Origin of the sequence: Qipengyuania marincola (genome assembly GCF_029688625.1) — a bacterium.
Classification (GTDB): Bacteria; Pseudomonadota; Alphaproteobacteria; order Sphingomonadales; family Sphingomonadaceae; genus Qipengyuania.
Genome location: NZ_JARULC010000002.1, coordinates 726157 through 911013 on the forward strand (window position 1 = coordinate 726157; position 184857 = coordinate 911013).

Sequence of the window (184857 nt, forward strand, 5' to 3'; positions counted from 1 at the left end):
GACCTGCCCGACCCTGCCGAGATCGGGCGCGAGGCCGGCGAGCGGGCGGTGCGCAAGGTCGGCCCGGGGTCGGTCCCGTCGCGGCGCATGCCGGTGGTGTTCGACCCGCGCGTCGGCAATGGCGTGATCGGTCACTTGCTGTCGGCCATGGCCGCGCCCGCCGTTGCCCGCAAGGCGAGCTTCCTGATCGGCCGAGAGGAAGAAGCCTTGTTCGACAGCGGCATTCGCCTGTGCGAGGAACCGCTGCGCCGCCGCGGCTTGCGCTCGCGCTACTTTGATGGCGAGGGCGTGCCTTGTGCCGATCGGATGCTGGTCGAGAACGGTCGCATCACCGGCTGGCTTGCGAATGTCGCGTCGGCCAGCCAGCTCGGCCTGTCGCTGACCGGCCATGCCAGCCGCGGCGGCGGCGCACCCGGCGTGGCCGCCAGTAATGTGGTGATGGAGGCAGGCAGCGTCACGCCGGAGGAGCTGATGCGCGACATCGACGAGGGCCTATATGTAACCGGCCTTTTCGGGCAGGGCGTCAACCTCGTGACCGGCGATTACAGCCGCGGGGCGAGCGGATTCCGCATTCGCAATGGCGAGATTGCCGGACCGGTCTCCGAAATCACCATCGCGGGCACCTTGCCCGAGATGTTCCGTGCCTTGACGCCGGCCAGCGATCTGGAGTTCAGATACGGCGTGGACGTGCCGACTTTCCGAATCGACAATATGAGCGTCGCCGGCGAATGATCGCGCGGCTCCTCGCCCTTGTCCTGCTGTTGTTCGCAGCTCCGGCAGCGGCACAGCTGCTCGAGCCGGCGCCCGCGGAAACTGCCGAGCCGACGCCTGCGCCCACCCAGACCATCGCGGCGACGCGCGATGCGGGGGACGATGATCGCATCGCGGACCGGATCTCGGGCATTTTCGCGGCTCTCCCGGCTTTCAAACAGGTCTCGGTGAGCGTCAATGAAGGCGTGGTCTCGCTGAGCGGACAGGTGCCGTCGGAAGGCGATATCGCGCGGGCGGAAGACATTGCCAGCCGCGTATCGGGCGTGGTCACGGTGGAAAACGGCATCGAACGCGATGTCTCGCTGAATGCGGACAGTGCCGGCCTCACCACGCTGGCGGAACGGGTGGACGGGCTGGTCAAGATGCTGCCGCTCATCGGCGTGGCGCTGGCCGTGTGGGCTGCGATCGCCCTGCTCGGTTATCTCATCGCGGGGTTCGGCGCACTGTGGCATCGCATCGCGCCCAATGGCTTTCTGGCAGAGCTGATCGCGAGCGCGATTCGCTTCGTGGCGGTGGTCGGCGGCCTGGTCGTTGCACTCGACATGATCGGAGCGACCGCTCTGCTTGGCGCGGTGCTGGGCGGAGCGGGCGTGATCGGCCTGGCTCTGGGCTTCGCCATGCGCGAGACAGTCGAGAATTATGTCGCCTCGCTGATGCTGAGCCTGCGCCAGCCGTTCCGCGCCAATGACCATGTGCTGATCGACGAACTCGAAGGCCGGGTAATTCGCCTGACCAGCCGCGCGACGGTGCTGATGACGCTTGATGGCAATCACCTGCGGATACCCAATGGGCAGGTGTTCAAGGCGGTCATTACGAATTTCACGCGCAACCCGCAGCGCCGGTTCCAGTTCGATCTGGGCGTCGATGCCGACGACGACGCGCGCGCCGCGCGCAAGCTGGGCCGCGAGACGCTGGCGGCGCTCGACTTCGTGCTGGACGATCCGCCCGCCGAGGCGCGCATCGTCGAGGTGGGCGACAGCAATGTGGTGATCCGCTTCCTCGGTTGGATCGACCAGCGCAAGGCGGACTGGTTCAAATCGCAGAGCCTGGCCATACCGGCCGTCAAGGAAGCGCTGGAAAACGCGGGCTTCGGCTTGCCCGAGCCGATCTATCGACTGCGCTTCGATCCGCGATCCGCCAGCGTGCCATTCCAGCCGGCAGATGGCGAGGCGACACACGAACGGGCTCAGGACAAGCCGCGGCCTGTAAGGCAGATGACGGTTACCGAAGAGGACGAGGACACGCGCCCGACCGACGAGATCGCCCAGATGGTCGATGCCGAACGTCGCGAGGGCGGAAGCGAGCAGCGCCGCGACCTGCTCGATCACTCCCGCCCGGTGGAATAGCGCTTACTTGGACTGCTCGTAGCGCTCGATCGCTTCGAGCACGATCTGTCGCGCTTCGGCCGCATCGCCCCATGCGCCGATGCGCACCCACTTCTCGGCTTCGAGATCCTTGTAGTGGGTGAAGAAGTGCTCGATCTGCTGGAAGATGATGCTCGGCAGGTCCTTCGTTTCGGCGATATCCGAATAGTAAGGGAAGGTCGTGTCGACCGGCACGCAGACCAGCTTCTCGTCGCCGCCATGCTCGTCTTCCAGGTTCAGCACGCCGATCGGGCGGGCCCGCACGACGCAGCCCGGGATGAAGGGCGAGCGGGCGATGACCAGCGCATCCAGCGGGTCGCCATCGGGGCTGAGCGTGTGGGGGACGAAGCCGTAATTCGCCGGATAGCGCATCGGCGTGTGCAGGATGCGGTCGACGAACAGCGCGCCCGAGTCCTTGTCGAACTCGTACTTCACCGGCTCGCCACCGGTCGGCACTTCGATGATGACGTTGAGGCTTTCGGGCGGATTGTCGCCCACGGGGATCATGTCGATGCGCATGTATACTCTCTATTTCTAGTATGGCGGCCTCGGCCCTCTCCCCCGCCTGCCCACCCACGGCACAAGACTGTTTGGGTGACCGGGCGGGGGAGAGGGCCGGTGCCGTCCCGCCGCAAGGCGGAAAACCGGAACGCCCCTCTCCCCAGATAGACTTCGCGGCGCGCCCTAGCGTTTGGTGAAGCATTGCGGAAGGGGGCAGTTGCCCCTAATCGCGCGCCATGTCGAAAACACCCCAAGCTATCCGCGGCACGCAGGACATATTCGGACCCGATGCCGAGGCCTTCGCCTTCGTGGTCGAGACCTTCGAACGCGTCCGCAAGCTCTACCGCTTTCGTCGGGTCGAAATGCCGGTGTTCGAGAAGACCGAGGTGTTCAGCCGCGCGATCGGCGAGACGACCGACGTTGTCTCGAAGGAAATGTACAGTTTCGAGGATCGCGGCGGCGACAGCCTGACCCTGCGGCCCGAATTCACCGCCGGGATCGCGCGCGCCTACCTGTCGAACGGCTGGCAGCAGCACGCGCCGCTGAAGGTCGCGACGCATGGCCCGCTGTTCCGCTACGAGCGCCCGCAGAAGGGCCGCTATCGCCAGTTCCACCAGATCGACGCGGAGATCATCGGCGCGGTCGAACCGCAAGCGGATGTGGAGCTGCTCGCGATGGCCGACCAGCTCCTGAAAGAGCTCGGCATCGCCAATGAACGGGGGGGCGTGACGCTGCACCTCAACACGCTGGGCGACGGCGACAGCCGCGAAGCCTGGCGCGCCGCGCTGGTCGAGCACTTCCGCGCCGTGAAGCACGAGCTTTCGGAGGACTCGCAAGAGCGGCTCGAAAAGAACCCGCTCCGCATCCTCGACAGCAAGGACCGCCGCGACCAGCGGTTCGTGGCGGATGCGCCGAAGATCGATCAGTTTTTGTCGGACGATGCACGCGCGTTCTTCGACGCGGTGACGAGCGGCCTTGACGCGGCAGGCGTGAAGTGGACGCGCGCCGAAAGCCTTGTGCGGGGGCTGGACTATTACCGCCACACCGCATTCGAGTTCATTCCCGACGAGGGCAGCGAGGCGGCCGGCAAGCTCGGATCGCAAAGCACTATTCTCGGCGGTGGCCGCTACGACGGGCTGATGGAAAGCCTCGGCGGCGCACCGACACCGGCGGTCGGCTGGGCCGCTGGGATCGAGCGGCTGGCGATGTTGGTTGGAGACCGGATCGAGCCCAATGCGGACGTGATCGTCGTAGTGGAGAACGATGACCTCATCGACCATGCCATTGCAGCCATCGCCAAAATCAGGGCGGGCGGACATTCCGCTGAGCTCATGGCAACCGGCAGTCCGCGCAAGCGGTTCGACAAAGCAGTGAAGGCCGGGGCGGACAAGATCGTCGCCTTCGACATGCGCGATGGTACCGAGCATGTCCGGTTCAAGGCTGATGACAAAGCAACGGCGTCACTCGAGAAGTTGCTCGGCTGACACATGACCATCCCAGCCGAACGCCTCGACCAGATCGCCCATCGATTCGCGGAGCTCGAGGCGCGCATGGCGTCGGGCCAGCTCGAAGGGGATGAATTCGTCCAGGCATCACGCGACTATGCCGAGCTGGAGCCGGTGGCGAAGGTCGCGGCCGAGGTGAAGGCTGCGCGCGAAGAGATTACGAGCCTCGAGGAAATGCTCGCCGATCCGGAGATGAAAGCGATGGCGGAGGAGGAGCTTGGCGCCTTGCGCAAGCGCCTGCCCGAGGCCGAGCGCGAACTGGCTGTCGCCATGCTCCCGCGTGACTCCGCCGACAACAAGCCTGCCATGCTCGAAATCCGCGCCGGCACGGGCGGGGACGAGGCAGCGCTGTTCGCAGGCGACCTTTACCGCATGTACGAACGCTATGCTGCCGAACAGGGCTGGAAGGTCGAACCGGTGAGCATGAGCGCCAGTGAAGTCGGCGGCTTCAAGGAAATCGTCGCCAACGTCACCGGCAGCGGGGTGTTTGCGAAACTGAAGTTCGAGAGCGGCGTCCACCGCGTCCAGCGCGTGCCCGAGACCGAGAGCGGCGGGCGAATCCACACCTCGGCGGCCACCGTGGCGGTGCTGCCGGAGCCGGACGAGGTCGACGTGCAGATCGATCCGACCGACCTCAAGATCGACACCTATCGCGCCAGCGGGGCTGGCGGCCAGCACGTCAACACCACCGACAGCGCGATCCGCATCACGCACCTGCCGACTAATACGGTCGTCACCTGCCAGGATGGCCGCAGCCAGCACAAGAACCGCGAGAAGGCGATGCAGGTGCTGCGCGCCCGCCTGTTCGAACAGCAGCGCGAGGCGACCGAGGGCGCAGAGGCCGAGGCGCGCAAGGCGATGGTCGGCAGCGGCGACCGCTCGGAACGCATCCGGACCTACAATTTCCCGCAAGGCCGCGTGACCGATCACCGCATCGGGCTCACGCTGCAGAAGCTGCCGCAGATCATCGCCGGGCCGGGCTTGGGCGAACTGATCGACGCGCTGATCGCCGAGGACGAGGCCAAGCGGCTGGCGGCGCTCGAGGAGTGACGGTCGCCGATGCGATCCGCGCCGCGGCGGACCGGCTCGGCGGATTGGGCGAAACCGCGCGGCTCGATGCCGAAATGCTGATGGCGCATGCGCTCGGCGTTTCGCGATCGGACCTGCTGCTGCGGCACATGCGCGATCCCGCGCCTGCATCCTTCGCGACCCTTGTCGAGCGTAGGGAGCGACGCGAACCGGTTGCGCACATCCTCGGCCGCCAGGAATTCTACGGGCTGGATTTCGCTGTCAGTCCGGACACGCTGATCCCGCGTGGCGATACGGAAAGCGTCCTCGAAGCAGCGATTGGGGCGGCACCCGACGCCAGACGCGTACTCGATATGGGGACCGGATCGGGCGCGTTGCTGCTCGCCTTCCTCCACGGCCAGACGCAAGCCGAAGGCGTGGGGATAGATGCGAGCGAGGGCGCGCTGCGTATCGCGCAGGCCAATGCCGCCGCGCTCGGCCTCGATGGTCGGGCGATCTTTCGCCATGCGAGCTGGCTTGATCACGGTTGGGCGGACGGCTTGGGCCAGTTCGATCTGGTCTTGTGCAACCCGCCCTATGTCGAGGAGAATGCAGAGCTCGATCCTGACGTGCGCGAATACGAACCGGCGTCCGCCCTGTTTGCCGGACCCGAAGGGCTTGACGACTATCGCGCAATCATTCCGCAGCTTGGCAAGCTTCTTTTGCCCGGCGGGGTCGCGGTATTCGAAATCGGCGCGTCTCAGGGCGATACGGTGGCCGCGATCGCGTGCGAATCGGGGTTCGCAACCGAGCTTCGCAGGGACCTCGCGGGGCGTCCCCGTGCATTGATTTTGCAATAAGGGTTGGCAAAGCCGATTCGACCCTTTACCTCTGGCCACAGGCCAGCGGTGCGCGACGTCAGGTCGACCCGCCGGTTCCAGCTCCGACATATGCAGTTTTGGTGCGCGGCTCCGGCCTCGCATACCATGCAGGAAAACGGGGCACGTGCCATGCGACAGTCGCGGGCGCGCAAGGGGCATAGCGGCCATAGACGGACCGGGGGTCCGCGCCGCGCCATGAATGAGGATTACCTAACCCTTGAACAACAATCGCAATAACCGTCGCCGCGGTCGCAATAACCGGAACCAGGGCGGCGGCAATTCGGCCAACCGGATCGACAGTCGCGCGCGGGGCAACGCGCCCCAGCTGCTCGACAAGTACAAGAAGCTCGCACAGGACGCCCAGCACAATGGCGACCGCGTGCAGGCGGAGTACTATTTGCAGTTTGCCGATCATTATTTCCGCGTGATCGCCGACAACAAGGCGCGCCAGGACGAGCAGAAGGCCAAGCGCCAGGACGACCGCGATCAGAACCAGTCGGACGAAGACGACAGTGATGACAGCGACGATCGTCGCAACAATCGCCGCCAGCGCGGTCGCCGCGACGACCAGGACGATGGCGGTCGCAAGAACGACAAGGGTGACCGGGGCGCCAAGCGTTCGCGCAAGAAGAGCGACGACGACGGCGAGTTCGAGCCGGACGAGAATCCCTTCACTCGCCGCGACGAAGATGCGCCGAAGAAGCGCCGCGCTCCGCGTAAGGCGAAGGCCGGCGAAGAGGGCGACAAGGGCAGCGAAGGCGAAATCGATGCCGCAGTGCTGCCGCCCTCCATCTCGGCGAACGAGGATGATGCGGACAAGCCGGCTCCGCGCCGTCGCCGCAAGAAGGACGCCGACGAGGAAGCCAACGCCGCCTGACCCGCGTTTGTTTGCCGGAACATCTGGATAGGACGAAGCGCCGATGGACGCACTTCCCGGTTTCGTCCGCCGTCATCCCGGGGCGATGAGCTTGGCGCTTGGCGCCCTCGCGGCGCTGGGCTTCCCGCCACTCGGCCTGTGGCCGTTTTCGCTGACCGCGATGGGTGTCTTTGCGTTGCTCGTGTTCGACAGTCCGACGATCCGGGCGGCCTTCCTGCGCGGGTGGCTGTTCGGCGTCGCGCATTTCACGGTGACCAATAATTGGATCGCGACGGCCTTCACCTATCAGGCTGAAATGCCAGCGATCCTGGGCTGGGCCGCCGTTCCGCTGCTGTCCTTGTACCTCGCGGTCTACCCGGGGCTGGCCGCGGGTTTCGCCAAGGCCCTTGCGCGCGGGGGCGGTCTTGCCGTCTTCGCGCTCGCGCTGGGTGCCGGCTGGGTGCTGGGAGAATGGCTGAGGAGCTGGGTGTTCACAGGCTATGCCTGGGGTCCGTTCTCACTCTCTCTAATGGGATCGTGGGACCGGCCCGGGCTCGGCGCACTGCTTCCTTTTACGGGAACCTATGCTCTGTCGGGTCTTGCTGTAGCCGCGTCGGCCCTGCTGGCGGCTGCGGCGCTCCATCACCGGTGGCCGGTGCTCGGTATCTCGGTAGCGCTGCTCGCGGCAGGGATGCATTGGCCGGCGGGGCAGGGTCGAGAGGGCGTCCTGCCGGTCACCCTCGTGCAGCCGAACCTGCGGCAGGAAGAGATCGACGATCCTTCCAAATTCGAAAGCCAGTTCCAGACCATCGCGGCGCTTAGTGTGCCGCGCGAGCCGCAAAGCCGTCGGCTGGTCCTGTGGCCCGAAAGCGGCGTGCCCGACTATCTGCGCGATGGCTATCCCCAGCGCTACTACGACCGCATGACCGCTGCGGGCAATCCGGCGTTTGCCCGCGCCAGGATCGGCAGCGTGATCGGCGAGGGTTCGTTCCTTCTCACCGGGGCGCAGGATCTTGAGATCGGGACTGTCGACGGGCGGGAGCGCGCGACAGGTGCCTATAACGTCGTGACCGCGCTCGATGCCGAGGGTCAGATCGAAGGCAGCTACGCCAAGGCGCACCTGGTGCCCTATGGCGAGTATCTGCCGATGCGCGCGCTGCTCGAACCATTGGGGGCGTCGCGACTGGTCGCGGGAACGATCGATTTCATTCCCGGACCGGGGCCGCGCAGCCTCGACCTCGGCGACTATGGGCGAGCGGGCATACAGATCTGCTACGAGATCGTTTTTTCAGGCGAAGTCGTCGACCGGAGCGACCGACCGGAATACATCTTCAACCCGTCCAACGATGGCTGGTTCGGTGCATGGGGGCCGCCCCAGCATCTCGGCCAGGCGCGAATGCGCGCCGCGGAGGAGGGCTTGCCCGTGCTGCGCGCGACGACCACCGGGATCAGCGCAATCGTCGACGCCCGCGGTGTGGTACGCGACCATATTGGGCGCAATGTGGCGGATCGGATCGACACGCTGGTGCCGCCAGCGCACGCGCCGACCTGGTTTGCGCGTCTCGGCCACTGGTTGACACTAGGCTGGGGCCTGGTGCTCCTGGCCGCATCTCTGGTTGTCATGCAGCGCTTGCGCCGCTACTCCGGCGGCAACACATAAAGACATCTTAATATCAGGATACCCCGCTACATGCGTACCGACTATCTGTTCACGTCCGAGAGCGTCTCCGAAGGCCATCCCGATAAGGTTTCCGACCAGATTTCCGATTCCATCGTCGATCTGATGCTTGCCAAGGACCCCGAATCGCGCGTCGCTTGCGAAACCATGACGACGACCCAGCGTGTGATTCTGTCCGGCGAAATCCGCTGCGCGCCCATGTATGACAAGAACAATCCCGACTGGGCCGACAATGGCGGCTGGGCTCCCGGCGCGAAGGACGAGATCGAGCAGGCGGTTCGCCGCACGGTGCGCGAGATCGGCTATGAGCAGGACGGGTTTCACTGGAATACGTTGACGTTCGAAAACCATCTGCATGGACAGTCCGCGGAAATCGCGCAGGGCGTTGACGCCAGCGGCAACAAGGACGAGGGCGCAGGCGACCAAGGCATCATGTTCGGCTTCGCCTGCGACGAGACGCCCGACCTCATGCCGGCCACGCTGGATTACAGCCACAAGATCCTCGAACGCCTCGCTGCCGACCGCAAGAGCGGCGCGGCCCCCTTCCTCGAGCCCGACGCCAAAAGCCAGCTTTCGCTGCGCTACGAGAATGGCAAGCCTGTCGCTTGCACCGCGATCGTCGTTTCGACCCAGCACGGCAAAGGCTATCACGAGGGCGACAAGGAAGCCGAGCTCAAGGCCTATGTGAAGAAGGTCGTCACCGAAATCCTGCCCGATGGCTGGGTGTCGGACGAGACCGAATGGCACATCAACCCCACCGGCGCCTTCGAGATCGGCGGCCCTGACGGCGATGCCGGCCTGACCGGTCGCAAGATCATCGTCGATACCTATGGCGGAGCGGCCCCGCATGGCGGCGGCGCGTTCAGTGGAAAGGATCCGACCAAGGTCGATCGCTCGGCCGCCTATATCACGCGCTACCTTGCGAAGAATATCGTCGCCGCAGGTTTGGCGAAGCGTTGCACGATCCAGCTGAGCTACGCGATCGGCGTGTCCAAGCCGCTGTCGCTCTATGTCGATACGCATGGCACGGCGGCCGACGGCGTGACCGACGAAGCGCTCGAAAACGCGATCCGCGGCATCGAGAAGCTGGGCGGACTGACCCCGCGCGGCATCCGCACGCATCTCGGCCTCAACAAGCCGATCTATCGTGCCACTGCGGCCTATGGCCACTTCGGCCGCCAGGCCGACGGCGAGAGCTTCCCGTGGGAGCGCACGGACCTGGTAGACGATCTGAAGGCAGCCGTGGGCTGACGCGAAAAGGGCGGCTCGAAAGAGCCGCCCTTTTCGTTTGCAGTGCTTGCGAACTAGACGCCAGCCGGTGCGTCAGCCGCCGTGTTCCCCCTTGCGTGGGCTCGGTGTGTCGAGGGCGAGTTCGGCTTCCGAGAAAGCAAAGGGGCTGCGCACGCCCGGAATCCCGTCGAGCTCGACCTGCATCTGCCGCGCCCGCACCTGCGGATCGGCGAAGACCGTATCGATTGCGTTGATTGGCCCGGCGGGAATGCCGTCCTCGGCGCAATCGGCGAGCAGTTCGTCCTGTTGCCATTTGGCAGTCTCAGCAGCGATTATCGCATCGAGCTCGGCGCGATTGGCGAGCCGCGCCTCATTTGTGGCGAACCGTTCGTCGGCCAGCAGATCGTCGCGGCCGAGCAGCATCAGCAGCTTCCGGAACAGCCCGTCATTGGCCGGGGCCAGCACCACCTCGCCATCGGCCACCGGGAAGACACCATAGGCGCTGACCTGGGCATGCTCATTGCCCATGCGCGGCGGATTGGTGCCGGTGGTCAGGTAGTGCAGCGCCTGGCTGGCCAGCAGGCCGACCGAACAATCGAGCAGCGCCATGTCGACATGTTGCCCGCGCCCGGTACGCTCGCGCATCGCCAGCGCGGCCTGAATGCCGATGACGGCATAAAGACCGCAAGTGAGATCGGAAATCGAAACGCCCATCTTCATCGGCTGGCCATCCGGCTCACCAGTCAGCGCCATGAACCCGCTCATTCCCTGAATGACGAAATCATAGCCAGCCTCATGCGCGCGCGGGCCTGTCTGGCCGAAGCCGGTGATCGAGCAATAGACGAGGCCGGGATTGCCCTGTGCGAGCGCATCGTAGTCGAGGCCGAACTTGGCCAGCGCCCCGGTCTTGAAATTCTCGAGCACCACATCGGCGCCGGTTGCCAGATCCCGCACACGAGCGAGGTCACGCTCGTTCCGGAAATCGGCCACGATGCTGCGCTTTCCGCGGTTCGTCGCATGGTAGTAGGCCGCCTCTCGCTCGCCGTTCTCGCGTTCGATCCATGGCGGTCCCCATTTGCGCGTGCCATCGCCATCCGGGCTTTCCACCTTGATCACGTCCGCCCCGAGGTCCGCCAGTATCTGTCCGGCCCAGGGACCTGCCAGTACGCGAGCGAGTTCGAGGACCTTGAGACCCGCGAGAGGAGCATTCGGATTGCGCGGTTGATCGAGCCACATAAACGCCGCCGTGCGTGGCCGCGCGCGTCCGGTCAAGTCACTCGATGCCTGCGCTGGCGGCAAGGCTGCCTACGGCTTCTAGGAATTCCTCGCGGAAATCCTGCACCACCTGCCGGCTTGAGCGTACCTGTTCGACCAGCCCGACGCCCTGGCCGACAAAGTAGCTGACCAGTTCGCGCGCCCCCGTATTGCCGGAAGCCGCCTCGCGCTCGATGCGCGCAAAGGCGGGTTCGGAAACCATCCCCATCAGCGGCATCGGCAGCGTGCCGGGTCCCTCGGCTGCGTCCCAGGCATCGTGCCACGCAGTCTTCAGCTGACGCGCGGGCTTGCCGGTGCGGCTGCGCGAGCGGACCGTGTCGCGGCTGCACGCGGCGACCATCTTGTCGCGGAAGGCCTCGCTGGTTTCGGCTTCCGGCGTCGCCAGCCAGACCGAGCCGGTCCACGCGCCCTGCGCGCCCGCCGCCATCATGCCGGCCATTTGGCCCCCGGTCATGATGCCACCAGCTGCCAGCACCGGGATGTCATGGCCTGTCCGCGAAAGCGCGCGGACCACTTCGGGAATCAGCACCAACGTCGAGACTTCGCCGCAATGCCCCCCGGCCTCACCGCCTTGGGCGACGATGATATCGACGCCGGCCTCGGCCTGCCGGATCGCGTGTTCTTTCGCACCCACCAGCGCCGCGACGGGCACGCTGCGCGCCTTGCCTTCCTCGATCATCGCGGGCGGGGCGATGCCGAGAGCATTGGCGATCAGCTTGATCGGGTGGCGGAAAGCGACTTCCATCAGCGCCAGGCCGTTCTCGGGCGTAATGCCCATCCGCTCTTTCAGGATCGGCATTTCCTGCTCGGGCGCGATCCCATACTGGCCGAGCATCTCGTTGACGAAGCCCTGGTAGGAAGGATCGATGGCCGCGGCCCGACTTCTGTTGTCGACCAGCTCGCGCACGCTCGGATCGACGACTTCCGGGACCAGCACATCCACCCCATAGGGCGCGCCATCGACATGGGCGTCGATCCAGGCAAGCTCCTCCTCGAGCTGTTCGGGGCTGAAGCGGGTCGCCCCGAACACCCCGAAGCCGCCGGCCTTGCTCACCGCCGCCACCACGTCGCGGCAGTGGCTGAACGCGAACAGCGGGAAATCCGCCCCGGTCATTTCGCACACGCGATTCATCGGCATCCTGCTCTCCCGTCCTCAGAGACGGAGAGTGCTGAAAGCAACGACGGCTGGCAAGGCTTCTCCTGTCAGGAGAGGTAGTGTGCCGTCGTTTTCTCGGCGACCTCTTCGGCCGTCACGCCAGGCGCGAGCTCGATCAGGCGAAAGGCGCTGTCATGGTCGGGTCGGTGGAACACAGCGAGGTTGGTGATGATCATGTCGACCACGTTCTGGCCGGTCAGTGGCAGAGTGCATTCGGGGATGAACTTCGGGCTGCCGTCCTTGGCAGTGTGGTCCATCACCACGATGATCTTCTTTACCCCGGCGACGAGGTCCATCGCGCCGCCCATACCCTTGATCATCTTGCCCGGGATCATCCAGTTGGCGATGTCGCCGTTCTGGGCCACTTCCATCGCGCCGAGCACAGTGAGGTCGATGTGGCCGCCGCGGATCATGGCGAAGCTCGCCGCGCTGTCGAAATAGGCGCTGTGGTCGAGTTCGCTGATGGTCTGCTTGCCGGCATTGATCAGGTCGGCGTCCTCCTCGCCTTCGTAGGGGAAGGGGCCGATGCCGAGCATGCCGTTCTCGCTCTGCAGCGTGACGTGCATGCCGTCGGGAATGTGATTGGCGACAAGTGTAGGAATGCCGATGCCGAGATTGACGTAATAGCCGTCTTCAAGCTCCTGCGCGGCGCGGGCGGCCATCTGGTTGCGGTCCCAGCCGATCTTTTCTGCGGTCTCGCTCATGCTTATTCGCTTTCGTTCATGATATTCGGTGCGCTGGACGCGTCGGACGGCATCCAGCGGGTTTCCGGCGGGAAGACTTCGTCGATCGAGCCCTTTTGCCATGCGCCGTAGACCGGGTTCGGCATCAGGAACCAGCCATTGCCCCACAGCTGCGCATATTCCCCGCGCGCGACCATGGCGCGGCGGGCCTGGATCGCATCCTCGTCGGCATTGAAGACGTCGGCGAAGTCGCCGAGATTGTCTCCGGCGAGCGCAATAACGCAGAACCGCTCGGCGATGGTTGCGCGGCGCCCGTCCTTGCGCCCGCCCATGGCGTCGTCGCCGCGCAGGAAGAGATTGTTGAGATGCACGGCAGGTCCGGCGCCGACGGCCTCGATCGCGGCGGCGGTCCCGGCAGCGTTCTCGCTATTGCGGTTGGTATTGAAGATCACCGTGATCCCGGCTTCGCGCAGGCGGCGCAGACCGGTGACGGCACCCGGAACAGGCGCGGCAATCCCGGCGCCGCCATCGGCCCATTGCGACCATTCCTCGGGCACGAAAGGCTTGCCCGAATAGGCCGCCCAGTACTCGTAGCCATTGTTGAGCAGCACCGTCTCGTCGACATCGAAGACGGCGGCGAAGGGCTTCATCGTCCCGTCGGCTGCGACGCAGGACGGGGTGCCGATGCCGCCTTGTGCGTCGGGCAAACCCATCGGAACCGATTGCGGGACCTTGCGCTGGCGGCTGACGGCGATCGCATAGTCGGCCAGCTGGCGCCACGTCTGGATCGACGCACCGGCCGCTTCGCCCGAGGCATAGAGCCAGCGCATGCCGTCCGGCGCGGCGCTCTCGCCAGGTGAAATGCTCGTAATCGGCGGAACCGACGGTGTATCCGCTGGTGCGACTGGCACGGTCGTGGCGCAGGCGGACAGCGCCAGTGCTGCCGCCGTGACGAACAGGTTCCGCATCATGCCGTCTCTCGCTGGCGCGTCGTCACGAATTCGATCTTCTTGTCGTAGGGCGCGCCCACGATCATGCGCTGGACATAGACGCCGGGCAAGTGGATGCAGTCCGGGTCGAGGCTGCCAGTCGGCACGATTTCTTCGACTTCGACGACGCAGGCCTTGCCGCAGGTAGCGGCGGGCAGGTTGAAGTTGCGCGCGGTCTTGCGAAACACGAGGTTGCCGGTTTCGTCCGCCTTCCAGGCCTTGACGATGGCGAGGTCGGCGAAGATGCCGCGTTCAAGGATGTATTCCTCCATCTGTCCGTCCCGGTTGGCGAATTTCTTCACCTCTTTGCCCTCGGCCACCTGCGTGCCAACGCCGGTCTTGGTGTAGAAACCGGGGATGCCCGCGCCGCCGGCGCGCATGCGTTCGGCCAGCGTGCCTTGAGGGCAGAATTCGACCTCCAGCTCGCCGGAAAGGAATTGCCGCTCGAACTCCTTGTTCTCGCCGACATAGCTGGAGATCATCTTCTTCACCTGCTTCGTGCGCAGGAGCATGCCGATGCCTTCATTGTCGATCCCGGCGTTGTTGCTGGCGAAGGTGAGACCCTTCACGCCCGAATCGCGGATCGCTTCAAGCAGTCGCTCGGGAATGCCACAGAGGCCGAAGCCCCCGCTAGCGATCAGCATATCGTCCTTGAGAAGCCCGTCGAGGGCGGCGGCGGCATCGGGATAGAGCTTGTTCATGCGCGCAGCGCTTAACCCCTTCGCGCGAAGCTGTCACCTCCATGCCGTAAGGGCGGCAATCGTTTGGCGAGACAGAGTGTACGGGTTGGGGCGAGGCTGTTGCGCCTGATGCAATCAAGATTGTTCTTTTCGCATTTGCACAATTCGATGGTGCAGTGCACATAGAGCCTGCCTTTTAGGCATCCTCTCCCAAGACTTTCCAAGCCCGGCTGGTTTTCCAGCCGGGCTTTTTTCTTGGGCCCGGCGGACCTCTTGCCCGCCCTCGTTCATTGCATCCCCAAGCCCCAGTTCCCAGCTAGGGCGGGATAGGACTACGGACGAAGGGAGCGAGCCTGTATGGCAAATGCGGATGCGGACGCGGCGATTGCGGACAAGACGGTCAGGTTGCAGGTAGCAGCCGCGCGGCAGGAGGAAAGCGGGCAGGGCATTGCCCGCATGCCGCGCTCGGCCTTCCAGGCGCTCGGCGTGACCGAAGGCGATGTGGTCGAGATCACCGGCAAGCGTTCGACCGCCGCAATTGCCATGCCGGCCTACGACGAGGACCAGAGCCTCGACGTGATCCGCCTCGATGGTTTGCAGCGCGGCAATGCCGAAGTCGGCTCGGGCGAGCATGTGAAGGTGGCGGTTGCCGAATCGCGTCCTGCAACCCGCGTCGTTTTTGCGCCCGCCCAGCGCGAAATGCGCCTGCAGGGGCCTGCGCAAGCGCTGAAGCGCAACTTCTTCAGGAAACCGCTGGTCGCGGGCGACCTCGTCGCCACGACGGGCCAGCAGCCGGTGCAGAACATGCCGCCCGAAGTGCGCCGCATGTTCAATGCCCCGGCCTATGCGCTCACGCAAATCCGCCTGAGCGTCGTCTCGACCACCCCCAAGGGTATCGTCCACATCGACGAGAATACCGAGGTCGAGCTGCGCGCGGAATTCGAACAGCCCCGCGATGCGCGCGCCGTGGTAAACTACGACGATGTCGGCGGCATGGGCGAGACCATCCAGCAATTGCGCGAGATGGTCGAACTGCCGCTGCGCTATCCCGAACTGTTCACTCGCCTCGGTGTCGATCCGCCCAAGGGCGTACTGCTGCATGGCCCGCCGGGAACCGGCAAGACGCGCCTCGCGCAGGCGGTCGCCAATGAGAGCGACGCGAACTTCTTCACCATCAACGGCCCGGAAATCATGGGCTCCGGTTATGGCGAGAGCGAGAAGGCCTTGCGCGAAGTGTTCGAACAGGCCGGCAAGTCCGCCCCCGCCATCGTGTTCATCGACGAGATCGATTCCATCGCGCCCAAGCGAGACCGGGTGCCGGGCGAGGCGGAAAAGCGCCTTGTCGCGCAGTTGCTCACCCTGATGGACGGGCTGGAGGCGCGCTCCAACCTCGTGGTCATCGCCGCAACCAATCGGCCAGATGCGATCGACGAGGCGCTGCGCCGGCCGGGCCGGTTCGACCGCGAGATCATCATCGGCGTGCCCGACGAGAAAGGCCGCCGCGAAATCCTCGGCATTCACACCCGCGGCATGCCGCTCGGCGACAAGGTCGACCTGGGCGAACTTGCCAAGGGAACCTATGGTTTCGTCGGCGCCGACATAGCGGCGCTCGCGCGCGAGGCGGCGATCGATGCGGTGCGCCGGATCATGCCGAAAATCGACCTCGACGAGCGGACCATTCCGCCTGAAGTGCTCGACGAGTTGTACGTCGGCCGCGAGGATTTCCTCTCCGCTCTCAAGCGTATCCAGCCCTCGGCGATGCGCGAGGTCATGGTGCAGGTGCCGAATGTCGGCTGGTCCGACATCGGCGGCGTCGGCGATGCGATCGAGAAGCTGAAGGAAGGCATCGAACTGCCGATGAAGAACCCGGACGCCTTCCACCGTCTGGGGATCCGCCCGGCCAAGGGTTTTCTCCTCTACGGACCGCCGGGCACCGGCAAGACCCTCCTCGCCAAGGCCGTGGCAAAGGAGGCGGAGGCGAATTTCATCTCGATGAAAAGTTCCGACCTCCTCAGCAAATGGTATGGCGAGAGCGAACAGCAGATCGCCCGCATGTTCAAGCGCGCCCGCTCGGTCGCGCCCTGCGTGGTGTTTATCGACGAGATCGACAGCCTCGTCCCGGCCCGCGGCAGTGGCCAGGGCGAGCCGCAGGTGACGGGTCGCGTCGTCAACACGATCCTGGCTGAAATGGACGGGCTGGAGGAATTGCAATCGGTCGTCGTCATCGGGGCGACGAACCGCCCGACGCTGGTCGATCCGGCGCTGCTACGTCCCGGCCGCTTCGACGAGCTTGTCTATGTCGGCACGCCCGACAAGGCAGGGCGCGAGCAGATTCTCGGCATCCATACGGCCAACATGCCGCTGGCAGACGACGTCAGCCTGGGCGACGTTGCGGGCAAGACTGCTCGCTTCACCGGCGCCGACCTTGAAGATGTCGTCCGTCGCGCCGGGCTCAACGCGCTCCAGCGCGCTGGTGGCGATGTGAGGGAAGTGACTGCTGCGGATTTCGCGGAGGCGCTGGAAGACAGCCGCGCGACCGTGACCAAGAAGATGGAAGAAGAATACAAGAAGATGCGCGGCGAGCTGAAGAAGCGTGCTGCCGAAGTGCAGCCGATCGGCTTCATTCACGAAGGCATGGTCGAGCCGACGCGCGACCAGAAACACGGCGATCCCGAAATCAGCTGATCGCTAGGCACCCGTCACGCGCTGGTTCGCCGCCTCGACTTCGAGACGGTGGCGGATCAGCGCTTCGGGCTGATGCTCGCGCAGCCATGCCACCATGTGCTCGCGCACCTCGCAGCGCAGGGTGAACAGATCGCCGATCGTCGCCGAGCTCATCGACAGGCGTAGCTCGATGCTTTCGGGATAGGCTTCCGTCATGAGCAGCGCGAGATTGCGCCCGTCCCACAAGGCATGCTCCTTGACGAACCGCTCGAATTCCTCGCGGATGGGGTCGACTTCGGTATTCGGATCGAGATGGAGCATGACCGGACCCGTCAGCTTTTCGCTCACGCGTGACCAGTTCTCGAAGCTCTGGTCGAGAAAGCGACTGGTGGGGACGACCAGGACCCGTTCGTCCCATGTGCGCACGGTAACGAAGCTCATGCGGATCTCCTCCACCCGGCCCGCCTGTCCGTCCACCTTCACCAGATCGCCGATCCGCAGCGGCTGGGTCAGTGCCATCTGCAGGCCTGCAATCAGCGATTTCAGTGCCGGTTGTGCCGCCGCGCCCACCGCCAGCGCGGCGAGGCCGGCCGAGGCGAGCATCGTCGTGCCCACGTCGCGCACCCCGGGGATATTCAGCATAATCAGCGAGAGCGTGATGATGATAATCGCGACGCGCACGGTCCGCGACAGGATGGCGATGCGCGTCATCCGCCCGCGCTGGGCGACCGGGTCCTCGCTTTCGGTAGCCTGCTTCTCGTAGCCTAGCGCCGCGCCCTTGACTGCGGCAAAGGCCAGCCAGCCGACCAGCGCTGGCACGATGAAGGAGGCGAAGACGTCCCAGCCACGGCCGACCAGCGCGTCGTTTTCCGCGGCCACCGAGATCGCAAATCCCACCATCGCCCAGCGCAGCGGCCGCTTGATCGTATCGAACACGATGTCGTCGATCTGGCTGTCCGATTTCTGGACGATCCGCTTGAGGAGTGCGAACAATACCCAGTGAATCGCCAATGCCGCGACGATCGCCCCGCCGAGCACGACGAGATGCTCCAGGATCGTCTCGTAGGCCAGCGTCCAGTTGCGGGGGTCGAAGCGTTCGAACATTGCGCGTGCGCTTATTGCGCGCACGGCGCGGTTTCAACCTTGGTCTTCAGCTTTCGAGCGGCAGATCGATCTCGACCACGATCCCCTGCGGCGTGAATTTGCGCTCGATCGAGCCGCCAAACTGGCGCGCCGCGCTGTGCATCAGCATGCTGCCGAAGCCCTTGCGGTCTGGTTCGCCGTCGACCGGCTTGCCCAGCTCGCGCCAGGTGATGAAGACGCGGCCATCCTTTTCCTGCCAGCGCACGTCGACGGTCCCTTGCCCGCTCCAGGCGCCGTATTTTACGGCATTGGTAGTGAGCTCGTGCAACACAAGGCCCAGCGGGGTGACGTGCTTTGCCGGAAGCAGTACCTCGGGTCCCTCGACCGCGGCCGTCTGGGTGGAGGAGCGATAGGGGGCGAGCGACGTCTCGATCAGCTGATGGAGCGAGGCGACCGGCCGTTCGAGCTCGCCCTGGCTCACCTCGTGCGCTGTCAGGAGCGCGCGGATGCGCTGGGCGATGCTGTCGGTTACGTCTTTTGCCTCGGGCTTGTCGCGTGCGCTCATCTGCACGATGGCCAGGACGACGGCGAACAGGTTCTTGACCCGGTGGTTGAGCTCGCGTGCCAGCAGGTCGGCCCGGTCGCGCGCTTCGCCGATCGCGCTCGCCTGCGCGGCCTGCGCCTCGGCATGCGCGGCGCGCGACACCAGGCGCGACCCGAAAAAGATCGCTGCCAGCAGCAGGGCTATGAGGCCTCCCAGCAACGGGAGCACGCGCCCTTCGAGACGCGCCGTGTCCTGGCCCTGCGTTGCCAGGATTTCGTTTTCAATGGAGCGCATCTCTTCCACAGCGCGATTGAGGCGTTCCATGGCCTCCTGTCCCTCGTCGGAAAGAACCGCGCGCCGCGCATCGAGCAGGCGGCCCTCGCGGACCAGCGCGACCGAGCTTTCCATTTCGCTGAATTTCAGCCGCGCCAGCGCTTCAATCTGATCGACCAGTTCTTCCTGCCGGCCGGTCATTTCGCCATCCAGCAGACGGCGCAGGGCGTCGAGCGCGGGGTCGATCTGCTCGGCGCCTTCCTCGTAGGGAGTAAGGTACCTGCGATCGAGCGTGATGAGATAACCGCGCTGCCCGGTCTCCGCTTTCAGCGTGGCGCGCTCGATATGATTCAATTCCTGCAGCACCTCGGCCGTTAGCGCGGCCTGTTCGCGCTGGCTGCGCTCTGCTTCCAGCGTCTGGTAGACGAGGAAGATAAGGCCCAGCATCGCGCCGAAGATCACGAGCGAGATGATCGCGTTCGGCCAACGGCGCGAGCGCTTGAGGATTTGCGTGATTTCGCTCAATGCGCGGCTCCCCAGCTCTTGCCGGTGCCTATCTCCACGCCCAGCGGAACGCTAAGTTCGACCGCCGGACGGGCTGCCTCGGCCATGACGCGCTCGATGATCGGCGAGGCAGCTTCCACATCGCTTTCGGGCAGTTCGAAGACCAGTTCGTCATGCACCTGCAGAAGCATGCGGACATGGCCGAGGCCCGCCTCTTCCAGCGCGGGCATCATGCGGGCCATCGCGCGCTTGATGATATCGGCGCTGGTCCCCTGGATGGGCGCGTTGATCGCCGCGCGTTCGCTGCCTTGCCGCTCATTCGGGTTCTTGGAGTTGATCCGCGGGAACCACGTCTTGCGACCGAACAGCGTCTCCGAATAGCCCCGCTCGCGGACACGCTCCGTGGTTTCGAGGATATAGCGCTGGATACCGGGAAAGCGCTGGAAATAGGTGTCGATCATGTCCTGCGCTTCATCGGCTTCCACGCCCAGGCGCCCGGCAAGCCCCCAGCGCGAAATGCCGTAGAGGATCGCGAAGTTGATCGTCTTGGCGCGCCCGCGCGTGTCGCGATTGACCTCGCCGAACATCTCCTTCGCCGTGCGTGAGTGGATGTCCTCGCCCTGTTCGAAGGCTTCCTTCAGGCTTGGCACATCGGCCATGTGGGCAGCGAGGCGCAGCTCGATCTGCGAATAGTCGGCGGCAAGCAGGACATTGCCGTCTTCGGCCACGAAAGCCTCGCGGATCTGGCGGCCGATCTCGGTCCGGATCGGGATGTTCTGGAGGTTCGGATCGGTCGAGGAAAGCCGCCCGGTCTGCGCGCCGACGAGGCTGTAGCTGGTGTGCACTCGCCCGGTCTCCGGGTTGATCGCTTCCTGCAGTGCGTCGGTATAGGTCGACTTGAGCTTGGCCAGCTGGCGCCATTCGAGCACCTTGTCGGCGATCTCCGCCCCTTCGCCGGACAGCCGCTCCAGCACGCTCTGGTCGGTCGAATACTGCCCGCTCTTGCCCTTCTTCCCACCCTTGTAGCCGAGCGTGTCGAACAGCACTTCGCCCAGCTGCTTCGGGCTGCCGACAGTAAACTCCGTCCCGGCGATCTCGTGAATTTCGCCTTCGAGCCGGCCGATCTCCTTGGCGAAATCCTCCGACAGCTTGGCCAGCCGCGCGCGGTCGACCTTGATGCCGTGGCGCTCCATGCGGGCGACGACCGGGACCAGCGGCCGATCGACCCGCTCGTAAACCCGCGTGCCGCCTTCGGTTGCAAGGCGGGGCTTGAGCATGGTGCGAAGGCGCCAGGTCACGTCGGCGTCCTCGGCTGCATATTCGGTCGCCTTGTCGAGCGGGACTTCGCCGAAGGGGATCGCCTTCTTGCCCGTTCCGCACAGCTCCTTGAAGGTGAGGCAGGTATGACCAAGGTGCCGTTCGGCAAGTTCGTCCATGCCGTGCCCGCCGCCGATCCCGTCCAGCGCGCGGCCGGCATCGAGATCGAAGCTGATGATCATGGTGTCATCGATCGGCGCGACTGTGATACCGCAGCGAGCCAGCACGTTCAGGTCGTATTTCCCATTATGGAAGACCTTGAGCAGGGCATCGCTTTCCAGCAGCGGCTTCAGCGCTGCGAGCGCCGTATCGCGATCGATCTGGTCCGGTTTCTCCGCGAACATGTCGCTGCCGCCATGGCCCAGCGGGATGTAGCACGCATCGTTCGGCCCAAGCGCCAGGCTCACGCCCACCAGCCCGGCGCGGATGGCATCAAGGCTGTCGGTTTCGGTATCGACCGCCACCAGCCGCGCCCCTCGGGCGCGTTCTATCCAGTGCTCCAGCCGTTCCATCGTTTGCACGCATTCATAAGCGGACCGGTCTACGTCCGGCATGTCCGGGAGGGGCTGACGATTGCCGTCGCTGGTCGCCTCCGCGGCCTTCGTGTCCTGCTTCGCCGGGTTCAGATTGTTGGCGCGCGTCGGACTGCCAGTGCCCGCTTCGAGACGCTTCAGGAGGCTGGTAAAGCCGTGCTTTTCGAGGAAAGCGGCGAGCGGCTCGGATGGAACGCCGTCGAGCTTCATGTCGTCGAGCGCGACCGGCAGTTCGCAATCTTCCTTCAGCGTCACGAGCACCCTGCTGAGTTCGGCATCCTTGCGATGCTCGATCAGGCGCTCTTTCAGCTTGGACTTTTTCATATCTTCAGCGGAATCGAGGGCGGCGGTCAGGCCGCCGTGTTCTGCAATCAGCTTGCTCGCGGTCTTGGGGCCGACGCCGAAGATGCCCGGGATATTGTCGACCGAATCGCCCATCAGTGCGAGGACATCGCCGACCTGTTCGGGCGGGACGCCGAATTTCTCCTCGACCTCCTCGATATAGATCCGCGCGCTCTTCATTGTATCGAGCATGTCGATTTTCGCGCCGTCTTTCTCGCCGACGAGCTGCATCAAATCCTTGTCGGAGCTGACGATGGTGACGTTCCAGCCCTGCTCCTGCGCGGCGCGGGCATAAGAGGCGATCATGTCGTCCGCCTCCACATCGGGCTCCTCGATGCAGGGCAGGGAGAAAGCGCGCGTGGCATCGCGGATGAGCGGAAATTGCGGCACGAGGTCTTCCGGCGGGTCGGGGCGGTTCGCCTTGTACTGGTCGTAAATCTCGTTGCGAAAGGAATGGCTCGATTTGTCGAGCACGACTGCGAGATGCGTCGGGCCATCGGCCTTGTCGAGATCGTCGGCCAGCTTCCACAGCATGGTCGTATACCCGTAAACCGCACCCACCGGGGTGCCTTCGGGATCGGTCAGCGGCGGAAGCCGGTGATAGGCGCGGAAGATATAGGCAGAGCCATCGACGAGGTAGAGATGCGGTTGTGCAGCCATGCCGGGGTGCTTAGCAGCGCCCTCTGGGCAATGGGAGCGAATTTGGTCGCCACGCAAATAGAGCAGAAAACGGCCATTTTGAGGCAATTATGGCAAAAGTTTGTCTTAATTTTGCCGAAATTGCTTGCGGCGCCACATTCCTGCCCTTATTTAGCCATGGTGAGGCTCGGTATCGGGGCTCGCGCAGGGGTCGGATCGAAAAACCGCTCCTCGCTAACCACTCGCTGTTTGAGGAATTTTATCTATGCGTAAGATCGCTCTTGTCGCCGCCGCTTCGGCCGCTGCTCTCTCGCTCGCCGCTTGCTCGGAAGCTACCGAAGATTCGGCTGAAGCCACCATGGATTCGGCTGCTGCCGACACCGAAGCCAACATGGAAGCCGCTGGCGACTCCATGGAAGCTGCTGGTGCCGAAATGGAAGCCGGTGCTGAAGAAATGGCTGCCGACGCCGACGCAGCTGCTGCTGAAGTCGAAGCTGAAGTCGAAGGCGAAACCGAAGCTGAAGCTGCTGCCGACTAATCGCGCCAGCGCTTCGGGACGGTTTATCGTTTCGAAACAGGAAAGGGCGGTGCCGCGAGGCACCGCCCTTTTTCTATTCGCGCCGCTGGAGCAAGCAGCGGGGCGCCAGCCTATTCGCCGCCGTATTCCGCTTCGGCCCAGGCCCGGCCATTGTCATTGGCGGCACCAAAACCGCGATAGAGCGCGCTGGTTATGTTCGAAATGCGTGCATCGCGCAGACGACGGGCTTCAAGCTTCTGGGCGCGGCTACCATTCTCGACCGCCATGGAGGGGCTCTGGCCAGTAACGTAGATCGCCGCCGCGATTGTACGCCCGTCCGCCGTGCGGAAAATCCCGATGTCGCTCGCCGTTCGGCTAAGCGTCCCGGTCTTGTTGGCCAGCTGCGCGCTCATCGGCAGCGCCGAGCGCATGCGCCGCTTGCCGGTGGTCGTTTCGATCATCGCATCGATGATGACCTTGCGCGAACTCTCACTGAGCCATTTGCCCTGATAGATACCGGCGAGCAACTGTCCCATCGCGCGCGGGGTGGCGCTGTCACGCGTGTCGATCGAGGAGGCAGGATCGCTGCGCCCGTCTTCGCGAATGAGGGTGGCGATGTCACGGCTGAGGGTGAAGTCGGAAATCCCGGCCTTGCGCATCCATTCGTTTACAGCCGCCGGACCGCCGACGGCATTAAGTAGCGCATCGGTGCAGTCGTTGCAGCTTTTGCTGATCATCAGCGCGATGTGGCGGTAGGCAGGCATATAGGCACCGCCCGGACGGGGCAGGCGCCATTCGCTCGTCAGGCCCCATTTCCCTTCATCGACCCCGGCCAGGTAGGTGGCGGCGATGGCGACCTTGCTGGTGCTGGCCATCGGAAAGCGCTGGTCAGCCAGGATACCGACTTCGCGACCCGTTGACAGATCGATCGCGTAAACTCCGATCCGCCCGCGCGAACCCTCGGCGACTTGCGCAATGCTGCGCTCCAGCTGCGTGTCGTAACGCGCGACCAGCGACTGCGGCTCGCGCACCTCGGTGCCGAGTGCCTGATCGAAAGATCGCTCGAAGGCCTGCGTGTCGGAATTTGCCAGAGCCGGGCTGGCCAGCAGAACGGCCCCGGCGGCGAAGATCGTCTTGAAAAATCCTGTCCGCATTGCGAACCGATACCCTCCACATGGTTTACCAATGCTTAAGTTGTACGAAACATTTGCGGCAAGCTTAGGGCGACAGAAAGTGTTGCGGGCGCGACAGTTTTAGTGCCGCGCCCGCAATGTTTCGTGGTTTGGACGATCTCAGGCCTCCGCGATTGCCTTTTCGATCCGGTCGACAGGCTCTCCGGTCATCGTCTTGTCGATTTCGCCGACGAGCTTCTTCTCCAGCTCGCTGTGGTAGTGCCGGCGCATCTCGCCGAGCGTTTTCGGGTCGGCGATCACCAGCACATCGCTGATTTCCCCCGCAATGGCCTTCGCATTGAGCCATTCGGCGGCTGCCGCGCCATGGGCAAGCTCGTTGAGATCGGTGCGCCCGTGCCGCTGGCCGATGTCGTCCTGGTGCTTCACCCCGGCGCTGAAATTGGTTGCGCTCAGATCGGGGTGTTGGGCGTCTTCCAGCTTCGGCTCGAACATCTGTCCGCCATTGCGCATGACTGTGAACTTCTCGCCATCGACGATCGCGACATGCGCATTATTGGGAAGTTTCATCCGGTGTCTCCTGTCTTTCGAATGGGTTTGCCCAGATCAACGAGCGACAGGCGTGTCGGGTCCGGGCTTGAGCGACAGGACAATTGCCGCCAAGCATGGGAGCATGGGAACGGAGGAAACGAGGAGCGCGATCGCAGCGGGGCTGGAACGGGCGCTCGCCCGTGTCGGCCAGGGCGTGCCGCACGACCTGTCCCGCCTGACCGGCGGGGCAACGATGGAAAGCTGGCGTTTTTCCGCAGACGGAAGCGACTTCGTGCTGCGCCGCGCGCCGAGCCTGGGCTTCATGGAAGATCGCCCCTTCGGTCACGATACCGAGGCGGCCATCATTCGGGCGGCTCATGCGGCAGGAGTGACGGCCCCGGAAATCGTGGTCGAGCTGGAACCCGACGATGACATCGGCAGTGGTTTCGTCATGCGCGCCTTGCCCGGGACGCCCGATCCGCGCGCCATCCTGGCGATGGACGGGCCGGGTGGCCTCTTGCAGGACATCGCGCGCGACCTGGCGCTGATCCATGCGATAGATCGCGGCACCTTGCCTGCCGATGTGCCCGAATTGGATTATGCGGATGCCGTCGAGGGACTGGCCGACCAATTCGCGGAAGCGGGCGGCGACCGGCCGATCATCGCGCTGGGATTGAAATGGCTGCGCGACAACTTGCCGGAGCCGGTGGAGCCGGTGCTCAATCATGGCGATTATCGCCTGGGCAATCTGTTGGCGGAGAATTCGCACCTCACCGGCGTGCTCGACTGGGAGTTGGCCCACTTCGGCGACCGGCACGAGGATCTTGCCTTCGGCTGCATGGCTGTGTGGCGGTTCTCGCGGGTTGACCGGCCGGCGCTCGGGCTTGGCTCGCTGGAGGATTATGTCGCGGCCTACGAGGCGGAAAGCGGCGCGTCGCTCGATGCCGGCCGCTTCCGGTTCTGGCTGGTCTATCGCACGGTCTGGTGGGCGCTTGGCTGCATCCGCATGGCTCAGTTCTGGCGTAGCGGCGAAGACCGCATGCTGGAACGGGTCGTGATTTCCCGCCGGACCAGCGAGCAGGAGCTCGACTTGCTGCTGTTGCTCGAAGACGATGCGCCGGAAGAGGAACAGGCCCGCCCCCTTCCGCCTTCCGAGGTGAAGCTTGAGCCGATGGGCGAGGCGAGCGCTGGCGAGGTCGCAATCGCGGTTTCGGAATGGCTCGCCACGATCAAGGACCGGATGGAGGGCCATGATCGCTTCCAGCTTGCGGTGGCGCGCAATGCGTTGGGCATGATCGCGCGCGGGGATGGGGTGGAGATCGAATTCGCGGACGATCTGCTCGCGCAGGAACTGCTCGATGGCGAACGCTCGCTCGCGACCCCGGGATTGCTTGCCCTGCTGCGCCGGACCGCGCTCGACAAGCTGGCGGCCGACGTGCCCAAATACCCGATGCTCGCGCTGGCCCGCGCCAAATGGACTGGAGAGGACTGATGGACTTCACGATCCCCGAGGATCTCGAGCGCTACTACGAAGAGCTTGTCGGCTTCATCGAGAAAGAGATCATCCCGCTCGAACAACAGGACGAGAATATCCGCTTCTTCGACCATCGCCGCGAATATGCGCGGACCGATTTCGAAGAGGGCGGCTTGCCGCGCGAGGATTGGGAAGAACTGCTGCGGGAAGCCCGCATGCGTGCCGATGCCGCCGGCCACTGGCGCTTCAGCGCGCCGAAGAAATACGGCGGCAAGGATGGCTCGAACCTCTGGATGGCTGTCATCCGCGACCGCTTCGCCCAGCGCGGCCTTGGCCTGCACAACGATCTGCAGAATGAACACAGCATCGTCGGCAATTTTCCCTTCGTCGAGATGTTCGAGCAGTGGGGCACGGAGGAGCAGAAAGAGGAGTTCATCCTCGGCGGGTTCGAAGGCAAGCGCCGCGTCGCTTTCGGCCTCACCGAACCGCATCACGGCTCCGACGCGACTCATATGGAGACTAAGGCGGTTCGCGAAACGCGCGACGGGGTCGACGGCTGGCGGATCGACGGCGAGAAGATGTGGATCACCGGCATGCACGTCGCGACCCATTGCGCGATGTTCGCCCGCACCGGCGGCGAGGATGGCGATGCCAGCGGAATCACCTGCTTCCTCGTCCCCAATCCGACCGAGGGGCTGGAGATCGAGGAGTGGCTGTGGACCTTCAACATGCCCACCGACCACCCGCGCCTCAGCGTCACGAATGTTTGGGTACCCGACAGTGCCATCCTCGGTGTCGAGGGCAGGGGCCTCGCGCTGGCGCAGAGCTTCGTCCACCAGAACCGTATCCGCCAGGCCGCGAGCAGCCTTGGTGCGGCCCAATATTGCGTGGAGGAGAGCGTGAAATATGCGCGGGAGCGAAAGCCGTTCGGGCAGGAGCTGGCGCGCAACCAGGCCATCCAGTTCCCGCTGGTCGAGCTGGCGACCCAATGCGAGATGCTGCGCCTGCTGATCTACAAGACCGCTTGGGAGATGGACAACATGCCGCATGAAGAGATCGAAAAGACGATCTCGGACAAGGTTAGCATGTGCAATTACTGGGCGAACCGGCTGGTGTGCGAAGCCGCCGACCGGGCGATGCAGGTGCATGGCGGGATCGGCTATTCGCGGCACAAGCCGTTCGAGCATATCTATCGCCACCATCGCCGCTACCGCATCACCGAAGGCGCGGAGGAAATCCAGATGCGCAAGGTGGGCGCCTACCTCTTCGGCTATCTCGGACCACGGCGAGGCAAGTTCGCTTCCGGTTGATCCGCGCGGAAACGTCGTTCGCAGAACAAACGCTTGACCTTGCGCGCGGGCGCGGGGCTAATCAGGCTGACAAGAATACTTCGGGGACTGCACATCATGACACCTTCGCTTCGCGCGCTCGCCGCCGGCCTGCTCCTTTCCACTTCCACTGCCGCCATGGCGCGACAGGTGCCTATCGTCCTGCCGGGCGCACCCGGGGAGGCATCGCGGGTGATTGCTGAGGACGAGGCGATCGCCTTGTCGAACACCGCCTATTCCCCGGCCGACGTCGCCTTCATGCAGGGGATGATCGTCCATCACCGGCAGGCTGTGGCCATGGCCGACCTCGTCGAGGGACGCACGAACAACGAAGCGATCGTCAAGATCGCCGAGCGCATCGATGCGAGCCAGAAGGACGAAATTTCGTTCATGACGACCTGGCTGGAAGATCGCGGCGAGAAGCTTGCCGCCGATCATTCCATGCACATGGGTCACGCCGGTCACTCCATGATGAAGGGCATGGCCACGCCTGAGCAGATGGCTGCACTGGCCGCAGCCAATGGAACAGAGTTCGATCGGCTGTTTCTGCAGCTGATGACCGCACACCATCTGGGCGCGGTCGATATGGTGGACGAGCTCCACGAGGCACCCGGCAGCGCATACGAACCGGTGATGTTCGAGTTCACCAACGAAGTGGTGACCGACCAGAAGGCCGAGATCGACCGCATGAACGCCGTGGCCGCCAAGCTCTCGACCGACCCCCGCGCCACGCTGGCGGCCGGCTTCCGCGATGCAGGCGAAGCGATCTCCAATCTGCGGCTCGTAACGGCCATGCCCAAGCCCACCGGCTTCTTCGACCCCGAAAACCCCGCCCAGTTGCAGCCGGTCAAGGCGAAGGACGAGGATGAGGAAGAAGCGAAAGCCGCAAAGGGCAAGAAGGCGAGTGCGGATGACGACGACGACGAAGAGGAAAAGCCCCAGTTTGGCGAACGCGGCTCGCTGTTGAGCTTTGCCAATACCGACATTGCCTTTTCCGGAGACCTGATGGTCGCGGGCAATTACCACGGTTTCAATGCCTATCGTTTGGGCGAGGATGGCGTCCCTTCGCTGGTCAGCTCAACTGTCTGCCCGGGCGGGCAGGGCGACGTGTCGATCGCCGGCGACATCCTCGTGATGAGCGTGCAGGACAGCCGCGCGCGCGTCGATTGCGGGCTTCAGGGTGTGGACGGCAAGGTCAGCGAAGACCGGTTCCGCGGTATCCGCATCTTCGACATTTCCGACATCACGCGTCCGCGCCAGATCGGTCTGGTGCAGACCTGCCGCGGCAGTCACACTCATTCGATCGTGAGCGCGGACGACACGCGCCTCGTAGTCTACAATTCGGGCACCAGCTACGTGCGCGACAATGACGAACTGGCCGGCTGCTTCGACACCGCAGGGGACGAGACCGCGCTGTTCAGCATCGACGTGATCGAGATTCCGCTCGCCGATCCTTCCAAGGCGCGGATCGTCGACAGCCCGCGCGTTTTCGCCAGGGATGGGCAGATCGCCGGCCTGTGGCGGGGCGGCGATCACGGCGAGGGTACGCAGGACACCTACATCACCAATATGTGCCACGACATCACCGTTTTCCCGGCCAAGAACCTCGCCGCCGGGGCATGCTCGGGCAATGGTATCATCATGGATATTTCCGACCCGCTGAAGCCGCAGCGGATCGACGACGTGACCGACAAGGGCTTCGCCTATTGGCACTCGGCCACTTTCAACAACGACGGGACCAAGGTGCTGTTCACCGACGAATGGGGCGGCGGCGGGCGGCCGCGCTGCCAGGCAGGCGACCCGATGAACTGGGGCGCCAACGCCTTCTACGCCGTCGTCGATGGCAAGCTCGAGTATCGCGGCATGTACAAGCTGCCCGCGCCGCAGGGCGACAAGGAGAACTGCGTCGCGCACAACGGCTCGATCATCCCGGTGCCGGGCCGCGATATCTTCGTTCAGGCATGGTATCAGGGCGGCATTTCGGTGATCGACTTCACCGATGCGAGCAATCCGTTCGAGATTGCCTATTTCGACCGCGGACCGATCGACGAGGATCAGCTGGTCACTGGTGGCTACTGGTCGGCCTATTGGTACAAGGGCCGTATCTACGCGACAGAGATCACGCGCGGGCTCGATGTCTTCGCGCTCGAGCCGAGCGAGTTCCTGACGGCCGAGGAGATCGCGGCAGCCGAAGCGGCGATCTATCCGGGCGGTGTCTTCAATCCGCAGACCCAGACCCAGGTGACCTGGCCTGCCGAGGTGGTCGCCGCCGCGGAAGCGAGCCGGCTGGGAGGATAGGATAACAGTGACGGGGGCGGTGGCTATCCGCCCCCCGCTCGCCTAAGCCTTCAGGAATGAAGGACCTTTCGATACCGGGCCGCATCGTCACCGCGTTGGCGGCAATCATCTTCCTCGCTTCGATCGTCTCGCTGGCGGACAACAATAGCGGGGCGATCCGCACGCTCGATTTTATTCGCGAGCCTGCCATCTACCTGGCTGCCGTCCTGCTCGTCATCGCGCCGCTCGTGCTGGGACGGGGCCTAGCCCCGGCGGCGGGCCTTCTCGCCGGGTCGATGGCAGTCAATTTCTGGAGCATCTGGCCCTATACGCCGGTCGCTCCCCAACAGATGGCGCTTGGCGAGGCTAGCGAAGATGCCGGCTGCATGAGCCTGCTCGCCTTCAACGTGCTGCAGGAAAATGAAGATTACGCGCGCACCGCCCGGCTGATCGAGCGGGTCGATCCCGATATCCTGTTCCTGACCGAAACCAATCAGGCGTGGATCGACGCGATGGAGCCGCAGGTAGCGCGTTATGGCTACCGGCTCGACCAGCCGCTCGACAACAAGTACGGCAAGCTGTTCGCCTCGAAAATTCCGGTTGTGAAGGCCGAGTATTCGGACACGTTCGATGATGAAACGCCCACGCTCTACGCGACATTGCGGGCTCCGAATGGCGCCCGGTTCGAGCTGATCGGCCTCCATCCGCGCCCGCCCATGCCCGGGCGCTCGACTGCCAAGCGCGACGCCTCGATCGCGGAAGCCGGCCAGAAGACGCCCGACGGCCTCGCCAATGTCGTCGCCATCGGCGATTTCAACGACGTGCCATGGTCGGATACGACGCAGAACTTCCGGGCACTTGGCGAGTATAGCGATCCGCGTGCCGGACGCGGCAGTTTCGCAACCTTCCCCGCCAGCTATGCCTATGTCGGCTGGCCGCTCGACCAGTTCTTCGTGAAGGGCAAGGTTTCGGTCCAGGACCTCAAGATCGGCGAGGCAGTTGGTTCCGATCACCTCCCGCTGATGGCGCGCTTTTGCGTCGATCACGACGGACGCTAAAAGGACCTCAGTTCTAGGCATGCAAAAAGGCCCGGCGGATCGTTCCGCCGGGCCTCTTTTCTTGCCGATTGGCCGGTGGGCAGCGGCTTAGAAGCCCATTCCACCCATGCCACCCATGCCGCCCATGTCGGGCATCGGGGCGGCCGGCTTGTCTTCCGGCTTCTCGGTGATCGCAGCCTCGGTCGTGATCAGCAGGCCGGCCACCGAAGCGGCATCCTGCAGCGCGGTACGCACCACCTTGGTCGGGTCGATCACGCCGGCATTCACGAGGTTCTCGTAAGTGTCGGTCGCGGCGTTGAAGCCCAGCGTGTCGTCATTGGCGTCGGTCAGCTTGCCGGCAACCACTGCGCCGTCATGGCCGGCGTTCGTGGCGATCTGGCGGACCGGAGCCTGCAGCGCACGACGCACGATGTCGATGCCGCGGGTCTGGTCGTCGTTCTCGCCTTCGAGGCCGTTGAGAGCCTTGGTGGCATAGAGCAGCGCGGTACCGCCGCCCGGAACGATGCCTTCTTCCACGGCCGCACGGGTTGCGTGCAGCGCGTCGTCGACGCGGTCCTTGCGTTCCTTCACCTCGACTTCGGTCGCACCGCCGACCTTGATCACGGCAACGCCGCCGGCGAGCTTCGCCAGGCGTTCCTGCAGCTTCTCGCGGTCGTAGTCGGACGAGGTGTTGTCGATCTGCGTGCGGATTTCACCGACGCGCGCCTTGATGTCGCCTTCGTCACCGGCACCGTCGACGATCGTGGTGTTGTCCTTGTCGATGGTGACGCGCTTGGCTTCGCCGAGCATGCCCAGCGTGACGTTCTCGAGCTTGATGCCGAGGTCCTCGCTGATCATCTCGCCCTTGGTGAGGATCGCGATGTCCTGCAGCATGGCCTTGCGGCGATCGCCGAAGCCCGGAGCCTTGACCGCAGCAACCTTCAGGCCGCCGCGCAGCTTGTTGACCACGAGGGTGGCCAGCGCTTCGCCTTCGATGTCTTCCGCGATGATCAGCAGCGGGCGGCCCGACTGGACGGCCGCTTCGAGCACCGGCAGCATCGACTGCAGGTTCGACAGCTTCTTCTCGTGGATCAGGATGTACGGGTTTTCGAGTTCGACCGTCATCTTGTCCGGGTTGGTGATGAAGTAAGGCGACAGATAGCCGCGATCGAACTGCATGCCTTCGACGGTCTCGAGCTCGAATTCGAGGCCTTTGCTCTCGTCTACGGTGATCACGCCTTCCTTGCCGACCTTTTCCATGGCCTCGGCGATCTTTTCGCCGACTTCACGGTCGCCATTGGCCGAGATGATGCCGACCTGGGCGATTTCCTGGCTGCCGGACACGTCCTTGGAACGGTTCGCGAGGTCTTCGACGACCTTGCTTACGGCGATATCGATGCCGCGCTTGAGATCCATCGGGTTCATGCCGGCGGCGACCGACTTCATGCCTTCGGTCACGATCGACTGGGCGAGGACGGTGGCAGTGGTGGTGCCGTCACCGGCGGCGTCGTTCGCCTTCGATGCGACTTCCTTGATCATCTGCGCGCCCATGTTCTCGAACTTGTCCTTCAGTTCGATTTCCTTGGCGACGGTGACGCCGTCCTTGGTGATGCGGGGTGCGCCGAAGCTCTTGTCGATCACGACGTTGCGGCCCTTGGGGCCCAGCGTGACCTTGACGGCATTGGCGAGGGTGTCGACGCCGCGCAGAATGCCTTCGCGCGCGTCGCGGCCGAACTTTACGTCCTTGGCTGCCATTGGTGTTTCTCCTGAAGTTGGTTTGGTAAGAAAAAAGCGTCAGGGTCGGCAGATCAGCCGATGATCCCCATGATGTCGCTTTCCTTCATGATCAGCAGGTCTTCGCCGTCGATCTTGACTTCGGTGCCCGACCATTTGCCGAACAGCACGCGGTCGCCGGCCTTGACGTCGAGCGGGGTGACCTTGCCGTCATCCGCCTTTGCGCCATTGCCGACGGCGACGATTTCGCCTTCGCTCGGCTTTTCCTGGGCGCTGTCGGGAATGATGATCCCGCCGGCGGTCTTCTGATCGGCTTCGATGCGACGGACCAGTACACGGTCGTGAAGCGGACGAAATGCCATGATATGTGACCTCTCTCGTGTGGAGTGTGAAACAGGTGTTGGCACTCACTCGGCGAGAGTGCCAGCGGCGCGCATTTGGGGTCGCACACGCAGCGAGTCAACGGGGGTTCATCCAAAAAATTTTTCGGGAATGGCCGAGGCGCGACGTGGGGTGGCCAAAGCGCGCCGACTTTCCTAGGAGCCGCGCAAATCTCCCGTTTCCTTTATTACGAGGCCGCCGTTCGTGACGACCGACCAGACCATTTCCGCCCTGACCGTACCGGAGCAGATTTTGCTGTGGCTGCGGCTCAACATGATGGACATTGCCGGGGCATTCGCCGTGCTGGTCATCGGCCTCGTCATAGCCAAGCTGCTGTCGCGCTGGGTCGAAGCCGCGCTTACGAAGTCTCCGCGCTTCGAGCCGACGGTCGCAAACTTCCTTTCGAACCTCGTCAAATATGCCCTGTGGGCGCTCGTCCTCATCACCGTGCTCGGCCAGTTCGGTGTCGAGACCACCAGCATCCTCGCTGCCCTCGGCGGCATGGCGCTGGCCATTGGCCTGGCCTTGCAGGGCACGCTGAGCAATGTCGCTTCGGGTGTGATGATCCTGGTGCAGAAGCCCTTCAAGGTCGGCGAAGCGATCAACGCCGGATCGATCACCGGAGTCGTCCAGCAGATCGGCTTGTTCACGACCGAGCTGAAGCAGTTCGACGGTCTTTTCGTCATGGTTCCTAATTCGGAGCTGTGGAACCAGGCCATCGTCAACTTTCACCGCCATCCGATCCGCCGTTTCGAGCTGGTCGTGGGTATCGGTTACGGCGACAGCATGGAGCAGGCGCGAACCGAATTGCTCGCGCTGGCGGCGGCGGACGAGCGTGTGCTCGACGATCCGGAGCCGCAAGCCTTCGTCAACTCGCTCGACGACAGCTCTGTCGGTATCGGCTTGCGCGTCTGGTGCAGTACCGCCGATTTCGTTGCCGTCGGCTGGGACCTGACCGCGGCCGCCAAGGCGCGGTTCGACGATGTTGGCATTTCGATCCCGTTCCCGCAGCGCGAGGTTACGCAGCGAGCGGCCTGACCGGTTCTCCTGCGGATCTGATCGTCAGCCCGAGCGCATCACGCCGGTGCCAGCGCCAACCAAGCAGGAAGGCCGCGACTATGAGTCCGGTGGCAAGGCCGATCCATACGCCCACGCCCTCCAGCGGGGTCACAAAGCCAAGCACGAGCGCGGTGCCGATGCCCGGCACCCAGTAGGCGAAGGCGGCGATCCACATCGGGATGCGCGTATCCTGCAATCCGCGCAGTGCGCCTGCCGCGACTGCCTGCATGCCATCGAACAGCTGGAAGGCGGCCGCCACCACGATATAGGTGAGCGCGAAGCCCACCAGTTCGGCATTGGCCGGGTCCCACGGGTCGATATAAATCGCCAGCAGCGGCTTGGGGATCGTGACCATCGCCAGCGCGGTGAGCAGCATGAAGCCGGTGCCGATGACGATGGCACTCCAGCCGGCGCGCTTCATCCCCTGCGGATCGCGCGCGCCGTAGAAATAGCCGACGCGAATGGTTGCCGCCTGCCCGACACCGAACGGCACCTGGAAAGCGAGCGCCGCGATCTGTAGCGCGACCGTGTGCGCGGCCAGCTGGGTTGCGCCGATATTGCCCATCAGGAATGCCGCCGCGCCGAAGATTCCGGCCTCGGCGGTAATGGTCAGCGCGATCGGTGTGCCGATCCGGACGATATGCCCGAAGCGCTGCCAGTCGGGCGACCACCAGCGTCCGAAGATGCGATAGCGGTGCAGGCGCGGATCGAGGCGGATTGCAACGACATAGGCCAGCAAGGTCACCAGCGTGGTGATGATCGTCGCCACCGCCGCACCGCGAAGGCCGAGCTCGGGCGCGCCCAGATTGCCGAAGATAAAGGCGTAATTCGCCAGAGCGTTCACGAAGATGCCACCCGCCGTGATGGCAGTCGCGAAGATCGGTCGGTCCAGCGTCGACACGAAACTGCGCAGGACATTGTTGATCAGGAACGGCACCATCGAGACGACGAGGATCGTGTTGTACTCCAGCGCCAGCGCGATGATGCGGGGCTCCTGTCCGGTCACGCGCATCAGCGGGCCGAGCAAAAGACATAGCGCCACCCCGCCCAGCCCCGATATGACAGCCAACCACAGGGCCATCCGCACCGAGCGACGCACCGGACGCAGGGCCGGCGCGCGCTCGCCGAGTTCGGCCGCGGCAACCGGCGCGACGGCACCTGTCAGGCCCGACAAGGCCCACATCACGAGACCGAACAGCGCGATCGCCAGCGCCGAGGCTGCCAGCTGTTCCTCCCCCAGGCGCGCGATGAAGATCACGTCGATCGCATAGGTCAGCATTTGCAGAAGGTTCGCTGCTGCCAGCGGCCAGCTCAGCCGAAAGGTTGCGCGGATTTCCTCGCGCCAGCCGTCGCTGCCAATTTCCGCTTCGCGGGGCAGGGGCTCTGGGGGCAGGTCGTGCGCCATGCAGCCGGCCCGAATAGGCGCGTGCGGCGCATGCGACAAACACAAAGGCAGGACGCGGCTCGATTTCCTCAAGGCTGTGGGATGGAGGCTGCGGGCCGCGAGTCCGATACTTGCTCGGACCCTCGCAAAACCGTCCCGAAACGGGACATAGCCGGAATCGCAATCTGATGTCCGACCACACCATCGCATAAGTTTGCCCTTAGGGGACGCAGGCTGGGGATTTTGTGCGGGAGCCTTTGGGGGTGAGCAATGCACGGTAGCTATCAACTCAGGGAAATGCGGGACGGCGTGCATGTCTATGCGCGGTCGACCGATCTCGATGCGCTGATCGACAGTTTCCCGGCTCTCACCTTCGTCGATCCCGATCCTCGCAGCACGCGCGAAAAACTCGCCGTCGCAAGCCTCGGTGCGTCGGCATCGGTGTTGTTGCTGGCGCTTGGCAGTTCATCGCAGATGGACATCAAGCGGGAAGCGCCAGCGCAAAAGGCGGCTCCTGAGGCGGAAGCCACGCTTGATAGCCAGGCCGCGCCTACCGTGCCCGCCTCTACTGAGGTTTCGGTGGCGAGCGCGGTCGAGCGCGTGGCTCCGGTTTCCCCGCCGGAAGCGCCTTCGCCAGCACCGCCGCCTTTGCCGGTCGCGCAAACGACATCGCAGGTGGAGCCAGAGCCGACCGCTGCGGTTGACGCGCAGCCGCAGCCGGTCGATCCCAAACCGACGGTCGCGAGCGATAGCCAGCCGAGACCGGAGCTGCTCCTTTCCGAAGAAGCTGTTCTGAGCGAAGCCGATGCCTTGCTTGCCCCGCCTGAATCGGCTTCCACCAACCAAGGCGGAAAGACCCATCTCATTGCGCGGGTCGACGGGAATGAGGCAGGACAATTAAGCTTCAGCGACAGCGGCCAGACGATCAGCCTGCAGCTTGGATCGGTTCTCGCGCTACTGGCCGACCGCTTCCCGCCCGAGGAATTCGAACGGCTGGCCGGATCGCCGGCCGCGGCACAATATGTTCCTGTCGACATGCTTGCTGCCGCGGGCCTCGCGATCAGCTATGACCCGGTCTACGACGAAATTTTGCTCGACACCTCTACAAGCGTCCCCGCCGAGGCCGGTCAGTCGCAGGTGCCTTCCGAATATTCGTAAGTCGTCCCGTCCGCTTCGGTGACGGTCGCGCTGATGCACCATGGCTGGGCGGCGCTCATGCGCATGGTCGACAGCACGCTTTCCTCGCCTGCCGACAGGCTGGTGCGGCCCGTGTGGCGGCTGGTCGAGGCGCCTTCGAGCACCAGCTCGTAGGCTACCTTCTGGTCGATCGACGAATGGCCCTTCAGCACGACCGTTACATGGTCGGAGGCCTCGGCGACCTCCATCGAGATCGCGCGGTCGGTTGCATCTTGTGCCGGCATTGGGAGGGCGCTCCCGATAATCAGGGGGACGAAGGACAAGGGGGACATTAGCCGCCACCCTGCTGCGAAAGCTGGTTCACGATCGCCTCGATCAGGGCTTCGGTCTCGGCCGGAAGCTTGCTGTCTTCCTCCTCCGCCGGTGTGGCGGGAGTGTTGGGCGCCGGCACCAGCGCGATCGAGGCGAGTGCCTGAAGGTCGCGATCCTCGGGCGAGGTTTCCCGCCGACCGGCAGTACGCGACGCATCGGCCACGCCCTCACCAGCCATCGACGCGAATTTTTCGCCTACAAGGACCTGCTCGGCCGTCAGCGGCACCTCGCTGCGCGTCGCGAATTCGCTCGAACGCGTTTCGAGCCGCCGCGCACAATAATCCGCATCCTTGGCGGAAAGCAGTTCGGCGCTGCAACGGTCCATGCCCTCGACGCGCGCGAATTCCACCGTCGTGTCGGGCCGGGTCAGTTGCTCGAGATCCTCGTTGCGCGCCGCCTCGGGCGTCCCGATGGGTTCGGTGACGCGCGCATCGTCGCGGCTGCTGAGCTGTTCCATCGCCTCGGGCGCGGCCGCGTCGTTCGTGCCGGAACCGACTTGGTCGATCGCGATCGCCTGTTGTGCAAGCAGCACGGTGCCCAGCGAAATCAGGAAGCTCATGCGATCATCCTCGCCCTGCCAATCGGGTCCACTCAGCCGCCGCCATTCGATTGCATCACGATGAGACCGGCGCCGCCTGTCTGCTCGATCTGCAAGTCGGACAGGCCGCTGCCATCCTGCGTCCAGTCGAGCCTGTTGTTAGCACCCAATTGCACTGCTGTCATGGCGTTGCCATCGCCATTCTGGGTCAGCCGCGCCTGGTTGTCGCTGCCGTCCTGTATCAGGGAGACGCTGTTGTCCGCTCCCGACTGGCTGATCGCAGCTGCCGAATAGGTAATGCCGTTGTCCCGCTGGAGCACATCGGCAAGGTTGCCGTTGCCCTGCTGCGCCAGCACCAGCGCGGTCTGACCCGCGCCATCCTGGACGATTTCCGCCTGGTTGAGATCGCCATCCTGCGCCACAGCGGCGTAATGCGTGCCCTGGCCCTGGTCGATCTCGGCGCGATTGTCGTCCCCTTGCTGGACGATGCGGGCATAGCTGGAGCCCCCGGACTGGCGGGTCGTCGTTTGATTTCCGCTGCCGATCTGGTTCACGAACACGCCGCGCGCGTCCTCCTCGGGAGGATCGATCGGGTCGAAGGCTGGAGCGGTGCCGCCGGCATTGCCCTGTGCACCGCTATTGCCGTTGTTGCCGCCGCACGGATTGCCGGTGCCCTGGCCCGGACCGCTGCCGCATGGATTGCCCGGAGGCACATGCCCGCCGGCACCGCCGCCATTGCCTTGGGCGAAAGCAGGGACCGAACCGAGCGAGGCACCAAGGACCAACGCCGCGGCGGCTGTCGCTCTGAAGGCTGTCGTGATCTGCATGGCGTCGCTCCGCATGGCTTTGATTGCGAGTGCTAATTCCCTACATTCGACCGGAAACCGTTCACTCGAGAAACTCGTGTGCCGGCATCGCGCCGGCAAGAAAGGTGACGGGCCGCGCCGAAACGCGGCCCGTCGAGGGGTGTTACATACCCGCACCCTGAGTGACAGTGGCGCTATTGCCGCTGCCGCTCTGATTGATGAACGAGCTGTTGTTGCTCGAATACTGATCCACCATCGCGGTGTTGTCGGTGCCGGCCTGAACGATCGACGAGTAGTTGTCGTTACCGCCGTCATGCTGCGTCAGAGTGGCGCTGTTGCCACTGCCATTCTGCGCGACGAACGACTCGCCACCATCGCCGTTCTGGGTCACCAGCGCAGTGTTGTCGAAGCTGACGCCACCGTCACCGAGGCCTTGGTAGATCGTCGAGCTATTGCCATCGCCGCCCTGATAGAGGCTGGCCTTCTGCAATTCGCCGATCTGGGCAATGCCCACCGAACTCCAGCGCTCGCCGGCGCTGTTATTGTTGCCGGTCTGGCGCACAGTCACTTCGTTGTCGACGCCGAGCTGACCGGCTACCAGGCTGTTGCTGGAATTGACCTGTTCGATGTCGGCGAAGAAGTTGTTGCTGGCATCGTTGTCGAAATAGGTCGGATCGCTGAAGTAATCGAAATCACCGACACCCAGCTGGCCCACAGCCGCATCGTTGCTCGTGCCGTTTTGAACGACCTTCGCAACCGTGCCGGCCGAAAGCTGTCCGACCAATGCATCATTGCTTGTGCCATCTTGATCGACATCGACTACCGAGCCGATTGCAATCTGGCCGGCGCGCGAGACGTTGGACGTACCCGACTGGTTCACGTCGACAGTCGACAAAAGCCCCGCCTGGAGTACGGTCGACTGGTTGGCCGTGCCCGATTGGGTGACATTGACGGTTGCTGCGCCAGTCAGCTGGTAGACATCGGATTCGTTGTCGATGCCATCCTGGGTGACGGTGACATTCGAGAATGCCGCGGTCTGGCCGACGAAGCTGCGGTTGCCGCTGCTGGCAGAACCCATGTCCTGGCCCTGGTTGACCAGCACGGTGGAACTGGCCGCAAGCTGGGCCACATCCGATACGTTAGCACTGCCGTTCTGGTTGACAGTGGCACTGCTGTTGGTGCTGGTGCCGTCGAACTGCACCACCTGTGAGCTGTTGCCCGTGCCTTCCTGCAGCACGGTGATGGTCGAATCATCGCCCGCCTGCAGCACGTCCGACAGGTTGCCGGCCCCGTCCTGCGTCACCGAGGCAGTGTTGCCTTCCGAACCCGCGGTCTGCGTGATCAGCGATTCATTGGCATTCGAAGCGTCGGTGCCGGTCTGATTGACAGTCGCGGTATTTGTCGCGCCGGTCCCGGCCTGATCGATATCCGATACGCTACGCGATCCGATCTGGGTCACGCTGGCGACATCGTTGTTGCCGGTCTGGTCGATATCCGAGCAGTTCGCAGTGCCACCGACACAATCGGCGAGGCCCGGCGAGAGCTGCGCCATGGCGGGCGCGGCTAGAGCAAGCGCCAACGCCGAGGCGGACATTATAAGAGCATATTTCATCAAAAATCCCCTGTTGGATGAAAGATTATCCGGCGGAGGGATACCCCCCCGCCGGATCGTCAATCATCACATCGTACCCTGGACGACAGTGGCGGTGTTGCCATTGCCGCTCTGGTCTACGAATGAGCTGTTGTTGTTCGAATACTGGCTGACGTCAGCCGTATTGTTGTTTCCGCTCTGGTACACTTCCGACAGGTTGGAGACGCCGGCCTGCAGGACTTCTGCAAGGTTGTCGTTGCCACCCTGCGAAATGAGCGATTCGTTCAGCTCCGATCCTGCCGTCTGGATCAGACGGGCTTCGTTGCCGAGACCCGTCTGGATCACCGTCGACGTTCCGCTCTGGCCCAACTGCTGGACTTCGACTGCGTAGGTGAAGCCGTTGTCGGGCGTCGCGTTTTCACCCGACTGATCGACGTCCGAGCTGTTGCCCTGACCGATCTGCTGGACGAATGCACTCGTGGTTGCCGACTGCGTAATCATCGAGTCGTTGAGCGCGTCGCCCGAGCCGATAGCGGCCGGATCGGTCTGTTGATCGACCTTTGCGATGGCGCTGACCGCACCTGCCTGTTGGTCGACATCAGACCGGTTCTGGCTGCCAGTCTGCATGACGTCGGCCGTGGCCGCATCTGCTTGGAAGATCGTCGACTCGTTTGTCGGGAAGCTCGGACCGTTGGTCGTGGTGTTCCCGAACTGGTTGACGGTTGCATGAGCACCGTCGGCCGTCTGGTCGACGAAGCTGTAATTGTCACCATAGGTGCCGCCCTGGAACACTTCGGTAGACGCAGCAGCAGTCTGGCGAATGGCCGAATTGTTGAAGGTGCCCTGCTGTTCGAGCTCGGCGGATGCAGTGCCGGCATTGGCCATCTGTTCGACTTCCGAACGGTTGCCCGTACCGGTCTGGGTTACCATTGCGTTATTGGTGCCGAGGCCGTTCTGAATAACGCGCGAGAAGTTGCTGCGCACGGCAGCATCGAGCCCGAGCGGATCCGGCTGGTCACTGCGCGGCGCACCCGACACGAGACCCGAAGCGGTCTGGATGACGGTAGCCGATGTGGTGCCGCCGGTCTGGTCAATAATGCTGTCGTTGAACGAACCGTTCTGCGTCAGGCTCGCGACAGCCGTGGATGACGTCTGGTCAACGAAGCTCGCGTTTTCGTTACCGGTCTGCTGCACGTCTACATCATTACCAAGAGACGAATTGAACGGATCGGACTGCTCGACGCGAGACAGGTTGTCGTTTCCGGTCTGAATGATATCGACCGTCTGTGCATCACGGATACCGGTCTGCACAACCGACGAGATATTGTCGTCGCCGGTCTGCGTCACATTGACCCGCTGTCCGTTGGTGCCGCCGAAATTCTGGCCTGGCATGTTCTGGATAATGATCGAGTCATTGCCGACACCGGTTTGGGTCGTCGTGGCTCTGGTTCCCGTGGCACCGTTCGGGCCGCCATCGAAGCTTCCCTGATAGATTTCGGCATTGTTTTCAGAGCCGGTCTGAATGATGCCACCGTTCAAGTTGTTCGGATTGCCGTCCCCTACGGTGGCGACGTTGCCGCTTTGCTGGAAAACAATTGCGGTGTTATCGCTGCCGCCCGACTGTGCAACTTCAGCCGTCGTATCAAGGCCGCCATTCTGCGCGATGAAGGATGAGCTGGCGCCATCCTGCGTGACCACAGCGTTGTGATTGCGCGTTTCGGTCTGGAGAATGACCGATTCCGAACCCTGACCCGACTGGGTAACGGTCGCACGGGTCGGGTAGCCAGCGATGCCGGCGTCCGATTGCAGGATGTAGGACGACGCATCAGTGCCCTTCTGCGTGACGGTCGCCTCCGCTTCGATCGAACCGGCTTCTTGGTCGATATCGGAAACGTTGCCCGAACCCGACTGCGTCACGGTAGCCGACAGGTCGGTACCGGCTTGGTCGATAAGCGAGCAATTGTTGGTGGTTCCGGCGCATTCCGGGGTTCCGGGCGCAGCGCTCGGCGTTGCCGGAGCGGTTGGGGCGGTCTGGGCAAAAGCCGGGGCCGCCATCGAAAGCGCCAGTACTGAGGCGCCGGTTAGAATAGCATTCTTCATGGTTGCATCACCTTCTGATTAAGGCGATAACCATCGTCGACCACGGCGCGTTAGACGCCGGGCATCACCAGGTTATCGCAGCCTACACACTGCACGTTCGAGAGTTGCCGCTCTCGCGCGTGCTTTTTTTGCGACCTTTTCTCACATGCGCTGGTTCGAAATTATGCGCATGCTCCGATACTGGGCTCTCCTCCTCCGGCGTCTCCGCCGGTTCTCAATTTCGTTCCTCGTCATCGTCCTCTTCGACGATGGTCAGAGCGCTGAACGAGCCGGCCTTGCGATAGGCCGCCTGCACGTCGCGCGCTTCGTAGATGCCGTCCCGCTCGTTGCGGTAGAGGGCGCGGATCGGTGCGGCGCTCGCCATGTCGGCAAACTGCCACAAATTGAGCTCGACGCCCTCCAGCACCAGGCCGTAAACCGCTTTCTCGACGGCCTGCTGCAGCGCGATCTGGTCGGGTTCATTGGTGGTGAAGCCGAATTCCGCTTCGAGCAGTTCCTTGAACGCCACGAAGCGATAGGCGCTGGCGCCGACCGCGCGCGATGCGATCGTCTTCGATGCGGTGACCGTGGTCAGAACTTCGCCGGTGCGGACCGAAACAGCGCGCAGATAGACGGTGACCGTATCCTGCCGGTATTCGGTGCGCCCGCCGATGCCGAGGAAGGCCGCGCCCGCCCCGCCGGTGACAGTATTGGTGTCGTAACCCACGATCCCGCCTTCCAGCAGGACCCCGGCAAACAACAGCGCGGGCAGGGCGTTGGGATTGACGCCTTCCTCACCAAGGTAGCGCTTGCGCATCTCGGAAATGATCTGCCGCTCCTTGAGGAGGTTATCGAGCTTCTCGCGCTCGACGATCGTGAACCACTGGCGAGTGCCCGCGTCTTGCAGCGCCTTGACCAGCATCGAGCTGGCACCCTGGGTGACGGCTCGCGACAGGGTCTGGCCCGCCTCGGTCGGTTTGAACTGCCCGGTCTGGTCGGTGAAGCCGTAGACCGCCACTGCGACCTGCCGCTGTGGCGGCGGCAATTCGTTCAGCAGGACCTGCGTCTGCGTACGCTTCGGGAAGAAGGCGAGTTTCGTCTCGGTCGGCAGGAAATCGCGACCGTCGTCGGTCAGCGTGCTGCACCCCATCAATGCGAGGCAGGCCGCGGCGGCCGTGATGCGTTTGAACACCCGCATGCCTCAGTCGACCTCGATGAACAGGGGAACGACGATGCGGGTTTCCTCACCCGTATCGTCATTGGTGATCACCAGCGTGACGGAATCGAGCGAGCGAAAGAATTCGATGGTCTGCCCGCCAAAGCTGATCGTGCCGCTTTCCTGCGGGTTTTCGCCGAAGATGGCGTCAACGATCTGCGAGGATAGGGCCGAGAGCAGGCGCGACTGCAACTGGCGTGCGAAAATATCGGCCTGCGATCCGCTCGAGGCGGCACGCGGATCGCGATAATCGTTCTGCGCATTGGCAGTGCCGAGGATGTGGTTCGAATTGAACGGATTGCCGTTGAATGTCGGACTGATCGGTTCGTGGACCAGATCCTGCGCCACGGCCGGCGTCGCGAACAGTATGAAAAGAGCTCCTGCGAGCCCAACCCCTGATTTAGACACCCCTGTCTCCCAAGTCGTTTTCTGCATGGCCTCCGCGACTATTGTTCGTCGGAGGCACGTAATCTTTGTTTTTTGTGCGACTCGAATTGGGGCTTAAATACATAGTGGGCTATCGGCAGGGAAGGCCCGTTTACCTCTCGTTAATCGCTGACCCAATTTGGGACAGCGGAAAAGCTAGCGGATTCAATGCAATCGGACGGCAATCTACGCCGCACGATTGAGGGCCTGACCCAAAATAGAAATGGGCGGCACCTTGCGGCACCGCCCACATCCTGATCCAGCAAGAGCCGGCCCCGCAGATGCGGGGGCGCGGTTTACTTGAGCTCGACGGTACCGCCGGCTGCTTCGATCTTGCCCTTGATTTCTTCGGCTTCCGCCTTGTTGACGCCTTCCTTGAGCGGCTTGGGCGCGCCTTCGACAAGAGCCTTGGCTTCGGTCAGGCCCAGGCCGGTGATGGCGCGGACTTCCTTGATGACCTGGATCTTCTTGCCACCGTCGCCGGTGAGGACGACGTCGAATTCGTCCTTCTCTTCAGCAGCGGCACCAGCGTCGCCACCGCCGGCAGGCGCAGCAACGGCAACAGCAGCGGCGGCGCTGACGCCCCACTCTTCTTCAAGCGCCGTGGCAAGCTCAGCGGCTTCCATGACGGTCAGCTTCGACAGTTCTTCAACAAGCTTGGCGATATCGGCCATGATGTTTCACTCCAAAAATAATAGGCCGGGGCGGACTGTTTGAATGCCCCGATGAATAAATCGCGATATGCGATGAACCTGGCTTACGCCGCGTCTTTGGCGCCATAGGCACCGAATACGCGGGCGAGCTTGCTCGCAGGGGCGTTGACGAGCTGGACAACCTTGGTTGCCGGCGCGTTGACGAGACCCACGATCTTGCCCCGCAGTTCGTCGAGGCTCGGCATCGAGGCGAGTGCCTTGACTCCGGCTTCGTCGAGCTTCTGCGCGCCCATCGAACCACCGACGATCTCGATCTTGTCGGTGGTTTTGGCGAACTCCACCACGGCCTTGGCCGCGGCGACCGGATCCTCGGAATAACCGAGGGCGGTCGGACCTGACAGGTACTCATCGAGACCTGCGTAGTCGGTGTCCTTGAGGGCGAGCTTGGCGAGGCGGTTCTTCGCAACCTTGTAGGACGCGCCGGCTTCACGCATCTTCGTGCGCAGTTCGGTCGACTGGGCGACCGAAAGGCCCAGGTTACGGGTCACGACGACCACGCCAGCCTGGTTGAAGACTTCGCTGAGCTGGGCGACCGAATCGGCTTTCTGCGAACGATCCATGCCATACTCCTTCACAATGGTCATACGGGATGGCTCCCGGACGACCGGCTACGTTTGTCCGTGCTGCACAAGGCAACACGGGCGGGTCCGTTGATGGGGAAGGAGATGCGCCACCATGCGATATGGAGCTGGCGCGAACCGACGATGCCCTGCGGCACCGCGTGAAAACTCTGTTCCCCGTCTAGGCTGGAAATTAAGACCGGCAGATCCCGGTCACCAACTGTCTCGGACGGATGAACGCCGGGCACAGAGAGGCCCGCCGTTGCGGGGCGGGCCTCTAAGCAATCTGCGGCGGGAGTCAAGCAAAAGCGTGACTCGTGCGATGCGGTCAGTAGCCGGTGGATTCGCTCTCGGTGCTGGCACCGGCTTCCGCTTCGACAGGAACCGGCTCGACCGGCTCGTCGCCCGGAACCACGTCGTTTTGCAGCGGGCCATCCTCGCCGGGCTGATACTCGGTGTCGGTCGCCTCGCCGGTCCCGGCCGTCACGGCATCGGGGGCGAGATCGGCCGTGTCGCCGCCATCGGGGTTTCCGCAAGCAGAAATCGCAAGTGCGAGGGGAAGGGCAAACAGAAATGCGGATTTGGTCACGGGGCAATCTCCTGATGGGTTCTCACATTCAAAGCGTGCCCTACCGCTTCGTTCCAATTGGAAAGGCCCGCCCCAGAGCGGACGGGCCTTTCACAATTTCCTGGTCCCCGCCGAAGCATCGGACCGTAAGATGGTTTACTCGGCAGCCGGAGCTTCTTCTGCCGGAGCAGCTTCGGTGGCGGCCGGGTCGGTCGCCATCGGATCGGCCATTTCGCCTTCGGCAGCCGGGGTTTCAGCAGCCATCGGTTCCATCGCGGGCGTTTCTTCGACGACCGGAGCTTCGACAGCAACTTCTTCTGCCGGGGTTTCTTCGGCAGCCTGTTCGCCGCAAGCAGCGAGAGTGAGGGCGAACGGCAGAGCAGCAACGAGAGCAATCTTCTTCATGATATTTGTTCCTGCGCCATGAGTGGCGTGGTCATAAAATAGCCTTATTCTCGCCCGGGAAAAGACACATTCTGCATTCCCGTCGTCATTTTGCGACGAACCGAGGCGAGCCTGCCGGCGCATCGGGCAGCAGACTGATCCCGCGCCGTTCGGCAGCCCGAATGGCGGCATAGGCAGTCGCGCCTGCCATGGTCAGCGCAAGATATCCGACAAGCAGGGAGTCGATCGCCATCGCCACCCAGTCGAGCGAAGTGGGTAGCACGAGTACCGCTAGGATCGCGAGGCCGTAGTGCGGGATCATCAGCGGCAGGAAACCGATCGCGAAGAGGCCTAGCGCATACCAGAAGCTGCCATTCATGATCGCAAACGAACGCACCGGCCCGATAGCCGCGTTGCCGACCGCCCAGGCGACCGCCCAGCCGATGAGATAAATGGTCAGGACCATCTCCAGCACGAACATGCCGCCGTCGAACCACGGGGTCGCCGCGGCGGATATGCCGAGCAATCCGGCTAGCGAGGGCCCGAACATGCCGAGCCAGCCGGTGACTACGAGTACGGCGAAGATTACGAGCCATAGAGCAAAGGCAGGCATCTCCATCCGTCCGGCTCGCTTCGCATTGTGGCCAAACACGATATAGCGCACGAACCAGTAGCCGGGCAGCTGGATGGCGAGGACTTTCAGAAAACCGAATTGCATGCGCAGGGTGTCGCCTTCGGCAGCGATCGCCCCTGCTTCGTCTACATACATTCCCGCCCGCATCTCGATTGCATGCTGGGCGAACTCGACCAGCACGGGGATCGCGAAAAGGATGGGGCAGGCAATGGCGAAGCGCCATGCGGAGCGGTAGATTGCTGTGGCATCGTTAAAGAACATCGGATTACTCCCTGTAAGTCAGCAGATCGCCCGGCTGGCAGTCCAGTTCGCGGCAGATTGCCTCGAGCGTGGAGAAGCGGATCGCTTTTGCCTTGCCGGTCTTGAGGATGGATAGGTTGGCGAGCGTCAGTCCGATGCGCTCGGACAGCTCGGTCAGTGTCATGCCGCGATCCTGCAACAGCTCGTCTAGCCTTACAGCGATGGCGTGGGTGTCCTCGGCAGGCATCAGACGGTGCCGTCCAGATCTTCGCGCATGGCAGCACCTTCACGGAAGACCCGCGCCAGCAGGAACAGCAGCAGCACGGCGAACCAGCCTGTAAGCGAGAACGTCCAGCCGAAATACTCGCCGCTGGCTTCGCTCGCCCAGATTGAAATCTGGCCGAATATAAGATCGAGAATGTTGACGACCAGCAGCGCCCAGCCGACGGTCGTCAGTCGCTTCGCATTTGTCTCGCTGAATGCCCGACCTTCGGCCGCGTCCCGGAGCAAGGCGATGAGCCGGGTGAAGATCAGATGGATGCAAACCGCCATCGGCACGACGAGGGCACATGCCGACACGAGCCAGGTCCACACGGCCTCGACCGCCTGCTGTCCCTGCACTTCGAAGGCCTGCGTAATGGCGGGATAGAAATGTTCGCTCGCCAGCAGCAGGGCGGCAAGGAGCAGTGTGAAAAGCACCGCGCCGATCCAGTTGAGCCAGTTTGCGATGCGTAGCAGCCAGATGGTGGTTCCGAACATGATCGAATCTCCCTTATCGATTTTCGATATGGAGCCGATCGGACTTATCGTCAATCGATAATATCGAAAAACGAGATGCGTGTCGGAGCGTCCGCCGCTTGACCCTACGCCGGTGGCTCCCTATATGCCCCCTCGACCGACCGCTTCGAGCGAGTCCGATTCATGCGCGGGGATCGGACCCAGGATGGAAGCGGCGTTTCCATATCGCGACGTTCTTGGAGAGCTGCAGCCGCCGCCCGACCGGGTGTGCATGTCCTGCGGCCTTTTTGCGTCCCGTATGGCTTCTCACGCGCATGAGATTTGAACTTCCGGCTCGTTCCCGTGTGATGCGGTGGGGCCGATGCAGCACAGACAAGAGGCACAGCACCTTTATGGCTACCAAGGCGAAGGCACCCCGCAATACATCTTCGGGCACCGCGAAACGGCGCATCCGCAAGATCTTCGGCGACATTCACGAAGTCGTCGACATGCCCAACCTGATCGAGGTCCAGCGCGAGAGCTATGAACAGTTCCTGCGCTCCGACAAGGAAAAGGGCCATGTTTCGGGGCTGGAGAAGACGCTCCGTTCCGTCTTCCCGCTGCGCGACTTCGCCGGCACTGCCGAACTCGATTTCGTCCATTACGAGCTCGAGCCGCCGAAATACGATATCGTCGAATGCCGCCAGCGCGGGATCACCTATGCTGCGCCGATGAAGGTCACGCTGCGCCTGATCGTGTTCGAAGTCGACCAGGAAACCGAGACCCGCTCCGTCCTCGATATCAAGGAGCAGGACGTCTACATGGGCGACATGCCGTTGATGACCGACAACGGCACCTTCATCGTCAATGGCACCGAGCGCGTGATCGTGTCGCAGATGCACCGTTCGCCGGGTGTGCTGTTCGACCACGACCGCGGCAAGACCCACAGCTCGGGCAAGCTGCTGTTCGCTGCCCGCATCATTCCGTATCGCGGCAGCTGGCTCGATTTCGAATTCGACGCGAAGGACATCGTCAACGTCCGTATCGACCGCAAGCGCAAGCTGCCGGTCACGGCGCTGCTTTATGCGCTCGGCCTCGATAGCGAGGACATTCTCCATCACTTCTACGACATCGTGACGTGGAAGCGCTCCACCGGCAAGAAGGGTGAAGGCTGGACCATTCCTTTCGTGCCCGAGCAGTGGCGCGGGGCCAAGCCGGCCTTCCCTCTCATCGACGCCAAGACGGGCGAGGAAATGTTCCCCGCCGGTCAGAAGATCAGCCCGCGTGCTGCCAACAAGGCCGCCAAGGACGGTCTCGAAACGCTGCTGCTGCCGACCGAAGAAATCTTCGGCCGCTATGCCGCGCGCGACATGATCGACGAAAAGACCGGCCGTATCTACATCGAGGCTGGCGACGAAGTCTCCGCCGAGAATCTCGAAGTGCTGGATGCCGCCGGCGTCGATGCACTCGACCTGCTCGATATCGATCACGTCTCCACCGGTGCGTGGATGCGCAACACGCTGAAGGTCGACAAGGCCGAGAACCGCGACGAGGGTCTCGAGGCGATCTACAAGGTGATGCGTCCGGGCGAACCGCCGACCAAGGAAACCGCCGAGGCCCTGTTCGAAGGCCTGTTCTTCGATGGCGAGCGCTATGACCTCTCGGCCGTCGGCCGCGTGAAGCTCAACATGCGTCTCGACCTCGATGCCGAAGACACCGTGACCACGCTGCGCAAGGAAGACATCCTTGCCGTGGTCAAGGAACTGGTCGACCTGAAGGACGGCAAGGGCGAAGTCGACGACATCGACAACCTCGGCAACCGCCGCGTCCGTTCGGTCGGGGAACTGCTCGAAAACCAGTACCGCGTCGGCTTGCTGCGCATGGAACGCGCGGTGAAGGAGCGCATGAGCTCGGTCGACGTATCGACCGTGATGCCGAACGACCTCATCAACGCGAAGCCCGCCGTGGCTGCGGTGCGCGAGTTCTTCGGTTCTTCGCAGCTCTCGCAGTTCATGGACCAGACAAACCCGCTGTCGGAAGTCACTCACAAGCGCCGCGTTTCGGCGCTTGGCCCGGGCGGTCTCACCCGCGAGCGTGCCGGCTTCGAAGTCCGCGACGTTCACCCGACGCACTATGGCCGCATCTGCCCGATCGAAACGCCGGAAGGCCCGAACATCGGTCTGATCAACTCGCTTTCGACCTTCGCCCGCGTCAACAAGTACGGCTTCATCGAAACGCCGTACCGCAAGGTCAAGGACGGCAAGGTGAGCGACGAGGTAATCTACCTCTCCGCCATGGAAGAGCAGAAGCACACGGTCGCGCAGGCTTCGGCCGAACTGACCGACGACGGCAGCTTCGTGGAAGAGCTCGTTTCGGCGCGTCACGACGGCGACAACTTGATGGCTCCGCGCGAGCACATCACCCTGATGGACGTTTCGCCCAAGCAGCTCGTCTCGGTTGCGGCATCGCTTATTCCGTTCCTGGAAAACGATGACGCCAACCGCGCACTGATGGGTTCGAACATGCAGCGCCAGGCTGTGCCGCTCGTGAAGGCGGAAGCGCCCTGGGTCGGCACCGGCATGGAAGAAACCGTGGCCCGCGACTCCGGCGCGGCCATCACCGCGACCCGCGGCGGAATCGTCGACCAGGTCGACGCGACCCGTATCGTGATCCGCGCGATCGGCGATGTCGAACCCGGCCAGTCGGGCGTGGACATCTATACGCTGCAGAAGTTCCAGCGTTCGAACCAGGACACCTGCATCAACCAGCGCCCCCTGGTGAAGGTCGGTGAAACGGTCGAGGCCGGCGACATCATCGCCGACGGTCCCTCGACCGATCTTGGCGAGCTGGCGCTGGGCCGCAACAGCCTCGTCGCCTTCATGCCCTGGAACGGCTACAACTACGAGGACTCGATCCTCATCTCCGAGCGTATCGTGAAGGACGACGTCTTCACCTCGATCCACATCGAGGAATTCGAAGTCATGGCCCGCGACACCAAGCTCGGGCCTGAGGACATCACCCGCGACATCCCGAACGTCGGCGAGGAAGCCCTGCGCAACCTCGACGAAGCGGGCATCGTCTACATTGGCGCCGAAGTGCACCCGGGCGATATCCTGTGCGGCAAGATCACGCCCAAGGGCGAAAGCCCGATGACACCGGAAGAAAAGCTCCTGCGCGCCATCTTCGGCGAAAAGGCCAGCGACGTGCGCGATACCTCGCTCCGCCTGCCGCCAGGCGTGGCCGGGACCGTCGTCGAAGTGCGCGTCTTCAACCGCCACGGTATCGAGATCGACGACCGTACGCGCGCCATCCAGAACGAGGAAATCGAGCGCCTCCGCAAGGACGCCAACGACGAACGCGCGATCCTCAACCGCGCGACCTACAACCGGCTGCGCGACATGCTGCTCGGCCAGACCGCTTCGGCAGCACCGAAGGGCGTGAAGAAGGGCACCGAGATCACCGAAGAGGTGCTTGAGGGGATCGACCGGCACGAGTGGTTCAAGTTCGCCGTGGCCGACGATGGTCGCCAGCAACAGATCGAGGCGGTCAAGTCGCAGTACGACGAAGCCGTCAAGACGATCGAAGAGAAGTTCGAGGACCGCAAGGAAAAGCTCGAACGTGGTGACGAGCTCGCCCCGGGCGTGCTCAAGATGGTCAAGGTCTTCGTCGCGGTGAAGCGCAAGCTTCAGCCGGGCGACAAGATGGCCGGCCGTCACGGTAACAAGGGCGTGATTTCTCGCATCCTGCCGGTCGAGGACATGCCGTTCCTGGAGGACGGCACCCCGGTCGATATCGTGCTCAACCCGCTGGGCGTGCCATCGCGCATGAACGTCGGACAGATCTTCGAAACGCACCTCGGCATGGCAGCCCGTAATCTGGGCATGCAGATCGGCGAGCAGCTCGAAGAGTGGAAGAAGGCCAATCCCAACGCTTCGGAAGATTACGCCAAGGCGAAGCCGCCCGAAGCCGTGATCGACAGGCTGAAGGATGTCTATGGCGAACAGTATACCGACGCTATCGACAGCCGCTCGACCGAGGAAATCGTCGAACTCGCGACCAATCTTCGTGCGGGCGTCCCGATGGGCACGCCGGTGTTCGACGGTGCGCGCGAAGGCGATGTGACAGTCGAGCTGGAGAAGGCCGGCCTGCACAGCTCGGGCCAGTCGGTCCTGTACGACGGGCGCACGGGCGATGCCTTCGACCGCAAGGTGACCGTGGGCATCATCTACATGCTCAAGCTGCACCACCTGGTCGACGACAAGATCCACGCGCGTTCGATCGGCCCCTACAGCCTCGTCACCCAGCAGCCGCTGGGCGGTAAGGCACAGTTCGGCGGCCAGCGCTTCGGGGAAATGGAGGTCTGGGCACTGCAGGCCTACGGTGCGGCTTACACGCTGCAGGAAATCCTCACCGTGAAGTCGGACGACGTGATCGGGCGGACCAAGGTCTACGAAGCCATCGTCAAGGGCGACGACACCTTCGAGGCCGGCATTCCCGAGAGCTTCAACGTTCTCGTCAAGGAAATGCGCAGCCTGGGTCTCAACGTCGAGCTCAAATCGCATGGCGAAGAGGGCGAGGACGACGACCCCTTCGCGATCGCGGCGGAATAGGGGAGCTTCGCGCTCCCCACCGCTCTTCCGCCCATTTGAATTCACCCGTTTAGGGAAAAAGTCATGAACGAACTGACCAAATTCACCAACCAGCTCGCGAAGCCCGAGACTTTCGACGAGATCCAGATCGGCATCGCCAGTCCCGAGCGCATCCGCTCGTGGTCCTTCGGCGAAATCAAGAAGCCGGAAACGATCAATTACCGCACGTTCAAGCCCGAGCGTGACGGGTTGTTCTGCGCGCGCATCTTCGGTCCGGTGAAGGACTACGAATGCCTGTGCGGCAAGTACAAGCGCATGAAGTACAAGGGCGTCGTCTGCGAGAAGTGCGGCGTCGAAGTCACCGTCACCAAGGTCCGCCGCGAGCGCATGGGCCACATCGAACTGGCCGCGCCGGTCGCGCATATCTGGTTCCTGAAGTCGCTGCCCTCCCGCATCGGCCTGCTGCTCGACATGCAGCTGAAGCAGCTCGAGCGCGTGCTGTATTTCGAAAGCTACATCGTCACCGAACCCGGCCTGACGCCGCTGGAGAAGTTCCAGCTGCTGACCGAGGACGAGCTGCTCGAGGCGCAGGACGAGTACGGCGAAGACGCCTTCTCGGCCAGCATCGGCGCCGAAGCGGTCAAGATGATGCTGATGGATCTCGACCTCGAGCAGGAGAAGGAAGACCTGCTGGAAGAGCTCGCGACTACCAAGTCCAAGCTCAAGCCCGCCAAGATCATCAAGCGCCTCAAGGTCGTCGAAAGCTTCATCGAATCGGGCAACCGCCCCGAATGGATGATTCTCGAAGTGATCCCGGTCATCCCGCCCGAGTTGCGTCCGCTGGTTCCGCTGGATGGCGGCCGTTTCGCGACGTCGGATCTGAACGACCTCTATCGCCGCGTGATCAACCGTAACAATCGCCTCAAGCGCCTGATGGAGCTGCGCGCGCCGGACATCATCGTCCGCAACGAAAAGCGCATGCTGCAGGAAGCCGTCGACGCATTGTTCGACAACGGCCGCCGCGGCCGCGTGATCACCGGTGCGAACAAGCGTCCGCTGAAGTCGCTCTCCGACATGCTCAAGGGCAAGCAGGGCCGCTTCCGCCAGAACCTGCTCGGCAAGCGCGTCGACTATTCGGGCCGTTCGGTCATCGTGACCGGCCCGGAACTCAAGCTGCACCAGTGCGGCCTGCCCAAGAAGATGGCGCTCGAGCTGTTCAAGCCGTTCATCTACGCCCGCCTCGACGCCAAGGGTCTCTCGATGACCCTCAAGCAGGCGAAGAAGTGGGTCGAGAAGGAGCGCAAGGAAGTCTGGGACATCCTCGACGAAGTCATTCGGGAGCACCCGGTCCTTCTGAACCGCGCGCCGACGCTTCACCGCCTCGGCATCCAGGCGTTCGAACCCGTGCTGATCGAGGGTAAGGCCATCCAGCTTCACCCGTTGGTCTGCGCCGCCTTCAACGCCGACTTCGACGGTGACCAGATGGCCGTGCACGTCCCGCTGAGCCTCGAGGCGCAGCTGGAAGCGCGCGTCCTGATGATGTCGACCAACAACATCCTCTCGCCCGCCAACGGCAAGCCGATCATCGTGCCTTCGCAGGACATGGTGCTCGGTCTCTATTACCTGTCGATGGAACGGCAGGAGAAGACGCCCGAATTCGTCGAGAACGAGAAGGGCGAGAAGGTCGAGAAGCTGCCGATGTTCTCGGACATGGCAGAGGTGCACCAGGCGCTGGAGACGAAGCAGGTTTCGCTCCACACCAAGATCCTCGCCCGTGTCCCGCAGGCCGACGAGGACGGCAACATCGCCATGAAGCGGTTCGAAACGACCGCCGGGCGCATGCTGATCGGCGAATGCCTGCCGAAGAACCACAAGGTTCCGTTCGACATCGTCAACCGCCTGCTGACCAAGAAGGACATCGCCGACGTCATCGACGAAGTCTATCGCCACACCGGCCAGAAGGACACGGTGCTGTTCGCCGACGCGATCATGTCGCTCGGCTTCCGTCACGCGTTCAAGGCCGGCATTTCCTTCGGCAAGGATGACATGATCATTCCCGAGGAGAAGGAAGGCCTGGTCGAGGAGACCAAGTCGCTGGTTGCCGATTACGAGCAGCAGTATCAGGACGGCCTGATCACCCAGCAGGAAAAGTACAACAAGGTCATCGACGCCTGGAGCCGCTGCGGCGACCAGGTGGCCGACGCCATGATGGAAAAGATCAAGGCTCGCCCGATCGGCAAGGACGGCGTGCAGGCAGAGATCAACTCGATCTTCATGATGAGCCACTCCGGTGCGCGTGGTTCGCCGGCGCAGATGAAGCAGCTGGCCGGCATGCGCGGCCTGATGGCCAAGCCGTCGGGCGAGATCATCGAGAACCCGATCATCTCGAACTTCAAGGAAGGCCTCAACGTCCTCGAATACTTCAACTCCACCCACGGCGCCCGCAAGGGCCTCGCGGATACGGCGTTGAAGACGGCGAACTCGGGTTACCTGACCCGCCGTCTCGTTGACGTGTCGCAGGACTGCGTGATCGTCGAGGAAGACTGCAAAACCGAGAACGCGCTGGAAATGCGCGCCATCGTGCAGGGCGGTTCGGTGATCGCCTCGCTCGGCGAGCGCATCCTCGGCCGTACCACGGCAGAGGACATCGTGAATGCCGCGACCGACGAGGTGATCGTCAAGGCCGGCACGCTGATCGACGAGCCGATGGTCAAGGAAATCGAAGCCGCCGAAACGCAGGTCGCCAAGATCCGTTCGCCGCTGGTCTGCGAAGCCCAGCAGGGCGTCTGCGCCACCTGCTACGGCCGTGACCTCGCTCGCGGTACGCCGGTCAACATCGGCGAGGCTGTCGGCGTGATCGCCGCGCAGTCGATCGGTGAACCCGGCACGCAGCTGACCATGCGTACCTTCCACATCGGCGGGGCCGCACAGCTCAACGAGACGAGTCACCTCGAGGCGATCTCGGACGGCAAGGTTGTCTATCGCGACATGCCGACCATCGTCGACAAGAAGGGCCGTATCCTCTCGCTCGCCCGCAATGGCGAACTGGCAGTGATTGATGCCGAAGGCCGCGAACGCGAAATCCACAAGGTGCCTTACGGTACCGTGTTGATGCACAAGGATGGCGGCAAGGTGAAGGAAGGCGAACGCCTGGCCGAATGGGATCCGTTCAGCCTGCCGATCATCACCGAGCAGTCGGGCGTGGTGAAATACCAGGACCTGATCGACGGCACGACCATGGAGGAACGCGTCGACGATGCCACCGGCATCGCCCAGCGCGTGGTGACCGAAACCAAGACCGCCGGTCGCAAAAAGGAAGACCTGCGTCCGCGGCTCACCCTCTTCAACGATGCCGGGGACGAGACCGAGGCCGCGCGCTACATGCTGGCGCCGGGCACCGTGCTCTCGATCGAGGACGGTCAGCAGGTCGAAGAGGGCGACATCCTTGCACGTGCTTCGCGCGAAGCGGCGAAGACCCGCGACATCACCGGCGGTCTGCCGCGTGTCGCCGAGCTCTTCGAAGCCCGCCTGCCCAAGGACAATGCGATCATCGCCAAGATTTCGGGCAAGATCGAATTCGTCCGCGAGTACAAGGCCAAGCGCAAGATCGCGATCGTTCCCGAGGAGGGAGATCCCGTCGAGTACCTGATCCCCAAGACCAAGGTGATCGACGTGCAGGAAGGCGACTTCGTGAAGAAGGGGGACACCCTGATTTCCGGCTCGCCAAACCCGCACGACATCCTCGAGGTGCTGGGCGTGGAGGCGCTGGCCGAATATCTCGTCAACGAGATCCAGGAAGTCTACCGACTGCAGGGCGTGAAGATCAACGACAAGCACATCGAGGTGATCGTTCGCCAGATGCTGCAGAAGGTCGAGATCACCGATGGCGGCGATACCGTTCTGCTCCCGGGCGAACAGGTCGATGCCGAGGAACTGGCGGAAGAGAACGCGAAGCTGGGCAAGGGTAAGAGCCCTGCGACCGGCACGCCGATCCTGCTCGGGATCACCAAGGCCTCGCTGCAGACTCGCTCGTTCATTTCGGCGGCTTCGTTCCAGGAAACCACCCGCGTGCTGACGCAGGCGGCGGTCGAAGGGAAGAAGGACACGCTGATCGGCCTGAAGGAGAACGTGATCGTGGGCCGTCTCATCCCCGCCGGCACCGGCGCGGGCATGAACCGGATGCGCATCACCGCCTCCAGCCGCGATGCTGCGCTCCGCGCGCAGTGGAAGAAGGCGCAGGAAGCGATCATCGCTGCGAATACCGCCGAGGAAGAGCACGAGGCGGAGCTCGCCCAGGGCCCCGAAGCGGCAATCGGCGACGATCCGCTGGCGACCATGGAAGGCGAAACCCACGGCACCGACGCAGATGCGGGCGATTACCTCAACGAGGACGCCAAGGACGGCGAATAAGCCCACCTGTCACGGTGACGAAAGAAATGGCCCCGCGGACGCCTAGTCCGCGGGGCTTTTTCGTGGTCTGCGGCTGCTGCCTGAGCGCGAGAGTGTTGGATTCTGTGGAAAACTGTCGCATAGTGCCACCCGGCGGGGAAACTGGCTGACGTCCGGGGGGGCACGAGGTGGCGCGCTTGAGATCTCTATGAGACAGCAGAGCGAGAAGGCGGAAGAGCGGCTGGCGCTGCAATGGCGGTTGCGCGATTCGCGCAACGGCGCCGCCATTCTCCTGCTGCCATCGCTCTTCGCAATCTTCGTCCTTGCCTATGTTTTCGCTGACGATGTCTCGCCCCTGCTGTTGCTTGCCTGGGCTGCCATCCAGTTCGTTCTGGTGGTGCTGCTCGCAACGCTGTTCGCAGGCTTCAATCCCGCGACTGCGCCGATGGACCAGCTGCGGCGGCGGTGGACCGCCGTGGGCGTGTCGCAATGCGCGGTGACCTGTGCCTGGATGGCGATCTTTCCTTTCGTCGGTCCGGTCGCCCAACCGCGCGAGATGGCGTTGCTCGGGATCGTCGCGACGGCGGTTTATTGCGCTGTCCTGATCGCCGACCGCAGCAGCCCAAAGGCGGCGAGTTTCCACATCGTCGGGCTGTCGGCATCGTTTGCATGGACGGTGTGGTCGATTGCCGGTCCGCAGGGCTGGCCCACCTTCCTTCTGATCGGCGTGTGCGGCGGGGTGCTGCTCGTCGCGGTCTGGTTGCAGGAACGCAACTTCAAGACGACGGTCCGGACCGAAACCGAACGCCGCGATGGCGAAGCCACGATCCGGATGCTCCTTAACGATTATCAGGAGCATACGTCCGACTGGCTCTGGACCACCGACGGCGAAGGTGCGCTGCGCGACGTGGGTCCCCGCCTCGCGACCGCCTTGAGCTGCGAGCCGGCCGCGCTCGAGGGGCAATCCTTCGCTGCACTTTTCCGGCCCTGCGAGAACCGGGACCAGTTCTCCCGCCATCTCGCCGAGCGGGCGCCATTCCGCGACTTGCTGCTCGAACTCACGATTGCCGGATCGCGCAGGTTCTGGCGTCTGACCGCCCATCCGCGCGAGGACGGACGCATGAGTGGCGTCGCCCGGGATGTGACTGACAGCCGCAAGGCCGAAGAACAGATCGCCTTCATGGCGCATTTCGACAAATTGACCGGGCTCGCCAACCGCCATCGCTTCGACGAGCGGCTGCGCGGGGTGCTGCGCGGCGACGACCGGGCGCGCGGCGATGTGGCGCTGTTCTGCCTCGACCTCGACGATTTCAAGGCGGTCAACGACACGGGGGGGCATCTGGCGGGAGATGCGGTACTGACTGAAGTCGCCCGCCGTCTCGAAGCGGAGGTGCGACCACAGGATATGGTCGCGCGGCTGGGCGGTGACGAATTCGCCATCCTGATCGAAACGCGTGCCGGAATGGGCATGCTGATCGAGCGTGCCCACCGCTTCCTCGCCGCGGTTCGCGAACCGTTCGAGATCGACGGACGCCTGCATCGCGTGACCACCAGTGTCGGCATTGCGCGATGCGTCGATGGAGAATCCGACGCAGCCGAGCTCGTTCGCCGCGCGGACCTCGCCCTGTTCGATGCGAAGCGCAAGGGGCGCGATCGCCTCGCTATTTTCGAAAGCGGGCTCGACCATGCCGCCCGCGAGCGGCGCGAACTGGAACGCGACCTTCGCGAGGCGCTCGCGCGGGAGGAACTCCGGCTGCACTACCAGCCGGTCATGGACCTCGATCAGGGAAAGACGACCGGCTACGAGGCGCTGCTACGGTGGCATCATCCGGCCCGCGGCCTCATCGCTCCGGCCGAGTTCCTGCATATCGCGGAGGAAACCGGACTGATCGTGCCGATCGGCGAGTGGGTCATCCGCCAGGCGCTGACCGAAACTGCCGGCTGGCCCGGAGATTTCCGCATCGCGATAAACCTCTCACCCACACAGGTTCGCGATCCGCAGCTCGTTTCGCAGATTGCCCGGATTCTTCACGACAGCCAGATCGCGCCCGGACGCGTCGAATTCGAGATTACCGAACATGTCCTGATGCAGGAAGGCGAGGGCGTTACCGAAGTGCTGCACCGGCTCAAGGGTCTGGGGACGCGCATCGCGCTGGACGATTTCGGCACCGGCTACAGTTCGCTCAGCTATTTGCGCCGCTTCCCGTTCGACAGGCTCAAGATCGACCGCAAGTTCGTCGAACACATCAGCGACGATCTCGGCAGTCAGGCAATTGTCTCCAGCATCACGCGCCTGGCCGACGCGCTCGGTATGGAGACGACGGCGGAGGGGATCGAAACCCGGCGTCAGTTGGACCTTCTGCGCAAGCTCGGGTGCCAGGAAGCCCAGGGGTATCTGATCTGCGAGCCTGCCCCGGCCACCGTCTTCGCTGGTCCCGAAGGCGTGGAAACCAGTCTCGGCGATCAAGGCGCGGCTGTCGTCGACTATCGCAAGGCGCGCGAAGAGGTCTTGCGACGTCGCGGCGGAAAGGTCGCCTGAACGCTCGCAAAGCCGGGCCCGCTCGGCTATCGGCTCGCGCATGACCACCATCACGCGTTTCGCCCCCTCGCCCACCGGGCGGCTCCATGTCGGCAACATCCGCACTGCGCTGCACAACTGGCTGCTCGCGAGAAAACAGGGCGGGCGTTTTTTGCTGCGCATCGACGATACCGATGCCGAGCGCAGTCGCGAGGAGTATGTGGAGGCGATCCGCGCCGACCTCGCCTGGCTCGGCCTCGACCCGGATGGCGAGGAGCGCCAGTCTGAGCGGCTCGAAAAATACGAGACGGCTTTCGAGGCGCTGCGGGCGGCGGGGCGGGTGTACCCTGCCTATGAGACGGCGCAGGAACTCGAGCTCAAGCGCAAGATCCAGCTCGGCCGCGGCCTGCCGCCGATCTACGATCGCGGCGCACTGGCACTCAGTGCAGAGGAGCGCGCCGCGAAGGAAGCGGACGGCATCGTGCCGCACTGGCGTTTCATGCTCGATCATGACGAGGCCATTGTGTGGGAGGACGGCGTGCGCGGCGCACAGAAGTTCGACCCTGTGCAATTGTCCGATCCGGTCATTCGCCGGGCAGACGGAAGCTGGCTGTATATGTTGCCGAGCGCGGTCGACGATCTCGACATGGGCGTGACCGACGTGCTGCGCGGTGAGGACCATGTCAGCAATACCGCAGTTCAAATTCAGATATTTACCGCACTTATTGCTGCACAATATCCCGCGCAGCAAATGCCGCGGTTCGCGCATGAGGCGCTGTTGGTCGGCACGGAAGGAAAGCTGTCGAAACGGCTTGGCTCGCTCGGCTGCGACGCTTTTCGCGCCCAGGGTTTCGAACCGATGGCGATTGTTTCGCTGCTGGCGCGGCTGGGGACGAGCCAGCCTGTCGAGCCCTTTCTGGAAATGGCACCACTGGTCGAGACATTCGATCTGTCCACTTTCGGGCGCGCCCCCGCCAGGTTCGATGAGGCGGAATTGCTGCGCCTCAATGCGCAGCTGGTCCATCAGTTGCCCTACGAGGCGGTAAGGGGTTTCGTACCCGATGATTTCACGCGCGAGGCATGGCACGCAATCCGGCCCAATCTCGAAAAGGCGAGCGAGGTGGTCGAGTGGTGGCAGGTGGTGACCGGCCCGGTCGAGCGGCGGGAGTTTTCCCAAGACGATCGCGCCTATCTGTCTCAGGCGGCAGATGCGCTCGAATGGAGCGAGCAGCCGTGGCAGGATCTCACCGCCAGCCTGAAGGCTTCGACCGGGCGCAAGGGCAAGGCGCTGTTCCTGCCGCTGCGGCAGGCATTGACGGGCAGGGACCACGGGCCCGATATGGGCGAGCTACTGCCGCTGATCGGCGAAGCGCGCACACGCGAACGGCTGGAGGCGGCCGCACACGGCTAGGGGGCACGAGAATGTCGGTATCGCTTGCATCACGGCTTGATCTGCCCTGCGGGGCGATCCTGCCCAACCGGCTTTCCAAGGCGGCCATGACCGAGGGGCTGGCAACACCGGACGGGCGCCCGACGCCTGAGCTCGAGCGGCTCTACGGCATCTGGTCCGATGGCGGCGCGGGCATGCTGCTCTCGGGCAATATCATCGTCGACAAGGATCATCTCGAACGGCCCGGCAATGTCGTGATCGAGGCCGAGCCCGATGCCGACATGCGCGAACGTCTGGCCAGCTGGGCAAGGGCCGCCACGCGCAATGGCAATCATTTCTGGGCGCAGATCAGCCATGGCGGGCGCCAGACGCAGAAGCTGGTCAATCCGCAGCCCAAATCATCCTCCGATGTCCAGCTCGCGCTCCCAAGCGGCCAGTTCGGCCAGCCGGTGCCACTGACGCGCGAGGAGATTGCCGATCTCGTCAACCGCTGGGCAATCGCTGCGCGAGCCTGCAAGGATGCGGGTTTTACCGGCGTGCAGGTGCACGGCGCACACGGCTATCTCGTCTCGCAATTCCTTTCGCCGCGCGTCAACCTGCGCGCCGACGACTATGGCGGAAGCCTCGAGAACCGGGCGCGCTTCCTGCTGGAAATCGTGGCGGCGGTGCGCGAAGCGGTCGGGCCGGATTTCCCGGTTTCGGTCAAGCTCAATAGCGCCGACTTCCAGAAGGGTGGCTTCGACTTCGGCGACAGCCTGCAGGTCGTCAAATGGCTGGAGGCAGCAGGTGTCGACCTGATCGAGATTTCTGGCGGAACCTACGAACAGCCAAAGCTCCTCGGCGTTGCCGGGCAGGAGGATGAAGCACCGCAGAACGTCGCGCCCTCGACCGCGGCGCGCGAGGCCTATTTCGTCGATTTCGCCAAGGCGATGCAGGCGGAAGTTTCCGTGCCCCTGATGGTCACCGGCGGCTTCCGCAGCCGCGCCGCAATGGAGCAGGCGCTGGAAAGCGGGGCGGCGGACGTGATCGGCCTCGGCCGGCCGCTATGCGTGGATACCGACGCGCCCAATGATCTGCTCGCTGGCGCAGCGGACCTCGCCCGCTACGAAAACGATCTCGATTTGCTTCCCGGCTGGCTCGGCTTCCTGAAACGGTTCGGCGTGGTCAAGGCGATCAGCGGATTTGCCGGCATCTACTGGTTCTACCAGCAGATCTGGCTGCTCGGGCACGAAGGCCGGGTCGATCGCGATCTTTCGGTGATGAAGGCATTCCGCACGGTGGACGCGCGCAACAAGCGCATCATGCAGGAACGCCGCGCGGCCTGACCGCGCCGTCCATGCGCCGCGCCTTCGGGCCGAAGATGGCGAGCACCGCCAGAGCGACCAGATAGGGCGTGAAAGTGACCATCTCCTGATTGATGCCGATCACGTCGCGCATCTCGTTGACCGGATTGCGCACTGTCAGCAGCAGAACCCATGCGATGCGCGACACATGGCGCCTGATGCGATGCCGTGCCCGGTAGGCGTCTTAGCGCAGCAGGAAGTTGAGGTCGAGTGCGACGAGGACAAGCAGTGGTCCGCCAACCCCGAGTGGAGCGGCCAGCGGGATGGCGCCGGACAGGACCTGCCGCGAAGCAAGGGCGCTGAAACCGAGGAGCGCGACCAGCCCCAGCCCAAACAGCACCCATTCGGCGCGCAGGACCGCCGGGCTTCTCTGCCGCGTCGCCAGATACGCGCCGCCCCCGGCGTACAGAGCGATAGCCACATTGACGATGATCGGACCCGGGAAATTGACTGTGATGGTCAACAGGGCGGTAAGCGCGGCAACACCCATGCCGAGCAGGTAGAGCTTGCCCGCGCTACGATGCAGGGAACTGCCCTTGATCGCATATAGCGCGACCAATGCCGCCACAACCGCGAGCACACCCAGGGCGATATGGCTGTAATAGGTGACGAAGTGATGCGGGGAAGGATCGAGAAGATCGAACTCCGCCGGCGGCTGGGGAAAGTTCCGAAACAGACTGGGCCCGGATGTGACGACGGCAGCAAACTTAGGCTCCCCTCCCGACCGTCAGCTTACTCCATAGTCATCCCGGAGCCAATATCCCGCTCCTCAATCGCCGTGCTTGGCCAGCTCGTCGCCCGTCACCGTCACGACATGCATGAGATTGGTCGATCCCGGTGTGCCGAAGGGCACGCCCGCCAGGGCGATCAGCTTGCTGCCAGCCACGCCGAATCCGTGACGCAGGGCCATGCGCTTGCCCTTGGCGATCATCTCCTCGAAGCTGCCGATGTCCTTGGTGGCAACGGCATGCGCGCCCCATAGCAGGCCCATGCGGCGCGCGGTCTTCATGCTAGGCGTCAACACCATCATCGGCACGCTCGGCCGTTCGCGGGCCACGCGGCGCGCGGTGCTGCCCGAGCCGGTAAACACCGTGATCGCACTGATCGACACCGTGTCGGCGACCGTCATGCAAGCATGGGCTAGCGCGTCGGCGGTGGTCGCATCGGGCGGCGTGTCGAGGAAACGCACACGGTCGAGATAGCTCTCGTCGCCTTCCACTTGCCGGGCGATGCGATGCATGATGGTGACCGCCTCTTCCGGCCAGTCGCCCGCGGCAGTCTCGGCAGACAGCATCACGCAATCGGCCCCGTCATAGACCGCATTCGCCACGTCGGAGACTTCGGCGCGCGTGGGCGCGGGGCTTTCGATCATGCTTTCGAGCATTTGCGTTGCCACGATTACGGGCTTGCCCTTGAGGCGCGTTGCATTGACGATCTTCTTCTGGAGCGGCGGGACTTCCTGCGGCTCCAGTTCGACGCCAAGATCGCCGCGCGCGACCATGATACCGTCGGAGAGTTCGATGATTTCGTCCAGCCGGCGCACCGCCATCGGTTTTTCGATCTTGGCGCACAGCGCGCCATAGCCGCCCATCAGCTTGCGCGCCTCGGCAAGGTCTTCCGGGCGCTGGACGAAGGACAGGCCGATCCAGTCGACCCCCTGCTGCACGGCAAAGGCGAGGTCCTTGCGATCCTTGTCGGTGAGGGCGGGGATGGGCACTTCGGCATCGGGTACGTTCACGCCCTTGCGATCGGAGATCACGCCGCCGACTTCGGCAGAGCAATGGATCTTCTCGTCATCGGCACTGATGACCTTAAGGCGGATCTTGCCATCATTGATCAGCAGGCGCTGGCCCTTTTCGAGCAGGCCGAACAGCTCGGGATGTGGCAATTCGACGCGCGTCTCGTCACCCGGTTCGGGATTGCGGTCGAGCGTGAAATGGCCCGAATGGCGGATCACCGCCTGCCCGTCCTTGAACTTGCCGACGCGCAGTTTCGGACCTTGCAGGTCGGCAAGGATCGCGATCGGGCGATGGAATTCCTTCTCCATCGCGCGGATGGCTTTGATGGTCGTCTCGTGATCGGCATGTTCGCCATGGCTCATGTTGACGCGGAAGGCGTCCACCCCGGCCTTGAACAGTCGGGCAAGCATTTCGGGTGAGCGGCTAGCGGGTCCCACGGTTGCGAGGATCTTGACCTTGCGGCCGCGTGGATCGAGCTTGGGGGCGGAAATGGCCATGAAAATCGCCTATGGCACCGCCATGCGACAAAGCAAGGACGATAGCGATATGACTACGAATGCGCCCGACACGCTCGACGACCTGCCCGATGACGTTGCGGCTGCGGCCTTCCGCCGGCTCGTGCGCCACCTGCGCCATCGCCACGACGCGCAGAATATCGAGCTGATGGGACTGGCCGGCTTCTGCCGCAACTGCCTCGCCGACTGGATTCGCGATGCTGGCTACGCGGGCGACAAGGCCGCCGCGCGCGAGCTCATTCACGGCATGCTGCAGGACGAATGGAAGGCCACGCGCCAGAGCCCGGCGACCGAGGAGCAGCTGGCGCGAATGGAAGCCAGCATCGCGAAAAACGCACAGGGTTAGCCACAGGTCGCCTTCACGCGCTGGCACGCTGCGGCTATCGAGCGCTCGACCGATTCTCACACACCGGAGTAATAAGTGATGGCAGAAGCCACCGACGACCGCCTGCGCCTGCTGATCGAGCGCATCGAACGCCTCGAGGAAGAAAAGAAGGGCATCGCCGACGATATTCGCGACGTCTATGCCGAGGCCAAGGCGGTCGGCTACGATACCAAGATCATGCGCCAGGTCATCCGCCTGCGGAAGATGAAGCCGGACGAGCGCAGCGAGCAGGAAACCATCCTCGACACCTACAAGGCCGCGCTCGGCATGGGTTGATAATGCGCGCGCGCGTTCTATCTGCATAATACACCTTGCAGACAGGAGAGACTGACATGCCCGGACCCTGGAAGGACGCGCGCGGCGTCATCGTGACCACCACCCCGACCATCGAAGGCAAGCCGATCCAAGACTATCTCGGGATCGTCACCGGCGAGGTCATCGTGGGCGCCAACCTGTTCCGCGACCTCTTCGCCAATATCCGCGATATCGTGGGCGGGCGCTCGGGCAGTTACGAGCGCATCCTGGCCGATGCGCGCGAACAGGCGATCCAGGAATTGCAGGCCGAAGCGGCCAGTCGGGGCGGGAATGCCGTGGTCGGCATCGACCTCGATTACGAGGTGATCGGCGATACCGGCTCGATGCTGATGGTCAGCGCCAGCGGCACCGCTGTGAAAGTCTGACCTAAGCCGCCGCCTCGCTGGCCATCACGACCAGCGAGATGAACAGTCCGTTGTGGAGCATGTGCAGCAGGATTGCTGCCCACAGGCCGTAGTGCACGCGCACATAGCCGAGGATCGCACCGGTCACGAATTGCGGCAGGACCAGCGGCAGCGCCATCGCCATTTGTGCAGGCTCGAAATTGAACAGGTGCACCAGCGAAAAGCCGAGCGTGCTGAGCCAGAAAAACCCTGGGAAGACGCGCTGGAACCAGCCCATCGCATCGCGCTTGCGCAGCAGAATGATTGCCACCACTGCTGCGACGATTGCGGCCAGCATGCCGATGCCGGCGATAGCGGCGGCGCTTTCACTTGCACCCGCTTGCGCCAGCCCGAAAGCGCAGATCAACAGCAGGACGCAGGCCAGCACATGGCCCGGCCGACCGGAGAGCCAGCCGCGAAAGGCGATTTCCTCCAGCAGCGGCGCCCCGATGACCGCCGCGACAATGATGGCGGTCGTGATTTCCATGCCCGCCAAGGCGGTTTCCGGCAGGTCGACGCCGGTCGCCATGACTATGCCCGCGATGCTCAGCAGCGCGGCCATCACGGCGAAATCGAGCAGCAGCATGCGCAGGGTCGCCAGCAGGGTGGCGGCGCGCGGCATCGGCGCGCGCGGCGGCAGGGCCGGGCGCTTCAGGAAAGCGAAGAACTGGCGCCATTCCCCCATGGTCGTCTTGGCAGGCGCGAGCGCGCCACCGGCACTTGTCGTGATTGCATCCATGCGGCTAAGGCCACCCCCGAGATTCTCTTCGCGAGAAACATTCCACCACGATCAACGCGAAAAGCGACACCATGGCAGGCCATTCCAAATTCAAGAACATCATGCATCGCAAGGGCGCGCAGGACAAGAAGCGCAGCGCGATGTTTTCCAAGCTATCCCGCGAAATCACCGTCGCGGCCAAGATGGGCATGCCCGATCCGGACATGAACCCGCGCCTGCGCCTGGCTGTCAATGCGGCCAAGGCGCAGTCCATGCCGAAGGACAATATCCAGCGCGCCATCGACAAGGCGAGCGCGCAGGATGGCGAGAATTACGAGGAAGTGCGCTACGAAGGCTATGGCCCGGGCGGCAGCGCGATCATCGTCGAGGCGCTGACCGACAACCGCAACCGGACGGCCACCAGCATCCGCACCGCCTTCAGCAAGAACGGCGGCAACCTCGGCACCGAAGGCAGCGTGGCTCACGGCTTCGAGCGGCTCGGCCTGATAATCTACCCGGCGGACGCTGGCAGCGAGGACGAGGTTCTGGAGGCGGCCATGGAAGCCGGAGCCGAGGACATCACTTCGACCGATGACGGTCACGAGATCTGGACTGCAGCGGAAGACCTGCACCAGGTGTCGAGCGACCTCGAGAAGACGCTGGGCGAGGCGGAGACGGTCAAGCTGGCCTGGAAGCCCAATCTCACCGTCGACATGGACGAGAAGAACGCTTCAACGCTGCTCAAGCTGATCGACGCACTCGACGATGACGACGACGTACAAACCGTCTGGGGGAATTACGACATTTCCGACGAGGTGATGGACAAGCTGGAGGGGTGAGAAGGTTCTCGTTGAGTGCGGTCGGGACATCCGTCCCGACCTTACTGTGCCGTCCCGCTCCCCCACCCGGCCACCCAAACAATATGGTGCCCTGGGTGGCCGGGTGGGGGAGCGGGATGGAACAGCCGCAAGCCTTCGACGGATGTCGAAGGCGCACCCGACAATCAGGAGACGACCATGCGCGATTGGGCGATTGCCGCGGTGTTGGGAGCGTGCTTCCTGCTGGCGATCGCGTGGCGCCTCGGCTGGCTGATCGGATTGTCGTGAGCTATCGCAAGGCATGATCATCCTCGGCCTCGATCCCTCGCTCAGCTGCACCGGTTGGGGCGTGATCCGTGCGGAAGGCTCGCGCATCGCGCATGTCGCCAATGGCCAGGTCCCGACAGACGCCAAGGCCCCGATGGTCGAGCGCCTCGCGGCGTTGCAGGCGGCACTGGCCGACGTCATTGCCGCCCACCGACCCGATCGCGCGGCGGCGGAGGAGATCTTCGTCAACAAGAACCCGCAATCGACACTCAAGCTGGCGCAGGCGCGCGGGGCCGTGCTGGCGGCCTGCGGTACGGCAGGGCTTGATGTGAACGAACACGCCGCTCGGCTGGTCAAGAAGGCGGTCGTGGGCACCGGCGGGGCCGACAAGACGCAGGTTCAGGCGATGCTCAAGATCCTGCTCCCCGGCGCTGAAATCGCCGGTGCGGACGCCGCCGATGCTTTAGCAGTCGCCATCGCCGACGCACATATCGCCTGATGAGGAGAGGCAGCCGATGATCTATATCGTCCAGAACATCTTTCCGATCCTTGCCGCGACGATGGCAGGCCTCGCCATTGGTCTAGCGTGGGTTCGTGCCTCGGGTGGGCAGAGGCCGTCCGCGCGCGTCCTGCTGGTGGGCGCGCTGGCGGAATTCTGGCTGGCCGCAATCCTCGCAGGTGCGCTGATCCTCGCGCCATCGCAGGCAGGGGCCTGGACCATGGCGCTGGGCAGTGCATTCATCATCTGGGTTGGGTTCGTAATGCCCGCCTTCGTCGTGACGCTCGGCGCCGGTGGGGTGAAGGCAGGCCGTATCGCCTCGGTCGCCTTTCACTGGCTTGTCGTTATGTTGGCGCAGGCCGCTATCATGCAGGCGATCGGAGTGGCCGCGCCGCCTGCCGCCTAAGAACCGCCTCGCAAGAACTCAACATAGGGAGCGAACGCTATGGCCATCCACCTTTACGGCATTCCCAATTGCGACACGGTCAGGAAGGCGCGAAAATGGCTGGACGCGCAGGGGCTCGACTACATTTTTCACGACTACAAGAAGGAAGATGCCGATCCGGCCCGGATCGCGGCATGGATCGAAGCGGAAGGGGTCGATACCGTGCTCAACCGGCGCGGCACGACATTCCGCAAATTGCCCGAGGACGAGAAGGCCAGCATCGACGCGGCAAAGGCCGTCCGGCTGCTCGCGGCCAATCCCAGCATGATCAAACGCCCCGTGGTCGAACACGAGGGCGGGTTGCTGGTCGGCTTTGACGAGACCGCGTGGTCGGCAGCGCTTCAGTAGCCGCTGTCGGCGCCCCAGCCGTCATGCGAACCGGCCGTGACCGTGCGCGCGTTCTCGTTCGTCGCGCTCTTGATCGATCGTTTGACCGACGAGAGATCGCTGCCCGAGCCGTAGACCAGGCCGATCACCACCGCGGTTGCGAGGAGTAGCTTCTTGATCATGGCACGTAGAATAACCGATTCGGGCCTTAAAAAACCGCTAATGCCAGTGCTTGCGGCAGCGGTAACCATCCGTCCAAGCTTTGCATGAACGGGTCCGAAACGGGCGAGGCCCAGCCTCGGCGTTCGATGCGATGGGTCTTGCGCGCTCTGGCCTTGCTGTGGTCGCTGTTCGCGCTCGGCTTGATCGTCGTCGCCGCGCTGTCTCCCGAAGCACTCGCCAATGCGGTGTTCCTGCAAGTCACCCTGGCGAGCGCCTGCGCAGCCGTGGGCGCGATTGCCGCGGCCCGGTACATTTGCTGGGGCGTGGCGCTAGGCGCGGCGGGGCAGGCAGGCGTCCTGGTGGCATGGATTGCGGGCGATAGTGGCGAAAGCTACCGCCTGCCGGTGGCTGTCGCGCTGGCGGTATTCCTGCTGGCGTGTGCGCTCGACCGCCGCGCCTTCGTCAGGCCTTCCGGGCGGTGACGATGTAATTAAGCGCCAGGTCGTCGGTCAGGTGAAGGCCCTTGTCGGGGCGAAAGCCGATGCCACGCGGTTTGCCCATGACAAGGCCCGCTTCGATCATCAGCCCGTCGAGTTCGTCGGGAGTGACGAAATCGTCCCAATGATGCGTTCCCCGGGGGATGAGCCCGATGCCCTCCGCCGCGCCGATCATGAGAATGCGCGATTGCGGGGTGCGGTTGGGAGTGGACAGGACCATCAGGCCACCTGGGGCGAGCTTGTCCGCAAGGGCTGCCAGGAAGGCCGGCTTGTCCGCCACGTGTTCGATCACCTCCATCGCTGTGACGAGGTCGAATGTCCCGAGGTCGAGCGCCCCGATCTCGCCTGCGATGTAGCGAATGTCGAGCCCGGTCCCATCGGCGTGGATTGCTGCCGCAGCTATGTTTTCAGGCGCGGCGTCCACGCCAGTGACATCCGCACCGAGCCGGGCGAGGGGTTCGCATAGCAGGCCCGCGCCGCAACCCACATCGAGCGCGGCCTTGCCGTCAAGCGGCCGGCGCGCCTCGACATCGCCCGCCCAATGAACGTCTATCGCCTCGCGCAGGAAGGCCAGCCGGACCGGATTGAGCCGGTGCAGCATGGCCGACGAGCCCTTGGGGTCCCACCAGTCTCTGGCCAGCTTGCCGAAATGGGCGGCCTCTTCGGGCCGGATTGTTGCGCCGCGGCTAGATTTGCTTTGCGGGCTTGCGGTTGCATCGCTCATGCGCTGTGGCTAGCAGCCGTTACCCGGCTATTCCAGCATGGAGATGCACGCGCTTGGCCCGTATCGTGATGAAATTCGGCGGCACCTCCATGGCGGGGACCGAGCGTATTCGCCGCGTCGCCAATATCGTGCGCAAGCAGCAGGCACGCGGGCACGAGGTCGCGGTGGTGGTCAGCGCCATGGCGGGCGAGACCGACCGGCTGGTCAATTTCTGCCGCGAAGCGAACGCGCTTTACGATCCGGCCGAATACGACGTGGTGGTGGCATCCGGCGAGCAGGTGACGAGCGGCCTGCTGGCGCTCACCTTGCAGTCACTTGGCTGCAAGGCCCGCAGCTGGCTCGGCTGGCAATTGCCGATCAACACGATCGAGGCGCATGCGAAGGCGCGCATCGACAGCATCGATGCCGAAGACCTAGTTGCCAGCATGGAGCGGGGCGAGATCGCCGTCATTCCGGGTTTTCAGGGCTTGGCGTCCGATGGCCGCATTACCACGCTGGGTCGCGGCGGCTCGGACACGTCGGCAGTGGCGGTGGCGGCTGCGGTCAAAGCCGATCGCTGCGACATCTATACCGACGTCGACGGCGTCTACACCACCGACCCGCGCATTGTCGCCAAGGCGAGGAAGCAGAAGGCGGTAACCTACGAGGAAATGCTCGAGCTGGCGAGCGTGGGGGCCAAGGTGCTCCAGACGCGCTCGGTCGGGCTCGCGATGAAGGAGGGCGTGCGGGTGCAGGTCCTCTCCAGCTTCGTCGGCGAGGATGCGATCCCCGCGGACGATCACCCCGGTACGATGATCGTGTCCGAGGAAGAAATGAACGAACTGGTGGAGAAGGGCGATATGGAACGCCAGCACGTGACCGGCATCGCGCATGACAAGAACGAAGCCAAGGTGATCCTGACCCGCGTGCCCGACAAGCCCGGTGCAGTGGCCCATATCTTCGATCCGCTGGCCAAGGCCGGCATCAATGTCGACATGATCATCCAGAACGTCGGCCGCGACAAGGGCGAGACCGACGTGACCTTCACCGTGCCTCAGGCCGACCTCGCCCGGGCCCAGGCCCTGCTGGAAGACAAGCGCGACGACATCGGCTTCAATCGCCTGATCACCGACAGCCAGATCGCCAAGATCAGCGTCGTCGGCGTCGGCATGAAAAGCCATGCGGGCGTTGCCAGCACGATGTTCCAGGCGCTCGCCGACCGCGGGATCAATATCCAGGCGATCACCACGTCCGAGATCAAGGTGAGCGTGCTGATCGACGAAGACGAGACCGAGCTCGCCGTGCGCGTGCTGCACACGGCCTACGGGCTGGATGCTGCAGATGAGGCGGCCTGAAGCGGCGATGCTGCAATGGGCCCGCGAGCGGTGGTTCTCGGTAAAGGAGCACCTCTTCCTGCGGCGCTACGATAATCGCGCAGATCGGTTTGGCGCCATTTATGCCAAGCGTATCTGGCAGAACCCGGAAAGCGCGTCCGGTTTCGGCAGCACCCTCGCCGCCACCGCACAGCTACGGCGCGGCCTTGAGGAGCTGGTCGAAGAGGAAGCGATCGAAACCATTCTCGACGCGCCATGTGGAGATTATAACTGGCAATCGCGCATGCGGATCGACGCCGATTACACGGGTATCGATATCGTCCCCGACCTGATTGCGGAGAACACCGCGCGTCATGGCTCGGCGCGCGTGGCGTTCGCTGTCGCCGATCTCGTCGAGGATGACCTGCCCGGGGCAAATCTCGTCCTATGTCGCGAATGTCTCAACCACCTGCCACTCGGCGATGCGATCCGCGCGCTGGACAATGTGGCCGGAGCGGCGCGGCGCTTTCTGCTGGTCACCCACTACCCGGATTGCAGCAGCAATACGGAACAAGCGGCGTCCTTCCGGTTTCGTCGGCTTAATCTGACCCTTCCTCCTTTCAATCTGCGCGCGCCCGATGGCTTTATCGACGAAGGCGATTACGAAGCCGGAAAGCAGGTGGCGATCTGGCGGCTCGAGGCTGGGCCGCTCCGCGCGAGACATTAAAGGGTATCCAATGGCGTACACTGCGAAAATCCTTCTCTTGGGTTCGGGCGAGCTGGGTCGCGAATTCGTGATTTCCGCCAAGCGGCTGGGCGCTTACGTGATCGCCTGCGACGCCTATGACAAGGCGCCGGCCAAGCAGCTTGCCGATGCGAACGAGGTGTTTTCCATGCTCGATGGCGAGCGGCTACGCGCCGTGGTCGAGCAGCACCGCCCCGATTATATCGTGCCGGAGATCGAGGCGATCCGCACCGAGGTGCTGGCGGAGCTGGAAGAGGAGGGCTTTACGGTCGTGCCATCGGCGCGGGCGACCCAGATGACGATGAACCGCGATGCGATCCGCGACCTTGCGGCAAACGAGCTCGGCCTCGTGACGTCACGCTATCGCTACGCCAAGAATCTCGACGAAGTGCGCGCCGCGGCGCAGCACACCGGTTTTCCCTGCGTGATTAAGCCGGTCATGTCGTCCTCGGGCAAAGGGCAGACGACCGTCCGCGACGCCGAAGGGCTCGAGGCAGCGTGGGATTATGCCGTCGCCAACATGCGTGGCGACCGGCAACGGGTGATCGTGGAGCAGTTCGTCGACTTCGACTACGAGATCACGTTGTTGACCGTCCGGCACAAGGGCGGCGTGACCTTCTGTCCGCCCATCGGGCACCGGCAAGAGCGCGGGGATTATCAGGAAAGCTGGCAGCCGACACCCATGTCGGACGCGGCTATCGGCAAGGCGCAGGACATGGCGAAGCGCATCGTCGACGACCTTGGCGGCCATGGCCTGTTCGGGGTCGAATTCTTCGTGAAGGGGGAGGAGGTGATTTTCTCCGAACTCTCACCGCGCCCGCACGATACCGGCATGGTCACGCTGGTCAGCCAGAACCTGACCGAATTCGACCTTCACGCCCGCGCCATCATGGGCCTGCCGATACCGGCAAATTTGCGTGCGCGACCTGCCGCGAGTGCGGTGATCCTGGCAGAACGGGACAGCTCCGCGCTGTCCTACGATGGCATGGCCGAAGCGATGGCGGATGGAGCGGATTTGCGGATTTTCGCCAAGCCGACCAGTCGGCCCTACCGCCGGATGGGTGTTGCCCTGGCCACCGCGAGCGACACTGAGGACGCTCGTCGGATAGCCAGGGCTGCGGCTGCGAAGGTGCAGATCTTATATCGCGACTAGCGGCGCGATTACCGGCAGCGGGCCCGCCCGCGGGCGACTTCGCGACCCAGGATGGCGCCACCTGCAGCACCAAGGATGGTGCCCAGCGAACGGTCGCCACGCGTATCGATCTCGCGCCCCAGCAGTGCGCCCACGGCGCCACCGATGATCAGGCCGGTCGTCCCGTCTTTCTTCCGGCAATAGGTGCGGCCGTCCCGCCCGCGCCAGACGCGCGTGTTGCGATAAACGGGCTCGTCGTAATAGCGGCCCTGACGGCCGTAATAGCGATCGCGATAGCGGCGGCGCTCGTAGCGGTCGTCATCATCCCAATCGTCGTCATCCCAACGATCGCGACGGTGATCGAACGACAGGTCGCCAAGCGCGGCGACGCTTGCGAGCGGGGCGGGCGATGTTTCGATCGCCTGTGCCGGAGCGGCGAGAAGGCCCGCGCCGAGCGCTAGGCCAAGGGTGTTTGCTAGGACGGTCTTCCTCATGGTTTTTCTCCTTCTTGGCTTGCCCCGTCCACCAGGCTCGCCGTTTCGAGAATTCACCTTTGCACCCGCTTTCCTGAACAGGCCGAATGCAGGTCGGTCAGCTTTCGGAAAGCTGGGACGAAGGGTTTGGCTTTAGCGCCGAACCGAGTGCGCTTGCCGGTTTCCCCAAGCCGCCCTAAGCGCAGGGCCTATGACCACCTATTCCAAGACGCGCGCCCTGATGCAGCGCGGCATCGATTTCCTCGGCAGCGAAACCGCCATCCTGTGCGGTGCAATGAGTTGGGTGTCGGAGCGCAATCTCGTCTCCGCCATCTCGAACGCGGGCGGCTTCGGCGTGATCGCCTGCGGAGCGATGGATCCCGAGCTGCTGGACAAGGAAATCGCGGCGACAAGGGAGTTGACCGACAGGCCTTTCGGCGTGAATCTGATCACCATGCACCCGCAGCTGTTCGAGCTAATCGAGGTGTGCGGCAAATACGGGGTCGGCCATGTCGTGCTCGCAGGTGGAATCCCGCCCAAGGGCAGTGTCGAGGCCATCAAGGGGCACGGTGCGAAGGTCATCTGTTTCGCGCCAACGCTGGCGCTGGCGAAGAAACTGCTCCGCTCGGGCGCCGATGCGCTGGTGATCGAGGGCATGGAAGCGGGCGGCCACATCGGCCCGGTCTCGACCAGCGTGCTGGCGCAGGAAATGTTGCCCGAACTGGCCGACGAGCATCTGATCTTCGTCGCTGGCGGGATCGGGCGCGGCCATGCGATCGCGGGCTATCTCGAAATGGGCGCGGCAGGCGTGCAGCTGGGCACCCGGTTTGCCTGCGCCACCGAAAGTATCGCGCACCCCGATTTCAAAAAGGCATTCTTCCGTGCCAGCGCACGCGATGCGGTTGCGAGTGTGCAGGTCGACGCGCGTTTGCCGGTGATCCCGGTGCGCGCGCTCAAGAACAAGGGCACGGAGGAATTTACCGCCAAGCAGCGCGAAGTCGCCGCCGTGCTCGACCGCGAGGAAATCGCGATGGCCGAAGCCCAATTGCAGATCGAGCATTACTGGGCCGGTGCGCTGCGCCGCGCGGTGATCGACGGCGATGTCGAGAACGGCAGCCTGATGGCCGGCCAGTCGGTCGGCATGCTCAAGGAAGAGGAACCGGTCGCGTCGATTATCGAGAAGCTGATGGCGCAGAGCGAGGATGCGCTGTCGCGTCGTTGACATGGAAATCCGCCGCCTCGACCTCGACATTGCGATATTTCGCAACCGGATCCAGGTAAGCGAGCGGGCGACCGGCAAATTCGTGGACCAGCGGGCCGAGTTTCCCTTTTCCGAGGGTACGGACCTGATCGCGCAGCCGCGCTATCTGGAGGATACGATCGTGCGGGCAATCCGCCAGGTGCTGAGCGGAGGTTTCTCGCTCGGCGGGGCGATCGCGCATGTCGTTGCCAGCGAACTGCCGCTTTCCCCCAGCCAGAAGGTACTCGTCGAAGCCGCCTTGCACGGAGCCGGAATGCACGAGGTCGTGTTTGATCTCTAGGTACCGCTGCATCGTGCGCTGTCGATCGGCTGCTCCCCGTCGCCTGCCGCCGTTCAAATCCTGTCGGTGCCGTCTGTCATGCGGCTGTCGCTTGTGGCAGGCAGGGCAATCAGGATTCTCGAGGACTGCATGATGACTATCGACCGCCGCAATCTGCTCAAGGCGTCCAGCGCCGCCTTCATCGCCTTCACCGCGCTCGGCACGGGTAGCCTCACGCGGGCGTACAGCGCCAACCCAGGCAAGCGGCTCGTGCCTGATCCACAAGGCCTGCTCGACTTGCCCGAAGGCTTTTCCTATCGCCTGCTCACGCAGACCGGCAAGCTGATGAGCGATGGCTTCGCGACGCCCGGGCGGCCGGACGGCATGGGTTGCTTTGCGCATCCCACATCGGCGGACCAGTGGGTGCTGGTTCGCAATCACGAAAACTGGGCGAGCATCGATCACGGCCACCCGTTCACCGCAGAGTCCAAATCGCTGGCCGATTTCGATGCCTCACGCATTTACGATCCGCGGCGCGAGGGCGACCCGTTCTTCGGCGGCACCACCAATGTCGTCATCGACGCCGCATCGGGCGAAATAGTGCGCGACAACATCTCGCTGCTCGGCACGGCGGCGAACTGCTCGGGCGGCACGACGCCCTGGGGGAGCTGGCTGACCTGCGAGGAGCAGCCGCTTAAGGTCGGCGAGGAAGATGCGCGCAAGCCCCATGGTTTCGTGTTCGAAGTGCCTGCCGATGCGACCAGGCCGGTCGCTCCGGTGCCGCTCACTGCCATGGGCCGCTTCGCGCACGAGGCAGTTTCGGTCGATCCCGAAACGGGCATCGTCTACCTGACCGAAGACGATCGCGAAGGCCTGTTCTACCGCTTCCTGCCGAACCAGCGCGGCAAGCTCGCGGCCGGTGGCAGGCTTCAGGCGCTCGCGATTATCGGTCGCGATAGTGCCGACACGCGCAATTACGCGCGCGACTGGAGCCGCGGAAACGACAGCCGGATCGACGTGGGCCAGGATCTTCCGGTCCGGTGGATCGACCTTGAGAATGTCGAATCCCCCGATGGTGATTTGCGCCAGCGCGGTTTTGCCGCGGGCGCCGCCATGTTCACTCGCGGCGAAGGGCTCGCCTACGGAGCGCGCGGCGACGGGCAGGGGGCGCATTACTTCACCTGTACCGAAGGTGGGGCGCATCACACCGGCCAGGTTTGGAAATATGCGCCGGGCACCGGCGAAGGCACGACGGAGGAGCAAGCCGGCACGCTGACGCTCATCTTCGAAAGTCCCGGAGCGGACACGCTCGACCTGTGCGATAATCTCGCGGTGACGCCGTGGGGCGATCTCATGATCTGCGAGGACGGGCGCGGCGACAATTATCTGCGCGGGCTGACGCCGGAGGGCGCGGTCTATGATTTCGCCCGCAACGCGCATGCAGACCGTGCCGAATTCTGCGGCGCATGCTTCTCGCCCGATGGCAACACGCTGTTCGTCAACGTGCAGGAGCCCGGCTTTACCTATGCCATCACGGGCCCGTGGGAGAGCCTGCGGTCCGCATAAGCAGGTCTCGCCAGGGCAAGGTGCGGGGGTCTTCGGAAGTCAGCGGATTCCACTGACGCGCCATCAACGCCTCGGCCTCCTTGCCTGCCATCCCCTGCTCGCGGTGGAGCATGTAGAAGAAGGCCGACACGCGAAAGCTCATGATGCAATGGACGTGGACCGGCCCTTGGCTGCTTTTAAGCGCTTCGCGAAATTCCAGATAATGATCGACGGTCGGGCGTTCGAACGCGACGGGGATGTGCGTGTAGCCGATACCCTGGGCTTCGAGCAGGGCTGCTTCGTCGCGCAGTGCTTCCGGATGGTCGTCGAGCGCCAGATTGATGACGTGGCGCACGCCGATCGCATGCAGGCGTGCGACATCATCCGGATCGAGCTTGCCCGAAGTGGTGATCTCCGACGACAGCCTTTGCCAGCCTCGGATGTCGTCGGGATCGGCCACCTCTAACGGCGGGCGACGCGGCCTTTCGCAAGCTGCGCCTCCATCGCCTTGTCCTCGTTGGCGCGCTTGATCACATAGTGGCGGATCGCGTCGATCTCTTCCTTCGTAAGCGAGCCTTCGAAACTCGCCATGCCATTGTCCTTCAGCGCGCCGTCATGGACGATCTGGAGCCAGGCGGCCGGGTTTTCGAGCGCGCCGGACCGCCGCAGGTCGGGAAGAACCGTCGATCCGACCGCGCCAGGCGCGTGGCATACGGCGCAATAGCGAGCGTATTTTTCGCGCCCCAGCTCGATGGTTGCCGCATCGGCGCGGCTGGCGGGCGGGTCCAGCGGTGCCCTCGCGAGCGTCGTCGGCTCCGGCAATTCGCCCGTTCCGCCGAGCTTGAAAACCAAGAGGCGGCTGACATTGCGCACCGGGTGCATCTGATCGATCAGCGTGCCATCCGCGCTCAGCGCAAAGGCGCCGCCCCAGCCCGCCAGGACGGCGACGTACTGCTCGCCGTTGACAGTATAGGTGATCGGTGGCGCAACGACCCCGGTCTGCGCGGCGAAACTCCAAAGCTTGTCGCCCGAGCTGGCATCATAAGCCGCGAACTCGCTGCCCGAGTTCCCCTGGAAGACGAGCCCGCCCCCGGTCGCCAGGACGCCGCCATTCCATGGTCCCGGATGCTCGACCGTCCATTTGGCCTTCTGGGTCACCGGGTCCCACGCGACCAGCTTGCCCGAGATGGTGCCCTGCACCTCGCGACGGAATCCGAGATCGGGCGGCAGGTCGCCGGCGCCGATATCGAAGCCGACGTTGAAGCCGCGGGCCCGGTCGGGCTTCCAGTCGGCCTCGGGGGCATAGAGCATCGCAGCCTCGAAGGCCGGAATGTAGACGAGGTTCTCGTCCGGGTGGAAGGCCATCGGGTGCCAGTTATGGCCCCCAAGCGGCCCCGGCATGACGAGCGCCGGCTTGCCGGTCCGATCGACGCGCGTCTCCGGGTTCTCGATCGGCCTGCCGTTTTCGTCGATGCCGCTTGCCCAATTGACGGGGATATAGGGTTCCGCACTGATGAATTCGCCCGTCGCCCGGTCGAGGACGTAGAAAAAACCGTTTTTGGGTGCCTGCATCAGGACCTGCCGCTCGCGCCCGTCGATCTCCATGTCGGCCAGCATGATGTGCTGGGTCGCCGTGTAATCCCAGGTCTCGCCCGGCGTAGTCTGGTAATGCCAGACATAGTCGCCCGTATCGGGGCGGATCGCCACGATGCTGGAAAGATAGAGATTGTCGCCTTCGCCCTTCCCGTCCGCGCCGGGGCTGCGATAGGCGCGGTTCCACGGGCTGCCATTGCCGACCCCGATATAGAGCAGGTCGAGATCGGGGTCGTAGGCCATGGAATCCCACACCGTGCCGCCGCCACCGATGGCGTCTTCGCCGTAAAGCGCGTCCCCCTTCCAGGTCTGCGCAGCGGCCCGCAGATATTCCGGCTGGGCGGCATCCTTCTCGCCGCCCGGCACGGTATAGAAGCGCCACAGCTCCTCCCCATCAACGGCGTCATAGGCGGCGATATATCCGCGCACGCCGAATTCGGCGCCACCATTGCCGATCAGCACTTTGCCATCGATCACGCGCGGCGCGCCCGTAATGGTGTAGCTGGCATCCTGGTCGACGGTCACTTTCTCCCATGCGACCTCGCCGCTATCGCGGTCGAGTGCGACCAGACGCCCGTCGAGCGTGCCGAGATAGAGCTTGTCGCCCCAGGCTGCTAGACCACGATTGACGACATCGCAGCACGCCTTGACCCCGGTTTCGCCCGGCACCTGCGGATCGTAGCTCCACAGCGGCTCCCCGGTTGCTGCATCGAAAGCGAAGACCTTGCTCCACGCCGAGGTGACATAGAGCTTGCCGTCCATCACCAGCGGCGTCGCCTCCTGCCCGCGTGCGGTATCCATGTCCGCGAACCAGGCGAGACCGAGCTCGCCCACCGTCTCGCGATCGACCTGGTCGAGCGGAGAATAACGCTGTTCGGCATAGGTCCCGCCATGGGTGATCCAGTTGGCCGGATCCTGCCCCGCATTGACCAGCCGCACCGCATCGATGCCGCCCTCGGGCACTTCTTCTGCGCCAAGGTTGCAGCCACCAAGCGCCAGCGCGGCCAGTGCCGCCACCGCGATCCTCTTCATAACCCTCTCCCAAGGCGACTATCGGTCGCTCTATGAAACCTATCCTGCACTCACGACGAATGCTTGTCCATCGCCCAATCGCGGCTAAGGTGCAGCCGCGGGAAGCGAGAGGAGAACAGGCTTATGTGCGAACGCGACGATCTGGCCCGATGGGCAAGAACCGGGCTGACCCGGCGCGGATTCGGTGCGGGTGCTCTGGCCGGCGCGGCCATGGCCTGCGCGCCGGTGGAGGGCGATATGGCAGAGCGAGGAGGCGCCGAGGTCCAGCGCCGCGATGTGTCCTTCCGTACACCGGACGGCACGCTCGATGGCGAGTTCTATTTTCTGGCGTCGCAAGCCCATCCCGGCGTCGTCCTGTGGCCCGATATTGCAGGCATCCGGCCTGCCAAGCGCGAGATGGCGCGCCGCCTTGCCGCGGCCGGATATGCCGTGCTGCTTGCCAATCCCTATTACCGTGACGTCGCCGGGCAGCAGTTCGAGGACTTCCCGTCCTTCGCCGGGAGCGGCGGGTTCCAGAAGGTCCAGCCTTGGCGGGGACGCTTTACGACGCAGACCAAGCAGATCGACAATCGCGCCTGCGCTCAATGGCTGATGACGCAAGCCGAGGTCGATGGCGATCGTGGCATAGGGGTGCAGGGCTATTGCATGACCGGTAGCCATGCCGTGGTCGCGCCCGGCGCGGACGAGCACATCCATGCAGGCGCCAGCTTCCATGGTGGCGGCCTTGTCACCGACAATGCCTCGAGCCCGCACCGAACATTGCGCGAGGATGCGCATTACCTGATCGCAATCGCGCAGAACGATGACGAGGAAGACCCGGACGCCAAGACCGCGCTGCGGCAGGCTGCCGATGCTGTCAACACGACGGCAGAAATAGAGGTGTATCCCGCCGATCATGGCTGGTGCGTGCTGGATTCGCCGGCCTATGACGAGGTGCAGGCCGAGCGCGCCTGGGCGCGGCTACTGGCGCTCTACGCCGACGCGCTCTGAGGCGTAAGCTTTCTGAAGCAACCTTGGCGCGCCGCTAGGGCCGCGCGCGGAGCAGTCAGGCCCCTGTCAGATCGGTGAAGCGGCCGTGCTTGCGATAGCGGACCATCCACTTGTCGAGGAACAGGCCGAGCGGCTTGGGCTCTATGCCGAGCTTGGCGAAGCCCGGGAACGCGCCGGAAACGACATTGCCCTGCTTGAGAAGAAGCCACTGGTCGCGCGACATCGGCGTTCCGGGCAGCGTGGCAAACGCGCCCGATAGCGCATCGGGCATCGGCAGGAAGGTGCGCTTGCGACCCTGCGCGTCGGCGATACGGCGGTTGATTTCCATCATCGACAGCTGCTCCGGCCCGCCGAGCTCGTAGATCTTGCCGGCATGATCGGCAGGATTCTCGGCAGCCCGCGCGACGGCTTCGGCGACGTCGTCGACATAGACCAGCTGCAGCTTGCTGTCGGGCGCGAACACCGGCAGCATCGGTAGGCGCGCGATCAGCCCGCCAAACATGTTGAGGAATTCGTCGTCCTTGCCGAACAGGATCGACGGGCGCAGGATCGTGGCCTTGGGAAAGGCTGCCCGGACACGCTCTTCGCCCAGCTTCTTGGCACCCGCATACTCGATCTCGGTGTCCTCGTCGGGTTCGGCGGCGATCGCACTGACGTGAACGAAGGCCTTCGCGCCCTGCGCCGCCGCAGCCTCGGCCATCCAGCCCGGCGCCTCGCCCATCAGCCGGTAGAGATTGCCTTCGAAGCTCCCGACCAGATTGATAACGGCATCGGCACCCGCGATGCAGCGTTCGACGCTTTGCCGGTCGGTTGCATCGCAACGCGCGAATTGCAGCTGGCCGAGATTCGCCAGCGGCTTCAGGGTAAACGCCTTTTCGGGATTGCGGCTGGCGATCCGCACCCGCGCGCCACGCTCCAGCAGGGCCTGAGCCACGTAATTGCCGATGAAGCCGCTACCGCCCATCAGCACTACGAGCTTGCCGTTCAACGCACTGCTTTTCGCCATCGAGAATGCCTGTGTTTCAATCAGAGAAATTGTCGCTGCGCCCCTAGCCACAACCGGTGCGGCGCTGCAAGCGTTCCGAGCCGCGCGACCCGGTGCGATTGCAGTTGACAAGAATCGCGAGGCTTCGCTAGTGGCGCGCTCCTACCCGCGGACCGGCATCGGATGACCGGTCAACGCAATGTGTGCCCAGATGGCGGAATTGGTAGACGCACCGTCTTCAGGTGGCGGCGCTCGCAAGGGCGTGGAGGTTCGAGTCCTCTTCTGGGCACCATTTGTTCTTCTCACGTTCTCCCAAATAATCTATAAAACCCGCAGAAATCCTAGGGATTTGGCCCTTGGATCGTTCCGGATCGTCCCGCCTGTTCTCGGGGGTTCCAGACACTTTTGTGGGCCTTTTGAGGCCGTTTCGCAAAGGCCCCAGATGAAAAGGCCCCCACATGCCGCTGACAGATACTCGCCTCCGCGCACTCAAGCCCAAGGATAAGCCGTACAAGGTAACCGATGAGCGCGGCCTATATGTTGAGGTGACGCCCACCGGCGGCAAACTTTGGCGATTCCGATACCGGATCGGCGGCGCGCAAAAGAAGCTCTGCATCGGCAGCTATCCCGACATCAGCCTCAAGCAAGCGCGAGACGCGGCCTACGAGGCACGACGAGCTGTTGCTTCTGGGGGCGACCCGGCCTTTGAGAAGCGGAAGCGGAAAATCCGCGCAGAGTTTCTTTCTGCACAGACGTTCGAGGCAGTCGCACGTGAGTATATTGAACAGATGATGGTCCAGAATGGCCGCGCCGATGGCACGATCGTCAAGGCCAATTATTTCCTCGACAAGCTTGCGCCTGCCATCGGGAACCGACCCATCAACGAGATCGAGCCGTTCGAAGTCCTGGCTCCTCTCAAACGACTGGAAGCCACTGGTAAGCACGAGACTGCGAAGAAATGCCGCTCGTTCGCAGGCCGCGTGTTTCGCTACGGTGTTGCTACCACCCGCTGCAAATCCGAAGCCTTGCGCATTCTTGCCGCGAGCGGAGTTGCGCCGCACGCACACCTGCTCCTCTTCCTCGTCAGCAGCGGCGATCACGCGATTGCGTGGTTGCAATCGGACCTCGCGCAATTCTTCGAGGACTTTTCCGGCGAACTGCCTTCAGCGCTCCAACGTGTCCTGGGCAACCAGGTTCACGATGTGAAGCCGCGCTGGGCTAAGGGCACGGCGCATCGTGTCGCCCGCCTGCTTTCCGATCACATCGACGAGCTTGAACGCAAGGACGCCCTGATTGGCGATGTCTTCGCCGGTACCGAAGGAGGCCATCGTGGGTGAAGAGATCGACAAGGAGGCAACAGAGCCCCGTCGGGTGACGCGTCTCATTCGCTTGCCCGAAGTGCAGCACCGCGTCGGGCTTGGCCGTTCAACGATCTATCGCTGGATGGCCGAGGGCAAGTTTCCGAGGCCTGTGCAGCTCGGAGGATACTCGGTTGCGTGGGCGGAAAGCGAGATCGACGGGTGGGTGGCCGATCGTATTAAGCACTCGACATAGCCACCTCGACGTATCCCCTGTGACCAATAGAAAGAGCCCAGCTACCGTGCAGTAGATTGATCAGCTGGGGAGGGTGCCTCGCGAAGCCGGCGGGCGCGTTCGACAAAATGCTCCATCTGCGTGGCAGCGTGCAAGGTAAGCGGATGCGGCTTCGCATCGGCACGCGGGGATATGAATTCCGCGATTTCTTCGATTGCTGCCAGCTGATTGGCGCTGGCCTTCGACAGAAGGCCGAGCACCATGTTCTCAAGGGCGATCACCCTGATGCGCAACTGGATCATTTCGGCATCGGAAAGTGGCGGAATATCCCATTTCTCACAATCGGCAGCGAGCGCTTCCTGCGGCCCGCAGGGCAATGCCCCGCCTTCGTCTTCCCAGCGCGACAGCGCACCGGCTTTTCCCGTTTCCGACATATGCGGTTCCTTTCATAAGCACCGAGGCGATTGTCTGCGCGCTGCTCACATAGCACAAAGCCATGCCGGGACGCGCCTGGCACGGCGACAGCGAAGCCGGGCAAACGGAACCCCGCGCGTCGGGTTGGTTTGCACGCGGGGTTCCTGAACGGCCCCTTGGGGGCACCTGCGACCCGCAGGGCGTCGGGGGGAGGCGGGGCCGTCCTTTCCTGATCTTGCGATGTTCGTTTGTGTTTTTGCCGAGGGTATCTCCTGGATAGCCGTGTCACCGGGAAACGCGTCCGATCACATACCTTCCATGTCGTGATCGGCCATCGAGGACATGTCATGACCCGCATGGGGATCGGCCGGCTGGGTCGCCTCGCTCGCGGGTTGCGTGCGTGTTGCTGGAGGTGCGGGTGTGGCAGTTGCGCGTGATGCGGGAGAGGCAGCGTGCCGTGAGGCGGGCGTGGCGGCGCCATTTGTCGAAAGAGCGTCCTCCCGAGCGGTCGCTGCCTCATCTTTGGAGGGAGAGGCTGCCGGATCGGCAAGACCCGCCTCGGGTGCCGTGCCAGCCACCACCGCAGCTTCGCCCATAGGCGAAACCTCAGCAGCCGGTGTGCTCTCCTGCGCTTGGTCACAAGCGGCGAGAGCGAACGTCAATGGCGCGGTCGCGAGAAATGCTATCGCGGTGTTCGATTTCAGAATTCGCATGTTATTCAACTCCTTCAGAGCCACGAAACGCCAAGATGGTCCGGTCCGTGCGCGAGCTCGCCGCCAAGGAACCCCTGGATGAGAACGAGTGCCGCCATGGAGAAGATCGACGCGCGCAACCATGCGCGGCTCTGGCTCGGCCTGCTCGCGAGGTATGCCATCGCAATACCGAGAACCGCGATCAGCATACCGGTCCATCGATGGACTTGCATGACAGTATCGCCGCCGAACCACAGACCGGTGTGAATCCATCCGAACAGAACTGCGACGACTGCGCCGATTGCTCCGCCGTAGACGAGTACGCGCACCGCACTTTCCAGGCCCGCTCCTTTCCGGCGCATCACGAACAATTCGGTGGCCGCAGCCATGAAAAACAAGGCGATCGGGAAGTGGATCGTTGCCGGATGCAGCTTTTTCAGTACGGCCATGACGCCGGTTTCGCTCTCATCCGCATGGCCACCGGCCTCGTCATGGGCTGCGCCCGCTTCATCGTGCGCGCCGGAGGACTCGCCAGCATCCGCAGTCTCGCCCATCTGCGCCATGGCCGCCTGGTCGTGCACATCGCCATTGGTGGCAGCAGGCGCGGCGCTCGCCTCTTCGCCGTGCTTTTCGTCGCCATGAGCCTGAACGGGTCCGACGAAGAGCAGGCTTGCGGCGAGCAGCGCCAGAAATGAGGGGGCTTTCATGTCTCGTATGTCTCCCGACCCTGCAGTTAAAGTGCGACCTATGTGCCTGATACGCACGGCAGCCGCGTGCCCCTCGCATTAATTTGATAGTTCAGCGCGACTGAAGTGCGCCCGGGTGGTCACGCTTGCTGGCGGCATCATCGCGATCGTCGAACGCATTCGGCTCCTGGCCGCGTTCGGCCTGGCGAACGAGGGTAAGGCGTTCGCCCACGCGAATAAGCCCCATGGGCTCAGGCGAGCTTGCTCTTCTTTGCGCGGCGGCGCAGCCTCGGCATCCGGTTCGCCAGCAGGACGAAACCCGACAGGGCTATGATCGTGCCGCCAATGCCGAACAGCAGCAGCCACCAACTGTTGATGCGGTCGCGCTCGGTCCAGTCCATGATGTGGAGGCCCCAGATGAAATCGAACAGGCGCCATGTATCGCTGCGCGCCGCCCCGAGCGTGCCGCTGGCGGCATCGATGTAGATGCGCGTCGAAGCCTCGTCAGCATAGGTGACCTGCCAGGCCGGAAAAGGGCCGCGAAACTCGGTTCCGATGGGGTCATCGACGATCCGTGCGGCCTCGATGGTCGTGCGCGGCCCGGTCCATGCGCGCAAGGCGATGGATTTTGCCGTTGCCGCCGAGATGGGGGAGAGTTTACGCCCAGTCACCGGATCGTGGAGGCTCACGCTACCGTCAACCTTGCGGACCTCGGTCACGGCATCGCCGTCGAGCGAACGTGTCGTTACCGCTGCAAGAGTACCGTCGTTTGCGACCCAGGCCGGGAGCGGGGCATCGGCGGGCAGCGCCTCTTGTTCACGCGAAACGACATGTTCGGAGCGAACTTCTTCCAGGTCGAGAAACGACATGAGGGCGCCGGTTCCCATCCACAAGAGAACCTGGACACCGACGAAAATCGCCAGCCATTTGTGGATCTTGCTGCCGAGCACATGCAGGCGCAGCTTCAGCGACGGCGTTGCCAACCGGTGCTACCTCTTCGAAAGCCGTAATCAGTTGCGCGGCGCGCGCGACGAGGAATGGTACTGGACGATTCTCCACCCGTCCGCATCGTGAGCAAGCACCGATGTCGCCACGCCGTCGCGCTCGATCACCCGGCCATCGCTAAGTTCGATGCGATAGCCATACGTCTCATAGGCATGGGCCATGTGCCCCATCCGGGTGACGGTCAGCGTGGGGTCGGTAAAGGTGAAGCTCACAATCGCGTCGAGCTCGGGGCCCAAATGGTGCTCCATGTAATTGGCAAAGCTTCCTTCGGCCTTGCCATTCTCGAAGATCGCCGAGTCCTCGGCGAAGAGCGCGCGCATTGCCTGCGCGTCGCGCGCTTCAAGAGCGGTGCGATAGGCCTTGAGGGTTTCTTCAGCGCCCGCGACATCGTCCGCCGAAGCGTCCATCGCGTGCATCTGATGGTTCGCATGGGAAGAGTGGTCCATCTGCTGCGCGAAGGCTGGCAGCGGTATCAGCGTGGCAACAAGCGCAGTCGCCGCGATGCGTGTCAAAGGCTTGGTCATGGAAGTTCTATCCTTTTTGAGATTTCAGAACCAGAATCGCACACCGACGACATAATTGGTGACGCTCGGATCCTCTCCGGCGGCCCGCGCAAAATCCGCGCTGTCGCCGATGCGCCATTCCTGGGAAACGCCGACATAGGGCGCGAATTCGCGTGCGAACTCGTAGCGAAGACGCAGACCTGCCTCGATCCGGTCGAGGCCAGCGCCAATGCCGAGTTCGGGAATATCCTGAGCGGAAAGTGCGATTTCGGCACGCGGTTGAAGGATCAGCCGCTGCGTGATGCGCTGATCAAGTTCGCCCTCAAAACGCGCCGTCACATCGCCCTTGGTGGAGACGAAGGCCGCGGCATCGACCTCGAACTGGTAAGGCGCGATCCCTTGGATACCGATAACCGCGTGCGTGCGTTCCGGACCGGTCAGGTCCTGGCGAACACCCGCCTGGAAATCGAAGAAGGGCGCAATGGCGCGGCTCCAGAGCGCCTGGACCTCGGCGCCTTCTATGGGTTCGCCGAAGCTGCCCTCACCCTCGGACTTGAACCAGAATTTGTCGATGTCGCCGCCATAATATCCCTGGATGTCCCACAGATATCCATCCTTCCCCTCGCGGGCGCGGTACTCGAGCCGGTCGCCCTGAAACCAGAAGCGCATTCCTCCGTCGGTCTCGCGGACAAGCTCGCGGCGCGCTTCGTTCATGGCTTCCTCGCCCCAGATGGCGACCGCCGCGCGCGCTGGGCCGCTCCCTGCTTCTGGAGGAGGCGGCAGCAGCGGGATATCATCGTCCGAGCCCATCTGCATCGCCGAATGGTCCATGCCCTGCCTGTCCTGCGAAGGCGTCTCCCCATGGTTCATCTGGCTGTGATCCATCTGCCCATGGTCCATCGACGAACTGGCCTCCGCCTGACCCATCTCGCCGTGATTCATCTGCGAATGATCCATCGCGCCTTCGGCGGGCTTGCCCTGCGGCATCGAGCCGTGATCCATTCCTTCATGACTTTCGGGCGATGCCTGTGGACGGGCAGCGTCCACAGGCATTGTCATGCCAGAATGGCCATCCTGAGCGGTCATCGCACCATGATCCATGGTTGAGTGATCCATCTGCGAGCGGTCCATGGCGGCTTCAGGTTGAGCAGCCGGTTCGCATGCTCCATCTGCAACCGGATGCCCCATCGCGCGATGGCGCTCGGCTTCTTCCTCGCACTTCGTCTTCGCGTCAGCCTGCGCCTCGGCGCTTTGCTGCGGCTCCGCCGGCGAATGACCGGCATGCTGCGCCGCCGCGGGGGAGGCGAGAACTGAGCCGGCTGCGACCGATGCGAGCAGGCTGACAATACGAATTTTCATGCTTCGCTCCCGTCGGGATTGGCGACCGTGACGATCTGAAACATCCCGGCATGCATGTGGTAGAGAAGGTGACAGTGGAAGGCCCAGTCGCCCGGCTCGTCCGCCGTCAGGTCGAACTGCGCGCTGCCACCCGGCTGCAGGATTACCGTGTGCTTGAGCGGTTGACGATCGGCCGGCGCGCCATTGACCAGCTCGAAGAAATGACCGTGCAAGTGAATGGGGTGCGCCATCATCGTGTCGTTGACGAGCTTCACGCGCACGCGCTCGTTATAGGCGAAACGGATCGGCTCGTCTGAGACGGCGGAGAACTTCTTGCCGTCGAACGACCACATGTAGCGCTCCATATTGCCGGTCAGATGAATTTCCATTCGCCGGGACGGCGTGCGGCCCTCGCGGTGTGGAGTCAGCGCGCGCAGCTTGCGATAGTCGAGCGTACGATGCGGCACATCGGCGAGACCGATGCCGGGATCGCCCATGCGGTCGACCGGGTTCATCGAGACCATGTCGAGACCGGGCCCGACCTTCACATCGGGCGGCAGAAGCGATGTGTCGCGCATCTGCATCCCCGACATGCCGGCCATGCCTGCCATCTCGGATTGGCCGGACGAACCATGATCCATCCCCGCCATGTCGCCGCCACTTCCGTGGTCCATGCCCGACATGCCGGCATCGCCAGACGAGCCGTGGTCCATGCCGCTCATGCCCATGTCGGCCATGGTCAGAAGCGGCGGATCGCGCAGCGGCGGAATGGCGGCGCGAGCGCCGGGTGCGCTCGCGAGTGTGGCAATACCCATGCCCGAGCGGTCCATCGACTCCGCGACCAGCGTGTAGGCTTGTTGCGCGCCCGGCGTCACGACGACGTCGTATGTCTCGGCCACACCGATCTGGAACTCGTCGACCTCCACCGGCTCGACGTTCTGCCCGTCCGCCTGAACGATGGTCATCGGCAGGCCGGGAATGCGAATATTGAAGAAGGTCATGGCGCCGGCATTGATGAAGCGCAGCCGCACGCGTTCGCCCGGGCGGAAGAGGTATTCCAGATTGTCGAGCGGGCCATGGCCGTTCAGAAGATAGGTATAAGCCGCGCTCGACACGTCGAGGATGTCCGTCGGCATCATGCGCATTTTCGCCCACATCCGGCGATCCTCGCCCGAAAGCGGGTAATCGTCGGTCCAGGTGTTCTGGTTGTAGTTGAAGTAGCCTTCGCCCTTCTTGAGCTTGTCGAAAATGGTGTGGGGCGACATGGCGCTGAATTCGCTCAGCACCACGATATATTCGCGGTCGGCCTGAACCGGATCGGGTCCGGCGGGATCGATCACGATCGCGCCGTAATGCCCGGCCTGTTCCTGCAGGCCGCTATGCGAGTGCCACCAGTAAGTGCCCGATTGGCGAACCGGAAACTCGGCGGTGAAGGTCTCTCCCGGTTTGACACCGGGGAAGCTCACGCCGGGCACTCCATCGAGCTGAAACGGCACGAGCAGACCGTGCCAGTGGATCGAAGTATCTTCCTCGAGCTGGTTATGGACATTGAGCCGGACGGTCGTGCCTTCCTGCAAACGCAACAGCGGACCGGGGATCGTGCCATTGACGGCGATCGCGCCGCCGCGCCTGTTGCCGGTCGCGAAGGCCGATCGGGCAACGGTGAGGTCGATATTGGGGCCGGATATCTCGTCCAGCCCCTTGCGGGCGTTACCTGCGAGGATGTCCGCGCCCCGTGCCCAGGCAGGCATCGCCCCGGCAAGGCCGAGCAGACCCATTCCTCCTGCTCCGGCTCCGAGAAACTTGCGTCGATTGACGGCGATCATAAAGGGCTCCTGACTTGGCGTTTACCGTTACTTACGCGCGCGCCCAGCCAACCCCTCAAAGTTTTTCGAAGCGCTCCTTCAGCCTGTTGCGCGCGCGATATACGCGGGTTTCGATCGCCTTTTCGGTCGTTCCGAGAAGATCGGCCGCCTCGGCCTGGCTACGCCCCTCGATGGTCACGAGCACAAGCGCTTCGCGCAGCCTTAAAGGCATTCGCGCGATCTCGGCCTGAACGAGATTGAGCTCTTCCCTGGAAACGGCCAACGCTTCAGGACCCGGCAAATCGTCGGCGATGGAATGGAGTTCGTCATCACCCGACAGTCCGAAAAAGCCTGCGACCTTGCGCCTGCGCAAACGGTCCCGGCAGCGGTTGAGGACGACGGTTGTCAGATAGGGTCCGATCGGCTTGTCCGGATCGAGCCGATGGCGCGTCAGCCACACCGAAGCGAGGCTGTCCTGAACAACGTCCTCCGCCTGAGAAGGAGAGGAAAGCATGCGTGTCGCGAGCGCGAGAAGCCGACCGGTTTCATGCTCGACGAGCTTGCTGAAAGCCCGCTTGTTACCGGCCCTCACCTGCGAGACAAGGGCCTCATCCGGATTGTCGCCCGCCCCCGACATGGCGCTTCAGTCGCGCGGGTCGCGGGTCAGGGCGTCGGAGACCTTGCGGTCGAACTGGCGTTGCTGCTCGGGTTCGAGAATTTCACGCATGTCGAAGACATGCCGTACCGTTGCTTTCTGCAGATCGCCCATACGCGCATGCACCTCGTCGATCGCGGCCGAAACCTCGGGACCGTACTCGTGCTCATTTTCCATCGCCTGGGCGAGCCGGGCATTGGCTGCGCGCGCCGATCCTTCGAGCCGTGCCCTTTCGACAGCGAAACGGGCCTCGAGCGCATCGAGACGCTGCTCCTGGTCGGCCGTCAGGGTGAGCTCGTCGTGCACGAAATCGTGGAGGCCGGAGCCGGCCTCGTGATTGGCCCAGCGATCCGCGGCAATCGCGCCGAGGCATCCTGCAAGTGCTGCGAGAAGCACCGCGAGAACGATATGCGTCGTCTTCAAACCCTATTGCTCCACATGGAGGAGCGCCGATGGGGACAGCTGTTCGCCGAGGATAAGACCCTCGCCAAATGACGCGGAAGACGTGCCATAGCCGCCGGGCCAACCGCTCGTTCCGGCGCCAGCTCCAAGCCCGACGACGAACAGACCGACGAAAAGGGCCGTCCGGCGGCGTCGGTCGGCGATTTCGCCAAGCTGTCCGGCGCGCTGCCAAACGCCATCCATGAAGTCGGCTGGGACCTCGTTGGCGGCGGTGGTGGAAAGCGTTCCGAGCACCGCATCAAGAGAGTGATTGTCACGCATCCGAAAAACTCCTGTGGGTTGCACGTGTCCTATACGCGCTCGCCTGCACAATCCCTTAAACTTCTTTTTTTGAGGGAATGTCCAGCGCCATACGTAACCGAGACGGGTCTGTCAGAATCGGGGCTAACCCGGGATGAATGGGAACCAGCTCGTGAACAATATCACCGCACCTGAAGATCACGGCGAATTTACGCCTCTTCTTGGCAAGAGCTTTCTGACGCCCCTTTACGACCGGGCGATCGGTCTGTTCACCCGCGAACATCTCTGGCGACAAAGGATTGTCGAAGAACTGCACCTTGTCCCCGGCGACCGGGTGATCGATGTTGGCAGCGGAACCGGCACTCTTCTCAAGGCCTTGATGACGGATTGTCCGGAAGCGGGTCTGATCGGTGTCGAACCCGACCCGGATGCGCTCGCGCTTGCGCGGCGCAAGTTTGGCGCGGGAGCCGATCTCGTGAAATGGCACAATGGCTTTCTCGAAAGCCTCAAGCTGCCCGCAGGGTGGCAGCCGAACAAGATCGTCAGCAGCCTCGTCCTGCACCAGGTCCCCTTGCGCAAGAAGCAGACAATCCTGGAAACCATCGAAAGCTTGCTCGTGCCAGGCGGAACCGTGTTGATCTCCGATTATATGAAGCAGGATAGCCCACTCATGCGGAGCCTCTTCCGGGCGACCGTCCAGTCTCTTGACGGCATAAGCGACACGCAGCCCAGCGCCGACGGCGAGGTCGAAAAACTATTCGCCGAAATCTTCACCGAGCCATGCCTGCTCCAACGGTTCCCGACGGCAACCGGGACGATCTCGCTATGGCGCGGATACAAGAAAGGAATTGCACAATGAATTTGAAAAAGCCTTCGCTGCTCCGGCGATCGATTAGCGGCGCGGCCTTGCTCGTGCTGGCAGCCTGTTCGAACGTGGCTCAGGCAGCGACCTATACGATGTTCAGGGACCCCGGATGTGGATGCTGTCTCAACTGGGCAGGCCATCTTGAAGATGGGATGAACGCGAAGGTGGCATCGGTCGATAGCAACGACATGGCGGCGATCAAGACAGCGCGCGGCGTACCGGAAGAATTGTGGTCGTGCCACACGATGGAGGTCGATGGATACATCATCGAAGGTCACGTGCCCGCCGAAGCCGTCGCCCGACTTTTGCGCGAGCGGCCCGACGGCGTTGCCGGTCTAGCGGTTCCGGGAATGCCTCTGGGATCGCCCGGCATGGAGGCCGGAAACCGGATCCAGCCCTATGAGGTCATCGCCTTTGGTCCGACCGGACAGAGCGTCTTCGCATCTTATCGGTGATTGTAAGGAACTGACGCCAGTGGCCGCGCGAGAAATAAGGGCGATGTCTCGTTGAAGAACAATCGCGCGGGAATAACACAGAAGCCCGGGACACCGGGACGGGCGCTAAGATGCCTGTCGATCATCCCGCTGGGTCCGGGGCCGGCTGCCCCGACGGTCCCGGACCCTTCCGTTTGCATAATTTTAGGACGCACGAAGTGGGAGAAATGCGATGGTAAAAGGATCAATCAAGAACTCGATATTCGCATGGGGCTGGACGCTCAGCGTGTTCCTGCTTGTCAGCTACCTCCTATGCATTGCCTTCGGAGTCCTCGCACCCGAGCGGTTTCACATGCACCAAGCCTGGGCTCCGTTGCTGCCATGGTTCGAATGGCTGACCCTGTCGGGATTTCTTGCAGGAGCGGTGGGCAGTTTTCTCTACGGCTGGTACATCGCACTCATCGCGGTCCCGCTGCACCGGTTTTTCCAGGCCCGGTTTTCCTGATTTGACGCGCTGAATATTAGGCGCACTCAGCGTGGACTGCCGTGCCTTGACGCGCCGCCATCGGCATCGCTGCAGGAAGAAAGAGCGCGCCGCCGGAAATCGATAGCTCAACGCGATTTCGGGGCCAGCCCAAGGATGGCTCATGCCCCGCCAGAAAATTTTTTGAGGGGTGAGCCGCTTCGCAACGTACTGCTTGTCGTGATGTTTCTCGGACGGGAGGACATCGACAGGGGAAAGACTTGCAGACAGATGGCAACGATCAACATGGGAAGAGTGCTGGATCGATAACGCTGCTTGGCGGTGTCGCAATGGGAACCGGCGTCATGATCGGCGCTGGTATTTTCGCACTGACCGGCCAGATTGCCGAACTGGCTGGACCGCTATTTCCGCTTTCTTTCATAGTCGGCGCCCTGGTCACTTCCCTAGCCGCCTACAGCTACATCAAGATGTCGAACCGCTGGCCCTCCTCTGGCGGCATCGCGATGATTCTTCAGAAGGCCTACGGACCGGGTGTTGTTGCAGCATCGGCATCGCTCCTGATGGCGCTGTCGATGGTCATCAACGAAAGCCTGGTCGCTCGGACCTTCGCGACCTATGCCTTGCGGCCCTTTGGGCTCGAGAGCAGCGGCATTCTGGTTTCCGTCGCGGCACTGGCGCTCATCGTCTTCGCCTATTTCGTGAATGCGGCAGGCAACAAATCGGTCAGCGGTTTCTCTCTCGTCATGTCGGCGATCAAGATCGGCGGCATCGCCCTGTTCGCGATTGCGGCGATCTGGGCCAGCGGCTTTTCGGGCGGCGCCTTCTCAGAGCCAGTCGCGCTTTCGGGTCTCGACGCGTTGCTCGCGTCGGTCGCCTTCTCGATCCTCGCGTTCAAGGGTTTCACCACCATCACCAACAGCGGCGGCGAAATCATCGATCCGCACCGAAATGTTGGCAGAACTATTATCATTTCGATCACAGTATGCGTGGTCGTCTACCTTCTGGTCGCGGTGGCGGTCGGAGCCAGCCTCAGCACTTCGGAAATAGCGCAAGCGCGCGATTACTCGCTTGCGGCAGCTGCGCGCCCCGCGCTCGGAGAGCTTGGGTTCTATTTCACAGTCGCAATCGCGATCGCAGCCACGACCTCGGGTGTCATCGCCAGCGTTTTCGCCGTTTCGCGAATGCTGACGATGCTGACCGAAATGAAGATGATCCCGCATAGCCATTTTGGGATGAAGGGACCGATCCGCAGTCACATGCTGGTCTATACCGTCGTGGTCGCCGGCACGCTCGCGGTCCTGTTCGATCTTTCGCGGATCGCCTCGCTCGGAGCGTTCTTCTATCTCGTAATGGACATGCTCGTGCATTGGGGCGTGCTGCGCGGTTTGCGGGAAGAAATAGGCGCGCGTGCCTGGATCCTCTGGTCGGCGCTCATGGCGGACGGCGTAGTCCTGACAGCTTTTGCCCTCGCCAAGCTCAAAACCGACCCTGCGGTCGTCGCCTATGCGGTCGCAGGTATTGCCGCAGTGTTCGGAGCCGAATGGTTCTATCTCCGTCGGAATCCTGCGCTGCGTGAAATGCCCGCCACACACGATGGAGATCATCGATGATCGCCGCACTAATTCTCGCCATTGCACTTTTCCTGGCCTCGGTCGGCGTGCATCTGTCGATCCTCGGCGCAGGGCATCGCATGCTCGACGCACCCGGAAATTTCTCCGCCAAACTTGGGGTCGCGCTTCTCGTCCTGGCATCGCACCTGCTTGTCGCGACGCTCTTCGCTGGCGGTTTCTGGCTGGGCGCGGAGCTGGGCCTCGGCGGGTTCGACAAGACGCCGGCGATGAGTGCGATGGACTATTTCTATTTCTCGCTGATCAACGTGACCACGCTGGGGCTCGGCGACATCTACCCGACCGAGCACCTGCGCGTCATTGCCGGCGTCGAAGCCTTGACCGGCTTCGCGCTCATCAGCTGCTCGGCACAATTGTTCTGGACCATGATGAAGGAAGGAGAAAACGCATGACTGAAAGCACATCCCACTCGGATAAGGGAGGGGGCGGGAACTACTGGCGATTCATGGCCATGGTATCGACCTCGACCGTGATCATGTTCTTCCTGATGTACGCCAACAGCTTCGACATGGACGACGTGTTCTGGAGCGAGACGCGCTTCTGGATGATGTTCGTCATGGGCGCGATGATGATGGTGGTCATGCTTCTCTTCATGTGGGGCATGTACAAGGACCGGACCAAGAACTTCATCATCCTGGGCGTCGGAGCCCTCGTATTCGCACTCGCGCTATGGCTCGTACGCAGCCAGACCACGGTCGACGACACCGAATACATGGCCGCGATGATCCCGCACCACTCGATCGCGATCATGACCAGCGAGAGGGCGAGCCTGAAGGATCCGCGGGTTCGCGAACTTGCGCAGGCCATCATCGTCGCGCAGCGGCGTGAGATCGCCGAGATGAAATATCTCATCGAGGACATCGAGGAGAACGGTCCACGCACCGAAGAACGCCTGCCCGAGGAGATGCAGCAATGAACAAGATCGCACTTCTGACGCTTGCAGCCCTCCCGCTGGCGGCCTGCAACACCAATACCGCGGTCGGCAATGATCGCGAAGCGCAGCTCGATCCTCCGGCGACGGCAGCTCCGATAGAGAGTGCTGCGAGCGCTCTTGCCAACCTCAGCCCCGGCCTCATGCTGCCCGAGACCATGAGCGAGGCGGACCTCGCCGCGCTGGGAGCCGAAAACACGTGCCAGTTCCGCCTGACCGAGGTCGCTTTTCCGTCATTCGTCTACGACAACAGCGGTCGCGGGGCCATCAAGATCAACGGCAAGCTGATCCCTGTTACGGCAAGCGCCTCGGGTGAGTATGCGAATGGTGAGCTTCGTATCCGTACGCGCATTCTCGATGACGAAGGAGACGCGGGCTTGCAAATGCAGGAGCTCATCGTCGCCGGCCCCCGGATGAAGGACGAGTTCGGGTTCTGGGGGTACACGACTTGCGGCAACAGCGAAGCGTGAACACGAGCGAGCGGGCGCCGGCTTCCGTCGGTGCCCGCTCCATAATCATGATCGGCCCGGCAAGCGCGGCCGAATTTACAATGAGGTGCTACAGTGGAAGCTGAGCCTGTGACCGATGCAGCCCCCCTTGCGGTCTTCGGTGCCGGAGGAAAGACCGGCACGGAAATATTGCGCCATGCGGTCCGCAAGGGCATCGCGGTACGAGCGTTCGAACACACCCTGCCCGAACCATCGGACAGGGTCGACAATGTCGAGTATTTCCAGTGCGACGTTCTCAATGACGACTTCAGCAGCGAGCTTGAAGGTTGTCGTGCGGTCATTTCCGCACTCGGTATAGGGTTCAGTCCATCCACGACGATCGATCCGCCTCCGCTTTACACGGAGGGAACCCGCAGGCTGGTGGAAGCGATGTCGACGACCGGCATTTCCCAGATCGTCGTGATATCGGCGGCGTTTGTAGAGCCGCAACCCAGCGTTCCTGCATGGTTCGAGCTCACGGCAAGACCAGCCTTGCACAATATTCTCGAACAGATGCGCGCCATGGAAGATCTTCTGGAGCGCGCGAAAGGCCTGAAATGGACGGCTGCGCGACCGGGCTGGCTCCTCGACGAACCCTATACGGGTGAAGCCGTCATTACCGACGAGCGTCTTGCCGAGGGTTGCTTTCGTTGCAGGCACGCCGACCTCGCGGCAGCCATGCTCGAATTCGTCTGCGAGAACACCTGGGTCAACGCTAAACCCGCTATCGCCCGGCCAGAAGCAGACCGCTTCGAGAACGTCTCGGCGCTCAAAGCCGAATTCGGGATCGACTAGATCGACGCGGGCTCGCGGAAACACTCTAACGACGAGGCAAAACATGCTGCTCGAGAAGATAAAGACCCCCGGCCTCTCCCACCTTTCCTATCTGATTGGTTCGCAGGGCAAGGCAGCGGTCATCGATCCGCGCCGGGACTGCGAGATTTATGTCGAGCGTGCCCGCGCCGAAGGGCTGGAGATCACGCATATCTTCGAAACGCACAGGAATGAGGATCTCATCACGGGATCGCCGGTATTGGCCAAAATGACCGGTGCCCGCGTTCTGCACGGTCCAAACCCTGCGGACGAGATTGTTTTCGCCGACACCGCGCGAGAGGGCGACGTTTTCGAGATCGGGAAGTTGCGGATTTCGGTGCTCGAAACTCCCGGTCACACCGACGATCATCTCGCCTTCGTCCTCCATGACGACGATTTTCCCGAAGGACCGGTCGGCGTGTTCACCGGCGATGCGCTCTTCGTTGGCGACGTCGGACGCACCGATTTCTATCCCGAGCGCGCGCGGGAGGTCGCGGGCCTCCTGTACGATTCACTGCAGAAGATTTGCGGTCTGGGTGACCAGGCGATCATTTACCCCGCGCATGGAGCAGGCTCGGTCTGCGGTTCGGGAATGGCGAACCGGGAATTCTCGACCATAGGCCACGAACGTCGCAACAATCCGCGGCTCCAGATAGCCGATCGCGAGGAATTCATCGAGGCGAAGCTCGCCGAGCATCATTACCAGCCACCCTATTTCAGACTGATGGAGCGTCTGAATGTCGAGGGAACATCTCCTGCGCCACGGATCCTGCGACCAAAACGTCTCATGCTCTCGGACATCCGCGAAATCGACGCCGACCATGTCGTCGACGTGCGGGATCCGCTTGCATACGCAAGCGGGCATCTGCCTGGTTCGATATGCCTTCCGGTCGGCATGATTTCGGCGATTGCGGGCTGGTTCATCAGGGAGGGTGAAACAATCGCCCTCGTCGGATCGGCGGAAGACCAGCTGGCTTCGGCCATGACGCACCTTGTGAGGATCGGGCTCGACTCGATCGTCGGCGGCTATGTCGGTATCGTGCCGGCTGCAGCGCAAGGAATGAAGATGGCGAGCCTTCCGATGATCGGGACGAACGAGGTTCAGGATCGTCTCGAGCGCAAGCGCGACGACTGGACCTTGCTCGATGTGCGTGACCTCGATGAGCGGCGCAGCGGCGCGATCGAGGGATCGGACCACATCTACGTGGGCGAGCTCAATTCCCGCTTCGCCGAGCTCGATCGCGAACGCGCCTATTCCGTCATGTGTGCCAGTGGAATGCGTGCGAGTGTGGCGGCGGGCTGGCTGCAAAGCAAAGGATTTGGCAAGCTCGATATATATCTGGGCTCGATGGGTGCCTGGCAGCACGCGTCGTGATGAACCATCGCACCCGATGCGAGGTCCTTGTCTTGCGCTCTTCAAAGCTTTACGCTTTTTTTTTGCGAGTCTTGCGCACCCTTGGACTGCTACTGATCGCCTGCGGGCTGTTCGTCCAGTCGGCAGCGCATGCATCTGCCCTGCCTCAGGCGGTCGATGCAGGCAAACCGGCCTGCGCCGAGATGGAGATGATGGCGGGCGCAGCTTCCATGGACGATCATGACGGCGTGCCTTGCAAGAACCTTCGGCTGGATTGTCTCGTGGCATTCGGCTGCATCCCGCCCCTCGTTCCAGGGGGTGATGCGACCCTGGTCGGTGAAATACCGGCGCAGGCTTCTCAGTTCAGCAGATTAGTCTCCAATTCGCTCGCGGCCCAAAGGCTGGGGCCAGAACCGCCACCTCCGCAATTTCCGGCATGACCCGCGTGCAGGCATAAGCCTGTGCGCTCCTGCCTCTGGATGGACGACCTGCGCTCGATGCGGGCCGGTGATCCGGAACGCGTGTCTGACGCGCTCCTTTTGCGGATGAACGATCATGCAACGAATTACTTGGACCGCGATTCCGGTCCTGCTGGCCCTCGCGCCGGCGAGTAATGCCCAGTCGGTGGGCTATGAAGAAGCTTTGCGAGCAGCAACGAGCGACCAGCCCCAGGTTCGCACAAGCGAGCTGCGACTGGACGCCCGGCGCGAGATCGCCGACGCTGCCGATGAACTGCCCGATCCGCGCCTTCGCGCGGGCATCCAGAACCTGCCGGTAAGCGGGCCGGCTGCGTTCGAGCTGGGTCGCCAGCTCCCTACGCAAATCCAAGTCGGTATCGAACAGGAGATTCCCAATCTCGCGAAACGTCGGGCCCGGTTCGGAATGGCGGACGCCGACATCGACCTTGCCGCAGCACAATTGCGTCAGACCCGTTACAGGGTACGCGTCGGAGCAGGAATGGCATGGATTTCGTTGGCTTATGCCCAACGGGCTCTGACCGTCGCCGACGATGCACTTGCTGAAATCGAGGGGCTCGTACCACTCGCGCGCAGTGCTGTCGCCGCCGGTTCGGCCAGACCCGCCGAAAGTCTGGAAATACGCCGTGCCGTGCTCGAAGTCGAGGATATGCGGACCAGGATCGAGGCCGACCGAGAGGCCGCTCAGGCCATGCTGTCGCGCTATACCGCTCTGCCGACCGCCACCGCGACCGGAACCATCCCTTCGGCCGATCTCGATCCCGAAGGTTTGCGGGCCATGCTTCAAAGCAATCCGGAGCTCGTCGTGGCGCTTGCGCAGGTCCGCCAAGCGGAAGCGAGAAGCGATCTTGCCCGATCGGAAAGGCGTCCGGATTTCGGCGTCAATGTGAGCTATGGACGGCGCGATCCCGATTTTGGCGATGCAATCTCGGTGATGGGTTCGATCACGCTCCCGATTTTCGCGGACCGGCGCCAAAACCCGCGTATAGCCGCCGCCGAAGCCGAAGCGGCTGCGGCACAGTCGGCCAGAGCCGATCGGCTGCGTGAACTCGAAGCCCGGTTCGAAACCGATCTCGCGGCATGGCGCAGCGCTTATCGACAATGGCAGCGCGCGACCGACGAATTGCTTCCCCTTGCCGAAAGCCGCGTGGACCTCGAGCGCGCGAGCTTTGCCGCGGGCCGCGCGGAACTGCTCGACGTCATCGACGCCATCAAAACGCTCGCCGTGCTGCGGGTGGACATTCTGCAACGCGAGGAAGCGACCGTCGAAGCCGCCGCGAACCTGCGACTGACCTATGGGGAGTATGGCCGATGAGAGCCGCAATGGGAGCCGCGTGGGACAGGCTGTCGCCGCGCCAGAAATCCTGGACGATGGCAGGCACGGTCGCGCTCATCAGTCTTGCCGCCGGCTATGGTCTCTCGCAGCTCGGCGAAGGCCAGGGTGGTGCAAGCGACGCGGGCGGCAGTGCGACCGAATGCGAGGAGGTCCTTTACTGGTACGACCCGATGGTGCCGGGGCAGCACTTCGACGAGCCGGGCAATTCGCCCTTCATGGATATGCAGCTGGTGCCCAAGTGCGCGGGCGAGGAGGCCACTGCAGGCGTCAGGATAGATCCCGGCCTGGTGCAGAATTTCGGCATCCGCACCACTGAAGCCGAGTACGGCGTCCTCGAGCCGGAAATAACCGTCACAGGCGTTCTGGCCTACAACGAACGCGACATCGCGATCGTCCAGCCACGTGCCGGAGGCTATGTACAAAGAACCTACGGCCGCGCGCCCGACGATGTCGTTGGACGGGGCGCGCCGCTCGCGGATATCCTGGTTCCCGAATGGGGCGGAGCGCAGCAGGAGTATCTGGCCGTCCTGAACAGCGGTGATGAAGAACTTGCGCAGGCCATGCGCGAACGCATGCGCCTTTTGGGCATGCCTCCAGGCCTGATCTCATCGGTAGGGCGCAATGGACGTCCGCAGTCCACGATCACCGTTACCGCGCCGATTGGAGGTGCCATCACATCGCTCGGCGTGCGTCCGGGAATGACAGTCATGGCCGGACAGACGCTCGCCGAGATAACCGGTTTCTCACCGATCTGGCTCGAAGCCGCGGTGCCTGAAACGCAGGCGGCGAATGTACGCGTCGGGCAACCTGTCAGCGCGACGCTGACCGCATTCCCCGAGGAACGCTTCTCCGGACCCATTGTCGCTATCCTGCCGAGCGCGGAGGATGCAAGCCGTACGATCACCGTTCGTGCGCAACTGCCCAATGCATCCGGTCGCCTCAAGCCGGGCATGTTCGCACAGGTCTCGCTGACCCCGGACACACGCCGCGCGCTGCTGGTGCCGTCCGAAGCCGTTATCAGGACCGGACGTCGAACCATCGTGATGGTGAAGCAGGACGAGGGCGGTTTCATGCCCGCCGAGGTCCGGATCGGCCGCGAAGCGGGTGGCAGGACCGAGGTTCTGGCCGGTCTGTCGGCCGGCGAACAGGTCGTGACATCGGGTCAGTTCCTGCTCGATTCCGAAGCAAGCCTTACCGGACTCGACGTCCGTCCGGTCGATCAGGCAGATGACGCTTCCACCGGCGGCGAGGACGAACCAGCGACCTTCGGTGCCACCGGCACGATCCAGTCGATCGCCAATGGTTCGGTGACGCTGCGGCATGGTCCTGTGCCCCGGCTCGATTGGCCCGCGATGACCATGACCTTCCGCACGAAGAGCGCGGCGCAAATGCGCGGGCTCGAGACGGGAGACAGGGTGCGCTTCACCTTCACCCAGCAGGATGCCGGCCCCCGGATCGAGTCTATCACGAGGGCCGGACAATGATTGCTCGGATAATTGATGCCTCGATCGCCAACCGCCTGTTTATCGTTCTCGCCGCCGTCGCGGTAACGCTGGCCGGTTTCTGGGCGGTGCGCACGACGCCGGTCGACGCGTTGCCCGATCTGTCCGATGTGCAGGTTGTGGTCCGGTCAAACTATCCGGGGCAGGCCCCCCGGATCGTCGAGGACCAAGTCACCTACCCCCTGGCAACGACCATGCTTTCGGTGCCGGGGGCGAAAACCGTCCGCGGCTACTCGATGTTCGGCGACAGCTATGTCTATATCATCTTCGAGGACGGTACCGACCTCTACTGGGCGCGATCGCGTGTGCTCGAATATCTCAACCAGGTGCAGGTCCGCCTGCCCGATGGCGTGACGAGCACGCTCGGCCCCGATGCCACCGGGGTAGGGTGGATCTACGAATATGCGCTGATCGATCGCAGCGGCGGACACGACCTTGCCGGACTGCGCAGCCTGCAGGACTGGTTCCTGCGCTACGAGCTCAAGACAATCCCCGGCATTGCCGAGGTCGCCAGCGTCGGAGGAATGGTCAAGCAATACCAGGTCGTGCTCGAGCCTTACCGGATGGCCTCGCTCGGCGTGACTCACGCCGAGATCGTGAGCGCAATCCAGTCCGCCAACCAGGAAGCGGGCGGCTCGATCGTCGAGATGGGCGAAGCCGAATATATGGTCCGTGCCTCGGGTTATCTCGGCGACCTCGACGATTTCAGGGCGATCCCGCTGCGCGCGGTGAGCGGCGGCGTTCCGGTCACGCTGGGCGACGTAGCGACGATCCAGGTCGGCCCCGAACTGCGCCGAGGCATCGCCGAGCTCAATGGCGAAGGCGAGGTTGCCGGCGGCATCATCGTCCTGCGCCAGGGTGCGGATGCAAGAAGCGCAATACAGGCCGTCGAACAGAAACTCGACGACTTGCAGGCAAGCCTTCCCGAAGGCGTCGAGATCGTCACGACCTACGATCGCTCTCAGCTCATCGATGCGTCTATAGAGAACCTCACCACGAAGCTCATCGAAGAGTTTATCGTCGTGGCGCTCGTATGCGCGCTGTTCCTCTGGCACGCGCGCTCGGCACTTGTCGCCATCATCACCCTGCCTTTGGGCGTGCTCGCGGCCTTCATCGTGATGCGCATCCAGGGCGTCAATGCCAACATCATGTCGCTGGGTGGAATAGCCATCGCGGTCGGTGCGATGGTCGATGCCGCCGTCGTCATGATTGAGAACGCGCACAAGCATCTCGAGCGATGGGAACACGAGAATCCCGATACCGTGCTCGCGGTGAAGGAACGCTGGCGGATCATCGCCGATGCATCGAAGGAAGTGGGACCGGCGTTGTTCTTCAGTCTGCTGATCATTACGCTGTCGTTCCTACCGGTCTTCACCCTGCAGGCGCAGGAAGGGCGGTTGTTCGCTCCGCTCGCTTTCACCAAGACCTATGCCATGGCGGCCGCGGCCATTCTGTCGGTAACGCTGGTGCCGGTAATGATGGGATGGCTGATCCGTGGGAAGATCCCTTCGGAGGATTCCAATTTTCTCAACCGCTGGCTGACGAAAATCTATCGTCCGGGGCTCGACTGGGTCATGCGGCGCCCAAAGGCAACGCTGGTGATCGCGGCGCTGATCTTCCTGACCACCGCGATCCCCTTCACCCGGCTTGGCGGCGAGTTCCTCCCGCCGCTCGATGAAGGCGATTTGCTTTATATGCCGAGCGCGCTGCCCGGCCTCTCCCCCGGCGAGGCTTCGGCGCTGCTGCAGCGCACCGATCGCCTGATCAAGTCGGTCCCCGAGGTGGAAACGGTGTTCGGCAAGGCGGGGCGCGCCGATACAGCGACGGATCCGGCTCCCCTGACGATGTTCGAAACGACGATCCGCTTCAAGCCGCGCGAGGAGTGGCGCGAGGGAATGACGCCCGATCTGCTGGTCGAGGAACTTGACCGGGTCGTCCAGGTGCCGGGCCTCGCCAATGTCTGGGTGCCGCCGATCCGCAACCGGATCGACATGCTCGCGACCGGGATCAAGAGCCCGATCGGGGTCAAGGTTTCAGGCGACGATCTCGATCAACTCGAACGCGTTGCACTCGATGTGGAGCGTATCGCCAAGACCGTGCCTGGCGTGAGTTCCGCCCTGGCCGAGCGGCTGTCGGGCGGTCGGTATGTCGATGTCGATATCGACCGGATGGCGGCCGCGCGATACGGGCTCAACATTGCCGACATCCAGCAGATCGTCTCTGGTGCAGTTGGCGGTGCCAATGTCGCACGGACCGTCGAGGGGCTGGCGCGCTATCCGATCAATGTGCGCTATCCCCGCGAAATCAGGGACAGCGTCGAGGAACTCAGGGCCTTGCCGGTTCTGACGCCGTCCGGCCAACAGATCACGCTTGGCACTGTCGCCCGTATCGCCGTCAGCGACGGTCCGCCCATGCTCAAGAGCGAACAGGGCCGACTGACCAGCTACATCTACGTCGACGTCCGGGGCCGCGATCTTACCTCGGTGGTCGCCGATCTGCAGGAGGTCGTCGCCGCGGGTGCCGATCTTCCTGCCGGCGTCAGCCTGTCCTATGCGGGCCAGTTCGAATATCTGACGCGCGCATATGAGCGACTGAAGGTCGTGGTTCCCGCGACGCTCGCGATCATCTTCCTGCTGCTATATCTCATTTTCCGGCGCTGGGACGAAGCCTTGCTGATCATGGGCACGCTGCCCTTCGCGCTGACGGGCGGATACTGGTTGCTCTATCTGATGGGCTACAACCAGTCGGTGGCGACTGCGGTCGGTTTCATCGCGCTTGCCGGCGTCTCCGCCGAATTCGGCGTGGTGATGCTGATCTACCTGAAAGCCGCACTGGAGCGGCGGCGCGGTGATCTGAGCGCCGAAGAAGTAGACGAGGCCATCCGGGAAGGCGCGCTCCTGCGCGTGCGGCCCAAGGCGATGACCGTCGCAGTCATCCTTGCCGGTCTCTTTCCGATCCTGATCGGCACGGGCGCGGGCTCGGAAGTCATGAGCCGCATCGCCGCGCCGATGGTCGGCGGCATGATCACCGCCCCGCTCCTGTCCATGTTCCTGCTTCCCGCCGCTTATCTGTTGTTGCGGCGCCCCCGTCCGGAAAAACCGGCCAATTCTCAAGGAGAAGAAGAATGCGTACCCTAACCTACATAATCCTGCTCGCGGCACCGCTGGCGCTTGCAGCCTGCGATTCTGCGGACGATACCTCCGAGACCATGATGCCTGACGAAATGGCGAACTCGGACAGTATGCCCATGTCAGGCGAAATGCCGATGGCGGAGGAGACCGGCGGCGAGCAGAGCGCCAGCGCGGAGGGAACGGTTACAGCCATCGATCCCGAGGCGGGCACCGTGACCATCGAGCATAGTCCGGTCGAAAGTATCGGATGGCCGGCAATGACCATGGCCTTCGAAGCCGACGCGCAGATCCTCGAACAGGTCAGTATCGGTGAGGGAATAGCCTTCGAATTTCGTACTGGAACCGAAGGCAGTGTCGTTACCTCGGTGACGCCGCGATAGAAAAATAAGTGGGAGGTGCTCGGTCGCGCCGGCGCCTCCCACGCCAAAGCAGGTGAATATGCCAGGTATCGACAGGCCCAACTTTCAGGATCGCCGCGACTTCATGAAGAGCGTCGGCCTCGCGGCGACGAGTTTCGCGGTGCTGCCGCTAGTGGGTTGCGACACGCAAAGTAGGATGTCGCTCGATCGATCAGGCGCTAGCAATCCCCTCGCCATACCTGAGCTACAGGCAGGAACCATCGAACGGGGGGAGCGTGTCTTTCGCCTGTCCCTGACATCGGGCGAGAAAGAATTCGTGCCCGGCACTCCGTCTCCGACGATCGGTATCGACGCATCCTATCTCGGCCCGACCCTCGAAATGCGCCGCGGCGAACAGGTTCGCTTTCACATCGACAACAAGCTTGCCGAAGATGCGACCGTCCACTGGCATGGTTTCGAACTTCCCGCCACAGCGGATGGCGGGCCGCACCAGCTCATACGGCCCGGTGAGCGCTGGAGCCCGTCCTTCGAAATACGCCAGCGCGCTTCGCTATACTGGTATCATTCTCATACGCATCGCCGGGCCGGACCACAGGTCTATGCCGGACTTGCTGCCCCGATCTACGTGCGCGACGAGGAAGAGGATCGCCTCGATCTGCCGAGCCGGTACGGTGTAGATGATATCCCGCTCGTCGTGCAGGATCGCGTGATCGACAGCTCAGGCCGCCTCGTTTACCCGCTCAACATGCACTCGCGGATGATGGGGGTGATAGGTGAGCGCATCTATGTGAACGGAACGGCCAATGCCGTTTTCGACGCCACCGCCGGTCCGCTGCGCCTGCGGCTTCTCAATGGATCGAATGCGCGGTTCTACACCTTCTCGCTCGAAGGTGATCGTCCGATGCAACTCATCGCAAGCGATGGCGGCCTGCTTGCCGCACCCCGCGAGATTCGCAGTCTTACCCTTGCCCCAGGCGAACGCGCACAAGTGATCGTCGACCTTTCCGAAGGGCGCCCGCTGCGCCTGAATGCCAGCAGTCCTGATAACGCCATGGGCATGATGGCCGGAGAAGGCGGGGGTATGATGGACGGCGGAATGATGGGAAACCGGACCGGTCGCGAGAGGCAGGGCAGCGCCTTTTCGATCCTCGATATGCGTCCCTCCGGATCATCGACTCCAGTGATGCTCCCGCCCACCCTGGCCGCGCTAGCCGCGCCAGACCCCTCGCTCGCCGTTCGCAGCCGCCGTTTCGTACTCGATATGGGCATGATGGGTCGGGGCATGGCGATCAACGGCGAGACCATGGACATGGATGTCATCAATCAGCGCGTACCGGTGGGTCAGTGGGAAATATGGGAAATCGCCAACGCATCGATGATGGCCCATCCCTTTCATATTCATAATGTGCAGTTCCGCTTGCTCGACCGGGACGGTCGGCCTCCGCAGGCGGAAGAGGCGGGCTTCAAGGACACCGTTATCGTCAAGCCACGTGAACAGGTCAGGCTGCTGTTGCGGTTCGAAGAGAATACCGATCCCGACAATCCCTACATGTATCACTGTCATATCCTCGAGCACGAGGACGCAGGCATGATGGGGCAGTTCGTGGTGATGGCCAATTAGGGGAGAACGACAGATGAGCGATGGGCACAATGCAATCGAGGGTATGGCGACCGACCCCGTTTGCGGAATGAGCGTGAAGATGGACGGCGCCCGCTTCGTCGATCGACACGAGGGTGGCGACCATTACTTCTGCTCCTCGCGCTGCCTCGACAAGTTCCGCGCGGATCCGGAGATGTATCTTTCGAAGGCGCACCTCGATGCTGTCGAGGATGTCCCGGAAGGTACCATATACACCTGTCCGATGCATCCGGAGATCCGGCAGCCGGGGCCGGGCTCTTGCCCGATATGCGGGATGGCCCTCGAACCCGAAACGGTCACTCTGAACGAGGGCCCCGATCCCGAACTCGTCGACATGCGGCGAAGGTTCTGGTGGAGCGCGCTCTTCACGCTGCCGCTCTTCGCCTATGCGATGGGCGACATGATCCCGTCGCGACCGTTCGATCAGGTCATCGAACCCGTTATCGCGCAGTGGCTGCAGCTCCTGCTGGCAACTCCGGTGGTGCTTTGGGGCGGCTGGCCCTTCTTCACCCGCGCGCTGCAATCGGTCCGGACCATGAACCTCAACATGTTCACCCTGATCGGCTTCGGCGTTGCCATCGCCTATCTGTTCAGCCTTGTGGCAACCCTCGCCCCGGACATCTTTCCCGAGGCATTCCGCGATCATGCGGGCCGGGTCGGCGTCTATTACGAGGCCGCAGCGGTTATCACGACCCTCGTGCTGCTCGGGCAGGTGCTCGAGCTCAAGGCGCGCGGATCGACATCGAGCGCCTTGCGAGCGCTTCTCGAACTCGCCCCCCCGACCGCGATGAAGATCTTCGGTCGCGGGGACGAGCGCGAAGTACCGCTCGATGAATTGACGTCGGGGGACCTGCTGCGCGTGCGTCCGGGCGACAAGGTCCCCGTCGATGGCACGCTCGAGGATGGAAGCAGTGCCATCGACGAATCCATGATCAGTGGCGAACCCATTCCCGTCAAGAAAAGCGCGGGCGATCCCGTGATCGGGGGCACCGTAAACCAGACCGGCAGCTTCACCATGCGCGCGACGCAGGTCGGCGCGGACACCATGCTCTCGAAGATCGTGCAGATGGTCGCGGAGGCCCAGCGCAGCCGGGCACCGATCCAGCGGCTCGCCGACCAGGTCACCGGATGGTTCGTACCCATCGTCGTCCTTGTCGCTATCGTGAGTTTTGTCGTCTGGGCCATCTGGGGACCGGCACCGGCCCTTGCCTACGCGCTCGTCAACGCGGTCGCCGTTCTGATCATCGCGTGTCCCTGCGCGCTCGGACTGGCGACGCCGATGTCGATCATGACCGGTACCGGCAAGGGCGCGCAGCACGGGATCCTGATCAAGAACGCCGAAGCGCTCGAAACGCTGGAAAAGATCGATACGCTGGTCGTCGACAAGACCGGAACGCTGACCCGGGGCAAGCCTGATCTTGTCGACGTAAAACCGCAGCCAAATTTCGACGAGCAGGAATTGCTGAGCCTTGTCGCTGCCGTTGAGAGAGGAAGCGAGCATCCGCTCGCCCACGCGATCGTGGAAGGGGCTCAAAACAGGGGCGCTGCCATTCTCGACGCTTCCGATATCGAGTCCGTGACCGGCGAAGGCATCCAGGCAAATGTCGACAAGCGCAGGGTCGCGATCGGGAATGAAAAGATGATGGAGCGTATAGGGGCGCTCGAAGAAGGCTGGCGGTCAACGGCGGACGAAGGCCGAAGCCTCGGACAGACGGTGATGTTCGTGGCCGTGGACGGGGCACCGGCAGGCCTTATCGCTGTCGCCGATCCGATCAAGGAAACCAGCCGCACCGCTATTGCCGCGCTGCATGAGCGCGGCATCAAGATCGTGATGCTTACCGGCGACAGCGAAGCCACCGCGCGTGCGGTAGCAAGCCAGGTCGGTATCGACGAAGTCGAAGCGAATGTCTCGCCCGAGGACAAACATCGCAAGATCGAGCAGTTGAAGAGCGAGGGTCGCCGGGTCGCTATGGCCGGCGACGGCATAAACGACGCACCCGCGCTTGCCGCTTCGCATGTCGGCATCGCGATGGGAACGGGTACCGATGTCGCGATCGAAAGCGCGGGCGTGACATTGGTGCGCGGCGACCTCGTCGGCGTTGTTCAGGCGCTCGTCCTGTCTCGGGCCACTATGCGCAACATCAGGCAGAACCTGTTCTTTGCCTTTGCCTATAATGCGCTCGGAATTCCGGTCGCTGCAGGTGTCCTCTATCCATGGACCGGGTTGCTTTTGAACCCGATGATCGCGGCCGCAGCGATGAGCCTGTCTTCGGTATCGGTGATCGGCAACGCCCTGCGCCTGCGCGGCCTCGCTCTTCCCAAATTCGATACCTGAGCGGTGAGGGCGGGACGGAGATGGCGCGAGTAACGGATAAGACGATGCAGGATCAAAACCCAATCTCTGAGAAATCGCGCGAATGGCGCGGTGCTCATCCAGCGCTCTGGATCGCCCTGTTCGGAATTTTCATCGCTTTCGCCTGGGAGATGCTTCAGCTTCCTTTCTACCAGTCGGGAGGTCTGTCGCCTGCCGAGGCAGCACGTCGCTGCGGCCTGGCCTCGTTCGGCGATGCCGGGATCATGGTGGCCGCTTATCTCGGCGCCTCTGTCGGCAGTGGTAAAACGCCGTGGCTCGTAGACTGGCCGATCTCGCGTTTTGTCGTGTTCCTGGGAATCGGCCTGGCCATTACTGCCATGGTCGAAGTGCTGGCTGTCGGTGCCGACTGGGGGTGGTCCTATAGTGCAATCATGCCGCTTGTGCCCGGAACCAAAATCGGTCTCATACCGATCGCGATGTGGGTCGCGGTTCCCACAGCCTCCTTGTGGCTCGCGCGCCGTCTCGGCACCGGACCCCGCTGATCGCAAACCGGGATCACCTATCCCTCGACAGCTGCCGGCTGCGGTCCCGATGGTGATCGACTTATCCGGAATCCGGCAATCAGAGCGAGCAGCGTGAGCAATTGCGCGCCGATCGTCTCGACAGTCGGGAAGAAGCCGAGTTCGGCGAGGCGCGGCAAGCCGGCAATGAAAGTGGCGGAAAGAACTCCGGCCTCCTGGAAAGCGCCCACGCCCTTGCCCGCGAGAATGACCGCAAGGATCGCAATCAGGATAGCACTATAGCGGAAGAACTGGGTGATCGGCAGTTTGCGGCTGTAGCGCAGCATGGCCCAAGCAATGAGCGCCAGCAGCGCTACTGCGGACAAGGCACCTGCCAGTATGATGCCGCTGCTCTGCGGGTTCCACAGGGCAGCGTAGAACAGGATAGTCTCGAACGCTTCCCGGTAGACGACCACGAAGGCAAGACCAAAGAGAAACCATGCCGATCCGCGCGAAAGCGCCTTGCCCATTTTTTCCTGGATATAGCGCCGCCACTCCTCGGCCTGGGATTTGCCGTGCATCCAGATCCCGACCGATACGAGAATGACAGCCGCAAGCAGCGCGCCGATCCCTTCGGTCATCTCGCGGCTCGCCCCGCTGATGCTTACGAAGTAGGTTGCTACGACCCAGGTGGCGACACCTGCGAAAAGAGCAGCGATCCACCCACCATGGATATAGGGCAATACCTCGGAGCGCTGCGACTTTTTCACAAAGGCGATCATGGCGATCACAACCAGAATTGCTTCGATCCCCTCGCGCAGGAGAATGGTGAACGCCCCGAGAAAGGTCGAGATTTCGCTGGCCGCCTCAGGAGCCAACGCTTCCTCGGCTCTTGCCAGCAGACTATCGATGCGAGCCCTTAGTTGCTGTAGTTCGGATGGATTCGCACCGGACTCTATTCCGGTCCGGAATTGCCCGAGCGCCTGTTCTACCTCCCGCATCAAACCGCCATCGCGCGTTGCCAGGAGGGCCTCCAGGGGTTCAAACCCGTCGAGATAGGCAGACAGGGCAAGCTGCCGCGCTTCCTCTCGGTTGCCAGCCCGATAAGCTGACAGGCTGCGATCGAGCGTATCGCGAACGAAGGCGAGCGAACCTGCGTCATTTGCCTGTCCCACCGCATCGGGATTGGCGCGAAGATAGGCCATGACGGCGAGCGCACGGTCCTCGCCGATCTGCTCGGCCAGACTTTCCGGTGTGAGCGCGGCGAGCGTCTCGAGATCGGGGACAAGCTGGCGTATGCCATCATCTTCCCGCCAAATACGCTCGCCCTTGGCCACATCTTCAAAAGCAATGCTGCCGGCATGGAATGCAAGCGCCCAGCGATCCTCGTCGGACAGCGATGCGAAGCTGGCCATGGACGTTCCTTCCAGCCCTTGCGTGATGACCTGGTAAAGCCCGAACGCACTGCGCTGCCGCGCCCGGTCGATATCGGTGAAGTCGATCGGCGGGGGATCAAGTGCCTGCATTGCGGCCGGTGGCGCACTTCCGGCGGCGCCGTGACACGAGGCGCAGTTCTGCGCGAAGAGAGTGCGGGCGCGGTCAAGGTCGGGCGCTTGCGAAGGGGCAAGCGGAACCGGGTAGGCTGTCAGCAACGAGGCTGCCAGCGCGCGCGCTAAGCGCCCAACTCGCTCGGCGGGTTCCTTATTGGCGATCAGAGCTCGCAGCTGGTCCGATCGGCGGATGAGTGCGTGATTGTCTTTAGTATCCGGCAATGCAGCGATCTGCCGCGCCACGACATCGGAAAACTCCACCATTTCGCGATATTCGAATTCGTCGGCAACACGTCCCTCGGAAACGGCGGAGGCGTAGTCGACCGCGATATAATCGAGCAGACGCCAGGTGGTTCGCACGTCGGGTTCTTCCGCGTTCGCGGTGACGGACAGACACAGCGCAAGCGCCAGCAGAATGAGCCGCAGTGCCGGATGGACGGTGGCGGAGACGATGCGATGCATGAGGGGTCTCTATATCTGTTGCAATTAATTCGCAATAGCAGGGTGTAGACGGAAATGTATTTCCTCCAACCCCCGATCGCGGGGATATTCTGGAGTTTAGGTAGAGCGCAGTTCGCCGCGTGCCTGATTGAAGACTTCGGCACTTCCCCACACCGCCAGTCCTGCCATGATGCTCGCCACAACCAGATCGGGCCACGCACGGCCGGTGCCGAAAACGCCAATCGCTGCCGCCAGCACGGCGATATTACCGATCGCGTCGTTGCGCGAACAGATCCACACCGAGCGCATGTTCGCATCGCCCGAGCGATACCGGAACAGCATCGCGGCGACGGCGAGATTTACCGCCAGAGCAAGAGAACCGATGGCGCCCATCGTTCCCGGGTCGGGCGACGCCCCGACAAAGAAACCCCAGATGGCCGAGCCGAGCACCCACAGGCCGAAAGCCAGCATGGTCGCCGCCTTTACGAGAGCCGCACGTGCGCGCCAGACGAGCGCCATCCCCGCTACGCCAAGACTGATAGCATAGTTTGCCGCATCACCGAGAAAGTCGAGCGCGTCGGCCTGCAAGGCGCGCGAATCCGCAGCAATGCCTGCCACGATCTCCACACCGAACATGATTGCATTAAGGCCCAGCGCGATCCACAGAATGCGCCGCCATGTCGGATCGTTGTTGTTTGCACCGGCCTCATCGGGGCCGCAGCAGGTCTTTCCCATTTACTCGACTCCTTGCGTCGATCCGCCCTATGCACCTTGTAGTAACTACAAGGTCAAGCGGCAGGAGCCTTTGTCATGAGAATTGGTCAACTTGCCCGGATAACCGGCGTCAAATCCGAAACAATCCGCTTCTACGAGCGCGAAGGTATCCTCGCTGCCCCTCCGCGCACGAAGGCCAATTATCGCGACTATGGACCTGCAGAGGAAGCGCGCCTTAACTTCATACGGCGCGCGCGTGATCTCGGCTTCTCGATGGCACGCATCAGGGAATTGCTCGATCTCTCCGATGATGCCGACCGGTCCTGCGCGGGCATTGACGCTCTGGCCAGAAGCCATCTCGGCGAAGTCGAGCGCAAGATCGCCAGCCTGGAGGCGTTGCGGACGGAGCTTGGGCGCATGATCGCTGCCTGCGAGCAAGACACGGTAGGCGATTGTCGCATCATCGATGCACTTGCCGGTACCACCGAGCCTTGATGCCCGCGCCTCGTGCGCCAGTTCGGTCAGGCTCGCCGATGCACGGCTTTTGTCCGCCGCCCCTAAGAGACTTAACTTCGGGAAAGGCCGACGGGTGCGAAGCTGCCCGTGTCGCCATCCCGGGTCTGTCGAACGGGTTATGATGCTGCTGTCGGCCAGTTCCAGACGGCCATTTTTTCAATGCTCATATCCGCCATAGTGTAGGGGATCCCGCCGACGCCAAGCCCGGAGCGGCGCAGCCCTGCAAAAGGCATCCAGTCGACGCGGAATGCCGTATGGTCGTTCACCATCACAGCCGATCCCGCCAGAGACTGTATGCAATGATTGGCGATTGACAGGCGATCCGTGAATACAGCGGCCTGAAAGGCGTAAGGCAGGGCATTGGCCTGCTTGATAGCCAGGTCGATATCGTCATAGCCATACACGCAGATCACGGGGCCGAAGATTTCTTCCTGGGATACCTTGGAACTTTCGGGAGGATCGACAATGACGGTCGGGGAGAAAAGAGTATCACTCAGACGGCTTCCCCCGCACACCAGGGTGCCGCCTGCTGCGATGGCTTCATCGACCCAGCGTTCGACGCGGTCAACTTCCTCCGTTCGGATCAGGGGTCCGCATTGGGTCTGAGCATCGGCGGGATCGCCCACGACCAGCTTTTCGGCAGCTCGCCCTAGGTCATTGGCGAAGTCTTTCAATTCTGCAGCAGGGACGAATACGCGCTGTACGGAAACGCAGACCTGACCCGAATGATAGAACCCGCCTTTAAGCAACGAGGCGATCACTGCTGCGCGCTCCACGCCGTTGTCCACGATTACCGGCGCCGCGCCGCCGTGCTCGAGAGCAATGCGGGTCCCCGGCGCCAGCTTCGAGCGAAGCATCCAGCCGATTTTCGCAGAACCGATGAATGAGAAGAACGCCGTGCGCGGATCGGTTACCATTCTTTCGGCGATATCGTTGCCGCAAGGTGCGAACCGGCACCAGGCCTCGGGCAGGCCGGCTTCATGGAGAATGCTCACGAAGCTCTGGCATGACAGAGGCGTTTCCAGCGCAGGCTTGATGAGAACGGGGCACCCGGCTGCTACCGCCGGTGCAACCTGATGGACGATCAGGTTGAGGGGGTGATTGAATGCCGAGATCGCCACGACAGGACCGATCGGCTCGCGGAAGGTATATGCCGTCCTTCCCGCACCCGCTTCTGTCAGGTCCATGGGGATCTCGTGGCCGCCGCCATCGCTGAGCGCCTGAACGCACAAGTCGACGCTGCTGATCGCGCGACCGGCTTCCACGCGCGCATCGATCAGGGGTTTGCCGCCCTCCCTGACGATCTGGAGAGCCAGATCCTGGGCTCGTTCGCGCATGATATCCGCAGCCCGCCGGAGGATGGCGATACGCTCGTGCACGGCAAGCCAGCCATGGCGGTCGCGGTGGAGCAACTGCGCTTCACTCAGCCATTCATCGATTTGAGGCCAGTCGATTAGCGGCACTTCTGCAACCGGCTCGCGGTCGAACGGATTGTGAACGATCGTCTTCATAGCTCACACACCTTTGCGCCGAGTTCATCAATCAGCACCTTCTTGTTTTCGGAATAGTCGACGGGTAGATCGACGAGATGCACGCCGCCAGCCTCGAATGCGTCGTTCAGGACCGCCACAAGATCTGCGCTCCGTTCGACCCGGTGACCGGTCGCTCCATAGCTTTGTGCGTAGGTGACGAAGTCGGGATTGGAAAAGGTCAGGCCGTAGTCCGGAAAGCCGAGCTGGTCCTGCTTCCAGCGGATCATGCCGTATGCTGCATCGTTCAGAACGAGAACGACAAGGTTCAGTCCAAGCCTGACGGCCGTTTCCAGTTCCTGCGAGTTCATCATGAACCCGCCATCGCCGCATACCGCGAGCACTCTGCGCCCCGGCGCCAGCATCGCAGCCATCATGGCGGATGGAAGGCCAGCACCCATCGTCGCCAATGCATTGTCGAGCAGGATGGTGCCAGGCTCGTGGGCGATGTAGTTTCTGGCGAACCAGATCTTGTAGATGCCGTTGTCGAGCGCAACGATATCATCGCGCGCCATTACGCTGCGTACGTCGGCAACCACGCGCTGGGGGACCATTGGAAAACGTTCGTCGTCGCTGGTCTCGGAGATGGCCGATGCAATCTCGTGATGCAGGGCGGTATAATAGCTGCGGTCGCACTGCAGCTTGCCATCCAGGCGGTTTCCCAGCCGCTCGACCGATCCGGCGATGTCGCCGATGACCTCGAGCTGCGGGAAGTAGACCTGATCGACTTCGGCTGCCTTGTAATTGATATGGATGACGGTCTGCCCGCCCGGCTCCATGAAGAAGGGCGGCTTCTCCACCACGTCGTGACCGATATTGACGATCAGATCGGCCTTTTCGATTGCGCAGTGAACATAATCGCCCGACGATAGCGCCGCGGTGCCCAGATAGAGCTCGCTATCTTCATCGACCACGCCCTTGCCCATCTGGGTGTCGAAGAATGGAAAGCCGGTATCAGACACGAATTTGCGCAACGCTTTCGAAGCGCGGCGGCGGTTCGCTCCGGCACCGATCAGGAGCAATGGCCGCTCAGCCGCGATGATGCGCTCGGCCGCTTCGTCGAGCGCAGCATCTCCGGCGACCGCATAACGCCTGTAATGCGGAGGTATGACCGGTTCGATCGTTTCCTCTTCAGCGATATCTTCCGGCAGCTCGAGCAGTACAGCGCCCGGCCTTTCTTCCTGCGCCAGACGGAAACCTTCGCGAACGAGCGAGGGAATGCGATTGCCGTTCACGATCTGGGTCGAAGCCTTGCAGAGCGGCGTAAACAGGGAAACGACGTCGACAATCTGGAACTGGGCCTGTTTCGATGTCTTGATCGGTTTCTGCCCAGTAATAATGACGAGCGGAAAGGCCCCGAGCGCGGCATAGGCCGCCGGTGTGGTCAGGTTCGTGGCACCAGGCCCGAGCGTTGCCAGGCACACACCTGCCTTGCCGGTCAGGCGGCCATAGGTCGCCGCCATGAAGCCAGCGCCCTGTTCGTGACGGGCCAGAACCAGCGTGATGGCGGAAGTTCGCAGCGATTCCAGGAGATCCAGGTTCTCTTCGCCTGGAACGGCGAAAACATATTCGACGCCCTCGGCCTCGAGCGCGGCGACCATAAGATCGGAAGCTTTCATTCGTTGGTCCTCATTTTACGGGTTGCAGGGCGGTTCATGTCGTGCGCTGCCAAGCAGCTTACCCACAGCGACCGACCCGATCGCCGCGCTTGTCAATGGTCGCGGTCATGGTCGTGATGATGGTTCTTCTCGACCTGATGGTCCGGGATCATGTCGGGATCACAGTCCGCAGCGAGACAGGCTTCGAACGTTGCATGGGCGATGGCGTGCTGCGTCTCGAGCATACCGCGAGCCCGCGCCTTCACATCCTCGAAAGCCTGCAACGAAGATTCGGCAGGAACGACATGCGCCTCAAGCGCGCGATAATGCTCGCTGATGCTCCAGACTTGGACGTGATGGACGTCGGCCACGCCTTCTGCGTCACGCAGGTCGCTCACAATGCGATCGAACTCGCTTTCGTCCGGCACCGCGCCCATCAAGAGACGCACCGTGCGAGGCAACAAAGTAACGCCCTGCCAGATCACAAAGTCACCAATGACCACCGTGATGGTCAGATCGGCGATATAAAGTTCGTATCGCAGAATGAGCACGCCAGCCACGATCACACCGGCCGAAGCCAGCGCATCGGACACATTGTGCAGGAAGATCGAATAGGGTCAATTCCTCTTCTCGCCGTGTTTGGTTCCCGCATCGTCGTGGCTATCCATGTGAGCGTCGCGCAGAATCTCGATGCCGCCATAGAGAGCGATGCAAGCTACCGCGATGCCCACAACGAGGTCGGGCCAGTTGGTTCCGGTCAGCATCACAATGATGCCGGCGATAATGATCCCGCCATTAGAGATAAAGTCGTTGAAGCTGAAGGTGGTCGCCGCCCGCATATTGACGTCCTTGTTCTCCATCTTCTGCAGCAGGCGCAGGCAATAGAGATTGACCATCCCCGCGATGAACGCCATCGCCATCATCAATATCCCGCCCGGATCGGACCCTTCCACAAACCGTCGGTAAGCATCGAAGATAACCCCAGCAGAGAAGATCAGCAGCATGATGCCGGAGAAACGTGCGGCCCCGCGTTTCCAGGTCCGTGAGCGGGTCAGCGCGAGCAGGCTGAGCGCATAAACGATGGCATCGGATGAATTATCGAGGCCGTTCGCCAACAGCGCATTAGAATCGGCAAAATACCCGACCGCGAAAAAGCCGATCGCGATGGCCACGTTAAGCCACAGGACAACCCACAGGGTCTTGCGCTTTTCAGGCGACCCGACATCGACCTCATGTCCGCCACTCATGCTGCGTCCTCCTCGGTTTGTACCCAGCTTTCCGCATGACTACGCTGTGTTGGCCGGAAGAACTTCATTTCGGTGCGGAAGAGTGAGGATGACAATTTCGTGCCCCACTCTTCCCATTCGCTGTCGCCGATTATGGCGATCCGGCCGAAACAATCCTTATGCCGGATGTCGAACTTGAGATCGCGCCAGAGACCTCCGAAGTTCCAACCCGAAAAGTCAGGCGCGAGCTCGATCACCATCGGGACGGTACCGGCCTCGCGCTCTGCGATATGTTCGAATTGGGGAACAAAGCGGTCATAGGCTTCATCCCCCTGCCTGCCTCCGGCACGTATCCAGAGCAGTCCGTTCTTTTCCTTCAGTGCCAGCACCGTATTCTCCTTTCCCGATCGGTCATGTGATGTCCTTCAGCTCGCGCTGCTCATCGCTTGTCACATTGCGCCGCAGCCTGTCCCACCAACGCTGTCGCCAGGTCCGGTCATCTTCTCTGGTCCCGAAAACCAGCTTCAAGATTGCGGGCAAGACGAAAAGGGTCAGCGCGGTGGCGGTGATCAACCCTCCAATGACGACTGTCGCCAAGGGACGTTGCACTTCCGCGCCGGTCCCGGTCGCAATGGCCATCGGCACGAAGCCGAGCGATGCAACGAGCGCGGTCATGAGAACCGGCCTTAGGCGCGCCAATCCACCATCGACGATGGCGTCATCGAGCGCCATGCCCCTGTCGAGCCGCTGACGGATCGCAGTCACCATCACGAGGCCATTCAAGGTCGCCACACCCGACAGGGCGATAAAGCCTACCGCCGCAGATACCGAGAATGGCATCCCGCGTAGAGCCAAGGAGAAAATCCCGCCTGCCAGGGCCAACGGGATCGCGCTGAATACGGCGAGCGCCGGCACCCAGCCCCCAACCGCCATGTAAAGCAGCAAGAGAATGACCGCGAAAGCGATAGGAATGACTATCTGAAGTCTTTCCTGAGCAGCCTGGAGGTTCTGGTATTGACCGCCCCACTCGATAAACGCGGCAGCGGGCAGTTCGACCTGCGCCGCAACCCTTTCCTGGGCCTCTTCTACAAAAGACCCGAGGTCGCGTTCTCGCACGTTGGACGAAACGATCACCAGTCTGCGTCCCTGTTCCCGGCGAACCTCCGCGAGACCATCCACCACACGGAACTCGGCAACCGAGCGTAGCGGTATGGTTGCCCCGTTCGGGAGCAGCACCGGCAAAGCACCGAGCTGGTCGAAATCGTCGCGGGTCGCGTCCGACAACCGCACAACCACATCGAAGCGGCGATCGCCTTCGAAAACGAGGCCCGCAGGCCGACCGCCCAGTGCGATCGCCACCGATTGCGCAACGTCTTCGACCTTCAGCCCGTAACGGGCAATCGCTGGCCGATCGAAGGCAATATCGAGGGTGGGGAACCCGGTCACTTGCTGGACCTTGACGTCCGCGGCGCCGTCGACATTGCGCAGCACGCCCGCAACCTCGTTCGCCGCCGAGGTCATGGCGCTGAGATCGTCTCCGTAGATCTTGACGGCAACATCTCCGCGAACGCCTGCGATCAATTCGTTGAACCGCAATTCGATCGGTTGGCTGAACTCGTAAAGGTTGCCGACGAGACTGCTGAGGGCGCTCTCCATTTGCGCGACCAACTCGTCCTTGGCGAGGTCGGGATCGGGCCATTCCTCACGGGGTTTGAGGATCACGTACGCATCGGAAGCGTTCGGCGGCATCGGGTCACTGGCCACTTCCGCCGTGCCCGTCCGCGAAAAGACAAGCTCGACTTGCGGAAATTGCTCGAGCCGGTCCTCTACCCGCCTTTGCATCGCGAGCGAACGTTCGAGCGATGTCGAAGGAATACGCAGCGATTGCACGGCGATGTCGCGCTCGTCCAATTGCGGTGTGAACTCGCTCCCGAGGAAGCTGAACACGAAGGCCGCAAAGGCGAAGATGCCGACGCCCATGCCGATGACCGGCCAGGGGCGGGTGATCGCCTTGCGGACCAGCGGTCCGTATCGCTCCTTGGCGATCCGGATCGGCTTGACCTCCTTTTCCGTCAGCTTCTTGTTGAGCAGGATGGCGATCATTGCCGGGACGAAGGTCAGCGACAACACGAACGCCGAGGCGAGCGCGAGCATGACCGTGATCGCCATGGGTGAAAAGGTTTTGCCTTCGACGCCGGTAAAGGTGAGAAGCGGTGCGAAGACGAGAAGAATGATCGCCTGGCCGTACACGGTTGGCTTGATCATTTCCTGCGCGGCAAGCCGCGTTTCCGTCAACCTCTCACCAAGTGTAAGAAGTCGGCCCTCGTGTTCCTGTCGAGCCGCGAGCCTCGCGACGCTGTTCTCGACGATGATGACGGCACCATCGACGATCAGGCCGAAGTCCAGCGCACCCAGGCTCATGAGATTGCCCGAAACGCCGAGCCGGTTCATTCCGATCGATGCCATCAGCATGGAAAAGGGGATGACCAGCGCCGCGATGATCGCTGCCCGGATGTTGCCCAGCAGCAAGAACAGGATCGCAATGACCAGAAGCGCGCCCTCGACAAGGTTCTTCTCGACGGTCGCGATCGTCGCATCGACCAGGGAAGACCGGTTGTAGACGATCTCCGCGACAATTCCTTCCGGCAGGGAGCTGCGGACTTCCTCAAGCCGTTCGGCCGCCTGGGCCGAAACGGTGCGGCTGTTCTCGCCCGCGCGCATGAGCACGGTCCCCACGACTGCTTCATCGCCATTCAGCGACGCCGCGCCCGTTCGCAGGTCGCCGCCGATACTGACCGTGGCGATATCGCCCACGCGAATGGGGACTCCCTCGCGGGTGGAAACGACCGCCTGCTCGATATCCTCGACGCTGCCGAGGCGCGCATCGACCCGGGCGAGGAGCGCTTCACCGGCCCGCTCGACGAAATTGGCCCCTTCGGCGAGATTGGCCGCTTCCAGCGCGTCGATCACCTCGTCGAACGACAAACCGTAACCGGTCAATCGTGCGGGATCGGGTTGGACGAGATATTGCTTTTCGAAGCCGCCGATGGAGTCGACACCTGCCACACCGTCGACCGACCGCATGAGCGGTGCAACCACCCAGTCCTGAATGGTTCGCAGATAGGCAGCCTTGGCAACATCGCTGTCGAGCCGGTCGCCACGTTCGGTCACGAAGCTCCCGTCGGACTGCCATCCGACCGCTCCGCCCCGCGGCGCTTCCTTGCCGTCAGGATATTCGTACTCGATGGTATACATGAGCACTTCGCCCAAGCCGGTCGAGATGGGTCCCATCACCGGTTCGGCACCCTCGGGCAGCGAAGCGCTTATGGGCGTCAGCCGTTCGTTGACCTGCTGACGCGCGAAATAGATGTCGGTCCCTTCCTCGAAAATCGCGGTCACCTGGCTGAACCCGTTGCGCGATATCGAGCGTGTCATTTCCAGACCCTCGATGCCAGCAAGCCCGGTTTCGACAGGATAGGTGACCTGCGTCTCGACTTGCGAGGGCGAAAGGGCTGGTGCCTCGGTGTTGATCTGCACCTGTACGTTGGTGATATCGGGCACAGCATCGATGGGCAGGCGGAGCAAATTCACCACGCCAAAGATTGCCACACCGAGGGTCAGCACGACCATCGCCCAGCGAAAGCGCACGGCGACGTCGAGGATCATGCCGATCAGGCCATGGCGGTGGGGGCGATCCGCGTCCTGCATGTGATCAGTGTCCATGCTCGGCCTCCTCCTTCTCGAGTTCAGCCTTCAGCAAGAAGGCGTTGGCGGTGGCTATCCGCCAATTTGCTTCGAGACCGGACTCGATGACCACCCGTCCTCCCGAACGCGCACCGGTGACCACTCGACGGGTTTGAAACCCGCGGCGCGTGCGAACGAAGACCACCTCTGCGCCATCGATTGTCTGGACGGCACTTTCCGGCACCGACATGCGGCCGGTATCGACCTCACCCGAGGGGCGGATACGTGCCTGCAAGAACGCACCGGGTTGCAGGCCGGGGATCGGCCTTGCCAGCGACAGGACCGCCGTAGCGCTGCGGCTTTCGGGATCGAGCGAGGGAGTGACGGATCGCACGCGCGCACCCACTTCCCGGTTGTCCGCGATTTCCAGCGTGGCCTCGTCGCCAGGCTGGATGCGGCTTGCTTCAGCCGACGGGAGGGCAACCTCGACCTGCATGCCGCTCGGGTTCACGACCTGGTAGAGTTCTTCTCCGGCCTCGACGAAGGACCCGAGAACGATAGGCGCCGAGGTCACTCGGCCCGCGAGCGGGCTCGTAACCGCGAGGGAGCGCCCGTCGCCGCTAACACCCGCCGCCGAGACTGCCGCTTGGGCACGCGCAAGTTCCGATTGAGCAACCTGCAGATTGGCTCGGGCGGCCTCGAGATCCTGCCGCGCGGTGACATTGGCTTCGAAAAGGCGGCGCTCTCGATCGTAGGCAGCAGACAATTCGTTGACCCGCGCGCCCGCTGCGCTGAGTTGCGCCGCAAGAGCAGCGGCGTCGGCGCTCTCGATGCGGGCAATCGTCTCTCCCTGCCTCACGTAATCACCCAGCGTTTTGCCGACACTGCGGACTACGCCCGCTGCGCGGGCATCGATGCGGGCACTTGCCGTCGGGCTTGCCGCGACGGTGGCCGGAAAGACCAGCTCGACTGCCGATCCCTGACCGACGGTTTCGACCTCTATCTGGGACGCTTCGATTTGTTCGGCGCCAAGCAGGACAAGCCCTTCGGGAAGCTCGGCCTCCTCGCTCGTTTCCTCAATGTGCTGGTCGGCACTGCCACTTGGCCACAGCATAAACACTGCAGCGGCGATTGAAACGATCACGCCGATAAAAACGGCCAGACGTCTACGGTTCATTTGGAAATACCTCATTGTGCGCCGAGCCAGATCAGCGTCGCCGCCAGGCGGCCACGATCTTCCTGGGCTTGAATCAATGCTTCACGGATGGTGTCGCGCGCTTCGGCCGCAGCCAGAACTTCGATCAGCGGAAATCTGCCGTTGCGGTAGCCAATCCGAACGAGGCGCAAGGCTTCCTCGGCTTGGGGCAAGGACGTCTCCGCGAGGGTCTCGACCCGCGCTTCGGCTGCCAGAAATTGTCCGCGAGCCTGCGTGACTTCGAGTTCGAAATCGGTGCGGGCAATCGCCTCCCGTGCCGTCGCGGCGCGAAGCCGCGCCTCGGCAGCAGCGATGTTTCCTTGGTTGCGATTACTGAACGGAAACGGGATCGAAACGCCTACGAGGAACGCCTGGTCTCTGCTTTCCTCGAACCGTCGGACACCGGCGGATATCGCCGGATCCGGAATGCCTAAAGAGCGTTCCCGGGCGATCGCGGCATCTGCAGCCTCGCGTTCGGCACGGGCGACCTGAAGACGTAAGGCCGAAGGCGAGGCGAGCAGCGTCGCCGGAGGTTCGATCTCGGGGAACACCGAAGGCACGTCCGTAGCAGGTGTTGCCTCGCCCCAAAGCGCGGCGAGCGCAGTCCTCGCCGCACTGTCGGCGGCCAGGGCCGCTTCAAGCTCCGCGAGCGCCTCCGCAAGTGCCGCTTCGGCACGAAGCGAGCGCAGGGGAGGCTCCCGTCCGACATCGACCAGTACGCCTGCGATCCTGGCAAGCTCGCGATTGCGCTCGACTATGTCCCGCGCGAGTTCCAATCGGGCTGCCGCGGAGACGGCTTCGACATAGCGTTCGCGTACCGATCGCCCTAGCTGAGCAACCGAGAGCGCTCCTGAAAGGGCCGCGACGCGCGCTTCCGCCTGGGCGGCGCGGACGCGCGCTCCCCGTTTGCCGCCCAATTCGAGCCGCTGGCTCAGGGACAAAGTGTACTCGGTGGCCTGCAATCCCGAAAATGCGCCGCTTCCGGCAATGTTTTCGGCTTCGAAAGCAATTTCGGGGTTGGGCCGCAGCCGCGCCTGGTCGACCAGGGCCCGCGCCGCGTCGGCTTCGGCCCGCGGTCCGATCAGGCGCGGATTTTCTGGGGGCTCATCTGCGCTGTCGACGATGCCCGCACGAGCGAGCGCAGCTTCGAGCGTCAGAAGCTCACGCTCCTGCGCCGCCACGGTCGTGGCTTGAGCGGCGAGGAACAGCCCTCCAAGGAGGACCCCTCGCCAATGAATGGCTGACATTTTTCGAAAATTCCTCTGCTGACGATCCGAACTGCGCTGCGGCATGCAGCGCGGTGACGGTCGTCAGGCGCGAGGGGGGCGCTTCAGTCGGTCGGCAATTTCGGAAGCGAGCGCTTCGGCGGGAGGCGCATCGGGAACCACGACCAAGTGAGGGACCGAATTCTTCTGCACGGTGCCGGCAAAGCTCGCCCCGTGATGGCAATGGCCGTGTCCACACACGCCGTGTTGCTCGGCCGGCGCATCCGGATCGCCCGGCACTTCATCGGCGGCTGCGGATGACGCAGACGCGCTATCGAGCGAAGCCAGAACGGGCGTGCTTCCGGGCGCCACTTCGGCACCGCAAGCAGCAGCATCCGCCGCCGTCACGAACACCATCGCGACCAGCATGAGCAGGACGACGAAAGGGTGCAGGACAAGGCGACGATAGCTTGTAGTCATGGATTCCAACGGCTCCTAGCAAACCGCATCAAGATTGCAAGTTCCGTAACACGATGAAGTATAAGTCTTTTGTTACAGTATAACAGTCCTCGAATACTGTTTCGGTCTTTTAGAACGGCGCGATCAGGCCGCGCGAAGCTCGGGATGCGGATGCTCGCAGCGATGAACTTCGATCGTGACGTGCACATATTCTGCATGCTCTGAAAGTCGGCTGGCATAATTGTCGGGCGCGAGCGGATCATCGGCGATGAGCGAGGCGATGACTGCATACTTGCCAGGACCGATCCGCCAGATGTGCAGATCGCCGATCGCGGCGTCCCGGTCCTCGAGCGCCTCGCGCACCTCTGTGTACCGTTCAGAGGCCGCTTCGGCGTCGACAAGCACGGCAGCGGTATCGCGCAGCAGTGACCATGACCAGCGCCCGATCACGAAAGCACCCACCAGCCCCATTGCCGCGTCCATCCATGCCCAGCCGAGGTACATGCCGGCGAGAAGGGCCACGATAGCCAGGACGGAGGTCAGGGCATCGGCAAGCACGTGGAAATAGGCGGAGCGCAGATTGTTATCGGCATACGCATGGTCGTGGTGATGATGATGGTCGTGATCATGCCCATGGTGATGATCGGCACCAAGCAGCCAGGCACTCGCGAGGTTCACCACGAGGCCGAGCACGGCGATCCAGATAGCCTCGGTATAGGCAATCGTGAGCGGACTGACGAACCTTTGAGCCGATTCAACCGCGATCCCGATTGCGAAGATGGCGAGGACAAGCGCGCTCGCGAAGCCGGCGAGGTCGCCCACCTTGCCGGTACCGAATGTGAAACGCGGGTTGTTCGCATGGCGCTTGGCAAACCAGTAGGCGAAGGCCGCGACGCCCAAGGCACCTGCATGGGTCGCCATGTGGATACCATCGGCGAGAAGCGCCATCGATCCAGTCCACAGCCCCGCAACAATTTCGATCACCATCATCGCGGCGGTCAACGCGACAACATAGCGCGTGCGCTGCTCATGCGCGTCGTGCGAAGCGCTCAGAAAGTTGTGATCATGGGCGAGCGGTTTAGAGTCGGCGTGGTGCATGCGAGGCTGATAATCGGTATTACGGAAGGGCGAAACCTGAATGGAGCTTTCGACTCCGAGACCGAGGTGAATTTCGGACCTAGTAATTCCTTCCCGTCAGTCAGACCGAGAATCTGGTATTGCGAAAAGTAGGACCTCACTTCTCGCGATATCCGCTGCATTTACTCTCAATCCTACCTGTGCGATGAGCGTCAGCGTTTGAAAATCAACAAGATACGACAGGTATCCTATCGGTCCGATTCTGTTCATCCCGGGAAGGTCACAAGCTGGCCATGAATGCAAAAGTCATCACGAATTTCCAGCTTGGCAGCCGCGAATCCTCCTCGGCGCCGGATGTCTTGCCCTTGGCTACAGAGCATGCGCTGCAATCCGCCGGAGCTGCTTTCCATGCGCTCGCCGACACCATGCCGCAGATGGTTTGGTCGACTCTTCCCGACGGCTCCCACGATTATTACAATGCGCGCTGGTATGAATTCTCGGGTGTCCCTGTCGGATCAACCGACGGCGAAGGATGGGCCGGGATGTTTCATGAGGATGACCAGGCCGATGCATGGAATAAATGGAACCACAGCCTCGCTACCGGCGAACCGTACGAGGTTGAATATCGCCTGAGGCATCACAGCGGTGATTATCGCTGGATGATCGGTCGTGCGCTGCCGATCCTCAACGAGCAGGGTGAGATACAGCGCTGGATCGGCACTTGTACGGATATCGACGAGCAGAAGCGCACCGCCCTCCAAAACTGTTTGAAAGCGTCCAGGTCCTCAACGGCGCCAGCGCCTTCCTGAACGGTGCAGCACCGGGCGGATCGGGACTTGGCGGAAGCGTCAATCTGCAGCTCAAGAGGGCCGGAGACACCGACCTCAATCGCGTAACCGTTTCAGCCAGCGAGAATGCCCACTTCGGCGGCAGCTTCGATGTCGCTCGCCGCTTTGGCCAGAACGGCGAATGGGGCGTTCGCCTGAATGCAGCCTATCGTGACGGCGAAACGTCGATCGACCGTGAAGATCGCCGCACTCAGGTCGTGGGCGGTGCGATCGATTATGACAGTGGCCCCCTACGGGCGGCTCTCGACCTGGCGTTCCAGAATGTCCGGATCGACGCCTTGCGGCCGAAGGTCACCGTCGGAAGCGCAACGATCCCCGCCGTTCCCGATGGCGATGCGAACTATGCGCAGGATTTCACCTACACCGAACTGCGCGATGTTTTCGGCGCGCTGGCCGTGGAATACGATCTTGCCGACAATGCATTGGCATACTTCAGGGCCGGTGCGCGCGACGGGCGCGAGGAAGGCATTTACGGCGGCATTACCGTTCTCGATGCCGGTAGCGGTGCTGCCAGCGGCACGGCGCTGTTCGTCCCGCGGACCGACAATAACGAAGCGGTCGAAGCTGGCATCCGCGTGAAGTTGGGCGAAGCGATCACCCACGAGTTCAATTTCGGCGGCAATGCCAGCTGGCAGGTGAACCGCAACGCCTATGATTTCCGTTACGGGCCTGGTTTTGCCGGCTACGCCACCAATATCTACGACGCCCCGCAGGTCGAACTGCCGTCTTCGGCCCTCGTCGGCGGCGACCTTGAGGATCCCTTCCCGATTTCGCGGACGCGGCTCTGGAGTGCTTTCGCATCGGACACAATCGGGATGATCGAAGACCGTTTGCAGGTCACGGCGGGCCTGCGCCTGCAATCCATCAATGTGAAGAGCTACAGCTATTTCGGCGGCGACCTGGCGACCGAATACGATGAAAGCGCAGTCACGCCCGTAATCGGCGTGGTCCTCAAGCCCTTCGATGGCCTGTCGCTATATGGCAACCGGATCGAGGCGCTCCAGCAAGGTCCGACAGCGCCCCTCGATCCGGCGCTCGTCAGCAATCCGGGAGAGGTGCTCGCGCCCCGCAAGTCGCTGCAGTACGAGGTTGGAGGCAAGCTGGCACTGGGCGATGTCTTCGTCGGTCTCGGCGCCTACCGCCTTGAGCGACCGGGAGAGGGTGTGCTTGCCGACGGCAGCTTCGGATACCTCGGGGATCAGACGCACCAAGGCATCGAGTTCACGGTCAACGGCGATCTGACACCCAGCCTGAGGCTGATCGGCGGCGCAGCTCTGACCGATGCGAAGCTCGTCAGCGGCAACGAGGTACCTGGCGTTTCCGAATACACCGCCAATGCAGACTTGGAGTGGGACTTGGGCTTTGTGCCTGGCGCGACGATCACAGCGCGTGCAGTGCACACGGGTCCGCAGTGGGTCGATGCCGCCAACACGCTCGAACTCGATAGCTGGACGCGTATCGATCTCGGTGCGCGCTACGTCTTCGCGGCGGACGACACGCCGGTCACGCTCCGCCTTTCGGCCGATAATATCACGAACGAAAAGTACTGGGCCAGCGCGTTCGACGTCTTTTCTGCCGCACTGCTGCAAGGAACCCCGCGCACAATCAAAGCCAGCATCTCTGCCGACTTCTAAGTTGGGCTGCGATGGGGCCGCTAGTGGTCAGTCCGGTCCTGGTCGACAAGGCGCAGATAGCGGACATTCGGCTTGCGACCCGTGAGCGGACATTGGTCGCATTACACCGCTGTGTGAAAGCAGTCGTTGGGTTGGAATGGAGAGAACTCCGGCGATCGGGTGCTGCTCAACCCAACATAGATCCGGCGTCGGAGGCAGCTGTAGGGTAAGCAAACATAGTCGATTTAATATCGTCCGCATTAAGCCCATGTCGGATGGCTAAGCCGAAGATATTGATCAGTTCGTCAGCGTCAGGGCCGACCAGGTGAGCCCCAAGGATGCGTCCTGTTCCAGTTTCGACCAGCACCTTGTGGCCGTAGATCTCTTCGTTCAGCCGCCTTGCCGAAAACCAACCTGGGTGCGATCCAGCATTCACCGTGAAATCCAAACCTGCCTCGTGCGCCTCGCTTTCCAGCATTCCGACCCGCGCCGCCGGCGGCTCCGTGAAAAGTGCACTAGGAACCCCACAATAGTTCGGAGCTCGGCCGCTATCTTCGAGTATGTTCTCAAGAACCACTTTGGCATCATGACTGGAGACCGGAGTCAGTGGCGGACCATTTGCAGCAGCGTCACCCGCCGCGAAGACTTTGGGGTTGCTTTGGCTTCGTAGTTGAGCGGTAAGCACCAAGCGACCCTCGTCACAGGCGACGTCTCCCGCCCCCAGATCGAGCGAACCGATCGCAGGGACTCTTCCGGCAGCGTGCACCACCAAGTCCCCTTCGATCCTGCGGTCGCCAGCATGCACGGTCAGACCGCCGGCTGTCTTCGTTACGCCGTTCACCTCGGCATCCACGATTTCAATGCCGAGATCGTCGAAACTCGGCATGAGCCAATCGACCGTGTCAGGGTCGAAGGCTTTCAGAATGCGGCCTCGTTGGACGATGGTGACCTTTGCTCCGGCGCGTGCGGCGAGGTGGGCAAATTCCGCGGCAATGTATCCGCCGCCGACGAATACGATCCTATCTGGAAGGGTTTCAAGTTCCAGGAATGCATCGCTGTGGGTCAGCAATGGCTCGCCTTCGATGCCAAGTGGCCGAGGCTCCGCTCCCGTTGCGATAAGAGCGTGCGAGAAACTCAGTTCCCTGTCGCCTACCGCGATCCTGTCGGGGCCAGCAAAGCGCGCCGCTCCGTAGAAGGTCGCCACGCCCTTTCGCTCGTAGCGAGCTTCCTGTTTTTCGGGGACGGGGTCGGTAAAGCTCCGCTTGAATGCCTGGAGGTCGCCCCAGTCAATCGAAACCGAACCTTCGATGCCCTTCCCCTTCATTCGCCTGTATGCAGCGAGCGCTTCCTCTGCACTCACCATCATCTTTTTCGGGTCGCATCCCCGCAGCGCACATGTGCCACCGTAAGGCCGATAATCGATGACCGCGCAACGCTTCCCTGCGTCAGCCATCCGGTGGACCGCGACCTGCGCAGCAGTTCCCGATCCGACGGCGACGAAATCGAAATTCTCAGCCATTGCAGCAGTCCCCTTCCTGAATCGGAGGGCAGGGAACGGTGCCGTATGAGCAGAACACGCAGCAATCGCCTTGGAGCGGCTGAAGGCGAACGCCGCAACCCGCGCAGTTATGGAAGAACAGGCAAGCGTTGGTCGGCATTTCCATGTCCTCCTCATGACCGCATTCGGGACAGCGCAAGCGCGAGATCAGGATCGGATCAGCCATAAAGGAAGGCACCTGTCAGCAGGGCCGCACCGATGGCAATTCCTATGGCGGTCAGCCCCCGATAGGTCGATGATCCGCATGCACTGTCCGCGGGGCATGTTCGTGCCCGCCGAAACTGCCAGAGCAAACGGAGGGTGGCAGCGAGAAGAAGAGCCGACGCGAGGGTCAACAGCGGGACGCGATAGGGGGCTACAACCGGCGAGATGCTGCCAAGCCACGCCGAGCCCACACCCACCGACGCGAGCATCAAGGGAAGTGCACAGCATGCAGCTGCCCCGAAGGCTGCAAAGACACCCCCGCCCGTCGCCAATCCGTTCCACCATGTGCTGATGCCGCGCATCGATCGTCCTTTTGCAAATCTTGATTCGCACACCTATTTACAGTCTGTAGCAACTACAGACTCAAGAGGTTGGCTTTGAAAATTGGCGAAGTGGCTAAGCGGACCGGATGTAACATCGAGACAATCCGGTATTACGAACGGATAGGCGTTATCGATCCTCCGCCGAGAAGAGGCGCCTACCGCGACTATGGTCCTTGCGACACCGAGCGCCTCCGCTTCATTCGGCGCGCGCGCGAACTCGGATTCTCCCTCGAGGAGGTGCGGGCACTGCTTGACTTAACGCCAGGCCACGAAGTGCGTTGCGATGAGGTGCAATCGATCGCCGAACAGCACCTCGCGAGCGTCCGTGCGAAGCGGGCCGACCTTGAGCGTATGGAGAACGCTCTCGCTAAACTGATCGAGCAATGTGGCACCACGAGTGTTGATCGGTGCCCGGTATTGGAAAGCCTAGCCGGCGAAGGCTAGCCCAACGGATCAAAGCGACAGGCCAACGGGTTTCCACCCATCTAAAGCGCCTTTCGCCGAGGAAGCAGAGCACCAGAGGGGGCGCAGCCGCCGAGGGGGCGTCAACCGACAGTCGGATTAGGGATTCAGAGCGGTGCATCCGCACATTCTCCCTTCTGGCGTCAATGAACAGTTGCGCGGAACGCCTCCGCAATTCATCGAAAAATATCGATAAGAATTGACGGCCTTGCAATCCATCGATAATTGCCGATGGATGAAGTCGACCACAGGACTAGAGGCACTCTCTGCGCTCGCGCACCCGACGCGGCTTGATGCGTTCCGTCGTCTGGTGCGCAGCGAGCCCCACGGGCTCTCTACCGGCCAGCTCGTGGAAGCCTCGGGCCTCACGCAGAGCACTTTTTCGAGTCACCTCGCGATCCTCGTCGGCGCTGATCTCGTCATACCTGAGAAGCGGGGGCGACAGATGATCCAACGGGCAAACATCAAAGTCCTGCGCGACCTGATGCTGTTTCTCGCCAAGGATTGCTGTGAAGGTCGCGCAGAGCTTTGCGAGCCGCTTGTCGCCGAACTTTCCCATTGTTGCTGAAGGAGCAGGCAATGGCTGACCAACCCTACAATGTCCTGTTCCTGTGCACGGGCAACTCGGCTCGCTCGATTTTGGGCGAAGCGCTGATGAACAAGATGGGCGGAGGTCGCTTCCGTGCCTACAGCGCAGGCAGCCAGCCCAAGGGCGACGTGCATCCGATGTCGCTCGAGGTGCTCGATAGCTTCGGCTATCCGACCGATGGCTTGCGCTCGAAGAACTGGAGCGAGTTCACCAAGCCCGGCGCACAGGAGTTCGATTTCATCTTTACTGTCTGCGACAACGCTGCGGGCGAGAGCTGTCCGGTATGGCCAGGCAAGCCGCTCACCGCGCATTGGGGCGTAGAGGATCCCGCCGCAGTCGAAGGGGATGGCCAGCGGCAGGCTTTCGTCGATTCGCTCAGCTATCTTAAACGCCGGATCGAGCTGTTCCTGATGCTCCCGCTCCAGAGCATCGACGAAATGTCTGTGCGCAGCAAGCTGGCCGCCATCGGCCGCGAAGAAGGCGCCAGCGCCAAGGCCAAGGAATCCTGAATGACCACCGACATCGTGATCTACCACAACCCCGAATGCGGCACCTCGCGCAACACGCTGGCGATGATCCGCAACGCCGGGTTCGAGCCGCATGTTATTGAGTATCTGAAGACGCCGCCTTCGCGCGCCATGCTCGAAAGCCTGATCGAGCGCGCTGGGCCCACCCCCCGTGCGCTGTTGCGTGAAAAGGGCACGCCATATGCCGAACTGGGCCTCGGCGATGAGAGCCTGAGCGATACAGCGCTGGTGGACGCGATGATGGAGCACCCGGTCCTGATCAACCGTCCAGTTGTCGTCTCCCCGCTCGGCGTCCGCCTGTGCCGTCCGTCAGAGGCGGTGCTCGACATTCTGCCAAGCCCCCAGCTGGGCGCCTTCACCAAGGAAGACGGCGAGCAGGTCGTGGACGCGCCGGGCGAACGTATCGCCTGATGCTGCTTGCGGTTGCAATTTTCGTGGTCACCATCACGATGGTGATCTGGCAGCCGCGCGGGCTCGGCATCGGGTGGAGCGCGATCGGCGGAGCGCTGCTCGCCCTTGCCACCGGCGTCATCTCGCTCGCCGACATCCCGGTGGTGTGGAACATCATCTGGAACGCCACCGGCGCCTTCGTCGCGGTGATCCTGATCAGCTTGATCCTCGATCGTGCCGGGTTCTTCGAATGGGCTGCGCTCCATGTGGCGCGGTGGGGGCGCGGCGACGGTCGCTGGCTATTCGTGCTCGTGGTATTGCTGGGTGCAGGTGTTGCCGCGATCTTCGCCAATGATGGCGCGGCGCTGATCCTGACCCCGATCGTGATCGCGATGCTCCGGGCGCTGGGATACAACGCCAAAGCGACGCTGGCTTTCGTCATGGCGGCAGGGTTCATTGCCGATACGTCGAGCCTGCCGCTGGTCGTGTCGAACCTCGTCAATATCGTCTCGGCGGACTTCTTCGATATCGGGTTCGGCGAGTATGCGCTGGTCATGGTGCCAGTCGACCTGGCGGCTATCGTGGCTACGCTGGCAGCGCTGCTGCTGTTCTTCCGCAAGGACATTCCGACCAGCTACGACGTCGCACAGCTCCGCGCTCCGGCAGAAGCGATCCATGACCGAGCGACCTTCCGCGCCGGCTGGGTGGTGCTGGCCCTGCTGCTGATCGGTTTTTTCGTTCTCGATCCTCTTGGCGTGCCGATCAGCGCGGTCGCTGCCGTCGGCGCGCTGGCGCTCATCGCGATAGCTGCGCGCGGCCACGTCATCCCTACGGGCCAGGTGATCCGCGAAGCGCCCTGGCAGGTCGTGATCTTCTCGCTCGGCATGTATCTGGTCGTCTACGGCATGAGCAATGCGGGGCTTGCCACTGCGATCGCCGGGGTGCTGGAGCGCTCGGCCGAGGGCGGCATATGGGGTGCGGCCTTCGGAACGGGCATTCTGTCCGCGGTGCTATCCTCGGGCATGAACAACATGCCGACCGTCCTCGTCGGCGCGCTGTCGATCGATGCCACGAGTGCCACCGGCCCGGTTCGTGACGCCATGATCTACGCCAACGTCATCGGCTGCGACCTCGGGCCAAAGATCACGCCGATCGGTTCGCTCGCGACCCTGCTGTGGCTGCATGTGCTGGGACAGAAGGACGTGAAGATCGGCTGGGGCTATTACTTCCGCGTCGGCATCACACTGACCACGCCGATCCTGCTGGCAACCCTGGCCGCCCTCGCACTGCGATTGAGCCTCGCATGAAGCTGTTCCTCGTCTATCCGCTCGCGGCGCTGTTCGAAATCGCCGGTTGCTTCGCATTCTGGGCATGGTGGCGGCTGGAGAAGAGCGCCTTGTGGCTGCTGCCCGGAATGGTGTCGCTGGCCCTGTTCGCCTGGCTGCTGACTCTCGTGCCGACCGACGCTGCCGGTCGCGCCTTCGCAGCCTATGGCGGGGTCTATGTTGCCGCGTCGCTCCTGTGGCTGTGGACTGTCGAAGGCACCACCCCCGACCGGTGGGACTTCGTCGGCGGCGCGGTCGTGCTCGCCGGCGCTGCCATCATCCTGTTCGGCCCCCGCGGCTGACGACCCAAATTTGGAGAATTTCCTTGTCCCGTCTGCGACCCTTGCCCGATCCCGACAGCTTTCCGGCGCTCGACCCCGCCTTCATCCATGCCCGCCCTGCCGAAGGTCTCGGTGCCGACCAGCCACCGCCGCGCATCCTGTTGCTCTACGGTTCTCTGCGGGAGCGCTCGTATTCGCGCCTCGCGGTCGAGGAAGCTGCTCGCTTGCTCCAGCTGTTCGGCGCGGAGACGCGCATCTTCGATCCCTCCGACCTGCCGCTACCCGATCAGGTGGGTGGCGATGACCATCCCGCCGTCCACGAACTGCGCGAGCATGCCTTCTGGTCCGAGGGCATGGTGTGGTGCAGCCCCGAAAGGCACGGCCAGATCACGGGCATAATGAAGACACAGATCGATCATCTGCCGCTTAGTATCGGAGGCATGCGACCGACCCAGGGGCGGACCCTTGCGGTCATGCAGGTATCTGCCGGCTCGCAGTCGTTCAACACCGTCAATACACTGCGGCTGCTTGGGCGCTGGATGCGGATGTTCACCATCCCGAACCAGTCCAGCGTGCCAAAGGCATACGAGGAGTTCGACGAGGCTGGCCGCATGAAACCCTCCTCGCTCTACGATCGGATCGTGGACGTCATGGAGGAACTGGTCCGCTTCACAGTCCTGCTGCGCCCGCATGCCAAGCAGCTCGTGGACCGATATTCGGAGCGCAAGGAGTCCGGGCGCGTCATCGATTCTAAGACGGATATATCCTCGATCGCCTTATCTTGATCGTAATGACCGCCTATGGGCGTGCGACGCGATGGCCCCAGAGACTGAAACGGGGCGCGCTGCTGACCGGCCGCTTGGGGGCCGTGAGGGGACTGTCGCCTTTCAATTCCCAAATTGCAGAAAGCCGTCATTCTGGAAGCGATCCCAACTACCGATGTAGATGCCGTCGTAACTCTAATCCGAAACCAGACCCTGGAAGCGCAGCTCTTCGGCGCTTCTGGTTTTCGGGGAGGTCAATGGGAAGCACTTACAGGTGAGCGGATCACCTAATGTCTGTTGTGAGTTCGATTGCTACGAGGTGCCAGCTGAGTCCATCCCGTTCGAAGCGATAGCTATTGCCGCTTGTTTCGTTGCGGCCCGACGGTGTCGCCACAACTGTATTCAGTCCAGACCAGTCGAACGACCAGCTATCGGTGGTTTCCATTATGCGGGGCATGGGGCCGGCGGGCTCTTCCTCGGGAAAATCTGCGGGCAGTCCGGCGGCGGCTGCGAACTGCCATTCGCCATAAGGTTCGTTGACGAACATCCGCACTGCACGCGGGTCCGACATCGCATCCAGAATGACGTCCTTAGTGTAGGGCGGCTCATAGGTATCGACCTGAGGCAACATCTGATTCTCGAAGGCTGCTCGCACGCGCGCCCGGTCGAATAGAGCGAGCAACTCTTCGGGCGCAGTTTCCCAATCGCTGAGTGCTGCAATCGCCAGCCTGGGCGAAAAAGCATACCAGCTTCCCCCGGCCACAATTACGATTGCGGCAATAGTTGTAACCAGCCAGATGAAGCGAGAGCTCTTCATGATCGAAAACATAGCAGTCCAAGGAGGCTACACTCAACGGATTATCCCGGATCCGGAAATTCCAACATAAGCGGAAGCTTTTGCTTTTCGGAAAGCATTTCGTTTCAGTGCCGTTCAGCGAGAAAGCTCCATGATACATCGTCACATTGGGAGATGGTGTATTGATTCGGCTTGCTGTTGCCCTGTGCGCCAGTCTGGCGGCTTGCTCTGCTCAAGGCTCAAGCGAGGAACGCGGGGCCGCCTCCGCGGACGACTATGCCACCATTCTGGAAGCTCCGCCCTATACGCCGATCACGACCCTTGGCCCTGCCGGCTACACTCCGACTATTGAGGACCGGCGGCACCGGTTCGCCGACAGGCTTGAACAGCGCCACCTGCCTATGCTGCGCAGGCTGAAGAAGGGCGAGATTGGCAATTTCGGTGGGATCGAATGGCGCTGGAAGGATGGGCCGGACAATGACGGCCTTGGCACGGTGAGCGGGGTAGCATTTTTCTTACGCGACCCGCCAGCATCGCTCGCGCGCTATACCTCAGACCCCTTGTTCTCTGCTGAGCGGGCCGGGTTTTCCCGTTCCGATCAGGACCGGATCGTGCGCGAGTGGGAACAGCGTATCGGACCGGAAATCGCCTCTGCCGGATTTGGCAACATGAGCGTGCCCTGGCTATCCATTTTCATGGTGCGCGCTGAATTCGACACGCTGCGAGAGAAGAGGGGCTGGAAGCTCCCGGCCAACCTGCTGTTACGGTTCGAACCGCGCGCAAATCCCGATTTACCGCGGGTCGCACCCGATGTGGCAGGCCAGATCCGCTATTTTGCGCAGGCAGAGATAACCTCTATTCCTCCTCCGGCCTTGGCTACCTTCGATGCCATCGTGCTGCGTGACGGCTGTTTCTTCATCGACGAGCAAGGGAATGATGACCCGCTCGTCCTGTTTCCGTTCGAGACTGGTGTCTGGCGCGATGAGCAGGAACACCTCGCCTTCCGGCCCCGTGTTACAACCGATACCCGCCGGTTCGGACGAGTCGGGACACGCTTGCAGCTTGGCTATCGTGGTCAGGTGAATGACCCCCCGGGGGAACTGATTGCGGCATGTGGCGAGCACAGGGTTGTGGCCGTGACTTCACTCGATCAGGCGGCGGGATATGGCAATGACTGGTTCGCCGTGCGCGAATATCGCGACCGCGAAGGGATCAGCAGCGCCGAGGCCATGCGCCGCGTAAACGAATGCCTGCTGGCGCAGGAGCAGACCATGGCGGACAATCGCCTGCGCGGCGGTCGGGAACATCCGACACAATGCGCCAAGCGGTTCGGCATCTGGGGCAACCCCGTAAACCCGCCGCCGCCGCCGCCCCTGCTGCCCGCAATGCAGTCAGAATCCGCCACCGAACCTCTTTTCCCTCCATCGCCTCCCAAGAAGCTGATGCCGACCCGTAACGGCGTATGCCGGTTCGAGGAACACGACCCTGCCGGACGACCCAGAGAACTGATCGCGACCAACCGCGATTCCAATATGATCTTCTGGGCCGATGAAGGCGCGGCGCTGTGGGATCACCCCAACGGCTTCATTGACGAAGGCATGGTGATCCCCGGCAAGCGCATCGTCGCTGCGCGTGAAGGGGTGAAGGATCTGTGGATCTTCCCCAATCGCGATGGACCGATATACCTTCATTCCGGGCCGGAGATATTCGCATGCAGCCAGCCCGCAGACTGGTGAGGCACTTGTTCGTGGCCGTGCTGGTGGTGCCAGTTGTCGCATGCCAGAGCGCGCCCTCCTCGCCGCATCTGATCACCATCGCGCGGCCTGCGTTTGCCGGGGAGGCACTGTTTCGCGGCGAACTAGAGGTGGTGCGCGGCTGCGTGGTCGTGAAGGGCGATCGCCGCAGTTCGGCCGTTCTGTTCGATCCGGGTGTAACCTTGCTGCCGTCGGGCGACGGGCTGCACGACCCACATTCCGGCAACGATATTTCCTTCGGTCAACGCATTAGCGGCGGAGGGGGCTTTTTGCGCGAGAATGCAAAGGGATGGCCGATTTCGGATATCGAGCGTTTCTATGGAGTTACGATCCCTGCGGCCTGCCCGAAAGACGACATCATGCGGCTGCGAAACATGGAAGTTCTGGAAGGATGACTGAGCGAAACTTCATCTCCACTGCGCTCGTCGGATTGCTGACCGCCGGTCTTGCCGGTTGCGCTTCGCAAGACGCTGCATCGCGCCATTGTCCGATGGCTTACCGTTTTACGCGGAAATCGGGGAAGGTGGGTTTGCCACGATCCTGTCCGCGCCGCCTGCATCATTTGATCCGGTCGAACCTCCGGCGCCCGCACCGCGCACGGCCGAACAGGATGCGGCGGACGCGGAATTCATGCGCGTCGGCGATTACCAGAACAGCGTGATGGACGAAGTGCAGGCGCTGGCTGAACGACTGCGCCGGGAAGAGCGCGGAAACTTCCAGACCTTGCATTATGACAATGAGGGCGAACTCGGCGTCGTCTTCGAATTTCTGCGCGATGGCCCGGCCACGCTGCGCAAGTATAGCACAAACCCGACCTTTCGCGGCGAAACCGTGCGCTGGTCACAGGAGGAACTGAGGGCTGCCGCTGATTTCATGTGGGAAACGTTCCGCGAAGATCGCGTGATCCAGTCAACCGGTGTTGGCACGCAGGTCGCCACTGTCGAGATCAGCGTCTCGGAAGAAGAATTCCGGGCGCTGGTGAAGCGCAAGGGAGTGACCATTCCCGAACCGGTTGAGCTGGTCTTTCACGCAACGCCGATGGTGCCCCGGGTCAACCCGCCGCGCCCGGCTACGCAGGATCAGGCGGTTCCGGACGAAGTCGCGCCCTATCTGCGTATCTTCCCCCGACACGATCGCCTTGCAGGCGCGTTGCACGCAATAAACAGCCGCGTGACCGTGGTCCTGAAGGACGGCTGCTTCCGCGCCGCCGACAGGGACGATGCGCTGGTGCTGTTCCCGTTCGGCGCAAAGCTGTTCGTCGATAGCAACAATTACCTCGCTTTCGGCAGTGGCGAGCATCCCGGATACGCGCGCGTGGGCGAAGCGGTCGAGTTCATGGGATCGATCCAGGAAGTGACCACGCCTGAGCTGGTCGATCCGATCCACGCCGCCTGCGGGCCAGGCAAGGTCATCAAGGTGGAAGGGCTGGCAAGCGCGGCGGCGGGCGATACGCAGAGGAGTGTGACCGACCGTGCCAATGCGATGCGTGCGTTGCAGGACCGATTTGGCCTCGATGCGCGGCAGGCGGAGCGTGCGCTCGACTGGCTCGATGCGCGGGGCGAGGTCAATCGGAGGACCACTCCCGGTGGTATCCTGGAACCACCGATAACAGGCGCAATGGTGGCGGATTCTCCGCCACCTCCGGTGATGGACCCGTCCGAATGCCCGCCCGGCAGCAGCATCAGCGCCGGTCTTTGCCGAACCCCTGAAGGCTATCTGCGACCACTGCCCGAATGGCTGGTCGAATTTCTGGAGCAGGATCGATGAAACGCCTCATTCTTTCGCTTGCCCCGATGGCAGCTGCTCTGCTGGCCGGGTGCGATCAGAAACCGCAGGCAATCGATGCTCCATCGCTGTCTTTCGACACAAGACATGCCTCACCGAACGAGGTACCCTATGCGGAAGGCGTCGGCGGCACGCTCGGTTACATGGACGGCTGCCTGTTCGTTACGTCGCCGGGGGGCGGGGAAACGGGTCTGGTGATGCCCGACAGTTTCGAACTGAACGCAGATACCCTGTCGAACGGGCATGTTTCCTACAAGCTGGGCGAGCACGTGAGCTTCAGCGCCGGGTTCCTGTCGCGCGAGCAGGCTGCCGCTTTGAACTGCAAGACACCCACCGTCGCGATGGTGGTCAACAGCTTCCCGACCGAACCGCCTCCCGATCCCTATTCAGAAGAGGAACAGGATCGATGAAACGAATTCTCCTCACACTGGCACCGCTGGCGCTTGCAGCCGGCTGTACGACCGTGCCAGCGCAGACCGGGCCGACTGCATCTTCCGAGGCTATCCCGCATGACATCACAGCAGGACAGGCTCGGCTCGCCGCGCGGCTCTATCCGAAGCTGGCCGAGGCAGCAGAGCCGAACGACAACCTATTTATCTCACCGCTGTCGCTCAGCGAGGGGCTGGGCCTCGCGCTGCCTGGTGCGCGCGGGCAGACCGAAGCGGAGATGCGCGAACTGCTGGGCTGGGATGCGGCAAGCCCGCCCGAACTGCTGGTGAAGGATTACGACCGTTTTCTGACACGCACCGGCGATGACAAGGTTTCGCTGTCGGTCGCCAATGCGCTTTGGTTGTCGGACGAACTCACCTTTGCCCCGGACTATCTGCGCGCGGCGAAGAACGGCTTCAGTGCCACAGTCCGGCAGGTCGATTTCGGCGATGATCCGGCAGGCTCTGCCGACACGATCAATGGCTGGGTCAGCGAACAGACCCGCGAGCGGATCACGAAGATTGTCGATGCGAGCGGGTTCAACGATCTGACCGCTGCCGTGCTGACCAATGCGGTGTGGTTCAAGGCCGACTGGTCGGTGCCGTTCGAGGATGGCTCCACGGGCGAATTCACGCGCGGCGATGGCACTAAAATGCCGATCTACATGATGGAGCGGATCGCGCCGATGGCCTATCGCGAGACGCGCGAAGGGCAGGCCGTGCAATTGCCCTATGGCAAGGACGGGCGCTACGTCATGGACGTGTTCCTGCCGCGTGATATGGCAACCCTGCGCCGGTGGGAGCGGGATCTGAATGCCGGATCGTTTGATCTTTCGATGCAGGGCAGCGATGCGAAGTTCGATCTGGGCGCTGCGGAAGAACGCGAAATCCTGCTGCGCCTGCCGCGTTTCGAGGCGCGTTTCGACGATAGCGTCAAAGCCGCGCTGATCGCAGCCGGGATGCCCTGCGCCTTTTCGCCGACCTGTGCCGATTTCGGGGCAATGGCCGACACACCGCTCGCGATTGACGATGTCGCCCACGCCACTTTCCTGCGGGTCGATGAAAAAGGCACCGAGGCAGCAGCGGTAACGGCGGTGAAGATCGTCGTTACCGGTTCACGCCGTCTGCCCGACGGTCTGCCCCGGATGATCGTCGACCGGCCATTCCTTCTCACCATCCGCGACCGCGCCAGCGGGGCGCTGATCTTTTTCGGTCGCATTGCCGACCCGACCCCGGTGGAGCAGACACAATGATCCGCTATCTCTTTGGCGCGAGCGCAATGGCGCTTGCCATGTCATCACCCGCCTCCGCGCAGGATGAGAAACCGCTCACCGAAACCTGCCCTAACCTGACGGCGGAAGAGATCGAGGCCATCGAGAACTACAACGGCGAGTTCTCCGAGAACGCCTGGTATGCGCGCGCCTATTGTGTCAGCGTGGAAGAGGCGGAGCGGCGGATGGAAATCCAGAACCGCGGCGCCATCGGCCCGCGCACCGAGCCGGGGCCACCGCCTCCGCCACCCGCGCCGGACGATTCCCTCGGTCTGCTGGCACAGACCCTCCACGAAAAGGAAGGTGACACCTTCGCAGGGCTCTGGATCCAGCATCGCCCAACCTATGGCGTGATGGTCGCCTTCACCCGCGATGCGGCGTCGACACTGGCGAAATACACCAGCGATCCGCTTTATGTCCCGGTCGATCGCCCCGGACCGAGCCTCACTGAACTGCGCGCGGCACAGGAACAGCTCACGCGCGATCTCGATGCTCTGGGCATAACCTGGTTCACGATGGGAGGTAACGAGAGCTCAGGCAAGATCGAGGTCCGACTGGGCCAGAGTTCCGACCCGATCCGACAGGCGGCGGCGCGCGGCGAGATTGAACTGCCCAACTTCGTGGTGTTCGAGGAACCCGATCCGTTTCCGATCGCTGCGCCGCCCGTTCCACCCGGCGATGCGCGGGTTAAGGGTTTCCCTCAGTTCGCCTACCGCACCGATGGCATGCCGAGTACGCTGGTTCGCGTGCCCGACGTGCCTGCACGCCTCGAATTGCGCGACGGGTGCTTGTGGCTGGCCCCCGAAGGCGAGGCGCCCAGAATTGCGGTCTGGGAACAGAGCATGGCGCTCGACCTGACCGATTCCGGCAAGGTAGCAGTGATGAACCGCTTTTCCGGCGCAAAGGTCTTTGCCGACAGCGATGTAGTACTGATGGGCCTGCAACCGGGCGAGGTCGCGCCACCGAAAGATGTTGTGGGCGCGGATGGCTGCCCCGGCCCCTATCGCGTCGTACGCGGCATCGTCGCGCGCGAAGTGTGGGACAAGCAGCGACGCGATGCCGCCGTCGCTGGTCGCACGCAGGAACTCGGCAGCCGCGCGGCTGCCGAAGCAGACTATGCCGCCGATATGGCACGGGTGGCCGAACTGAAGGCGTGGCGGGCGCAGGCGCTTGCCGAACATGGCGATGTGATTGCCAGCATCTATGTCAACGAGGATCAGGGCGCCGCGCATATGTTCCACACGGACGCGCTGACCAGAGATGAACTGGTGCCGGAGACACTGCGCCCCTTCGTCACCGGGCAGGTCGTGTCGCAAGGCGGGACAGCGCTGGAGGCTGCGCGAGCGGACATTGCCGCACAGATCGAGGCTGCCGGGCTGGAGGCGCGGGTAAGTATCGAGGAAATCGGTGGTTTTGTTGACCTCTATCCTGTAGACCTCGCCGCGCTCTCGCAAGCAGCGGTGGCGGGCAAGATCACCTTTCCGCCATTGGTACGGATCATGGCGGACAATCAGAGCGCGATCTACCGGCAGGATATTCCGCTGCGCCGCGATCCCGAAGCGATCTGGTATCCGCTGGAAGCGCATCCTGACTTCGCCACTATCCGCGCGCTGGTGGAAGAAACGCCTATCATGCGGCCCGAGCCTTCGCCGACCGATCACAACTCCAGCATCTGGGTGGCACGCAAACCGTCCAGGGCCGGCTCGCTCCAGCAGACGCACTGGCTGATCGCCAGCGGCTATACACTACAGGAAATCCAGACATTGCGCGCCGCCGGCTTCGATCCCATCGAAGCACTGGCAGACATGAACGGGCGCCAGACGATCGAGAAGCGCGCTCTCACCGCCACCGATATCGTCGTGGCCGAACCGGTTGCCATCGACCTCGCCGATGCGGGCGGCGACGGCTTTGCCTCCACGGTGCGCTGGCGTGTGGTAGAGGTCCTGAAGGGCGATGCCAGGCCGGGCGAGGAATTGCGCCAGCGGCTTGCCTCGGGCGAACGGACCGATGAGGCGGGCGTGACCCGCTATGGGCAAAGCAATGATGAACCGTCGTTGCTGCCCGGCTTGCCGACTTCGCTGGAACCGGGATCGCGCTGGATTCTGTATCTGAGCGACGCGCTCTACACCCATGCCGCCTATGTTCAGGGCGGCGAAGGCGCGGCGCGCAGCGACGGGGACTGGTACGTTGCGGTCGGCTGGATGGCACCATCGCGGATCAATGCGGAGGGCGTTGCGCATCCGGTCACGAATTATGCCGAACCAATTGCTCTCGATGAATTGCGGGAGAGGATCGCGCCGATCCAGCGCGCTCTTGGCCTCGAACAATCGGGAGAAGAGGAATGATGCGCTTGGTTCTGGCGACCGCCGCGCTTGCCGCTCTGGCGCTGCCGCAAGCGGCGCAGGCCTGCGTCTACGCGCAGCGCCCTGAAGAGGTCGGCTATGCCAGTGGCCAGTATTTCGCAAAAGAGATGCTGGCCGCCGCGACCTATGCCGATCTGGTTCTGGTCGAAGATGACGGAACCCGGGCAATGGATGCGCGGCCCACCGGCATCATTACCCTTCGCACCATCGCCCGCTTCAAGGGCAACAGCGCCGACCGCTTCACCGTATTCGGAAACCCGCTGACCTTCTCGCCTGACAAACAGCGGATATTCAACGCCCCCTTGCAGCATTTTACCAGCGAGACCGGGCAGGTCACGCCGTTCAGCTATCTGGAAGAGCGTCCGACCCTTCTGTTCCCGCGAGCCACGGGCGATCCGCCGCCGCCACCGATCGGGCTGACGAGTTGCAGCCCGCCTGCGCTTATGGCCGAAACCGGGCGCTTCTACGTTGTTCTGCGCGATGCGGAGGGCCGGGTGCTCAATCGTCTGACGATGAGCAACGGCAAGACAGCTTCGCCCAACCACGCCGCCTTCGGTTATGTGCCGGTGACCTTGTCGGACGATGATTTCTGGCTCTGGTCGGTGCGTATGGCCGCCGCTGCGCCGCAAGAGGCGCAGGAATTGCTCTACCTCACACCGGGGAGCGATCCGGTGCGTGTCGAGCGCGATCTGCGCGCCGCAGGGGCAACGATCCGCGCGGCCTATTATGCGCGCGGCGATTTCATCGAAGAGGTCCGCCCGTCACCGCATGAACAGACCTCGCCGTGGCTGGCCAGGGCAGCTGACTATCTCGCCCAGAGCCAGCGTGGCCGCATCGGCGATCCGCATCACGGCGCAGCGGAGTTCCTTCGGCAGAAGCTCTCGCCGATGCAAAACTACGGCACCGGGCTCGGCTATGAAGTCGCGCAAGCCTTCACCCGCTCGGTGCGCGATGTGCAGCAGGCGACAGGCACGCCGCGCCTCATTGCCCTCGAAGTGGCGAGCGATCCGCACGCCCTGGCCGACCAGCCCTTCGTGTCGCGTATCGCCCCGCTCGACCGTGAGCTCGATCGGCTGCCACAAGTGAACGGCACAGACGAAGCAGACACATTCGCCACCATGCAGAGGATCGAGCGCGATATCTGGCTGCTCAACGGCGGCGCGGGCAACCGGCAAGGAACGCTGCCGTGAGACGAACAACGGCGGTCTCGATCGTGTTGTGTGCTGTCCTGGCCGCATGCGGCGAGCCGAGCGACATTGTCGTTCCAGAGCCGGAAATCACACCGTCCTCAGGCATTTCCCTTGGCGCAATGAGCTTCTTTTTCCCGGTCGGTCTGGAGTTCGAGGGCGACACGGAAACCTGCCCCAACCGTGCCAGCGAATGCCCTTTGGGTGACGATAGCGTGCATGCGGTCTGGCGATCAGGCACCCTGCGTTTCGATTACGTCCTCGATCATTTTGGCAAGGCAATGTGGGACGACGAGTGGGGCGAGCCCATCACCATCAACGGCAGGCCCGCCTTTCGCAAGATGCTGGACGATGGCGGCAGGCGCTATCTCATCACTAACCATTATGGCGGAACGGAAAGTGCGGCAGTGGCGATCTGGCGGGAAGAGGAAGAGCCGATCTTCTGGGGCACTTGCTATTCCGACGATGATTGCGACGCGGTGTTGCAGACCCTCGCCAGTGTGACGATGCGCCAGGCAAGCCAAGAATGCGCGCTGATGTTTCCGCCGCCGCCGCCGGAATTCGTGCAACCGCCCGGCTATCGCCCCGACAGCTCGATCATTCCGCCACCGCCCGCTCCGCTGCCTGGTCCGGAACAGTTGCGACCGGCGGCGCCACCCCCTCCACCGGCTCCCAGACCACCCGGGGGGGAGGAGCTCTGCAAGGAATATGCCGATGAGGTATAAAATTGCTTTGCTTGTGTTCTCAGCGCCACTGTTACTGATCGGTTGCGCGACTTCCGCCCCTTCGCGCGAACCGGCAAATATGCCTTTGCCTCCTGCGCCACCTCCACCCGGACAGGAGGCACTCGCACCCATGACCGATGCGGTGAAGGCGCTTTATGGCGAATGGCGGCCGGTGTCCGGCCCGGGTGTCTCGCCGAAAGACCGGCTCACCATCTGGAGCCCGATGTTCTCCTTTGGCAGCGGCTGCGAACTGACACAGGGCCAGCTGCGCGACCTGGGCGACGGGCGATACGCGCTGGACGATTACACACTCCTTGCGGAGCGTTGCCATCCGCAGGCGCGGCTCGCCCCTTTCGATGCAGGCGAAGTGCGCATCGTGGCGGTCGATGACGACACCATCCGGATCGAACGCGGCGGCGAGACATGGGTGTTCGCCAAGGTCGACGTGGCTGCGACTATGCCGCGCGACGATTTCGTGCGCGGGGAATGGTTGCTCGCGGACAGGCGCGGCAGGCCCTATCGCGGTGAGGAGCTAACCCACGTCACCTTTGGGCCAGAATACAAAGTCGATGCTGAAAACTGCGACTTTGCGTCTAATGGATGGCTCACCGATCGCGACGGGGAGGTCCGCACGGGTGGCTCATACCATCGGATAAGCGAGCCCTGCCGTGTCCGGACGCTGGGCGACGAGTTGGCGAAGCTCGGTTCGGAAGCCACCTACCGCGCCGACCCGGTCGAGACCCGCACGACGGTGAGGATCGGCAGAGAGCGGGCGACGCTCGTGCCTGCCGCGCGCTACCCGGAACTTGGCGTCGATGCCGAGGCCATCGCACCGCATCCATGGGCTGCGAAGCTGGCCGAAGCAGCAGCGCGCATGGCGCCGGAACTGCGCGATGGCATCGCCCTGCGGGCCATCGGGACCGGCGGAGAGGGGCAGCCGGGTGTCGAACAATCCGCAGATGCCCGCGCCCTCGCTTTCGCAGGGCTTTCTTCCTGGCAATATGCACAGGCGCAATCCGCCGGGGTGGTTCCCGCGGCAGGTGGCACTTCGCAGACCCTCGCCGAAAACTTCGCCATCGCACCCATCGTCGTGCGCGCGGTGCTCGAAGGAATTCGTCCGGTCGATCGCGGCGACGGATTGTCGCTCGATTATCTCTATCGCGTGCGGGAAGGCTGGCGCGGCGGAAGGCAGACGGGTGACCTGCTGCTCGTGCGCATGCCCGCGCTGGACGGCAAGAGTCGCTCGCCTGTTATCACGCCGGAACCGGGGGCCGAAGTGGTGTTGCTGGCCAGTCGCACAGGCTATCTGGCGCGCAGCCTGATGGAAGGTAATCCACCGTCGTTCGACACCCGCGTGGTCCAGATGACATTACCGCTAATGCGGATAGAAGATGGCAGGCTGGCCGAGGCGGTGGCGGGCGTCGATGTGCTGGGGTCTGCCTCCTTTGCCGGAACGTCGGTGGAAGAAGCGCGCGCGCTGGCGATTTCGGTCGGCAACAGAATGGCCGAGCTCGCCCCCCCGCGGCCAAGCGACAATTTCGGCAACCCGACAGTACGTCGCTATTTCATTACCCGTATCGGGGAGCGCGAACTGGCCGATCCGACCCGTCTCTGGATCGAATACGACGGCAGCACGAATTTTGGCCATCCCCACGGTTATGGCGGGGTTACAGCCTATTTCGATGGCTGCACGCCAGTCGGGAGGGCGCGATCGGAAGCGGGCTGGACGGTTTATGCAAATGCGGTCGCCTGTCCGGGGAACGCGCCAGACGGCACCCCGATCACCGAGCCGGCGGTGGCCGAGGTGGTGCGCTGGATCGACGAGCACAGCTTCCCAGACGTTATCTGCTTGAGCACCTGCCCGATCAATCCCGATTACACCGTCCCGCTGCCCGGCGGCGACGTCATTCTAAAGCCGATGCTGCGATGAGACGTTTCGCGCTGCTCCTGTCGGCAGCCCTTTGCGCCTGTCATCCGACATCCGACGATCAGGCCGCCGATCCGGCGGATAATCGATCGGCGGCCACCATCCCTGACCTGGCAGTGGTCGAGGGAAGCTGGCGGATCGTGCGGATCGACGGCGAGACTCTGCCGGTGTCGGAGCCGGCGCCATATCTGGCCTTCTCGGCCGATGCGGCGGGCGGCTCCGTCGGCTGCAACGCCTTTGGCGGCACGGCCTTTTATGCCGAAGGGCGCATCGCCGTTCACAGTTGGGGTGGCGATGCAATGACCTGCGCGGGTCGCCCGGGGGAGTGGGAGGCAGCGATTGCCGAGCTGTTCCGCGCCTATCCTCAGGTCCGTCTGTCCGGAGATACACTGCGCCTGCGCTCCCACGATCATTTCATCGAACTCACCCGCATGGACAGTGAAACCGGCCAAAGCCGCTCGCCAGACCCGATGCGTATTCCCGTCGCAAATCCGCCGGGCCAGGCGCTGGCCGACACGGATTGGATAATCCGCGCGATCGACGGCGAAACCGCCAGTTCCAGTCCTGACGAACGGCATCTGCGTTTTGCCTCGGAGACATGGCAGGGGCTTGCATCATGCGCGACGCTGTTCGGCACATACGAAACTGGCAACGGGCGCCTGATCGTCGATGATGAAATCGCCAGCACCGAACAGAATTGCCGGGATGATCATGTTGCCCTCGATGACGCGTTCGCCGAGCTCATGCGGTCCGGGCCGCGCTACCTCGTCGGCCCCAATGGCGAATTGATTATTGCAGGCGGGGACCATGTTCTTACGGGAGACAGGGCGCCATGATGCGGGTTTCCCTGCTACTGCTTCTCGTCGCGCTGGGTACCGCCTGTTCGCGGACCGACGACGAAGCACTACTGTGCACCCTTGACGAAAACGGCAGGATCATAATGGAATCCGGTAGATACACTGCGGCGTGCGTCGAGCCCACGGAAATCCCGCATGGCGCCACGAAAGAGCCGACCGGTCGCCTGACGATCCTCGAAGCGCCGCTTCCGGCACCGTTTACTGATCTCGACGAGAAATGGCCGCCCGATCCAGTGGAAGCCGAGCCGCAACTCGTGCGTCCAGCGATGCAGGCAGAGCTATCCTATTATGTCAGGGCATTCCCGCAGGATCGCCAACCGGCGGGCGACGTGCTCGACCTTGCCAGTGAGCACGTCATCGTTTTGCGCGACGGTTGCTTCTTCCTGGACCGCGAGGGGGATGGCGATCCACTGGTGCAGTTTCCTTTTGGCGTGGCGCTCGAGATCGACGAGCAAGGCTATCTCGCGTTCGGGTCGCGTTACGATCCGAACAGAATAGGCAGCGTGCGTGTGGGCCTTCTGGCAGAGACCGGATGGTTCACCGAGCCCTATGACGCGCCATCCGAACTTGCCGAGGCTTGCGGCCGACACAAGGTGGTCGGCGTCGCGACTGTCAGCAATCCATTCGCCTCGCCCGAACGCTTCGGTCCTGCCCTGCGTCGCTATGGCGAACGCAGCGGCGCGACCGATCAGCAAATCCTGCGGCGCGCCAATGCCTGCGCCATGGAGCGGGCGCAGCGGGATGCCGATAGGCGCCTGCGCGATCCAGACCTCGACCCAATCGACTGCAACCGGTTCTGGGGATTCTGAGGCAGTATGGGCGGCTTGGCATCAAAGAGGATGGCACTACGTCTCGCGCCTGCCACCATTCCCATCGGTCTGCATGAACCTGAATTGATGTCCGCTTTTGAGCGATAACGAAAAGGCTTCGAATGACCGGAACTGGGGCGCGTTGCCGACCGACGGCAAAGTGGCCGATTGCGGTCAGTCCGCTTTTAAGAGGCTTGGCGCGGAAAGCCGCCTTTCGGCAAACGTACCCTATTGCGAGCATCGCGAATTTGACGGCGCTATCCTAAAGCGGATAATCCGCAAGTCACTTTGCGAGATATCCCTAATTCCAAAGATGCCGCCCTAGGCAATAACTTCGTGACGAGATGGAGAGCAGACCCTCCGTGCCTATCTGTATCGGTGCGAAGAAAAATTGGAAAAATGTGATAATGAAAGGCAATCATCATCGGAATTCTCGATGGTATTTATCTTAACTCAGTCCTGCACCGGCAATGAAAAAATCCGTACGGGCATGAAGGCGCTCGGGAGTTCGCGAAATTCCCAGACCATGACTAATGGCTTCTGCGTGAACGTCACTGACAAATTGCGCTAGAAAAATTTCCGCAAGCAGCGCGGGCGATCCGTTCATCGCGATGCCTCGGCTACGCCAAGTCTCGAACATATTTTCGAGTGCGGAGCGTGTGCGCGTCGCAGTTTGTTCGAAGAATGTACGGGCAAACGCACGGTCGCTCATGCTGCGCGCAATTACAATCCTTACCAAAGCAACGGTTTCTGCGTCGAGGAAATGGGCGTCGAACGAAGCCGCGATACAGTGAAGTATCTTGGCAGGGTCTCCCCCCTCGTTGATAGCCTGACGCACGATGTCGTCACCTGAGGAAGTTCGTTCAAAAACCGCAGCTTCAAGTAAGCCGTCCTTGTTGCCGAACAGTTTGTAGACCGTCGCGAGCGACCCGCCGGCTCGGTCTACGATTTCGCTTAGCGTAGTCTTTTCATAGCCTTGCTCAACAAAAAGCTGCCGGGCAGCTTCAATCAACGCGCGCCGGCGGCGGTCCAGTCGGCAGCATTCGGCAGCGGAAAACATTTTGCGAGACTCCATGAAACAGCCTTGCGAGGCAATGGTGTAATACCTATTACACCTTCGCACCTGCACAATAGCTGACTGAAAGCGGCCATCGATGAAGTTCCTGTTCCAAAGCCTTATGGCCGCCCTGCTGCTTGCTGGCTGCTCGCAGTCCGAAGAGCAGGCAGCCCCGCAGGAAGTCCCCGTGCGGGTCGTGACCGTAACCGAGCAGACCGTTCCGAACGTGATCGAGCTTCCGGGCAGGGTCGAGCCGGTGCGCACCGCCGAAGTGCGGGCTCGCGTCACCGGTATCGTGCAGGAGCGGTCTTATCAGGAAGGTACGGACGTGCGCGAGGGGCAGCCCTTGTTCCGGATCGATCCGCGCGAGCTCAGGGCCAGTTACAACCAGACGCAGGCCGCATTGACCCGCGCACGCGCTACGGCAGCCAACGCCCGCGCGGTGGTCGAGCGCTACCGCCCGCTCGTGGCGGAGGACGCAATCAGCGGGCAGGAGTACGATGCCGCGGTGGCCGCCGCGCGCGAAGCGGAAGCGAATGTTGCGCAGATCAGGGCGCAGCTAGATGCGGCCTCGCTACAGCTCGGCTACACCACCGTTCGCGCGCCGATTGCCGGGCGGGCGGGCCGCGCGCAGATTACCGAGGGCGCTCTCGTCAGCCAGGCCGATGGAACGCTGCTGACCACCATCGAACAGATTTCTCCGGTTTACGTCAGCTTCGCGCAGGCCGCGAGCGAAGTGCTGCGCCTGCGCCGCGCCATCGCGGCGGGCGAAATCGATCTCGACGAGAACGACCAGGTCGAGGTCCGCCTCACCTTCAGTGACGGGACAGCATACCCGGTGCCGGGTTATATCGACTTCCTCGCTTTCTCGGTCGATCAGGAAACCGGGACTGTCGAACTGCGCGCCGAATTTCCCAACCCCGAACGACTGCTACTTCCCGGCGAGTTCGTCCGCGCGCAGATCTACGCCGGCGAGGTGCAGAACGGCCTGACCGTGCCGCAGCGCGCGGTTTCACTGACCGAGGAGGGCGGCACGGTGTTCGTCGTCAACGGCGAGGGGCAGGCGACGGTTCGCCAGGTCACACTCGGCGCGATGGTGAACGGCAACTGGATCGTGGAAAGCGGGCTCAAGGCGGGCGACCGCGTGATCGTGAGCAATCTGCAGAAGATCCGCCCCGGCGCGCCGGTCAAGATCATGCGCGCCCCGACCGGACAGCGGCCTGCCGCATCGCCCGCGCCAACCAAAGCCGGACAGACGAACTAGAGACATGGCGCGCTTCTTCATCGACCGCCCCATCTTCGCATGGGTCGTTTCGCTCGGTATCCTGCTCGCCGGCTTTATCGCCCTGCGCGCCCTTCCGATCGAGCAGTATCCCGAAGTCGCGCCGCCATCGCTCGCGATCAACGTCATCTATCCGGGCGCGGATGCAGAAACGCTCGAACAGAATGTTACGCAGGTAATCGAGCAGCAGCTGAACGGGGTGGAGGGGTTCCTCTACATGTCCTCGTCCAGCGGTTCGAACGGGGCCGCGTCGATCACGCTGACCTTCGAGGCGGGGACCGACATCGACATCGCGCAGACCGAGGTGCAGAACCGCCTCAGCACGGTCGAGGCGCGCCTTCCGGAAGAGGTGCGGCGTCAAGGCATTACCGTGCGGCAGGCCAATGCAGGGTTCCTGCTGATCGTCGCGCTGACCTCGCCGAGCGGGCAGTACAACACCACCGATCTCGGCAATATCGCAGCGACCCGGGTCGTCGACGAACTGCGCCGGGTGAACGGGGTCGGCGACGTGACGCTGTTCGGCTCCGAATATGCCATGCGCATCTGGCTCGATCCCGAGGCGTTGGCGGCCTACAACCTGTCGCCTAGTGCCGTTCTTGCCGCCGTTCGCGAGCAGAATGCGCAGACCGCAGGGGGTGCGATCGGGGCGCAGCCGCTCGAAGGCGGGCAGCAGATAACCGCCACGATTGCGACCGACGGGCGCTTCTCCACCGTAGAAGAGTTCGAGAATATCATCCTGCGCGCCGACAGCGGCGCGGCGGTGGTGCGTCTCGGCGAAGTCGCGCGGGTGGAGATCGGCGCGCAAAGCTACGCCACCTCGACCGAACTCAACGGAAAGCCGATGGCGGGCATGGCGATCCAGCTGGCGACCGGCGCGAATGCGCTGGCGGCGGCGGAAGGCGTCAAGGAGCGGATGGAAGAGATCGCACCAGGGCTTCCGGGCGATGTGACCTGGTCGGTGCCTTACGACACGACGCCCTTCGTCGAGACATCGGTCGAGGAAGTGGTCAAGACGCTGGTCGAGGCGATGGTCCTCGTCTTCCTCGTCATGTTCCTGTTCCTGCAGAACTGGCGCGCGACGCTGATCCCGACGCTGGTCGTGCCGATCGCGCTGGCTGGCGCCTGTCTCGGCCTGTGGCTGTTCGGCTTTTCCATCAACGTCCTTTCGCTGTTCGGCATGGTGCTGGCGATCGGCATCCTCGTCGACGATGCCATCGTCGTCATCGAGAACGTCGAGCGGATCATGCGCGAGGAAGGCCTTCCCCCGCTCGAGGCGACGCGCAAGGCGATGGGGCAGATTACCGGCGCAATCATCGGCATCACGCTGGTCCTGATCGCGGTGTTCGTGCCGATGGCGTTCTTCCCCGGATCGACCGGCGGCATTTACCGGCAATTTTCCGTCACGCTGGCAATCGCCATCTTCTTCTCCGCATTCCTCGCGCTGTCGCTGACCCCGGCGCTGTGCGCGACGTTCCTGAAGCCGATTGCACAAGGCGAGTACCATGCCGAGGGCCCAGCGCGTGACGCCGAAGCTGAAGCGCAGCCCGGCTGGCGCGGAATGCTGGCGCGCACACGCTACCGGGCTGCCAATTTCTTCGCCGGGTTCAACCGCTGGTTCGCACGGATGCAGGAGAAATACGGGCGCGCAAACGACCGGGTCCTTTCGCGACCGTGGCGCGGGTTCGCCGTGTTCGCGGCGCTTGCCGTCGTCACGGTCCTGCTGTTCGCGCGGCTGCCGTCGGGCTTCCTGCCGACCGAGGACCAGGGCTATCTCATCACCGCGGTACAGGCGCCGCCGGGTGCGACGCAGGAGCGTACCGATGAGGCGCTGGAGCCGATCACCGACTTCTGGCTGGCACGCGAGGAGGTCGAGAACCTCGTCGTCGTGCGCGGTTTCAGCTTCTTCGGGCAGGGGCAGAACAACGCACTAATGTTCGCGGCGTTCAAGCCGTGGGACGAGCGCACCGCCGAAGGCAGCGGTGCAGCCGAGATACTCGGGCAGGCGATGGGACAGTTCGGCCAGATCGACGAAGCGATCGCCTTTGTCATTCAGCCGCCCGCGATCCAGTCGCTGGGACAGGCGAGCGGCTTTACGCTCAAGCTGCAGGACCGCGGCGGGGTCGGGCGCGAGGCGCTGACGTCAGCGCGCGACCAGCTGCTCGGCATGGCGTCGGAAAGCTCCGTCGTGGCCAATTTGCGGCCCGAAGATCAGGGCCCGAGCCCGCAGGTTGCGGTCGATATTGACCGGGTGCAGGCACGTGCGCTCGGCCTGGCGCTGGCCGACGTCAACGCTGCGCTTTCCATCACGTTCGGTTCGGCCTACGCCAACAATTTCAACCGCGAAGGCAGGGTGCTGCAGGTGCTGGTGCAGGCCGATGCGCAATACCGCATGACACCCGAAGACGTGCTTTCGCTGCGCATTCCGAACGCGCAGGGCGAGCTCGTACCCTTCAGCGCCTTTGCCAGCGCCGAGTGGTCGGCGGCTCCGGCAAGCCTCGCGCGTTACAACGGCTATCCTGCGATGACCCTGTCCGGCATGGCCGCGCCGGGCGAATCGTCGGGCGCTGCGCTTGCCGAGATGGAAGAGCTGGCGAGCCAGCTACCGGCAGGCATCGGCTACGAATGGACCGGCATTTCCTACGAAGAAAAGCAGGCGGGCGGCCAGATCGGCTTACTGCTCGGCTTGTCGGTGGTCATAGTGTTTCTCGTTCTAGCGGCGCTCTACGAAAGCTGGGCAGTGCCGCTCGCCGTGCTGCTGATCGTGCCGATGGGCGTGCTCGGCGCGGTCCTGTTCTCAATGCTGCGCGGTCTGTCGGCGGACATCTACTTCAACGTCGGGCTCATCACGATCATCGGGCTTGCAGCCAAGAACGCGATCCTGATCGTGGAGTTCGCCATCGAAGAGGAAGAACGGGGCCTCTCGCGCATCGAGGCGGTCAAGGCTGCGGCGCGGCTGCGGCTGCGCCCGATCATCATGACCTCGCTCGCCTTCACCATGGGCATGGTTCCGCTGGTGCTGGCAAGCGGGGCAGGGGCGGCAAGCCGGATCGCGGTCGGGACCGGGGTGATGGGCGGCATGATCGCGGCGACGGTGCTCGGCATCTTCCTCATCCCCGTGCTGTACCTGCTCGTGCGGCGCAACATCAGCCGCAGGAAGCCCACCGCGACCGGCGGGCACGAGGGCAATCCCCAGCACGAAGGTCCGCTGGCAGGCAAGCTGGACGGACCGGACGAGCAGGAGGCCACGACATGATCCGTTTTGCCGCCCGCAGTGCAGCAATTACGCTTGCTACTACCGCGCTTGCCGGATGCGCAAGCATGGCGCCCGAGCATACCCGGCCTCCGCTCGCGAGTGCGCCGGCGTTCGATCCCGACTACCGTCCAGACGGCGAGGTCGTCGCCTCGCAGCTGTCCTACCGCGAATGGTTCGCCGACCCGCGGCTCGTACAATTGATTGGAAGCGCGCTCGAGAACAACCGCGACCTTCTCGCGGCGACTGCGCGCATCGAGCAGGCCCGCGCTCGTTACCGGATCGAGGACAGCCGCCGCCTGCCGACCGTTGTCGCCGATGCAAGCGGCACGCGCACACGTCAGCCTCTGGGTGTGAACCCCGCACTCGATACCGGCGATGTCGCGGGCGCACCATCGTCGGTGACCTTCAACCGCTTCGACGTCGGCGTCGGGGTCAGCGCGTTCGAACTCGACTTCTGGGGTCGCATCGCCAGTCTGAGCGAAGCGGCACGCGCGGAATATCTCGCGACCGTGGCAGCGCAGCGCGCCTTCTACCTCTCGCTGATCGCCGACACCGCGAACACCTATTTCGAGATCGTCGAAACCGAGGAGCAGATCGCGCTCGCCGAGCAGACTGCCGAAAGCCGCCGCGAGGGTCTCAGGATCGCGAAACTGCGGCTCGACAATGGTGTGACCTCGGCATTACCTTACCGGCAGGCGGAAACGCTGCTCACCCAGGCCGAACAGCAGCTGGCAGCGGAGCGGCTTGCGCTCGCACGGCTGCGCAACCAGCTGGCAGTGCTGGTCGGCGGGACCGTGACGGAGGCATTGCCCGCGCCACTATCGCTCGAGGCGCAGGGCGACAAGCGGCGTCTGGCCGCGGGTCTGCCGTCCGATCTGCTGCTGGTGAGGCCCGACATCATCGCCGCCGAGGAACAGCTGCGCGCCGCGCGTGCCAATATCGGAGCGGCGCGGGCGGCCTTCTTCCCAACGATCTCGCTCACCGGTAATGCAGGCCTTGCTTCGAGCAGCCTCGACGGGCTGTTTTCGGGCGATGCGCTCGGCTGGAGTTTCGGGCCGAGCGTTTCGCTGCCGATCTTCGACTGGGGCGCACGCGAAGCCAATCTCGATCTCGCGCAGGCGCTCGAAGTCGAGCAGGTCGCTAATTACGACCGCACGGTGCAAGGCGCATTCCGCGAAGTTTCGGACGCGCTCGCAGGCCGCCGCTGGCTCGCCGAGCAGGTCGAGACGCTGGAGCGCGCCGTCACCGCGCAGGAGCGGATCGCCCGCATCGCGCGCCTTCGCTACCGCGAAGGGGTGGCCGACTACCTCGAAGTGCTCGATGCGGAACGCAACCTGTTCAGCGCCCGCCAGCAGCTTCTCGCGACCGAACGCGCATGGCTGCAAAACCGTGCGACCCTGTTCGTGGCGCTCGGCGGCGGATTGGCGAAATGATATAAGGCTGACCGAGTTATCGAAAAAAATCGCTTCATGATTGGAAGGTTGCTCTGAGCTCAGCACCGCAACCTTTTAGTAGTCATAGCTTACGCAGATGTCCTTTATCCTTCTAGTTCCCAACAATAGGCAGCTCTTGGGTTGGGCGACTGAACCCTGGATTGGCCGTTATTGGGGCGCGTAGCTGCCATCGACCCTAGCCTGACCAACGACAGCTTTCGGGCGAAATTCGCGACCACTCGAACGGCCGAGATTGGGGCGCCGAGCTGACTTAGTCCGATGCCGTTTGAATGTCCGGTTTTAGGACTGGCGCGATTGATCTTCTACGACCGAGATTAAGGTCGGAAGCGGACCGTCGGCTCTTGTACAAATAAACTAGCTAAGCAGACCGAAGAGTTTGGGTTCTAATGGTGTGCCGGACGCAGCGAATTACGCTCGCCTTGCGCGGGGACGACGTAGTTTGGGAAAGCGGTTGGCAAGAAGCACGAAGCCGGAGACAGCAATGACGGTCCCGCCAATGCCGAACAATAGCAACCACCAGCTATTGATCCGATGCCTCTCGTTCCAATCCATGATGTGGAGCCCCCATATGAAATCGAAGAAGCGCCATGTGTCGCTTCTCGCAGCCAGTAGGGCGCCATTGGACGCGTCGATATAGAGACGCGTTGCATCCGGGTCACCGAATTGCACCTGCCACGCCGGGAAAGGACCGCTGAATTCGGTGCCGACTGGCTTCGCAACCGAAGTGGTCCCCTTGATGGTAGCCTTGGGCCCAGACCAGGCATTCAAGGCAATTGCCTCTGCAGTCTCGCGCGGTAGGGGCGAGAGGAGCCGTCCGGTGGAAGGGTCATGAAGGCTTGTGGTGCCGTCCGAACGGCGCAGCTCCACCATCGGTCTAGCGTTGATCATTTTAGTCGTGACCGAGACCAGATCTCCGCCATTTGACGCCCATGCGGGCAGTGCCGCGTTAGTGCTTAATGGCGCAGGCTCGCGCGAGATGACGTGCTCGGAGCGGACGTGCTCAATCTTCAGATAAGACATGAGTGTGCCGGTGCCCATCCACAACAGAACTTGCACGCCTACGAAGACGGCCAGTCATTTGTGGACTTTGCTACCGAAGATATGCAGCCGAAGCTTACGCGACCGTTGGATTGCCATCTTAAAATCGACTGCCTGATCAGTTCGGACGCGGGGCGCGGGACGAGGAGTGATACTGGGCGATTTTCCATGCGCTGTGCCCGTGAGTCAGGACGGACGTGGCGACCCCGTCTCGCTCGATCACGCGGCCGTCCTTAAGGGCAATCCGGTATCGATAGGTTTCATGGCCTAACGCTACATGGCCGACCATCCGGACATTCACCGTCGGATTTGTGAAAGTGAACTCGGTGATCTCGCCCAGTTCGGGGCCGAGATGATGCTCCATGTACTGCGCAAAGAAGCCTTCAGCTTTGCCGTTCTCAAACACCATGGAATCGTCTGCGAACAGCGCTCTCATGGCGGCCTCGTCTCGCGCGACCAAGGCGTCTCGGTAGGCGACGAGCGTTGCTTGCGCATCTTGCTCGAGCGCGTCCTGGACATCGCCGTGTGTGTCGTGTGCCGAATGATCGGAGTGCTGAGCTTGAGCCGCAACAGGCACTACAGCGAGTGCGGCTGCAGCCGAAGCCGCAAAATATGCAAACTTCATTGTAGTCCTCTCTTTAGAACCAGAATCGGACACCGACGACGTAGTTTGTCACGCTGGGATCTTCCCCTGCGAGACGCGCATAGTCCGCGCTCTGGCCAACTTTCCATTCCTGCTCTACCCCGATGTACGGGGCGAACTCGCGAGCGATTTCGTAACGGAGGCGCAGCCCCAGTTCGACCGAATCCAGGCCCGCACCGATGCCGAGCTCGGGAATGTCCTGAGCAGAAAGACTTACCTCAGCCCGAGGTTGCAGGAGAAGGCGCTGCGTGATGCGCTGGTCAAGCTCGCCTTCTACACTTGCAGTCAGGTCGCCCTTGTTTGACAGAAAAGCGGCTGCATCGAGTTCAAAAGTATAGGGTGCCAAACCCTGCACACCGATGACGGCATGGGTGCGCTCGGGACCGGTCAGATCCTGCCGGACGCCAACCTGAAGATCCCACCACGGTCCGATCGCGTGGCTCCAAAGTCCCTGTATCTCGGCGGACTCCAACTGTTCCCCGAAGGCGCCTTCGCCCTCGCTCTTGAACCAGAATTTGTCGGTATCGCCACCGTAGTAGCTCTGCACGTCCCAAAGATAGCCATCGCTATCTTCTCGCGCGCGATATTCAGCGCGGTCGCCCTGGAACCAGAACACCTTCATGCCGCCGTTCTCGGTGCGAAGGGCATTGCGCGAGGCTCGCATGGCATCGGCACCCCAGATCGCATCGGCAGCGCGTGGCGGACCCGATCCTGCCGCAGCCGGAGGCGCCCCTTCCGGGATGGGTGTCATGTCCATGGTACCGTGCCCCATCGCACCGTGATCCATGGTTGTCTGTTCGGGTTGCTGCGTGTTTTTATGGCCCATCGCGGAATGGTCCATGCCTTCCATCTTGGCATGATCCATGGTGGAGTGGTCCATGCCCTGCATCTGACTATGGTCCATCTGGGAATGGTCCATTTGAGAATGGTCCATGCCGGTATGGCCGTCCTGCGCAGGTTCGGTTGGTTGCGCTTTGGGCGCACACGCCCCCTCAGGCACCGAATGGCCCATAGCGCGGTGGCGTTCGGCCTCTTTTTCGCATTCGGTCTGAGCAGGTGATTGCGCGGAAGGCATCGCGTGGCCCGAATGGTCCTGTGCGATAGCGGGGGCGGCGGTGCTCACGAAGAGCATGGCGACAAGCAGGCGCATCAGTCTTCTCCCACCCGCTTCACATCGGGCTGGTTGCCCCGCGGCGCGACGGTCACGATCTGAAACATGCCAGAGTGCATGTGATAGAGCAGGTGGCAGTGGAAGGCCCAGTCGCCCTCTTCGTCGGCGGTAAGGTCGAAGGTAGCGCTGCCACCGGGCTGCACGATAACGGTATGCTTTTGCGGCTGGCGATCGGCAGGTGCACCGTTGACCAGTTCGAAGAAGTGCCCGTGCAAATGGATCGGGTGCGCCATCATCGTGTCATTGACCAGCTTCACCCGGACACGCTCATTGTAGGCGAAGCGGATGGGATCGTCGCTCACGGCGGTGAACTTCTTGCCATCGAACGACCACATGTAGCGCTCCATGTTGCCCGTCAGATGGATTTCCATCTGACGCGATGGGCGGCGCAAATCGTCATTAGATTCGAGCGCAACGAGATCCCTGTAATTGAGGACCTTGTGGGGTACGTTGTCCAAGCCAAGACCCGGATCGCCCATGCGATCGACAGGGTTCATCGACACCATGTCGATACCGGGGCCGATCCTTACGTCGGAAGGCAGCTTGGACGTGTCACGCATGTTCATGCCGCTCATATCCATCCCGCCCATCGGCTCGGCAGCGGCTCCTTGCGATGGCATGTCATGGCCCATGGCCGAATGGTCCATCCCGGCCATGTCACCACCGCCATGATCCATTCCGCCCGACCCGTGGTTCATGCCCATGTCCGCCATGGTCAGCAGCGGGGGGTCGCGTAGGGGCGGTACACTTGCCCGCGCACCGGGGCGGGATGCCAAAGTGGCCACAGCCATGCCTGACCGGTCCATGCTCTCGGCGATGATCGTCCTGGCTTCGCCAGTCGGCTCGACAACGATGTCGTAAGTCTCTGCCGTGCCTATCTGGAATTCTTCAACTTCGACCGGGCGCACGTTCTGGCCATCGGCGCCGACCACCCAGAACTTAACCCCGGGAATACGAACATTGAAGAACGTCATGGCGCTGCCGTTGATTATGCGCAGCCGCACCCGTTCGCCGGGGTTGAAGAGATACTCCAACCCTTCTTCCGGTCCCCGCCCGTTGGCGAGATAGGTGTAGGTCGAACCCGTTACGTCCAGAATGTCGGTCGCCATCATGCGCATACGCGCCCACATCCTGCGGTCCTCGCCCGACAGGGGATAGTCGTCGGTCCAGGTATTCTGCTGGTAATTGAAGTAGCCTTCGCCCTTCTTGAGCTTGTCCATGATGGTATGTGGATGGAGAGGGGTGAATTCGCTCAGCAACAGGACGTAATCGCGGTCGGCCTGGACCGGATCGGTTGCGGCGGGTTCGACCACGATCGGGCCGTAGTGCCCCGCCTGCTCCTGCAGCCCCGAGTGACTGTGCCACCAGTAGGTGCCGCTCTGTCGCAGCGCGGGAATGTCATAAACGAATGTCTCACCCGGCTTGATCCCCGGGAAGCTGACGCCGGGAACGCCGTCGAACTGGAAAGGCAGCAGCAGGCCGTGCCAGTGGATCGAGCTGTCTTCATCGAGCGTGTTCGTGACCGCGAGCCGAACCGGCTGACCTTCCTTGAGGCGAACCAGCGGACCCGGCACGCTGCCGTTGACGGCGATCGCGTGTCCGCGACGCCCCTGCACGACGCGAGGCCCTTCGCCGATTGTCAGAGCGATGTCGCGGCCCGACACCTCGTCGAAACCGGGGCGGATAGATTCATTACCGTGCAGATCGGCACCGCGGGCCCAGGCAGGCAGGGCCAATGCACCTGCGCCCAGCGCTCCAGCCCCTAACAGTCGTCGACGTGAAACCAGCAATTCGGACATGGGTCTTGCAACTCCTTTGGCCCTTGTCATATATACCCCCCAGGAGTATTGCAAGATACCCCGCGGGGTATTGCGGCAGATGGAGTGCAAAACGTGTCAGCAACCGATGGTTCCCGCATCGTCAATCGTCTTCGCAGGATCGAAGGACAGGTGCGCGGCGTCGCGCAGATGATCGAAGACGATCGCTACTGTATCGACGTCCTTAATCAGGTGCAGGCAATAAAGGCCGCACTGGGTCGGGCCGAGAGCGAGATACTCAAGCGCCATGCTGCGTGCTGTGTGGCTGACGCGATTGCCAGCGGTGACGCTGACGAGCAGAAACAGAAGTTCAGCGAGCTGGTCGACCTGTTCGAGAAGGCAAAGCGGTGACTTCCGTTCTCCGCTTTTTCGCCAGCCTGGCCCTCTTCCTCTCGGCAATGGTTGCGTTCGCGCACGGTGACGAAAAGCACGGCGGCGAAAAGCACGGCGGCGAAGAGGCGCGTCCAGCGGCAAGCGAGGTCGCCCATGCTCAGCCCGGGCACGATATCGAGGCAACGGGAACCGCTGCGATTTCGAATGAAGCCGTGGAAGGTCACGATGACGAGCAGGCTCAGAGCGAAGGTATCATCGGCGTTCTCAAGAGCCTGCATCCGGCGACGGTCCACTTTCCGATAGCGCTCTTCTTGATGGCCGCGCTTACCGAGCTGTTCGTTATGTCCCACCGTACACCCGAACGTGAAGCGGCCGTAAGGATCATGATCTTTGGCGGCGCTGCGGGAGGTGTCCTCGCCGCCCTCTTCGGGTGGATACATACTGGCCTGTGGTTCGGCGGCGATTTCGTCATGCAAGTCCACCGCTGGAACGGCATGCTGATTGCTGTCCTGGGCATTGCAGCAGCCTGGATTGCTTACCGCGCTTCAGGTTCGCGCGCTGCTCTGCGCGCATTGCTTTTTCCGATTGCCGCATTGCTCATTGTTCAAGGCTTCATGGGTGGAGAGCTCGCCCACGGACTCAATCATCTTAAGCTCTAAAGGAACCTCTCATGCGTCCCGTTACCCTCGCATTCGCTGGAAAGTTGCTTGTTGTGCCTTCCTGCCTGTTGACGCTTGCAGCATGCGGTGACCCCGAAATGCCGGTCGATGATGGAGCGCCGGCAGCTGAGACGACGATCGCTTCTCCCGCTGCGACCAAGCCCGAAGTTACGGCCACGCCCGCAACGGATGAGCCGATTGCCGTTCCTACCCAGGCTCCTTCGCCCAGTTCATCGCCCACTGCTTCGGCTCGCAAGGCCAGCCCTGCCCCTGTGGCGACACCTGCACCTGCCCCGACCGCAACGGCCGCTGCGGATCCGCATGCCGGGCACGACATGTCGAACATGTCGGAAGAGGACATGAAAACCATGGGACACGACTGATGAAATCGAATGGAAACAAGACCCGCCGCCCCTTTCTGCCCGTGCTCGGCACTGCACTTCTCGTAGCATGCACAGGCGCAGCTCAGGCTGCGAACTTCACCATGTACCGCGATCCCAGTTGCGGATGCTGCGAAGCCTGGGCAGCGCATATGCGCCACGGTGAAAAGCACGAGGTCGAGACGGTCGATCACCCCGACATGGCGTCGGTAAAGACTGAGCACGGCGTGCCAGATGACTTGCGTTCGTGCCATACGATGATCGCGGACGGCTATGTGATAGAAGGACATGTGCCTTCAACTGACGTCGAGCGCCTGCTCGCTGAAAGGCCCGAATGGGTCCAGGGTCTGGCGGTCGCAGGTATGCCGCTCGGCTCGCCAGGTATGGAAGCCGGGGGACGGACCCAGCCCTATCAGGTCATCGCTTTCGGCAATGGCCGCCGTGAGATTTTCGCGTCCTATCCCTGATCTCGATCACACACTCCTGCCACGCAGAGGAGGCCGACTATGAGCTGTTGCGATACCCATCACACGGAGGATGCGAGAGGGGAAGGCAGCGCGATCGATCCCGTCTGCGGCATGAGTGTTACGATCGAGGGCGCCACACATGTCGCTGAGCAGGATGGTGCGACCCACTACTTCTGTTCGGCGCGGTGCAAGGACAAGTTCGTAGCCGACCCGGAGCACTATCTTTCGGGCGCGCATCTCAATCAGGTTGAGGACGTTCCCGAAGGGACGATCTATACCTGTCCCATGCATCCCGAGATCCGCCAGGTAGGACCGGGAAGCTGCCCCATCTGCGGTATGGCGCTGGAGCCCGAGACGGTCAGTCTGGAGGATGGACCCGATCCCGAACTCGTCGACATGACGCGGCGCTTCTGGGTCAGCACGCTCTTCACCTTGCCGTTGTTCGTCTACGCGATGAGCGACATGGTACCCGGGATCAGCTTCGACCGGCTGATCGAGCCGGCAAGTGCGCAATGGGCCCAACTGTTTCTCGCTACACCGGTGGTGCTGTGGGGTGGCTGGCCTTTCTTCGTGCGGGCGTGGCAATCCATCAAGACCCGCAATCTCAACATGTTCACCTTGATCGGTTTCGGTGTTGCGATTGCCTTTCTGTTCAGCCTCGTCGCGACGCTCCTGCCCGATATATTCCCGCCTGCCTTCCGCGATCACTCTGGCCACGTCGGTGTCTATTACGAGGCGGCGGCGGTCATCACCACACTTGTCCTGCTCGGCCAAGTGCTTGAACTCAGGGCGCGCGGCTCGACATCGAGCGCGCTGCGTGCGCTTCTAGAACTCGCGCCGCCGACAGCGGTCAAGATATTCGGGGCCGGCGACGAGCGTGAAGTGTCGCTCGACCATTTGGCGAGCGGTGACCTGCTCCGCGTCCGCCCGGGTGACAAGGTACCGGTCGATGGCGAGGTGACCGAAGGCGCGAGCTCCATCGACGAGTCCATGATCAGCGGCGAGCCATTGCCGGTTTCCAAGAAGGTCGGCGACCAGGTGATCGGCGGAACGGTCAATCAGACGGGTGGCTTTGTGATGCGCGCTGGCGCAGTCGGTAAGGATACGATGCTGTCCAAGATCGTCCAGATGGTTGCCGAGGCACAGCGCAGCCGGGCACCGATCCAGCGCCTGGCCGACCAAGTCGCGGCCTGGTTCGTGCCTGCAGTGGTCGTGATAGCGGTCGTTACCTTTATTGTCTGGGCAATCTGGGGGCCTTTCCCGGCGCTGGCCTATGCACTGGTCAATGCGATTGCGGTCCTCATCATCGCCTGTCCTTGCGCGCTAGGACTAGCTACGCCGATGTCGATCATGACCGGTACCGGCAAGGGCGCCCAGCACGGCATCCTCATTCGCAACGCCGAGGCGCTCGAGACGCTTGAAAAGATCGACACGCTGGTGGTCGACAAGACCGGCACGCTAACAATGGGCAAACCCGATCTCGTAGCCGTGACCCCTCGCGATGGCCTTGATGAAACGGATTTCCTTTCCGCCGTCGCAGCAGTCGAAGCAGGAAGCGAACATCCTCTCGCCCACGCCATCGTGGAAGGCGCCAAGGCACGAGGAGTGACATTCCAAGCTGCGTCGGATCTCTCGTCCACCACCGGTGAGGGTGTCGAAGCCCGCGTAGGATCGCGCATGGTTGCTATCGGCAACGAGAAACTCATGCGTCGGCTGGGTATCGAGGATCCGGAATGGCTCGGTTCGGCAGAGGCAGGCCGCGCACAGGGCCAGACGGTAATGTTCGTCGCCATCGATGGTGCACCGGCAGGACTTATCGCGGTCGCCGACCCGATCAAGTCGACCAGCGCTGCGGCCATCCGGGCGCTGCACGAGCGCGGAATCGACGTGGTGATGCTCACTGGGGATAGCCGCGCCACTGCCGAAGCCGTGGCGCGCCAGATCGGTATCAACGAGGTCGAAGCCAACGTTTCGCCGGAAGACAAGCATCGCAAGGTCGAGGCTCTCAAGGCTTCAGGCAAGCGCGTTGCTATGGCCGGGGATGGCATCAACGATGCGCCTGCGCTGGCGGCTGCGGACGTCGGCATCGCGATGGGAACCGGTACCGATGTCGCGATCGAGAGCGCCGGCGTCACTCTGGTCCGCGGCGACCTCACCGGTGTGCTCCAAGCCATCGTCCTGTCGCGCGCCACCATGCGGAACATCCGTCAGAACCTGGTGTTCGCCTTTGGATACAACACGCTCGGTATCCCTGTAGCAGCCGGTGTGTTGTTCCCTGCCTTCGGCCTCCTTCTCAATCCGATGATCGCAGCCGCCGCGATGAGCCTCTCGTCGGTCTCGGTCATTGCCAATGCCTTGCGGCTGCGTGGGCTAAGGCTTCCGACATTGGCCGAAGGTCAGAAATGATCGCGGCTACGGCAATCGGAAAAGCTTGGCGGGTTCGCAAAGGAACCGGCCATGTCGGCCATGGATTACGATTACTTCGCCTTGATCACCGTGACGACGGTGGGCTTGGGAGGCATCTATCCGACCGATCACCTCAGGGAGATTGCAGGCATTGCGTCGCTGACGGGTTTCATCCTGATCAGATGCACGGCCCAGTACGTATACAAGACCATGAGCCAGCAGGAGGATTGAATGGCCGATAACCAGGACCCGGATCACCAGCAGCACCACGGCGGTGGGGGCAATTACTGGCGCTTCATGGCGATGGTGGCCACTTCGACCGCGATCATGTTCGGCCTGATGTATCTAAATACGTACGAGCTCGATCACGTATTCTGGAGCGAGACCCGCTTCTGGATGACTTTTGTGATGGGCGGCATGATGATGATCGTAATGCTTCTCTTCATGTGGGGCATGTACAAGGACAAGACCAAGAACTTGATCATCCTGGGCGTCGGTGCCCTGACCTTCGCGGTGGCGCTGTGGCTGGTCCGCAGCCAGGCGACCGTCAACGACGAAGAGTACATGTCGGCTATGATCCCTCACCATTCGATCGCCGTCCTGACGAGTTCGCGAGCCGAGATCACCGATCCACGCGTTCGCAAGCTCGCGGATTCGATCATTGAAGCCCAAGTCAAGGAAATCGCCGAGATGAAGATGCTGATGGAAGACATCGAAAGGAATGGTGAGATTGGCGACGGCACGCCGCTCCCCGCGCGGACCACCAGTCTGACACCGGAATTGCTGCGGGAAGCCGAAAAGGCAGTCGAGCGTCCTATTGGCCCGGAGGTCCGCGACGAGGTTACGTTGGGCGAATAGAGGCTCTGAACGGATTTATCCCGCAATTCGCGAAATCGGAAATTTGCGGGATAAAAACGCGATCGGATGGCTGTGCAGAGATGGCTCGTTGAGTGACCCTATTGGTAGCAACCGGTTTCGATGCCGCGGGGGATTTGAGGCTCTCGATTCGTCTCGGCCGCGTGTCTCACCGCCTTGCGTGAGCGAGCAGCGTCGACGTTTGAAAATCAACAAGATACGACAGGTATCCAATCGGTCCGATTCTGTTCATCCCGGGAAGGTCACAAGCTGGCTATGAATGCAAAAGTCATCACGAATTTCCAGCTTGGCAGCCGCGAATCCTCTTCGGCGCCGGATGTCTTGCCCCTGGCTAAAGAGCATGCGCTGCAATCCGCCGGAGCCGCTTTCCATGCGCTCGCCGACACCATGCCGCAGATGGTATGGTCGACTCTTCCCGACGGCTCCCACGATTATTACAATGCGCGCTGGTATGAATTCTCGGGTGTCCCTGTCGGATCAACCGACGGCGAAGGATGGGCCGGGATGTTTCATGAGGATGACCAGGCCGATGCATGGAATAAATGGAACCACAGCCTCGCTACCGGCGAACCGTACGAGGTTGAATATCGCCTGAGGCATCACAGCGGTGATTATCGCTGGATGATCGGTCGTGCGCTGCCGATCCTCAACGAGCAGGGTGATATCCAGCGCTGGATCGGCACTTGTACGGATATCGACGAGCAGAAGCGCACCGCCCTCCAAAACGAAATCCTGAGCCAGGAGCTCAGCCATCGCATCAAGAACATCTTCGCGATTGTTTCCGGTTTGATCAGCCTGACTGCGCGCGCAAATGAAGCGTTCGGCGAAGCGTCGCGCGACTTGCTAGGCCGGATTTCCGCGCTGGGGCGCGCGCACGAATTCGTCCGGCCGCACAGTGAAAAGTCCCAGCCCGAGGGCAAAGAAGTGACCCTCGCCACGCTGCTTGCGACGATCTTCGAGACCTATCCTGCCTTTTCCGAAGGAAGGATTGCGATTTCCGGCTCCGATATGGCGGTCGAAAGCCGCGCCGCCACGCCGGTCGCATTGGTGTTCCACGAGCTGGCCACCAACGCTATGAAGTACGGAGCTCTGTCCAATCCCAACGGGAGGATTTCGCTGGATCTGTCAACCGAGGACGAGATGGTCCGCTTCCGCTGGAGGGAACACGGAGCGCACATCGACAAGGCGCGTGAGCCTCAAACTGGTTTCGGAAGTCGCCTCATCGAGTTGGCCGCGAAGCAGCAGCTAGGAGGCGATTACAAAAGAATCTGGCATGACGATGGCGTTGAGCTCGTCATGGATGTCCGAAAGAGCAGGTTACAGGAGCCTAGTTGAAAAACAGCTTCAAACGGGCAGGCGGATCGATATTTTCGCCCTTCCGGATCGCAATGACATAGTCGAGAACCTGCTTGAGAATGCCGAGATCGACCGGTTTTTCAAGCGCACCCAGCGTTCCGCTTACCCCTTCGCCGAGCTGCGCGGGATTGGCCGTCACGAAGATGACCTCGATCCCGAAATCCGAGGCAAGTCTTTCGCCCACTCTGGGGCCCGTGGCTCCGTCAGCCAAGTTGACGTCGACGAGAGCCACATCGATGGCGTCCGAAGCCTTCGCCAATGCTGATTGCATGTCATCGGCAATCCCTGCGGATTCATGACCGAGATCGTGAATCACCGCCTCCATTTCGACAGCTATAAGGACTTCATCTTCAACAATCAGAATGGTGGTCGGCATGGATCGCAATTAGGGTTCGAAGGTCTGTTGATGCGCTGAGCTCAAGAGACGGGCTAGCTACATTTTTGTTCCCTCGTTCAACGCGTGGGCATTACGCTCAGGACGCTGCAGCGTGTTGAACGTCGCACGGATATGGATCGTGGTAATAGTCGATTATAACACCGGCTCGAAAGGCTGAAATTAGGGCGCTCAGCGGACGTAGGTATGGCTGGTCTCCCGGAGGCAGAGAAGCAATCTTGAGTCCCTAAAAAGGCATCAAACCAATACATTAAGCGCCATTTGCGGGCCTTTTGAGGGCTTTTTGGCCGTACCGAATTTGATAAAGATTTGAAAATACATCGGAAAAAAGATCGAATGCGATGCCTCTTCTGGCGCCATCGCTTTAAAGCTCTGCAATATAATGAGAAAATGAAGAATCTTGAGGACTCACATTGGTTCTCCAATCTATTGTCTCGGGTCGTCTTTTCCGGTTTCTTTCGGTTGTTAACGAGCCCGAATGCTAGAATCTCGGCTCGTCCCTGACTATTCTGGCCGCGAATGTTGGCGGGCCTTTTCGTGGGCTTTTGAGAAAAGCAAATTGGGAAAAGGCCCGCACATGCCTCTTACCGAAGCTCGGCTCCAAGCTTTGAAGAAGAAAACCAAACCTTACAAAGTCGCCGACCAGCGAGATTCCATCGGCATCGCCCAGCATTCGGTCCATAATAACAACATCGAAGACTTCCATCACTGCGTCACGCAGGCCCGACAGGCCATCTGTTTCGACCACGACCGTATCGCCTTCCTGCCATCCGAGCTCGTGCATTTCCGCGGCGGCGCGGAGGTCATCCTCGATAAATAGAACTTCTACGGGCCGTTGCTTTTCGTCTCTGAACGCCAATACGGCGGTCGTCATAGTCTGGCGGTTGAGCGCCCCTGCGGTAAAGCCGCAAGAAGCTGGTTAATGGGCATTGTCATCATCGTTTCAGGCCTCGCCGCTGGCGCACCGGGATGCACAACGGCCTTGTTCTTGGGTTTATTCCCGGGCGCGCTGTTCCAGCAGCAGGCACGAATTCCTGTTGCCTAACTCGCAGCCTCGCCCGAGCGCGCGATAGGCTGCGTCCAGGTCGCGCGGGCCGCCTGCGCCGTTTTCGGCAATGACCGCAAGCAGCAGGCAGGCATCCGCCACGCCGCCGGTTTCGCACAGTGAGGCGTACATCTGACGGGCTAGCGGGCGGTCCTGTTCGCCGCCTTCGCCGTCGAACGCCATCTGGGCGAGGAACCCGCACGCGTCGTTGCTGCCGAGCCTGCATCCGGTCGAGAAGCGGGACCGGGCGGCGGGCAGGTCGCGCTCGGCCACGACGCCGTTGTAGAGCATCCCGCCGAGGTTGAGGCAGGCATTGCCTTCGCCCGCATCGCAGGCGCGGGTGAACAACGCGGCGGCCCCTTGCAGGTCGCGGTCTCCGGCGAGCCCGTTGAGCAGGACCATGCCGTAATTGTCGCAGCCGAAGGCCGAACCGCTCTCGCAGGACGAGCGGAGCCATTCCGCAGCGCGGGCGGTGTCTGCCGGACCGCCTTCGCCCACCATCAGCATGTAACCTGCGCTGGCGCAGGCGTTGACGCTCCCGGCTTCGCAGCTCTGGACGAACAGCGCACGGGCCGCAGGCAGGTCTGCATCCCCGCCTTCGCCGTATTTGAGCAAGATCGCGCGGTTGTTGCACGAATCGACCATGCCCGCCTCGCACGCTTTTGCATACGCGGCACGCGCCTCGACGAGATCGGCGGGATCGCCGGAATAATTGTTGTAGAGCAGTTGACCGAGATTGAAGCAGGCGCCGTCATAGCCGCCCTGGCACGCGTACCGAAAATTGCGCGCCGCCCCGGCGAGATCCTGCGGGCCGCCCGCGCCATCCTGCAGCAAGGCCCCCAGCAGGTTGCAGCCCATCATGGCGCCCTCGGCACAGGCCTTTGCGGAGAAGCGCCGGGAAAGCGCATGGTCGAGCGCGACCTCGCGCCCCTCATAGGACTTGATCGCCATCGCCATGCACGCATCCGCGTCGCGATCGTCGTCACAGGCTGCCGTCAGGCTTTCGGCGGTTTCTGCCTGAGCATGAACGGCCGGGCCGGACACCAGCCCTGACAGCATCGCGACCAGAACCAGGGCGAGCGAGGCGCGCAGGGCTTGCCTCAGGACTGCGGCGGGCGGGATGGCGACTGTCATGATCGTCCTTTCGGTAGAAGCTTGGCGTGCAGGATCGGGCCGCGTTCAGTCGAACCGAGGTGCGCGGTGATATTCCAGCGCCATGCGGAAGGGTTCTACCGGCACGATCGCCTTGCGTTTCTCGAACACGATCTCGCGTCCGCGTCTCCTGCGGACCTCGTATTCCTTCTCGGCGAAGCGCTCTGCGCCTGTTTCATCGAGCAGCCTGATCGTGACCGTCTCCGGTCCTGTGGACGAGGCGAGCAGGGCGGCGCTGTCCGCACGGTCGAACACGAAGCGCGCGCTGGTCGGTCCGGCGGGGCCGGGCACGCGCGACCCTTCATAACTCGTCGCGCCTGCCATCAGGAATGCGCGTGCGGGAACAGGGTGTGCGTCGTACTCGCCTTTGGCGGCAGTCAAAACGAGACGGCTGTCGGTCAGCACCGCCAGTTCGAAACCGCCCTCAAGCGTCATCGCGCCCGCTGCGACCATATCTTCGCCGCGCGTTTCGTCAGGATCGCGAAAACCGGTCATTTTGTCGAAATCGGGCGCTTCGCCATCATGGAGGTAACGCAGCACGATTGTGCCGCGATAGGCCGCTGGCTTCGCGTAAATTGCTTCCATGTCCTGCGCCATGAACGTGCCGAGATGTGCGCCGGGTGCCATGAAGCTTACGGGGCTCTGCGCGGCCTGCTGGCAGTGATCTTCCAGTATTTCCGCCTGCGAAGCCATCACCTCCGCCGAGGGCGCATCTCCGCCCCGTGCCGACAGGGCCTGCCAGGCCCTTGCCGCGCGCGGGCGCAGGTGGGCGGTATCGCGCGCGCCCTTGCAGGCCGTGTCGGCGGGGAGGAAGTGGTGCAGGGCGAGCATGAATTCGCCCTGGCGGTTAAAGTAGTCGCGGATTTCGCCGAGTGCCTCGCGGCGGGGCAAATCGCCGCACGGCGCGGTGAAATTGGGGGCGACCCGCGCCAGCAACTGGTCGTATTCGGAATCGAGGCGACCCAGCATCAACCGCCGGCGCATCTCGCGATAGACGAACTGGCCTTCGGGCGTGAAGGCATCGCACTTGCGGTCGAGCCATTCGGCCTGCGAGACCAGCGAGAACAGCTGCGCCTGCTCCGAGGGCTGCTGGGCCGACGCGGGGTAAGGGACGAGCATTGTGACGGTCGCGATGGCGCCTGCCAGTCGGCCGAGATTCTTCAAGCGGTGCATTGCGGTTTCGATCCTCACTGGCCGCCCCCGTTCGCGGCGCCCGGGTAGTCGTAGTGTGTTTCGCCGACGACCTGCGTTTCGGTGAACGCGACGCGGCTGATCGACAGGGCGTGGTCCGACTGCTCGAAATCGATGTTCGCAATGCCGCCGGTCGCGCAGCAACCGGGATCGCCCTCGCGGCGCACCAGCGCAAAGGCGCTGCCCTCGCGCAGGTTGAAGCCGACCGGGCTGGCCAGCGAAAATCCGGCAGGCAACAGGCGATCGGCCTCGCGCATGATCGCGTCGGCGCTGGTCCAGTTCCAGCCCTGGCGGCTGTTCATCAGGACGAGATCGGCATTGCCGAGCCCGCGATTGCGTGCGGGCAAGTGCAGCAGGAACCTGCCGTCGCCATCGCGCACAGCGACGGGCGCGTCGAAATAACCTTCGGTCTGGTGGGACAGGAGCAACACGGGCACCGCTCCGTCCTGCTCGATCAGCACGGCCATCTCGCTCGCCGGATCGTCGTTCGGTTGCAGCGCCAGCAATTGCCAGTGCAGCGTGGTGTCGAGCGCCAGCGCAGCGATCTGCCCGCTGGCAAGGACACGGCAGTCGGCGCGCGTGCGGTACAGGCAATCGCTCGCCAGCCCCGCTGCGTATCCGTCGTCGAGATCGACCGCGCGTTCGATATCGTCGCGCGCGCAGCCGCTTTCATAGCCGCCGTCCGGGCAGACGAGGGTGTAGGGATCGTCGAACATCTCCGGTTCTTCGCCATCGATCGATCCCGGATCGGCCGATGCAGCCGTGGTCAGGCAGGCCAGCATCGTCAGGCCCGCACCGATAGTCGCTCGATAGTTCATGGATCGCTCCTCACGCGTTCGCAGGCCGGGCGGAAACGCAGTTCGCACGCCCGGCGATAGCCTTCCTGTGCCTTGGCGGGATCGGCCTCGGTCATCCCGCGCCCTTCCTCGACCATGCTGGCGGCGCGGAAGCAGTTGCGGCCGCCATAGCTGTTCTGGCAAAGCCACAGGTAGATGCCGAGCGCGCCGGGATCGTCGACCGCTCCGCCTTCGCCGTTCACCAGCGCATCGGCATAGTTCTGGCAGGATTCAAACAGTCCGCCATCGCACCCCTTGCGGAACGCTGCGCGGCCATCGATCATGTCGGGTACGCCGCCTTCGCCCGTCATCGCCATCACCCCGTAATTCTGGCAGGCGGTGGCATCGCTGTCCTCGAAACAGAGGCCGCGCAGGATCGGGCGCGCCTGATCGGGCAGACCCAGCCGCATGAATTGTCGCACGCTCTCGCGATCCTGCTCGATCGCCTGATCGTCCCGTTGGCCCGACGCCTGCGCAGCAAGCGGCACGCCGGCGGCGAGGCAGCCAAGGGTGGCCAGGCCGAGGAAAAATCGTCTCATTTGCATATCGCGAGATATTCCATCAGCGTGCCTAGGCCGCCCTGTTCGCTATTGGCATAGGCTGCGTAGAGTTCGTCGGCCTTTTCTTCCGCCTTGGCCTCTTCCTTGCCCAGTCTTCCGACGTCCGCCGCATCGTCCAGCTGGCGCACGGCTTCGTCCCGCCAGAAGGGCTCGCGCGCGGCTGCGTTCGCGGCGGACAGTTCCGGGCGCAGCGCCGAGACGAACAACGGATCGGCCGCGGTTTCGACCGCATAGTTCCAGCGATTCCAGACGGCAGCGCACAGCAGCCGCTCGTCGGTGGTCTGCGGCGTCAGGCCCCACTGCGTACCGGCTTCGAACGTAGCATTGTGCGTGGCAGCGTCGACCATGCCGGGCGACGGTTCGCACGGGTCTCCGCGTTCGGCGCGCTGCTCCTGCTCCCTTGCCCAGGCGAGTTCCTGCTCGGACACCGGACGGGCGGCAGGCCCGCCCAGACTGTTGAGGACGATTTCGGTCTTGCGGAACTCGCAGAGCTGGACATCGCGCTGGTCCTCCGAGGGCTCTGCGCCGGTCTGCTGCGTGCCTGCAATGGCGGCCAGGGTAAGGGCGGCTGAGGCGACGGCCAGCATCACGCACCGACCTGCTGCGCCAGCGTGCAGCCGTCCTGGATGCCGAGTTTGCAGCCCAGGGCGAAGAATCGCTTGGCGGAGGCAGGATCGGCTGCGCCGCCCTGGCCGTCGCGCGCCATGATCCCGGCGTTCATGCAGGCCCCGGCATTGCCGGTGTTGCACGCCTGCGCAAAGCTGCTGCGCGCTCCGGCAAGATCCTGCGCGATGCCGGAACCGGAATATTGCGCCACGCCGTATTCGAGGCACCCGTCGGACTTTCCCGCCTCGCACGACAGCTTGAACGACTTGGCCGCGCCCGCCGCATCGACTGGACCGCCGCCTCCGTCGCGCTGCAGGATTGCGAGCGCGTAGCATCCGTCGGCCGCATAGCCGGGGCAGGCACTGGAGAGATACTGGCGTGCCTTGCCATAGTCCGGGCCGCTGCCGACGCGTCCGAAATAGTAGCTCGTGCCGAGTTCGTAGCAGGAGGTCGCGAAGCCAGCCTTGCAGGCCGTGGTCAGCGGGGCAATGGCCCCCGCATGGTCTTGCGCGCCGCCGCGCCCGGCCTTCAGCATCGAGCCGTAATTCTCGCAGGCTTCGGCCACCTTGCTGGCGCAGCCCTTCTGGTAGGCGCGACGGGCGAGCGGCAAGTCGGCCCCGCCGCCTTCGCCCTTGGTCGCCATCGCGCCGAGATTGGTGCAGGCCGCGCCGTTGCCTTCGGTAAAGCACCCTGCATCATAGCGGCTGCGCGCCATGGCAAAATCGCCCGCATTGTAGGCTGCCTGGCCTTTCAGCGCTGCACTTTCGCCGCCCGCTTCGACCACCATCGGGGGCTTGGACGCGGCTGCAGCGGTTTGCGTTTGGGCCGTTGTCGGGGCTTTCGCATCCGCCTCTGAGCACGGCTTTCCGGCATTCTTTACCTGCTCGTAGCGCAGCGCCCAGCCGATTTCGTCGTCGCTTACGCGACGCTTGGTGGGGCTGGAGCTGTTGAGGTTGGCGAAGATGTCGTCGTACTTGGCCTTGCACGCCCGCTCGGTGGCCGAGCTGCGGTCGACCTGCGCCATCGTGGCTTGCGGTCCAGCAAGGAACAGGCTGGCCATCACGGCAGCGGCGATTGCGAAGTTCTTCATTGTGGCCTCGTGTCTATTGGCAAACGGGGTGGCTGCTCGAAAGGCGGCGGGAGCCGGTGCAGTTGTTGAAGCGGTATCGGTCGCGGGTCTGCTTCGCGATGTCGGCGCTGCTGGGCGTGGACACCGGCTGGAAGGACGAACCGGAACTGCGCGGAGTGTAGCTCGACCCGTTCGACCCGTGCTGTGCCTGCCAGCGGGCGGAACTTGCTCCGGGCATGTTCGTGCAGTTCCAGATGCCGCACTCGGTGCTACGCTTGTTGCGGGCGATCTGCGACGCTGCGATCTGTGCCACCGGACCGGACGGGAACCAGTATTCGAGCACGTAGAAGTGGTCTTCGAAGATGGTCGAAAGCGCGCCCGCGCGCGCTGCGGCGAGGGTCGCTTCCTCGGCATGGCGCTTCGACCGCATGTGATAGAGCGAGTAATAGAGCGCCCCGTCGTAGTCGCGGCGCGCTATGTAGCGGTCGAACACCGCCTGCTCCTGCGCCTCAGCCTGCATCCGGGCATTGCGGGCTGCGTCGATCGCCGCCTGCCGCTCGGCTTCCGCCTGGTGCCGGAGCGATTTGAGTCGCGCGCCGAACGCGCACACTTCCGCGCTGGCCGGATCGTCGGGCATGCAGGCGCTGAGCGCGATCTGCTCGGCCGGAAGCCGGTCGTCGAGCGAATAGAGAATGCGGGCAAGGTCGATGCACGAGCGGCGATTTCCCGCGCTGCAATTGACCCGGCGGTAGCGGAGCGCCCTTTCGGCATCGAACTGGGGCGATCCCGGCTCGGCGAAGACCGCCTCGGCGACTTCGCAGCCGTCGCGGTCCTGCCCGCTGCACGCCTGCACGGCGAAGTTGCCTGCGCTGGCAAGGTCGCGTTCGACATCGCCTTCGCCAGCGTAGAAGATCAGCGCGAGCCGTCCGCATGCCGCAGCCTCTTTGGCGGTGCAGGCCTGTTGCAGGAAGCGCAGGCTAAGGAACGGGTCGTAGGCTGGATTGTCCACGTCGGACAACAACATCCCCGCGCGCGAACAGGCCGCGCGGTCCCCCGCTTCGCAGCGGGCTGTGGCCTGCGCCAGGTCGCCGCCACCCTGTGCTGAGGTGCCATTCGTGGGCGCCAGCGCCGCCACGGCCAGCGCGACCAGGATGCCGAGACGGCCCATCACCCGCTTCACCGGCATTTCACGATCCGCGAGCCCACGATGCCCGGTTCTGCCGGACGATAGATCACCTCGCATGACTTGCCGAGCGATCCGACCGGCTTGGCGGTCGCCTGCTGCGCCTGCCGTGCGCGATCTGCCGCCGCGCGCTCGGCCCAGCGCTGGCCTTCGTCCTGCGTTTGCTTTTTCGCACGCAGGCGGCGCATGTATTCGTCGAAAATCAGCCGCGTCGCGGGCGGATTGTACTGCCAGTAATGCTTGGTCGCGATGGTGTAGACGGCTTCGTCGCTGAGGCCGCGCACGCCGTTCTTGCCGAGCTTGACGATCAGCTCGCCCAGATAGTCGCCATCCTCGTTCGGCTGGAACAGGTCCTTGCCGTAGGGATAATGATAGACGAGGTAATCGGCGACCGCGCCGGGATCGCCGGTCTGGTCGACATAGGCGCGCAGTGATGCGGCGGACAAAGTGCCGAGCGCGTTGAGATCGCGTTGCACATGTCCCTGAGCGGTGGTCGCGGCCTGCTGCTGTTTCATCTGCTCGGCCTGGACGTAGAGATCGGCGCAATCCTGCGCAGTCTCCAGTACGTAGGCTTCAAGCCCGGACTGGCCGCGCTGTTCGCGCACCTGCGTCCAGAACCGCCGCGTTTCGGCATCGGCGCTGTCCTCTGCGGCAAGGCTGCCGCCGGTCAGGGATATGAAGTGATCGATCACGAAATCGGACGTGACGGGCAGCTTCATGCCCTTGCTTTCCGCGACATTGAGCGCGGCGGCGCATTCCCAGATCTCGTCGGCGTCATCCTCTGCGCCATTCGCAGCCAGCGACGTTGGCAACGCGAGCGCGAGGCCGATGGCAAGCGCCGAGGCAGTGCTGGCGCGATGGGGGAAGGCCGCCGGTCGCATCACAGCCCTGCCACCTGCTTGTCGCACTCGCGCGCATTGTAGATCATGTCATTGAGCGCCTTGTCCGCGCCCAGCACCTTGCCGCGCTTGCGATACTTGGCCTTGGCCGCATCGACCTGCTTCTTCGCGTCGATGCCGTTCGCCTCGGCATAGCTGATCAGCCATTCGCCCCATTGTTCGGAGGAGTGGCCAAGGGTGACGCCGTTGGATTCGGCGACGTTCACGACGTAAACGCAGTCGCCCATCATCTTGGCGACCTCTTTCGGGGTCGGCTCCTTGGCGGCGGCGGGAAGCGACAGGCTGACGGCAAGCGTTGCGAGCGCGGCGTAACGGAAAGCAGTGGAATTCATCGGACCCCTCCTGAAAGTGGATGGGGAGGGGATACTCGGCCCGGTGCCGCGCCGGTATGCACGATTGCTGACAGGAAGATGACAAATGCTGTCATGCACCGGTGACGGTGCCCTGCCGCCCGTCGTCCCGCGATCCTAACAGCACTTGTAACGGGTCAATCGGGCCGCTCCGCGCTATTTCCCCGATCGCGACCCGGCGGCCTTCGGGCCGTCCTCCTTCGGACCGCTCCCTTCGGGGAGGGGTCCGCCTTTTGCCTTGCACTCGGCCACGAAGGGACAGAATGGAGAGCACGGCGCGAATTGCAGCGGGCACAGGTGGTGAGATGAAGATCTTGTATGTCGAGGACGACCTGCGCGCAGCAGAAGAGGTCAAGCAGCTCGCCTGGCAGGAAGGCGACACGATCGTGGTCGAAACCAATGGCAGCGACGGGCTGAAACGCGCGGGGCTGGAACCGTTCGACGTCATCATCATGGACCGGATGCTGGGCGATGCCGATGGCCTGTCGCTGGTCGGGCGGTTGCGCGAAAGCGGGGTCAGTACGCCGGTGCTGATGCTGAGCGCGCTCGGCCGCACGAGCGACCGCGCCGAAGGGCTGGAAGCGGGAGCAGACGATTATCTCGCCAAGCCGTTCGAGGCGATGGAATTGCTTGCCCGCATCCGTGCGCTGCATCGCCGTGCGGCAGGGCGGGAACACAGCGCGGTCATCCTGTTCGGTGCGTTCGAATGTCACGTGAAGGCGCGCACCGCATTCCGCGACAATCGCCACATCGCGCTGAGCCCGCGCGAGTTCGAGCTGTTCCGCTATTTCATGGAAAATGCGGGCGAGGTGGTGACCCGCGAAATGCTGCTGCGCGACGTGTGGAATATGTCGTTCGATCCGCAGACCAACGTCGTCGACGTCAATGTCGGTCGCCTGCGCCGCAAGCTGGAAGAAGGCTTCGACAGCCCGGCGCTCGAAACCGTCTGGGGCGCGGGATACCGCCTTTTGCAGGGGCGCTGAACCATCCTTTCGCCGCGCTCCATATTCACCCGGATCGTACTGCTATCGGCGCTGTTGTCGTCGGTCCTGCTGCTGGGCCTGTGGTGGATCACCGACCAGACGATCTGCGAAACCTTCGCCGCCTCCGCGCGCGAAAGCGTCGATGTCGATCTGGCCGGTCTGGCGGATATCCATGCAAGTGGTGGACGCGAGGAGCTGGAACGCCGCATCGCCGATCGCCTCGCCATGATCCCGACCGATGGCGGCAGGCCGCACTACCTGCTGGCCGATGAGGCGGGGCGCAAGCTGGCGGGAGACCTCGCGCGCTGGCCGGACCTCGACCCGGCGATCTCCGAAAGCGGGACGATCGCGATCGGATCGAACTCGACCGCCTTTGGGCGAGCGACCTTGCTCGACGAAGACCTGCGTCTGCTCGTGGCGCACGAGCCGCCCGACCGTTCGGAGATCCTGCGTCGGGTCGGCTGGGTGTTCCTGCTGGGCGGAGTGGTCTTCGTCGCCTGCACTGCCGTGTTCGCTCAATCGGCCAGCGCGCGCGTGCGGGCGCGGGTCGGCCGGGTGAACGAAGCGTTCCGGCAGGGCGACGAAGCGGCGCTCGACCGGCTGGCAGCACCCCGGCGGCCCGATGAGATCGACCGCATCGCCAGCCAGGCCGCCGAAGCGGTGCGGCATGCGCGGAACCTGATGCAGGCCTATCGCGAGACGTCGGAGCAGATCGCGCATGAAATCCGCACCCCGCTCATGCATCTCGATTCGCGCATCGTGAAGGCCCTGGCAAAGCAGCCCGATGCGACCGCGAGCGCTCATCTGGTCGAGGCGCGATCGGACATCCGGCGGCTGGTAGCCTCGCTCGAAGCGCTGCTCGATATTGCTTCGAGCAAGGCGCAGGTGGGCGATACGAGAGGCATGGTGACGGTCGACTTTAGCGCACTTGTCGAGCAGATTTGCGAACTATATCAGGATAGTGCCGAAGAGGCCGGGTATGCCTTGCGATGGAATGTGACGCCTGGCGTCGCGATCGCCGGGGATGAAGCGCAATTGGGACGGATCGTGACCAACCTTCTCGACAACGCGTTCAAGTACAACCGGCCCGGCGGGGTTATCGAGGTCACCATCCAGCCCGGCCCGCGCCTCGTGGTGACGGACGAAGGACCAGGTGTTCCGCCCGATGAGCGCGAGAAGGTGTTCGAACGGTTCTATCGCAGGCGCGCGGCCAGTAGCGAGGTCCAGGGCAGTGGCATGGGCCTGGCCCTCGCGCGCGCCATTGCTGAGCGGCACGGGCTGTCCCTGGTGCTGGAAGACAGCGCCAGCGGCGCGCAATTCGTCCTGGCCCGCGCATGAGCGGAAGCAGTGCTCCTCGATCGGCGCTGCGAGCCGCTGCGCTGGGCGCGTTCGTCCTTGTTTCGGCGGGATGCAGCGGCACGCCCGCTGAGCGACCGGGACAGAGCGCTTCTGCGCCGGCTAGCCTCACCAGCACGGAGCGGCTGGCGGATGATCTGGCTGAAGCCAGCCTTGCATACGACAATGGCGACCTCTCCGAGCTGACCGTTCGCCTGCGTGCGATCGAACTGGCCGGGGCGCAGCCATCGGATGAGCCGGGGCAAGCTGCGCTTGTCGCATGGAGGGGTGTCGTCCCGCCAGGCGACATCCCGTTGCGCGGGCGGGTGCTCGGCCCGGCCTATCTCACCGGCACGCTGGCTGCGGGGGCCGAAATCGATACCGAACAGCTGCTGATGGGCGGGCAATCCGTCAGCATCGCGGCAGGCACCGCTCCGCGTAAAGGCTTGCGCCTGCGCGTCTTGCGCGGGGACGGCAAGATGGTGTGCGAACAGACGCCCGCCCATGCGCGCGAATGCCGCTTCGTGCCGTCCTACACGCAAAGATACCGGATCGTGTTGCAGAATACGGGCACAGGGGAGGCGCGTTATCACATCGTTTTCGACTAGGCGGCTGTTGCTTGCCGGGGCCGGGGGATGGGTACTGGCGTTCGCGTCGCCGACGGCAGTTGCTGCGCAGGAAGCGGGCAGCCCCTATTCGACCGACCTTCCCCAATTCGCGCATCTGCGCGCGCTGGAAGACCGTGCGACCGACCTCCAGCAGAACGGGGCGCAGGACGCGGCGGGTCGGGCTGCGATCATCGCGGCGTGGCGCGATTTGCAGATTGCGGCGCAGCGCACGACCATGCCGGACGGGTCCGTCCATCCGCTCGCTCAGGTGGTGCGCATCAAGATCGCCTCGCAGCTCTACGCCGATGGCCAGATCGACGAGGCCCTCGCCGAAGTCGAGCCGGGTCTGGAGGCCACCCGACCCTATCTCGACGAATATCCCGCTGCGATGGCAGAAGGGGCTGCGCTGCTCGGCGTGTTGCTGACGCACAAGGGAGAGCCCGAGCGGGCACTGGCCCTTGTCGAGCCGCTCTATGCCGATTTTGCCGAACTGGCCGCACGGGAAGACAAGGAAGGGCTTGCGGTAGCGAAGTCGAACCTCGAATTTTCGCTGTCGCAGATCAATCTCCGCCTCGGCCAGACCGCCGAAGCGTTGCGATACCAGAAGGCGAGCCTCGACACCCGCGAGGCTGCATTCGGCCCGAACCATCCGGACACGGTGGCGGGCTATTACGGCTATGCACAGACCCTCCGCCGGGCGGGGCAGATGGAGGAAGCGGAGCGGTTCGCCCGTATCGCTGTGGAGCGTGCCACCGGCCACGTCGATCCGTCGCACCCGTCCTATGCCCGCTCGCTGGAGATGCTCGGCATCGTGCTCGCAAATTCGGGCAGGCCGATCGAGGCGACCGATTTCCTCACGAGCGCGCTCGAGCTCAAGCGCGAATACGAGGGCGCCGACACGCTCGTGTTCGGATATGGCATCCACAATCTCGGCACGATCCTGTTGCAGCGCGAGCGTTACGAGGAAGTGCAGCCGCTCTTCACCGAAGCCGAAGCGCTGATGTCGCGCTATCAGGGGCCAGCCAGCGCATTCCCGATCCTGGCTCTGGCGTATAACGGACAGGCGTCGCTGGCGCTGGGCGATCCCGCGCAGGCGGTGCGCCTGCTGGACGAAGGCCGTCAGCGGATGGGCGACGACACGCAGGATGTCGAGGCGCTCGGCCGTCTCCTGCCGGACCTCATCCGCGCCCACTTGCTGCTGGGCGACCCGGCGAGTGCGCTCGCCCGCGCGGAGCTGTTCGAAGAGCGCATTCTGGCGAGCGACACCACGGACACGTTCGAGGTTGCCTTCGCCACGCTGTTGCGCGCGCATTCGCAGGTGGTGGCTGGCGCGGGGCGGGAGGAGGAGCGGAAGCTGGCGGCGCGCAATCTGATCGAAGCCGTGCGGCATCCGGGCCGGTTCGACCGCGCATCTGGGCTTGAAGTGCGGCATCTCAGCGCGCTCGACCTGGTCATGGATATTGCCGCGGAAGACGACGATGCCGAGCTGATGCTGGCGGCGATGTCGCTGGTCAGCCGCTCCCACTTGTCTCGCGCTCAGGCGATCCGCACCGAGCGCCTTGCTGCCTCGGACCCGGGTCTGGCGGACCTGCTGCGGGCGCTGCGCGAAGCGGAAGATGCGGTCGACGAGGCCGATCGCGCGCTGCTGCTGGCGCTCGCCCGCGGTGAATCGGCCGATCTCCTGCGCGAAAGCCTGGCTGCCGCGCGAGCGCAGGCGGCGGCGTATCGCGACCAGCTCGCCGCGCGCTATCCCGGATGGGACCGCGCGCTGGAGCAGACGCCCTCGATAGCGGCATTGCAGGCAAGCCTTGCCGATGGCGAAGCAATCCTGTCGTTCGCGCCGATCTATTACGGCACCTATGCGCTGCTCGTCACGCCCGACACTGCCGTCGCGCTGGATCTGTCCGCGAGCCGCAAGTCGGTGATCGACCTCGCCAACAGTCTCGGGGCGAGCGTGCGTGTGGGCGGGTTCGACGGCCCCGCTTCGCGCGGCCTCGGTGCCAGCCTGTTTCCGGAGCCGATGATGGAACGGCTGGCGAAGACGCGGGCGCTCAAGCTTCACACTGGCGGCCCGCTCGCATCCCTTCCGTTCTCGCTGCTGCAAGGTTGGGGCGGCGGGGCCGACACCGCGTTTCTGCACGACAGGTTCGCGCTCAGCTATCTGTCGGACCTCAGCGTGGAAGGCGCATCGCCGACACTTCCGGGCGAACGGGACGCGCCGCTGTCGCTGGTGGCGTTCGCCGCACCCGCGCCGTTCGGTGCCGCCGGCGCGAGCGAGGACGCCGTGCCGCAGCGCAGCCCTTCCCGCATCAGCGACTATTTCGATCGCGCCGCCGCTAACGCCGATGCGCTCGCCAGCCTGCCCTCTCTCCCCGGCACCGCCAATGAAGTGCGCGCGATTGCTGCATCGATATCGTGGGACACGGCGACCCTGTTCCTTGCCGAGGATGCCAGCGAAGCAAACTTCCGCAGCGCACAGGCGAGCGAAGCCGACGTGCTGGTGATCGCGACCCACGGGATCGTTGCGGGCGAGGTAGAAGGCATTGCCGAACCTGCGCTGGTGCTGTCGCCCGGCGCACCGGGCGGTGACGACGGTCTTCTGACGGCTGGGGAAATCGCGCGACTGAGGCTGGTGGCGGACTGGACCATTCTGTCTTCCTGCGACAGCGCAGCGGGGATGAGCGGCGGCCTGCCCGCGTTTTCCGGCCTCGCGCAGGCGTTTCGCCAGGCGGGCGGGAAGGATCTGCTGGTCACGCACTGGAAAGTGCGCGACGACATCGCTGCCTATGTCAGCACGCAGGCGGTGCTCAATTATCGCAGCGGCATGACCAAGGCCGAAGCCCTCCGCGCGGCGATAGACAGTCTGCGCAAGGAAAGCGGGATCACCGGCGCGGATGAGCCGTTCGCGTGGGCGCCGTTCGTGCTGATCGAAGGCTGATCGCCTATTCGAACCTGTCGCGATTGGCGCGGCGCAGGAATTCGGCCATTTCCGGCGTCAGCTTGCGCATCTCTTCCGCCTTTTTCTCGTAGGCATAGGCATTGGGTACCTCGACCCGGCCGCTGTCGGTCCCCTGACCGGCGCGGTACATGGCGGCGGCCTGCACGGCCCCGTCCAGCTCCCCGTGCTCCGCGGCGCGCTTGAACATTTCGAGCGCGAGCTTGTCGTCGCGCGCCACGCCGCGTCCTTCGCGCAGGGCATACCCCGCGGTCAGCTCTGCCGGGCCGTATCCCTCCATCGCCGCCTTGGCGATGAATTCGAAGCCGCGCGCATGGTTGGCCGGGATGTTCTTGCCGGCAAGCAGTTCGAACCCGACATCGTTCGCAGCGATCACGCTGCCATTGTCTGCGGCCCGCTTCATGTAGAACACGAATTTGTCCGCATCCTTGGCCAGCCCGGTGTGCCCGTCGAGGTAGAGCGCTCCGAGCTTGCGGCTCGCGAGGATATCCCCGCGCATCGACAGCTCGACTAGGATTTCGAGTGCCTTCTCGGTGCTCTGGGGCAGCAGCCATTGTGCGCCAAGGTTGGTGAGCAGCGCCTGATAGCTTTCATCGTCGGAAGTGGCTGCGCTCGACTTCTTTGTGACGCGGGTGCCATAGGGTAGCTGCACACCCGTGAGGTAGGCAGCGGCCAGCGTATGCGCGGCCTTGTCTCCCGGCCTCAGGCGACCGGCGGTGGTCAGTTCGATTGCCTTGGCCAGCGCCTGCGCTTTCTCCTCGCGATAGGCGGCGGCGCGCTCCTCACCCTTGCCGTCGGCGATCTTCCAGCGATCGGTGCGCTTGAAGTCGACTTCGTATTCGCCCCGGTCGACGCAGAAGCTGCAATGCGCTGGATCGAGCACGATCCGCAGATAACCGGCCAGCGCGTCGCGATTGCCGAGTTCGGCACCCTGCTCGAAATAGGACAGCGCATCGCTGCGGTCGCGCTCGCGCCTCATCTTGGTGTAGTAGTCGGGCGATTCCGCGATCTCGCCCACGCGCAGGAAGGCCGTGCCGTCGCCCTGCTCCATCGCCATCGCATAGTATTTGAGCATGTTGCTCACGATCGCATCGCTCGACCAGATTTCTCCGAGGATATCGTCCCGGATGCGGTCGGCGAAGGCGATCTGCGCAGAGGCTTTGCCTCCGTCCGCTTCAGCCTTGAGCGCCTTCACCTCCGGATCGGCATACCACGCCTTCACCCGTTTCTCCGACGCCGCCAGCGCTTCGGCGGATTGCTGTTCCAGCATCGCGTAGGTCGGTGGGCCATTGTCCTGCTGTGCAGCGGCATTGGTGGCCGAGAGCAGCGCGGGCAGTAGCGCCACAGAGACGCACGTTAGGGTTCTGGGCATGACGGTTCTTCCTTCGGAGTAATTATGTCCACCAGGATTATTGTGCGCAGAACTTCCGCAGGAAAGTGACAAATTCCGTTAAAACCTCTTTGGCCCGGCATAACGCTTCGGACTAGTTCAGCCGCTGGTAAAGGATGCGGGGTTCATCGTGTTGTCGTGCAACCTGTTCGACGCGGCGATCATGAAGACCTGCGTCATCGGACCCGAGTTCCGCGACCGTTACCTGTCGAACCCGGACGATTCCGAAGCGTTCGAAGGGCCGGTCGTGGTGTTCGACGGGCTGAAAGACTACCACGCGCGGATCGACGATCCCGCACTCGGCATAACCGACCGGCACACGCTGATCATGCGCGGCGCGGGTCCGGTCGGCTATCCCGGTGCGGCGGAAGTCGTGAACATGCGCGCGCTGCCGTGCATCGGCGACGGGCGGCAATCGGGTACCTCTGCGAGCCCCTCGATCCTCAACGCCTCGCCCGAGGCGGCGGCGGACGGCGGACTGGCGCTGGTCGAAACCGGTGACCGGCTGCGGATCGACCTCAACCAGGGCACGGTCAACCTGCTCATTCCCGAGGCAGACACTGATGTACCTTGTCGTTCCAAGCCACTTGTACAATTCTGAGTCCTGAGAAAGCTATCGAACCAATAGCTTAAAAGGCAAATCGGGCCTTTGTGCGGGCTTCGTGATTTTCCGAACTGTATAAACATCGGAAAATGAAAGGAAAAAGAAGCTGAATGTGATGCCTCCTCTGGCCAGGAGGGAAGGGCGAGTGTCTTGGTCATCGAGGAACTCCGTTTCGAACAATGGCAGTGAGGCGTTCTCTGTATGTTCTTTCCTCGACTCCCAAGCAGGGTGTAGGAAATGGGAAAGCAACCTGGCTCTCTGGGCATCCAAGAAAAGTCGAAGGATTGGACGCGGATTGCCGTCAATCGAGCCAATGCGAGGCCCTTGTCGCGCTTGGTGGCCGTCCGTCGCGTCAAAGAAGCCGGATCCTGCGACGTCAAGGCTGGATTGAGCGCGAATCACGAGAGAGAACAATCGAACGCTTCCCTAGATGTTCCCTTAATGTTCTTTTTGTTTTCCTACACGTCTTGACCTACTGCAATCAGTTTCATCTGACCGCCAGCCCGATCGTAGTAGCACAAGGACGGTTCGTCGAAGACCACTCCTTCGCCTCGCACAATGATACGCATGTTGGCGGTGCCGAGATCGATAGCGAGGTCTGGTCCGCGCTTGGATCTAAAGGAAGGAAAGTTTATCATTCCCTCACGATAAACGTTCCGGACTCGAAAGTCTCGGAATAGTCGATGACACGATTTGTGTCCTGCTATTTGACTAAACCGAAGTTCGCGCCCACATATGGCCTATGGTCTTTTCGCAGCACATCGGCCGACATATCGCGCACGCAGGTCAGCTGCCCGCACGGGCGCACGCCTCGTCTCGACGGTCGTGATCCGGTCCGGGACGAGGCTCCCGGACGATCTACAGCCCTGCCGCGATCCTCTTGCGGCTTTCAAGCGAGTTACGAAAAATGACCATGTCCCAAAACGGCGAAAAGCCGATCATTCATGTTATCGATTCCGAAGCGGATGCGCTCTACGAACTGGCGATGTCCATCGAGGAGCGCAGTCCGGATGTTGCTGGAAGACTGTGCGAGGAACTGGATCGCGCCAATGTCGTGGCAGCCGAAGACCTGCCTCATGACGTTGTGACCATGCAATCCGAGGTCGAATTCGTCGACGAGCGATCGGGTGACCGACGCAAGGTTCAACTGGTATGGCCGCGCGATGCGAACCTGGACCAAAACCGTCTCTCCGTGCTGACCCTTGTGGGCGCCGGTCTCATCGGAATGCAAGCCGGTTCTGCGATCAACTGGCCCGACCGTTCTGGTAGAGAACGCTGCCTGCGGATCGTCGACGTGCGACAGCCGCTCAGGACTGATCGGGTGGCTTAGGTCCGCCCCGCGCGTTGCGGATATCTCAATTGCAGAGTGATCACAGTATGGCGAATATCTCGGAAAGATCACCGAACGAAACTGGATCGGTTCTGGCAGAAGCGGTAGAGCAGCGAAATGAGCTAAATTTCTGTCAGGCCTGTTCCGTTCGGAACCGGGCGATCTGTGCCGACCTTGATGATCATGAGGTTGAGCTTCTCAACCGGATCGGGCGCAGAAGGCACCTAGACCCGGGCGAAACGCTTCTATGGGAAGGCGAAGAGGCAATATTTGTCGCAAATGTCGTTTCAGGCGTAATGAAACTTTCGACCCAGACGAGCGATGGTCGCGAACAGATTCTCGGATTGGCCTATCCCTCGGATTTTATCGGTCGGCCGTTCACTGAGACCTCTCCATACAGCGTGGAGGCCCTTGGGGAAGCCGTCGTCTGCATCTTCCGGCGGCTGGACTTCGAGCGCTTTGTGCACGAACATGCTCGCCTTGAGCACAAGTTGCTAGAACGCACTTTAAGCGAACTCGATAAAACCAGACGCTGGATGCTGCTTCTCGGACGCTTTAACGCGGAAGAAAGACTCGCGACATTACTCCTTGAGGTGGCTTCGAGAAACACTTTGCCTATTGACGGTAATGCGGGCCAATTCGATGACGAACAGTTTGAACTACCCATGTCCCGCCAGCAGATTGCGGATGTTCTAGGCCTCACTATCGAGACGGTCAGCAGACAATTTACCAAATTCCGCGACGAAGGCGTGATCATGATATCGGGCCACAGAACAATAACCATTTTGCGCAGAGACGTGCTCGAAGCTCTCGCAACGTAACTGATCGGTTCTTGCTTCCTATGGGTAACAGACTGAAATCGTTAAAGCGATAATGTATCCTCGCACATTGAGAATCGCGCTTGCGCTATCTGGAAATGAGGTATCAGCCAACCAGGGCTATCTCACTTTCGAGAGTGATCGGTAACTCGGAGCCTTATTAACGATAAAAGCTCACTTTGAATTGCACATCGGTCGATAGTCGAACGAAGTGCGATAACGCCGGTTCGATAATCAAGCTTTCTCCGGCTCTGACGGCGGTTGTCGATGGACTTGGTCCAGAAGTGTGGAATTCGACCAAGCCCAAGCCAACGCAAAGTTGGCCCCAGACGCCTGGCTTTAGTCTGTGTTCGGAGGTCAGTTTGCCCGGAACAGTTTCTGCGGAGAACATCGGACTTTCGGCGTATTTGACCACATTCGGTGGGAGCTCCACTGACTGTGTCACGCGCCGAGTCCAACTGCGAGGACGATGATCAATATGCCGATCCCGAACAGAGAAACTGTTGCCGGTACAACGAGAACCTGCGTAACCACCGCCTTGCGATCCATCGGGCCGGTCCAGGTTCGAAGCTTTCCACCGCAATCGAGCGGTGAAGTCTCTTCACGCCCCGCTTGACGCGCACCCAGGCGTGCGACCCCGAAATACATTGTCGTGTACAGAACGGAAATCACGTTCGCGAAGCGCGCCGCCGTACTGCCGCCCGTCGCCAAGAATATCGCGATGAAGAATATGCCGTAGCATGAGAGCATGATCTGCCAGACCCGGGCTGGCAGCTAAAAGCCCGCATTTGCGGGAGCTACTGATGCAACCGAGAGCGGCTGCAGAATGCGGTCGAGAGCCTCGACTTCGTTTGCCGGATGGACCTCGCGCTCCGCGAGTAAGGTGTGCTGTTCAAACATGGGGGAGGTTCCTTCCTGCAGTTGACCCCGAGATTCCGGACTGTCCGATCGTAATGCCTGTCAGGAGACTGTCAGCAATTGCGCGGGCTCGGTCGGCAACCAGTCTGATCGGCTCTGGCTTGCTCGAGAGCGTGCGGAGCGTTGCGTAAAAGAGGTCCAGCCAGCGGGTGAAATGGTGCTCTTCCAGACCAGTAATCTCGATGTGCTTGCGCATGGGATTGCCTGCGAACTCACCGCTGTTGAACAACAC

Annotated in this window: 178 protein-coding genes, 1 tRNA gene and 2 pseudogenes (1 of these 181 only partly in view); 95 read left to right on the plus strand and 86 right to left on the minus strand. The window is 63.0% G+C overall.

Annotated elements, in window-relative coordinates; genetic code table 11:
• Together P8Q88_RS08895 and P8Q88_RS08900 are read left to right on the plus strand one after the other, a co-directional pair.
• On the plus strand, positions 1 to 732 hold the 3' portion of the coding sequence (locus tag P8Q88_RS08895; RefSeq protein WP_278323495.1) for a TldD/PmbA family protein. 615 nt of this gene lie to the left of the window's left edge; the window shows 732 of its 1347 coding nt (coding positions 616-1347); the start codon falls outside the window, past its left edge; the stop codon is at positions 730 to 732.
• Entirely contained in the window at positions 729 to 2117 is a 1389-nt protein-coding gene (locus P8Q88_RS08900; RefSeq protein WP_278323496.1) for a mechanosensitive ion channel domain-containing protein, read from the plus strand. Before P8Q88_RS08895 ends, P8Q88_RS08900 begins: the two co-directional genes overlap by 4 nt.
• A gap of 3 nt (positions 2118 to 2120) precedes the next feature.
• On the opposite strand, the gene ppa is transcribed toward P8Q88_RS08900, so the two are convergent.
• Entirely contained in the window at positions 2121 to 2654 is a 534-nt protein-coding gene (gene ppa / locus P8Q88_RS08905; RefSeq protein ID WP_278323497.1) for an inorganic diphosphatase, read from the minus strand.
• Between the two features lie 218 nt (positions 2655 to 2872).
• Here ppa and hisS point away from each other — a divergent pair, with 218 nt between their 5' ends.
• From hisS to metK, 6 genes are all read left to right on the plus strand, one after another.
• Positions 2873 to 4120 (plus strand): histidine--tRNA ligase, encoded by a 1248-nt coding sequence (hisS, locus tag P8Q88_RS08910; RefSeq protein ID WP_278323498.1) that lies wholly within the window; start codon positions 2873 to 2875, stop codon positions 4118 to 4120.
• Between the two features lie 3 nt (positions 4121 to 4123).
• Positions 4124 to 5191: a peptide chain release factor 1 gene (gene prfA / locus P8Q88_RS08915; protein WP_278323499.1), complete on the plus strand. Its 1068-nt coding sequence runs from the start codon at positions 4124 to 4126 to the stop codon at positions 5189 to 5191.
• The gene (prmC, locus tag P8Q88_RS08920; protein ID WP_278323500.1) at positions 5188 to 6009 is read left to right on the plus strand and encodes a peptide chain release factor N(5)-glutamine methyltransferase; all 822 of its coding nucleotides are present in this window, start codon (positions 5188 to 5190) and stop codon (positions 6007 to 6009) included. Before prfA ends, prmC begins: the two co-directional genes overlap by 4 nt.
• A 238-nt stretch (positions 6010 to 6247) precedes the next feature.
• Entirely contained in the window at positions 6248 to 6907 is a 660-nt protein-coding gene (locus P8Q88_RS08925; protein ID WP_278323501.1) for a DUF4167 domain-containing protein, read from the plus strand.
• Between the two features lie 43 nt (positions 6908 to 6950).
• Positions 6951 to 8546 carry an apolipoprotein N-acyltransferase gene (gene lnt, locus P8Q88_RS08930; RefSeq protein ID WP_278323502.1) on the plus strand — a complete coding sequence of 532 codons (1596 nt, stop codon included), beginning with the start codon at positions 6951 to 6953 and terminating at the stop codon, positions 8544 to 8546.
• A 30-nt stretch (positions 8547 to 8576) separates the two neighbouring features.
• Complete coding sequence (metK, locus tag P8Q88_RS08935; protein ID WP_278323503.1) at positions 8577 to 9815, plus strand: methionine adenosyltransferase; 1239 nt, start codon at positions 8577 to 8579, stop codon at positions 9813 to 9815.
• 72 nt (positions 9816 to 9887) lie between these two features.
• Here metK and P8Q88_RS08940 read toward each other — a convergent pair whose 3' ends face one another.
• The 5 genes from P8Q88_RS08940 to P8Q88_RS08960 form a co-directional block, all read right to left on the minus strand.
• Positions 9888 to 11030 carry a CaiB/BaiF CoA transferase family protein gene (locus P8Q88_RS08940; protein ID WP_278323504.1) on the minus strand — a complete coding sequence of 381 codons (1143 nt, stop codon included), beginning with the start codon at positions 11028 to 11030 and terminating at the stop codon, positions 9888 to 9890.
• A gap of 37 nt (positions 11031 to 11067) precedes the next feature.
• Positions 11068 to 12207, minus strand: coding sequence for a nitronate monooxygenase (locus tag P8Q88_RS08945; protein WP_278323505.1), 1140 nt, complete (start codon positions 12205 to 12207; stop codon positions 11068 to 11070).
• Between the two features lie 65 nt (positions 12208 to 12272).
• On the minus strand, positions 12273 to 12929 hold the full coding sequence (locus P8Q88_RS08950) for a CoA transferase subunit B (RefSeq protein WP_446532544.1): 657 nt from the start codon (positions 12927 to 12929) through the stop codon (positions 12273 to 12275).
• 2 nt (positions 12930 to 12931) lie between these two features.
• The gene (locus P8Q88_RS08955) at positions 12932 to 13879 is read right to left on the minus strand and encodes an HAD family acid phosphatase (protein WP_278323506.1); all 948 of its coding nucleotides are present in this window, start codon (positions 13877 to 13879) and stop codon (positions 12932 to 12934) included.
• A complete protein-coding gene (locus P8Q88_RS08960) occupies positions 13876 to 14598 on the minus strand; it encodes a CoA transferase subunit A (protein WP_278323507.1) in 723 nt (240 codons plus the stop codon). The genes P8Q88_RS08955 and P8Q88_RS08960 overlap by 4 nt, the downstream gene beginning before the upstream one ends.
• Before the next feature lie 336 nt (positions 14599 to 14934).
• Here P8Q88_RS08960 and P8Q88_RS08965 point away from each other — a divergent pair, with 336 nt between their 5' ends.
• Positions 14935 to 17262: a CDC48 family AAA ATPase gene (locus P8Q88_RS08965; RefSeq protein ID WP_278323508.1), complete on the plus strand. Its 2328-nt coding sequence runs from the start codon at positions 14935 to 14937 to the stop codon at positions 17260 to 17262.
• 3 nt (positions 17263 to 17265) lie between these two features.
• Here P8Q88_RS08965 and P8Q88_RS08970 read toward each other — a convergent pair whose 3' ends face one another.
• From P8Q88_RS08970 to polA, 3 genes are read right to left on the minus strand one after another with little or no spacing between them, the layout of a single operon-like run.
• Positions 17266 to 18345, minus strand: coding sequence for a mechanosensitive ion channel family protein (locus tag P8Q88_RS08970; protein WP_278323509.1), 1080 nt, complete (start codon positions 18343 to 18345; stop codon positions 17266 to 17268).
• A 46-nt stretch (positions 18346 to 18391) separates the two neighbouring features.
• Positions 18392 to 19666, minus strand: a complete 1275-nt coding sequence (locus P8Q88_RS08975) for a sensor histidine kinase (RefSeq protein ID WP_278323511.1) — start codon at positions 19664 to 19666, stop codon at positions 18392 to 18394.
• Positions 19663 to 22497, minus strand: a complete 2835-nt coding sequence (polA, locus tag P8Q88_RS08980; RefSeq protein ID WP_278323512.1) for a DNA polymerase I — start codon at positions 22495 to 22497, stop codon at positions 19663 to 19665. The genes P8Q88_RS08975 and polA overlap by 4 nt, the downstream gene beginning before the upstream one ends.
• A 244-nt stretch (positions 22498 to 22741) precedes the next feature.
• Here polA and P8Q88_RS08985 point away from each other — a divergent pair, with 244 nt between their 5' ends.
• Positions 22742 to 23014, plus strand: a complete 273-nt coding sequence (locus tag P8Q88_RS08985) for a hypothetical protein (RefSeq protein WP_278323513.1) — start codon at positions 22742 to 22744, stop codon at positions 23012 to 23014.
• A 110-nt stretch (positions 23015 to 23124) separates the two neighbouring features.
• On the opposite strand, the gene P8Q88_RS08990 is transcribed toward P8Q88_RS08985, so the two are convergent.
• Together P8Q88_RS08990 and P8Q88_RS08995 are read right to left on the minus strand one after the other, a co-directional pair.
• Complete coding sequence (locus P8Q88_RS08990) at positions 23125 to 24147, minus strand: serine hydrolase (RefSeq protein WP_278323514.1); 1023 nt, start codon at positions 24145 to 24147, stop codon at positions 23125 to 23127.
• A 138-nt stretch (positions 24148 to 24285) separates the two neighbouring features.
• Entirely contained in the window at positions 24286 to 24693 is a 408-nt protein-coding gene (locus P8Q88_RS08995; RefSeq protein WP_278323515.1) for a baeRF12 domain-containing protein, read from the minus strand.
• A 67-nt stretch (positions 24694 to 24760) separates the two neighbouring features.
• Here P8Q88_RS08995 and P8Q88_RS09000 point away from each other — a divergent pair, with 67 nt between their 5' ends.
• The 4 genes from P8Q88_RS09000 to P8Q88_RS09015 all read left to right on the plus strand — a co-directional run bounded on the left by P8Q88_RS09000 (position 24761) and on the right by P8Q88_RS09015 (position 30791).
• The gene (locus P8Q88_RS09000; RefSeq protein ID WP_278323516.1) at positions 24761 to 26146 is read left to right on the plus strand and encodes a phosphotransferase; all 1386 of its coding nucleotides are present in this window, start codon (positions 24761 to 24763) and stop codon (positions 26144 to 26146) included.
• Complete coding sequence (locus tag P8Q88_RS09005; RefSeq protein ID WP_278323517.1) at positions 26146 to 27438, plus strand: acyl-CoA dehydrogenase family protein; 1293 nt, start codon at positions 26146 to 26148, stop codon at positions 27436 to 27438. Before P8Q88_RS09000 ends, P8Q88_RS09005 begins: the two co-directional genes overlap by 1 nt.
• 96 nt (positions 27439 to 27534) lie before the next feature.
• Complete coding sequence (locus P8Q88_RS09010; RefSeq protein ID WP_278323518.1) at positions 27535 to 29754, plus strand: DUF305 domain-containing protein; 2220 nt, start codon at positions 27535 to 27537, stop codon at positions 29752 to 29754.
• Positions 29755 to 29810: 56 nt separating this feature from the next.
• Positions 29811 to 30791: an endonuclease/exonuclease/phosphatase family protein gene (locus P8Q88_RS09015; RefSeq protein ID WP_278323519.1), complete on the plus strand. Its 981-nt coding sequence runs from the start codon at positions 29811 to 29813 to the stop codon at positions 30789 to 30791.
• Positions 30792 to 30878: 87 nt separating this feature from the next.
• Here P8Q88_RS09015 and groL read toward each other — a convergent pair whose 3' ends face one another.
• Positions 30879 to 32525 carry a chaperonin GroEL gene (gene groL / locus P8Q88_RS09020; protein ID WP_278323520.1) on the minus strand — a complete coding sequence of 549 codons (1647 nt, stop codon included), beginning with the start codon at positions 32523 to 32525 and terminating at the stop codon, positions 30879 to 30881.
• A 53-nt stretch (positions 32526 to 32578) separates the two neighbouring features.
• On the minus strand, positions 32579 to 32866 hold the full coding sequence (gene groES, locus P8Q88_RS09025) for a co-chaperone GroES (RefSeq protein ID WP_278323521.1): 288 nt from the start codon (positions 32864 to 32866) through the stop codon (positions 32579 to 32581).
• Between the two features lie 223 nt (positions 32867 to 33089).
• Between groES and P8Q88_RS09030 the strand changes: the two genes are divergently transcribed.
• A complete protein-coding gene (locus P8Q88_RS09030) occupies positions 33090 to 33923 on the plus strand; it encodes a mechanosensitive ion channel family protein (RefSeq protein ID WP_278323522.1) in 834 nt (277 codons plus the stop codon).
• Here P8Q88_RS09030 and P8Q88_RS09035 read toward each other — a convergent pair.
• A complete protein-coding gene (locus P8Q88_RS09035; protein WP_278323523.1) occupies positions 33904 to 35349 on the minus strand; it encodes an MATE family efflux transporter in 1446 nt (481 codons plus the stop codon). The genes P8Q88_RS09030 and P8Q88_RS09035 overlap by 20 nt on opposite strands.
• Before the next feature lie 249 nt (positions 35350 to 35598).
• Between P8Q88_RS09035 and P8Q88_RS09040 the strand changes: the two genes are divergently transcribed.
• Positions 35599 to 36486, plus strand: coding sequence for a hypothetical protein (locus P8Q88_RS09040; RefSeq protein ID WP_278323524.1), 888 nt, complete (start codon positions 35599 to 35601; stop codon positions 36484 to 36486).
• On the opposite strand, the gene csgH is transcribed toward P8Q88_RS09040, so the two are convergent.
• From csgH to P8Q88_RS09110, 14 genes are all read right to left on the minus strand, one after another.
• Positions 36456 to 36749 (minus strand): curli-like amyloid fiber formation chaperone CsgH, encoded by a 294-nt coding sequence (csgH, locus tag P8Q88_RS09045; RefSeq protein ID WP_278323525.1) that lies wholly within the window; start codon positions 36747 to 36749, stop codon positions 36456 to 36458. The genes P8Q88_RS09040 and csgH overlap by 31 nt on opposite strands.
• A 47-nt stretch (positions 36750 to 36796) precedes the next feature.
• Positions 36797 to 37396 (minus strand): hypothetical protein, encoded by a 600-nt coding sequence (locus P8Q88_RS09050; RefSeq protein ID WP_278323526.1) that lies wholly within the window; start codon positions 37394 to 37396, stop codon positions 36797 to 36799.
• A gap of 32 nt (positions 37397 to 37428) precedes the next feature.
• Positions 37429 to 38202, minus strand: a complete 774-nt coding sequence (locus P8Q88_RS09055) for a hypothetical protein (RefSeq protein WP_278323527.1) — start codon at positions 38200 to 38202, stop codon at positions 37429 to 37431.
• A gap of 142 nt (positions 38203 to 38344) precedes the next feature.
• Positions 38345 to 39775: a beta strand repeat-containing protein gene (locus P8Q88_RS09060; RefSeq protein ID WP_278323528.1), complete on the minus strand. Its 1431-nt coding sequence runs from the start codon at positions 39773 to 39775 to the stop codon at positions 38345 to 38347.
• Positions 39776 to 39859: 84 nt separating this feature from the next.
• Positions 39860 to 41872, minus strand: coding sequence for a hypothetical protein (locus tag P8Q88_RS09065; protein ID WP_278323529.1), 2013 nt, complete (start codon positions 41870 to 41872; stop codon positions 39860 to 39862).
• A 214-nt stretch (positions 41873 to 42086) separates the two neighbouring features.
• Complete coding sequence (locus P8Q88_RS09070; RefSeq protein ID WP_278323530.1) at positions 42087 to 43049, minus strand: CsgG/HfaB family protein; 963 nt, start codon at positions 43047 to 43049, stop codon at positions 42087 to 42089.
• A 3-nt stretch (positions 43050 to 43052) separates the two neighbouring features.
• The gene (locus tag P8Q88_RS09075) at positions 43053 to 43502 is read right to left on the minus strand and encodes a curli assembly protein CsgF (protein ID WP_278323531.1); all 450 of its coding nucleotides are present in this window, start codon (positions 43500 to 43502) and stop codon (positions 43053 to 43055) included.
• 287 nt (positions 43503 to 43789) lie between these two features.
• Positions 43790 to 44167, minus strand: a complete 378-nt coding sequence (rplL, locus tag P8Q88_RS09080; RefSeq protein WP_278323532.1) for a 50S ribosomal protein L7/L12 — start codon at positions 44165 to 44167, stop codon at positions 43790 to 43792.
• A gap of 83 nt (positions 44168 to 44250) precedes the next feature.
• A complete protein-coding gene (rplJ, locus tag P8Q88_RS09085; protein ID WP_278323655.1) occupies positions 44251 to 44766 on the minus strand; it encodes a 50S ribosomal protein L10 in 516 nt (171 codons plus the stop codon).
• 328 nt (positions 44767 to 45094) lie between these two features.
• Positions 45095 to 45355: a hypothetical protein gene (locus P8Q88_RS09090; protein ID WP_278323533.1), complete on the minus strand. Its 261-nt coding sequence runs from the start codon at positions 45353 to 45355 to the stop codon at positions 45095 to 45097.
• A gap of 135 nt (positions 45356 to 45490) precedes the next feature.
• Positions 45491 to 45739, minus strand: a complete 249-nt coding sequence (locus tag P8Q88_RS09095) for a hypothetical protein (protein ID WP_278323534.1) — start codon at positions 45737 to 45739, stop codon at positions 45491 to 45493.
• Between the two features lie 85 nt (positions 45740 to 45824).
• Positions 45825 to 46613 carry a hypothetical protein gene (locus P8Q88_RS09100; RefSeq protein ID WP_278323535.1) on the minus strand — a complete coding sequence of 263 codons (789 nt, stop codon included), beginning with the start codon at positions 46611 to 46613 and terminating at the stop codon, positions 45825 to 45827.
• A gap of 4 nt (positions 46614 to 46617) precedes the next feature.
• Positions 46618 to 46839: a helix-turn-helix domain-containing protein gene (locus tag P8Q88_RS09105; protein WP_278323536.1), complete on the minus strand. Its 222-nt coding sequence runs from the start codon at positions 46837 to 46839 to the stop codon at positions 46618 to 46620.
• Entirely contained in the window at positions 46839 to 47351 is a 513-nt protein-coding gene (locus P8Q88_RS09110) for a DUF2975 domain-containing protein (protein WP_278323537.1), read from the minus strand. Before P8Q88_RS09110 ends, P8Q88_RS09105 begins: the two co-directional genes overlap by 1 nt.
• Before the next feature lie 371 nt (positions 47352 to 47722).
• On the opposite strand from P8Q88_RS09110, the gene rpoB reads away from it, so the two are divergent.
• The 5 genes from rpoB to P8Q88_RS09135 all read left to right on the plus strand — a co-directional run bounded on the left by rpoB (position 47723) and on the right by P8Q88_RS09135 (position 61520).
• Positions 47723 to 51919 carry a DNA-directed RNA polymerase subunit beta gene (rpoB, locus tag P8Q88_RS09115; protein WP_278323538.1) on the plus strand — a complete coding sequence of 1399 codons (4197 nt, stop codon included), beginning with the start codon at positions 47723 to 47725 and terminating at the stop codon, positions 51917 to 51919.
• 63 nt (positions 51920 to 51982) lie between these two features.
• Positions 51983 to 56308, plus strand: coding sequence for a DNA-directed RNA polymerase subunit beta' (gene rpoC, locus P8Q88_RS09120; RefSeq protein ID WP_278323539.1), 4326 nt, complete (start codon positions 51983 to 51985; stop codon positions 56306 to 56308).
• A 187-nt stretch (positions 56309 to 56495) separates the two neighbouring features.
• Entirely contained in the window at positions 56496 to 58826 is a 2331-nt protein-coding gene (locus P8Q88_RS09125) for a putative bifunctional diguanylate cyclase/phosphodiesterase (protein WP_278323540.1), read from the plus strand.
• 40 nt (positions 58827 to 58866) lie between these two features.
• On the plus strand, positions 58867 to 60216 hold the full coding sequence (gene gltX / locus P8Q88_RS09130; RefSeq protein WP_278323541.1) for a glutamate--tRNA ligase: 1350 nt from the start codon (positions 58867 to 58869) through the stop codon (positions 60214 to 60216).
• Positions 60217 to 60227: 11 nt separating this feature from the next.
• On the plus strand, positions 60228 to 61520 hold the full coding sequence (locus tag P8Q88_RS09135) for an NADH:flavin oxidoreductase/NADH oxidase family protein (RefSeq protein WP_278323542.1): 1293 nt from the start codon (positions 60228 to 60230) through the stop codon (positions 61518 to 61520).
• On the opposite strand, the gene P8Q88_RS09140 is transcribed toward P8Q88_RS09135, so the two are convergent.
• The 3 genes from P8Q88_RS09140 to pyk form a co-directional block, all read right to left on the minus strand.
• Positions 61495 to 61686: a hypothetical protein gene (locus P8Q88_RS09140; protein WP_278323543.1), complete on the minus strand. Its 192-nt coding sequence runs from the start codon at positions 61684 to 61686 to the stop codon at positions 61495 to 61497. The two genes, P8Q88_RS09135 and P8Q88_RS09140, sit on opposite strands and share 26 nt — an antisense overlap.
• 36 nt (positions 61687 to 61722) lie before the next feature.
• Positions 61723 to 62106, minus strand: coding sequence for a hypothetical protein (locus tag P8Q88_RS09145; RefSeq protein WP_278323544.1), 384 nt, complete (start codon positions 62104 to 62106; stop codon positions 61723 to 61725).
• A gap of 201 nt (positions 62107 to 62307) precedes the next feature.
• The gene (pyk, locus tag P8Q88_RS09150) at positions 62308 to 63774 is read right to left on the minus strand and encodes a pyruvate kinase (RefSeq protein WP_278323545.1); all 1467 of its coding nucleotides are present in this window, start codon (positions 63772 to 63774) and stop codon (positions 62308 to 62310) included.
• A gap of 49 nt (positions 63775 to 63823) precedes the next feature.
• Between pyk and P8Q88_RS09155 the strand changes: the two genes are divergently transcribed.
• The 3 genes from P8Q88_RS09155 to P8Q88_RS09165 all read left to right on the plus strand — a co-directional run bounded on the left by P8Q88_RS09155 (position 63824) and on the right by P8Q88_RS09165 (position 64857).
• A complete protein-coding gene (locus P8Q88_RS09155; protein WP_278323656.1) occupies positions 63824 to 64138 on the plus strand; it encodes a DUF1244 domain-containing protein in 315 nt (104 codons plus the stop codon).
• Between the two features lie 78 nt (positions 64139 to 64216).
• Positions 64217 to 64453 carry a DUF2312 domain-containing protein gene (locus tag P8Q88_RS09160; protein WP_090477501.1) on the plus strand — a complete coding sequence of 79 codons (237 nt, stop codon included), beginning with the start codon at positions 64217 to 64219 and terminating at the stop codon, positions 64451 to 64453.
• Between the two features lie 56 nt (positions 64454 to 64509).
• Positions 64510 to 64857 (plus strand): heavy metal-binding domain-containing protein, encoded by a 348-nt coding sequence (locus P8Q88_RS09165; RefSeq protein ID WP_278323546.1) that lies wholly within the window; start codon positions 64510 to 64512, stop codon positions 64855 to 64857.
• A gap of 1 nt (position 64858) precedes the next feature.
• On the opposite strand, the gene P8Q88_RS09170 is transcribed toward P8Q88_RS09165, so the two are convergent.
• A complete protein-coding gene (locus tag P8Q88_RS09170) occupies positions 64859 to 65614 on the minus strand; it encodes a CPBP family intramembrane glutamic endopeptidase (RefSeq protein ID WP_278323547.1) in 756 nt (251 codons plus the stop codon).
• A gap of 71 nt (positions 65615 to 65685) precedes the next feature.
• Between P8Q88_RS09170 and P8Q88_RS09175 the strand changes: the two genes are divergently transcribed.
• The 4 genes from P8Q88_RS09175 (at position 65686) to P8Q88_RS09190 (ending at position 67970) form a co-directional block, all read left to right on the plus strand.
• Positions 65686 to 66432, plus strand: a complete 747-nt coding sequence (locus tag P8Q88_RS09175) for a YebC/PmpR family DNA-binding transcriptional regulator (protein ID WP_278323548.1) — start codon at positions 65686 to 65688, stop codon at positions 66430 to 66432.
• Positions 66433 to 66712: 280 nt separating this feature from the next.
• A complete protein-coding gene (ruvC, locus tag P8Q88_RS09180) occupies positions 66713 to 67177 on the plus strand; it encodes a crossover junction endodeoxyribonuclease RuvC (protein WP_278323549.1) in 465 nt (154 codons plus the stop codon).
• Positions 67178 to 67193: 16 nt separating this feature from the next.
• The gene (locus P8Q88_RS09185) at positions 67194 to 67583 is read left to right on the plus strand and encodes a hypothetical protein (protein ID WP_278323550.1); all 390 of its coding nucleotides are present in this window, start codon (positions 67194 to 67196) and stop codon (positions 67581 to 67583) included.
• 39 nt (positions 67584 to 67622) lie between these two features.
• Complete coding sequence (locus P8Q88_RS09190; protein ID WP_278323551.1) at positions 67623 to 67970, plus strand: arsenate reductase; 348 nt, start codon at positions 67623 to 67625, stop codon at positions 67968 to 67970.
• On the opposite strand, the gene P8Q88_RS09195 is transcribed toward P8Q88_RS09190, so the two are convergent.
• Positions 67964 to 68131: a hypothetical protein gene (locus tag P8Q88_RS09195; RefSeq protein WP_278323552.1), complete on the minus strand. Its 168-nt coding sequence runs from the start codon at positions 68129 to 68131 to the stop codon at positions 67964 to 67966. The genes P8Q88_RS09190 and P8Q88_RS09195 overlap by 7 nt on opposite strands.
• 138 nt (positions 68132 to 68269) lie before the next feature.
• Here P8Q88_RS09195 and P8Q88_RS09200 point away from each other — a divergent pair, with 138 nt between their 5' ends.
• Positions 68270 to 68593 (plus strand): hypothetical protein, encoded by a 324-nt coding sequence (locus tag P8Q88_RS09200; protein ID WP_278323553.1) that lies wholly within the window; start codon positions 68270 to 68272, stop codon positions 68591 to 68593.
• Here the strand turns inward: P8Q88_RS09200 and ubiG are convergent.
• Positions 68574 to 69332, minus strand: coding sequence for a bifunctional 2-polyprenyl-6-hydroxyphenol methylase/3-demethylubiquinol 3-O-methyltransferase UbiG (gene ubiG, locus P8Q88_RS09205; protein WP_278323554.1), 759 nt, complete (start codon positions 69330 to 69332; stop codon positions 68574 to 68576). The two genes, P8Q88_RS09200 and ubiG, sit on opposite strands and share 20 nt — an antisense overlap.
• Positions 69333 to 69385: 53 nt before the next feature.
• Here ubiG and P8Q88_RS09210 point away from each other — a divergent pair, with 53 nt between their 5' ends.
• The 3 genes from P8Q88_RS09210 to purT are packed head-to-tail and all read left to right on the plus strand — an operon-like array spanning position 69386 to position 72522.
• The gene (locus P8Q88_RS09210; protein WP_278323555.1) at positions 69386 to 70666 is read left to right on the plus strand and encodes an aspartate kinase; all 1281 of its coding nucleotides are present in this window, start codon (positions 69386 to 69388) and stop codon (positions 70664 to 70666) included.
• Positions 70653 to 71351, plus strand: coding sequence for a class I SAM-dependent methyltransferase (locus tag P8Q88_RS09215; protein ID WP_278323556.1), 699 nt, complete (start codon positions 70653 to 70655; stop codon positions 71349 to 71351). Before P8Q88_RS09210 ends, P8Q88_RS09215 begins: the two co-directional genes overlap by 14 nt.
• Positions 71352 to 71361: 10 nt before the next feature.
• Positions 71362 to 72522 carry a formate-dependent phosphoribosylglycinamide formyltransferase gene (purT, locus tag P8Q88_RS09220; protein ID WP_278323557.1) on the plus strand — a complete coding sequence of 387 codons (1161 nt, stop codon included), beginning with the start codon at positions 71362 to 71364 and terminating at the stop codon, positions 72520 to 72522.
• An 8-nt stretch (positions 72523 to 72530) separates the two neighbouring features.
• Here purT and P8Q88_RS09225 read toward each other — a convergent pair whose 3' ends face one another.
• Positions 72531 to 72995 carry a glycine zipper 2TM domain-containing protein gene (locus P8Q88_RS09225; protein WP_278323558.1) on the minus strand — a complete coding sequence of 155 codons (465 nt, stop codon included), beginning with the start codon at positions 72993 to 72995 and terminating at the stop codon, positions 72531 to 72533.
• Positions 72996 to 73185: 190 nt separating this feature from the next.
• Here P8Q88_RS09225 and P8Q88_RS09230 point away from each other — a divergent pair, with 190 nt between their 5' ends.
• The 3 genes from P8Q88_RS09230 (at position 73186) to P8Q88_RS09240 (ending at position 76060) form a co-directional block, all read left to right on the plus strand.
• Positions 73186 to 74196: an NAD(P)H-dependent flavin oxidoreductase gene (locus tag P8Q88_RS09230; protein ID WP_278323559.1), complete on the plus strand. Its 1011-nt coding sequence runs from the start codon at positions 73186 to 73188 to the stop codon at positions 74194 to 74196.
• Position 74197: 1 nt separating this feature from the next.
• Complete coding sequence (locus P8Q88_RS09235) at positions 74198 to 74515, plus strand: hypothetical protein (protein WP_278323560.1); 318 nt, start codon at positions 74198 to 74200, stop codon at positions 74513 to 74515.
• 132 nt (positions 74516 to 74647) lie between these two features.
• Positions 74648 to 76060, plus strand: coding sequence for an alkaline phosphatase PhoX (locus P8Q88_RS09240; protein ID WP_278323561.1), 1413 nt, complete (start codon positions 74648 to 74650; stop codon positions 76058 to 76060).
• Here the strand turns inward: P8Q88_RS09240 and P8Q88_RS09245 are convergent.
• Complete coding sequence (locus P8Q88_RS09245; protein WP_278323562.1) at positions 76026 to 76499, minus strand: protein tyrosine phosphatase family protein; 474 nt, start codon at positions 76497 to 76499, stop codon at positions 76026 to 76028. The genes P8Q88_RS09240 and P8Q88_RS09245 overlap by 35 nt on opposite strands.
• Before the next feature lie 2 nt (positions 76500 to 76501).
• Positions 76502 to 78664, minus strand: a complete 2163-nt coding sequence (locus P8Q88_RS09250) for a PQQ-dependent dehydrogenase, methanol/ethanol family (RefSeq protein ID WP_278323563.1) — start codon at positions 78662 to 78664, stop codon at positions 76502 to 76504.
• A gap of 123 nt (positions 78665 to 78787) precedes the next feature.
• Here P8Q88_RS09250 and P8Q88_RS09255 point away from each other — a divergent pair, with 123 nt between their 5' ends.
• Positions 78788 to 79654, plus strand: coding sequence for a dienelactone hydrolase family protein (locus P8Q88_RS09255; RefSeq protein WP_278323564.1), 867 nt, complete (start codon positions 78788 to 78790; stop codon positions 79652 to 79654).
• A 55-nt stretch (positions 79655 to 79709) separates the two neighbouring features.
• Here P8Q88_RS09255 and P8Q88_RS09260 read toward each other — a convergent pair whose 3' ends face one another.
• Positions 79710 to 80660: a complex I NDUFA9 subunit family protein gene (locus P8Q88_RS09260; RefSeq protein WP_278323565.1), complete on the minus strand. Its 951-nt coding sequence runs from the start codon at positions 80658 to 80660 to the stop codon at positions 79710 to 79712.
• A gap of 184 nt (positions 80661 to 80844) precedes the next feature.
• On the opposite strand from P8Q88_RS09260, the gene P8Q88_RS09265 reads away from it, so the two are divergent.
• The 3 genes from P8Q88_RS09265 (at position 80845) to P8Q88_RS09275 (ending at position 82193) form a co-directional block, all read left to right on the plus strand.
• A tRNA-Leu gene (locus tag P8Q88_RS09265) sits at positions 80845 to 80931 on the plus strand.
• Positions 80932 to 81097: 166 nt separating this feature from the next.
• The gene (locus tag P8Q88_RS09270; RefSeq protein ID WP_278323566.1) at positions 81098 to 81976 is read left to right on the plus strand and encodes a tyrosine-type recombinase/integrase; all 879 of its coding nucleotides are present in this window, start codon (positions 81098 to 81100) and stop codon (positions 81974 to 81976) included.
• Positions 81969 to 82193 carry a helix-turn-helix transcriptional regulator gene (locus P8Q88_RS09275; RefSeq protein WP_141457938.1) on the plus strand — a complete coding sequence of 75 codons (225 nt, stop codon included), beginning with the start codon at positions 81969 to 81971 and terminating at the stop codon, positions 82191 to 82193. The genes P8Q88_RS09270 and P8Q88_RS09275 overlap by 8 nt, the downstream gene beginning before the upstream one ends.
• A gap of 41 nt (positions 82194 to 82234) precedes the next feature.
• Here the strand turns inward: P8Q88_RS09275 and P8Q88_RS09280 are convergent, their stop codons facing one another.
• The 10 genes from P8Q88_RS09280 to P8Q88_RS09325 all read right to left on the minus strand — a co-directional run bounded on the left by P8Q88_RS09280 (position 82235) and on the right by P8Q88_RS09325 (position 89993).
• Positions 82235 to 82606, minus strand: coding sequence for a hypothetical protein (locus tag P8Q88_RS09280; protein WP_098104451.1), 372 nt, complete (start codon positions 82604 to 82606; stop codon positions 82235 to 82237).
• Between the two features lie 285 nt (positions 82607 to 82891).
• Entirely contained in the window at positions 82892 to 83299 is a 408-nt protein-coding gene (locus tag P8Q88_RS09285) for a hypothetical protein (protein WP_278323567.1), read from the minus strand.
• A gap of 14 nt (positions 83300 to 83313) precedes the next feature.
• Positions 83314 to 83985, minus strand: coding sequence for a DUF2231 domain-containing protein (locus P8Q88_RS09290; protein WP_009823986.1), 672 nt, complete (start codon positions 83983 to 83985; stop codon positions 83314 to 83316).
• 230 nt (positions 83986 to 84215) lie between these two features.
• Positions 84216 to 84947, minus strand: a complete 732-nt coding sequence (locus P8Q88_RS09295) for a PepSY domain-containing protein (protein WP_009823988.1) — start codon at positions 84945 to 84947, stop codon at positions 84216 to 84218.
• Between the two features lie 27 nt (positions 84948 to 84974).
• Positions 84975 to 85493 (minus strand): YybH family protein, encoded by a 519-nt coding sequence (locus tag P8Q88_RS09300; RefSeq protein ID WP_082924209.1) that lies wholly within the window; start codon positions 85491 to 85493, stop codon positions 84975 to 84977.
• 24 nt (positions 85494 to 85517) lie between these two features.
• Positions 85518 to 86831, minus strand: a complete 1314-nt coding sequence (locus P8Q88_RS09305) for a copper resistance protein B (RefSeq protein WP_066761575.1) — start codon at positions 86829 to 86831, stop codon at positions 85518 to 85520.
• The gene (locus P8Q88_RS09310; protein WP_066761574.1) at positions 86828 to 88636 is read right to left on the minus strand and encodes a copper resistance system multicopper oxidase; all 1809 of its coding nucleotides are present in this window, start codon (positions 88634 to 88636) and stop codon (positions 86828 to 86830) included. Before P8Q88_RS09310 ends, P8Q88_RS09305 begins: the two co-directional genes overlap by 4 nt.
• A gap of 55 nt (positions 88637 to 88691) precedes the next feature.
• Complete coding sequence (locus P8Q88_RS09315) at positions 88692 to 89252, minus strand: RNA polymerase sigma factor (RefSeq protein ID WP_066761573.1); 561 nt, start codon at positions 89250 to 89252, stop codon at positions 88692 to 88694.
• Positions 89253 to 89258: 6 nt separating this feature from the next.
• Positions 89259 to 89693, minus strand: a complete 435-nt coding sequence (locus P8Q88_RS09320) for a Spy/CpxP family protein refolding chaperone (protein WP_008603940.1) — start codon at positions 89691 to 89693, stop codon at positions 89259 to 89261.
• A 3-nt stretch (positions 89694 to 89696) separates the two neighbouring features.
• Positions 89697 to 89993 (minus strand): hypothetical protein, encoded by a 297-nt coding sequence (locus P8Q88_RS09325; protein WP_066761572.1) that lies wholly within the window; start codon positions 89991 to 89993, stop codon positions 89697 to 89699.
• Positions 89994 to 90144: 151 nt separating this feature from the next.
• Between P8Q88_RS09325 and P8Q88_RS09330 the strand changes: the two genes are divergently transcribed.
• From P8Q88_RS09330 to P8Q88_RS09410, 17 genes are all read left to right on the plus strand, one after another.
• Complete coding sequence (locus tag P8Q88_RS09330; protein WP_229660409.1) at positions 90145 to 90831, plus strand: class I SAM-dependent methyltransferase; 687 nt, start codon at positions 90145 to 90147, stop codon at positions 90829 to 90831.
• On the plus strand, positions 90828 to 91292 hold the full coding sequence (locus tag P8Q88_RS09335; RefSeq protein WP_066761567.1) for a DUF411 domain-containing protein: 465 nt from the start codon (positions 90828 to 90830) through the stop codon (positions 91290 to 91292). The genes P8Q88_RS09330 and P8Q88_RS09335 overlap by 4 nt, the downstream gene beginning before the upstream one ends.
• 211 nt (positions 91293 to 91503) lie before the next feature.
• Positions 91504 to 91776 carry a hypothetical protein gene (locus tag P8Q88_RS09340; protein ID WP_010240151.1) on the plus strand — a complete coding sequence of 91 codons (273 nt, stop codon included), beginning with the start codon at positions 91504 to 91506 and terminating at the stop codon, positions 91774 to 91776.
• A gap of 284 nt (positions 91777 to 92060) precedes the next feature.
• Positions 92061 to 93365, plus strand: a complete 1305-nt coding sequence (locus tag P8Q88_RS09345; RefSeq protein WP_255356054.1) for an APC family permease — start codon at positions 92061 to 92063, stop codon at positions 93363 to 93365.
• Complete coding sequence (locus P8Q88_RS09350; protein WP_054527894.1) at positions 93362 to 93775, plus strand: potassium channel family protein; 414 nt, start codon at positions 93362 to 93364, stop codon at positions 93773 to 93775. The genes P8Q88_RS09345 and P8Q88_RS09350 overlap by 4 nt, the downstream gene beginning before the upstream one ends.
• Entirely contained in the window at positions 93772 to 94299 is a 528-nt protein-coding gene (locus P8Q88_RS09355) for a DUF305 domain-containing protein (RefSeq protein ID WP_172807445.1), read from the plus strand. Before P8Q88_RS09350 ends, P8Q88_RS09355 begins: the two co-directional genes overlap by 4 nt.
• Complete coding sequence (locus P8Q88_RS09360) at positions 94296 to 94784, plus strand: DUF6692 family protein (protein ID WP_066761563.1); 489 nt, start codon at positions 94296 to 94298, stop codon at positions 94782 to 94784. The genes P8Q88_RS09355 and P8Q88_RS09360 overlap by 4 nt, the downstream gene beginning before the upstream one ends.
• Before the next feature lie 108 nt (positions 94785 to 94892).
• Positions 94893 to 95597: an NAD(P)-dependent oxidoreductase gene (locus P8Q88_RS09365; protein WP_066761559.1), complete on the plus strand. Its 705-nt coding sequence runs from the start codon at positions 94893 to 94895 to the stop codon at positions 95595 to 95597.
• Positions 95598 to 95640: 43 nt separating this feature from the next.
• Complete coding sequence (locus P8Q88_RS09370; protein ID WP_278323568.1) at positions 95641 to 96990, plus strand: MBL fold metallo-hydrolase; 1350 nt, start codon at positions 95641 to 95643, stop codon at positions 96988 to 96990.
• A complete protein-coding gene (locus P8Q88_RS09375; RefSeq protein ID WP_278323569.1) occupies positions 96990 to 97409 on the plus strand; it encodes a hypothetical protein in 420 nt (139 codons plus the stop codon). Before P8Q88_RS09370 ends, P8Q88_RS09375 begins: the two co-directional genes overlap by 1 nt.
• Before the next feature lie 115 nt (positions 97410 to 97524).
• Positions 97525 to 98760 (plus strand): TolC family protein, encoded by a 1236-nt coding sequence (locus P8Q88_RS09380; RefSeq protein ID WP_067684652.1) that lies wholly within the window; start codon positions 97525 to 97527, stop codon positions 98758 to 98760.
• 8 nt (positions 98761 to 98768) lie between these two features.
• Positions 98769 to 100265 carry an efflux RND transporter periplasmic adaptor subunit gene (locus P8Q88_RS09385; protein WP_278323570.1) on the plus strand — a complete coding sequence of 499 codons (1497 nt, stop codon included), beginning with the start codon at positions 98769 to 98771 and terminating at the stop codon, positions 100263 to 100265.
• Positions 100262 to 103420: an efflux RND transporter permease subunit gene (locus P8Q88_RS09390; protein WP_265560222.1), complete on the plus strand. Its 3159-nt coding sequence runs from the start codon at positions 100262 to 100264 to the stop codon at positions 103418 to 103420. Before P8Q88_RS09385 ends, P8Q88_RS09390 begins: the two co-directional genes overlap by 4 nt.
• The gene (locus tag P8Q88_RS09395; RefSeq protein WP_278323571.1) at positions 103408 to 103794 is read left to right on the plus strand and encodes a copper-binding protein; all 387 of its coding nucleotides are present in this window, start codon (positions 103408 to 103410) and stop codon (positions 103792 to 103794) included. The genes P8Q88_RS09390 and P8Q88_RS09395 overlap by 13 nt, the downstream gene beginning before the upstream one ends.
• Before the next feature lie 58 nt (positions 103795 to 103852).
• Complete coding sequence (locus P8Q88_RS09400; protein ID WP_278323572.1) at positions 103853 to 105394, plus strand: multicopper oxidase family protein; 1542 nt, start codon at positions 103853 to 103855, stop codon at positions 105392 to 105394.
• Positions 105395 to 105407: 13 nt separating this feature from the next.
• Positions 105408 to 107747, plus strand: coding sequence for a heavy metal translocating P-type ATPase (locus P8Q88_RS09405; protein ID WP_278323573.1), 2340 nt, complete (start codon positions 105408 to 105410; stop codon positions 107745 to 107747).
• 44 nt (positions 107748 to 107791) lie between these two features.
• Positions 107792 to 108268 carry a hypothetical protein gene (locus tag P8Q88_RS09410; RefSeq protein WP_278323574.1) on the plus strand — a complete coding sequence of 159 codons (477 nt, stop codon included), beginning with the start codon at positions 107792 to 107794 and terminating at the stop codon, positions 108266 to 108268.
• Between the two features lie 17 nt (positions 108269 to 108285).
• Here the strand turns inward: P8Q88_RS09410 and P8Q88_RS09415 are convergent, their stop codons facing one another.
• Both P8Q88_RS09415 and P8Q88_RS09420 read right to left on the minus strand, forming a co-directional pair.
• Positions 108286 to 110238, minus strand: coding sequence for a cytochrome c/FTR1 family iron permease (locus P8Q88_RS09415; protein WP_278323575.1), 1953 nt, complete (start codon positions 110236 to 110238; stop codon positions 108286 to 108288).
• A 96-nt stretch (positions 110239 to 110334) separates the two neighbouring features.
• Complete coding sequence (locus P8Q88_RS09420; protein WP_119511747.1) at positions 110335 to 110952, minus strand: cation efflux transmembrane domain-containing protein; 618 nt, start codon at positions 110950 to 110952, stop codon at positions 110335 to 110337.
• Between the two features lie 75 nt (positions 110953 to 111027).
• Between P8Q88_RS09420 and P8Q88_RS09425 the strand changes: the two genes are divergently transcribed.
• Positions 111028 to 111426, plus strand: a complete 399-nt coding sequence (locus P8Q88_RS09425; RefSeq protein WP_008603824.1) for a MerR family transcriptional regulator — start codon at positions 111028 to 111030, stop codon at positions 111424 to 111426.
• A gap of 137 nt (positions 111427 to 111563) precedes the next feature.
• On the opposite strand, the gene P8Q88_RS09430 is transcribed toward P8Q88_RS09425, so the two are convergent.
• The 10 genes from P8Q88_RS09430 to dmeF form a co-directional block, all read right to left on the minus strand.
• Positions 111564 to 112958: an aldehyde dehydrogenase family protein gene (locus P8Q88_RS09430; protein ID WP_123880454.1), complete on the minus strand. Its 1395-nt coding sequence runs from the start codon at positions 112956 to 112958 to the stop codon at positions 111564 to 111566.
• Positions 112955 to 114595, minus strand: a complete 1641-nt coding sequence (locus P8Q88_RS09435; RefSeq protein WP_278323576.1) for an acetolactate synthase large subunit — start codon at positions 114593 to 114595, stop codon at positions 112955 to 112957. Before P8Q88_RS09435 ends, P8Q88_RS09430 begins: the two co-directional genes overlap by 4 nt.
• Before the next feature lie 92 nt (positions 114596 to 114687).
• A complete protein-coding gene (locus P8Q88_RS09440) occupies positions 114688 to 115167 on the minus strand; it encodes a cation transporter dimerization domain-containing protein (protein WP_244982564.1) in 480 nt (159 codons plus the stop codon).
• 24 nt (positions 115168 to 115191) lie between these two features.
• Positions 115192 to 115821 carry a cation diffusion facilitator family transporter gene (locus P8Q88_RS09445; RefSeq protein ID WP_008603820.1) on the minus strand — a complete coding sequence of 210 codons (630 nt, stop codon included), beginning with the start codon at positions 115819 to 115821 and terminating at the stop codon, positions 115192 to 115194.
• A complete protein-coding gene (locus P8Q88_RS09450; protein ID WP_046904065.1) occupies positions 115818 to 116189 on the minus strand; it encodes a SpoIIAA family protein in 372 nt (123 codons plus the stop codon). Before P8Q88_RS09450 ends, P8Q88_RS09445 begins: the two co-directional genes overlap by 4 nt.
• Before the next feature lie 22 nt (positions 116190 to 116211).
• On the minus strand, positions 116212 to 119475 hold the full coding sequence (locus tag P8Q88_RS09455) for an efflux RND transporter permease subunit (protein ID WP_147367507.1): 3264 nt from the start codon (positions 119473 to 119475) through the stop codon (positions 116212 to 116214).
• A gap of 37 nt (positions 119476 to 119512) precedes the next feature.
• On the minus strand, positions 119513 to 120661 hold the full coding sequence (locus tag P8Q88_RS09460; protein ID WP_123880461.1) for an efflux RND transporter periplasmic adaptor subunit: 1149 nt from the start codon (positions 120659 to 120661) through the stop codon (positions 119513 to 119515).
• An 11-nt stretch (positions 120662 to 120672) separates the two neighbouring features.
• Positions 120673 to 121926: a TolC family protein gene (locus P8Q88_RS09465; RefSeq protein ID WP_278323577.1), complete on the minus strand. Its 1254-nt coding sequence runs from the start codon at positions 121924 to 121926 to the stop codon at positions 120673 to 120675.
• A 63-nt stretch (positions 121927 to 121989) separates the two neighbouring features.
• Positions 121990 to 122364, minus strand: a complete 375-nt coding sequence (locus tag P8Q88_RS09470) for a hypothetical protein (protein WP_123880465.1) — start codon at positions 122362 to 122364, stop codon at positions 121990 to 121992.
• A 123-nt stretch (positions 122365 to 122487) separates the two neighbouring features.
• Entirely contained in the window at positions 122488 to 123441 is a 954-nt protein-coding gene (gene dmeF / locus P8Q88_RS09475) for a CDF family Co(II)/Ni(II) efflux transporter DmeF (RefSeq protein ID WP_278323578.1), read from the minus strand.
• A 383-nt stretch (positions 123442 to 123824) separates the two neighbouring features.
• Between dmeF and P8Q88_RS09480 the strand changes: the two are divergent.
• Together P8Q88_RS09480 and P8Q88_RS09485 are read left to right on the plus strand one after the other, a co-directional pair.
• A pseudogene (locus P8Q88_RS09480) lies at positions 123825 to 124166 on the plus strand (PAS domain-containing protein); the annotation flags it as partial.
• Positions 124142 to 125902, plus strand: a complete 1761-nt coding sequence (locus tag P8Q88_RS09485; protein ID WP_229660415.1) for a TonB-dependent receptor — start codon at positions 124142 to 124144, stop codon at positions 125900 to 125902. The pseudogene P8Q88_RS09480 and the gene P8Q88_RS09485, both read left to right, overlap by 25 nt.
• Positions 125903 to 126068: 166 nt before the next feature.
• Here the strand turns inward: P8Q88_RS09485 and P8Q88_RS09490 are convergent, their stop codons facing one another.
• Genes P8Q88_RS09490 through P8Q88_RS09500 form a run of 3 tightly spaced genes read right to left on the minus strand, consistent with a single transcriptional unit; the run spans position 126069 to position 127945 of the window.
• Positions 126069 to 127400 (minus strand): dihydrolipoyl dehydrogenase family protein, encoded by a 1332-nt coding sequence (locus P8Q88_RS09490; protein WP_278323579.1) that lies wholly within the window; start codon positions 127398 to 127400, stop codon positions 126069 to 126071.
• Positions 127393 to 127605: a GDCCVxC domain-containing (seleno)protein gene (locus P8Q88_RS09495; RefSeq protein WP_278323580.1), complete on the minus strand. Its 213-nt coding sequence runs from the start codon at positions 127603 to 127605 to the stop codon at positions 127393 to 127395. The genes P8Q88_RS09490 and P8Q88_RS09495 overlap by 8 nt, the downstream gene beginning before the upstream one ends.
• Positions 127598 to 127945, minus strand: coding sequence for a mercuric transporter MerT family protein (locus tag P8Q88_RS09500; protein WP_185884312.1), 348 nt, complete (start codon positions 127943 to 127945; stop codon positions 127598 to 127600). The genes P8Q88_RS09495 and P8Q88_RS09500 overlap by 8 nt, the downstream gene beginning before the upstream one ends.
• Positions 127946 to 128020: 75 nt before the next feature.
• On the opposite strand from P8Q88_RS09500, the gene P8Q88_RS09505 reads away from it, so the two are divergent.
• From P8Q88_RS09505 to arsH, 7 genes are all read left to right on the plus strand, one after another.
• Positions 128021 to 128410: a MerR family transcriptional regulator gene (locus tag P8Q88_RS09505; RefSeq protein ID WP_342357298.1), complete on the plus strand. Its 390-nt coding sequence runs from the start codon at positions 128021 to 128023 to the stop codon at positions 128408 to 128410.
• Between the two features lie 253 nt (positions 128411 to 128663).
• Positions 128664 to 128996 (plus strand): ArsR/SmtB family transcription factor, encoded by a 333-nt coding sequence (locus tag P8Q88_RS09510; RefSeq protein WP_120325042.1) that lies wholly within the window; start codon positions 128664 to 128666, stop codon positions 128994 to 128996.
• An 11-nt stretch (positions 128997 to 129007) separates the two neighbouring features.
• The gene (locus P8Q88_RS09515) at positions 129008 to 129526 is read left to right on the plus strand and encodes an arsenate reductase ArsC (protein ID WP_228167635.1); all 519 of its coding nucleotides are present in this window, start codon (positions 129008 to 129010) and stop codon (positions 129524 to 129526) included.
• A complete protein-coding gene (arsC, locus tag P8Q88_RS09520) occupies positions 129527 to 129955 on the plus strand; it encodes an arsenate reductase (glutaredoxin) (protein ID WP_278323583.1) in 429 nt (142 codons plus the stop codon). It begins immediately after the preceding gene.
• Positions 129955 to 131241, plus strand: a complete 1287-nt coding sequence (locus P8Q88_RS09525) for an arsenic transporter (protein WP_278323584.1) — start codon at positions 129955 to 129957, stop codon at positions 131239 to 131241. Before arsC ends, P8Q88_RS09525 begins: the two co-directional genes overlap by 1 nt.
• The gene (locus tag P8Q88_RS09530; protein WP_278323585.1) at positions 131238 to 131561 is read left to right on the plus strand and encodes a YnfA family protein; all 324 of its coding nucleotides are present in this window, start codon (positions 131238 to 131240) and stop codon (positions 131559 to 131561) included. Before P8Q88_RS09525 ends, P8Q88_RS09530 begins: the two co-directional genes overlap by 4 nt.
• Positions 131562 to 131584: 23 nt before the next feature.
• On the plus strand, positions 131585 to 132325 hold the full coding sequence (gene arsH / locus P8Q88_RS09535) for an arsenical resistance protein ArsH (protein ID WP_278323586.1): 741 nt from the start codon (positions 131585 to 131587) through the stop codon (positions 132323 to 132325).
• Positions 132326 to 132587: 262 nt separating this feature from the next.
• Here arsH and P8Q88_RS09540 read toward each other — a convergent pair whose 3' ends face one another.
• On the minus strand, positions 132588 to 133133 hold the full coding sequence (locus tag P8Q88_RS09540; protein ID WP_278323587.1) for a hypothetical protein: 546 nt from the start codon (positions 133131 to 133133) through the stop codon (positions 132588 to 132590).
• 149 nt (positions 133134 to 133282) lie between these two features.
• On the opposite strand from P8Q88_RS09540, the gene P8Q88_RS09545 reads away from it, so the two are divergent.
• The 11 genes from P8Q88_RS09545 (at position 133283) to P8Q88_RS09595 (ending at position 146206) form a co-directional block, all read left to right on the plus strand.
• Positions 133283 to 134836 (plus strand): hypothetical protein, encoded by a 1554-nt coding sequence (locus tag P8Q88_RS09545; RefSeq protein ID WP_278323588.1) that lies wholly within the window; start codon positions 133283 to 133285, stop codon positions 134834 to 134836.
• 11 nt (positions 134837 to 134847) lie between these two features.
• Positions 134848 to 135249, plus strand: coding sequence for a hypothetical protein (locus tag P8Q88_RS09550; protein ID WP_278323589.1), 402 nt, complete (start codon positions 134848 to 134850; stop codon positions 135247 to 135249).
• Between the two features lie 88 nt (positions 135250 to 135337).
• A complete protein-coding gene (locus tag P8Q88_RS09555) occupies positions 135338 to 136621 on the plus strand; it encodes a hypothetical protein (protein ID WP_278323590.1) in 1284 nt (427 codons plus the stop codon).
• The gene (locus tag P8Q88_RS09560; RefSeq protein WP_278323591.1) at positions 136618 to 137049 is read left to right on the plus strand and encodes a hypothetical protein; all 432 of its coding nucleotides are present in this window, start codon (positions 136618 to 136620) and stop codon (positions 137047 to 137049) included. The genes P8Q88_RS09555 and P8Q88_RS09560 overlap by 4 nt, the downstream gene beginning before the upstream one ends.
• Positions 137046 to 138320: a serpin family protein gene (locus P8Q88_RS09565; protein WP_278323592.1), complete on the plus strand. Its 1275-nt coding sequence runs from the start codon at positions 137046 to 137048 to the stop codon at positions 138318 to 138320. Before P8Q88_RS09560 ends, P8Q88_RS09565 begins: the two co-directional genes overlap by 4 nt.
• Positions 138317 to 140683, plus strand: coding sequence for a hypothetical protein (locus P8Q88_RS09570; protein WP_278323594.1), 2367 nt, complete (start codon positions 138317 to 138319; stop codon positions 140681 to 140683). Before P8Q88_RS09565 ends, P8Q88_RS09570 begins: the two co-directional genes overlap by 4 nt.
• Entirely contained in the window at positions 140680 to 141891 is a 1212-nt protein-coding gene (locus tag P8Q88_RS09575) for a hypothetical protein (protein ID WP_278323595.1), read from the plus strand. Before P8Q88_RS09570 ends, P8Q88_RS09575 begins: the two co-directional genes overlap by 4 nt.
• Positions 141888 to 142613 carry a hypothetical protein gene (locus P8Q88_RS09580; protein WP_278323596.1) on the plus strand — a complete coding sequence of 242 codons (726 nt, stop codon included), beginning with the start codon at positions 141888 to 141890 and terminating at the stop codon, positions 142611 to 142613. Before P8Q88_RS09575 ends, P8Q88_RS09580 begins: the two co-directional genes overlap by 4 nt.
• Positions 142614 to 142743: 130 nt before the next feature.
• Positions 142744 to 144543 (plus strand): hypothetical protein, encoded by a 1800-nt coding sequence (locus P8Q88_RS09585; RefSeq protein ID WP_278323597.1) that lies wholly within the window; start codon positions 142744 to 142746, stop codon positions 144541 to 144543.
• Positions 144540 to 145376: an META domain-containing protein gene (locus P8Q88_RS09590; protein ID WP_278323598.1), complete on the plus strand. Its 837-nt coding sequence runs from the start codon at positions 144540 to 144542 to the stop codon at positions 145374 to 145376. Before P8Q88_RS09585 ends, P8Q88_RS09590 begins: the two co-directional genes overlap by 4 nt.
• Positions 145373 to 146206 (plus strand): hypothetical protein, encoded by an 834-nt coding sequence (locus P8Q88_RS09595; protein WP_278323599.1) that lies wholly within the window; start codon positions 145373 to 145375, stop codon positions 146204 to 146206. Before P8Q88_RS09590 ends, P8Q88_RS09595 begins: the two co-directional genes overlap by 4 nt.
• A gap of 448 nt (positions 146207 to 146654) precedes the next feature.
• On the opposite strand, the gene P8Q88_RS09600 is transcribed toward P8Q88_RS09595, so the two are convergent.
• On the minus strand, positions 146655 to 147266 hold the full coding sequence (locus P8Q88_RS09600) for a TetR/AcrR family transcriptional regulator (RefSeq protein WP_278323600.1): 612 nt from the start codon (positions 147264 to 147266) through the stop codon (positions 146655 to 146657).
• 94 nt (positions 147267 to 147360) lie between these two features.
• Here P8Q88_RS09600 and P8Q88_RS09605 point away from each other — a divergent pair, with 94 nt between their 5' ends.
• The 3 genes from P8Q88_RS09605 to P8Q88_RS09615 are packed head-to-tail and all read left to right on the plus strand — an operon-like array spanning position 147361 to position 153231.
• Positions 147361 to 148527 carry an efflux RND transporter periplasmic adaptor subunit gene (locus P8Q88_RS09605; protein ID WP_278323601.1) on the plus strand — a complete coding sequence of 389 codons (1167 nt, stop codon included), beginning with the start codon at positions 147361 to 147363 and terminating at the stop codon, positions 148525 to 148527.
• A gap of 4 nt (positions 148528 to 148531) precedes the next feature.
• Positions 148532 to 151798, plus strand: coding sequence for a multidrug efflux RND transporter permease subunit (locus P8Q88_RS09610; protein WP_278323602.1), 3267 nt, complete (start codon positions 148532 to 148534; stop codon positions 151796 to 151798).
• Positions 151795 to 153231 (plus strand): efflux transporter outer membrane subunit, encoded by a 1437-nt coding sequence (locus P8Q88_RS09615; RefSeq protein ID WP_278323603.1) that lies wholly within the window; start codon positions 151795 to 151797, stop codon positions 153229 to 153231. Before P8Q88_RS09610 ends, P8Q88_RS09615 begins: the two co-directional genes overlap by 4 nt.
• A gap of 429 nt (positions 153232 to 153660) precedes the next feature.
• On the opposite strand, the gene P8Q88_RS09620 is transcribed toward P8Q88_RS09615, so the two are convergent.
• The 4 genes from P8Q88_RS09620 to P8Q88_RS09635 all read right to left on the minus strand — a co-directional run bounded on the left by P8Q88_RS09620 (position 153661) and on the right by P8Q88_RS09635 (position 157903).
• Positions 153661 to 154272, minus strand: a complete 612-nt coding sequence (locus tag P8Q88_RS09620) for a PepSY-associated transmembrane domain-containing protein (RefSeq protein ID WP_278323604.1) — start codon at positions 154270 to 154272, stop codon at positions 153661 to 153663.
• A gap of 136 nt (positions 154273 to 154408) precedes the next feature.
• Complete coding sequence (locus tag P8Q88_RS09625) at positions 154409 to 154915, minus strand: YybH family protein (RefSeq protein WP_278323605.1); 507 nt, start codon at positions 154913 to 154915, stop codon at positions 154409 to 154411.
• A gap of 13 nt (positions 154916 to 154928) precedes the next feature.
• On the minus strand, positions 154929 to 156083 hold the full coding sequence (locus P8Q88_RS09630) for a copper resistance protein B (protein WP_278323606.1): 1155 nt from the start codon (positions 156081 to 156083) through the stop codon (positions 154929 to 154931).
• Positions 156083 to 157903: a copper resistance system multicopper oxidase gene (locus tag P8Q88_RS09635; RefSeq protein ID WP_221538593.1), complete on the minus strand. Its 1821-nt coding sequence runs from the start codon at positions 157901 to 157903 to the stop codon at positions 156083 to 156085. Before P8Q88_RS09635 ends, P8Q88_RS09630 begins: the two co-directional genes overlap by 1 nt.
• Before the next feature lie 93 nt (positions 157904 to 157996).
• On the opposite strand from P8Q88_RS09635, the gene P8Q88_RS09640 reads away from it, so the two are divergent.
• From P8Q88_RS09640 to P8Q88_RS09675, 8 genes are all read left to right on the plus strand, one after another.
• Positions 157997 to 158272, plus strand: a complete 276-nt coding sequence (locus P8Q88_RS09640) for a metal-sensitive transcriptional regulator (protein ID WP_278323607.1) — start codon at positions 157997 to 157999, stop codon at positions 158270 to 158272.
• Positions 158269 to 158913 carry a DUF2231 domain-containing protein gene (locus P8Q88_RS09645; protein WP_278323608.1) on the plus strand — a complete coding sequence of 215 codons (645 nt, stop codon included), beginning with the start codon at positions 158269 to 158271 and terminating at the stop codon, positions 158911 to 158913. Before P8Q88_RS09640 ends, P8Q88_RS09645 begins: the two co-directional genes overlap by 4 nt.
• A gap of 11 nt (positions 158914 to 158924) precedes the next feature.
• Positions 158925 to 159296 (plus strand): hypothetical protein, encoded by a 372-nt coding sequence (locus P8Q88_RS09650; protein WP_221538600.1) that lies wholly within the window; start codon positions 158925 to 158927, stop codon positions 159294 to 159296.
• Complete coding sequence (locus P8Q88_RS09655; protein WP_278323609.1) at positions 159296 to 159760, plus strand: DUF411 domain-containing protein; 465 nt, start codon at positions 159296 to 159298, stop codon at positions 159758 to 159760. The genes P8Q88_RS09650 and P8Q88_RS09655 overlap by 1 nt, the downstream gene beginning before the upstream one ends.
• Positions 159761 to 159799: 39 nt before the next feature.
• Positions 159800 to 162166, plus strand: a complete 2367-nt coding sequence (locus tag P8Q88_RS09660; RefSeq protein ID WP_221538604.1) for a heavy metal translocating P-type ATPase — start codon at positions 159800 to 159802, stop codon at positions 162164 to 162166.
• A gap of 51 nt (positions 162167 to 162217) precedes the next feature.
• On the plus strand, positions 162218 to 162397 hold the full coding sequence (locus tag P8Q88_RS09665; protein ID WP_278323610.1) for an ion channel: 180 nt from the start codon (positions 162218 to 162220) through the stop codon (positions 162395 to 162397).
• A complete protein-coding gene (locus tag P8Q88_RS09670; RefSeq protein ID WP_278323611.1) occupies positions 162398 to 163024 on the plus strand; it encodes a DUF305 domain-containing protein in 627 nt (208 codons plus the stop codon). It begins immediately after the preceding gene.
• Between the two features lie 273 nt (positions 163025 to 163297).
• Positions 163298 to 164377 (plus strand): sensor histidine kinase, encoded by a 1080-nt coding sequence (locus tag P8Q88_RS09675; RefSeq protein ID WP_278323612.1) that lies wholly within the window; start codon positions 163298 to 163300, stop codon positions 164375 to 164377.
• Here P8Q88_RS09675 and P8Q88_RS09680 read toward each other — a convergent pair.
• From P8Q88_RS09680 to P8Q88_RS09730, 11 genes are all read right to left on the minus strand, one after another.
• Complete coding sequence (locus P8Q88_RS09680; RefSeq protein ID WP_160662035.1) at positions 164370 to 164774, minus strand: response regulator; 405 nt, start codon at positions 164772 to 164774, stop codon at positions 164370 to 164372. The genes P8Q88_RS09675 and P8Q88_RS09680 overlap by 8 nt on opposite strands.
• A gap of 499 nt (positions 164775 to 165273) precedes the next feature.
• Positions 165274 to 165666 carry a response regulator transcription factor gene (locus P8Q88_RS09685; protein WP_278323613.1) on the minus strand — a complete coding sequence of 131 codons (393 nt, stop codon included), beginning with the start codon at positions 165664 to 165666 and terminating at the stop codon, positions 165274 to 165276.
• 120 nt (positions 165667 to 165786) lie between these two features.
• The gene (locus P8Q88_RS09690; RefSeq protein WP_278323614.1) at positions 165787 to 166971 is read right to left on the minus strand and encodes a tetratricopeptide repeat protein; all 1185 of its coding nucleotides are present in this window, start codon (positions 166969 to 166971) and stop codon (positions 165787 to 165789) included.
• A 45-nt stretch (positions 166972 to 167016) separates the two neighbouring features.
• A complete protein-coding gene (locus P8Q88_RS09695; RefSeq protein ID WP_278323615.1) occupies positions 167017 to 168162 on the minus strand; it encodes a hypothetical protein in 1146 nt (381 codons plus the stop codon).
• Between the two features lie 14 nt (positions 168163 to 168176).
• Positions 168177 to 168998 carry a hypothetical protein gene (locus P8Q88_RS09700; RefSeq protein WP_278323616.1) on the minus strand — a complete coding sequence of 274 codons (822 nt, stop codon included), beginning with the start codon at positions 168996 to 168998 and terminating at the stop codon, positions 168177 to 168179.
• Positions 168995 to 169555: an SEL1-like repeat protein gene (locus P8Q88_RS09705; RefSeq protein WP_061921394.1), complete on the minus strand. Its 561-nt coding sequence runs from the start codon at positions 169553 to 169555 to the stop codon at positions 168995 to 168997. The genes P8Q88_RS09700 and P8Q88_RS09705 overlap by 4 nt, the downstream gene beginning before the upstream one ends.
• A complete protein-coding gene (locus tag P8Q88_RS09710; protein WP_278323617.1) occupies positions 169552 to 170166 on the minus strand; it encodes a hypothetical protein in 615 nt (204 codons plus the stop codon). The genes P8Q88_RS09705 and P8Q88_RS09710 overlap by 4 nt, the downstream gene beginning before the upstream one ends.
• A complete protein-coding gene (locus P8Q88_RS09715; protein ID WP_278323618.1) occupies positions 170163 to 171272 on the minus strand; it encodes a tetratricopeptide repeat protein in 1110 nt (369 codons plus the stop codon). Before P8Q88_RS09715 ends, P8Q88_RS09710 begins: the two co-directional genes overlap by 4 nt.
• 13 nt (positions 171273 to 171285) lie before the next feature.
• Positions 171286 to 172437: an SEL1-like repeat protein gene (locus P8Q88_RS09720; protein WP_278323619.1), complete on the minus strand. Its 1152-nt coding sequence runs from the start codon at positions 172435 to 172437 to the stop codon at positions 171286 to 171288.
• Positions 172428 to 173315 (minus strand): hypothetical protein, encoded by an 888-nt coding sequence (locus tag P8Q88_RS09725; protein ID WP_278323620.1) that lies wholly within the window; start codon positions 173313 to 173315, stop codon positions 172428 to 172430. Before P8Q88_RS09725 ends, P8Q88_RS09720 begins: the two co-directional genes overlap by 10 nt.
• Positions 173315 to 173665 carry a hypothetical protein gene (locus P8Q88_RS09730; RefSeq protein ID WP_061921403.1) on the minus strand — a complete coding sequence of 117 codons (351 nt, stop codon included), beginning with the start codon at positions 173663 to 173665 and terminating at the stop codon, positions 173315 to 173317. The genes P8Q88_RS09725 and P8Q88_RS09730 overlap by 1 nt, the downstream gene beginning before the upstream one ends.
• Positions 173666 to 173988: 323 nt before the next feature.
• Between P8Q88_RS09730 and P8Q88_RS09735 the strand changes: the two genes are divergently transcribed.
• Genes P8Q88_RS09735 through P8Q88_RS09750 form a run of 4 tightly spaced genes read left to right on the plus strand, consistent with a single transcriptional unit; the run spans position 173989 to position 179547 of the window.
• Positions 173989 to 174666 (plus strand): response regulator transcription factor, encoded by a 678-nt coding sequence (locus P8Q88_RS09735; protein WP_083440015.1) that lies wholly within the window; start codon positions 173989 to 173991, stop codon positions 174664 to 174666.
• A gap of 54 nt (positions 174667 to 174720) precedes the next feature.
• The gene (locus P8Q88_RS09740) at positions 174721 to 176004 is read left to right on the plus strand and encodes a sensor histidine kinase (RefSeq protein WP_278323621.1); all 1284 of its coding nucleotides are present in this window, start codon (positions 174721 to 174723) and stop codon (positions 176002 to 176004) included.
• Positions 176001 to 176609, plus strand: a complete 609-nt coding sequence (locus P8Q88_RS09745) for a hypothetical protein (protein ID WP_061921413.1) — start codon at positions 176001 to 176003, stop codon at positions 176607 to 176609. The genes P8Q88_RS09740 and P8Q88_RS09745 overlap by 4 nt, the downstream gene beginning before the upstream one ends.
• A gap of 7 nt (positions 176610 to 176616) precedes the next feature.
• Positions 176617 to 179547, plus strand: a complete 2931-nt coding sequence (locus tag P8Q88_RS09750) for a CHAT domain-containing protein (protein WP_278323622.1) — start codon at positions 176617 to 176619, stop codon at positions 179545 to 179547.
• A gap of 4 nt (positions 179548 to 179551) precedes the next feature.
• Here the strand turns inward: P8Q88_RS09750 and P8Q88_RS09755 are convergent, their stop codons facing one another.
• On the minus strand, positions 179552 to 180937 hold the full coding sequence (locus tag P8Q88_RS09755; RefSeq protein WP_278323623.1) for a tetratricopeptide repeat protein: 1386 nt from the start codon (positions 180935 to 180937) through the stop codon (positions 179552 to 179554).
• 118 nt (positions 180938 to 181055) lie between these two features.
• Here P8Q88_RS09755 and P8Q88_RS09760 point away from each other — a divergent pair.
• A pseudogene (locus P8Q88_RS09760) lies at positions 181056 to 181502 on the plus strand (dihydroxy-acid dehydratase); the annotation flags it as partial.
• A gap of 515 nt (positions 181503 to 182017) precedes the next feature.
• Here the strand turns inward: P8Q88_RS09760 and P8Q88_RS09765 are convergent.
• Positions 182018 to 182197, minus strand: a complete 180-nt coding sequence (locus P8Q88_RS09765; protein WP_278323624.1) for a rod shape-determining protein — start codon at positions 182195 to 182197, stop codon at positions 182018 to 182020.
• 269 nt (positions 182198 to 182466) lie between these two features.
• On the opposite strand from P8Q88_RS09765, the gene rnk reads away from it, so the two are divergent.
• Both rnk and P8Q88_RS09775 read left to right on the plus strand, forming a co-directional pair.
• Positions 182467 to 182889 (plus strand): nucleoside diphosphate kinase regulator, encoded by a 423-nt coding sequence (gene rnk / locus P8Q88_RS09770; RefSeq protein ID WP_278323625.1) that lies wholly within the window; start codon positions 182467 to 182469, stop codon positions 182887 to 182889.
• A 47-nt stretch (positions 182890 to 182936) separates the two neighbouring features.
• Positions 182937 to 183710: a Crp/Fnr family transcriptional regulator gene (locus P8Q88_RS09775; protein ID WP_278323626.1), complete on the plus strand. Its 774-nt coding sequence runs from the start codon at positions 182937 to 182939 to the stop codon at positions 183708 to 183710.
• A 157-nt stretch (positions 183711 to 183867) separates the two neighbouring features.
• Here P8Q88_RS09775 and P8Q88_RS15065 read toward each other — a convergent pair whose 3' ends face one another.
• The 4 genes from P8Q88_RS15065 to P8Q88_RS09790 all read right to left on the minus strand — a co-directional run.
• Entirely contained in the window at positions 183868 to 184098 is a 231-nt protein-coding gene (locus tag P8Q88_RS15065; RefSeq protein ID WP_446532553.1) for a TehB-like domain-containing protein, read from the minus strand.
• 50 nt (positions 184099 to 184148) lie between these two features.
• The gene (locus P8Q88_RS09780; protein WP_278323627.1) at positions 184149 to 184418 is read right to left on the minus strand and encodes a hypothetical protein; all 270 of its coding nucleotides are present in this window, start codon (positions 184416 to 184418) and stop codon (positions 184149 to 184151) included.
• 63 nt (positions 184419 to 184481) lie between these two features.
• Positions 184482 to 184607, minus strand: a complete 126-nt coding sequence (locus tag P8Q88_RS09785) for a hypothetical protein (protein WP_278323628.1) — start codon at positions 184605 to 184607, stop codon at positions 184482 to 184484.
• Positions 184600 to 184857: globin family protein (locus tag P8Q88_RS09790; RefSeq protein WP_512700433.1), on the minus strand; the 258-nt coding region annotated here is incomplete at its 5' end. The genes P8Q88_RS09790 and P8Q88_RS09785, both read right to left, overlap by 8 nt.

What these genes read in the sequence shown, in the direction of transcription:
- P8Q88_RS08900 (WP_278323496.1), top strand. Translation starts at nt 729, where the DNA reads ATGATCGCGCGGCTCCTCGCCCTTGTCCTGCTGTTGTTCGCAGCTCCG.
- ppa (WP_278323497.1), bottom strand. Translation starts at nt 2,654, where the DNA reads ATGCGCATCGACATGATCCCCGTGGGCGACAATCCGCCCGAAAGCCTC.
- hisS (WP_278323498.1), top strand. Translation starts at nt 2,873, where the DNA reads ATGTCGAAAACACCCCAAGCTATCCGCGGCACGCAGGACATATTCGGA.
- prfA (WP_278323499.1), top strand. Translation starts at nt 4,124, where the DNA reads ATGACCATCCCAGCCGAACGCCTCGACCAGATCGCCCATCGATTCGCG.
- lnt (WP_278323502.1), top strand. Translation starts at nt 6,951, where the DNA reads ATGGACGCACTTCCCGGTTTCGTCCGCCGTCATCCCGGGGCGATGAGC.
- metK (WP_278323503.1), top strand. Translation starts at nt 8,577, where the DNA reads ATGCGTACCGACTATCTGTTCACGTCCGAGAGCGTCTCCGAAGGCCAT.
- P8Q88_RS08940 (WP_278323504.1), bottom strand. Translation starts at nt 11,030, where the DNA reads ATGTGGCTCGATCAACCGCGCAATCCGAATGCTCCTCTCGCGGGTCTC.
- P8Q88_RS08945 (WP_278323505.1), bottom strand. Translation starts at nt 12,207, where the DNA reads ATGCCGATGAATCGCGTGTGCGAAATGACCGGGGCGGATTTCCCGCTG.
- P8Q88_RS08950 (WP_446532544.1), bottom strand. Translation starts at nt 12,929, where the DNA reads ATGAGCGAGACCGCAGAAAAGATCGGCTGGGACCGCAACCAGATGGCC.
- P8Q88_RS08955 (WP_278323506.1), bottom strand. Translation starts at nt 13,879, where the DNA reads ATGATGCGGAACCTGTTCGTCACGGCGGCAGCACTGGCGCTGTCCGCC.
- P8Q88_RS08960 (WP_278323507.1), bottom strand. Translation starts at nt 14,598, where the DNA reads ATGAACAAGCTCTATCCCGATGCCGCCGCCGCCCTCGACGGGCTTCTC.
- P8Q88_RS08965 (WP_278323508.1), top strand. Translation starts at nt 14,935, where the DNA reads ATGGCAAATGCGGATGCGGACGCGGCGATTGCGGACAAGACGGTCAGG.
- P8Q88_RS08970 (WP_278323509.1), bottom strand. Translation starts at nt 18,345, where the DNA reads ATGTTCGAACGCTTCGACCCCCGCAACTGGACGCTGGCCTACGAGACG.
- polA (WP_278323512.1), bottom strand. Translation starts at nt 22,497, where the DNA reads ATGGCTGCACAACCGCATCTCTACCTCGTCGATGGCTCTGCCTATATC.
- P8Q88_RS08985 (WP_278323513.1), top strand. Translation starts at nt 22,742, where the DNA reads ATGCGTAAGATCGCTCTTGTCGCCGCCGCTTCGGCCGCTGCTCTCTCG.
- P8Q88_RS08990 (WP_278323514.1), bottom strand. Translation starts at nt 24,147, where the DNA reads ATGCGGACAGGATTTTTCAAGACGATCTTCGCCGCCGGGGCCGTTCTG.
- P8Q88_RS08995 (WP_278323515.1), bottom strand. Translation starts at nt 24,693, where the DNA reads ATGAAACTTCCCAATAATGCGCATGTCGCGATCGTCGATGGCGAGAAG.
- P8Q88_RS09005 (WP_278323517.1), top strand. Translation starts at nt 26,146, where the DNA reads ATGGACTTCACGATCCCCGAGGATCTCGAGCGCTACTACGAAGAGCTT.
- P8Q88_RS09010 (WP_278323518.1), top strand. Translation starts at nt 27,535, where the DNA reads ATGACACCTTCGCTTCGCGCGCTCGCCGCCGGCCTGCTCCTTTCCACT.
- P8Q88_RS09015 (WP_278323519.1), top strand. Translation starts at nt 29,811, where the DNA reads ATGAAGGACCTTTCGATACCGGGCCGCATCGTCACCGCGTTGGCGGCA.
- groL (WP_278323520.1), bottom strand. Translation starts at nt 32,525, where the DNA reads ATGGCAGCCAAGGACGTAAAGTTCGGCCGCGACGCGCGCGAAGGCATT.
- groES (WP_278323521.1), bottom strand. Translation starts at nt 32,866, where the DNA reads ATGGCATTTCGTCCGCTTCACGACCGTGTACTGGTCCGTCGCATCGAA.
- P8Q88_RS09035 (WP_278323523.1), bottom strand. Translation starts at nt 35,349, where the DNA reads ATGGCGCACGACCTGCCCCCAGAGCCCCTGCCCCGCGAAGCGGAAATT.
- P8Q88_RS09040 (WP_278323524.1), top strand. Translation starts at nt 35,599, where the DNA reads ATGCACGGTAGCTATCAACTCAGGGAAATGCGGGACGGCGTGCATGTC.
- csgH (WP_278323525.1), bottom strand. Translation starts at nt 36,749, where the DNA reads ATGCCGGCACAAGATGCAACCGACCGCGCGATCTCGATGGAGGTCGCC.
- P8Q88_RS09050 (WP_278323526.1), bottom strand. Translation starts at nt 37,396, where the DNA reads ATGAGCTTCCTGATTTCGCTGGGCACCGTGCTGCTTGCACAACAGGCG.
- P8Q88_RS09055 (WP_278323527.1), bottom strand. Translation starts at nt 38,202, where the DNA reads ATGCAGATCACGACAGCCTTCAGAGCGACAGCCGCCGCGGCGTTGGTC.
- P8Q88_RS09060 (WP_278323528.1), bottom strand. Translation starts at nt 39,775, where the DNA reads ATGTCCGCCTCGGCGTTGGCGCTTGCTCTAGCCGCGCCCGCCATGGCG.
- P8Q88_RS09065 (WP_278323529.1), bottom strand. Translation starts at nt 41,872, where the DNA reads ATGAAGAATGCTATTCTAACCGGCGCCTCAGTACTGGCGCTTTCGATG.
- P8Q88_RS09070 (WP_278323530.1), bottom strand. Translation starts at nt 43,049, where the DNA reads ATGCGGGTGTTCAAACGCATCACGGCCGCCGCGGCCTGCCTCGCATTG.
- P8Q88_RS09075 (WP_278323531.1), bottom strand. Translation starts at nt 43,502, where the DNA reads ATGCAGAAAACGACTTGGGAGACAGGGGTGTCTAAATCAGGGGTTGGG.
- rplL (WP_278323532.1), bottom strand. Translation starts at nt 44,167, where the DNA reads ATGGCCGATATCGCCAAGCTTGTTGAAGAACTGTCGAAGCTGACCGTC.
- rplJ (WP_278323655.1), bottom strand. Translation starts at nt 44,766, where the DNA reads ATGGATCGTTCGCAGAAAGCCGATTCGGTCGCCCAGCTCAGCGAAGTC.
- P8Q88_RS09095 (WP_278323534.1), bottom strand. Translation starts at nt 45,739, where the DNA reads ATGAAGAAGATTGCTCTCGTTGCTGCTCTGCCGTTCGCCCTCACTCTC.
- P8Q88_RS09100 (WP_278323535.1), bottom strand. Translation starts at nt 46,613, where the DNA reads ATGTTCTTTAACGATGCCACAGCAATCTACCGCTCCGCATGGCGCTTC.
- P8Q88_RS09105 (WP_278323536.1), bottom strand. Translation starts at nt 46,839, where the DNA reads ATGCCTGCCGAGGACACCCACGCCATCGCTGTAAGGCTAGACGAGCTG.
- P8Q88_RS09110 (WP_278323537.1), bottom strand. Translation starts at nt 47,351, where the DNA reads ATGTTCGGAACCACCATCTGGCTGCTACGCATCGCAAACTGGCTCAAC.
- rpoB (WP_278323538.1), top strand. Translation starts at nt 47,723, where the DNA reads ATGGCTACCAAGGCGAAGGCACCCCGCAATACATCTTCGGGCACCGCG.
- rpoC (WP_278323539.1), top strand. Translation starts at nt 51,983, where the DNA reads ATGAACGAACTGACCAAATTCACCAACCAGCTCGCGAAGCCCGAGACT.
- P8Q88_RS09125 (WP_278323540.1), top strand. Translation starts at nt 56,496, where the DNA reads ATGAGACAGCAGAGCGAGAAGGCGGAAGAGCGGCTGGCGCTGCAATGG.
- gltX (WP_278323541.1), top strand. Translation starts at nt 58,867, where the DNA reads ATGACCACCATCACGCGTTTCGCCCCCTCGCCCACCGGGCGGCTCCAT.
- P8Q88_RS09135 (WP_278323542.1), top strand. Translation starts at nt 60,228, where the DNA reads ATGTCGGTATCGCTTGCATCACGGCTTGATCTGCCCTGCGGGGCGATC.
- pyk (WP_278323545.1), bottom strand. Translation starts at nt 63,774, where the DNA reads ATGGCCATTTCCGCCCCCAAGCTCGATCCACGCGGCCGCAAGGTCAAG.
- P8Q88_RS09155 (WP_278323656.1), top strand. Translation starts at nt 63,824, where the DNA reads ATGACTACGAATGCGCCCGACACGCTCGACGACCTGCCCGATGACGTT.
- P8Q88_RS09160 (WP_090477501.1), top strand. Translation starts at nt 64,217, where the DNA reads ATGGCAGAAGCCACCGACGACCGCCTGCGCCTGCTGATCGAGCGCATC.
- P8Q88_RS09165 (WP_278323546.1), top strand. Translation starts at nt 64,510, where the DNA reads ATGCCCGGACCCTGGAAGGACGCGCGCGGCGTCATCGTGACCACCACC.
- P8Q88_RS09170 (WP_278323547.1), bottom strand. Translation starts at nt 65,614, where the DNA reads ATGGATGCAATCACGACAAGTGCCGGTGGCGCGCTCGCGCCTGCCAAG.
- P8Q88_RS09175 (WP_278323548.1), top strand. Translation starts at nt 65,686, where the DNA reads ATGGCAGGCCATTCCAAATTCAAGAACATCATGCATCGCAAGGGCGCG.
- ruvC (WP_278323549.1), top strand. Translation starts at nt 66,713, where the DNA reads ATGATCATCCTCGGCCTCGATCCCTCGCTCAGCTGCACCGGTTGGGGC.
- P8Q88_RS09185 (WP_278323550.1), top strand. Translation starts at nt 67,194, where the DNA reads ATGATCTATATCGTCCAGAACATCTTTCCGATCCTTGCCGCGACGATG.
- P8Q88_RS09190 (WP_278323551.1), top strand. Translation starts at nt 67,623, where the DNA reads ATGGCCATCCACCTTTACGGCATTCCCAATTGCGACACGGTCAGGAAG.
- P8Q88_RS09195 (WP_278323552.1), bottom strand. Translation starts at nt 68,131, where the DNA reads ATGATCAAGAAGCTACTCCTCGCAACCGCGGTGGTGATCGGCCTGGTC.
- ubiG (WP_278323554.1), bottom strand. Translation starts at nt 69,332, where the DNA reads ATGAGCGATGCAACCGCAAGCCCGCAAAGCAAATCTAGCCGCGGCGCA.
- P8Q88_RS09215 (WP_278323556.1), top strand. Translation starts at nt 70,653, where the DNA reads ATGAGGCGGCCTGAAGCGGCGATGCTGCAATGGGCCCGCGAGCGGTGG.
- purT (WP_278323557.1), top strand. Translation starts at nt 71,362, where the DNA reads ATGGCGTACACTGCGAAAATCCTTCTCTTGGGTTCGGGCGAGCTGGGT.
- P8Q88_RS09225 (WP_278323558.1), bottom strand. Translation starts at nt 72,995, where the DNA reads ATGAGGAAGACCGTCCTAGCAAACACCCTTGGCCTAGCGCTCGGCGCG.
- P8Q88_RS09230 (WP_278323559.1), top strand. Translation starts at nt 73,186, where the DNA reads ATGACCACCTATTCCAAGACGCGCGCCCTGATGCAGCGCGGCATCGAT.
- P8Q88_RS09235 (WP_278323560.1), top strand. Translation starts at nt 74,198, where the DNA reads ATGGAAATCCGCCGCCTCGACCTCGACATTGCGATATTTCGCAACCGG.
- P8Q88_RS09240 (WP_278323561.1), top strand. Translation starts at nt 74,648, where the DNA reads ATGACTATCGACCGCCGCAATCTGCTCAAGGCGTCCAGCGCCGCCTTC.
- P8Q88_RS09250 (WP_278323563.1), bottom strand. Translation starts at nt 78,664, where the DNA reads ATGAAGAGGATCGCGGTGGCGGCACTGGCCGCGCTGGCGCTTGGTGGC.
- P8Q88_RS09255 (WP_278323564.1), top strand. Translation starts at nt 78,788, where the DNA reads ATGTGCGAACGCGACGATCTGGCCCGATGGGCAAGAACCGGGCTGACC.
- P8Q88_RS09260 (WP_278323565.1), bottom strand. Translation starts at nt 80,660, where the DNA reads ATGGCGAAAAGCAGTGCGTTGAACGGCAAGCTCGTAGTGCTGATGGGC.
- P8Q88_RS09270 (WP_278323566.1), top strand. Translation starts at nt 81,098, where the DNA reads ATGCCGCTGACAGATACTCGCCTCCGCGCACTCAAGCCCAAGGATAAG.
- P8Q88_RS09280 (WP_098104451.1), bottom strand. Translation starts at nt 82,606, where the DNA reads ATGTCGGAAACGGGAAAAGCCGGTGCGCTGTCGCGCTGGGAAGACGAA.
- P8Q88_RS09285 (WP_278323567.1), bottom strand. Translation starts at nt 83,299, where the DNA reads ATGCGAATTCTGAAATCGAACACCGCGATAGCATTTCTCGCGACCGCG.
- P8Q88_RS09290 (WP_009823986.1), bottom strand. Translation starts at nt 83,985, where the DNA reads ATGAAAGCCCCCTCATTTCTGGCGCTGCTCGCCGCAAGCCTGCTCTTC.
- P8Q88_RS09300 (WP_082924209.1), bottom strand. Translation starts at nt 85,493, where the DNA reads ATGACCAAGCCTTTGACACGCATCGCGGCGACTGCGCTTGTTGCCACG.
- P8Q88_RS09305 (WP_066761575.1), bottom strand. Translation starts at nt 86,831, where the DNA reads ATGAAAATTCGTATTGTCAGCCTGCTCGCATCGGTCGCAGCCGGCTCA.
- P8Q88_RS09310 (WP_066761574.1), bottom strand. Translation starts at nt 88,636, where the DNA reads ATGATCGCCGTCAATCGACGCAAGTTTCTCGGAGCCGGAGCAGGAGGA.
- P8Q88_RS09315 (WP_066761573.1), bottom strand. Translation starts at nt 89,252, where the DNA reads ATGTCGGGGGCGGGCGACAATCCGGATGAGGCCCTTGTCTCGCAGGTG.
- P8Q88_RS09325 (WP_066761572.1), bottom strand. Translation starts at nt 89,993, where the DNA reads ATGCGTGACAATCACTCTCTTGATGCGGTGCTCGGAACGCTTTCCACC.
- P8Q88_RS09335 (WP_066761567.1), top strand. Translation starts at nt 90,828, where the DNA reads ATGAATTTGAAAAAGCCTTCGCTGCTCCGGCGATCGATTAGCGGCGCG.
- P8Q88_RS09340 (WP_010240151.1), top strand. Translation starts at nt 91,504, where the DNA reads ATGGTAAAAGGATCAATCAAGAACTCGATATTCGCATGGGGCTGGACG.
- P8Q88_RS09350 (WP_054527894.1), top strand. Translation starts at nt 93,362, where the DNA reads ATGATCGCCGCACTAATTCTCGCCATTGCACTTTTCCTGGCCTCGGTC.
- P8Q88_RS09355 (WP_172807445.1), top strand. Translation starts at nt 93,772, where the DNA reads ATGACTGAAAGCACATCCCACTCGGATAAGGGAGGGGGCGGGAACTAC.
- P8Q88_RS09360 (WP_066761563.1), top strand. Translation starts at nt 94,296, where the DNA reads ATGAACAAGATCGCACTTCTGACGCTTGCAGCCCTCCCGCTGGCGGCC.
- P8Q88_RS09370 (WP_278323568.1), top strand. Translation starts at nt 95,641, where the DNA reads ATGCTGCTCGAGAAGATAAAGACCCCCGGCCTCTCCCACCTTTCCTAT.
- P8Q88_RS09375 (WP_278323569.1), top strand. Translation starts at nt 96,990, where the DNA reads ATGAACCATCGCACCCGATGCGAGGTCCTTGTCTTGCGCTCTTCAAAG.
- P8Q88_RS09380 (WP_067684652.1), top strand. Translation starts at nt 97,525, where the DNA reads ATGCAACGAATTACTTGGACCGCGATTCCGGTCCTGCTGGCCCTCGCG.
- P8Q88_RS09385 (WP_278323570.1), top strand. Translation starts at nt 98,769, where the DNA reads ATGGGAGCCGCGTGGGACAGGCTGTCGCCGCGCCAGAAATCCTGGACG.
- P8Q88_RS09390 (WP_265560222.1), top strand. Translation starts at nt 100,262, where the DNA reads ATGATTGCTCGGATAATTGATGCCTCGATCGCCAACCGCCTGTTTATC.
- P8Q88_RS09395 (WP_278323571.1), top strand. Translation starts at nt 103,408, where the DNA reads ATGCGTACCCTAACCTACATAATCCTGCTCGCGGCACCGCTGGCGCTT.
- P8Q88_RS09400 (WP_278323572.1), top strand. Translation starts at nt 103,853, where the DNA reads ATGCCAGGTATCGACAGGCCCAACTTTCAGGATCGCCGCGACTTCATG.
- P8Q88_RS09405 (WP_278323573.1), top strand. Translation starts at nt 105,408, where the DNA reads ATGAGCGATGGGCACAATGCAATCGAGGGTATGGCGACCGACCCCGTT.
- P8Q88_RS09410 (WP_278323574.1), top strand. Translation starts at nt 107,792, where the DNA reads ATGCAGGATCAAAACCCAATCTCTGAGAAATCGCGCGAATGGCGCGGT.
- P8Q88_RS09415 (WP_278323575.1), bottom strand. Translation starts at nt 110,238, where the DNA reads ATGCATCGCATCGTCTCCGCCACCGTCCATCCGGCACTGCGGCTCATT.
- P8Q88_RS09420 (WP_119511747.1), bottom strand. Translation starts at nt 110,952, where the DNA reads ATGGGAAAGACCTGCTGCGGCCCCGATGAGGCCGGTGCAAACAACAAC.
- P8Q88_RS09425 (WP_008603824.1), top strand. Translation starts at nt 111,028, where the DNA reads ATGAGAATTGGTCAACTTGCCCGGATAACCGGCGTCAAATCCGAAACA.
- P8Q88_RS09430 (WP_123880454.1), bottom strand. Translation starts at nt 112,958, where the DNA reads ATGAAGACGATCGTTCACAATCCGTTCGACCGCGAGCCGGTTGCAGAA.
- P8Q88_RS09435 (WP_278323576.1), bottom strand. Translation starts at nt 114,595, where the DNA reads ATGAAAGCTTCCGATCTTATGGTCGCCGCGCTCGAGGCCGAGGGCGTC.
- P8Q88_RS09445 (WP_008603820.1), bottom strand. Translation starts at nt 115,821, where the DNA reads ATGAGTGGCGGACATGAGGTCGATGTCGGGTCGCCTGAAAAGCGCAAG.
- P8Q88_RS09460 (WP_123880461.1), bottom strand. Translation starts at nt 120,661, where the DNA reads ATGAACCGTAGACGTCTGGCCGTTTTTATCGGCGTGATCGTTTCAATC.
- P8Q88_RS09465 (WP_278323577.1), bottom strand. Translation starts at nt 121,926, where the DNA reads ATGTCAGCCATTCATTGGCGAGGGGTCCTCCTTGGAGGGCTGTTCCTC.
- P8Q88_RS09470 (WP_123880465.1), bottom strand. Translation starts at nt 122,364, where the DNA reads ATGACTACAAGCTATCGTCGCCTTGTCCTGCACCCTTTCGTCGTCCTG.
- dmeF (WP_278323578.1), bottom strand. Translation starts at nt 123,441, where the DNA reads ATGCACCACGCCGACTCTAAACCGCTCGCCCATGATCACAACTTTCTG.
- P8Q88_RS09490 (WP_278323579.1), bottom strand. Translation starts at nt 127,400, where the DNA reads ATGGCTGAGAATTTCGATTTCGTCGCCGTCGGATCGGGAACTGCTGCG.
- P8Q88_RS09495 (WP_278323580.1), bottom strand. Translation starts at nt 127,605, where the DNA reads ATGGCTGATCCGATCCTGATCTCGCGCTTGCGCTGTCCCGAATGCGGT.
- P8Q88_RS09500 (WP_185884312.1), bottom strand. Translation starts at nt 127,945, where the DNA reads ATGCGCGGCATCAGCACATGGTGGAACGGATTGGCGACGGGCGGGGGT.
- P8Q88_RS09510 (WP_120325042.1), top strand. Translation starts at nt 128,664, where the DNA reads ATGAAGTCGACCACAGGACTAGAGGCACTCTCTGCGCTCGCGCACCCG.
- P8Q88_RS09515 (WP_228167635.1), top strand. Translation starts at nt 129,008, where the DNA reads ATGGCTGACCAACCCTACAATGTCCTGTTCCTGTGCACGGGCAACTCG.
- arsC (WP_278323583.1), top strand. Translation starts at nt 129,527, where the DNA reads ATGACCACCGACATCGTGATCTACCACAACCCCGAATGCGGCACCTCG.
- P8Q88_RS09525 (WP_278323584.1), top strand. Translation starts at nt 129,955, where the DNA reads ATGCTGCTTGCGGTTGCAATTTTCGTGGTCACCATCACGATGGTGATC.
- P8Q88_RS09530 (WP_278323585.1), top strand. Translation starts at nt 131,238, where the DNA reads ATGAAGCTGTTCCTCGTCTATCCGCTCGCGGCGCTGTTCGAAATCGCC.
- P8Q88_RS09540 (WP_278323587.1), bottom strand. Translation starts at nt 133,133, where the DNA reads ATGTTTTCGATCATGAAGAGCTCTCGCTTCATCTGGCTGGTTACAACT.
- P8Q88_RS09560 (WP_278323591.1), top strand. Translation starts at nt 136,618, where the DNA reads ATGAAACGCCTCATTCTTTCGCTTGCCCCGATGGCAGCTGCTCTGCTG.
- P8Q88_RS09565 (WP_278323592.1), top strand. Translation starts at nt 137,046, where the DNA reads ATGAAACGAATTCTCCTCACACTGGCACCGCTGGCGCTTGCAGCCGGC.
- P8Q88_RS09570 (WP_278323594.1), top strand. Translation starts at nt 138,317, where the DNA reads ATGATCCGCTATCTCTTTGGCGCGAGCGCAATGGCGCTTGCCATGTCA.
- P8Q88_RS09575 (WP_278323595.1), top strand. Translation starts at nt 140,680, where the DNA reads ATGATGCGCTTGGTTCTGGCGACCGCCGCGCTTGCCGCTCTGGCGCTG.
- P8Q88_RS09585 (WP_278323597.1), top strand. Translation starts at nt 142,744, where the DNA reads ATGACCGATGCGGTGAAGGCGCTTTATGGCGAATGGCGGCCGGTGTCC.
- P8Q88_RS09590 (WP_278323598.1), top strand. Translation starts at nt 144,540, where the DNA reads ATGAGACGTTTCGCGCTGCTCCTGTCGGCAGCCCTTTGCGCCTGTCAT.
- P8Q88_RS09595 (WP_278323599.1), top strand. Translation starts at nt 145,373, where the DNA reads ATGATGCGGGTTTCCCTGCTACTGCTTCTCGTCGCGCTGGGTACCGCC.
- P8Q88_RS09600 (WP_278323600.1), bottom strand. Translation starts at nt 147,266, where the DNA reads ATGTTTTCCGCTGCCGAATGCTGCCGACTGGACCGCCGCCGGCGCGCG.
- P8Q88_RS09605 (WP_278323601.1), top strand. Translation starts at nt 147,361, where the DNA reads ATGAAGTTCCTGTTCCAAAGCCTTATGGCCGCCCTGCTGCTTGCTGGC.
- P8Q88_RS09610 (WP_278323602.1), top strand. Translation starts at nt 148,532, where the DNA reads ATGGCGCGCTTCTTCATCGACCGCCCCATCTTCGCATGGGTCGTTTCG.
- P8Q88_RS09615 (WP_278323603.1), top strand. Translation starts at nt 151,795, where the DNA reads ATGATCCGTTTTGCCGCCCGCAGTGCAGCAATTACGCTTGCTACTACC.
- P8Q88_RS09620 (WP_278323604.1), bottom strand. Translation starts at nt 154,272, where the DNA reads ATGTCTTATCTGAAGATTGAGCACGTCCGCTCCGAGCACGTCATCTCG.
- P8Q88_RS09625 (WP_278323605.1), bottom strand. Translation starts at nt 154,915, where the DNA reads ATGAAGTTTGCATATTTTGCGGCTTCGGCTGCAGCCGCACTCGCTGTA.
- P8Q88_RS09630 (WP_278323606.1), bottom strand. Translation starts at nt 156,083, where the DNA reads ATGCGCCTGCTTGTCGCCATGCTCTTCGTGAGCACCGCCGCCCCCGCT.
- P8Q88_RS09635 (WP_221538593.1), bottom strand. Translation starts at nt 157,903, where the DNA reads ATGTCCGAATTGCTGGTTTCACGTCGACGACTGTTAGGGGCTGGAGCG.
- P8Q88_RS09650 (WP_221538600.1), top strand. Translation starts at nt 158,925, where the DNA reads ATGCGTCCCGTTACCCTCGCATTCGCTGGAAAGTTGCTTGTTGTGCCT.
- P8Q88_RS09655 (WP_278323609.1), top strand. Translation starts at nt 159,296, where the DNA reads ATGAAATCGAATGGAAACAAGACCCGCCGCCCCTTTCTGCCCGTGCTC.
- P8Q88_RS09660 (WP_221538604.1), top strand. Translation starts at nt 159,800, where the DNA reads ATGAGCTGTTGCGATACCCATCACACGGAGGATGCGAGAGGGGAAGGC.
- P8Q88_RS09665 (WP_278323610.1), top strand. Translation starts at nt 162,218, where the DNA reads ATGTCGGCCATGGATTACGATTACTTCGCCTTGATCACCGTGACGACG.
- P8Q88_RS09670 (WP_278323611.1), top strand. Translation starts at nt 162,398, where the DNA reads ATGGCCGATAACCAGGACCCGGATCACCAGCAGCACCACGGCGGTGGG.
- P8Q88_RS09675 (WP_278323612.1), top strand. Translation starts at nt 163,298, where the DNA reads ATGAATGCAAAAGTCATCACGAATTTCCAGCTTGGCAGCCGCGAATCC.
- P8Q88_RS09680 (WP_160662035.1), bottom strand. Translation starts at nt 164,774, where the DNA reads ATGCCGACCACCATTCTGATTGTTGAAGATGAAGTCCTTATAGCTGTC.
- P8Q88_RS09685 (WP_278323613.1), bottom strand. Translation starts at nt 165,666, where the DNA reads ATGACGACCGCCGTATTGGCGTTCAGAGACGAAAAGCAACGGCCCGTA.
- P8Q88_RS09690 (WP_278323614.1), bottom strand. Translation starts at nt 166,971, where the DNA reads ATGACAGTCGCCATCCCGCCCGCCGCAGTCCTGAGGCAAGCCCTGCGC.
- P8Q88_RS09695 (WP_278323615.1), bottom strand. Translation starts at nt 168,162, where the DNA reads ATGCACCGCTTGAAGAATCTCGGCCGACTGGCAGGCGCCATCGCGACC.
- P8Q88_RS09700 (WP_278323616.1), bottom strand. Translation starts at nt 168,998, where the DNA reads ATGAACTATCGAGCGACTATCGGTGCGGGCCTGACGATGCTGGCCTGC.
- P8Q88_RS09705 (WP_061921394.1), bottom strand. Translation starts at nt 169,555, where the DNA reads ATGAGACGATTTTTCCTCGGCCTGGCCACCCTTGGCTGCCTCGCCGCC.
- P8Q88_RS09715 (WP_278323618.1), bottom strand. Translation starts at nt 171,272, where the DNA reads ATGAAGAACTTCGCAATCGCCGCTGCCGTGATGGCCAGCCTGTTCCTT.
- P8Q88_RS09720 (WP_278323619.1), bottom strand. Translation starts at nt 172,437, where the DNA reads ATGCCGGTGAAGCGGGTGATGGGCCGTCTCGGCATCCTGGTCGCGCTG.
- P8Q88_RS09725 (WP_278323620.1), bottom strand. Translation starts at nt 173,315, where the DNA reads ATGCGACCGGCGGCCTTCCCCCATCGCGCCAGCACTGCCTCGGCGCTT.
- P8Q88_RS09730 (WP_061921403.1), bottom strand. Translation starts at nt 173,665, where the DNA reads ATGAATTCCACTGCTTTCCGTTACGCCGCGCTCGCAACGCTTGCCGTC.
- P8Q88_RS09735 (WP_083440015.1), top strand. Translation starts at nt 173,989, where the DNA reads ATGAAGATCTTGTATGTCGAGGACGACCTGCGCGCAGCAGAAGAGGTC.
- P8Q88_RS09745 (WP_061921413.1), top strand. Translation starts at nt 176,001, where the DNA reads ATGAGCGGAAGCAGTGCTCCTCGATCGGCGCTGCGAGCCGCTGCGCTG.
- P8Q88_RS09755 (WP_278323623.1), bottom strand. Translation starts at nt 180,937, where the DNA reads ATGCCCAGAACCCTAACGTGCGTCTCTGTGGCGCTACTGCCCGCGCTG.
- P8Q88_RS09765 (WP_278323624.1), bottom strand. Translation starts at nt 182,197, where the DNA reads ATGATAAACTTTCCTTCCTTTAGATCCAAGCGCGGACCAGACCTCGCT.
- rnk (WP_278323625.1), top strand. Translation starts at nt 182,467, where the DNA reads ATGACCATGTCCCAAAACGGCGAAAAGCCGATCATTCATGTTATCGAT.
- P8Q88_RS09775 (WP_278323626.1), top strand. Translation starts at nt 182,937, where the DNA reads ATGGCGAATATCTCGGAAAGATCACCGAACGAAACTGGATCGGTTCTG.
- P8Q88_RS15065 (WP_446532553.1), bottom strand. Translation starts at nt 184,098, where the DNA reads ATGTTCTCCGCAGAAACTGTTCCGGGCAAACTGACCTCCGAACACAGA.
- P8Q88_RS09785 (WP_278323628.1), bottom strand. Translation starts at nt 184,607, where the DNA reads ATGTTTGAACAGCACACCTTACTCGCGGAGCGCGAGGTCCATCCGGCA.